173 protein-coding genes and 1 pseudogene (1 of these 174 running past the window's edge) are annotated in these 230,686 nt (G+C 72.0%); 97 read left to right on the top strand and 77 right to left on the bottom strand.

Annotation, left to right across the window (positions count from 1 at the left end; translation table 11 throughout):
- Positions 1–202 precede the first annotated feature (202 nt).
- Complete coding sequence (locus ACIO9J_RS03965) at positions 203–1,300, top strand: PLP-dependent cysteine synthase family protein (protein ID WP_401993050.1); 1,098 nt, start codon at positions 203–205, stop codon at positions 1,298–1,300.
- 59 nt (positions 1,301–1,359) lie between these two features.
- On the opposite strand, the gene ACIO9J_RS03960 is transcribed toward ACIO9J_RS03965, so the two are convergent.
- Together ACIO9J_RS03960 and ACIO9J_RS03955 are read right to left on the bottom strand one after the other, a co-directional pair.
- Positions 1,360–1,839 carry an SRPBCC family protein gene (locus tag ACIO9J_RS03960; RefSeq protein ID WP_401992052.1) on the bottom strand — a complete coding sequence of 160 codons (480 nt, stop codon included), beginning with the start codon at positions 1,837–1,839 and terminating at the stop codon, positions 1,360–1,362.
- A gap of 64 nt (positions 1,840–1,903) precedes the next feature.
- On the bottom strand, positions 1,904–2,779 hold the full coding sequence (locus ACIO9J_RS03955) for a DeoR/GlpR family DNA-binding transcription regulator (RefSeq protein WP_401992049.1): 876 nt from the start codon (positions 2,777–2,779) through the stop codon (positions 1,904–1,906).
- A 292-nt stretch (positions 2,780–3,071) separates the two neighbouring features.
- Here ACIO9J_RS03955 and ACIO9J_RS03950 point away from each other — a divergent pair, with 292 nt between their 5' ends.
- Positions 3,072–5,360 (top strand): hypothetical protein, encoded by a 2,289-nt coding sequence (locus tag ACIO9J_RS03950; protein WP_401993047.1) that lies wholly within the window; start codon positions 3,072–3,074, stop codon positions 5,358–5,360.
- Here the strand turns inward: ACIO9J_RS03950 and ACIO9J_RS03945 are convergent.
- The 4 genes from ACIO9J_RS03945 to ACIO9J_RS03930 form a co-directional block, all read right to left on the bottom strand.
- Positions 5,320–7,728 carry a right-handed parallel beta-helix repeat-containing protein gene (locus tag ACIO9J_RS03945; RefSeq protein WP_401992047.1) on the bottom strand — a complete coding sequence of 803 codons (2,409 nt, stop codon included), beginning with the start codon at positions 7,726–7,728 and terminating at the stop codon, positions 5,320–5,322. The genes ACIO9J_RS03950 and ACIO9J_RS03945 overlap by 41 nt on opposite strands.
- 175 nt (positions 7,729–7,903) lie before the next feature.
- A complete protein-coding gene (locus tag ACIO9J_RS03940; RefSeq protein ID WP_401992045.1) occupies positions 7,904–8,509 on the bottom strand; it encodes a hypothetical protein in 606 nt (201 codons plus the stop codon).
- A gap of 169 nt (positions 8,510–8,678) precedes the next feature.
- On the bottom strand, positions 8,679–9,503 hold the full coding sequence (locus tag ACIO9J_RS03935; protein WP_401992042.1) for an MOSC domain-containing protein: 825 nt from the start codon (positions 9,501–9,503) through the stop codon (positions 8,679–8,681).
- A 45-nt stretch (positions 9,504–9,548) separates the two neighbouring features.
- On the bottom strand, positions 9,549–9,974 hold the full coding sequence (locus tag ACIO9J_RS03930; RefSeq protein ID WP_401992039.1) for a DUF6643 family protein: 426 nt from the start codon (positions 9,972–9,974) through the stop codon (positions 9,549–9,551).
- Between the two features lie 303 nt (positions 9,975–10,277).
- On the opposite strand from ACIO9J_RS03930, the gene ACIO9J_RS03925 reads away from it, so the two are divergent.
- Positions 10,278–11,594 carry a TerD family protein gene (locus tag ACIO9J_RS03925; protein WP_401992036.1) on the top strand — a complete coding sequence of 439 codons (1,317 nt, stop codon included), beginning with the start codon at positions 10,278–10,280 and terminating at the stop codon, positions 11,592–11,594.
- Between the two features lie 37 nt (positions 11,595–11,631).
- On the opposite strand, the gene ACIO9J_RS03920 is transcribed toward ACIO9J_RS03925, so the two are convergent.
- Positions 11,632–12,822: a glycosyltransferase gene (locus tag ACIO9J_RS03920; RefSeq protein WP_401992034.1), complete on the bottom strand. Its 1,191-nt coding sequence runs from the start codon at positions 12,820–12,822 to the stop codon at positions 11,632–11,634.
- Between the two features lie 58 nt (positions 12,823–12,880).
- Here ACIO9J_RS03920 and ACIO9J_RS03915 point away from each other — a divergent pair, with 58 nt between their 5' ends.
- Together ACIO9J_RS03915 and ACIO9J_RS03910 are read left to right on the top strand one after the other, a co-directional pair.
- Positions 12,881–13,669, top strand: a complete 789-nt coding sequence (locus ACIO9J_RS03915; protein ID WP_401992032.1) for a glutamate racemase — start codon at positions 12,881–12,883, stop codon at positions 13,667–13,669.
- Positions 13,670–13,763: 94 nt separating this feature from the next.
- Positions 13,764–14,312, top strand: coding sequence for a hypothetical protein (locus tag ACIO9J_RS03910; RefSeq protein ID WP_401992029.1), 549 nt, complete (start codon positions 13,764–13,766; stop codon positions 14,310–14,312).
- 62 nt (positions 14,313–14,374) lie between these two features.
- Here the strand turns inward: ACIO9J_RS03910 and ACIO9J_RS03905 are convergent, their stop codons facing one another.
- A complete protein-coding gene (locus ACIO9J_RS03905; protein WP_401992026.1) occupies positions 14,375–15,445 on the bottom strand; it encodes an O-antigen ligase family protein in 1,071 nt (356 codons plus the stop codon).
- A gap of 216 nt (positions 15,446–15,661) precedes the next feature.
- On the opposite strand from ACIO9J_RS03905, the gene lnt reads away from it, so the two are divergent.
- The 6 genes from lnt (at position 15,662) to ACIO9J_RS03875 (ending at position 23,168) form a co-directional block, all read left to right on the top strand.
- Positions 15,662–17,293: an apolipoprotein N-acyltransferase gene (lnt, locus tag ACIO9J_RS03900; protein WP_401992023.1), complete on the top strand. Its 1,632-nt coding sequence runs from the start codon at positions 15,662–15,664 to the stop codon at positions 17,291–17,293.
- Positions 17,294–17,341: 48 nt separating this feature from the next.
- Entirely contained in the window at positions 17,342–17,821 is a 480-nt protein-coding gene (locus tag ACIO9J_RS03895; RefSeq protein WP_401992020.1) for an NUDIX hydrolase, read from the top strand.
- A 146-nt stretch (positions 17,822–17,967) separates the two neighbouring features.
- Positions 17,968–19,152: a methyltransferase gene (locus tag ACIO9J_RS03890; protein ID WP_401992017.1), complete on the top strand. Its 1,185-nt coding sequence runs from the start codon at positions 17,968–17,970 to the stop codon at positions 19,150–19,152.
- A 190-nt stretch (positions 19,153–19,342) separates the two neighbouring features.
- Positions 19,343–21,697 carry a phosphoketolase gene (locus tag ACIO9J_RS03885; protein WP_401992014.1) on the top strand — a complete coding sequence of 785 codons (2,355 nt, stop codon included), beginning with the start codon at positions 19,343–19,345 and terminating at the stop codon, positions 21,695–21,697.
- Positions 21,698–21,802: 105 nt separating this feature from the next.
- Complete coding sequence (locus ACIO9J_RS03880; RefSeq protein ID WP_401992011.1) at positions 21,803–22,426, top strand: DUF4232 domain-containing protein; 624 nt, start codon at positions 21,803–21,805, stop codon at positions 22,424–22,426.
- Positions 22,419–23,168, top strand: a complete 750-nt coding sequence (locus tag ACIO9J_RS03875; protein WP_401992008.1) for an alpha-ketoglutarate-dependent dioxygenase AlkB family protein — start codon at positions 22,419–22,421, stop codon at positions 23,166–23,168. The genes ACIO9J_RS03880 and ACIO9J_RS03875 overlap by 8 nt, the downstream gene beginning before the upstream one ends.
- Here the strand turns inward: ACIO9J_RS03875 and ACIO9J_RS03870 are convergent.
- Both ACIO9J_RS03870 and ACIO9J_RS03865 read right to left on the bottom strand, forming a co-directional pair.
- Positions 23,139–23,858: a 2OG-Fe(II) oxygenase gene (locus ACIO9J_RS03870; protein WP_401992006.1), complete on the bottom strand. Its 720-nt coding sequence runs from the start codon at positions 23,856–23,858 to the stop codon at positions 23,139–23,141. The two genes, ACIO9J_RS03875 and ACIO9J_RS03870, sit on opposite strands and share 30 nt — an antisense overlap.
- Positions 23,855–24,352 carry a methylated-DNA--[protein]-cysteine S-methyltransferase gene (locus ACIO9J_RS03865; RefSeq protein ID WP_401992003.1) on the bottom strand — a complete coding sequence of 166 codons (498 nt, stop codon included), beginning with the start codon at positions 24,350–24,352 and terminating at the stop codon, positions 23,855–23,857. Before ACIO9J_RS03865 ends, ACIO9J_RS03870 begins: the two co-directional genes overlap by 4 nt.
- 170 nt (positions 24,353–24,522) lie before the next feature.
- Here ACIO9J_RS03865 and ACIO9J_RS03860 point away from each other — a divergent pair, with 170 nt between their 5' ends.
- The gene (locus tag ACIO9J_RS03860; protein WP_401992000.1) at positions 24,523–26,544 is read left to right on the top strand and encodes an FAD-dependent oxidoreductase; all 2,022 of its coding nucleotides are present in this window, start codon (positions 24,523–24,525) and stop codon (positions 26,542–26,544) included.
- Between the two features lie 26 nt (positions 26,545–26,570).
- The gene (locus ACIO9J_RS03855; protein ID WP_401991997.1) at positions 26,571–27,104 is read left to right on the top strand and encodes a PadR family transcriptional regulator; all 534 of its coding nucleotides are present in this window, start codon (positions 26,571–26,573) and stop codon (positions 27,102–27,104) included.
- 48 nt (positions 27,105–27,152) lie between these two features.
- Here ACIO9J_RS03855 and ACIO9J_RS03850 read toward each other — a convergent pair whose 3' ends face one another.
- From ACIO9J_RS03850 to ACIO9J_RS03835, 4 genes are all read right to left on the bottom strand, one after another.
- A complete protein-coding gene (locus ACIO9J_RS03850) occupies positions 27,153–28,256 on the bottom strand; it encodes a Gfo/Idh/MocA family protein (RefSeq protein WP_401991995.1) in 1,104 nt (367 codons plus the stop codon).
- A complete protein-coding gene (locus ACIO9J_RS03845; protein ID WP_401991992.1) occupies positions 28,253–29,077 on the bottom strand; it encodes a sugar phosphate isomerase/epimerase family protein in 825 nt (274 codons plus the stop codon). Before ACIO9J_RS03845 ends, ACIO9J_RS03850 begins: the two co-directional genes overlap by 4 nt.
- Positions 29,078–29,256: 179 nt before the next feature.
- A complete protein-coding gene (locus ACIO9J_RS03840; RefSeq protein WP_401991989.1) occupies positions 29,257–29,751 on the bottom strand; it encodes a hypothetical protein in 495 nt (164 codons plus the stop codon).
- A gap of 187 nt (positions 29,752–29,938) precedes the next feature.
- Entirely contained in the window at positions 29,939–30,376 is a 438-nt protein-coding gene (locus ACIO9J_RS03835) for a nuclear transport factor 2 family protein (protein WP_401991986.1), read from the bottom strand.
- Between the two features lie 86 nt (positions 30,377–30,462).
- Between ACIO9J_RS03835 and ACIO9J_RS03830 the strand changes: the two genes are divergently transcribed.
- The gene (locus ACIO9J_RS03830) at positions 30,463–31,035 is read left to right on the top strand and encodes a PadR family transcriptional regulator (RefSeq protein WP_401991983.1); all 573 of its coding nucleotides are present in this window, start codon (positions 30,463–30,465) and stop codon (positions 31,033–31,035) included.
- Positions 31,036–31,080: 45 nt separating this feature from the next.
- On the opposite strand, the gene ACIO9J_RS03825 is transcribed toward ACIO9J_RS03830, so the two are convergent.
- Entirely contained in the window at positions 31,081–32,070 is a 990-nt protein-coding gene (locus ACIO9J_RS03825; protein ID WP_401991981.1) for a fibronectin type III domain-containing protein, read from the bottom strand.
- A 217-nt stretch (positions 32,071–32,287) separates the two neighbouring features.
- Here ACIO9J_RS03825 and ACIO9J_RS03820 point away from each other — a divergent pair, with 217 nt between their 5' ends.
- Entirely contained in the window at positions 32,288–33,163 is an 876-nt protein-coding gene (locus ACIO9J_RS03820) for a glycoside hydrolase family 75 protein (protein WP_401991978.1), read from the top strand.
- A gap of 120 nt (positions 33,164–33,283) precedes the next feature.
- Here the strand turns inward: ACIO9J_RS03820 and ACIO9J_RS03815 are convergent, their stop codons facing one another.
- The 8 genes from ACIO9J_RS03815 to ACIO9J_RS03780 all read right to left on the bottom strand — a co-directional run bounded on the left by ACIO9J_RS03815 (position 33,284) and on the right by ACIO9J_RS03780 (position 42,171).
- Positions 33,284–33,712, bottom strand: a complete 429-nt coding sequence (locus tag ACIO9J_RS03815; protein ID WP_401991975.1) for a PTS fructose transporter subunit IIA — start codon at positions 33,710–33,712, stop codon at positions 33,284–33,286.
- Complete coding sequence (gene dhaL / locus ACIO9J_RS03810) at positions 33,705–34,331, bottom strand: dihydroxyacetone kinase subunit DhaL (protein ID WP_401991972.1); 627 nt, start codon at positions 34,329–34,331, stop codon at positions 33,705–33,707. Before dhaL ends, ACIO9J_RS03815 begins: the two co-directional genes overlap by 8 nt.
- A gap of 84 nt (positions 34,332–34,415) precedes the next feature.
- Positions 34,416–35,408: a dihydroxyacetone kinase subunit DhaK gene (dhaK, locus tag ACIO9J_RS03805; protein WP_401991969.1), complete on the bottom strand. Its 993-nt coding sequence runs from the start codon at positions 35,406–35,408 to the stop codon at positions 34,416–34,418.
- A gap of 221 nt (positions 35,409–35,629) precedes the next feature.
- The gene (locus ACIO9J_RS03800; protein WP_401991966.1) at positions 35,630–37,027 is read right to left on the bottom strand and encodes a serine/threonine-protein kinase; all 1,398 of its coding nucleotides are present in this window, start codon (positions 37,025–37,027) and stop codon (positions 35,630–35,632) included.
- A gap of 180 nt (positions 37,028–37,207) precedes the next feature.
- Complete coding sequence (locus ACIO9J_RS03795; RefSeq protein WP_401991963.1) at positions 37,208–38,230, bottom strand: hemolysin family protein; 1,023 nt, start codon at positions 38,228–38,230, stop codon at positions 37,208–37,210.
- Positions 38,227–39,612, bottom strand: a complete 1,386-nt coding sequence (locus ACIO9J_RS03790) for a hemolysin family protein (RefSeq protein ID WP_401991960.1) — start codon at positions 39,610–39,612, stop codon at positions 38,227–38,229. Before ACIO9J_RS03790 ends, ACIO9J_RS03795 begins: the two co-directional genes overlap by 4 nt.
- 193 nt (positions 39,613–39,805) lie before the next feature.
- Positions 39,806–40,846 (bottom strand): hemolysin family protein, encoded by a 1,041-nt coding sequence (locus tag ACIO9J_RS03785; protein ID WP_401991957.1) that lies wholly within the window; start codon positions 40,844–40,846, stop codon positions 39,806–39,808.
- Positions 40,843–42,171, bottom strand: a complete 1,329-nt coding sequence (locus tag ACIO9J_RS03780; protein ID WP_401991954.1) for a hemolysin family protein — start codon at positions 42,169–42,171, stop codon at positions 40,843–40,845. The genes ACIO9J_RS03785 and ACIO9J_RS03780 overlap by 4 nt, the downstream gene beginning before the upstream one ends.
- Positions 42,172–42,536: 365 nt before the next feature.
- Here ACIO9J_RS03780 and ACIO9J_RS03775 point away from each other — a divergent pair, with 365 nt between their 5' ends.
- Positions 42,537–42,944 (top strand): hypothetical protein, encoded by a 408-nt coding sequence (locus ACIO9J_RS03775; protein WP_401991951.1) that lies wholly within the window; start codon positions 42,537–42,539, stop codon positions 42,942–42,944.
- Here the strand turns inward: ACIO9J_RS03775 and ACIO9J_RS03770 are convergent.
- Positions 42,941–43,648 (bottom strand): TetR/AcrR family transcriptional regulator, encoded by a 708-nt coding sequence (locus ACIO9J_RS03770; RefSeq protein WP_401991948.1) that lies wholly within the window; start codon positions 43,646–43,648, stop codon positions 42,941–42,943. The genes ACIO9J_RS03775 and ACIO9J_RS03770 overlap by 4 nt on opposite strands.
- Before the next feature lie 165 nt (positions 43,649–43,813).
- Between ACIO9J_RS03770 and ACIO9J_RS03765 the strand changes: the two genes are divergently transcribed.
- The gene (locus tag ACIO9J_RS03765; protein WP_401991945.1) at positions 43,814–44,854 is read left to right on the top strand and encodes a medium chain dehydrogenase/reductase family protein; all 1,041 of its coding nucleotides are present in this window, start codon (positions 43,814–43,816) and stop codon (positions 44,852–44,854) included.
- An 81-nt stretch (positions 44,855–44,935) separates the two neighbouring features.
- The gene (locus ACIO9J_RS03760) at positions 44,936–46,294 is read left to right on the top strand and encodes a carotenoid oxygenase family protein (RefSeq protein WP_401991942.1); all 1,359 of its coding nucleotides are present in this window, start codon (positions 44,936–44,938) and stop codon (positions 46,292–46,294) included.
- Between the two features lie 78 nt (positions 46,295–46,372).
- On the opposite strand, the pseudogene ACIO9J_RS03755 reads toward ACIO9J_RS03760, so the two are convergent.
- Positions 46,373–46,498: pseudogene (locus ACIO9J_RS03755) on the bottom strand (MMPL family transporter); the annotation flags it as partial.
- Positions 46,499–46,651: 153 nt separating this feature from the next.
- Here ACIO9J_RS03755 and ACIO9J_RS03750 point away from each other — a divergent pair.
- From ACIO9J_RS03750 to ACIO9J_RS03740, 3 genes are read left to right on the top strand one after another with little or no spacing between them, the layout of a single operon-like run.
- Positions 46,652–47,332, top strand: a complete 681-nt coding sequence (locus ACIO9J_RS03750; protein ID WP_401991940.1) for an ABC transporter permease — start codon at positions 46,652–46,654, stop codon at positions 47,330–47,332.
- A complete protein-coding gene (locus tag ACIO9J_RS03745) occupies positions 47,329–48,006 on the top strand; it encodes an ABC transporter permease (RefSeq protein ID WP_401991937.1) in 678 nt (225 codons plus the stop codon). The genes ACIO9J_RS03750 and ACIO9J_RS03745 overlap by 4 nt, the downstream gene beginning before the upstream one ends.
- A complete protein-coding gene (locus ACIO9J_RS03740; protein ID WP_401991934.1) occupies positions 48,006–48,944 on the top strand; it encodes an ABC transporter substrate-binding protein in 939 nt (312 codons plus the stop codon). The genes ACIO9J_RS03745 and ACIO9J_RS03740 overlap by 1 nt, the downstream gene beginning before the upstream one ends.
- Before the next feature lie 22 nt (positions 48,945–48,966).
- Here the strand turns inward: ACIO9J_RS03740 and ACIO9J_RS03735 are convergent, their stop codons facing one another.
- The 8 genes from ACIO9J_RS03735 to ACIO9J_RS03700 form a co-directional block, all read right to left on the bottom strand.
- Positions 48,967–50,130, bottom strand: a complete 1,164-nt coding sequence (locus ACIO9J_RS03735) for a betaine/proline/choline family ABC transporter ATP-binding protein (protein ID WP_401991931.1) — start codon at positions 50,128–50,130, stop codon at positions 48,967–48,969.
- 22 nt (positions 50,131–50,152) lie between these two features.
- Positions 50,153–50,812 carry a lactate utilization protein C gene (locus ACIO9J_RS03730; protein ID WP_401991928.1) on the bottom strand — a complete coding sequence of 220 codons (660 nt, stop codon included), beginning with the start codon at positions 50,810–50,812 and terminating at the stop codon, positions 50,153–50,155.
- Entirely contained in the window at positions 50,809–52,287 is a 1,479-nt protein-coding gene (locus ACIO9J_RS03725) for a LutB/LldF family L-lactate oxidation iron-sulfur protein (protein WP_401993044.1), read from the bottom strand. The genes ACIO9J_RS03730 and ACIO9J_RS03725 overlap by 4 nt, the downstream gene beginning before the upstream one ends.
- A gap of 20 nt (positions 52,288–52,307) precedes the next feature.
- On the bottom strand, positions 52,308–53,069 hold the full coding sequence (locus ACIO9J_RS03720) for a (Fe-S)-binding protein (RefSeq protein WP_401991926.1): 762 nt from the start codon (positions 53,067–53,069) through the stop codon (positions 52,308–52,310).
- A 129-nt stretch (positions 53,070–53,198) separates the two neighbouring features.
- Positions 53,199–54,650 (bottom strand): rhamnulokinase family protein, encoded by a 1,452-nt coding sequence (locus ACIO9J_RS03715; RefSeq protein ID WP_401991923.1) that lies wholly within the window; start codon positions 54,648–54,650, stop codon positions 53,199–53,201.
- A gap of 128 nt (positions 54,651–54,778) precedes the next feature.
- Positions 54,779–56,857 (bottom strand): bifunctional aldolase/short-chain dehydrogenase, encoded by a 2,079-nt coding sequence (locus ACIO9J_RS03710; protein WP_401993041.1) that lies wholly within the window; start codon positions 56,855–56,857, stop codon positions 54,779–54,781.
- A gap of 5 nt (positions 56,858–56,862) precedes the next feature.
- Positions 56,863–58,032: an L-rhamnose isomerase gene (gene rhaI / locus ACIO9J_RS03705; RefSeq protein WP_401991920.1), complete on the bottom strand. Its 1,170-nt coding sequence runs from the start codon at positions 58,030–58,032 to the stop codon at positions 56,863–56,865.
- A 34-nt stretch (positions 58,033–58,066) separates the two neighbouring features.
- Entirely contained in the window at positions 58,067–61,273 is a 3,207-nt protein-coding gene (locus tag ACIO9J_RS03700) for an alpha-L-rhamnosidase (protein ID WP_401991917.1), read from the bottom strand.
- A 266-nt stretch (positions 61,274–61,539) separates the two neighbouring features.
- Between ACIO9J_RS03700 and ACIO9J_RS03695 the strand changes: the two genes are divergently transcribed.
- The 8 genes from ACIO9J_RS03695 to ACIO9J_RS03660 all read left to right on the top strand — a co-directional run bounded on the left by ACIO9J_RS03695 (position 61,540) and on the right by ACIO9J_RS03660 (position 70,418).
- On the top strand, positions 61,540–63,036 hold the full coding sequence (locus ACIO9J_RS03695) for a sugar ABC transporter ATP-binding protein (RefSeq protein ID WP_401991915.1): 1,497 nt from the start codon (positions 61,540–61,542) through the stop codon (positions 63,034–63,036).
- The gene (locus ACIO9J_RS03690; protein WP_401991912.1) at positions 63,033–64,091 is read left to right on the top strand and encodes an ABC transporter permease; all 1,059 of its coding nucleotides are present in this window, start codon (positions 63,033–63,035) and stop codon (positions 64,089–64,091) included. The genes ACIO9J_RS03695 and ACIO9J_RS03690 overlap by 4 nt, the downstream gene beginning before the upstream one ends.
- The gene (locus ACIO9J_RS03685) at positions 64,084–65,073 is read left to right on the top strand and encodes an ABC transporter permease (RefSeq protein ID WP_401991909.1); all 990 of its coding nucleotides are present in this window, start codon (positions 64,084–64,086) and stop codon (positions 65,071–65,073) included. Before ACIO9J_RS03690 ends, ACIO9J_RS03685 begins: the two co-directional genes overlap by 8 nt.
- Positions 65,074–65,126: 53 nt before the next feature.
- The gene (rhaS, locus tag ACIO9J_RS03680) at positions 65,127–66,227 is read left to right on the top strand and encodes a rhamnose ABC transporter substrate-binding protein (RefSeq protein ID WP_401991906.1); all 1,101 of its coding nucleotides are present in this window, start codon (positions 65,127–65,129) and stop codon (positions 66,225–66,227) included.
- 65 nt (positions 66,228–66,292) lie between these two features.
- Positions 66,293–67,306, top strand: coding sequence for a LacI family DNA-binding transcriptional regulator (locus ACIO9J_RS03675; RefSeq protein ID WP_401991903.1), 1,014 nt, complete (start codon positions 66,293–66,295; stop codon positions 67,304–67,306).
- Positions 67,307–67,405: 99 nt separating this feature from the next.
- A complete protein-coding gene (locus tag ACIO9J_RS03670; protein ID WP_401991900.1) occupies positions 67,406–68,707 on the top strand; it encodes an alpha/beta fold hydrolase in 1,302 nt (433 codons plus the stop codon).
- Between the two features lie 57 nt (positions 68,708–68,764).
- Positions 68,765–69,523, top strand: a complete 759-nt coding sequence (locus tag ACIO9J_RS03665; protein ID WP_401991897.1) for a PIG-L deacetylase family protein — start codon at positions 68,765–68,767, stop codon at positions 69,521–69,523.
- Positions 69,524–69,584: 61 nt separating this feature from the next.
- Positions 69,585–70,418: an enoyl-CoA hydratase/isomerase family protein gene (locus ACIO9J_RS03660; protein ID WP_401991894.1), complete on the top strand. Its 834-nt coding sequence runs from the start codon at positions 69,585–69,587 to the stop codon at positions 70,416–70,418.
- A 19-nt stretch (positions 70,419–70,437) separates the two neighbouring features.
- Here the strand turns inward: ACIO9J_RS03660 and ACIO9J_RS03655 are convergent, their stop codons facing one another.
- Together ACIO9J_RS03655 and ACIO9J_RS03650 are read right to left on the bottom strand one after the other, a co-directional pair.
- A complete protein-coding gene (locus ACIO9J_RS03655; RefSeq protein WP_401991891.1) occupies positions 70,438–71,433 on the bottom strand; it encodes an SDR family oxidoreductase in 996 nt (331 codons plus the stop codon).
- 198 nt (positions 71,434–71,631) lie between these two features.
- Positions 71,632–72,684: an NAD(P)/FAD-dependent oxidoreductase gene (locus ACIO9J_RS03650; RefSeq protein ID WP_401991888.1), complete on the bottom strand. Its 1,053-nt coding sequence runs from the start codon at positions 72,682–72,684 to the stop codon at positions 71,632–71,634.
- Positions 72,685–72,775: 91 nt separating this feature from the next.
- Here ACIO9J_RS03650 and ACIO9J_RS03645 point away from each other — a divergent pair, with 91 nt between their 5' ends.
- From ACIO9J_RS03645 to ACIO9J_RS03630, 4 genes are all read left to right on the top strand, one after another.
- Entirely contained in the window at positions 72,776–73,441 is a 666-nt protein-coding gene (locus tag ACIO9J_RS03645; RefSeq protein ID WP_401991885.1) for a helix-turn-helix domain-containing protein, read from the top strand.
- Between the two features lie 103 nt (positions 73,442–73,544).
- Complete coding sequence (locus ACIO9J_RS03640; RefSeq protein ID WP_401991882.1) at positions 73,545–74,513, top strand: NADPH:quinone oxidoreductase family protein; 969 nt, start codon at positions 73,545–73,547, stop codon at positions 74,511–74,513.
- A complete protein-coding gene (locus ACIO9J_RS03635) occupies positions 74,510–75,691 on the top strand; it encodes an acyl-CoA dehydrogenase family protein (RefSeq protein ID WP_401991879.1) in 1,182 nt (393 codons plus the stop codon). Before ACIO9J_RS03640 ends, ACIO9J_RS03635 begins: the two co-directional genes overlap by 4 nt.
- Positions 75,688–76,839: an acyl-CoA dehydrogenase family protein gene (locus tag ACIO9J_RS03630; protein WP_401991876.1), complete on the top strand. Its 1,152-nt coding sequence runs from the start codon at positions 75,688–75,690 to the stop codon at positions 76,837–76,839. Before ACIO9J_RS03635 ends, ACIO9J_RS03630 begins: the two co-directional genes overlap by 4 nt.
- Before the next feature lie 50 nt (positions 76,840–76,889).
- On the opposite strand, the gene ACIO9J_RS03625 is transcribed toward ACIO9J_RS03630, so the two are convergent.
- Positions 76,890–78,170 carry a DUF4157 domain-containing protein gene (locus tag ACIO9J_RS03625; RefSeq protein WP_401991873.1) on the bottom strand — a complete coding sequence of 427 codons (1,281 nt, stop codon included), beginning with the start codon at positions 78,168–78,170 and terminating at the stop codon, positions 76,890–76,892.
- A gap of 265 nt (positions 78,171–78,435) precedes the next feature.
- Here ACIO9J_RS03625 and ACIO9J_RS03620 point away from each other — a divergent pair, with 265 nt between their 5' ends.
- From ACIO9J_RS03620 to ACIO9J_RS03600, 5 genes are read left to right on the top strand one after another with little or no spacing between them, the layout of a single operon-like run.
- Entirely contained in the window at positions 78,436–80,028 is a 1,593-nt protein-coding gene (locus ACIO9J_RS03620; RefSeq protein ID WP_401991870.1) for an ABC transporter substrate-binding protein, read from the top strand.
- Between the two features lie 59 nt (positions 80,029–80,087).
- Positions 80,088–81,053, top strand: coding sequence for an ABC transporter permease (locus tag ACIO9J_RS03615; RefSeq protein WP_401993038.1), 966 nt, complete (start codon positions 80,088–80,090; stop codon positions 81,051–81,053).
- The gene (locus ACIO9J_RS03610; protein ID WP_401991868.1) at positions 81,046–81,912 is read left to right on the top strand and encodes an ABC transporter permease; all 867 of its coding nucleotides are present in this window, start codon (positions 81,046–81,048) and stop codon (positions 81,910–81,912) included. Before ACIO9J_RS03615 ends, ACIO9J_RS03610 begins: the two co-directional genes overlap by 8 nt.
- Positions 81,913–81,956: 44 nt before the next feature.
- Positions 81,957–82,868, top strand: coding sequence for an ABC transporter ATP-binding protein (locus ACIO9J_RS03605; RefSeq protein ID WP_401993035.1), 912 nt, complete (start codon positions 81,957–81,959; stop codon positions 82,866–82,868).
- The gene (locus tag ACIO9J_RS03600) at positions 82,861–83,517 is read left to right on the top strand and encodes an ABC transporter ATP-binding protein (RefSeq protein WP_401991866.1); all 657 of its coding nucleotides are present in this window, start codon (positions 82,861–82,863) and stop codon (positions 83,515–83,517) included. Before ACIO9J_RS03605 ends, ACIO9J_RS03600 begins: the two co-directional genes overlap by 8 nt.
- Positions 83,518–83,604: 87 nt before the next feature.
- Here the strand turns inward: ACIO9J_RS03600 and ACIO9J_RS03595 are convergent, their stop codons facing one another.
- On the bottom strand, positions 83,605–84,393 hold the full coding sequence (locus ACIO9J_RS03595) for a DeoR/GlpR family DNA-binding transcription regulator (protein ID WP_401991863.1): 789 nt from the start codon (positions 84,391–84,393) through the stop codon (positions 83,605–83,607).
- Between the two features lie 291 nt (positions 84,394–84,684).
- On the opposite strand from ACIO9J_RS03595, the gene ACIO9J_RS03590 reads away from it, so the two are divergent.
- The 8 genes from ACIO9J_RS03590 (at position 84,685) to ACIO9J_RS03555 (ending at position 93,817) form a co-directional block, all read left to right on the top strand.
- The gene (locus ACIO9J_RS03590) at positions 84,685–86,004 is read left to right on the top strand and encodes an MFS transporter (protein WP_401991860.1); all 1,320 of its coding nucleotides are present in this window, start codon (positions 84,685–84,687) and stop codon (positions 86,002–86,004) included.
- A gap of 3 nt (positions 86,005–86,007) precedes the next feature.
- Entirely contained in the window at positions 86,008–87,543 is a 1,536-nt protein-coding gene (locus ACIO9J_RS03585) for an FGGY family carbohydrate kinase (protein ID WP_401991857.1), read from the top strand.
- Entirely contained in the window at positions 87,536–89,077 is a 1,542-nt protein-coding gene (locus ACIO9J_RS03580; RefSeq protein ID WP_401991854.1) for an FGGY-family carbohydrate kinase, read from the top strand. The genes ACIO9J_RS03585 and ACIO9J_RS03580 overlap by 8 nt, the downstream gene beginning before the upstream one ends.
- A complete protein-coding gene (locus tag ACIO9J_RS03575; RefSeq protein WP_401991851.1) occupies positions 89,074–89,697 on the top strand; it encodes a histidine phosphatase family protein in 624 nt (207 codons plus the stop codon). The genes ACIO9J_RS03580 and ACIO9J_RS03575 overlap by 4 nt, the downstream gene beginning before the upstream one ends.
- Positions 89,698–89,745: 48 nt before the next feature.
- Entirely contained in the window at positions 89,746–90,795 is a 1,050-nt protein-coding gene (locus tag ACIO9J_RS03570) for a 2-hydroxyacid dehydrogenase (protein WP_401991848.1), read from the top strand.
- A gap of 143 nt (positions 90,796–90,938) precedes the next feature.
- Positions 90,939–91,805, top strand: a complete 867-nt coding sequence (locus ACIO9J_RS03565) for a phosphatidylinositol-specific phospholipase C/glycerophosphodiester phosphodiesterase family protein (protein WP_401991845.1) — start codon at positions 90,939–90,941, stop codon at positions 91,803–91,805.
- Between the two features lie 128 nt (positions 91,806–91,933).
- Entirely contained in the window at positions 91,934–92,128 is a 195-nt protein-coding gene (locus ACIO9J_RS03560) for a hypothetical protein (protein ID WP_401991842.1), read from the top strand.
- Between the two features lie 108 nt (positions 92,129–92,236).
- The gene (locus ACIO9J_RS03555; RefSeq protein ID WP_401991839.1) at positions 92,237–93,817 is read left to right on the top strand and encodes a hypothetical protein; all 1,581 of its coding nucleotides are present in this window, start codon (positions 92,237–92,239) and stop codon (positions 93,815–93,817) included.
- A 51-nt stretch (positions 93,818–93,868) separates the two neighbouring features.
- On the opposite strand, the gene ACIO9J_RS03550 is transcribed toward ACIO9J_RS03555, so the two are convergent.
- Both ACIO9J_RS03550 and ACIO9J_RS03545 read right to left on the bottom strand, forming a co-directional pair.
- Positions 93,869–95,161, bottom strand: coding sequence for a phosphodiester glycosidase family protein (locus ACIO9J_RS03550; RefSeq protein ID WP_401991836.1), 1,293 nt, complete (start codon positions 95,159–95,161; stop codon positions 93,869–93,871).
- A gap of 120 nt (positions 95,162–95,281) precedes the next feature.
- Positions 95,282–95,668: a DUF779 domain-containing protein gene (locus tag ACIO9J_RS03545; RefSeq protein WP_401991834.1), complete on the bottom strand. Its 387-nt coding sequence runs from the start codon at positions 95,666–95,668 to the stop codon at positions 95,282–95,284.
- 152 nt (positions 95,669–95,820) lie between these two features.
- On the opposite strand from ACIO9J_RS03545, the gene ACIO9J_RS03540 reads away from it, so the two are divergent.
- Positions 95,821–96,714: a sigma-70 family RNA polymerase sigma factor gene (locus ACIO9J_RS03540; RefSeq protein WP_401991832.1), complete on the top strand. Its 894-nt coding sequence runs from the start codon at positions 95,821–95,823 to the stop codon at positions 96,712–96,714.
- Positions 96,715–96,786: 72 nt separating this feature from the next.
- On the top strand, positions 96,787–97,461 hold the full coding sequence (locus tag ACIO9J_RS03535; protein WP_401991829.1) for a L,D-transpeptidase: 675 nt from the start codon (positions 96,787–96,789) through the stop codon (positions 97,459–97,461).
- A gap of 103 nt (positions 97,462–97,564) precedes the next feature.
- On the opposite strand, the gene ACIO9J_RS03530 is transcribed toward ACIO9J_RS03535, so the two are convergent.
- Positions 97,565–99,718 carry a choice-of-anchor A family protein gene (locus ACIO9J_RS03530; RefSeq protein WP_401991826.1) on the bottom strand — a complete coding sequence of 718 codons (2,154 nt, stop codon included), beginning with the start codon at positions 99,716–99,718 and terminating at the stop codon, positions 97,565–97,567.
- Between the two features lie 541 nt (positions 99,719–100,259).
- On the opposite strand from ACIO9J_RS03530, the gene ACIO9J_RS03525 reads away from it, so the two are divergent.
- The 7 genes from ACIO9J_RS03525 to ACIO9J_RS03495 all read left to right on the top strand — a co-directional run bounded on the left by ACIO9J_RS03525 (position 100,260) and on the right by ACIO9J_RS03495 (position 109,356).
- Positions 100,260–101,216, top strand: a complete 957-nt coding sequence (locus ACIO9J_RS03525) for an ABC transporter permease (RefSeq protein ID WP_401991823.1) — start codon at positions 100,260–100,262, stop codon at positions 101,214–101,216.
- Between the two features lie 60 nt (positions 101,217–101,276).
- Positions 101,277–103,058: an ABC transporter substrate-binding protein gene (locus tag ACIO9J_RS03520; RefSeq protein WP_401991820.1), complete on the top strand. Its 1,782-nt coding sequence runs from the start codon at positions 101,277–101,279 to the stop codon at positions 103,056–103,058.
- 3 nt (positions 103,059–103,061) lie between these two features.
- On the top strand, positions 103,062–104,054 hold the full coding sequence (locus ACIO9J_RS03515; protein WP_401991817.1) for an ABC transporter permease: 993 nt from the start codon (positions 103,062–103,064) through the stop codon (positions 104,052–104,054).
- Complete coding sequence (locus tag ACIO9J_RS03510; RefSeq protein WP_401991814.1) at positions 104,051–105,715, top strand: dipeptide ABC transporter ATP-binding protein; 1,665 nt, start codon at positions 104,051–104,053, stop codon at positions 105,713–105,715. The genes ACIO9J_RS03515 and ACIO9J_RS03510 overlap by 4 nt, the downstream gene beginning before the upstream one ends.
- Positions 105,716–105,859: 144 nt before the next feature.
- Positions 105,860–106,765: a glycoside hydrolase family 16 protein gene (locus tag ACIO9J_RS03505; RefSeq protein WP_401991811.1), complete on the top strand. Its 906-nt coding sequence runs from the start codon at positions 105,860–105,862 to the stop codon at positions 106,763–106,765.
- 157 nt (positions 106,766–106,922) lie between these two features.
- The gene (locus ACIO9J_RS03500) at positions 106,923–108,401 is read left to right on the top strand and encodes an esterase (protein ID WP_401991808.1); all 1,479 of its coding nucleotides are present in this window, start codon (positions 106,923–106,925) and stop codon (positions 108,399–108,401) included.
- Between the two features lie 133 nt (positions 108,402–108,534).
- Positions 108,535–109,356 carry an SDR family NAD(P)-dependent oxidoreductase gene (locus ACIO9J_RS03495; protein WP_401991806.1) on the top strand — a complete coding sequence of 274 codons (822 nt, stop codon included), beginning with the start codon at positions 108,535–108,537 and terminating at the stop codon, positions 109,354–109,356.
- A gap of 14 nt (positions 109,357–109,370) precedes the next feature.
- Here ACIO9J_RS03495 and ACIO9J_RS03490 read toward each other — a convergent pair whose 3' ends face one another.
- Positions 109,371–110,459 (bottom strand): hypothetical protein, encoded by a 1,089-nt coding sequence (locus tag ACIO9J_RS03490; protein ID WP_401991803.1) that lies wholly within the window; start codon positions 110,457–110,459, stop codon positions 109,371–109,373.
- A 397-nt stretch (positions 110,460–110,856) separates the two neighbouring features.
- Between ACIO9J_RS03490 and ACIO9J_RS03485 the strand changes: the two genes are divergently transcribed.
- From ACIO9J_RS03485 to ACIO9J_RS03455, 7 genes are all read left to right on the top strand, one after another.
- Complete coding sequence (locus tag ACIO9J_RS03485) at positions 110,857–111,921, top strand: phytanoyl-CoA dioxygenase family protein (RefSeq protein WP_401991800.1); 1,065 nt, start codon at positions 110,857–110,859, stop codon at positions 111,919–111,921.
- A complete protein-coding gene (locus tag ACIO9J_RS03480) occupies positions 111,903–113,222 on the top strand; it encodes a DUF6271 family protein (RefSeq protein WP_401991798.1) in 1,320 nt (439 codons plus the stop codon). Before ACIO9J_RS03485 ends, ACIO9J_RS03480 begins: the two co-directional genes overlap by 19 nt.
- Positions 113,219–114,421: a type III PLP-dependent enzyme gene (locus ACIO9J_RS03475; protein WP_401991795.1), complete on the top strand. Its 1,203-nt coding sequence runs from the start codon at positions 113,219–113,221 to the stop codon at positions 114,419–114,421. The genes ACIO9J_RS03480 and ACIO9J_RS03475 overlap by 4 nt, the downstream gene beginning before the upstream one ends.
- The gene (locus ACIO9J_RS03470) at positions 114,411–114,992 is read left to right on the top strand and encodes a GNAT family N-acetyltransferase (RefSeq protein WP_401991793.1); all 582 of its coding nucleotides are present in this window, start codon (positions 114,411–114,413) and stop codon (positions 114,990–114,992) included. The genes ACIO9J_RS03475 and ACIO9J_RS03470 overlap by 11 nt, the downstream gene beginning before the upstream one ends.
- Entirely contained in the window at positions 114,992–116,212 is a 1,221-nt protein-coding gene (locus tag ACIO9J_RS03465) for an MFS transporter (RefSeq protein ID WP_401991790.1), read from the top strand. Before ACIO9J_RS03470 ends, ACIO9J_RS03465 begins: the two co-directional genes overlap by 1 nt.
- A 112-nt stretch (positions 116,213–116,324) precedes the next feature.
- The gene (locus ACIO9J_RS03460; RefSeq protein ID WP_401991787.1) at positions 116,325–117,287 is read left to right on the top strand and encodes a diiron oxygenase; all 963 of its coding nucleotides are present in this window, start codon (positions 116,325–116,327) and stop codon (positions 117,285–117,287) included.
- A 33-nt stretch (positions 117,288–117,320) separates the two neighbouring features.
- On the top strand, positions 117,321–118,970 hold the full coding sequence (locus tag ACIO9J_RS03455) for an FAD-dependent oxidoreductase (RefSeq protein ID WP_401991784.1): 1,650 nt from the start codon (positions 117,321–117,323) through the stop codon (positions 118,968–118,970).
- Between the two features lie 42 nt (positions 118,971–119,012).
- Here the strand turns inward: ACIO9J_RS03455 and ACIO9J_RS03450 are convergent, their stop codons facing one another.
- Together ACIO9J_RS03450 and ACIO9J_RS03445 are read right to left on the bottom strand one after the other, a co-directional pair.
- Positions 119,013–120,329 (bottom strand): SLC13 family permease, encoded by a 1,317-nt coding sequence (locus ACIO9J_RS03450; RefSeq protein ID WP_401991781.1) that lies wholly within the window; start codon positions 120,327–120,329, stop codon positions 119,013–119,015.
- Between the two features lie 152 nt (positions 120,330–120,481).
- Entirely contained in the window at positions 120,482–121,249 is a 768-nt protein-coding gene (locus tag ACIO9J_RS03445; RefSeq protein WP_401991779.1) for an IclR family transcriptional regulator, read from the bottom strand.
- 142 nt (positions 121,250–121,391) lie between these two features.
- On the opposite strand from ACIO9J_RS03445, the gene ACIO9J_RS03440 reads away from it, so the two are divergent.
- Complete coding sequence (locus ACIO9J_RS03440) at positions 121,392–122,558, top strand: pyridoxal-phosphate-dependent aminotransferase family protein (protein WP_401991776.1); 1,167 nt, start codon at positions 121,392–121,394, stop codon at positions 122,556–122,558.
- 35 nt (positions 122,559–122,593) lie between these two features.
- Positions 122,594–125,647 (top strand): FAD-binding and (Fe-S)-binding domain-containing protein, encoded by a 3,054-nt coding sequence (locus ACIO9J_RS03435; RefSeq protein WP_401991773.1) that lies wholly within the window; start codon positions 122,594–122,596, stop codon positions 125,645–125,647.
- On the opposite strand, the gene ACIO9J_RS03430 is transcribed toward ACIO9J_RS03435, so the two are convergent.
- Positions 125,598–126,866 (bottom strand): cytochrome P450, encoded by a 1,269-nt coding sequence (locus tag ACIO9J_RS03430; protein ID WP_401991770.1) that lies wholly within the window; start codon positions 126,864–126,866, stop codon positions 125,598–125,600. The two genes, ACIO9J_RS03435 and ACIO9J_RS03430, sit on opposite strands and share 50 nt — an antisense overlap.
- A 451-nt stretch (positions 126,867–127,317) precedes the next feature.
- Between ACIO9J_RS03430 and ACIO9J_RS03425 the strand changes: the two genes are divergently transcribed.
- A complete protein-coding gene (locus tag ACIO9J_RS03425) occupies positions 127,318–128,592 on the top strand; it encodes a cytochrome P450 (RefSeq protein ID WP_401991767.1) in 1,275 nt (424 codons plus the stop codon).
- On the opposite strand, the gene ACIO9J_RS03420 is transcribed toward ACIO9J_RS03425, so the two are convergent.
- Both ACIO9J_RS03420 and ACIO9J_RS03415 read right to left on the bottom strand, forming a co-directional pair.
- The gene (locus tag ACIO9J_RS03420; protein WP_401991764.1) at positions 128,582–135,610 is read right to left on the bottom strand and encodes an amino acid adenylation domain-containing protein; all 7,029 of its coding nucleotides are present in this window, start codon (positions 135,608–135,610) and stop codon (positions 128,582–128,584) included. The two genes, ACIO9J_RS03425 and ACIO9J_RS03420, sit on opposite strands and share 11 nt — an antisense overlap.
- Entirely contained in the window at positions 135,607–159,000 is a 23,394-nt protein-coding gene (locus tag ACIO9J_RS03415; protein ID WP_401991761.1) for a non-ribosomal peptide synthase/polyketide synthase, read from the bottom strand. The genes ACIO9J_RS03420 and ACIO9J_RS03415 overlap by 4 nt, the downstream gene beginning before the upstream one ends.
- 632 nt (positions 159,001–159,632) lie before the next feature.
- On the opposite strand from ACIO9J_RS03415, the gene ACIO9J_RS03410 reads away from it, so the two are divergent.
- The 4 genes from ACIO9J_RS03410 to ACIO9J_RS03395 are packed head-to-tail and all read left to right on the top strand — an operon-like array spanning position 159,633 to position 164,137.
- On the top strand, positions 159,633–159,995 hold the full coding sequence (locus ACIO9J_RS03410; RefSeq protein ID WP_401991758.1) for an acyl carrier protein: 363 nt from the start codon (positions 159,633–159,635) through the stop codon (positions 159,993–159,995).
- Entirely contained in the window at positions 159,992–161,266 is a 1,275-nt protein-coding gene (locus tag ACIO9J_RS03405; RefSeq protein WP_401991756.1) for a cytochrome P450, read from the top strand. Before ACIO9J_RS03410 ends, ACIO9J_RS03405 begins: the two co-directional genes overlap by 4 nt.
- A complete protein-coding gene (locus tag ACIO9J_RS03400; RefSeq protein WP_401991753.1) occupies positions 161,263–162,567 on the top strand; it encodes a condensation domain-containing protein in 1,305 nt (434 codons plus the stop codon). The genes ACIO9J_RS03405 and ACIO9J_RS03400 overlap by 4 nt, the downstream gene beginning before the upstream one ends.
- A 1-nt stretch (position 162,568) precedes the next feature.
- On the top strand, positions 162,569–164,137 hold the full coding sequence (locus tag ACIO9J_RS03395; RefSeq protein ID WP_401991750.1) for an AMP-binding protein: 1,569 nt from the start codon (positions 162,569–162,571) through the stop codon (positions 164,135–164,137).
- A gap of 99 nt (positions 164,138–164,236) precedes the next feature.
- Here the strand turns inward: ACIO9J_RS03395 and ACIO9J_RS03390 are convergent, their stop codons facing one another.
- Positions 164,237–164,959 (bottom strand): nitroreductase family protein, encoded by a 723-nt coding sequence (locus ACIO9J_RS03390; RefSeq protein ID WP_401991747.1) that lies wholly within the window; start codon positions 164,957–164,959, stop codon positions 164,237–164,239.
- Between the two features lie 176 nt (positions 164,960–165,135).
- Here ACIO9J_RS03390 and ACIO9J_RS03385 point away from each other — a divergent pair, with 176 nt between their 5' ends.
- From ACIO9J_RS03385 to ACIO9J_RS03375, 3 genes are all read left to right on the top strand, one after another.
- A complete protein-coding gene (locus ACIO9J_RS03385; protein WP_401991744.1) occupies positions 165,136–165,807 on the top strand; it encodes a hypothetical protein in 672 nt (223 codons plus the stop codon).
- A gap of 123 nt (positions 165,808–165,930) precedes the next feature.
- Positions 165,931–166,302, top strand: a complete 372-nt coding sequence (locus ACIO9J_RS03380; RefSeq protein WP_401991742.1) for a hypothetical protein — start codon at positions 165,931–165,933, stop codon at positions 166,300–166,302.
- A gap of 80 nt (positions 166,303–166,382) precedes the next feature.
- On the top strand, positions 166,383–167,264 hold the full coding sequence (locus ACIO9J_RS03375) for an alpha/beta fold hydrolase (protein ID WP_401991739.1): 882 nt from the start codon (positions 166,383–166,385) through the stop codon (positions 167,262–167,264).
- A 44-nt stretch (positions 167,265–167,308) separates the two neighbouring features.
- Here ACIO9J_RS03375 and ACIO9J_RS03370 read toward each other — a convergent pair whose 3' ends face one another.
- The 8 genes from ACIO9J_RS03370 to ACIO9J_RS03335 form a co-directional block, all read right to left on the bottom strand.
- Positions 167,309–168,622 carry an MFS transporter gene (locus ACIO9J_RS03370; RefSeq protein WP_401991736.1) on the bottom strand — a complete coding sequence of 438 codons (1,314 nt, stop codon included), beginning with the start codon at positions 168,620–168,622 and terminating at the stop codon, positions 167,309–167,311.
- The gene (locus ACIO9J_RS03365; RefSeq protein ID WP_401991733.1) at positions 168,619–169,146 is read right to left on the bottom strand and encodes a hypothetical protein; all 528 of its coding nucleotides are present in this window, start codon (positions 169,144–169,146) and stop codon (positions 168,619–168,621) included. Before ACIO9J_RS03365 ends, ACIO9J_RS03370 begins: the two co-directional genes overlap by 4 nt.
- A gap of 29 nt (positions 169,147–169,175) precedes the next feature.
- Complete coding sequence (locus tag ACIO9J_RS03360) at positions 169,176–170,402, bottom strand: hypothetical protein (protein ID WP_401991730.1); 1,227 nt, start codon at positions 170,400–170,402, stop codon at positions 169,176–169,178.
- 69 nt (positions 170,403–170,471) lie between these two features.
- Positions 170,472–170,624, bottom strand: coding sequence for a hypothetical protein (locus ACIO9J_RS03355; RefSeq protein ID WP_401991728.1), 153 nt, complete (start codon positions 170,622–170,624; stop codon positions 170,472–170,474).
- 219 nt (positions 170,625–170,843) lie between these two features.
- The gene (locus ACIO9J_RS03350; RefSeq protein WP_401991725.1) at positions 170,844–172,427 is read right to left on the bottom strand and encodes a SulP family inorganic anion transporter; all 1,584 of its coding nucleotides are present in this window, start codon (positions 172,425–172,427) and stop codon (positions 170,844–170,846) included.
- 54 nt (positions 172,428–172,481) lie between these two features.
- On the bottom strand, positions 172,482–173,123 hold the full coding sequence (locus ACIO9J_RS03345) for a carbonic anhydrase (RefSeq protein ID WP_401991722.1): 642 nt from the start codon (positions 173,121–173,123) through the stop codon (positions 172,482–172,484).
- A 508-nt stretch (positions 173,124–173,631) separates the two neighbouring features.
- Positions 173,632–174,234 (bottom strand): isochorismatase family protein, encoded by a 603-nt coding sequence (locus tag ACIO9J_RS03340; RefSeq protein WP_401991719.1) that lies wholly within the window; start codon positions 174,232–174,234, stop codon positions 173,632–173,634.
- A gap of 52 nt (positions 174,235–174,286) precedes the next feature.
- A complete protein-coding gene (locus ACIO9J_RS03335; RefSeq protein ID WP_401991716.1) occupies positions 174,287–175,240 on the bottom strand; it encodes an MBL fold metallo-hydrolase in 954 nt (317 codons plus the stop codon).
- Positions 175,241–175,426: 186 nt separating this feature from the next.
- Between ACIO9J_RS03335 and ACIO9J_RS03330 the strand changes: the two genes are divergently transcribed.
- From ACIO9J_RS03330 to ACIO9J_RS03300, 7 genes are all read left to right on the top strand, one after another.
- A complete protein-coding gene (locus ACIO9J_RS03330; RefSeq protein ID WP_401991714.1) occupies positions 175,427–176,104 on the top strand; it encodes a TetR/AcrR family transcriptional regulator in 678 nt (225 codons plus the stop codon).
- Positions 176,105–176,251: 147 nt separating this feature from the next.
- Entirely contained in the window at positions 176,252–176,659 is a 408-nt protein-coding gene (locus tag ACIO9J_RS03325) for a RidA family protein (protein ID WP_401991711.1), read from the top strand.
- A 251-nt stretch (positions 176,660–176,910) separates the two neighbouring features.
- The gene (locus tag ACIO9J_RS03320) at positions 176,911–177,909 is read left to right on the top strand and encodes a hypothetical protein (RefSeq protein WP_401991708.1); all 999 of its coding nucleotides are present in this window, start codon (positions 176,911–176,913) and stop codon (positions 177,907–177,909) included.
- Positions 177,910–178,150: 241 nt separating this feature from the next.
- Positions 178,151–178,699: a YciI family protein gene (locus ACIO9J_RS03315; protein ID WP_401991705.1), complete on the top strand. Its 549-nt coding sequence runs from the start codon at positions 178,151–178,153 to the stop codon at positions 178,697–178,699.
- 104 nt (positions 178,700–178,803) lie between these two features.
- On the top strand, positions 178,804–179,220 hold the full coding sequence (locus ACIO9J_RS03310; RefSeq protein ID WP_401991702.1) for a VOC family protein: 417 nt from the start codon (positions 178,804–178,806) through the stop codon (positions 179,218–179,220).
- A gap of 157 nt (positions 179,221–179,377) precedes the next feature.
- Positions 179,378–181,765, top strand: coding sequence for an excinuclease ABC subunit UvrA (locus ACIO9J_RS03305; protein ID WP_401991699.1), 2,388 nt, complete (start codon positions 179,378–179,380; stop codon positions 181,763–181,765).
- Between the two features lie 277 nt (positions 181,766–182,042).
- Positions 182,043–182,960, top strand: a complete 918-nt coding sequence (locus ACIO9J_RS03300) for a glutaminase (RefSeq protein ID WP_401991696.1) — start codon at positions 182,043–182,045, stop codon at positions 182,958–182,960.
- A gap of 47 nt (positions 182,961–183,007) precedes the next feature.
- Here ACIO9J_RS03300 and ACIO9J_RS03295 read toward each other — a convergent pair whose 3' ends face one another.
- From ACIO9J_RS03295 to ACIO9J_RS03200, 20 genes are all read right to left on the bottom strand, one after another.
- Complete coding sequence (locus ACIO9J_RS03295) at positions 183,008–183,862, bottom strand: hypothetical protein (RefSeq protein WP_401991693.1); 855 nt, start codon at positions 183,860–183,862, stop codon at positions 183,008–183,010.
- A complete protein-coding gene (locus tag ACIO9J_RS03290; protein WP_401991690.1) occupies positions 183,859–188,019 on the bottom strand; it encodes a hypothetical protein in 4,161 nt (1,386 codons plus the stop codon). The genes ACIO9J_RS03295 and ACIO9J_RS03290 overlap by 4 nt, the downstream gene beginning before the upstream one ends.
- Before the next feature lie 2 nt (positions 188,020–188,021).
- Entirely contained in the window at positions 188,022–191,720 is a 3,699-nt protein-coding gene (locus tag ACIO9J_RS03285) for a hypothetical protein (RefSeq protein WP_401991687.1), read from the bottom strand.
- Between the two features lie 210 nt (positions 191,721–191,930).
- Entirely contained in the window at positions 191,931–193,079 is a 1,149-nt protein-coding gene (locus ACIO9J_RS03280) for an aminotransferase class V-fold PLP-dependent enzyme (protein WP_401991684.1), read from the bottom strand.
- Between the two features lie 88 nt (positions 193,080–193,167).
- Positions 193,168–194,202 carry a Gfo/Idh/MocA family protein gene (locus ACIO9J_RS03275; protein ID WP_401991681.1) on the bottom strand — a complete coding sequence of 345 codons (1,035 nt, stop codon included), beginning with the start codon at positions 194,200–194,202 and terminating at the stop codon, positions 193,168–193,170.
- Position 194,203: 1 nt separating this feature from the next.
- Entirely contained in the window at positions 194,204–195,538 is a 1,335-nt protein-coding gene (locus ACIO9J_RS03270) for an MGH1-like glycoside hydrolase domain-containing protein (RefSeq protein WP_401991678.1), read from the bottom strand.
- Entirely contained in the window at positions 195,535–196,782 is a 1,248-nt protein-coding gene (locus ACIO9J_RS03265; protein ID WP_401991675.1) for an MFS transporter, read from the bottom strand. The genes ACIO9J_RS03270 and ACIO9J_RS03265 overlap by 4 nt, the downstream gene beginning before the upstream one ends.
- Entirely contained in the window at positions 196,779–197,954 is a 1,176-nt protein-coding gene (locus tag ACIO9J_RS03260) for a zinc-binding dehydrogenase (RefSeq protein ID WP_401991672.1), read from the bottom strand. The genes ACIO9J_RS03265 and ACIO9J_RS03260 overlap by 4 nt, the downstream gene beginning before the upstream one ends.
- A gap of 73 nt (positions 197,955–198,027) precedes the next feature.
- Positions 198,028–198,708: an HAD family hydrolase gene (locus tag ACIO9J_RS03255; RefSeq protein ID WP_401991669.1), complete on the bottom strand. Its 681-nt coding sequence runs from the start codon at positions 198,706–198,708 to the stop codon at positions 198,028–198,030.
- A complete protein-coding gene (locus ACIO9J_RS03250; protein ID WP_401991666.1) occupies positions 198,705–199,181 on the bottom strand; it encodes an NUDIX hydrolase in 477 nt (158 codons plus the stop codon). Before ACIO9J_RS03250 ends, ACIO9J_RS03255 begins: the two co-directional genes overlap by 4 nt.
- A 5-nt stretch (positions 199,182–199,186) precedes the next feature.
- Entirely contained in the window at positions 199,187–200,041 is an 855-nt protein-coding gene (locus ACIO9J_RS03245) for an SDR family NAD(P)-dependent oxidoreductase (RefSeq protein WP_401991663.1), read from the bottom strand.
- Positions 200,038–200,955, bottom strand: coding sequence for a TIGR03619 family F420-dependent LLM class oxidoreductase (locus ACIO9J_RS03240; protein WP_401991660.1), 918 nt, complete (start codon positions 200,953–200,955; stop codon positions 200,038–200,040). The genes ACIO9J_RS03245 and ACIO9J_RS03240 overlap by 4 nt, the downstream gene beginning before the upstream one ends.
- A 3-nt stretch (positions 200,956–200,958) precedes the next feature.
- The gene (locus ACIO9J_RS03235; RefSeq protein ID WP_401991657.1) at positions 200,959–201,531 is read right to left on the bottom strand and encodes a VOC family protein; all 573 of its coding nucleotides are present in this window, start codon (positions 201,529–201,531) and stop codon (positions 200,959–200,961) included.
- Positions 201,532–201,614: 83 nt separating this feature from the next.
- A complete protein-coding gene (locus tag ACIO9J_RS03230) occupies positions 201,615–201,992 on the bottom strand; it encodes a cupin domain-containing protein (RefSeq protein WP_401991654.1) in 378 nt (125 codons plus the stop codon).
- Positions 201,989–202,762 (bottom strand): cupin domain-containing protein, encoded by a 774-nt coding sequence (locus ACIO9J_RS03225; protein ID WP_401991651.1) that lies wholly within the window; start codon positions 202,760–202,762, stop codon positions 201,989–201,991. The genes ACIO9J_RS03230 and ACIO9J_RS03225 overlap by 4 nt, the downstream gene beginning before the upstream one ends.
- On the bottom strand, positions 202,752–203,963 hold the full coding sequence (locus ACIO9J_RS03220; protein ID WP_401991648.1) for a sedoheptulose 7-phosphate cyclase: 1,212 nt from the start codon (positions 203,961–203,963) through the stop codon (positions 202,752–202,754). Before ACIO9J_RS03220 ends, ACIO9J_RS03225 begins: the two co-directional genes overlap by 11 nt.
- A gap of 37 nt (positions 203,964–204,000) precedes the next feature.
- The gene (locus tag ACIO9J_RS03215) at positions 204,001–204,702 is read right to left on the bottom strand and encodes an SDR family NAD(P)-dependent oxidoreductase (RefSeq protein WP_401991645.1); all 702 of its coding nucleotides are present in this window, start codon (positions 204,700–204,702) and stop codon (positions 204,001–204,003) included.
- Between the two features lie 65 nt (positions 204,703–204,767).
- Complete coding sequence (locus ACIO9J_RS03210; RefSeq protein WP_401991642.1) at positions 204,768–206,144, bottom strand: glycosyltransferase; 1,377 nt, start codon at positions 206,142–206,144, stop codon at positions 204,768–204,770.
- A 99-nt stretch (positions 206,145–206,243) separates the two neighbouring features.
- Positions 206,244–207,911: an alpha-amylase family glycosyl hydrolase gene (locus ACIO9J_RS03205; protein WP_401991639.1), complete on the bottom strand. Its 1,668-nt coding sequence runs from the start codon at positions 207,909–207,911 to the stop codon at positions 206,244–206,246.
- The gene (locus tag ACIO9J_RS03200) at positions 207,908–208,930 is read right to left on the bottom strand and encodes an NAD-dependent epimerase/dehydratase family protein (protein ID WP_401991636.1); all 1,023 of its coding nucleotides are present in this window, start codon (positions 208,928–208,930) and stop codon (positions 207,908–207,910) included. Before ACIO9J_RS03200 ends, ACIO9J_RS03205 begins: the two co-directional genes overlap by 4 nt.
- A 686-nt stretch (positions 208,931–209,616) precedes the next feature.
- On the opposite strand from ACIO9J_RS03200, the gene galE reads away from it, so the two are divergent.
- The 17 genes from galE (at position 209,617) to ACIO9J_RS03115 (ending at position 226,705) form a co-directional block, all read left to right on the top strand.
- A complete protein-coding gene (gene galE / locus ACIO9J_RS03195; RefSeq protein WP_401991633.1) occupies positions 209,617–210,570 on the top strand; it encodes a UDP-glucose 4-epimerase GalE in 954 nt (317 codons plus the stop codon).
- A gap of 48 nt (positions 210,571–210,618) precedes the next feature.
- Positions 210,619–211,530, top strand: a complete 912-nt coding sequence (locus ACIO9J_RS03190) for a UTP--glucose-1-phosphate uridylyltransferase (RefSeq protein WP_401991631.1) — start codon at positions 210,619–210,621, stop codon at positions 211,528–211,530.
- A gap of 44 nt (positions 211,531–211,574) precedes the next feature.
- Complete coding sequence (locus tag ACIO9J_RS03185; RefSeq protein ID WP_401991628.1) at positions 211,575–212,306, top strand: GntR family transcriptional regulator; 732 nt, start codon at positions 211,575–211,577, stop codon at positions 212,304–212,306.
- 74 nt (positions 212,307–212,380) lie between these two features.
- On the top strand, positions 212,381–213,211 hold the full coding sequence (locus tag ACIO9J_RS03180; RefSeq protein WP_401991625.1) for a hypothetical protein: 831 nt from the start codon (positions 212,381–212,383) through the stop codon (positions 213,209–213,211).
- 94 nt (positions 213,212–213,305) lie between these two features.
- Positions 213,306–214,166, top strand: coding sequence for an ABC transporter ATP-binding protein (locus tag ACIO9J_RS03175; protein ID WP_401991622.1), 861 nt, complete (start codon positions 213,306–213,308; stop codon positions 214,164–214,166).
- Entirely contained in the window at positions 214,163–215,146 is a 984-nt protein-coding gene (locus tag ACIO9J_RS03170) for an ABC transporter substrate-binding protein (protein WP_401991619.1), read from the top strand. Before ACIO9J_RS03175 ends, ACIO9J_RS03170 begins: the two co-directional genes overlap by 4 nt.
- A gap of 4 nt (positions 215,147–215,150) precedes the next feature.
- Positions 215,151–217,223, top strand: coding sequence for an iron ABC transporter permease (locus tag ACIO9J_RS03165; RefSeq protein WP_401991616.1), 2,073 nt, complete (start codon positions 215,151–215,153; stop codon positions 217,221–217,223).
- A 136-nt stretch (positions 217,224–217,359) separates the two neighbouring features.
- Positions 217,360–217,647 carry a response regulator transcription factor gene (locus ACIO9J_RS03160; RefSeq protein WP_401991613.1) on the top strand — a complete coding sequence of 96 codons (288 nt, stop codon included), beginning with the start codon at positions 217,360–217,362 and terminating at the stop codon, positions 217,645–217,647.
- Positions 217,648–217,897: 250 nt separating this feature from the next.
- Positions 217,898–219,049, top strand: a complete 1,152-nt coding sequence (locus tag ACIO9J_RS03155) for an acyl-CoA dehydrogenase family protein (protein WP_401991610.1) — start codon at positions 217,898–217,900, stop codon at positions 219,047–219,049.
- A gap of 9 nt (positions 219,050–219,058) precedes the next feature.
- Positions 219,059–220,252, top strand: a complete 1,194-nt coding sequence (locus ACIO9J_RS03150) for a hypothetical protein (protein ID WP_401991607.1) — start codon at positions 219,059–219,061, stop codon at positions 220,250–220,252.
- 47 nt (positions 220,253–220,299) lie between these two features.
- The gene (locus ACIO9J_RS03145; protein WP_401991605.1) at positions 220,300–220,980 is read left to right on the top strand and encodes an LmbU family transcriptional regulator; all 681 of its coding nucleotides are present in this window, start codon (positions 220,300–220,302) and stop codon (positions 220,978–220,980) included.
- 21 nt (positions 220,981–221,001) lie between these two features.
- On the top strand, positions 221,002–222,021 hold the full coding sequence (locus ACIO9J_RS03140; protein ID WP_401991600.1) for a radical SAM protein: 1,020 nt from the start codon (positions 221,002–221,004) through the stop codon (positions 222,019–222,021).
- Positions 222,014–223,225 carry a nucleoside-diphosphate kinase gene (locus ACIO9J_RS03135; protein ID WP_401991597.1) on the top strand — a complete coding sequence of 404 codons (1,212 nt, stop codon included), beginning with the start codon at positions 222,014–222,016 and terminating at the stop codon, positions 223,223–223,225. Before ACIO9J_RS03140 ends, ACIO9J_RS03135 begins: the two co-directional genes overlap by 8 nt.
- The gene (locus ACIO9J_RS03130; protein ID WP_401991594.1) at positions 223,218–224,066 is read left to right on the top strand and encodes a hypothetical protein; all 849 of its coding nucleotides are present in this window, start codon (positions 223,218–223,220) and stop codon (positions 224,064–224,066) included. Before ACIO9J_RS03135 ends, ACIO9J_RS03130 begins: the two co-directional genes overlap by 8 nt.
- Before the next feature lie 30 nt (positions 224,067–224,096).
- A complete protein-coding gene (gene pyk, locus ACIO9J_RS03125; protein ID WP_401991591.1) occupies positions 224,097–225,200 on the top strand; it encodes a pyruvate kinase in 1,104 nt (367 codons plus the stop codon).
- A gap of 3 nt (positions 225,201–225,203) precedes the next feature.
- Complete coding sequence (locus ACIO9J_RS03120; protein WP_401991588.1) at positions 225,204–225,500, top strand: phosphopantetheine-binding protein; 297 nt, start codon at positions 225,204–225,206, stop codon at positions 225,498–225,500.
- Positions 225,497–226,705: a nucleotidyltransferase family protein gene (locus tag ACIO9J_RS03115; protein ID WP_401991586.1), complete on the top strand. Its 1,209-nt coding sequence runs from the start codon at positions 225,497–225,499 to the stop codon at positions 226,703–226,705. The genes ACIO9J_RS03120 and ACIO9J_RS03115 overlap by 4 nt, the downstream gene beginning before the upstream one ends.
- Here the strand turns inward: ACIO9J_RS03115 and ACIO9J_RS03110 are convergent.
- Positions 226,652–227,605 (bottom strand): alpha/beta fold hydrolase, encoded by a 954-nt coding sequence (locus ACIO9J_RS03110; RefSeq protein WP_401991583.1) that lies wholly within the window; start codon positions 227,603–227,605, stop codon positions 226,652–226,654. The two genes, ACIO9J_RS03115 and ACIO9J_RS03110, sit on opposite strands and share 54 nt — an antisense overlap.
- Before the next feature lie 91 nt (positions 227,606–227,696).
- Here ACIO9J_RS03110 and ACIO9J_RS03105 point away from each other — a divergent pair, with 91 nt between their 5' ends.
- A complete protein-coding gene (locus ACIO9J_RS03105; RefSeq protein ID WP_401991581.1) occupies positions 227,697–228,935 on the top strand; it encodes a macrolide family glycosyltransferase in 1,239 nt (412 codons plus the stop codon).
- An 11-nt stretch (positions 228,936–228,946) separates the two neighbouring features.
- Here the strand turns inward: ACIO9J_RS03105 and ACIO9J_RS03100 are convergent, their stop codons facing one another.
- A protein-coding gene (locus ACIO9J_RS03100; protein WP_401991578.1) for an ABC transporter ATP-binding protein crosses the window boundary here: on the bottom strand, positions 228,947–230,686 show its 3' portion. The gene runs 171 nt beyond the window's last position; the window shows 1,740 of its 1,911 coding nt (coding positions 172–1,911); its start codon lies beyond the right edge, outside the window; it ends in the stop codon at positions 228,947–228,949.

Raw genomic sequence — 230,686 nt, 5'->3', positions numbered from 1 at the left:
CCTTTGCCGAGGCTACTCCTGGCCTTTGCCCAGCCGCTGCGCCAGCAGTGCCTTTGAGGTGCTCAAAGGTGTGTTTATGCAGGTGAGAAGCGTGCGGAGGGTGTTTAAGATCGAGGTGTACGGCCGCGTCGAAATCGCGTCCGGCACGACGCGAAGGAGTCCCGCGGTGAGCACCTCACAGCATGTTCGAGCCGACGAACCGATGCCCACACTCGACGTGGACCACAGCGACGCCGAGTACCGCGCCTGGCTGAAAGAAGCCGTCCGAAAGGTCCAGGCCGACGCCAACCGCTCGGCCGACACCCACCTGCTGCGCTTCCCGCTGCCCGAACAGTGGGGCATCGACCTGTACCTCAAGGACGAGTCCACGCACCCCACGGGCAGCCTCAAGCACCGCCTCGCCCGCTCGCTCTTCCTCTACGGCCTGTGCAACGGCTGGATCCGGCCGGGGCGGCCGGTCATCGAGGCGTCCAGCGGTTCGACTGCCGTCTCCGAGGCCTACTTCGCCAAGCTGATCGGCGTCCCCTTCATCGCGGTGATGCCGCGCACGACCAGCGCTGAGAAGTGCCGGCTGATCGAATTCCACGGCGGCCGATGCCACTTCGTGGACGACTCGCGCACGATGTACGCCGAGTCGGCCGCCCTCGCCGTCGAGACCGGCGGCCACTACATGGACCAGTTCACGTACGCGGAACGGGCCACCGACTGGCGCGGCAACAACAACATCGCCGAATCCATGTACCAGCAGCTGAAGTTGGAGCGCTATCCCGAGCCCGCCTGGATCGTCGCCACCGCGGGCACCGGCGGCACGTCGGCGACCATCGCGCGCTATGTGCACTACAACCAGCACGACACTCGCATCTGCGTCCCCGACCCGGAGAACTCCTGTTTCTTCGACGGCTGGACCAAGAACGACCCGGACGCGACGAGCGACTGCGGCTCGCGCATCGAGGGCATCGGCCGGCCCCGCATGGAGCCGAGCTTCGTGCCCGGCGCGATCGACCGCATGATGAAGGTGCCGGACGCCGCGTCCGTCGCCGCCGTGCGCGCCCTGGAACAGGCGATCGGCCGCAAGGCGGGCGGCTCCACCGGCACCGGCCTGTGGAGCGCCCTGAAGATCGTCGCCGAGATGGTCGCCGCGGGCCGCACCGGCAGCGTCGTCACCCTGATCTGCGACGGCGGAGACCGCTATCTGGACAAGTACTACTCCGACGAGTGGCTGGCCGAACAGGGCCTGGACATCGCACCGTACGGGCAGGCGATCGAGACACTGCTCGCGACGGGGGCGTGGCCCGAGTAGGCGTACGAACCCGGGTGGTGGGCCCTGACGTTGCCCCCTGTCGGCGGCCCTCGGCGGTGTTACGCCTCGGCCGCCGCGAGCCGCCGGTCCAGCGCCGTGACCGCGTCGCGGAACGCCCGGCCCAGGCCCGCGCGGCCCAGCTTGAGCGTGCCGCGCAGCACGGCCGTCCCGTCCGCGGCGAACGTCCACTGCACGCGGGTGCCGGGTCCTGCCGGGGTGAGCCGCCACTCCTCGACGAGGGTGCGCAGCCCCGGCGCGTTCGACTCGTCGACGCGGTAGGCGTACCGCTCGGGGCTCTCGGCCGCGAGGATCGACTCCTTGAAGCGGGTGCCGCCCTTGAGGTGGACCTCGCGGCCCTTGCCGCCGTCGGTGGGGTTGCACAGGGTGACCGCGGTGAACCACCGTGGCCAGTCGGTCACTTCGTCGGCGAGCGCGCGGTAGACGGCCTCCGGCGGCGCGCTCACCTCGCGCGCGAAGACCAGGCGCAGCGGAGCGGACTCTATGAACTCAAGCCCTGCCGGGCTCAGTTGGCGTGCCATCGAACGCTGCCCCCCAGCGGCATGGAGCGGTTGACCGGGCAACGCCACCATAGCTGGCGTTCCGTCAGATGTCTGCGGAGGGCAGGTCGTCAGCCGCGTCCGCGGCGTCGTCGGCGCCCGCCGGGCTCTCCGGCTCGCCCGCGACCATGAGCCGGTGCAGATGCTCGGAGATCTCCGTACGCGCGTCCGCGGGCAGCCCCGCGTCGGTCACCAGCGTGTCGACCTGGGCCAGCGTGGCGAACGAACTCAGGCCCACCGTGCCCCACTTGGTGTGGTCGGCGACCACGACGACGCGCCGCGCCGACTGCACGAGGCGCCGGTTGGTCTCCGCCTCCGCGAGGTTCGGCGTCGAAAGACCGGCCTCCGGCGATATGCCGTGCACCCCGAGGAAGAGCACGTCGAAGTGGAGCGCGCCGATCGCCTGGTCGGCCACCGGACCCACCAGCGAGTCCGAAGGGGTGCGCACACCGCCGGTGAGGACCACCGTCGCCGCGCCCTGGCGCTGGCCCGAGCTGCGCTGCGCGGAGTGGAAGACGTCCGCGACGCGCACCGAGTTGGTGACCACCGTCAGATCCGGCACGTCGAGGAGGTGGTGGGCCAGCGCGTAGGTCGTCGTACCGCCGGAGAGCGCGATCGCCGTGCCCGGCGACACCAGGGACGCCGCGGTCCGCGCGATGTCCTCCTTCGCGGTCAGTTCGAGGCCCGACTTGGCCTCGAAGCCCGGCTCGTGCGTGCTCGCCTCGACCACGGGCACCGCGCCGCCGTGCACCTTCTCCAGGACGCCCTGACGGGCGAGCGCGTCGAGGTCGCGGCGGACGGTCATGTCCGAGACACCGAGTTTCCGGGTGAGTTCGTTGACACGGACCCCACCGCGCCGGCGCACCTCGTCGAGGATCAGGGCACGGCGCTGCTCGGCGAGGAGGTTCTGATTCTCACTCAATCCCGGTCCGGCCCTTCCGCCTCGTCACACCCCGCGCGCCCGTCCGGCGCGCTGCCTCATCCTCGCACGCGCCACCCACGCCCGTGCCACCGCCCGCAGTGCGTGACCGGCCGGAACGGCGCGACACGGTAAGGGGGAGATTCCGTGACGGTGGGTGCGCACGGACCCGCGAGCCGGGATCCTTGTCCCCAGACATCACGCATCTCGGGGGAGAACAGTGGAGCGTGCGACACAGGACGAGACCGCCCTGGAACTCCTGGTCCATGGAGTCGGGGGAACCACACCGGAAGAGATGCTCGGCGACCCGCGGACCGTGCGGGTCTCCGGCGACGAGACGGCGGCCGTCTTCCGCCGCACGGAGGACGTCGACGCCGAGCGGCGCCCCGACGACTACCGCGGCAAACCCGTGCCCGAGGCGTACGTCTGGTGCAACCTCACCTCGGGCAACGGCTCGCGCGCCCTGTGGCTCCTGCTGCTGCCCTTCATGGTGGTCAACCTCGCGCACTGGATGCGCCCCACCTCCCGCCACCGCAAGCGCCTCGTGCGCACCTACGGCCTCCTGGTCCGCCTCACCGGGCTCACCCTCACCGTGCTGCTCGTCGCCGCCGCCTGCGAGGTCGCGCTCGACCTGACGGCCTGGCAGTGCGCGGGCACCCCCCGGTGCACCGCCGACCGCGCCTGGCTCGGCTTCCTGTCGACCGACGCGGCAGGACACGGCGGCTGGTGGTCCCAGCCGGGCCGCCGCCTCGCCCTCGCCGCCCTCGTGCCCGCCGCGCTCACCGGCCTCCTCTGGTACCTCTCGCACCGCACCTGGAGCGCCTACGAGTCCGTGCAGCCGCTGCCCCACCAGGCCGACCCGGAGGAGGAGACCAGCCGCACCGCGCTCGGCAGGCCCGGGTTCTGGTACGGCCGCAGGCTGGTGGCCCGGCTGCGCGCGGCCCACACGGCCGCCGGATTCCTCACCGTCGCCGCCGCGGTCGGCGCCCCGGCCGCCCGTGCCGACCGGCGCCCCGGCGGCCTCGGCCTGCTCGACTCCCTCGGCTGGCTCCTGAACTCGACCCTGGTGCTCGGCGGGGCCGTCGTGGTGTGGGTGGTGTGCCGCAGGGGACGCAGCGAGAACAAGCTCGACCGCAGGCTCGACAAGACCCTGGTGCGCTGGCTGCCGGTGAGCGCGCTCGTCCTGCTCGTCCTCGTCCTGCTCTACGCGGGCTGGTCGCGCCCCGGCTGGCGCTCCACGGGACGGCTGCCCGGCGACGCGACGTTCGGCGGCATCGCGCTCGTGCAGGGCGTGCTGGTCCTCGCCCTCGCGGTGGCCGCGTACGTCCTGTTCCGCACCTCGCCCGACGCGCGCACCGCCATCCGCGGTTTCGGCGGTCCCGCCGTCGCCATGCTGGCCTGCGCGCTCGGCGGCGTGATGTCCGGCGGCGGCGCCCAGCGCGTCGCCGACTGGCTGGACGGCTCCGGCACGCCCGGCGCGGGCGGCACCATCGACGGGCCGCCGGTCCTGCTGACCTGGCAGGCGTCCGTGATCCCGCCGCTCCTCGTCGTCGTCGCGCTGCTCTGCGCCTGGTTCGGCGTGCGCACGCTGCGGCTCAAGCACCGCGAGATGGCGAAGGTGGCCCTCGACTACCCGGACGAGGAGGAGCGCGAGGACTCCGAGCGCACCCGGCGCATCGCGAGCAAGCGCGCGCGTGCCGCCCTCACCGACCACGGGCCCGTGCTCGTCGGCATCATCTCCGCGGTGACGCTGCTGCTCGGCGCGGCCGCCCTCGTCGGCGCGTGGCTGACCGGGCAGGTACCGGGCAAGGCCGCGCGGGGCGAGCCCGACGTGGTGGCCGCGGCCGCGCAGACCGCGCAGGCGCTCGGCTCCTGGCTGATCGGCCTCGGCTTCATACTCTTCGTCACCTGGGGCCGCCGCGCCTACCGCGACCCGTCGGCCCGCCGCACCATCGGCATCCTCTGGGACGTCGGCACCTTCTGGCCGCGCGCCGCCCACCCCTTCGCGCCGCCCTGCTACGCCGAGCGCGCCGTGCCCGACCTCACCTGGCGCATGGCGGCCTGGACGCGTTCCACGGGCGGCAGGCTCGTGCTCTCCGGGCACTCCCAGGGCAGCGTCCTGGCCGCGGCCGCCGCCTGGCAGCTGCGCCCCTCGGTCCGCAGGCGCGTCGCCCTGCTCACCTACGGCTCGCCCCTGGAGCGGCTCTACGGCCGCTGGTTCCCCGCCCACTTCGGCCCGGCCGCCCTCACCTCACTGCACCGCGAGGTCGACTGCTGGCGCAATCTGTACCGGACCACGGACCCGATCGGCGGCCCCGTACGACTGCCCGGCGAATGCGGCCCACAGGTCGACCGCGCACCCCTGAAGGACCCGCTCGCCTACGGCCGTACGGAGGCGCACCCGCTGCCCGCGCCGATCCTCGGCCACGGCGACTACCAGGCCGACCCGGCCTTCGCCGAGGAGCGCGCCCGGCTGCTCGCCCGCCTGAAGCACGGCGTGCCCGCGCCGCGCCCGCCGGGCACGGACGCCGCTCCGCAGCCCGTCACACCAGCTCCGGCAGATCCTCCGGATACAGCAGGGTGAGATCGTCCGTGCTCGGCTCGCCGACCTGGGCGACCCGCCCCGCGTGCCGCTCCACCATCGCCTCGAAGGTCTGCCGCGCGGTGCGGCCGTTGCCGAACGCGGGACCCTTGGGGAGCGCGGTGAAGTACTTCAGGAGCGCCTCGGTCGCGCCGGTGCCGAGCCGGTACTCGTGCTCGTCGGCCTGCTGCTCCACGATCCGCAGCAGTTCCTCGGGCTGGTAGTCGCTGAAGGTGATGGTCCGCGAGAAACGGGACGCCACACCGGGGTTGACCGAGAGGAAGCGCCGCATCTCCTCGGTGTAGCCCGCGACGATCACCACGACGGCCTCGCGGTGGTCCTCCATCAGCTTCACCAGCGTGTCGATGGCCTCACGGCCGAAGTCACGCCCGGAGTCCTCGGGCGACAGCGCGTACGCCTCGTCGATGAACAGCACTCCGCCGCGCGCCCGGTCGAAGGCCTCCTGCGTACGGATCGCCGTCGAACCGATGTGCTCGCCGACCAGGTCGACCCGGGACACCTCCACGAGATGGCCGCTCTCCAGGACACCGAGCGAGGCGAGGATCTCGCCGTAGAGCCGGGCGACGGTCGTCTTGCCCGTGCCGGGTGAGCCGGTGAAGACCAGATGGCGCCGGACCGAGGCGGCCTTGAGCCCGGCCTGCTGCCTGCGCCTGCCCACCTCGATCATGTCGGTGAGGGCGCGCACCTCGCGCTTGACGCTGTCCAGGCCGACCAGCGCGTCCAGTTCGCCGAGCACCTCGTTCGAGGCGCGGGCGGCCGGCTGCTCGGGCGCGGCCGCCTGCGGGGCCTGCTGGGCGGGCACCGAGCCGAGCAGCCCGGCGGTCTGCGTGGCCGTCTGAACGGCGGGCGTCTCCTGCGGCGCGGCGCCGGGGGCGCGCAGGCCGCCGCTCTCGTCGCTCGTGCAGTCCTCGACCAGCGGCCCCTCCTCCGAGAACTCGAAGCCGCCCCGCGCACACCGCTCCGTACGGCACTTGCGCAGCGTCGTACGGCACCCGTCGATGACGTGGAAGCCGTACCCGCCGCTGCCGGAGACCCGGCAGCCGTGGAAGGTGCCGCGGCCGCCCGCGGAGACGTAGAAGCCCGCCTCGGCGGGCGAGTCGACCGTGCAGCGTTCCAGGGTGGGGTCCGCGCCCTTGGTGACGATCACGCCGGTCTGCACGCCGTCGACCGTGCAGTTGGCCAGCGTGCCGCCGCTGCCGTGGTCGCGGAACCAGGCGCCCGTGGCGGCCTCGCGGATGCGGCAGTCGTCGAGCTGCGCCGTCGCGCCGTCGCTCACCGACACCGCGGTGTTGCGCACCTGGGAGAGGTCGCTGTCGACGACGTCGGCGCGCGAGCCGCGGTCCAGGACGAACAGGGCGTCGGGCACGTCGTGCACCCGGCAGGACTCCAGGACGGCGGTCGCGCCGTCGCTGACCCACACCGCCGGGTAGTCGCCCGTACTGTCGTGGATCTCGCACTGATTGGCGTCCACGCGCGTGCCCGGGTCCCACACCGAGAGGCCGTTGCGCCCGAACTGGCGCACCGTGGACCGGGTCAGCGTGAGCACCGAGCGCGAACGCAGGTCGATCGCGTTCTCCGGGATGTCGTGGATGCGGCAGTCGGCGAGGGTGAGCACGGCGTCCGTGTCGAGCGTGACGCCGTCGGACGTGGTGCGGTGCACGTCGCAGTCGGTCAGATGCGCCGTGGCCCGCCCGGTGATCTGCACCCCGGTGCCCTTGACCTCGTACACCTCGCAGCCGATGGCCTCCAGGCCGGTGTGCTCACCGGTCGCCGAGAGTCCCGCGCCCGATGCGTGGTGCACGCGGCAGCGCTCCAGACGGGGATGCGCGCCGCCGCGCACCGCGACGCCGGACTGGCCCGCCGCGACGATCTCGCACTCCTCGTAGACACCGCCGCCCCCGTCGAGCACGGCGATGCCGATGCCGCCGGGGTTGTCCACGGTGCAGCGGCGGACGGTCGGGCGCGCGCCGCCGCGCACTTCGAGACCGGCCGCGGAGCGCGTCACGATCCGGATGTCGGTGAGCTCGGGGGCGCCGTCCTCGACGAGCAGCGCGGGCGCGGAGGAGTCCTGGCCCTCGATGTGCAGGTCCTGGACGAGGGCGGAGGCACGGACGGTGAGCGGCACGCCCTCGGACGGCGCGATGCGCACCGAGCCGGGGGAGCCCTCCGGGCCGCGCAGGGTCACCGCGCGCTGTATGACGAGGTTCTCGCGGTAGGTGCCCGCGCTGACGGTCAGTACGTCCCCGTCGCTCGCGGCCTCCAAGGCAGCGGCGAGCGATGCGTATTCGCCGGTGCGGCGCCGCCACCGCGACGTGCCGGTGTGCGTCACCTGGACCGTGCCCTGTGCCATGGAGTTGCTCTGCCCCCACCTCGTCGTACGCGGGATCTTGCGTCGATGGCCGTGTCGTGCCGCGGCGACGCGCAAGGAGCCGAAGAGTTCGGCCGGTCCACCGTAGCGCGCGTGGGCAGGGCGAGTTGACCCGATGCCCAGGCTTCTCACCTGCGTGACCGCGTCCGTGGGTCGCTCAGGACCCGGTGCCGGTCCTGCCCCAGTCCGGGCCCGCGTTGTCCCATGCCTGGTCCCAACGGGCATAACGTCCGCGGACGATGCGCCAGAGGATCAGCTTCCTGGTCCCCTCGACAAGTCCCGCCGCCGCCGTGGCCGCGCCGAATCCGGCGAGCACCGCATGGGTCGTCGCGGTGGCGCCGTCCAGCGGCGTGCCGACGACGCGGCCGCTCCGGTCGGTCCAGATCGTGAAACGGTCGCCGGGACGCGGGGTCTTGAGGTCGGACATGACGAGCCCCGAGCGCTCGATGCCGTCCGGCGCGAGCCAGTGGGCGAGCACGCGGCTGTGCGAGTCCCGCGCCGACGAGGTCTCCGGATCGGGGTCGACCGGGGGAGAGGCGACCTTCGCGGTGACCGTGGCCACGGTCTCGTGGCGGCTCTCGCGCTGGTGCCGGATGGAGGTCAGCAGGGCGTCGCGCGTCAGCTCCGTGGTCACCGCCGCGGCCACCGGGACGGCCACGACGATCAGCACCAGGGCGGCGAACGCCACCCATGCCTCGACGAGATCGGTCCTGCGGCGCAGCGGATTGTGCCGCCAGCGCCAGAGTCCGGCGATCGCTCGCACGGTCCTGCACCCCCTTCCGCGTCCGTCTCGACCGAACGGCACGGCCCACGCTCAGGTGGGGAAAGAGAGAGCGGCATCACTCCGGACGTCGCTCTTCGTCGCCCTTCTCCATAATTCCACGTCGCTCAACGTCCGTGCTCCGCCTTCGAGTTCCCCACCCGGGCGGTGATCATTCAAGAATGGTGACCGGATCACCGACGCGCAGCACACCGGTCGATTCGGGTACCAGGTTCTGCCCGAAGACGAGTTGGTCGCCGAATCGGCGGTGGCGCGCGAGCGTACGCAGCGGTTCCTTGCCGCGCTCCGCGGTGTCCTGGTCGGTGGTGGTCACCACGCAGCGCCCGCACATCTTGGTGACGCGGAAGGTGACGTCGCCGATGGCGAGGCGCGACCAGTCGTCCTCGGCCCAGGGCGGGGTGCCGTCGACCACCACGTTCGGCCGGAACCTGTTCATCGGCAGCGGGCCCTCGTCGGCGTGATCGCCCTGGGCGATCAGCGAGTTCAGCGCGTCCAGCGAGGAGAGCGTGGTGAGCAGCAGCGGATACCCGTCGGCAAAGCTGACCGTCTCGCCTTCCTTGGCGTACGCCGGATCGATGGGGCGCCGCTTCGCGGGGTCGTCGAGGTGGACGAGACGCACCTCCGCGTCGAGGTGGGCGCTGAACCAGGCGTCCGCCACCGGGTCGGCGGGGACCGCCTCGACCTTGTCCCGCCAGATCTCCACCGTGACGGTCCCGACGGGCTCGGGCACCGCGATCGTCAGCGGTTCCAGGCCGGGTGCGGACACGCGAATGCCGCCGTCGGGCAGTTGCTCGACGGCGGTCAACGCCATCCGCGGATGCGGTCGTTGCGAGACGAACCGCCCGTCGCTGTCGACCAGCAGCCATCGACGGTCACCCGCGAGCCCCCAGGGCTCGACGACGGCCTCACGCGGTGCGTGCCCCCGGGCCGCCTTGAGCGGGTGGACGTGGATCGAGCGCAGTGCTGGATTCGGCATGCGGCCATCCTGCCAGCAGCCACTGACAGGAAAGTCCGCGGGCGATCAGTAGCCGCGGTAGGGGCGGTTGTACGGATCCTCGTACGGCGCCGGGGCCGGGCGGGGCGCCGCGGGGCGCATCGCCTCGTAGCCCGTGCCGGTGGCGGGCCGCTGGGGCTGGGCGCCCGGATAGCCACGGGGCGCGGCGGCCTGCTGCGGGATGTACGGCGCGGGAGCCTGTTGCAGCGGTGCGGGCTGCGGGGCCGACTGGTAGCCGTACGCCGGGTTCGGATGGGAGGGCGCGGCCGGAAGTGCGGGCAACGCGGCCGGAAGGGCGGGCAGGTGACTGCCGGTGTCGTACGCGGACGGAACTCGAATCGGGGCGATCTGAGGAGTGCCCCGCTCTGCGACGAGAGAGTCGTAGATCGGAGTGTCCGGGAAGGACGGCGCGGAGTAGTAACCGCCGCCATAGGTGGAGCGGGGGGAGGTCATGCTCCATAAGTTAAGCCCTTGATGTGCTGGTTGGGGAGACCGATAAGAGGGTTGTTTTACGTGTCGGCAGTGACTGCGGATCCCCAATGCGAGCGAACTTGGCAAAATCGGTCGCCGAACGGCGTAGGGATCGTGTAAAGGCCGAGTTCCCGGCGTGTTACCCGCGGTTGACCGCGGGGCGGCGAGTGGCCTCTCGAACGCGGTATCGAAAAGCCGTCGAAGGCCGCCGTGCGGCACTTCGGGGTCCGGGTAATAGGTTGGTCATGAACGAATCGGCGGCCCCGCCGGACGCGTCGACTTGTGATGGGGGCGGACATGACAATGTCTAAAGGATCGAATGTGCCGGTGCCCGCACCGGCGGTGCGGGTCGAATTGGGCTGGGGTGCCGCTCCCGGCGCGCCCGACGCGGACGCCTCCGCACTCTTGCTGGGCTCTTCGGGCAAGGTCCGCTCGGACGCGGACTTCGTCTTCTACAACCAGCCGGCGCACGCCTCGGGCGCGGTGCGGCACGAGGGCAAACAGCGCACCGCGACCGGTGTGACCGACGTGCTCGCCGTCGACCTCGCGCGCGTGGAGCCCGCCATCGAGACCGTGGTGCTCGCCGCCTCGGCCGACGGGGGCACTTTCGGACAGATTCCGGGGCTGTACGTCCGGGTGCTCGACGCGGCGAGCGGCGCCGAACTCGCGCGCTACGACAGCGCCGACGCGACCGTGGAGACGGCCTTCGTCCTCGGCGAGCTCTACCGGCGCCAGGGCGCCTGGAAGTTCCGCGCCGTGGGCCAGGGGTACGGCAGCGGCCTCGAAGGACTCGCCACGGACTACGGCATCACGGTGGACGAACCGCAGCAGGCGGCGCCCGTCGCGGCCAGTGTCCCGGCCGCGCCGCCCGCGCCCCCGGCGGCCCCCGCACCCGTCGCCCCGCCCGTCACGGCCCCGGCCCCCGCCGCTCCGCCGCCCCCGGCGGCCCCCGCGCCGGAGCCCGTGCGCCTCACCAAGGTCACGCTGACCAAGGACGCCCCTTCCGTCTCGCTCAGGAAGCAGGGCGGCACCTCGGGCGGCATGCGCGTGAACCTCAACTGGCAGGTGCGCAAGCAGTTCAAGGGGTGGGGCGCGAAGCTCGGCAGGGCCGTCGCCATGCACGCCGACCTCGACCTCGACCTGTGCGCGCTCTACGAACTCGCCGACGGCCGCAAGGGAGTCGTCCAGGCGCTCGGCAACGCCTTCGGAGCGCTGCACCAGCCGCCGTACATGCTGCTCGACGGCGACGACCGCACCGGCGCGGTCAGCAGCGGCGAGAACCTCACCATCAACCTGGACCACATCAAGGACTTCCGCCGCATCGTCATCTTCGTGACCATCTACGAAGGCGCGCGGAGCTTCGCCGACCTCAACGCCACGGTCACCCTCCAGCCGCAGCACGGCGCACCGGTCGAGTTCTCCCTCGACGAGTGCACGGTCCCCTCCACCGTGTGCGCGCTCGCCCTGCTCACGAGCGACGGCGGCGACCTCGTCGTCCAGCGCGAGGTCCGCTACCTCGTCCCCGACCGGGGCGTCAGCCCCCAGCGGACCATCGACCACGCCTACGGGTGGGGCATGAACTGGACGCCCGGCAGGAAGTGACCCCGCGGAACGTGCCGCCCGGCCGGGCGGCACCCGGTCAATGCTGTTCGGGGGAGGGCGCGGACGAGGTGGTGTCCGGGCGCGCGTACGTGCGCCCCTTCCACTGCGCCCCTCGCCCCCTGTAGTGCTGCACCGCCGAGTCCACCGTCATCAGGAGGTACAGGAACGCGGTGCCGGGCAGCAGCGGCGCGAGCCAGAAGGGCTGGCGGTAGTAGCGGAGCATCGGCAGATACGTCGCGGTCATCACCAGCCAGGCGAGCCCGCCGGCCGTCGCCGCGGCCGCGTCCCCCGCCGCCAGGCCCGCGAGCAGGGCCACCGGCGGCGCGAGGTAGACCAGGGCGAGGCCCGCGACCGTGCCGACGAGCAGGAGCGGGTTGTGCCGCAGCTGGGCGTACGCGCTGCGCGAGACCATCCGCCACAGGTCGCCGAGGCGCGGATAGGGGCGGACGCTGTCGACGCGCTCGGCGAGGCCGAGCCAGATGTGGCCGCCGGAGCGCTTGACCGCGCGGGCGAGCGCCACGTCGTCGATCACCGCGTGCCGGATGGCGTCGGGGATCCGCGCCCGCTCGGCCGCGTCCGCGCGCAGCAGCACACAGCCGCCCGCGGCGGCGGCCGTCCGCGAGCCCTGCCGGGCGATCCACCGGAAGGGATAGAGCTGCGCGAAGAAGTAGACGAACGCGGGGACCACCAGGCGCTCCCAGACACTGACCACCCGCAGCCTGGCCATCTGCGAGACGAGGTCGAAGCCGCCCGTGCCCGCCGCGGCCACCAGCCCCCGCAGGCTGTCCGGTTCATGGGCGATGTCCGCGTCCGTCAGGAGCAGGTACTCGGGCTCACGCGCGCGTGCCAGGCCGATGCCGTGGCGTACCGCCCAGAGCTTGCCCGTCCAGCCCGGGGGCGGCTCACCGGGCGAGCCCACGGTCAGCGGCAGGCCGCCGTGCCGCTCGGCGAGGGCGCGCGCCACTTCGCCGGTGCCGTCCGAACTGCCGTCGTCGACAAGGAAGATCTCGGCCCGCCCCGGATAGTCCTGGGAGAGGAGCGAGGGCAGGCTGTCGGGCAGGACGGCCGCCTCGTCGCGCGCGGGGACGACGACACAGACCGAGGGCCAGCGGGAGGGTTCCCCGCGCGGTGGCAGACGCACGTCCGTACGCCAGAAGAAGCCCTGCCCCAACAACAGCCACAGCCACGCGGCAAGCGATCCGGTGGCGGTCAACGCAACGGCGCTCATCCGCCGAAGTCTGCCCCACACCACGGGGCTCGTGGGGCCCATCGACTATGGTGACCGGGTGAAGATCGCGCTCATGGACTCCGGTATCGGACTGCTCGCCGCGGCCGCCGAGGTACGTCGCCTGCGGCCCGACGCCGAGATCGTTCTCTCCTCCGACCCGGACGGACTGCCCTGGGGACCGCGCACTCCGGAGGACATCACCGGGCGCTCTTTGACCGTCGCCGAGGCCGCCGCGGCCCACCGTCCCGACGCGCTGATCGTCGCCTGCAACACCGCATCCGTGCACGCGCTGCCCGCGCTGCGGGCCCGCCTGGAGCCCGGTCTCCCGGTCATCGGGACCGTGCCGGCGATCAAGCCCGCCGTCGCGGGCGGCGGTCCGGTGGCCATCTGGGCCACCCCCGCCACCACCGGCAGCCCCTACCAGCGCGGCCTCATCGAGCAGTTCGCGGGCGGCGTCGCCGTCACCGAGGTGCCCTGTCCCGGCCTCGCCGACGCCGTGCAGTACGCCGACGAGCGGGCCATCGACGAGACGATCGCCGCCGCGGCCGCCCTGACCCCGCCCGATGTAAGGGCCGTCGTCCTGGGCTGCACCCATTACGAGCTGGTCGCGGAGCGTATTCGCGCCGCCGTGCAGCGGCCCGGCCTGCCGCCCCTCGTCCTGCACGGTTCCGCCGGAGCGGTCGCCGCCCAGGCGCTGCGCAGGGCAGGTGACCGCCCGCACGCGACTCCCGGCGCCTCGTCGCCCGGCCTCACGGTGCTGCTCAGCGGGCGTGAGGAGCAGCTTCCGCGGGCGGCGCTCACCTACGCGGAGGGGCGCATGCTCGCGGCGGTCAGCACGGCGCTCTGACCGCGCGCGGGCACCGGCGCGATGCCGTGGCCCGGACGGGGTAACCCTCCGCGACGCGGTGCCTTCACACCGGAACGTGAGTAGTCTCGAAGGCATGAGGGACCAAGCCCCCGAGGAGCGGGCCACCGCCGAAGGACCGCCCGACGTATGGACCGGTCGCGCGACCAACCGCGCGCAGTGGCTGCTGGCCTGCGCGGGCGCCGCCTGCCTGGCACTCGGCATCGAGCTCGCGGTCGACTCCATGTGGACGTCGGGCGTGGCACCGCTCGCGATGTCCGTCGTCGGGTGCATCGCCGTCGGGCTCCTGATGCTCTTCGGGACGCTCGCCTTCGTCCATGTGGCCGTCAAGGTCGACAAGGACTCCCTCGAAGTGCGCTGCGGCCATCTGGGCCTGCCGCGCCGCAGCATTCCGCTCTCCCATGTCGTCGGCGCCGAATTCGCGCCCGCGGTCACGCCCCGGCAGTGGGGCGGCTGGGGATACCGCTGGCGGCCCGAGAAGGGCACCGCCGTCGTGGTCCGCCGCGGCGAGGGCGTGGTGCTCAGCCTCGGCGACGGCCACAAGTTCACGGTCACCGTCGACAACGCCGAAGCGGCCGTGCGTGCCATCAGGCACCGCCTGAGCCTCGCGGGCAACGCGGCGTAACACCCGGGTCTCGCCGGGCGGCAGAGGGGCATCGCGCCACCACGGCGTAACAGCGGATCGGCTCAACGTCGTTGTCGTACGCGTCCGCGTGGCACCGTGCCCTCCGGAGGCTCGTCCGTGAGGGGACGTGCCGTCGCGATCCCCGCGAGCACCCCCGCGCCCGTCGTCACCGCCGTCACGCTGAGCGCGTTGCCCACCGCGGCCACGGTCGTCAGCGCGGTGAGGGCCGCGCCCGCCGACAGGACGATCTGCGTGGAGCGCGGCGAGCGCCACAGGGCGTAGAGCAGCCAGCAGAACACCGCGGCCAGCAGCGCTGCCCCGACGATCCCCTGCTCGGAGGCCAGTTGGAGCGGTGCCGAGTGCGGTTTGCCGTCGGCCAGCACGTCGTCGGCGAGCACCGGGCTGACCTCGCCGAACCGCCCAGGACCCACCCCCATGGCGGGCTCGCGCGTCGCCAGGTCGAGGGCGTCCTGCCACAGCAGCACGCGATGCCGGCCGAGCTGTCCCTCCAGCGGAGCCGTCAGGCCCTCCGGCAGCGTCCTGTCGGCCACCGCCAGGGACACCCCTGTGACCAGGAGCGTGCCGACCGCGAGGACCGCGAGGGCGGGCGCCCTGCGCCGGATCAGGGTCGTGCCGAGCGAGCAGAGCAGCACGACCGCGCAGCCGACGAAGCCGAAGAGCGAGCCGAGCGCGGCGGCCGCGCCGGTGATGCCCACCGCGAGCAGCCGCAGGGCCAGGCGCGCCGGGGGAGTCCGCGCCGCCCACGCGGCGCAGCAGGACGCGCCCGCCGAGAGGATCAGCAGCGCGGCGGTGGCACCGGCCCGGCCGAGCGGGGACGGGGGTCCGAGCGGGACGTGCGGGGCGGCCGCGGCGAGGGCGAGGCCCGCGAGCGCGCCCGCGCAGGGAGCGGCGACCGGGAGCAGCGCCCCGCAGATCCGGCCGCCCGCGTAGCCCGCGGCCACCGCGAGCACGGCGAGGAGAACGCCCTCGGGGCTGCCGCCGTGGACACCCGCGGTGATCAGTGCCCAGGCCGCGCAGGCGCCGAGCAGCGCGATGCCCGTGGCGTCGGACGAGCCCCGTCGTTCGTACGCCTCTGCCGGACCGGCCGCAGCGGCCGTCCCCGTTGACCCCACCCCGTCGCCCCCCGGTGTATGACGGGTCCCGGACCGCGCGGTCGGCGCGGGCGGGTCCGCCGCGGCGGACCGGCCGTTCGTCCGGGACTCGGCCACACGCTAACCGCTGGCGCCCCGGTGCGGGAGTCAGTTGCGCAGGAACGATACGCCGGACACACGTCCGAGCCCTGTCGACCGCGCTGTCGGCGCCCAGGTGAGGCGCCGTACACTCCCCGGGTGACCGCCACCACCACTCCCGTGGACGAGCCGGACCGGCTCGACCCGGAGCCCGCACAGGCCTCCCGCGCCACGCGCGTTCTGCGTCGTCTCGTGCCCGCCGCCGCGTCGGCCCTCTCCGGAGTGCTGCTCTACGTAAGCTTCCCGCCCCGCACCCTGTGGTGGCTGGCCCTGCCCGCCTTCGCCGTGTTCGCGTGGTGTCTGCGCGGCCGGACGTGGAAGGCCGGGCTCGGACTCGGCTACCTCTTCGGGCTCGGCTTCCTGCTGCCGCTGCTCGTCTGGACCGGCGTCGAGGTCGGACCGGGGCCGTGGCTGGCGCTCGCCGCCGTCGAGGCGGCCTTCGTCGCCCTGGTGGGCGCGGGCATCGCGACCGTCTCCTGGCTGCCCGGCTACCCGCTGTGGGCGGCGGCCCTGTGGATCGCGGGCGAGGCGGCACGCGCGCGCGTGCCCTTCAACGGATTCCCCTGGGGCAAGGTCGCCTTCGGCCAGGCCGACGGCGTCTTCCTGCCGCTCGCCGCGCTGGGCGGCACCCCCGTCCTCGGGTTCGCGGTGGTGCTCTGCGGCTTCGGCCTCTACGAGACCGTCCGCAGGATCCTCGAAGCCCGCGACGCCGACGGCATCCTCGACGTACGCGGCATACGGCGCGGGGCAGCGGCCGCGGCGGTGCTCAGCGTGCTCGTGCCGGTCGCCGGAGCCTTCGCCGCGCGCCCGCTCGTCAGCGACGAGGCCGAGGACGGCACGGCGACCGTCGCCGCCGTCCAGGGCAACGTCCCGCGCGCGGGGCTCGCCTTCAACGCGCAGCGCCGCGCGGTCCTCGACCACCACGTGCGCGAGACCGAGCGGCTCGCCGACGAGGTGAAGGCGGGCAAGGTCAAGCGCCCCGACTTCGTGCTGTGGCCGGAGAACTCCTCCGACATCGACCCCTTCACCAACCCCGACGCCCGCGCGGAGATCGACCAGGCGGTCAAGGCCGTCGGGGTGCCGCTCTCGGTGGGCGGTGTCGTCGAGACCAAGGACGGCAAGCTCTTCAACGAGCAGATCCTGTGGGACCCGGACAAGGGCCCCACCTCCACGTACGACAAGCGGCAGATCCAGCCGTTCGGCGAGTACATCCCGCTGCGCTCCTTCATCGGCCTGTTCAGCAGCGACATCGACAAGGTGCGGCAGGACTTCAGCCGGGGCGGCGAGCCGGGCGTCTTCACCATGGCGGGCACCAAGGTGGGCATCGCCACCTGCTACGAGGCGGCCTTCGACTGGGCCGTGCGCGACACCGTCACCCACGGCGCGCAGCTGATCTCGGTGCCGAGCAACAACGCCACGTTCGACCGCAGCGAGATGACCTACCAGCAGCTCGCGATGTCCCGGATCCGCGCCGTCGAGCACAGCCGCGCCGTGACCGTCCCGGTGACCAGCGGCGTCAGCGCCGTGATCATGCCGGACGGCGAGGTGGTCGCGAAGACGAAGTGGTACACCGCCGACACGCTCGTCGAGGACGTTCCGCTGCGCTCGTCGCAGACCCCCGCGACGAAGCTCGGCGTGCTGCCCGAGGGCATCCTCGTGCTGCTCGCGGCGGGCGGACTCGGCTGGGCCGTGACGTCCGCGGTGCGCGCCAGGAAGGCCCGGCAGGGGTAACACCCGCCGCCGCCACGGCCGGTGGCGCGGCACCGTTAGGGTCGGTCCATGGCCACTCCTGACTTCATCACCACACTCCGTGCCGACGCGGGGCAGCAGCTGCTCTGGCTGCCCGGCGTCACCGCCATCGTCTTCGACGACGAGGGAAGGGTGCTGCTCGGACGCCGTTCCGACAACGGAAGGTGGTCGGTCATCGGCGGCATCCCCGATCCGGGGGAGCAGCCCGCCGAGTGCGCCGTGCGCGAGGTGTTCGAGGAGACGGCGGTGCGCTGCGTGGTGGAGCGGGTGGTCCTGGTGCAGGCCTTGAAGCCCGTCACCTACCCCAACGGCGACACCTGCCAGTACATGGACATCACCCTGCGCTGCCGTGCCGTCGGCGGCGAGGCGCGGGTCAACGACGACGAGTCGCTGGAAGTGGCGTGGTTCGACGTGGACGCGCTGCCCCGGCTCCACGAGTTCTCGCAGCACCGCATCAAGCAGGCCCTGTCCGACGCGCCCACCTGGTTCGAGCAGACCGCCGCCGAGTGACCCCGGGCGACCGGTTCGCGGGCCCGGCTCCGTTCGTCGGCGTTGGCGTTGGCGTTGGCGTTGGCGTTGGCGTTGGCATCGGAGTCGGCATCGGCTCCGCGACAGTCGACGGGCCGGGCCGGCGGCTCCGTTAGCCTTTGGGCACGATGAACGACCGTTTGAGCACGTCATGGGGCGACTACGACCTCACCCGCTTCCCCGCCGACCCCCGCGACCAGCTGCGCGCCTGGTCCGCGGCCGACGCCTATCTGCTGCGCCACCTGGCGGGCGAGGAGGGTGCGCCCGCCGTCGACCTCACCGGGACGGTGGTCGTCGTCGGTGACCGGTGGGGCGCGCTGACCACCGCGCTCGCCGGGCACGAGCCCGTGCAGATCACCGACTCCTTCCTGGCGCGCGAGGCGACCCTGGCCAATCTGGCCAGGGCAGGGCACACGCCGGACGCCGCGCGGCTCCTGACGACCAGGGACGCCCCGCCCGCGCCCGGCACCGGCATCGACGTCCTGCTGATCCGCGTACCCAAGAGCCTCGCGCTCCTGGAGGACCAGCTGCACCGGATCGCGCCCGCCCTGCGCGCGGACACGGTCGTCATCGGCACCGGCATGGTCACCGAGATCCACACCTCGACCCTGGAGCTGTTCGAGCGGATCGTCGGGCCGACGAAGACCTCACTGGCCCGGCAGAAGGCGCGGCTGATCTTCAGCACGCCGGATCTGGCCCTGGCGGCGGGCCCGAGCCCCTGGCCGCGCACGTACATGCTGCCCGCCGACTCCGGGGCGGGCGCGGGCCTGACCGTCGTCAACCACGCCGGGATCTTCTGCGCCGAGAAGCTCGACATCGGCACCCGCTTCTTCCTCAAGCACCTGCCGCGCGCCCGCGCCGGGGCCCACGTCGTGGACCTCGGCTGTGGAAACGGAGTGCTCGGCACCGCCGCGTTCGTCGCCGACCCCGACGCCACGGTCACCTTCATCGACGAGTCCTTCCAGGCCGTCGCCTCCGCCGAGGCCACCTTCCGGGCCAACGCGGCCGAGGGCGCCACCGCCGAGTTCCTGGCCGGGGACGCGCTCGCCGCCGTGCCGCCGGGCACCGTGGACCTGGTCCTGAACAATCCGCCCTTCCACAGCCACCAGGCGACGACCGGGGCGACCGCGTGGCGGATGTTCAGCGGCGCCCGCGCCGCACTGCGCCCCGGCGGCGAACTGTGGGTCGTCGGCAACCGCCATCTGGGCTACCACCTGAAACTGCGCAAGCTCTTCGGGAACGCGCGCGTCATGGCCAGCGACCCGAAGTTCGTGGTGCTGCGGGCGGTGAAGGGCGAGCGCGACGGACGGTGACGGCCGAAGGACCCGGGTGACGGGCGCGGGCCGAGGGAGCAGGGTGGGTCCCAGGGGCGTGGTCCGCGGCGGCGCGGTGCCGGACTGACCGGGCGGCCGGGGGGCACCCGCGCCCGTGCGCCCGCGGCAGCGGTGACTCCGGCGGGCGCGTCCCGCGCAGTCGCCGCTCCCGTCGTCCCGAGGAGAACCCGTGGTGAAGGACCGCCTGGCCGCCCTGGACGCCCACTGGCGAGCCGCCAACTATCTCGCCGTCGGCCAGATCTACCTGATGAGCAACCCCCTGCTGACCGAGCCACTGCGGCCCGAACACATCAAGCCGCGCCTGCTCGGACACTGGGGGACGTCGCCGGGCCTCAACCTCGTCCACACCCACCTCAACCGCGTCATCATCGAGCGCGGCCTGCGGGCGCTGTGCGTCTGGGGCCCGGGGCACGGCGGGCCCGCCGTGCTCGCCAACTCCTGGCTGGAGGGCTCCTACAGCCGGATCTATCCGGACGTCACCCGGGACGCGGAGGGCATGGCGAAGCTGTTCCGCCAGTTCTCCTTCCCCGGCGGCGTGCCCAGCCACGTGGCCCCCGAGACCCCCGGCTCGATCCACGAGGGCGGCGAACTCGGCTACTCCCTCGCGCACGCCTACGGAGCCGCCTTCGACAACCCCGGCCTCCTCGTCGCCTGCGTGATCGGCGACGGCGAGGCGGAGACCGGGCCACTCGCCACCTCCTGGCACTCCAACAAGTTCCTCGACCCCGTCCACGACGGCGCCGTGCTGCCGATCCTCCACCTCAACGGCTACAAGATCGCCAACCCGACCGTCCTCGCCCGGCTCCCCCAGGCCGAACTAGACGCGCTGCTCAAGGGATACGGCCACGAACCGCTCCACGTCTCCGGCGACGACCCGCGCCAGGTGCACCGTGATCTGGCCAAGACCATGGACCGGGCCCTCGATCGCATCGCCCGGATCCAGCGCGACGCCCGCGCCGCAGGCGGGCACGACGGCAGGGCCCGCTGGCCGGTGATCGTGCTGCGCACACCCAAGGGCTGGACCGGGCCGGGGCAGGTGGACGGCGAGCCCGTCGAGGGCACCTGGCGCTCGCACCAGGTCCCGCTCTCCGGCGTACGGGAGAACCCGGAACACCTGCGGCAGTTGGAGGCGTGGCTGCGCTCCTACCGCCCCGACGAGCTCTTCGACGCCGAGGGGCGGCCCGCCGACGACGTGCTGTCCTGCGTCCCCGAGGGCTCCCACCGGCTCGGCGCGAGCCCGCACGCCGACGGCGGTGTGCTGACCCGCGCGCTGCCGCTGCGCCCGCTGGAGGAGTTCGCCGTCACCGTCGACAAGCCGGGCACGACCCTGCACGAGCCGACCCGGGTGCTCGGCGGGCTGCTCGCCCGGATCATGACCGACACCGCCGGGCGGCGCGACTTCCGCGTCGTGGGCCCGGACGAGACCGCCTCCAACCGTCTCGGCGCGCTCTACGAAGTGACCGGCAAGGCGTGGCAGGCACAGACCCTGGACACCGACGAGCACCTGTCGCGCCAGGGCCGCGTCATGGAGGTCCTCTCCGAACACCTCTGTCAGGGCTGGCTGGAGGGCTACACCCTCACCGGCAGGCATGGCCTGTTCTCCTGCTACGAGGCGTTCGTGCACATCGTCGACTCGATGGTCAACCAGCACATCAAGTGGCTCAAGACCGCGCGCTCGCTGCCCTGGCGCGCCCCGGTGCCCTCCCTCAACTACCTGCTGACCTCGCACGTCTGGCGCCAGGACCACAACGGCTTCTCGCACCAGGACCCCGGCTTCGTCGACCACGTCCTCAACAAGAGCCCCGACGTCGTACGCGTGTATCTGCCGCCGGACGCCAACACCCTGCTCTCCGTGGCCGAACACGCCCTCGGCTCGCGGGACTACGTGAACGTGATCGTGGCGGGCAAGCAGCCCTGCTTCGACTGGCTCTCCCTGGACGAGGCCCGCGCACACTGTGCACGCGGGGCCGGGGTGTGGGAGTGGGCAGGTACGGAGGACGGCACGCGGGACCCCGACGTGGTCCTGGCCTGCGCGGGGGACGTGCCCACGCAGGAGACCCTCGCGGCCGCCGCGCTGCTGCGCGAACACCTGCCCGAGCTCGCGGTCCGGGTGGTCAACGTCGTCGACATCGCCCGTCTGATGCCGCGCGAGGAACACCCGCACGGCATGCCGGACTCCGCGTACGACGCCCTCTTCACCCGCGACAAGCCGGTGATCTTCGCCTACCACGGCTACCCGTGGCTGATCCACCGGCTCGCGTACCGGCGCGGCGGCCACGAGCAGCTGCACGTGCGCGGCTACAAGGAAGCGGGCACCACGACCACGCCGTTCGACATGGTGGTCCGCAACGACCTCGACCGCTACCGGCTCGTGATGGACGTCGTCGACCGCGTCCCCGGGCTCGCCGTGCGGGCCACCGGGGTGCGCCAGGCCATGACCGACGCGCGCACCCGCCACCACTCCTGGATCCGCGAGCACGGCACCGACCTGCCCGAGGTGGCCGACTGGGCGTGGCCCTACTGACGCCCTCCCGCGCCCGAAGGGCCGCCCGCTCCGGCCCCCTGTGGCACCGTGAGGAGGGCAATCGTCGATCATGTGCCGGGAGCGGCGCGAAGGGGGACACCAGCGATGGGGACGATGCCCGGTGCGGGACGGGGCCTGGCCGTGGGCCTGGCCCTGGCGGCGGCCGCGCTCACCGCGACGGCCTGCGGGTCGTCCGGCGGAGCGGGGAACGAGGGCGCGGGGACCGATGACGCGGCGCGCGCTCCGTCCGAGGTGCCGCCGCCGGTGACCTCGCCCTCCCCGACGCCCAGGAGCACGGACCGGGCCACAGGGGTCCGCGCCTGCACCGGAGTCGGCACGAAGGCGAGCGTCGCGGACGACCCCGGGGGCGATCTGATGCTGACCGCCACCAACACGAGCGGCGCGCCCTGCGCGGCCTTCGGGGCGCCCCGGCTGACGGCCGGGGACTCCTCGTCGGCCGTCGATCCCGCCCGTGGCACCGCGCCGCGCACGCCGGCGGTCCTCGGTCCCGGCGAGTCCGCGTACGCGGGCATCCTCATGGCCTGGGAGCCCGACGACTTCGTCACCGTCGACACCGTCTCGCTCGCTTTCGCCGCCGACGCCGCGGGGCGCCGCACGACAGGGCGCCCCGTGACCGTCGCGCTGCCCGGCAAGACGCCGTACGAAGAGCTCGACGCCGAGGTCACCTACTGGCAGCACAGCCGCGAGGAGGCCCACGCCGATGGGTGAGGAGCTGTTCCCGCGCGACGCCCGCGCGCTCGGTCCCGGTGCGGTGCACGTGCCGGACTGGCTGGGGAGCGAGGCGCAGCGCGAGCTCGTCGAGGCCTGTCGCGGGTGGGCGCGGCCGCCCGCCGGTCTCCGCGTGGTGCGCACGCCCGGCGGCGGGACGATGACGGCGCGCCAGGTCGGGCTCGGCTGGCACTGGTTCCCCTACGGGTACGCGCGCAGCGCGGTCGACGGCGACGGCGCGCCGGTGAAGCCGCTGCCGGAGTGGCTCGCCGCGCTCGGCCGTACGGCGGTGGGGGCGGCGCGGGCGGCGGCCGGGAGCACGGGTGCCGGGAGCGGTGACGCGCACGGCGACCCGTACGGCGACGAGTACACGTACGACTACGACATCGCGCTCATCAATTTATACGACGGCGACGCCCGCATGGGCATGCACCGGGACGGCGACGAGAAGTCCGGCGCCCCGGTGGTGTCCTTGAGCCTCGGCGACACCTGTGTGTTCCGCTTCGGCAATCCGCTGACGCGGACCAAGCCGTACACGGACGTCGAGCTGCGCAGCGGGGACCTGGTGGTGTTCGGCGGGGCTTCGCGGCTGGCGTACCACGGGGTGCCGCGCGTCCTGCCGGGTACCGCGCCGCCCGGTCTCGGGCTCACCGGACGGCTGAACATCACCCTGCGTGTCAGCGGGCTCGTCGACGGCGGTCCCCCGGGTGACTCAGGCGTTGTGGAAGACGATCCCCAGTGACCTGCGCAGACCCGAGCGCACGGTGCTCACGCCGTGCCGCACCGGGCCCGCCGACCAGCCGCGCGCGGAGCGGACGGGGCGGTCGCGGGTGGTGAACACCAGGCCGTGGCCCTGGCGCAGGACCGTGGAGGTGCCACGGGACTGGGCGCGCGGCCGCTGTTCGACGAGCAGGAACTCGCCGCCCGTGTAGTCCACGCCCTGTTCGTCCAGGCCGACGACGACCTGGAGCGGGAAGACCAGATCACCGAAGAGATCACGGTGCAGGGCGTTCCAGTCGCCCTCCTCGTAGCGGAGCAGGATCTGCGAGGACTTGGTCTGGCCGGCCGCGCGGCACATCTCCAGCCACTCCTCCAGGGAGTCGGGCCAGGGGGCGGGGCGGCCGAGGCGGGCGGCCCAGTCGCGCGCCACCGTCAGGAGTCGCGGATAGAGCGCGGCCCGCAACTCGGCCACCACGGGCGGCAGTTCCTCGGTGAAGTAGCGGTACTGACCGGATCCGAAGCGGTGCCTCGCCATGTCGACCGTGGAGCGGAACCGCGCCTCGTCGTCGTAGAGATCGGCGAGGGCGCGGCACTGCTCCGTGGTGAGGAGCCGGGGCGTGAGCGCGCAGCCGTGTGTGTCCAGCTCGGCGGCGAGCGCGGTCCAGTCCGCGGCGTCGACTGCGGCGGACGCCCGACTGGCTTTGGTGATCACGCCGTCTCCAGGTCGAGGAGGTGCTTCTTGCGCTCCAGACCCGCCGCGTAGCCGGTGAGGGAGCCGTCGGCGCCGATCACCCGGTGGCAGGGGCGCACCACGAGCAGCGGGTTGCGGCCGATGGCGGTGCCGAGGGCGCGGACGGCGGCGCGGGAGAGGCCGAGCTGCTCGGCGAGCCGCCCGTAGGTGGTCGTGGTGCCGTAGGGCACGGCGTCGACGGCCGACCAGACCTTGCGCTGGAAGTCGGTGCCCGCCCCCGCGACGTACTCGATGTCGAAGTGGGTCAGGCTCCCGGCGAAGTACGCGCGCAGCTGGTCGGCGATCGCCTGGAACGCCTCGTCGTCGCGGAGCCAGCCGTCCCGCACGACGGCCCCGCCCTTCTGGTCCGGCATGGACAGCGAGGCGAGAGCGGTGCCGCCCTTGGCGGTGGCCGAGGCCTCGCCCACCAGGAGCAGCTCGCCCAGCGGGCTGTCGATCGTCGTGTAGACGGTCATCGGACTCTCCTCAAACGTTCGGTTGCTGGCTCCAGTCTGGCTCTCGCGCGAGGGCTCGGCTGGCGGGATTCGGACATGGCACTCAGGCCGCCGTCTTTATGCAACTAGTTGCACAAGGGGGCTCGGGTCGTCTAGAACTGTTCCGTAGACACCGCGTACGGAGGGGCCGCATGAGCCGTTACCCGAACCTGCTGAACCCGCTCGACCTGGGCTTCACGACCCTGCCCAACCGGGTCCTGATGGGCTCCATGCACGTCGGCCTCGAAGAGGCGCCGAACGGCTTCGAGCGGATGGCGGAGTTCTACGCGACCCGCGCGCGCGGCGGCGTCGGCCTCATCGTCACCGGCGGCATCGCCCCGAACGAGCTCGGCCGTCCCTGGGACGGCGGCGCCAAGCTCACCACGGAGGCGGAGGCCGAGGAGCACCGGGCCATCACCGCCGCCGTGCACGCCGAGGGCGGCCGGATCGCCATGCAGATCCTTCACTTCGGGCGGTACGCCTACCACGACAAGCTCGTCGCGCCGAGCGCGCTCCAGGCGCCGATCAGCCCCTTCGTGCCGCGCGCCCTGGAGGACGACGAGGTCGAGCAGACCGTCGAGGACTTCGTGCGCGCCGCCGAACTCGCCAAGAGCGCGGGCTACGACGGCGTCGAAGTCATGGGCTCCGAGGGCTACTTGATCAACGAGTTCATCGCGGCGCCCACCAACCAGCGCACCGACCGCTGGGGCGGCTCCTACGAGAACCGCATCCGCTTCCCCGTCGAGATCGTCCGCCGCATCCGCGAGCGCGTCGGCGCGGACTTCATCATCATCTACCGGCTCTCCATGCTGGACCTGGTCCCCGGCGGCTCCACCCTCGACGAGGTCGTCCACCTCGCCAAGGAGATCGAGGCCGCGGGCGCCACCATCATCAACACCGGCATCGGCTGGCACGAGGCGCGCATCCCCACCATCGCCACCTCGGTGCCGCGGGCCGCCTACAGCTTCGTGACCAAGAAGCTGATGGGCGAGGTCGCCGTGCCGCTCGTCGCCGTCAACCGCATCAACACCCCGGAGATCGCCGAGGAGTTGCTCGCCGACGGTGCCGCCGACATGGTGTCGCTGGCCCGCCCGCTGCTCGCCGACCCGGACTTCGTGGCCAAGGCGCGGGCCGAGCAGGCCGATGCCATCAACACCTGCATCGGCTGCAACCAGGCCTGCCTGGACCACACCTTCAACCTCCAGATCACCTCCTGCCTGGTCAACCCGCGCGCCTGCCACGAGACCGAACTGATCCTCTCCCCGACGCGCGCCAGGAAGAGCGTCGCCGTCGTCGGCGCGGGCCCTGCCGGACTCGCCTTCGCCGTCTCCGCCGCCGAGCGCGGCCACGACGTCACCCTCTTCGACGCCGCCGCCGAGATCGGCGGCCAGCTCAACGTGGCCCGCAAGGTTCCCGGCAAGCAGGAGTTCGACGAGACCCTGCGCTACTACCGCACCCAGCTCGAACTGCGCGGCGTGGACGTCCGGTTGAACACCGTCGTCACCGCCGACGAACTCGCCGAAGCCGCGTACGACGATGTGGTCGTCGCCACCGGGGTCTCGCCGCGCGTCCCGGAGATCCCGGGCGTCGACCACCCCAGCGTCGTCGGCTACCTCGACGTACTGCGCGACGAAGCACCCGTCGGTGAGCGCGTCGCGATCCTCGGCGCGGGCGGCATCGGCTTCGACGTCGCCGAGTTCCTCACCGACGGCGGCGAGAAGGCCAGCCTCGACCCGGCGACGTACTTCCGGCAGTGGGGCGTCGACATGGACTTCCGCGAGCGCGGCGGCCTGGCGAAGCCCGAGCGGCCCGCACCGCCGCGCAGCGTGCACCTCCTCCAGCGCAAGACCTCCAAGGTCGGCCAGGGCCTCGGCAAGACGACGGGGTGGATCCACCGCACCGAACTGCGCCACCGGGGCGTCACGATGGTGGCGGGCGCGAGCTACGACCTGATCGACGACGCGGGCCTGCACGTCACCGTCGACGGGCAGTCCTCGGTCATCCCCGTCGACACCGTCGTGCTCTGCACCGGGCAGGAACCGCGCCGCGGCCTGTACGAGGAGCTGCTCGCGTCCGGCCGCAGCGTGCATCTCATCGGGGGCGCGGACGTGGCGGCCGAGCTGGACGCCAAGCGGGCCATCAAGCAGGGCACGGAGCTCGCCGCCGCCCTCTGAGGCACCCTGTCCCTAGGATTGGCGCCATGTCACTCCCGCACGCCATCCTCACCGCGCTCCTCGAGAAGCCGTCGTCCGGGCTCGAACTGACCCGCAGGTTCGACAAGTCCATCGGCTACTTCTGGTCGGCCACGCACCAGCAGATCTACCGCGAGCTGGGCCGCCTGGAGCGCGAGGGGGCCATTCGCGCCCTGCCCCGGCAGGGCGCGACGCGCGGGCAGAAGAAGGAGTACGAGGTCCTGCCGGCGGGCCGCGACGAGCTGGCCCGCTGGACCGCGGCGAGCCAGGACCCCAAGCCGCTGCGCGACACGCTCCTGCTGCGCCTGCGCGCCGCCGCGGTCGTCGGCACGGACGGCGTCCAGGCGGATCTGCACCGCCATCTCGGCCTGCACCGCCAGCAGTTGGCCGAGTACGAGGAGATCGAGCGGCGCGACTTCCCGCCCGGCAAGGACGCCGTCGAGGACCGCCTGCGGCACGTGGTCCTGCGCGCGGGAATCGACCTGGAGACGTTCTGGACGCAGTGGCTGGAGCGGACGATCGAGGAGCTGGAGGCGCCCTAGGGTCCGTCCTTCTGGCCGATCTCCGTCAGAAGGACCCTGGCGCTGCGGCTAGCTCAGGGTCGCCTCCCGGGGGTCCCACTCCACGGGCAGTGGCTCCGGCGGCACGAGCTGGGTGGCGAGCGGGGCGAACTCGGCGCGGTCCGCCGAGCGCGTGATCGCCGTCATCGTCTGGAGGACGTGCAGCGCGAGCGCGCCGGACGCCCGGTGCGGGGTGCCGCCGCGCAGCGCCCGCGCCATGTCGACCACGCCGATGCCGCGCCCGTCGAGGCGGCCGTGGACGGGCAGTTCGCGCCAGTCCCCGGAGCCGTTGGGCAGCAGCTTGAGCGGGCCGCCGAAGGTGTTCGGGTCGGGCACGGCGAGGGTGGCGTCGGTCCCGGTGATCTCGAAGCCGATGCGGGGGAGCGCCGAGTCGAAGCTGAACGTCGAGTTGGCCCGCACCCCTGACGCGAACTCGACGAGCGCGCTGACGTGGGTCGGCACGTCCACCGGGAACACCTGCCCGGCCTTCGGCCCCGAGCCGACGGAGCGTTCCTGGCGCGCGCGTGCCGCGACCGCCCCCACCCGTGACACGCTGCCGAACAGGGCGACCAGCGACGTCAGATAGTAGGGGCCGAGGTCGAACAAGGGGCCCGCGCCCGGCTGGTAGAAGAACGCCGGGTCGGGATGCCAGCCCTCGGGGCCGAGGCTCTGTGTCACGGTGGTCGCCGCCACGGGCGCGCCGATGTGCCCGGCCGCCACGGCCCGCAGCGCCGACTGGAGGCCCGCGCCGAGGAAGGTGTCCGGCGCGTTGCCCACCCGCAGCCCCCGCTCCGACGCCTCCGCGAGGAGCTTCTCCGCCTCGGCGGGGACGAGGGTGATGGGCTTCTCGCCGTAGACGTGCTTGCCCGCGCGCAGCGCCGCCGTCGCCACCTGCGCGTGCGCGGCGGGCACGGTGAGGTTGACGACGAGTTCGACCTCGGGGAGCGCGAGCACCGTCTCGGGACTGCCCCACACCGGGACGCCGTGGGCACGGGCCGCGGCCTCCGCCCGCGCCTCGTCGAGATCGGCGACGGCCACCACCTCGACGTCGGGGAAGCCGCTGAGCGTGCGCAGGTACTGGGCGCTGATGACCCCGGCGCCTATGACGGCCGTGCCGACCGGGCCCGAACTCATGCCGCCGCCAAGGAGGTCAGGTACGCACGGCTCGCGGCGAGCGCGTCGAGGAGGTCGTCCGCCGTGCCCGCGCAGGCGTCGAACTCGACGACGCGCAGGGCCCGCGGCGCGGCCGCGACGATCTCCGGCACGCCCATGGTGCCTTCGCCGACGGCGACGTTGGGGTCCTCCTTCGTGCCAGGACCGTCCTTGAGGTGCAGCGCGACCACCCGGTCGCCGAGCCTGCGCAGCAGCGCGGGTACGTCGGCGCCGCCGACCGCCGCCCAGTAGGTGTCGATCTCCAGGAACACGGCGGGGTCGAGCAGTTCGGCGAGGAGCTCGACGGCGTGGCGGGTGCCGGATCCGGCGTCGCCCCCGTCGTTCCCGCCTCCGTCGTCCCCGCCCCCGTCGTCCGGGGAGCCGTTCACACCGAAGCGGGGCTCGATCTCCCACCAGTGGTTGTGGTAGCCGACCCGGACACCGTGCCGACGGGCCGGTTCCACCAGGGAGTTGAGACGGTCGGCGGCCCGCGCCAGGCCCTCGCGCGTGGTGAAGTCCTCGGGCGGCAGACCGGCGGGGACGATCGCGAGGTCGGTCCCGAGGGTGGCCACGGCGTCGAGGGCGGGGCCCGGATCCGGCGCGAGCAGCTGCGCGGCGTGCGCGCCGGACACGCTGAGACCCAGGTCGTCGAGGATCAGGCGGTGGCCCTTGGGGTCGCAGAGCACGTCGTACGGCTCGACCGCGCCGTAGCCGAGTCCGGCCAGTCGGCGCACCGTCCCCTGCCAGTCGGCGGCGAGCTGATCGCGCACGGTGTAGAGCTGAACGCTGAGCGGTCGTGGCATGAGCGCGCCCTCCCTGTCGGCTGGGAGGACGGTAAGTCCGTTCACCGGGGCGGGCAAGAGTGCCCCTGGCCGGGCGGGCGGTGCCGGTCCCGCACCGCGGACGTGCGACCGCCGCCCACCCGGAGCGAGATCGGGTGGGCGGCAGCCGGTGGTGCGGGTGTCGTGTCCGTGGCCCTCGGTCAGGCCCGGTGGCCGGCGCTCCGGCGCCGCAGGTACCAGAATCCGCCGGTCGCCGCCGCGGCCACCAGGGCCCCGCCGGTGACGAGCGTGAGCGTGCCCCGGTCCTCCGTACCGCCCCCGAGTCCGCCGCGGACACCGCGCGCGGGCGCGGTGGTCGAGGAGGTCGTCGGCGTGCTGCCGACGGTGACGGTCTGAGGTCCGGCGTTGCTGCCGTCCGGACAGCTCACCAGCACGGTGTAGGAACCTGGACTCACGTTGTGCCAGGCACCGCCGCCGTTGCTGATCTGCACCTGTTGGCCGCCGGCGAAGCTGGCGTTGTTGCCGCCCATCAACGAGGCCGTGCCACCCGTGCAGGCCCCCGTGACCTGCACGGTGGAGCCGGTGGCCGTCACGGTGATGCCGCCGCCCGCGGACGCGGGAGCGGCCGTGGTCAGCGGAAGCGCGGCGGCGGCGACGATCAGGCCGGAGCGGACGAATATCTGAGTGGTACGCATGAGTCTGCCCTCCGGTGACACGGGAGGCGGTACAACCCATGCGCCGCCGAGGATTGGGGAACGCCCGTGCTACCTGAGGAAGAGCCAACGTGCCGTCGGCGCGGTCCGCATGCGGACGGCCTCCGGGCAGGTGACGAAATCCTTCGTACGGCGGAGAGCTGACCGGGCGTCACGGCCCGCCGGGGGGCTAGCCCGCCTCGGGCGCCGGGGCAAGCCCGTCGGCGACGAGCCCCGCGTACACGGCCTGCCCGAGCGCCTGGACCGCGGACTGCGGGCGCACCATCACGGTGAACTCCTTGATCAGGCCCTCGTCGTCGAAGTGCAGCAGGTCGATGCCGTGGATCTCCTTGCCCGCCACCGTCGTGCGGAAGAGCAGGACGGCCGATTCCGCCTCGCTGCCGTCGGAGCTCGTCCGAGACTCCCCGGCGAACGACCCCACGTACCGGAAGTCCTCGAAGGTCCGCAGGAGCACGCCGAACAGGCCGAGCACCATCGGCCGCCCCTCGAAGGGCGTGAACTTCACCGGGCTGTAGAAGCGGATGTCCGGCGTGAACAGCTCCTCCAGCGCGTCGAGGTCGCCCTTCTCGACGACGGCACGGAAGCGGGCGGCGGTGGGGTGCGTCATGGATCCTCCATAGTCATCAATCTGAGTAGTCAGATCGATGACTATGATGGGGGTGTGGGACGGCGAAAGGGAAGGGGAACCGGACGATGGCTCTGCGACACGCGGTGCTCGCCGCGCTGCTCGACGGCGAGTACAGCGGCTACCAGCTGGCCAAGGGCTTCGACATCGGCGTGGCCAACTTCTGGCACGCCCTGCCGCAGCAGCTCTACGCCGAGCTGGCCAAGCTGGAGGCGGAGGGCCTGGTCGCCGGGCGCGAGGTCGTCCAGGAGGGCCGCCCGAACAAGCGGCTGTTCCGGGTCACCGGCGAGGGCCTCGCCGAGATGGAGCGGTTCGCGGCCCGCGCCGCCAAACCGTCGTTCATCCGCGACGACCTCCTGGTGAAGGTGCAGGCCGTCGACGGCGTCGCCGCCGCGCCGGTGATCGAGCAGCTCACGGAGCGGGCCGCGATCGCCGACGCGAAGATCGAGGTGCTGGAGAAACTCCTGGTCAAGCTGCGCGGCGGCGCCGACGAGGACGACTTCCTGCGCACCGGGGAGCGCGTCGGCCCCTATCTGACCTGTCTGCGCGGCCTGGCCTTCGAGCGCGAGTCGCGCGACTGGTGCCGGCGCGCCGCAGACCTGCTCACCGCGCGGTCGGCGGCGGCGCGAGGGCGGCGCTGAAGGGGCCGCGGCTGCCTGGCCCCTTCACGCCTCGCATCGCGGGTCTCAGGAGCGCCCGGTGATGACCGTCCGCTCGGCGGAGTAGCCGCCCCACGTCCCGTCGGGGAGCTTGGGGCGGATCCGTATCCGGTGCCGCTCCCCGGCCTTCTCGCCGATGTAGAAGCTGTGCTCGGCTTTGTCGCGCGGCGCCGTGCCGCCGAAGACGAGCGCGGTGGCCGCGCGGCCGTCCAGCTGGATCTGATACTCCGTCACCGCGCCGCCCGTGTCCGGCGGTGTCCAGGACAGATCGATGTAGTACGCCCCGTCGGCGCGGTGCGTCGTCGCGCGGAAGCCGGACGGCGCGGTGGCGCGCCCGCTGTCCTTGCCCGCCGCCGTGGTGATCCTGACCTTCTCGCTCGCGGGTGAGAAGTTGTCGGCCGCGTCGCGCGCCTTGACCGTGAAGACGTACGTGGTGCCCGGCCGCAGACCGGTGACCAGCGTCGCCGTCTGCGCCCCGCCGACGCTGTGGATCTTCGAGGTGCCCTGGTAGATCTCGTACGAGGCCACCTTCTGGTCGTCCGACGACTTCCCCCAGGAGAGCTGGGCCGCCCGGCTCCCCGCCGCCTCGCCCCTGAGTCGTCCGGGCCGCGACGGTGCCTTGTGGTCGGCCACGGATGACTTGGGTGTCGTCACGGTGAGCTTTCTGCTGTCCTCGCTGACGTTCCCCTCGGCGTCGCGGGCCCGCACGGTGAAGGCGTACGTGGTGCTCGGCTCCAGGCCGACGACGTCCACCATGTGCTGTCCGCCCGGCACTTGCTTGACCTTCTTGGCGTCGCGGTACACCTCGTACCCGGTCACGGCGGTGTTGTCGGTGGCCTGGTTCCACATGACGTGGGCGGTGGTGGCGCTGCCCGCCTGCACGGTCAGTCCCCGGGGCGCGGCGGGCGGCTTGGTGTCCTTGCCCTCGCCGCCGCCCCACGCGCAGCCGCCGAGCGCGGCGACGGCCAGGGCGGTGAGCAGGGTCAGGGGGGTGGACAGGTGCGGGGTCCGTCGCACGGTGCTGCCTTCCACTCGACGGCATTGGTCCGGACCTATTCCACACAGGTGACGGGGGCACATCAAGAGGCGCGGTGGACCGGTTGCGGTCGGCGTCCGGAGCGGCGGAGGCGTCCGCCGTCCGGGCCCCGAACGCGGGACGGTGCATACGTCGGGGCACAGATTGGGATATCTGGTCTACAAGCCGTCAAATGTCCCCTATGAAGGGTTTCTTCTCGTGCGTACCAGAACGGCGGCCCTGGCCGCCGCTGCCGGGGCCGCCCTGCTGGCCCCCGCCTCGTTCCCCGCCGCGGCACAGCAGCCGCTGGCCGAACCGGTCGTCAAGTCCCCTGGCGGAGCGGCGAGTTCGGGGCGTGAGGCTGGGGCGGGCGGGGCGGACCAGGGCGGGGAGGACGGCGGTGGGGCGTCGTACGGGGACGGGGCGTACGAGGGGCGGCGGTACACGGGAACCGCGCGCACGCCCGGGACTCCGGGGGCTCCGGGCGCCCCGGCCACTCCTGGCAGGGAAGGGTCCGTGCGCGCCGCCGACCTGCTCGCGAGGACCGGCTCCTGCAAGCAGATCTCGCACGGCAAGTTCCGTACGGACGACGGCGCCCGCGCCACCGTCCCGGTCTGCGCGAAACGCGGCGCGGTCTTCTGGAAGGCCGACATGGACATCGACTGCGACGGGCAGCCGACCAAGGCGTGCAACCGACGCACCGACCCGCTCTTCTTCCACGCCACGGCGTTCCAGCAGTCCGACGGCCGCCAGCTCAACGCGGAACGCCTGCCCTACGTCGTGGTGCCGGGTGCCAGTCGCCGCTGGAAGCACGCCGCCCACGGCATCACCGGCGGCACGGTCGCCGCCGTGATCTACCGGGGCAGGGTGCAGTACGCCGTCGTCGGCGACACCGGGCCCACGGACCTCATCGGCGAGGCGTCGTACGCGACCGCCAAGGCGCTCGGCATCCGGCCCGATCCGAGGAGCGGCGGCGTGGGCTCCGGCGTGACGTACATCTTCTTCAAGGGTCCCAAGGCCGCGCCGATCGAGAGCCACCCGGCGGCGGTCGCGAGGGGCGAGGCGCTGGCGCGGCGGTTCGTGCGGCAGAACTGAGCGGTACGCCGTACGGCGGGGAGGCGCGCCGGAGTCCCACCGGCGCGCCTCCCCGACCCCGTTTCTCTTCCTGGCTCCGCCTCCCGGATCGGGTTCCGGGATCGGGCTCCGCGGGGCGGCTCACACCTTCCGGTAGGAGTACGCCTCCGCGGCCGCCGCCTCGACGGCGGCGATGTCGGCGCCCGCCGACGCGGTGACCACGGCGGCGACCGCGCCCTCCACGAAGGGGGCGTCCACCAGGCGTGTGCCGTCGGGGAGTTCGTCGCCCTCCGCGATCAGCGCCTTCACCGTGAGCACCGCGCTGCCGAGGTCGGTAAGGACCGCGACGCCCGCGCCGCGGTCCACCTCGGCGGCGGCCGCCGCGATGAGGTCGGAGCTGGTGCCGAGCCCTCCGTCCGCCGTGCCGCCCGCCGCGGCGACGGGCGCGGTGGCGCCGCCCGCGAGCCCCTTCGCGAGCGCGGCGACCGCGTCGGCGACGGGGCCGCTGTGCGAGACGAGGACGATGCCGACCAGCTTTGCGCCGTCGCCCGTGTTCGCGTCGTCAGCCACGGTCGGCCTCCGGGGTGCTGGTACCGGTTCCCGTCTCGGCGAGCGCCTCGAAGAGCAGGGCGGACGAGGTGGCGCCGGGGTCTTGGTGCCCGACGCTGCGCTCGCCCAGATAACTGGCGCGGCCCTTGCGGGCCTGCAAGGGCGTCGTGGCGAGGGCGCCTTCGCGTGCGGCGTCCCGCGCGGCGGCGAAGGACTCGCCGAGCGCGTCGACGGCGGGGACGAGCGCGTCCAGCATCGTCTTGTCGCCGGGCGCGGCGCCGCCGAGCGCGGCCACCGCGTCCACGCCGGTGCGCAGCGCCTCGGCGAACGTGGCCTCGTCGACCTCCGTGGCGTCGCCGAGCGCCTTGCCGGTGCGGCGCAGCAGCGTGCCGTAGAGCGGCCCCGACGCGCCGCCCACCGTGGAGATCAACTGCCGCCCGGCCAGGGTGAGGACGGCGCCGGGCGTGTCCGGTGCCTCCTTCGCCAGGACGGCCGCGACGGCGGTGAAGCCGCGCTGCAGATTGCTGCCGTGATCGGCGTCGCCGATGGGTGAGTCCAGCTCCGTGAGCCGGTCCGCCTCACGGTCGACGGCGGCCGCGGCGGCCGTCAGCCAGCGGCGGAAGAAGTCGGCGTCGAGCACAGAATCTCCTTGCGTAGTACGTGTCTCTAGGTATGTGTACGTGTGTGTACGTGTCTCTAGGGTGTGTCTACGTGTGTCGGGGGGTCACATACCCCAGCGCAGCCCGGCCGTGCGTACCGGTGCGTCCCACAGTCGCAGCAGTTCCTCGTCGACCTGACACAGCGTCACGGAGGCGCCCGCCATGTCCAGCGCCGTCACGTAGTTGCCGACGAGGGTGCGGGCCACCGGTACGCCACGTTCCGTGAGTACGCGCTGGACCTCGGCGTTGAATCCGTACAGTTCGAGCAGCGGTGTGGCGCCCATGCCGTTGACCAGGACGAGGACCGGATTGCGCGGGTCGAGGTCCTCCAGGACGGCGTGCACGGCGAAGTCGGCGATCTCGCGCGAGGTCATCATGGGGCGCCGCTCGCGCCCCGGTTCGCCGTGGATGCCGATGCCCAACTCCAGTTCCCCCGACGGCAGGTCGAAGGTGGGGCTGCCCTTCGCCGGGGTGGTGCACGCGCTGAGCGCGACGCCGAAACTGCGGGCGTTCTCGTTCACCTGCCGAGCGATCGCCTCGACCCGCTCGAGCGGCATGCCCGCCTCGGCGGCGGCGCCCGCGATCTTCTCCACGAAGAGGGTCGCGCCTGTGCCGCGTCGGCCCGCGGTGAACAGGCTGTCGGTCACCGCGACGTCGTCGTTCACGAGAACCTTGGCCACCTGGACGCCCTCGTCCTCGGCGAGTTCGGCGGCCATGTCGAAGTTGAGGACGTCACCCGTGTAGTTCTTGACGATGAACAACACACCGGCGCCGCTGTCCACGGCGGCCGCGGCCCGCACCATCTGGTCGGGCACCGGAGAGGTGAACACCTCACCGGGGCAGGCCGCCGACAGCATTCCGGGGCCCACGAAGCCGCCGTGCAGCGGCTCGTGCCCCGAGCCGCCGCCCGAGACGAGGGCGACCTTCCCCGCGACGGGGGCGTCCTTGCGCACGATCACCCGGTTCTCGACATCGACCGCCAGCTCGGGGTGCGCGGCCGCCATGCCGCGCAAGGCGTCGGCGACGACGGTCTCTGCCACGTTGATCAGCATCTTCATGCGTACCTCCGAGAAATCCGAGTGAAGCGAACGATCTGGGTCGGACGGGCCGGTCAGCCCCTGACCGGCCCGTGCCCAGGATCGAGCATCGTCGGACAGTTGTCGCGGGGGAAGCTCCGCGTCGCGCTCCGGGAGGCTCCGCGGCTCGGAGGAAGCCGCTCGGAGGAAGCCGCTTGGAGGAAGCCTCGGACGGCCGGGGGCAGGTCAGATCGCGGTCGGAGTCACTCGGGTCGGGTGCAGAGGTAGCCGTCGGTGAGCCGTATGGTGCCCCCGGGCGTGGCGCAGGCGACGGCCTGCTCCGAGACCACGACGTTCTTCGTGGCGGCGGACCAGCACGGGACCTCGACCCACTCCCCGCGCCAGGTGTCCTTCTCCTCCTGGGCCCAGTGCACACAGTCGCCGACCCCGGCGGACGCCACGTCCCCGTTGAGCTTGGAGCTGACCCAGTTGGCGAACTCCTCGTTCTGCCCGTACAGGAGCAGCAGGACCACGCCGGCGACCAGCAGCCAGCCCCAACCTGCCGCGCTGTTCGAGGAGTTGCTCGCCGGGCTGCTCGGCGTCGTGGGCTTGGCGGGGGCGGGGGCGGGGGCGGGGCTGACCGAGGGCGTTGAAGTCGGCTTCGGGGTCGCCTTCGGGGTCGGCTTCGGGGTCGGCTTCGGGCCCGAGGTGGACTTCGGCTTCGGCAGCTTCGCCGCCTTTCCCGGCGCACCTGCCTTCGCCGCCTTCCCCGGCAGCGGTTCGGCCTTCGTCTTCGTCTTCGTGGTCGTCTTCGGGGCTGTCCGCGTCGGCTTCGCGGCCTTGAGCAGGGCCATGGCCTCCGGGATCGAAGGGCGGTCGGCCGGGTCCTTGACCAGCAGGGCCATGACCAGGGGAGCGAGGTTCCCGGCCCGGCGCATCGGCTGCGGCTCGTCGCTGACGACCGCGAGGAGCGAGCCCGCCGGAGTGTCCCGGTGGAAGGGGCAGACGCCCTCGATGGCCTCGTACAGCGTCGTGCCCAGCGAGAAGAGGTCGCTCTCGGGGCCGCCCCGCTCGCCGTGCGCGCGCTCGGGGGAGAGGTAGGGCGCCGAGCCGATGACCACGCCGGTCGCGGTGAGGCCCGTCTCCGCCTCGTTGGCCGCGATCCCGAAGTCCGTGAGCAGGATGTGGCGGTCCTCGGTGACCATCACGTTGGCCGGTTTGATGTCGCGGTGCACGATGCCCTGCTTGTGCGCCGCGTCGAGCGCCTGGAGGAGCGCCCTGGTCAGCCGCAGTGCCGCGGGCGGCGACAACGGGCCCGATTTCAGGCGCTCTTGGAGCGTGCCGCCGGTGACGAGCTGCATCACGATCCACGGGATGCCGTCCTCTATGACGACGTCGTGGACGGTGACGATGTTCTGGTGGTCGCGCAGCTTCGCGGCGCTGAGCGCCTCACGTTCGGCGCGCTTGAGCCGCTCGGAGCGTTCGGCGGGCGTCAGATCGGCCGGCAGGCGCAGCTCCTTGAGCGCCACGTGCGTGTCCAGCCGCCCGTCGTACGCCTCCCAGACGCGTCCCATGCCGCCCACGCCCAGGCTGCGCATGAGCCGGTAGCGGCTCGCGACGAGATCCCCCTGTTGTGCCCCGTGTGCTGCCCCCTGCGTCACTGCTCCCCCGCTCCCCGTCCCGCGTGACGTTCAGCAAGGGTAAGGCTTGGGACGTGGAGCGCAGAGGGCGTTGCAAGGAGACGACCTTGCGCAGAGCGGAAGTTGACGGCCGGTCAGAAGTGCTTCCGCTCAGAAGTGTGTGCGCTCAGAGATCACTCCGCCGGCCGCCCCCTCCTCACGTCATGCCGCCCGGCCCGGCTCCATCAGGCGGGCCAGCAGGTCGTCCAGGCTGACGAGCCCGGTGAGCCTGCCGGAGTCGTCGCCGACCACGGCGAGCGTCGCGCGGCGCTGGCGGAGCGTCTCGACGGCGTGCGCCACCGAGTCGTGCGCGGACAGCTCGGGCACCGGCCTGGCCAGCTCGCGGGCGGTGCCCGCCCGGCCGCGGGCACGGGCGACGAGCACGTCGCGGGCGTGCACCGAGCCGACGACAGTGGCGCCGTCGCGGACCAGGAGGCGCGTGCGGTCGCTGCCCGACGCCACCTCCAGGATCTCGTCGAGACCGGCCGTCGCGGGTACCGAGGTGATCAGGTCCGCTGGCGTCTGCAGGTCGCCCACCGGGCTCAGCGGCGCGGTCAGCGAGCTGGTGATCAGCTCCGAGTCGGCCCCGCTGATCAGGCCGAGCCGCTCCGACTCCGCCACCAGGTAGGTGAGTTGCTCGCGGTTGTGGACCGAGGCGAGCTCGTCGCGCGGGGTGACCCGGCACATCCGCACCAGCGCGTTGCTGACCTTGTTGAGCAGCCAGATCAACGGCCGTACGACCTTGACCACGGCCCGGAACGGCGGCGTGAGCAGCATCGCGGAACGCTCGGGGTGCGCGATGGCCCAGGACTTGGGCGCCATCTCGCCGACCACCATGTGCAGGAACACCACGACGGTCATCGCGAGGGCGAAGGCGATGCCGTAGCTGAGTCCGGCGGGCAGGCCCAGCTTCTCCAGGAGCGGATCGAGTTCGTGCGAGATCGCGGGCTTGGAGATGGAGCCGAGGCCCAGGGTGCAGACGGTGATGCCGAGCTGTGCGCCCGCCAGCATGAGGGAGAGCTCCCGCATGCCCGCGAGCGCCGATTTCGCGCCGCGCTGGCCGCGGGCCGCCGCCTGCTCCACGCGGTGCCGTCTGGCGGCGACCAGGGCGAACTCGGCGGCGACGAAGAACCCGCTGCCGACGAGGAGCAGCAGCGTGACGAAGAGAGCCATGGGGAAGCTCATGAGGTGGCTCCCTTGCTGCCGGTGCCGGTGCCGGTGCCGGTGCCGGTGCCGGTCCCGGCCCCCGCGCCCCCGTCATCCGCCAGCCGCTCCACCCGCACCCGCTCCGGCACGTGCCGGTCCAGGGCGAGTACGGCGATGGCCGCCGTGCCGCCGTCCGGCAGCGCGACGGTGAGTCGGTCCCCGACGGTCGGGAAGCGTCCCAGCCGGTCGACGATCAGTCCGGCCACGGTGTCGTAGTCCTCTTCCTCGGGCAGTTCGATGCCGGTGGCGTCGGCGATCTCGTCCAGGCGGCGGCCCGCGGCCACCAGCCATCCCGCGCCGTCGGCGACGGCGGGGGCGACGACCGTGTCGGACTCGTCGGCGATGTCACCGACGAGTTCCTCGGCGATGTCCTCGTACGTGACGATCCCGGCGACGCCGCCGTGCTCGTCGAGGACCACGGCGAACTCGTCGTCGCGCTCGCGCATCTGCGTCACGGCCTCGGGCAGCGGCAGCGTGTCGGGCAGGAACAGCGGGCGCCGGGCCGCGTCACCCGCCGCGGTGCGCTCGAAGCGGGCGGCGGGCAGCCGCATCAGTTCGCGTACGCCGAGGACGCCCGCCACGTCGTCGGGGTGGTCGCCGAGCACCGGGTAGTTGGAGTGACCGTGCTTGGCGATCAGCTCCACGGCCTCCGTGGCGCTGGCGTCCTTGCGGACGAAGACGGCGTCCGCGCGCGGCACCATGACCTCGTCCAGGGTGCGCTCGGAGAACTCCAGGGCGTGGTCGAGCAGCTCGGCGGTCTCCCGGGGCAGCTCGCCCTCCTTGTGGGACTCACCGATCAGATGGCTGAGCTCCTCCAGGGTCGCGCCGTGGTGCAGCTCCTCGACCGGCTCGATGCCGATCCTGCGCAGGATGCGGTTGGCCGCGCCGTCGAAGACGCGCACCAGCGGTCCGACGACCTTCAGGTACGCGAGCGTGGAGCCTGCCAGGGACTTGGCGAGGCGCTCGGGAACGGCGAGCGCGAGGTTCTTCGGGGCCAGCTCACCGAGGACCATCTGCACCACGGTGGCGACCACGAAGCCCACCACCACGGAGATCGCGGAGACCGCCCCTTCGGACAGTCCCGTGCCGTCGAGTGCGGGCTTGAGCAGCGCGGACACGGAAGGCTCCGCGAGGAAGCCGACGACCAGACCGGTGACGGTGATGCCCAGCTGCGCGCCGGACAGCATGAAGGAGAGCTTCTCCAGGACCTGGAGGGCGCGGGCGGCCTTCTTGTCGCCCGCGGCGGCCTCACGCGCGAGGGCGAGGCGGTCGGCGGCGACGTAGGCGAACTCCTGGGCCACGAAGTAGCCCGTGCCCGCGGTCAGGACGAGGACGGCCAGCAGGCCGAGTACGGCACTCATCGAACACCACCCCGTCGCGTGCCGCGATCAATCCTTTTCAGGCGGGATGGTCGGGGACTGTGCCCCGGAGGGTCCGTCGGTCTGGCGGACACAGGGTGGCTCCGTTCTCGTATGAGGACTCAGTGAACGATTCTCGGCCCGGCGCGGTTCCCCCGCCACAGCTGACGGGGGAGACCGCGCCCGGCGGGGCGGATCAGGCGGGGGCGACGGCGGAAGCGGCCGCAGGGGCCGGTCCCACCAGCTCGGACAGGACGTCGTCCATGGTCACGAAGCCCAGCACCGCGCCGCCCTCGCCGAGAACCGCCGCCAGATGGCTGCCCTCGGCGCGCAGCGCGGTCAGGGTGTCGTCGAGCGGGGTGTCGATGCGCACGCGCGTGACGGGGTGCAGGGCGTCGGCGGGGAAGGGCGCGTCCCGGTCGGCGACACCGAGGGTGTCCTTGATGTGCAGATAGCCGAGCAGCGCGTCGTCCGGGCCGATGACCGGGAAACGCGAGTAGCCTGCCGTGGCGGCCACGCGTTCGAGGCGGGCCGGGGTGACGGCGTGGTGGACGGTGTGCATGTGCACGAGGGGGACGAGGATCTCGCCGACCGGCCGGGTGCCCAGCTCCAGGGCGTCCCGCAGCCGCTCGCTGTCGGCGGCGGAGACCAGCCCCGCCTCGCTGGAGTCGGCGACCATGCGGGCCAGCTGGTGGTCGGTGAAGGCGGCCTCGACCTCGTCCTTCGGGTCGACCTTCAGGAGCCGCAGCAGGGCGTTGGCGAAGGCGTTGACTCCGAAGATGACGGGCCTGAGCGCCCGGGTGAGCGCGACGAGCGGCGGGCCGAGGAGCAGCGCGGTACGGGCGGGCGCGGCCAGGGCGATGTTCTTGGGGACCATCTCGCCGATCAGCATGTGCAGATACGTGGCGACCGTCAGCGCGATCACGAACGCGATCGGGTGCACCAGCGCGTGCGGGACGCGGGCCGCCTCGAAGGCGGGCTCCATGAGGTGCGCGATGGCGGGTTCGGCGACCGCGCCGAGCACCAGCGAGGAGACCGTGATGCCCAGTTGGGCGGTGGCCATCATCGCGGAGATGTGCTCGATGCCCCAGAGCGTGGTCCTCGCGCGCTTGTCGCCCGCGCGGGCCCCCGGCTCGATCTGGCTGCGGCGCACGGAGATCAGCGAGAACTCGGCCCCTACGAAGAAGGCGTTGGTGAGCAGCGTCAGGGCGCCGATGGTGAGCTGGAGCGCGGTCATCGGGCGTCCTCCAGCCGCTTGTGGTGCGTGGGCTCGGTGATGTGCACGCGGTCCGCGCGGTGGTGGTCGACGTCCAGGACGTCGATGCGCCAGCCGTCGACGTCGACGCTGTCGCCCTGGACGGGGATACGGGCGAGCCGCGTGGCGACCAGGCCCGCGACCGTCTCGTAGGGACCGTCCTCGACGGCCATGCCCATCCCGGCCAGCTGGTCTATCCGTACGCTGCCGTCGGCCCGCCAGGCCCTGCGGCCGTCGTCGGCCGGGGCGGCGGGCAGCAGGTCGGGGACCTCCATCGGGTCGTGCTCGTCGCGGACCTCGCCGACGACCTCCTCGACGATGTCCTCCATGGTCGCGACGCCGGCCGTGCCGCCGTACTCGTCGATGACGACCGCCATGGTGCGCGTGGTGCGCAGCTGCTCAAGGAGCCGGTCGGCGGTCAGGCTGTCCGGCACCAGGAGCGGCCGGGTGGCGAGCGCGGTGACCGGGGTCGCGGCGCGCTTGTCCGGGTCCAGGGCGAGGACGTCGCGGATGTGGACGGTGCCGACGACCTCGTCCAGGGAGTCCCGGTACACGGGGAAGCGGGAGAGGCCCGTCGCGTACGTCAGGTTGGCGGCGTCGGCGGCGGTGGCATGCGCCTCCAGGGCCTGGACGTCGACCCGGGGCGTCATCACGTTCTCGGCGCTCAGCTCGCCCAAGTGCAGCGTGCGGACGAACAGTTCGGCGGAGTCCGCCTCCAGGGCGCCCTCGGCCGCCGAGTGCCTGGCAAGGGCGACCAGTTCCTCGGGGCCGCGCGCGGACGCCAGCTCCTCCGCGGGCTCCAGGCCGAAGCGGCGTACGAACCGGTTCGCGGTGTTGTTGAGGTGCCGGATGAACGGGCCGAACGCGGCGGTGAAGCCGCGCTGCGGGGCCGCCACCACCTTCGCGACCGCGAGCGGCCGAGAGATCGCCCAGTTCTTCGGCACCAGTTCGCCGACGACCATCAGGACGACCGTGGACAGGACGACGCCGAGCAGCGTGGCGGTGGCCGACGCGGCGCCGCCGAGGCCGGCGGCCTCCAACGGGCCGCGCAGCAGCGCCGCGAGCGACGGCTCGGCGAGCATGCCGATCACCAGGGAGGTGACGGTGATGCCCAGTTGGGCTCCGGAGAGCTGGAACGTGAGGCGGCGCACGGCCTTCAGCGCGCCTTCCGCGCCCCGCTCACCCGCGGCGGCGGCCCGTTCCAGGTCGGCCCGCTCGACGGTGGTGAGCGAGAACTCGGCGGCGACGAACAGCGCGCAGGCCAGCGTGAGGAGCAGGGCCAGGAACAGCAGCAGGACCTCGGTCACCGTGCCACCCCCGATCCCGTACGCATGCGAAGCGGTGAGGGGACGGCACGGCTGGTACTGGGAGGCTCACCCATCGTGGGCCGGGGCTCCTTCTTCTCCTCGCACGAGGGTGTCCTCGCGCGAAACGGCGGATCGTGAAGCACGAATGCTTCTACACCTACTGTAAAGGAACCGTAAAACGTCCAGGCCCGGCGGCCCGGGAAAGCCGAGAGCCGTGACGTAAGGGGGCAAGTGCGGACCTCTCCGCCGTCGGGGTGGATGGTGCCCCCTGCCGGTGAAAGAATCCGGTCGGCAAAGACGGCGACGGGCACCTTCGAGCGCGTCCCTGGCGGGTGGGGGCCGATGTGGCTGTGGAGTGGCGGCAGATGAGGACCGGGGCCAAGGCGGTCCCGCGGCCGATCGCGAACCTCGTCGTCTGGACGGGGGCGGGAGCGGGCGCGCTGCTGCTCGTCGGCGTGCTCAGCGCGCTGGGGGTGCTCGACCGCACGGGCCTCGCGCTCGCCGTGCTCTGCTCGCTGGCCGCGGTGCTCAGCACCCGCGGCAGGGTCGCGGCCGCGCCGGGCACGGCGGTGCTGTGCTGGCTGGTGCTCAACGTCTTCGCGACGCACCCCACCGGAGAGGTGAGCTGGGCGGGGCACCGCGACCCCGAGTGGCTTGTCTATCTGCTCGTCGCGGGCCTCACGGGCGCGGTGGCGAGCCGCATCGTGAGCGCCAGGGCCGCCTATCGCCGGGTGACGCCGCAGATCGGCCGCGGCGGCCCGGCGGACTTCTAGCGCCTGAGCAGCGCCGCCAGTTCCGCTTCGAAGAGGGTGGCGGGGTCGAAGCCCATGCCGCTGAAGTGGCCCGAGAGCTCCAGTGAGAGCACGCCGTGCACGCGGGTCCAGAAGGACAGGGCGCGGTGCAGTTCGACGGGGGTGGCCGGGTGGTCGCCCGCCCACTGCCGGTGCGCCTCGATGTGCTGCTCGAAGTCCACGTCGGGCGAGCCGGGGGAGTCGGGCGAGCTGGGGTCCCCGGGGCCGGGACCGGCGGCTTCCGGGGAGTCGTCCGGCAGCTTCGCGGAGGCGTCGAGCAGCGCCGACATGATCTCTTGGGAGATCGCGGTGACGTCCTCGGGGGCGTGGTATCCGGGCACCGGGGTGCCGAAGATCAGCAGATACCGATGGGGGTCCTCCAGCGCCCAGCGGCGCAGGACGTGCCCCAGCTCCGGGAGGTCCGCGCCGTCCCTGGCGTTCGCGCCGACGGTGTCGGCGAGGCCCCGGTAGGCGTCCCTGATGAGCTCGGTGATCAGCTCGTCACGGCTGCCGAAGTAGCGGTAGAGCGCGGGGCCGCTCATGCCCATCCGCTTGGCGATCGCGTTGAGGGACAGCGCGGACGCGCCCGCGTCGGCGATCTGCTCCCACGCCCGTTCCTTGATCTCCGCGCGGACCTGGCTGCGGTACCGCTCGCGGGGGGATGCCGTGCCGGCGGCCTTCGCCATGTCCGGTCTCCGCTCGTCGTGACGCTCTGGATGGCTACGTCTTGGTGCTTGCGTTAGAACCTATCACCGAACCTCTTGACTGGCTGTCGCGAAAGTTATAGCTTCTAACCAACGCAAGAAGAGCTAGCCCGAATGGACGGGCCGGCCGGGCCGACGGAGGTTGTCATGAGTGGTGCGGGATCCATCGAGCGTGTCGAGGTCGTCCTGCCGGGTCTCGCCGAGCCGGAGGAGCTCCAGCTGCGGCGCGGTCCGCTTCCCGTCGCGGAAGCCGGGCAGGTGGTCGTCGCGATGGAGGCCACCGGCGTCTCGTTCGCCGAGCAGCAGATGCGCCGCGGCCGTTACTACGACCAGCCGCCCTTCCCGTTCGTGCCGGGTTACGACCTGGTCGGCACCGTCATAGAGGCAGGACCCGGCGCGGCCCCCGACCTGGTCGGCAAGCGCGTCGCGGCGATGACCAAGACCGGCGGCTGGGCCAGCCACGTGGCGCTCGACGCGGCGGACGTCGTCGAGGTGCCCGAGGGTGTCGGCGCGGCGGAGGCGGAGACCGCGGTGGTCAACGGCATCACCGCGTGGCAGATGCTGCACCGCAAGGCGCGGGTGCGTTCGGGGCAGACGATCCTGGTGCACGGTGCCAACGGAGGCGTCGGTTCGCTCCTCGTCCAGTTGGCCCTCAGCGCCGGAGTGCGGGTGATCGGCACGGCGTCCGCCCGCCACCACGAAGCGCTGTCGAAGCTGGGCGTCACCCCCGTCGACTACCGCGCCGAGGACGTCCCGCGCCGGGTGCGCGAGCTCGTGCCCGGCGGTGTGGACGCGGTGTTCGACCACATCGGCGGCCGCAGCGTCACCGACTCGTGGCGGCTGCTCGCACCCGGCGGGACCCTCGTCTCGTACGGCAGCGCCGCCACCCGCGACGACACGGGCTCCAAGCAGTGGCCCGTCCTCAAGATCCTCGGCAGGGTCTGGGTGTGGAACGCGCTGCCGAACCGCCGCCGTGCGTACTTCTTCAACGTCTGGGCCGGACGTGCGTTCGCCAAGGACAGCTTCCGGATCCGGCTCCGTGAAGACCTGGGCCAGGTCTTCGCCGCGCTCCAGCGGGGCGAGATCACCCCGGGCATCGCCGCCGAACTGCCGCTGGCGCGCATCGCCGAGGCCATGCGGCTGGCCGAGTCCGGCACGGTCAGCGGCAAGGTCGTCCTCACGCCCTGAGCCGTCCTCCTGCCCCGAGTTGTCCTCCTACCCCGTTCGCCTCGAACCTGTGCCAGCCCGCCTCCCAAGGAGCCTCCCGTCATGAGCGACACCCTCGGCCAAGTCCCTTACGTCTCCGGCCACTTCACTCCCGTTCCCGACGAGCTCACCGCTCGCGATCTGACCGTCCGCGGCACCATCCCGCCGGAGCTGTCGGGCCGCTATTTCCGTAACGGGCACAATCCCAAGCCGGGCGACGTCCCCACCCACTGGTTCCGCGGCGCGGGCATGCTGCACGGCGTACGCATCGACGGGGGCCGCGCCGAGTGGTACCGCAACCGCTGGGTCCGCACCCCCGCCCTGGACGGCGCGCCGACCGTCCGTGACGACGGGAGCGTCGACCTCGCCGCCAGCATCGCGGGCACCCACGTCATCGAGCACGCGGGCCGCATCCTGGCCCTCCAAGAGGCCAACCTGCCCTTCGAGATGACCCCGGAGCTCGACACGATCGGGGCGTACGACTTCCGGGGCCGGCTCACCACCGCCATGACCGCACACCCCAAGGAGGACCCGGTCACGGGCGAGCTGCACTTCTTCGGCTACGCGGCGGTCCCGCCCTATCTGACGTACTACATCGCCAACGCCAAGGGCGAGTTGACGCACAGCCAGATCGTGCCAGGGGCGGGCCCCACCCTCATGCACGACTTCGGCCTCACCGCTCGGTACACCGTCTGGCTGGACCTGCCCGTGGTCTTCGACGCGGCGGAGCACTCCGGCGTCCCGTACCGGTGGAGCGACACCCACCGTCCGCGCATCGGTGTGCTGCCGCGCGAAGGAGGGGCCGATCCGATGTGGTTCGAGGTCGAGGCGGGCGCGTTGATCCATGTGACCAACGCCTACGAGGACGCCCAGGGGCGCGTCGTCGTCGAGGGGCCCCGCTACGACCGGTCCTCCTGGGAGAGCAGCTGGAAGTGGTGGACCGGCGCGCCGGGGCACCCCTCCGTACCCGTGATCGGTTCGATGCGGCACCGCTGGATCCTCGACCCGGCCTCCGGCACCGCGCGCGAGGAACCGCTCGACTCCCTGGTCACCGAATTCGCGACCATCAACGAGGCGTTGATCGGCGCGGCCCACCGCTACACGTACACGGTCGCCTTCCCGGGCGCGGGACTTGAGCGGTACGCCCTGGTCAAGTACGACGCGAGGACCGGCGAGCGGCAGATCGCCGACGCGGGACCGGGGCGGATGTACGGAGAGCCGTACTTCGTGCCCGCGGCCCAGGGAGCGGCGGAGGATGACGGCTACCTCCTCACCCTCGTCGGCGACCTGACTCGTGACTCCTCCGAACTGCTCATCTTGGACGCCAAGGACATCACCGCCGCCCCGATAGCCGCCGTCGAACTGCCCCGGCGCGTGCCGGCGGGGATCCACGGCTCGTGGATCCCCGACACGGCGGCGTAGCTACCGGAGCGGGACCGGTGACGGCTCGCGCGGGCGGTCCTCGGACGTGACCTCCTGGTGCCGGCCCAGGGAGCGGAAGAGCCGCGCCGCGGTGATGACGCCACCGGTGCTGGTCAGGCCCTCCAGTACGCCGCGGCGGTGCCCGAGTCGCACGGCCTCCTCCCTGACCCGGTGCATCAGGAAGATGTTGTAGTCGATGCCCAGGAGAAGCACCGGCGAGACCAGCGCCCGCAACAGCCAGATCAGGACGGCGAGGACCTGATACGTATCAGGGTCGGATCAGGGATACCTCAGGGTCGGCCCCGTACGGGTCACCAGAACGAGCCGTCGACCGGCACCTGAGCCTTGAATGGACGCGTGACCGCGACCCCCGACGACTGCCTCGCGCGCAATGAATGGATCTGCGGTGAGTATCTGAGCACCCGCCGCCAGATCCTGATCGACGCGGTCGTCCAGCACCTCCAGCTGACCGCCGTCTCCGTGCTCGTCGCGCTCGTCGTCGCCGTGCCGCTCGCCGTCGTCGCCCGCCGCTGGGGCTGGGCAGCGGGACCCGTGCTCGCGCTCACCACGATCCTGTACACGATCCCCTCGCTCGCGATGTTCTCGCTGCTGCTCCCCGTGTACGGCCTCTCCGCGTCCCTCGTCGTCGCCGGGCTCGTCCTGTACTCGCTCACCCTGCTGGTGCGGAACATCCTCGCCGGGCTGCGCGCCGTCCCCGAGGACACCCGGCAGGCCGCCCGCGGCATGGGCTACGGCCCGATCCGGCTGCTGCTCACCGTGGAACTCCCGCTCGCCCTGCCCGCCGCCATGGCCGGGCTGCGCATCGCCATGGTCTCCGCGGTCTCCCTCGTCACCGTCGGCGCCATCGTCGGCTTCGGCGGCCTGGGCAATCTGATCTACGCGGGCATGAACACCTACTTCAAGGCGCAAGTACTGACCGCATCGGTGCTCTGCGTGGTCATCGCCGTCGCCGCCGATCTGCTGCTGCTCGGCGTACAGCGCGTGCTGACTCCCTGGACCAGGGCGGTGCGCTCATGAAGACACTCGGCGACGCCTGGTCGTGGCTCACCGACGCCGCGCACTGGGCCGGTGACGACGGCATCTGGCACCGGCTCACCCAGCACCTCGTCCTCACCGTCGTCTGCCTGCTGCTCAGCTGTCTGATCGCGCTGCCCGTCGCCCTCGTCCTCGGCCACCTCGGCAAGGGCGGCGCACTCGCCGTGAACATCTCCAACGTCGGGCGCGCGGTGCCCACCTTCGCGGTCCTCGTGCTGCTGCTCCTCACCCCGCTCGGCAAGTGGGGCGAAGGCCCGACGGTCGTCGCCCTGGTCCTCTTCGCGGTGCCTCCGCTGCTCACCAACGCCTACGTCGGGATGCGCGGCGTCGACCGCAGCATCGTGCAGGCGGCGCGCGGCATGGGGATGACCGGGCGGCAGATGCTCTGGCGGGTCGAACTGCCGCTCGCGCTGCCCCTGGTGCTCAGCGGGGTGCGCATCGCGGCCGTGCAGCTCGTCGCCACCGCCACCATCGCCGCGCTCGCGGGCGGCGGCGGACTCGGCCGGATCATCACGGCGGGCTTCAACCTGGCGAGCACCGCCCAGGTGGTCGCGGGCGCGGTCCTCGTCGCCGTCTTCGCGCTTCTGGTCGAGGGCGTCTTCGAGGCCGCCGAACGGCTGGCGCCCGGGTGGGCGCGGACCCGGGGGAGGGCGTGATGCGGCGGCGCGCAGGGGCGGCGATGACGCTGCTCGCCCTGCTCACCGGCTGCACCGGCGGGCCCTCGCTGGAGAACCAGGGCGCGGTCACCGCGCCGCCGGGCGACAGCAAGCACCTCGTCGTCGGCTCGGCGGGATTCACCGAGAGCGATCTGCTCGCCCAGATGTATCTGCTGCTCCTGAAGAAGGCCGGTTACGGCGCCGAGATCCTCTCCGTCGCCAACCGGGAGCTCTACGAACCCGCCCTGGAGTCCGGCCAGATCGATGTCGTCCCCGAGTACGCGGCGACCTTCGCGGACTGGCTCAACGCCAAGAAGAACGGCGCCGACGCGCCGCCCGTCGGCTCGCCCGACCTCGACACCACCATGAAGGCGCTGCGCTCCCTGGCCGCCCCGCGCGGCCTGACCGTCCTCGATCCCGGCAAGGCCGTCGACCAGAACGCCTTCGCCGTCGCCGCTTCGTACGCCAAGGAGCACCATCTCAAGACCCTCAGCGACCTCGGGAAGTCGGGCCTGAAGGTGCGGCTCGCCGCGGGCGACGAATGCGTACAGCGTCCCTACTGCGCCCCGGGGCTGAAGAAGGTCTACGGCATCGACGTCACCGGCGTCGACCCGAAGGGCGTGGGCACCACCCAGGCCAAGAAGGCCGTGCAGGACGGCAAGGACCAGATGGTCCTCACCACCTCCACGGACGCGACGCTCGACAACTTCGGGCTCGTGCTCCTCAAGGACGACAAGCACCTGCAGAACGCCGACTACATCGTCCCGGTCGTCAACCGCTCCCGGGCGGGCAGTGACCGCGTCGCGGCGGCGCTCGGGCGGCTCAATCCCGTGCTGACCACGGAGGACCTGGCGTCCATGAACGAGCAGGTGGACAGCTGGCGTCGGCTGGCCGAGGACGTGGCACGGACCTATCTGGAGAAGAAGGGACTGCTCTGAGGGCGCCCCTTACAGGGCTCCCTCACGCGTCCGCGACCGAGTCGAATTCCACCTGGTCCCGCGCGACCCCTTGCGCGTCCGCGTCCACCGAGCGCCGCAGCGCCTCGTGCAGCTTCGCCGGGGTGAGTACGCCCAGGAACCGCGCACCGTCGAGCACCGCGACCCAGCCCGCGTCGTGCTGGAGCATCACGCCGAACGCCTGCTTGAGCGGGGCGCCGACCGGGACCCAGGAGTTCATGCGGTGCGCCAGATCGCCGACCGTGCCGCCCGCGCCTGCCAGCGCCACCTCGTCGACGCCCACCCAGCCGTGCAGATCCCCGTCCGCGTCCAGGACGACCGCCCAGCGGGCCTCCTCCTCGCGCATCCTGGCCGCGGCCTGCGCGGCGGGCTCGTCGAGGCGGGCGAGCGGCGGCTCCTCCAGGTCGTCCGACTGGATCTCGGTGACCGAGAGCCGTTTGAGGCCCCGGTCGGCGCCCACGAACTCGGCGACGTACGGCGTCGCGGGCGTCCCGAGCACCGCTCCCGGCGGGTCGAACTGCTCGATGCGCCCCTGCCCGTACACCGCGATCCGGTCGCCGAGCCGGACCGCCTCCTCGATGTCGTGCGTGACGAGCAGCACCGTCTTGCGGACGGCTGCCTGCATCCGCAGGAACTCGTCCTGGAGCTGCTCGCGCACCACCGGGTCGACCGCGCCGAACGGCTCGTCCATCAGGAGCACCGGCGGATCGGCCGCGAGCGCCCGTGCCACCCCGACGCGCTGGCGCTGGCCGCCGGAGAGCTGTTCGGGGTAGCGGGAGCCGTACGTCTTCGGGTCGAGGCCCACCAGGTCGAGCAGTTCGGCGGCGCGGGCCCGCGCCTTCGCCTTCTTCCAGCCGACCAGCGCGGGAACCGTCGCCGTGTTGTCGAGGATGGTCCGGTGCGGGAACAGGCCGACCTGCTGGATGACGTAGCCGATGCGGCGGCGCAGGCGCACCGGGTCGATGTCGGCGATGTTCTCGCCGTTCACGAAGATGCGGCCCGACGTCGGTTCGATGAGGCGATTGACCATCATCATCGTCGTGGTCTTGCCGCAGCCCGAGGGGCCGACGAGCGTGACCAGTTCGCCCTCGGCGACCTCGAAGGAGAGGTCGTCCACGGCCGTCGTGCCGTCCGGGTAGCGCTTGGTCACCTGCTCGAACCGGATCATGCGTTCACGCTAGCCGTGCCCGTCACTCCCCGCTCATCAGCACCACCTCCAGGGTGCGCGGTCCGTGCACCCCCTCGACCCGGTCCAGCTCGATGTCGCTGGTCGCGGAAGGGCCCGAGATCCAGGTGAGCGGACGGACCGGGTCCAGCCGTTCGAGGGCCTGCGGGACGGAGGAGACGACCTGATCGGGCACCCGTACGACGCAGATGTGGTGGTCCGGCACCAGGGTGATGCGGCGCCTGCCCTGGTCGGGGGAGCCGTCCAGGACGAGCGTGCCGGTCTCGGCGACGGCGACCGCGCAGCCGGTGACGACGCTGTCGACCTCGTCGAGCTGGTGCGGGGTGCTCGCGGCGCGGTCGTGGATGCGGACCGGGTCCGCCGCCTTGAGCCAGTACGGCGGCAGGCCCGGCGGCACGAGGACCGTCTGCGCGCCGCGCTCCGCCAGCAGCCGCATCAGGAGCTCCGACAGCTCATCGGCCGTACAGCGATGCACGATCGCGCGATAGTCCGCGAGGTTCTCCGCGAGCAGGTCCACGGTCTGCTCGGTGGTGCGGTCGCCGTGCTCGCGCGCGTACCGGCGGTCCAGCGACACCTCGTACGACTGTTCGCCCGTGAGCCCTTCGTCCGGTACGTCGGCGAGTGCCCGCCGCACCCGGCCCAGGATCCGGTCCCTGTTGCTCACTTGGTGCCGCCCTTCCCGCTGTCCTTGCCGCCGTTCGTCCGCCGCCACCAGTCGCGGAACGGCTCCGGCGGAAGCTTCGGCAGGTCACGTGTCGCGCTCCAGGCCCGGCCGGGACCGGGGAGCGTGCGCGGATGCAGTGCGCGGGTGCGCGAGGCGAGACGCTGGCCCGCGTGCAGCACTCCCGGCCGGGCGAACGCCAGGCCCGCGGCGCGCATCGCCGCCCGCTCCGCCGCATGTCCCTTGGCTGGCTTGAGGGTCACCTTCACGCCGTGCCGGGTGACCTCGCCGCCCTGGACGATCCGCTCCCGCAGGTGCACGAGGACCTCGGGGATGTCGATGGCGACCGGACACACCTCGTAGCAGGCGCCGCAGAGCGAGGAGGCGTAGGGGAGCGAGGCGTCGATCTCGCTCTGCGTGCCGCGCAGTTGCGGACTGAGGATCGCGCCGATCGGGCCCGGGTACACCGAGCCGTACGCGTGGCCGCCCGCCCGCTCGTACACCGGGCACACATTGAGACAGGCCGAGCAGCGGATGCAGCGCAGGGCCTGGCGGCCGACCTCGTCGGCGAGGGTGTCGGTGCGGCCGTTGTCGAGCAGGACGAGGTGGAAGGTGCGCGGGCCGTCGGCCGTGTCCGCGTCGGTGGTGCCCGTCCACATCGACGTGTACGGATTCATGCGTTCGGCCGTCGAGGAGCGCGGCAGCGTCTGGAGGAAGACCTCCAGATCGCGCCAGGTCGGCACGGTCTTCTCGATGCCGACCACGGAGATCAGGGTCTCGGGGAGCGTGAGGCACATCCGGCCGTTGCCCTCCGACTCGACGACGACCAGGGTGCCGGTCTCGGCGACCATGAAGTTCGCCCCTGAGATTCCGACCTTGGCGCGCAGGAACTTCTCGCGCAGATGCAGACGGGCCGCCTCGGCCAGCTCGGCGGGCGTGTCGGTGAGACCTTCCGTGGCCGGGCGGCCCCACCCGGCCATCTCCTTCGCGAAGATGTCGCGGATCTCGCCGCGGTTGCGGTGGATGGCGGGGACCAGGATGTGCGAGGGCCTGTCGTGGCCCAACTGCACGATCAGCTCGGCGAGATCGGTCTCGTAGGCGCGGATGCCCTCGGCTTCGAGTGCCTCGTTGAGGCCGATCTCCTGGGTCGCCATCGACTTGACCTTGACGACCTCGCTCTCGCCCGTCGCCTTCACCAGGGCCGTGACGATCCGGTTGGCCTCGTCCGCGTCGGCCGCCCAGTGGACGGTGCCCCCGGCGCTTACGACCGACTCCTCCAACTGCACCAGGTAGCGGTCGAGATGGCGCAGCGTGTGGTCCTTGATGCGCCGCCCCGCCTCGCGCAGCTCGGCCCAGTCGTCGAGCTCGGCGACGGCGCGGGCCCGCTTGTCGCGGATGGTGTGGGTGGCGTGCCGGAGGTTGGCGCGCAGCGTCGTGTCGGCCACGGCTTCGTGCGCGGCCTTCGGGAAGGCGGGCATGCCGACGAATGTGCCGCCGCTCATGACAGGGGCTCCTCTTCCGTGCTGGCCAGGATCTCCGCGATGTGGACGGGCCGCACCGCCGTGCGCAGCCGGGCCGCCGTGCCGCCGATGTGCATCAGACAGGAGTTGTCGGCGGCGCACAGGACGTCGGCGCCCGTGGACTCCGCGTTGCGCACCTTGTCCGCGCCCATCGCCGCCGAGACATCGGAGTTCTTCACGGCGAACGTGCCGCCGAAGCCGCAGCACTCCTCGGCGCCCGGCAGCTCGACGAGTTCGAGTCCCGCGACCGCCCGGAGGAGCCGCGCGGGCCGCTCGCCGAGACCGAGGGAACGCAGGCCGTGGCAGGTCGGGTGGTAGGTGACCTTGTGCGGGTAGTACGCGCCGACGTCCGTCACCCCCAGGACGTCCACCAGGAATTCGGTGAGTTCGTACGTCCTGGGCACCACCGGCGCCAGGGTGCGGGCCAGGCCGTCGCCGCGGCCCTCCGCGCGGGCCCGCTCACCCATGCGGGGATACAGCTCGCGCACCATCGCCCCGCAGGACCCGGACGGCGTCACGATCGCGTCGTACGTGTCCGAACCGAATACATCGGAGAAATGACGCGCCATTGGTTCCGCCTGATGGCGATAGCCCGTGTTGTAGTGGGCTTGCCCGCAGCAGGTCTGCGCCATCGGGAAGTCGACCTCAACTCCCAGCCTGGTCAGCAGTTTCACCACCGCGCGGCCCGTGTCCGGATAGAGCGTGTCGTTGACACAGGTCAGGAACAGGGCGACACGCATCGCGGGTTCCTCCTCGTCGATCATCGGATGGGTGCAGGGTACGCGGGCGCGTGGCGTTACGGGAGTCGCCCACGGCCACCGATGCGCGCCTCGCACTCGCTTCGCGCTCGCTCCGCGCTCGCCTCGTCCTCATCTCGCATCGAGCCGTTCCTGCGCGGTCCGCCAGGCGGTGGTGTCGCCCCGTGGTTCGTAGCGCGTCGGCGGGATGGCGCGGGCCACCAGCGCCCGTGCCTCGGCGCCGTCGGCCACGACACCGTGCGCCCGCGCCTGCACCAGGACGTTGCCCACCGCGGCGGCCTCGGCGGGACCGGCCAGCAGGGGCAGTCCGCAGGCGTCCGCGGTCAGTTGGCACAGCAGTGTGTTGCGTGCGCCGCCGCCGACCAGATGGACGACGCCGACCGGCTGTCCGGTCAGCCGACGGGCGTCCAGGATTGCCTTACGGTGAGCGAGCGCCAGGGAGTCCAGGACACAGCGGGTCGTCTCGGCGGGCGTGCCGGGGACGGGCTGACCGGTGGCGCGGCAGGCCGCCGCTATGCGGTCCGGCATCCGGCCCGGCGCGAGGAAGGCGGGATCGCCCGCGTCCACGACGGAGCGCAGCGGCGCCACGTCGGCCGCCGCGGCGAGCAGCGCGGCCAGATCGGGGTCGCCCCAGTCGCGCAGGCACTCCTGGAGAAGCCAGAGGCCCATGATGTTGCGCAGATGACGGACGGTGCCGTCGACGCCGAGTTCGTTGGTGAAGTTGGCCTCGCGGCTCTCCTCCGTACGCACGGGGGCGTCGAGTTCGAGCCCGGCGAGCGACCAGGTGCCGGTGCAGATGTACGCGAAGTCGCTGCCGCTGGCCGGGACGGCGGCGACGGCCGACGCGGTGTCGTGCGAGGCGACCGCCGTCACCGGCACGGGGCCCGCGAGCCCCGTCTCGGCCAGGACGTGCGGCAGTAGTTCCCCCGCGGGGGCGCCGGGGCGGCGCAGCGGCGGGAACAGGCCGAGGTCGATGCCGAGCCGCCCTGCCGTCTCGTACGACCAGTCGCGCGTGCCCGGGTCGATGAGCTGGGTGGTCGACGCGTTGGTGAGCTCGGTGCCCGCCTGCCCGGTCAGCCAGTACGCGATCAGGTCGGGGATGAGCAACGCGGTCCGCGCCGCGCTGAATTGAGCGGTCCCGCGCGCGGCCATGAGTTGGTACAGGGTGTTGAACGGGGCGTGCTGAAGTCCCGTCGCCCGGTACAGCTCGGCGGCGGGGACGCTCGCCCGCACCTTCTCGGCGACCCCTTCGGTCCGGCCGTCGCGGTAGTGCACGGGGTTGCCGAGCAGGTCACCGTCGGCGTCGAGAAGGCCGTAGTCGACCGCCCAGCTGTCGATGCCGACCGACGCGACGGGCCCGGCGGCCCGCAGCCCGGAGAGCACGCCCGCGTAGAGCGCGAGAATGTCCCAGCGCAGCGTGGAGCCCGTCCGCACGGGAGTGTTGGCGAACCGTCGAACCTCCTCCATGACGAGCCGCCCCGGCCCGACCCGCCCCACCATGACGCGCCCACTGGACGCGCCCAGGTCGACGGCGGCGAAGCGGGGGGCGGGGTTGAGGGGCATGGCTCTCCTGGGGGAGGGGTGGGACGGGTTGATGCGTGGGTGCGTGCGTATGCGGGTGGTTGGGTACGGGGTCCTCGGCGCCCTGGTGCTGCGGCCGCGTGCCGCGCGGCGGTGCGACCGCGGCCACCTCACCGCAGAAACGCCCCCGCCACCCCCGCATCCACCGGTATGTGCAACCCCGTCGTGTGGGACAGGTCGCCGCCCGTCAGGGCGAACACCGCGTTCGCCACGTGTTCGGGGAGTACCTCCCGCTTGAGGAGCGTCCTGCGGGCGTAGAACTCGCCGAGTTCCTCCTCCGGCACCCCGTACACCGCGGCCCGCTGCGCGCCCCAGCCGCCCGCGAAGATGCCAGAGCCGCGCACCACCCCGTCGGGGTTCACTCCGTTGACGCGGATGCCGTGCTCGCCCAGTTCGGCGGCGAGGAGGCGCACCTGGTGGGCCTGGTTGGCCTTGGTCGCGGAGTAGGCGATGTTGTTCGGGCCCGCGAACACCGCGTTCTTGGAGGCGATGTAGACGATGTCGCCGCCCAGGCCCTGCGCCGTCAGCATGCGGGCGGCCTCGCGGGAGACCAGGAAGGAACCGCGTGCCATGACGGAGTGCTGGACGTCCCAGTCCTGTGCCGTGGTCTCCAGGAGCGGCTTGGACAGGGAGATCCCGGCGTTGTTAACGACCAGGTCGACGCCGCCGAAGGCGAGCGCCGCCGCCTCGAACGCCGCGAAGATCTGCGCCTCGCTCGTCACGTCGACCGTGACCGCCACCGCCCGGTCGGGGCCGCCCAGTTCCTCGGCGACGGCCGCCGCGTTCGCCGTGTCGCGGTCCGCGACGACCACGCAGGCGCCCTCGGCGACGAGCCGGTGCGCGATCGCCCTGCCGATGCCGCTGCCCGCGCCGGTCACCAGGGCGACCCGGGTGGCGAGCGGCTTCGGTGCGGGCAGCCGCCGCAGCTTGGCCTCCTCCAGGTCCCAGTACTCGATGCGGAACTTCTCCAACTCCTCGATCGGCGCGTACGACGAGACGGCCTCGGCGCCCCGCATGACCTGGATCGCGTTGACGTAGAACTCGCCCGCCACGCGCGCGGTCTGCTTGTCCTTGCCGAAACTGAACATGCCCACGCCGGGGACCAGCACGATCGCCGGGTCGGCGCCGCGCATCGCGGGGGAGCCGGGCTCCGCGTGCCGGGCGTAGTACGCCGCGTACTCCGCGCGGTAGGCGGCGTGCAGCTCACGCAGCCGGGCGACGGCGTCGGCCAGCGGCGCCGTCGGCGGCAGGTCGAGGACCAGGGGCCTGACCTTCGTACGGAGGAAGTGGTCGGGGCAGGACGTGCCGAGGGCGGCGAGGCGGGGGTGCGCGGCGCGGGAGAGGAAGTCCAGGACGGGCGCCGAGTCGTCGAAGTGGCCCACCTGCGCGTGGTCCTGGGAGGCCAGGCCGCGGATCACGGGGGCCAGTGCCGCGGCGCGGGCGCGGCGCTCCGCAGTGGCGAGCGCCCCGTACCCGTCGAGCTCCGGGCCGAAGGGCTCGGGACCGCCCCGCTCGGCGATGAACCGCTCCGCCGCACGGATCATGTGCAGGGAGTTGGCCTCGCACTCCTGGCTCGTGTCGCCCCACGCGGTGATGCCGTGGCCGCCGAGGACACAGCCGATGGCCCGGGGGTGCGCGGCCTGCACCGCCGCGATGTCCAGGCCGAGCTGGAAGCCGGGGCGGCGCCAGGGCACCCAGACCACCGTGTCGCCGAAGCACTCGGCGGTCAGCTTCTCGCCGTCGGCCGCGCAGGCCAGCGCGATGCCCGAGTCGGGGTGGAGGTGGTCCACGTGCGCCGCGTCGACCAGACCGTGCATCGCGGTGTCGATGGACGGTGCCGCGCCGCCCTTGCCGTGCAGGCAGTAGTCGAAGGCCCCGACCATCTCGTCCTCGCGCGCCACGCCCCCGTACACCCCGGTCAGCGCGCGCAGCCGGTCGAGGCGCAGCACGGCGAGGCCGGGCTCCGTGAGCGTGCCGAGGTCGCCGCCGGAGCCCTTGACCCACATGAGGTCGACGTCGGCGCCGGTCACGGGGTCGACGGCGGTGCCCTTCACCGACGCGTTGCCCCCCGCGTAGTTGGTGTTGCGCGGGTCGGCGCCCAGCGCGTGGGCGCGGGCGAGGAGTTCACCCACGCACGGGTGCGGTCCCCGCCGATCCCGCTGTCGCCCCTCGTGGTCCCGCTGCTCCATCTCGCTCATGCCCCCCACCCGGCCTGCTCGCCGCCGACGCGCTCCTTGACGATCGACTCCTGCCATCCTGACCGCCGATAGGCCCCCATGGGATCCGGGTCCACCCCCATATCCGCCCTGACTTCGGCCAGTAGGGGACGGACGTCGGTGCTGTACGCGTCCATCAGCACCTCGTTCGCCGCGAGCACGTCGCCGGTGCGCTGCGCGCCGGCCAGCGCGTCCGCGTCCACGAGCAGTGCCTTCGCGGTGGCCTCCTGCACGTTCAGGACCGAGCGGATGATCGCGGGGATCTTCGCCTCGATGTTGTGGCACTGGTCGAGCATGAAGGCGACGTCCGCCGTGAAGCCGCCGCCGCGCACCACCTCGTACATGATCCGGAAGAGCTGGAAGGGGTCGGCGGCGCCGGCCATCAGGTCGTCGTCGGCGTAGAAGCGGGAGTTGAAGTCGAAGCCGCCGAGCCTGCCCTCGCGCAGCAGCGTCGCCACGATGAACTCGATGTTCGTGCCGGGCGCGTGGTGGCCTGTGTCGACGACGACCTTCGCCTTGGGGCCGAGCGCCAGACAGTGCGCGTACGCGGTGCCCCAGTCGGGGACGTCGGTGGCGTAGAAGGCCGGTTCGAAGAGCTTGTACTCCAGGAGCATCCGCTGGTGGTCGCCGAGCCGGTCGTGGACCGTGCGCAGCGCCTCGGCCAGCCGGTCCTGGCGGGCGCGCAGATCGTCCTGCCCGGGGTAGTTGGTGCCGTCGGAGAACCACAGCTTGAGGTCTCTGGAGCCGGTCTCGTCCATGATGTCGACGCACTCCAGGAGGTGCGCCACCGCCTTGCGGCGGACCGCGGGGTCCGGGTTGGTGACGGAGCCCAGCTTGTAGTCGTCGTCCTGGAAGACGTTGGAGTTCACCGCTCCCAGCCGCAGACCGCGTTCCGCCGCGTAGCCGGCGAGCGCTCCGTAGTCGTCGACGCGGTCCCAGGGGATGTGCAGGGCGACGGCGGGCGCCACGCCCGTGTGAGCGTGCACGCGTGCGGCGTCGTCCACCTTCTCGCGTGTCGTGCGGGGGACGCCTGGCTGCGCGAAGACCTTGAAGCGCGTGCCGGAGTTGCCGTACGCCCAGGACGGTGTCTCCAGGGTCTGGGTGGTGAGTGCCGCTTTCACGGCGTCCTTGCTGGTTCCGGCGGTCATCGCGCAGCCCTTCCGGGTGGTCGGTCGAGGTGGGTCAGTTGGCGAAACGGTGGGTTCCGGAGGCCACGGCGAACACGGCGCAGCCGTCGTCCATCCGCAGGAACTCCGCGCTGCCGTGGGAGACGTCGGCCGCCTCGTCGGCCGGTATCCACACCTCGGCGGTGGTGTGGGCGGGCAGCGTGAGGGTGAGACGGAATCCGTCGTCGCCCGTCCGCCAGCGGGTGCTGATCGGCCCGCGCACCGAGTCGAAGCGGGCTTCGGCCCGGGTGACGCCGCCGCCGGGGCGTGGCCGTACCCGCACCTTCCGGAAGCCGGGTGCGGCCGGTGCGATGCCCGCGATGTTCGCGTACATCCACTCGCCCACGGAGCCGTACGCGTAGTGGTTGAAGGAGTTCATGCCGGCGTCCTGGAAGCTGCCGTCCGGCCTGATGGAGTCCCAGCGCTCCCACATCGTGGTGGCGCCCCGGTCGATCTGGTAGCCCCAGCCGGGGAAGGTCCGCCGGGCGAGCAGCCGGTGGGCGACATCGGTGTGGCCGGTGTCGGTGAGCACGGGGAGCAGTCGCGGCGTGCCGAGGAAGCCGGTGGACAGGTGCCAGTCCTTGGACCTGATGAGGTCGACGAGGCGGTCCGCTGCGGGCCCCCGGTCGGCGTCGGCGAGCAGGTCCATGGAGAGGGCCAGCACGTAGGCGGTCTGGGTGTCGCCCTTCACGCGCCCGCCGGAGGTGACGTACGCGGCGCGGAAGGCGTCACGGACGCTCGTGAACAGCGTCCGGTAGGGCCCGGGATCCTTGCCGAGCGCCTCGGCGGACCTGGCGACGAGGTCGGCGCTGTGGGCGAAGTAGGCCGTGCCGATGACGTCCTTGGGTGTCTCGTCCTGGATGTTGAGCCAGTCCCCGTAGCCCTCGGCGGGCCGCAGGAAACCGCTGCTGTGCTTCTCCAGGTACGCCAGCCACTTGCGCATCGAGTCCCACGCCTGTTCCAGGACGCGCGTGTCGCCGTACGCCTGGTAGAGCGCCCACGGCACGGTGACGCCCGCGTCGCCCCAGCCCGCGACGCCCTTGCCGACGGCGTCCAGGTACGGCGCGACGTCGGTGAACGCGCCGTCGGCGGACTGCGCGTCCCGCAGGTCGTCGAGCCACTTGGTGAGGAACCGCGCCGACTCCATGGTGTAGGCGGCGGTGGGCGCGAAGACGTTGATGTCGCCGGTCCAGCCGAGCCGTTCGTCGCGCGCGGGCGTGTCGGTCGGCACGGAGACGAAGTTGCCGCGCTGTCCCCAAGTGATGTTGCTGTGCAGCTGGTTGAGCATGGGGACGTCGGTCTCGAAGTCCATGGTGAACGGCGCCGCCGTGTGGACGACCCGGCCCGCGACCGCGTCCAGCGGGGGCCTGCCCGGGTAGCCGGTGACCTCGACGTAGCGGAACCCGTGGAAGGTGAAGCGCGGTTCGTAGGTCTCCTTGCCGCCGCCCTTCAGGGTGTAGGTGTCGGTGGCGCGGGCCGTGCGCAGGTTGGCGGTGTAGAGCGTGCCGTCGGGGTTGAGCACCTCGGCGTGCCGCAGCCGCACGGTCGTGCCCGCCTTCCCCGACACGGTCAGCCGGACCGCGCCGACCATGTTCTGGCCGAGGTCGTAGACGAACACGCCGGGCTTCGGCTCGGTCATCTTCCGTGCGGCGAGGGTGCGTTCGACGCGCGTGGCGCCGTCGACGGCGGCCACCAGCGTGGCGCTCACCTTCTCCACGGCGGCCGCGGGGACCCAGCCGGAGTCGTCGAACCCGGCCTCGGTCCAGCCCGCGGTCTCCCGGCGGGCGTCGTACTCCTCGCCCGACATCAGATCCGCGCCGAGCACGGGCCCGGTGGCCGCGCGCCAGCCCGGTCCCGACAGGACGCGCTCGGTCGTCCCGTCGGTGTACGTGATCTCCAACTGGCCCAGGAACGCCGGGCGTTCACCGTACTGATGGGGCCCGAACCAGCCGATGTTGCCCGCGTACCACCCGGCGGCGAGCGTCACGCCGAGTGCGTTGGTGCCGGAGGTGACCAGGTCCGTCACGTCGTACGTCCGGTACTGGACGCGCTTGCGGTAGTCGGTCCAGCCGGGCGCGAGGCGGTCGTCGCCGACGCGCTCGCCGTTGAGGTGCGCCTCGTACAGGCCGAGGGCCGTCGCGTACAGCCTGGCCCGCGCGACCTTCCTGCCCTTGAGGCGGAACGCGTGGCGCAGTTGGGCCGCGGGGGAGTGGCTCGGCACGACCTTGCCCCAGGGGCCCGCGCCCCAGGCGGCGACGGCCTTGGCCGCGGGCCAGGACCCGTCGTCGTAGCCGGTGGACCGCCAGTCGCCCGACGGCTCCTTGTCGACGGACTTCCAGGAGGCGTCGGTGGAGACGGTGCGCACCCCGTCGGCGGTCGTCAGCTCCAGGAGGCCGAGCAGCCCCGCCGGGCTCTGCGAGGCGTTGGTGGCGGCCACGGCGATGACCGCGGCGCCGGTGCGCAGTTGTGCGGTGACGTCGACGAGGACCGGGCGGCGCCAGTTGTCGGCGGTGCCCTCCGCGTCCGTGTGGGCGACCTGTGCGCCGTTGACGTACGCGGTGAAGCCGTCGTCGGCGGTCAGCACCAGGCGCGCCCGGGTCAGGCCCCGCGGGACGTCGCAGCGGCCACGGAACCAGCGGGTGCCCGCGGGTGCGCCGCTCGCCGGGTCGCCCTCGGCGAACCAGATCCAGGAGGCCTCGTCGAGGCCCGGGGCGTCGACGAGGGCGGCGGGCGGTTCGACCCAGCGCGCCGACCAGTCGGCCGCCGCGGTGAGCCCGGTCTCCCACCAGCCGGGCTCGCTCCAGGCGGATGCCTCGTCCTCGGCGTCCCAGACGCGCACCGACCAGTGGTAGCGCGTACGGGACTTGAGGGCGGGGCCGCCGTACGGCACCAGGGACGAGTCGGCGGACGCGACCTTGCCGCTGTCCCAGACGTCGGGCTTGCCCAGGCGGCCGGGGTCGGTGGCGACACGGATCTGATACGCGCTCTGGGACCGCCCCGGCGTGTCGGATGCCAGGGGCCAACTCAGCCTGGGGCGTGGGGTGTCGAGGCCGAGGGGATGGCTCACGTACTCGACGGTGGGCGCGGTGACGCGCAGGGACTCGGGGCTGCCCGCGGCGGCCGGTGCGGCGGCCGACGCGGTGGCGGGGGACGTGGTGCCCGCGACGGCCGTTCCGAGCGCGGCCGTGGCGGTGGTGCTGAGCAGTCGTCTTCTGCTGATCACTACTTCACTCCGTAACGACTCGGCAATGAATCGTTTCACGAGAGGCGAAGCTAGGGAGAGGGCTCGCACCTGTCAAGGGATATCGGCCTTCTCCCGGTGGATTCTGCGGAACCGGCAGGTTTTCCATCCCACCCTATTGACGGGCCAGTTGGCGCACGCCTAGCTTCCGTGGCACTTGATTGAAACCTTTCATGAGTGCGGCCCCGGTGTGCGGCGCGTCGCCCGTGATCCCCCGTCCGTGCCCCCTTCACCGATCGGTGCTGCCCATGAGAGAGCCCCCTGTCCTTGCCGTGCGGGGTCTGAGCAAGTCCTTCGGCGCGGTGCGCGCACTCCGGGACGTCTCCCTGGAACTCCACGCCGGCGAGGCGCACGCCCTCGCCGGTGAGAACGGCGCGGGGAAGTCCACCCTCATCAAGACCCTCGCCGGGGTGCACAGGCCCGACACCGGAGTGCTCACGCTCGACGGCGAACCGGTCGTCTTCCACGGCCCCGCCGACGCCCGCGACGCCGGAGTCGCCGTCATCTACCAGGAGCCGACGCTCTTTCCCGACCTGTCCGTCGCCGAGAACATCTTCATGGGACGCCAGCCGCGCCGCTCGCTCGGCCGCGTCGACCACAAGGCCGTCGACTCGGCAGCGCGGGCGCTGTTCGCACGGCTCGGCGTCGACCTCGACCCCGAGCGGCCCGCACGCGGTCTGTCCATCGCCGACCAGCAGCTCGTCGAGATCGCCAAGGCGCTCTCCTTCGACGCCCGCGTCCTGATCATGGACGAGCCGACCGCGGCGCTGACCGGCAGCGAAGTGGCCCGCCTCTTCGGCGTCGTACGCACGCTGCGCGAACAGGGCTCGGCGATCCTCTTCATCTCCCACCGCCTGGAGGAGATCTTCGAACTCTGCACGCGCGTCACCACGTTGCGCGACGGCGGCCTGATCGCGAGCGAGCCCGTCGCCGGCCTCACCGAGGACGCCCTGGTGCGCCGCATGGTCGGCCGCGACCTCGACGAGCTCTACCCCAAGCAGGCCACCGAGGCCGGCGCCATCGCGCTCAGCGTGCGCAGGCTGACCCGCGAAGGGGTCTTCACCGACGTGTCGTTCGACGTCAGGCACGGCGAGATCGTCGGACTCGCGGGACTGGTCGGCGCGGGACGCAGCGAGGTCGCCCGCGCCGTCTTCGGCGTCGACCGCTGGGACGCCGGCACCGTCGAGGTCCAGGGCAGGGCCCTGACCAACGGCGCGCCGAGCGTCGCCATGGCGGCGGGCCTCGCGCTGGTCCCCGAGGACCGGCGCGCCCAGGGCCTGGTGATGGACATGTCGATCGAGCGCAACATCGGCCTCACCGGACTGCGCACCACGGTCCGCGCGGGCCTCGTGGACCGCCGCGCCGAACGCAGCCGCGCGCGGGACTGGGCGGTCCGGCTCCAGGTGAAGTACGCGCGGATCGCCGACGCCGTCGGCACCCTCTCCGGCGGCAACCAGCAGAAGGTCGTGCTCGCCAAGTGGCTGGCTACCGACCCCCGCGTGCTGATCGTGGACGAGCCGACGCGCGGGATCGACGTCGGCACCAAGGCCGAGGTCCACCGGCTGCTCTCCGGCCTCGCCGCCGACGGCGTCGCGGTCCTCATGATCTCCTCCGACCTGCCGGAGATCCTCGGCATGGCCGACCGGGTCCTCGTCATGCACGAGGGGCGGCTCACCGCGGAGATCCCGCGCTGCGACGCCACCGAGGAGAGCGTCCTCGCGGCGGCCACGGGGAGGGCGGCATGAGCACCACCACGCGCGGAGCCGCACCGGCCGTCGACCCGGCGGGGGCGGGCGCCACCCGGCTCGTCGACCGCGTCTTCAAGATGCGCGAACTCGCCATCCTGCTCGTCTTCCTGGCGATGATCGCCGTCACCCGGGCGGGCAACAGCGAGTTCCTGTCCGAACAGGGCATCAAGGACCTGCTCCTGAACGCGACCATCCTCGTCCTGGTCGCCACCGGACAGGCCCTGGTCGTCATCACCCGCAACGTCGACCTCTCGGTCGGCTCGACGCTCGGCGTCAGCGCCTTCGCCGCGGGCAACCACCTTCAGAGCGGCGGCAGTTCCCTCGTCGCGGTGCTGCTCGCCGTCGCCCTCGGCGTGGGCTGCGGGCTGCTCAACGGCGCGCTCGTCAGCCTCGGTCAGGTCCCCGCGCTCGTCGTCACCCTCGGCACGCTCTACATCATCCGCGGGCTCGACTCGATCTGGGTGGGCTCCCGGCAGATCACCGCGTCCGATCTGCCCGGCGGATACGTCGACTTCGGCTCGGGCGGCCTCTCGGCACTGCCCTGGCTCGCCATGATCGCCCTCGTCGTACTGGTCGCGGTGGCGTACTACCTGCGGCACTTCAGCGGCGGCCGCGAGCTCTACGCCATCGGCTCCCACCCCGAGGCCGCCCGGCTCGCGGGCATCCCCGTACGCCGGCGGATCCTCGCCGCCTACACCGCCTGCGGAGCCCTCGCCGGACTCGCGGGCGCCCTCTACCTCGCCCGATTCGGCAACGTCGACTCGGCGACCGGCAACGGCTACGAACTCACCGTCGTCAGCGCCGTCGTCGTCGGCGGCGTCGCCTTCACCGGCGGCTCGGGCAGCGTCTACGGAGCCGCGCTCGGCGCGCTCCTGCTGACCTCCATCAACAGCGTGCTCCCCGCGCTCGGCGTCAGCTCCGTATGGGTGCTCGCCATCAACGGCGTCCTGCTGGTCCTCGCCATCGCCGTCGACCGGATCGTCGCCCTGCGCGTCGCCGACGCCCTGAAGAAGCGGGCCGCGCCCAACCGAAGGAGTGCCGGCCATGGCTGAAGGACCGCTCACCCGCGCCGTGCGCTGGGACACCGTCGTCGGCGCCCTCCTCATCGTGCTGCTCCTGCTCTCCTTCGGCTTCGTCGACGGCTTCGGGAACGCCCTCAACCTGTCGTTTCTCATCGGCAACACCCTGCCCATCGCGCTGATCGCCCTCCCCATGACGATGCTCGTCGTCTCCGGAGAGATCGATCTGTCGGTGGCCTCCACCGCGGGCCTGTCCGGAGCGGTCATGGGCGCCCTGTGGAACGCGGGCCTGGCCATCGAGACGATCATCCCGCTCTGTCTGCTGCTCGGCGTCGTCTGCGGCCTCGTCAACGGCCTCCTGGTCACCCGTCTCGGACTGCCCTCGCTCGCCGTCACCATCGGCACCATGGCCGCCTACCGGGGCATCGCCCAGATCGTCCTCGGCTCGGACGCCGTCACCGACTTCCCCACCCAGTACCTCGACTTCGCCGCGGGCCGCGTCGGCGACACCTTCCTGCCGTACGCGTTCCTGCCCTTCCTCGTGCTGCTCGCGCTCGCCGTCGTCGCCCTGCACGCCACCCCCTTCGGGCGCTCGCTCTTCGCGACCGGCGCCAACGAGGAGGCCGCGCGCTTCGCCGGGATCCGCGTCAAGCGGCACAAGCTGTGGCTGTTCGTCGCGACCGGCCTGATGTCCTCGCTCACCGGCGTCTTCTGGGCACTGCACTACGCGAGCGCCCGCTACGACAACGCCACCGGGCTCGAACTCTCCGTCGTGGCCGCGGTGCTGCTCGGCGGCATCGACTTCGACGGCGGCAAGGGCACCCTCGGCGGCGCCGTCGCGGGCGTGTTCCTGCTCGGCGCCCTGCAGAACGCGATGAGTCTGCTCAACGTCTCCGCCCAGTCGCAGATCGTCGTCACCGGGGTGCTGCTCGTGGTGTCCGTGCTCGGGCCGCGCGTGGCCCGGCGCCTGCTCACCGCGCGCGCCTCCCGAGGCAGCCCGGCACCGAGCCCCTGACCGTGCACCGCCGACGCACCCCGCCCTCCCGAACCCCCTGAAAGGGACCGACGATGTCCACACCAGCACCCCGCCGACGCCCGGCCGCCCACCGGACCGGTGCCGTCCTCGCCGCCGTCGTAACGCTCGCCCTCGCCGCCACGGCCTGCGGCGGCACCACCAAGGACTCGGCGAAGGACGACGACAGCGCGCGGACGTCCGGCGCCAAGGCCGACCCCGGAGCGAAGACCAAGAAGGGGCTGACGGTCGCCTTCCTGCCCAAGCAGGTCAACAACCCCTACTTCACCGTGGCCGACAAGGGCGGCGAGAAGGCCCTCGACGAGCTCGGCTCCACGTACAAGGAGACGGGCCCCAACAGCGCCACCGACACCAGCGGTCAGGTCAGCTACGTCAACACGCTCACCCAGCAGCAGGTCGACGCCATGGCCGTCTCCGCGCAGGACCCGGGCGCCCTGTGCACCGCCCTGAAGCAGGCCATGAAGAACGGCGTCAAGGTCGTCACCTACGACTCCGACACCAAGCCCGCCTGCCGGCACGTCTTCGTCTCGCAGTCCGGCGCCGAGGCACTCGGCCGCACCCAGGTGCAGCTCCTCGGCGAACAGCTCGACTACAAGGGCGAGATCGCGATCCTGTCCGCCGCGCAGACCGCGACCAACCAGAACACCTGGATCGGCTTCATGAAGGACGAGCTGAAGAAGCCCAAGTACAAGAACATGAAGCTGGTCGAGACGGCCTACGGGAACGACGACGCGCAGCAGTCCTTCCAGCAGACCCAGGGCCTCCTCCAGGAGCACCCGAAGCTGGCCGGGATCATCTCGCCGACCACGGTCGGGATCAAGGCGGCCGCCCAGTACCTGTCCGGCTCCAAGTACAAGGGCAAGGTCCGGCTCACCGGCCTCGGCACCCCCAACGACATGCGCAAGTACGTCAAGAACGGCACCGTGGAGGGCTTTGAGCTCTGGGACCCGGCCAAGCTCGGCGCGCTCGCCGCGCACACCGCCGTGGCGCTCTCCTCCGGGCAGATCACCGGGCGCAAGGGCGAGACGTTCTCGGCGGGCGACCTCGGCCGCTTCACCATCGGCGACGACGGCGTCGTCGATCTCGGCGCGCCGACCGTGTTCGACAAGGCGAACATCGACAAGTACAGGTTCTGAGCCTTAAGTAGGCTGGTCCTCACGGCCGGTGACGGCCGAACAGCGGGATGGAGCGCCGGGAACGCATGGTCGGGATCAAAGACGTGGCGAAGCACGCGGGCGTGTCGGTCGGCACCGTGTCGAACGTGATCAACCGCCCGGACACGGTCTCCGAAGGGACCCGGCACAAGGTGCAGGCGGTCATAGACCGGCTCGGCTACGTCCGCAGCGAGTCGGCGCGCCAGCTGCGCGCGGGGCGCAGCCGCATCATGGCGCTGCTCGTCCTGGACATGGGCAACCCCTTCTTCGTGGACGTCGCACGGGGCGCCGAGCGCGCCGCACGCGAGGCGGGGCTCTGCGTGATGGTCTGCAACAGCGGCCAGAGCCCCGCCGAAGAGGCCGACTACCTGTCGCTCTTCGCCGAACAGCGGGTGCGCGGCGTCCTGCTGACGCCCGCCGACGCGACGGGGCGCAACATCGACGCCTTCCGCAGGCACGGCATCCCGTTCGTCCTCGTCGACCGCGTCGCCGAGGGCACCACGGAGTGCTCGGTCTCCGTCGACGACGTGATGGGCGGGGAACTCGCCGTGCGCCACCTCGTCGACACCGGGCACCGCAGCATCGCCTACGTGAGCGGGCCACCGGGACTCAACCAGGTCAAGGACCGCCGCGTGGGGGCGTCGCAGGCGCTCGCGGAGGCGGGCCTCGACGCGTCGGTGCTGCGGGAGCTGCCCACCGAGCGGCTCGACGTGGCCGCGGGACGCGACGCGGGCGCCCGCATCCTGGGCCTCGCCGAGCGGCCCACCGCCGTCTTCTGCGCCAACGACCTGCTCGCGCTCGGCGTGCTCCAGGCGATGTACGCGGCGGGGGTGAGCGTCCCCGAGGACGTGGCGATCGTCGGCTACGACGACATCGAGTTCGCGGCGGCCGCCGTCGTGCCGCTCACCTCCGTGCGCCAGCCCGCCGTCACCATGGGTGCCATGGCCGCCGAACTGCTCATGGAGGAGACCGAGTCAGGGGACCCCGCGACGCACGAGCACCGCCGCGTGGTGCTCACCCCGGAACTCGTCGTACGGCGCTCCAGCCTGCCGGGCCGCTGACCGCACGCCCCCCGGCGGACGTCCGCGACGCATGTGCTGAACTGGGGCGAAGGACCCGCGTCCGCGCCGTCGCCCCTTCCGTGTTGCCGAGGAGCCGCTTTGACCGCCACGTACCGCCAGCCCGGAGTCGTCCTCACCGACCGTCGTTTCAGCGTGCCGCTGGACCACGACGACCCGACGGGGGAGCGGATCGAGGTCTACGCGCGCGAGGTGGTGTCCGCGGCGCCGGGCGGCGCGGAGCTGCCGTGGCTGGTCTACCTCACCGGCGGCCCCGGCTTCGGCGCGACCCGCTTCAACGGCAAGGAGTCCTGGCTCGGCCGCGCACTCGCCGAGTTCCGGGTGCTGCTGCTCGACCAGCGCGGCACCGGCGCCTCCACGCCCGCCAACCGCCAGACGCTCCCGCTGCGCGGCGGCTCCCGCGAACAGGCCGACTACCTGGCCCGCTTCCGCGCCGACTCCATCGTGCGCGACTGCGAGGCGATCCGTCCCGCCGTGACCGGTGGCGCCCCCTGGACCGTCCTCGGGCAGAGCTTCGGCGGATTCTGCGTGACGCACTACCTCTCGGCCGCCCCCGAGGGCCTGGACACGGCGCTCATCGCGGGCGGTCTGCCCACGCTCGCAGGCCACGCGGACGACGTGTACCGCGCCGCCTACCCGCGCATGGAACGCAAGACCGCCGCGCACTACGCCCGTTACCCGCAGGACGTCGAGCGCGCCAGGGCCATCGCCGCGCATCTCGCCGAGCACGAGCCGGTCCTGCCCGGCGGCTACCGGCTGACCGTCCCCGCCTTCCAGTCGCTCGGCATCCTGCTCGGCATGAGCGCGGGCAGCCACCAGCTGCACTACCTCATGGAGGACGCCTTCGTCCGCACTCCCACGGGACCCGCGCTCTCCGACGCCTTCCAGCAGAACGTCCTCTCGACCCTCAGCTACGCGGCGAACCCGCTCTTCGCCGTCCTGCACGAGGCGATCTACGGCCAGGGCGAGCGGCCCACCGACTGGTCCTCGGAGCGGGTGCGCGGCGAGTTCCCGCAGTTCGACGGGGAGAAGAGCCTCGCGGGCGACGCGCCGCTGCTGTTCACCGGCGAGGCCGTACAGCGCTGGATGTTCGACAGCGACCCGGCCCTGCGCCCGCTGCGCGAGACGGCCGAGCTGCTCGCCGCGCGCACCGACTGGCCGCGCCTGTACGACCCGGAGCGGCTCGCGGCCAACGAGGTGCCCGTGGCCGCGGCGGTCTACCACGACGACATGTACGTCGACAGGGACCACTCCCTGGCCACCGCCCGCACCGTCAAGGGCCTGCGCACCTGGGTCACCGACGAGTTCGAGCACGACGGGCTCAGGGCCGAAGGGCCCAGGGTGCTCGACCGGCTGCTCGCACTGGCCCGCGGCGAGGCGTGAGGCGGAAGCCGCATCGGAACCTGCCCGTTGTCGGACCCCGGCGCTAGTCTGAGGATCATGACCGAGCAGCAGAGTTCCGCCACGCCCCCGCAACTCACGCCCATGCCCGAGGACTGGCAGCGGGCCCTTGCCGTCGTCGCCCACCCGGACGACCTGGAGTACGGCTGCTCGGCCGCGATCGCGGGATGGACCGACGGCGGCCGTGAGATCGCCTATCTCCTGGCGAGCCGCGGCGAGGCGGGCATCGACACGATCGACCCGGCCACCTGCGGCCCGCTGCGCGAGCGCGAGCAGCGGGCCAGCGCGGCCGTCGTCGGCGTGGACACCGTGGAGTTCCTCGACCACAAGGACGGCGTGATCGAGTACGGCACGGCGCTGCGCCGCGACATCGCCGCCGCGATCCGCAGGCACCGCCCCGAGCTGGTCATCACCCTGAACCACCGCGACACCTGGGGCGGCGTCGCCTGGAACACCCCCGACCACGTGGCGGTCGGCCGCGCCACGCTCGACGCGGCGTCCGACGCGGGCAACCGCTGGATCTTCCCCGAGCTGATCGAGGAGCAGGGCCTCGAACCGTGGAACGGCGTGCGGTGGGTCGCCGTGGCCGGTTCCGCGTCGCCCACCCATGCGGCGGACGCCACCGCGGGCCTCGATCGTTCCGTGCTCTCCCTGCTCGAACACCGCGCCTACATCGAGGCGTTGACGGACGAGGACCCCGAGAAGTACTGCAGGACCTTCCTGCTGGGGAACGCCCAGGCGGCGGCGCCCCGGTTCGGCGGGCGGCCCGCGGTGGCGTTCGAGGTCTTCAGCCGGTAGGCCGTCGCCCCTACTCTGACGGGTCATCAGAAACGTATGGCCGTGGAGGAGTTGGGGCCCGATGATCGACACGATCGGCACGGACATCCCGGACGGCGAGGAGCGGCTGCGCCTCGACGTCGAGGACGGCATCGGCATCCTCACGCTCTGCCGCCCGCGCAAGCTCAACGCGTGGAGCTGGGAGTCGACCCGGCAGCTGGGCCTGTTCGCGGACCGGATCCGCTTCGACGACTCGATCAGGGTGGTACTGCTGCGCGCCGAGGGCCGGGCGTTCTGCGCGGGCATCGACATCACGGCGCCGGGCGGCGCGATCACGGGCCGCTCCGGTGCCGAGCGCACCCGCAACTACTACGAGGCGATGCGCTGGGTGCACGAGCGCTTCCGCGTCTTCGCCGGACTGCCGCAGCCGGTCGTCGCGGCCGTGCAGGGGTACTGCCTCGGCTTCGGCTTCGAGCTCGCGCTGATGGCGGACGTGCGGATCGCCGCCGACGACGCGGTGTTCGCCCTGCCGGAGGCCCGGCTCGGTGTCGCCGTGGACGCGGGCGGCGATCTGCGCATCGCCCGCGAGGCGGGCGCGGGCTGGGCCAAGCTGCTCGCGCTCACCGGACGCCGCATCGACGCGCCGACCGCGGAGCGCCTACGGCTGCTCCAACAGGTCGTACCCGTCGACGAGTTGACGAAGACCGCCCGTGCGGTGGCCGCCGAGATCGCCGACAACGCGCCGCTGGCCGTGCAGGGCATCAAGCGCGGCATCGACGCGTACGCGGACGCGGGGATGGCGGGCGCCCTCGACCGGGTCGCGATGAACGCGGCGATCACGCTGACGTCGGAGGACTCCCGGGAGGGGTACGGGGCGAAGGGGGCGGGGCGGCCGGCGGCGTTCGAGGGGAAGTAGGGCGCGGGGCCCGTGCTGGTCACCCCGTGAACGGCCCCCGCCCCATCTGCTCCCTGACCGTCACCACCGGCGGGCTCACCAGGGCGCGGCGCTGCCAGTTGGCGCCGTCGACGACCAGGGTGTGGCCGGTGATGAAGCGGGCGTAGGGCGAGGCGAGGAAGGTGGCGGCCCAGCCGAGTTCGCGGGGGTGGCCGACGCGCAGGGCGGGCTGGCGGGCCGCCTTGTCGTGGGCGCGATCGAGGTTGCCGCGGATGTCCGCCGTCATGTCGTCGTGCGGCATCAGGCCCGGCACCAGTCCGTTGACCTGGATGCCGTAGGGGCCCCACTCCACCGCGAGGCTCTCGACCAGGCTCTTCACGCCCGCCTTGGCCGCGGCGCTGTGCGCGAAGCCGGGTCCGCCCGTCCAGGCGTACGACGCGCCGACGTTGATGACCGAGCCGGGGGTGCGCGCGGCCAGATGGCGGCGGCCGAACTCCCGCGTCATGTAGAACGTGCCGTTGAGCGTGGCGTCCACCACCGAGCGCCAGGCGTTGGGGGACATGTCCTCGGAGGGGACGGGGAAGTTGGCGGCCGCGTTGTTCACCAGGACGTCGGGGAGGCCGTAGGCGCGCCCTGTTACGTCGAAGACCTCGGCGACGCGCTCCGGATCGCGGATGTCGCACCCGGTGGCCGTCACCCGCCCGCCCAGGGAGGCCAGTTCGTCGCGCGCCGCCGCGAGCCGGTCCTCCTTGCGGCTGGCGATCACCAGGTCGGCGCCGAGCCGCGCGAACTCCGCGGCGACGGCCTTGCCGAGGCCGGTCCCGCCGCCGGTGACCAGGACGACCGTCCCGTCGAAGGTGCCGGGCGGCAGCGCGCTCGCGCCGGACGGGGGAGGGGCGGGCAGCCCGCGCAGGTCGGCACCCGGTCCGTCCGACGTCGCGGCCGGCCCCGTCGCGCCCGTCCCCGTCGAGCCCGGCCCCGTGGCGTCCGGCCCTGTCGCGCCCGTTTCCGCCGCGTCCTCCGCGTGGTCCGTCATCCGCGCATCCCTCCGTCGCACGCGGGCCCGCACGAGAGCCCGGCCCGCTGGTGTGCGCATCGATACCGCGTACGGGTCCAAAGCTCCAGGGGCGTACGGCTCCTGGGGCGCACGACGCCGAACGGCGGGCCCGCACGGCCCCGACTCGGCGGGGCCCCGAGTCCGCACGCGGCGCAGCCCCACACACGCGGCGCAGCCCTACACCGGCAGCCCGTGCGCCCGCTCGCCCATCACCGCACGCGACACCGCCGCCTCGGCCTCCGCCGTGAACACCCCGGCCCTGCGCCGCTCCACCGTCGCGTCGACGTCCTCCATCAGGAGCTCCGCGTTGATCGTCAGGCCGGCCCGGTAGCCCATGCTCGCCGCGTTGATGACCTGCTCCATCGCGCTCGCGGCGTTGCCGACCGCCCAGACGCCGGGGACGCTGGTGCGGCCCATCTCGTCGACCACGGGGTACGGGCCGAACGGCGTGTCCTCGGTGTCGGCGCCGAGTTCCGCGAGGAGGCCGGTCCTGGCCACCGGCTTCGCGGCGACGAACAGGGTGGAGCGCGGGAAGACGCGTCCGTCGGCGAGCCGCACCCCCGTCAGCCGGTCGTCCTCGACCTCCAGGCCCGCGACCTCGCCCTCCACCACGGAGACGCCCGCGGCCGCGAGGCGCTCCCAGTCGGCGTCCGGCAGCTCCCGCACGGTGTGCAGGAAGAGGGTGACGTCCTTGGACCACTGGGTGACGAGCAGTGCCTGATGGCTGGTGAAGGGCTCCGCAGCGAGCACGCCGAACGCTTGGTCGCGCACCTCCCAGCCGTGGCAGTACGGGCAGTGCAGCACGTCGTTGCCCCAGCGCTCCGCGAGCCCCGGCAGTTCGGGCAGCTCGTCCACGAGGCCGGTGGCGACGATCACCCTGCGGGCCTGTGCGGGGGCGCCGTCCGCGAGGGTGAGCGTGAATCCGCCCGAGCCGTCCCGCGCCACCGAAGTCACCCGGTCCCGCACGATCCGCACGCCGTAGCTCGCCAGCTCCTCACGGCCCTCGGCGAGGAACTCCGCGGGCGGCATGCCGTCCCGCGAGAGGTAGCCCTGCATGTGCGCGGCGGGCGCGTTGCGCGGCTCGCCCGCGTCGACGACGAGGACCCGGCGCCGCGACCGGCCGAGCACGAGGGCCGCGCTCAGGCCCGCCGCGCCGCCTCCTACGACGACGACCTCGTACGGGTACCGCGCGTCGGCTGCCCTGTCCTGGCTGCTGTTCTTTCCGGTCATGGTGACCACCTCCACGGACACCATCGGCCCGATACTGCGAAATCGACAAGCGGCATTGCCGATACCGCAAGAACTGCGTCATGATGACGGCATGAGAAAAGCGCGCGAGGAACCGAAGGACCACGAGGAGGCGGCGGAGCCGGAGGGGGCGGGAGCGGCCGAGGCGCCCGAGGAGATGGACCAGGTCCTCACCGAGGTCGGCCCGCGGCTGCGCCGCATCCGCAAGGAGCGCGGCGCCACTCTGGCCGCGCTCTCCACGGCCACCGGCATCTCGGTGAGCACGCTCTCCCGGCTCGAATCGGGCCACCGCAAGCCCAGCCTCGAACTGCTGCTTCCCATCGCCCGCGCCCATCAGGTCCCCCTGGACGAGCTGGTCGGCGCGCCACCGGTCGGCGACCCGCGCGTGCGGGCCAAGCCGATCGTCCGGCATGGGCGCACGATGCTGCCGCTGACCCGGCAGCCCGGCGGCCTCCAGGCGTACAAGGTGGTCGAGCCCCCGCGGACGACGCCCGCGCCGGATCCCCGGACGCACGAGGGGTACGAGTGGCTGTATGTCCTCTCCGGGAAGCTGCGGCTGATCCTCGGCGACCACGACGTGGTCCTCGGGCCCGGTGAGGCGGCGGAGTTCGACACGCGCGTGCCCCACTGGTTCGGGGCGACGGGTGAGGGAGGGGCGGAGTTCATCAGCCTGTTCGGGCCGCAGGGGGAGCGGATGCACGTACGGGCGCGGCCCACCCGCAAGGAGAAGGGGGACTGACGGTTCCCCCCTGGGGGCATTCTCCCGAGGGCATTCCCCCAGGGCAAGCGACCGCTTAGTATGCGGTGGAGCCCGGTCTACGACAGCCCCGTGGAGGCCCCGCATGCAGGCATGGCAAGTGCACGAGAACGGCGAGCCGGGCGAGGTGATGCGCCTCGGCGAGGTGGCGAGGCCAGAGCCGGGCGAGGGGCAGCTGCTCCTCAAGGTCAGGGCCGCGAACATCAACTTCCCGGACGCGCTGCTCTGCCGTGGCCAGTACCAGATCAGGCCGCCGCTGCCGTTCACGCCCGGCGTGGAGATCTGCGGCGAGACCGAGGACGGCCGCCGCGTGATCGCCAACCCCGCACTGCCGTACGGCGGCTTCGCCGAGTACGCCGTCGCGGACGCCACGGCCCTGCTGCCCGCGCCCGACGCGCTCGACGACGCCGAGGCCGCCGCGCTGCACATCGGCTACCAGACCGGCTGGTTCGGCCTGCACCGGCGCGCGCACCTCCAGGCGGGCGAGACGCTCCTGGTGCACGCGGCCGCGGGCGGCGTCGGCAGCGCCGCCGTACAGCTCGGCAAGGCGGCGGGCGCCACGGTCATCGGCGTGGTCGGGGGCGCCGAGAAGGCCGCGGTCGCCCGCGATCTCGGCTGCGACCTGGTCCTTGACCGGCGCGCGGACGACGTAGTCGGCGCGGTGAAGGAGGCCACGGGCGGCCGCGGCGCCGATGTCGTCTACGACCCGGTGGGCGGCGACGCCTACGCCAAGTCGGCCAAGTGCGTGGCCTTTGAGGGCCGCATCGTCGTGGTCGGCTTCGCCAGCGGCGCCATCCCGACGCCCGCGCTGAATCACGCGCTCGTGAAGAACTACTCGATCCTCGGCCTGCATTGGGGTCTGTACGCGAGCAAGGACCCGCGGTTGATCCTGCGCTGTCACGAGGAGCTGACCGAGCTTGCCGCCAAGGGTGCGATCAAGCCGCTGGTCAGCGAGCGCGTCCCGATGGAAGGGGCCGCCGCCGCGGTCCAGCGCGTCGCCGACGGAGTGACCACCGGACGCGTCGCCGTCCTGCCGTACGGAGGAGCAGCATGACCGACGCCGCCGAACTGGTCATCCGCACCCAGGAGTTGCTCGCCGCGCACCCGCCCGCCACGACGGACCGCACGGACTTCCTCAAGGCCCGCTTCGACGCCGGACTCGCCTGGGTGTACTACCCCGAGGGCCTGGGCGGGCTCGGCGCGGCCCGCTCGGCGCAGGCCGTCGTGGACGCCGAACTGGAGGCCGCGGGCGCCCCCGACAACGACCCGCGCCGCATCGGCATCGGCCTCGGCATGGCCGCGCCGACGATCCTCGCCTACGGCACCGAGGAGCAGAAGCGCCGCTTCCTCAGGCCGCTCTGGGTCGGCGAGGAGGTGTGGTGCCAGCTCTTCAGCGAGCCCGGCGCCGGATCCGATCTGGCCGCGCTCGGCACCCGCGCGGTCCGGGACGGCGACGACTGGGTGGTCAACGGGCAGAAGGTGTGGACCTCCAGCGCCCACGTCGCCCGCTGGGCCATCCTCATCGCCCGCACCGACCCCGACGCGCCGAAGCACCGCGGCATCACGTACTTCGTGTGCGACATGACCGACCCGGGCGTCGAGGTGCGGCCGCTGCGCCAGATCACCGGCGAGGCCGAGTTCAACGAGGTCTTCCTGACCGATGTGCGCATCCCCGACGCGCACCGCCTCGGCGAGGTCGGCGACGGCTGGAAGGTCGCCCAGACCACGCTGATGAACGAGCGCGTCTCGATCGGCGGCGCGCGGATCCCCCGCGAGGGCGGCATGATCGGCATCGTCGCCAAGACCTGGCGCGAGCGCCCCGAACTGCGCACCCACGACCTCCATCAGCGCCTCCTCAAGCTCTGGGTCGAGGCCGAGGTGGCCAGGCTCACCGGCGAGCGGCTGCGCCAGCAGCTCGTGGCGGGCCATCCGGGACCCGAGGGCTCCGGCATGAAGCTCGGCTTCGCCCGCCTCAATCAGGAGATCAGCGGCCTGGAGGTGGAACTCATGGGCGAGGAAGGCCTGTTGTACGAGGACTGGACGATGCGGCGGCCCGAACTCGTCGACTTCGTGGGCCGCGACGCGGGCTACCGCTATCTGCGCGCCAAGGGCAACAGCATCGAGGGCGGGACCAGCGAGGTCCTGCTCAACATCGTCGCCGAGCGGGTCCTCGGGCTGCCCTCCGAACCGCGTACCGACAAGGACGTCGCCTGGAAGGACCTGGCCCGATGAGCGATCTTCTCTACACGGAGGAGGAGGACGCGCTGCGCGCCGCCGTGCGCGGCCTCCTCGACGACCGCTGCGACGCCGCCGCCGTGCTCGCGCGCGTCGAGACCGACCGGCCGCACGACCTGGAGCTGTGGAAGACCCTCGCCGGGGAGATGGGCCTTGCCGGGCTCCTGGTCCCCGAGCGGCTCGGCGGCCAGGGTGCCTCGCACCGCGAAGCGGCCGTCGTGCTGGAGGAGCTGGGCCGCGCGGTGGCGCCCGTGCCCTATCTCACCAGTGCCGTGGTCGCCACCGAGGCGCTGCTGGCCTGCGTGGGCGCGAAAGCGCACACGAAGGCGGGGACGCAAGCGGACACGGAAGCGGACACAGGCGCCGGCGAGGCCGCCGAGCTGCTCGGCGCGCTCGCCTCCGGCCGAGTGATCGGCGCGCTCGCCGTCGGCCACGCCGTCGCGCCCGGCGCACCGCTGACCGGCGGCGTACGGCATGAAGGGGGTGCGCTCCAGGGCGAGTTGACCGGCATCGCGGACGCCGCGGGCGCCGATGTGCTGCTGGTGCCCGCCGACGGCGCCCTGTACGCCGTCGACATCGCGCAGGACGGCGTCACCGTCACCCCGCAGGTCTCCCTCGACCTGACGCGGCCGCTCGCCACGGTGACCTTCCACGCGGCACGCGCCCGTGAGCTGACGCCCGACGCGCGGACCGCGGTGCGCGCGGGCCTGCGGGCCGGTGCGGCGCTGCTCGCCTCCGAGCAACTCGGCCTGGCCGAATGGTGTTTGACCGAGACCGTCCGCTACACGAAGGAACGGCACCAGTTCAACCGGCCCGTCGGTTCCTTCCAGGCGCTCAAGCACCGGCTCGCCCAGCTCTGGCTGGAGGTCGTGGGCGTCCGCGCGGCGGCCAGGAACGCGGCCGACGCGCTCGCCACCGGGAGCGCGGACGCGGAGGTCGCGGCGTCGCTCGCGCAGGCGTACGCGGCGCCCGTCGCGGTGCATGTCGCCGAGGAGGCGCTCCAGTTGCACGGCGGCATCGGCATGACCTGGGAGCACCCCGTGCATCTGTGCCTCAAGCGAGCCAAGGCCGACTCGATCGCCTTCGGCACGGCGGGACGCCACCGCGAGGCGCTGGCGGAGCTGGTGGACCTGCGGGCTCCCTGAGCGTCCCGTGTCCCTGCCGGGCCGCTTTCGGGCGGCCCGGCAGGAACCTGTCACACCGGGAAGGAGCTGTCGCCCTCCCAGGTCACGGTGACCTTCTCGGGCAGCAGGCCGTGGATGACGGCGCGGCCCGCGTCCCGCGCGAACAACTGCGCGATCCCCACGGTGTCAGCGGCGGGGAAGCGGTCCTCCAGCGCGGCGACGACCTGCGCGGCGGGCACACCGACGGCCGCGGCGAGGTTGGCCGTGTTCGGCGGCCTGCTGTCCCAGCCGGTCGCGGCGTTGCCCGGACCGACGTGTATGGAGTCCTGGGCGGTGAGGGCGGAGGCCCCCGCGTCGTCGATGAGGTTCTGGCCGTCCAGCGGGCGGGCGGTCAGGTGGAAGTGCGTGCCCTTGATCTTCACGGCCGAGGAGTTGCCGTTTCCCGTCTCGTTGCCGAGGACCAGCATCACGTTGAGGTGCACGGCCAGTTTGGCCGTCTTGCCCTCGTGGCTGACGGTCACGGTCTTGGGGCGTGAGATGAGGTTGTTGCCGCCGTTGTTGCGGCACTCGGGGCCGAAGTCGAAGCCGCCGAGCACCCGGCGGGGGCTCTCCGCGTCGTTGCCCCCGCCGACGATGATGTCCAGGATCCTGGTGCCGCTCGAAGCCCGCCAGGGGGCGTCGGCGACGCGCTGGACGGCGGGCGAGCCCGCCGTGGCGGAGGCCCGCTGCACATCGGTGTCGGCCTCCGCGACCTCGGGAGCCGGGCCCGAGAGCACCCGGTGCGCGTTGCTCTCCGCCTCGCGCTCGAACCGGTCCGAGGGGTCGGAGACGCGCAGTCCGCTGCCGTTGTCGGTGCCCGCGACGGGGCCGCTGCGCTGCTGGATGACATGGGTCAGCTCGTGGGCGAGCGTGTGCCGGTCGCCGCCGCCGTCGCCGATGACGACGTGGCTGCCCGAGGTGTAGGCGCGGGCGCCGACCTCGGCGGCCGAGGACTTGGCGGCACTGTCGTCGTGGATGCGCACGTCGGAGAAGTCGGCGCCGAGCCTGGCCTCCATGTCGGTGCGGGTGCCCTCGTCGAGAGGGCGTCCGCTGCCGCGCAGCACGTCGTGGACGGCGGAGCGCTGCACGGCCGGTTCGGCCTGCTGGTGTCCGCATCCCGCGCCGTGCCGGTGCTCCTCCTGCTCCTGTGCGTGACCCGCGGCGCGCAGCATCTGGACGACGGCGGCGTTGCCCGCTTCGGCCTGGAGGGCGAGCAGTTGCTCGCGGGGGGCTCCGGGTGCGGTCCCGGCCTTGCGCGCGGGCGCGTTCCCCCGGCCGGGTCCGCGCTGCCGTGCGTTGTCGTGCTCGTGCAAGATACCTCTCCCCACGCTGCCATGAAGTCCCTCCATGCATACGCGGCGGGCCGCCCGGGGGCCAGGTTCCGGAGGGCAGAGAGGCATGACCGAACGGGCACGGCGGAAGGGTCGCGTCCGATCGGGACCCGGCGGTGTCACTCGTGGTCCGTATTTGATGTGTTATGCACGTACCGGGTCCGGGCTGCGCGTTTTACGCCCCCATTACGTAAGGCATAATTGCGAGCTGTTCGCAATAACACTTGATCTTCAGTAGGGGTGTGGAATGAGGGCCCGATCGATACGGGGCACGGGTGGACTGGCTGCGGCCGTCTCGATAGCGGTCGCGGCCACGGCCTGCTCGTCGCCCGGTGACAGCGCGGGCGGCGGCGCCAAGGACTCGGCCGTCGTGGGCATCGCGTACGAGCCGGAGACCCTCAGCCCGCTCCTCGGCTACGGCAAGGACGGCAACTCGAAGATCTTCGACGGACTGCTCACGCACGACGCCGACATGAAGCTCAAGCCCGCGCTCGCGGCCGCGCTGCCCGAGGTCGCCGACGACGGCAAGACCTACACGTTCAAGCTGCGCAAGGGCGTCAAGTTCAGCGACGGCAAGCCCTTCACGGCCAAGGACGTCGTCTTCACGTACGAGACGATCCTCGACAAGAAGACCAACAACGCCGCCAAGACGGAGCTCGACGCCCTCAAGAGCGTCGAGGCCAAGGGCGCGGACGGCGTCGTCTTCCACCTGAAGTACCCCTACGCGCCGTTCGCCGAGCGCACCGTGCTGCCGATCGCCCCCGAGCACATCGCGGGCAAGCAGGACGTGAACACCGGCGACTTCACCACCAAGCCGGTCGGCACGGGCCCCTACGAGCTCGTGAAGTGGTCCAAGGGCGAGAAGCTCACCTTCAAGGCCAACCCCGGCTACTGGGGCGGTGCGCCGAAGGTCAAGAACTTCACGATGGCGATCATCAAGGACGACGACATCCGCGCCACCCGGCTCGACGCGGGTGAGCTCGACGGCGCCATCCTGCCGCCCAACCTCGCCAAGAAGTACGCGAACGACGGCGACAAGAAGACGTACGCCGCCAAGACCTTCGACTACCGCGTGGTGACCCTGCCCACCGGCAACAAGGTCACCGGCGACACCGACGTCCGCCGCGCCCTCGACGTCGGCGTGAACCGCAAGGCCATGGTCGACTCGATCCTGGACGGCGCGGGCAAGGAGGCCTACGGGCCCGTCCCGACCGACAGCCCCTGGTTCACCAAGGGTACCGAGCGCAAGTTCGACGCGGCCAAGGCGAAGAAGATCCTCGACGACGCCGGGTGGAAGCCGGGCAAGGACGGCATCCGCGAAAAGGGCGGCGTCCAGGCGAAGTTCCCGCTCTGGTACCTCTCCGGCGACAAGCTCCGCCAGGACCACGCCCTCGCCTACGCCTCCGATGCCAAGAAGCTCGGCATCAAGGTCGAGGTGCAGTCCGGCACGTGGGAGGTCATCGAGCCCCGGATGCCCAAGGACGCGGTCCTCGGCGGCGGCGGCTCCCCGGCCGACCCGGACTTCGACCAGTACACGCTCCTGAAGTCCTCCCTCGCCGGTGACGGCTTCAACAACATGGCGCACTACGACAACGCCAAGGTCGACAAGGCCCTCGAAGAGGCCCGCAAGAGCGGCGACCGCGACGAGCGCCAGACGGCCTACGACACCGTCCAGCGCGAACTGGTGAAGAACCCCGGCTACACCTTCCTCACCCACATCGACCACCTCTACGTCGTCGACAAGCGCTTCGGCGACCTGAGCACCCAGGTCGAGCCGCACGACCACGGCCTCGCGTCCGGTCCCTGGTGGAACGTCGAGGACTGGCAGCCGGAGAAGTGACCTCCGCGATATCGAAGGCTCCGGAGGAGCCGGCCGCGCGCCGGCTCCCCTGGGGGCCGATGGCCCGGCTCACCGCACGGCGGGCGCTGTTCGCCGTGCCGGTGATGCTCGTCGTCACCTTCGGCGTCTTCGCCATCGCCGCCGCGTCGCCCTTCGACCCCGTCAAGGCGTACGCGGGCACGGCGGGACTCACCGCCTCGCAGGAGAACCTCGACCAGCTGCGCGCCAACCTCGGCGTCGACAAGCCGCTCGTCGGCCAGTGGTGGGACTGGCTCACCTCGGCCCTCACCGGCGACTTCGGCAAGTCCAGCACGCTGCGCCAGCCCGTCGCCGACGTCATCGGCGAGCGGATCGGCTGGTCCGTGCTGCTCGCCGCCACCGCGTTCCTGGTGGCGATCCTGCTCGGCACCACACTCGGCGTGCTCGCCGCGCGCCGCCCCGGCGGCTGGCTCGACCGCGCCGTCACCTCCCTCGCGTACACCCTCGAAGCCGCGCCGCCGTTCTGGCTCGGCCTGCTCGCCGTCTGGCTGTTCGCCCTCAAACTGGGCGTGCTGCCCTCCGGAGGACTGACCGACACGGCCAGCTCGACCGTGACGGCGGGCCAGGTCGCGAGCCACCTGGTGCTGCCCGCGGGGGTGCTCGCCGTCTCCCAGCTGCCCTGGTTCGTCCTCTACGTACGCCAGGGAGTCGGCGACGCGCTCGGCGACGACCCGGTACGCGGGGCACGCGCGCGTGGCCTCGCCGAGCGGACCGTCCTGCTCGGGCACGCGCTGCGCTCCGGCATGCTGCCCGTGCTCACGCTCATCGGCTCCCGCGTGCCCGAACTGATCACCGGGGCGCTCCTGGTGGAGACCGTCTTCAGCTGGCCCGGCATCGCCGCGGCCACCGTGCAGGCCGCGACCGCCGTGGACTTCCCGCTGCTCGCCGCGCTGACCGCGCTCGCCACCGCCGCGGTCCTGCTCGGCAACCTCGTGGCCGACCTCCTGTACGGCCTCGCCGATCCCAGGGTGGGTTTCGATGGCTGACCTCGTCTGGCGCGCGCACGGAAGCGCGCGCCGCTCCACGCGCGCGTGGCGGATGCGCACCTCCGCGGTGCTCGTCGCCGCGGTCGTCCTCGCCGTCCTCGTCGTACCGCCGCTCGTGCACCTCGACGAACAGGCCGTCGACCTGGCGGCCAAGCTGCGGCCGCCGTCCTGGGAGCACCCCTTCGGGACCGACGACGTCGGCCGCGACCTGCTGCTGCGCTGCGTCTACGGACTGCGCGTCTCGCTCCTGGTGGGAGTCGTCGCGGCCGTCGTCGCCACCGTCATCGGCACGGCCGTGGGCGCCCTCGCGGCCGCCTCCGGAGGCTGGGTCGACCGGGTCGTGATGCGGCTCGTGGACGTCTTCGCGTCCGTGCCGCACCTGCTGCTCGGCATCTTCATCGTCGCGATGTTCCGGCCCGGCGTCTGGCCCGTGGTCGTCTCCGTGGCGCTCACGCACTGGCTCTCCACCGCCCGCATCGTGCGCGCCGAGGTCCTCTCGCTGCGTTCGCGCCCCTACGTCGACGCGGCGATCTCCGGCGGCGCGTCGCGGCTGCGCGTCACCGTGCGGCACCTGCTGCCCGGCGTCCTGCCGCAGGCCGGACTCGCGGCCGTCCTGATGGTGCCGCACGCCATCTGGCACGAGTCGGCGCTGTCCTTCCTCGGCCTCGGGCTCCCCTCCCACCAGGCCAGCCTCGGCACCCTGGTGCAGAGCGCGCGCGGCTCGCTGCTCGCGGGCGACTGGTGGCCGACGCTCTTCCCCGGCCTGTTCATCATCGTGCCCACCCTGGCGATCGCCGGCCTCGCGGGCGCCTGGCGGGAGCGCATCAACCCCCGGCGCCGATCGGAGCTCATGCTGTGACGGTCCCCGTCCTGTCCGTACAGGGCCTCTCCGTACGGTTCCGCATGCGCGGTGGCCGCCACGTCGCCGCCGTCACCGACGCCACCTTCGACCTCGCGGCGGGGGAGTGCCTCGCCCTGGTCGGCGAGAGCGGCTGCGGCAAGTCCGTGCTCGCCTCCGCGCTGCTCGGGCTGCTCCCGCAGAACGCGGAGACGGCCGGGTCCGCGCTGCTCGGCGACACCGACCTGCTCACCGCCGACGAGCCGACCCTTGCCCGCACCGTACGCGGGCGGCGCGTCGGCCTCGTACCGCAGAGTCCCGCCGCGCATCTGACGCCCGTACGGACCGTGCGCTCCCAACTGGAGGAGACGCTGCGCGAGCTCATGGGCGTGCGCAGGCCGCAGTTGCGGGCCGCGGCCGTGGCGGCCGCCGAGCGCGCCGCGTTCCCCGCGGGGCACCTCGACCGCTATCCGCACGAGCTGTCCGGCGGGCTCGCCCAGCGCGCCGCCACCGCGCTCGCGCTCATCGGTGACGCGCCGCTGCTGCTCGCCGACGAGCCCACCACCGGACTCGACAGGGACCTCGTGGAACGCACCGTCGACGAACTGCGCAGGCACGTCGGCGAGGACCGCGCGATGCTCCTGATCACCCACGACCTCGCCGCCGCCGAGCGGATCGCCGACCGGGTCGCGGTGATGTACGCGGGCCGCGTGGTCGAACTCACCGACGCGGCAGGCTTCTTCGGGGCGCCGGGACCCCGGCACCCGTACGCCAGGGGGCTCCTGAACGCCCTGCCCGAGCGGGAGTTCACGCCCATCCCCGGCATGCCGCCCGAACTGTCCGCGCTCCCCGCCGGGTGCGCGTTCGCCGCGCGCTGCGACCGTGCGGACGAGGCGTGCGCCGCGGTCCCCGCGCTGACCGGATCCGCGGCCTGTCACCACCCCCACGCGGACGTGCTGGAGGCACCCCGTGCTTGAACTGCGCGGCATCACCGCCGGATACGACCGGCGCGCCCCCGTCGTCCGGGACGTCGACCTCACCATCGCGCCCGGCGAGTCCGTCGGGCTTCTCGGGCCCAGCGGCTGCGGCAAGTCGACCCTGGCGCGGGTCGCGGCGCTCCTGCACCGGCCCGACGCCGGGCGGGTCGTCATCGACGGGGAGCCCGCGGGCGGATGGCGGCACACGGCGCCGCGCGCGCAGCGGACCGCGTTCGGTGTCGTCTTCCAGCAGCCCAGGCTCTCCGCGGATCCCCGGCTCTCGCTGACCGATCTGATCGCCGAGCCCTTGCGGGCGGTGGGGCGCGGCTCCGAAGCGGCGTCCCGCGTCGCCGAGTTGGCGACCGTCGTCGGGCTCGGTGCGGACCTGTTGGGGCGGCGGCCGCACGAGGTCAGTGACGGACAGCTGCAACGGGCCTGTCTGGCACGCGCGTTGGTGCTGCGGCCGCGGTGGCTCATCTGCGACGAGATGACGGCGATGCTCGACGCCTCCACGACGGCCGCGCTGGTCGGCGCCGTGGAGGAGTACCGGAGCGAGTCCGGGGCGGGCCTGCTGGCCGTCGGCCATGATCGCGTGCTGCTCGAACGGTGGTGCGGGCGCACCGTGCGGTGGGAGGAACTGGCCGCCTAGGGGTGCCTCCTGAGGCTGGTTCGCGGCCGCGGGCGCGTCGTGGCTCGTCGCGCAGTTCCCCGCGCCCCTGACGGGGCCCGACCCGCGTCAGCCACGTGGCACCACCCGCACCTCCGTGCCACCCTGCCGGATCGCCCGGACCTCGTCCTGCGCGAGCCCGTCGTCCACCACCAGCAGGTCGAAGTCCGTCAGGGGCGCCAGGGCGTACAGGCCGTCGCGGGTGAACTTGGTGTGGTCGGCCAGCAGGATCCGGCGGGTGGCCGCCGCCATCATCGCGCGCTTGACCTGCACCGTCTCCGGAGACGTGTGGTAGCAGCGGCCGCGCGTCACCGCGGTCGTCGACATGAAGAGCACGTCCGCGCGGAACGCCTCGACGCTGTCCGCGGTGTGCAGGCCCATGAAGGCGTCGTACGCGGGGAAGTAGCTGCCCCCGAGGGCGATCAGTGAGACGCCCGGCTCCTTGGCGAGGGCCGTGATCGCGGGCAGCGAATTGGTGATCACCGTCAGCGGGGTGCGCTCGGTGAGCAGGCGCGTCAGGTGCAGACAGGTCGTGCTGTCGTCCAGGAGCACCGTCTGCCCCGGCACCAGCTCCCGCGCGGCCGCCCGCGCGAGGTGCTGCTTGGTCTGCGCCATCGTCGACATGCGTTCGGCGACGCTGCCGTGGAACTGCGCGGACGGCAGCCCCGTCGCGCCGCCGCGCACCTTGCGCAGCCAGCCCTGCGACTGGAGGAAGTCCAGGTCGCGGTGGATCGTCATGAGGCTCACGCCGAACTCGTCGGCGAGGTCGGCCGCGCGTACGAAACCGTTCGCGACCACCGATTCGCGGATGTGCCCGCGCCGCTCCTCGCGGACGTCCGCCCGGTCGGCCGTCGCCATGCCGCTCTCCTCGTCCGGCGCCCCGCGGCGCCCCGTGTGCCGGCCGCTGTATCGGCCCCTGTGCGTCATGCCCGTGTGAAATCGCCAAGTGATGATCTCATGGATTTCACAGTCCCTCAGGGCGGCGGCCGGGCCGCCCCGCTGCTCGGAGCCCGGGGACCTAAGCCCTCCTCACACGGCGAAAGACCCTCGTCACGGGAGATGTCCCCACGTGTTTGACGTGGGTTTTCGGCCAATTGTTAGCTCGGTCCTGCCAGCACTCGTCGCCGCCATTGTCGTAGGGGAGCTTCAATGACAAACACCCCGAGTTCCGTCTTCACACGACTCGGCATCCCGCCCGCCCTCTCCTGGGGATACCTGGGACTCCTGATCTTCATGACAGGTGTCGGCGTCGAGGCCGGCTACCTCTCGCCGTACCTGGAAGGCCTCGGCATCCCGGCAGCCGACGTCGCCATGGTCTTCACCGTGTACGGCGTCACGGGCGCGGTCGCCGCCTGGTTCGCCGGGGCGCTCTCCGACCTCTGGGGCCCGCGCCGCGTCATGTGGCTCGGCCTCGTCGCCTTCGCCGTCACCCACGTCTTCTTCCTGACGGTGGCCATCCCCAGCAAGGCGTATCCGCTGCTGCTCCTCGGCTACGGACTGCGCGGCCTGGCCTTCCCGCTCTTCGCGTACGCCTTCCTCGTGTGGATCGCCGCGGTCGCCCCGCAGCGCCAGATGGGCAGCGCCATGGGCTGGTTCTGGTCGGCGTTCTCCGCCGGTCTGCCCACCCTCGGCTCCCTCACCGCGAGCCTGCTGATCCCGCACGTCGGCGAGCTCGGCACGTTGTGGGCCGCGCTCGGCGTGGTCGTCGTCGGCGGGCTCGTACCGCTGCTCCTGATCCGCGAGCGCACCGGCTCCGCGCGCCTGGCGCCCGCGGGGGAGAGCCCCATGGCCGGGCTCGTCGGCAGCCTGACGATCCTCTACCGCGAGCCCCGGGTCGGCGCGGGCGCGGCGGTGCGGATGTTGAACACCGCCTCCCAGTTCGGCTTCCTGGTGATGCTGCCCGCCTGGTTCGTCTCGGAGATCGGGCTCAGCAACGCGCAGTGGCTGCGGCTGCTCGCCCTGATGTTCGCCACCAACATCGTCACCAACCTGCTCTTCGGGGTCGTCGGCGACAAGGTCGGCTGGCGCGCCACCGTCGCCTGGTTCGGTGGCGTCGGCTGCACCCTGTCCACGCTCGTCCTGTACTACGTGCCGTCCGCCGTCGGCTCGCAGTACGCCCTGTGCGTCCTGGTCGCCGTGTTCTACGGCGCCACGCTCTCCGGGTACGTGCCGCTCTCCGCGCTGATGACCGCCATCGCGCCCGCCCACAAGGGGCAGGCCATGGCCGCCCTGAACCTGGGCGCGGGCGCCTCGACCTTCGTGGGACCCCTCGTCGTCAGCCTCTTCCTCGGACCGCTCGGGGTCGGCGGCGTCGTATGGATCTTCGCCGGGTTCCACGCGGTCAGCGCCGTACTCACCCTGGCGCTGCGGACCACTACCCCCGCCGCCGACTCCGCGGTACGCCTGCCACAGCCGCTTCCCGCCGACGCCCAGGGACCCGTCGGCGCATCCGCCACGAAGGGACTGTGAACCATGTCCGTACTCGCCATCGACGTCGGCACCACGATGATCAAGTCGGTCGTCTTCGACGACCAGGGCAATGAACTCGCCGTCTCGCGCCTGGCCACCGAGGTGCACCGCCGCCACCCCGGCTGGGCGGAGCAGGACATGGACACCGTGTGGAACGCCGTCGTCTACACCGTCCGCAACGCGCTGTCCGACGTCACCGACCCCGTCTGGCTGGTGACGTTCACCGCGCAGGGCGACGGCGCCTGGCTCGTCGACGCCGCGGGACGGCCCACCGGGCCCGCGATCCTCTGGTCCGACGGGCGCGCGGGCGACATCCTCACCCGCTGGGAACGCGAGGGCGTCCTTGAAGAGGCGTTCCGCCGCAACGGCTCCCTGACGTGCAGCGGCATGCCCAACGCGATCTTCAGCTGGCTCGGCTCGCACGACCCGCAGCGGCTCGCGCGCTCGGCCGCCTCGCTGACCGCGGCGGGCTGGCTGTTCCTGCGCCTGACCGGCGTGGCCGCCATGGACGAGTCCGACGCCTCCGCTCCCTTCCTCGACCACGCCACCGGCGACTACGACCCCGAGACCGTCGCCCTGTTCGGCCTCAGCTCCTACGCCAGGCTGCTCCCCAAGGTCCTCGGTGAACAGGAGCGCATCGCCGAGATCACCTCCGAGGCGGCGGCCCAACTCGGCCTGCCCGCGGGGCTGCCTGTCGTCATGGCGCCCTACGACATCGCCTCCACGGCCCGTGGCGCCGGTGTCGTCAACCCGGGCCAGGCGTGCAGCATCCTCGGCACCACGCTGTGCACGGAGATCGTCCGCAAGGACGTCGACACCAGCGGCGAGCCGTCCGGCATCAACATCGCCTACCGCGGCCGCGAGCGCGTCCTGCGGGCCTTCCCCACCCTCAACGGCGCCGATGTCCTCAACTGGGCGGCGCGCACCCTGCACCTCGAAGGGCCCCCGGAACTGGCCGAGTTGGCGTTCGCCTCCGAACCCGGCGCCCGCGGCCTGATGTTCCTGCCCTACCTCTCCCCGGCGGGCGAGCGCGCACCCTTCCTCGATCCGCGCGCCCGCGGCGCCTTCTGGGGACTCTCCCTGGACCACACCCGCGCCGACATCGCCCGCGCCGTCTTCGACGGGCTCTCCCTCGTGCTGCGCGACTCCCTCGTCGCCTCCCGCACGGCCGTCACGGAACTGCGGCTGTGCGGCGGCGGCGCCAACAGTGCCGAGTGGTGCGCGCTCATCGCGGACGCGACCGGCGTGCCCACGGCCCGCTCCTCGGACACCGAACTCGGCGCCAAGGGCGCCTTCCTCACCGGTCTGGTCCTCAGCGGCGCCGAGTCGAGCATGCACAGCGCGGCCGCCAAGTACGTGCGGATGCGCAGCAGTTGGGAGCCGAACCCGGAGCGCTCCGGCTACTACGCGGACCTCTACGAGTCGTTCCTGACCTGGCGGACCCTCGCCCGCGACGCGGGCTGGGCCGCGGGCGCCGCCCCCTTCCCCGGACCCCGTACGGCAGCACAGCAAGCACAGCAAGGAGCACACCGTGCCTGACCAACCACCCCAGGGCGCCACACTGCCCCCGGACGCCGTCTGGCTCGGGCTCGACCTCGGCACCCAGAGCGCCCGCTGCGTCGCCGTCGACTCCGCCGGCGAGGTGCTCGCCGCCGCGTCCAGGCCGCTGACGAGCCGACGCGAGGGCAACCGGCACGAGCAGGACCCCGAGCAGTGGTGGAGCGCGCTCGCCGAAGCCTGCCGCGAGGCGCTCTCCGGCATCGACGCGGGACGGGTCCGCGGGCTCGCGATCGACGGCACCTCCGGCACGATCCTCCTCGCCGACGCGTCGGGCACCCCGCTCACGCCGGGCCTGATGTACGACGACGGGCGCGCCGCCGACCAGGCCGTACGCGCCAACGCGGCGGGCGGGGACATCTGGCGGGAGCTCGGCTACCGCTCCATGCAGCCGTCCTGGGCGCTGCCCAAACTGCTCTGGCTCCTGGAGCACGGGACCGCGGCGGCCGGTACGGGGGTCCGGCTGCTGCACCAGCCCGACCTGATCACCTGGAGGCTCGCCGGACACCAGGTGCCCAGCGACGCGAGCCACGCCCTGAAGACCGGCTACCACCTCATCGAGGAGCACTGGCCGAAGCAGGCGTTCGCCGAACTCGGCGTCCCCGAAGGCCTGTTGCCCGACGTCGTACGACCCGGCAGCGTCCTCGGCGCGGTCTGCGCGGCGGCCGCCGAGGCGACCGGCATCCCCGAGGGCACCGCCGTCGTCGCGGGCATGACCGACGGCTGCGCGGCCCAGATCGGCGCGGGCGCCCTCACCCCGGGCGCCTGGAACTCCGTGCTCGGCACCACCCTCGTCTTCAAGGGCATGAGCCCCCACCTGGTGCGCGACCCGGGCGGCGTCGTCTACTGCCACCGCGGCCCCGGCGACAGCTGGCTGCCCGGCGGCGCGTCCAGCAGCGGCGCGGGCGTCGTGGCCCGCGAATTCCCGGGCGCCGACCTCGACGAACTGACCGTCCTGGCCAGTGAGTCCGACACGGACGCGGTCGCCTACCCGCTGGTGTCCACCGGCGGCGAACGCTTCCCGTTCCGCGCACCGGACGCCACGCCCTTCGTCATCGGCGAACCCGCCGACGAGGCCGAGCGCTTCCACGCCCACCTCCTCGGCGTCGCCTGCGTCGAACGGCTCTGCTTCGACTACCTCGACCTGATCGGCGCCCCCGTCGACGGCCCCCTCACCCTCACTGGCGGCGGCGCCCGCAACCGCTACTGGAACCGGCTGCGCGCCGACGTCCTCGGCCGCCCCGTCTGGGTCCCCGAACAGGCCGAGGGCGCCATCGGCATGGCGGTGCTCGCGGCCACCGCCGACGGCGCGACCGTGCGGGACGCGGCGGCCGCCATGGTCCGCTCCGGCGAGGAGATCTTCCCCGACCCCGCGCGCACCGCCCGCTGGGCGCCCGTCTACCTCGGCTTCGTCGACGCGCTCGTCGGGCGCGGCTGGCTGGACCCGGCCGTCGCCGCACACGCACGGGAACGCGCGCACCGCACGCGCGCCACACAGGAAAGGGCAGGGCAGTGACCGACTTCATTCTCGTACGCCATGGGGAGACCGTCTGGCACGACGGCAACCGCTACGCGGGACGCACCGACGTGGACCTCACCTCGCGCGGCCTCCTCCAGGCGGCAGCGCTCGGCGCCTGGGCCGCGGGGGAGCGCATCGACGCCGTGGTCAGCTCGCCGCTGAGCCGCGCCCGGCTCACCGCGGCGCCCGCCGCCGACACGCTCGGCCTCCTGCCCCGGATCGACGAGCGGCTGATCGAAGTCGACTTCGGCCGGGGCGAGGGGCTGACCAGGGACGAGATGCGCGAGCGGTTCCCCGAGGAGCTCGCCGCCTTCCTGCGCGACCCGGTCGCCCACCACCTGCCCGGCGGCGAGGACCCGCGCGCCGCGGCGGAGCGGGCGGGCGAGAGCCTCGCCGACCTGGCGGCGGAGTTCCCCGAGGGCCGGATCCTCGTGGTCGCGCACTCCACCCTCGTACGGCTGCTGCTGTGCCGCCAGTTGGGCATCCCGCTCGCCGACTACCGCCGGGTCTTCCCCGCGTTGCACAACGGCACCCTCACCGAACTGCGGCTGCGCGAGGGCCAGATGTCGCTCATCCGCTTCAACGCGCCGGCCGCCGTCGCCCCCGTACTCGCGTAACGCCCCGCACGACCTCGCCCCGCACCACCTCGCAGAGAGAAGCCCCCCATGAGCACCACCGTCCTGGCCGCAGGAGACCACTTCGTCCTGCCCCGCCTGCTCACCGAAGAGGTCCGCGGGGCGACCGAGGGCACCAGCGCCGTCGACGTCCGCGAGATCACGCTGCCCTGGCCGCACACCCCCTTCGGCCCTGTCGGCGAGGTCGACGAGGCGTCCGGCACCGAGGACGAGCTCATCGCGGCCCTCCAGGGCGTCGAGGTCTGCGTCACGCAGATGGCGCCCCTCACCGAGCGCGTCCTCGCCAACTGCCCCGACCTGAAGCTCATGTGCATCAGCCGCGGCGGCCCGGTCAACGCCAACCTGGAGGCGGCGACCCGGCACGGCGTCGCCGTCTGCTACGCCCCCGGACGCAACGCCGTCGCCACCGCCGAGCACACCCTCACCCTGCTCCTCGCGGCCGCGCGCGGCGTCGGCGACACGCACAGCGACCTGCGGCGCGGCGTCTGGCGCGGCGACTACTACGACTACGACAACTGCGGCATCGAGATCGAGGGCGCCACCGTAGGCCTGATCGGCTACGGCGCCATCGGCAGCCGCGTCGCCAAGGTCCTGGTCGCGATGGGCGCGCACGTCCTGGTCCACGACCCCTACGTACGGCCCGAGGCGCTCGCGGGCATCGCCGAGCAGGTGTCCCTGGACGAGCTGCTCACCCGCTCCCGCGTCGTCTCGCTGCACGCGCGCGTGACGCCGGAGACCACCGGCATGATCGGCGCCGCGCAGCTCTCGAAGATGCCGCGCGGCTCCGTCCTCGTCAACTGCGCCCGGGGCGCGCTGCTCGACTACGAAGCGGTCTGCGACGCCCTGGACTGCGGGCAGCTCGCGGGCGCCGCCTTCGACGTCTACCCGCAGGAGCCGGTGCCCGCCGACTCGCGCCTCCTGAAGACACCCGGCATCGTCATGACCCCGCACATCGCGGGCGCCAGCCAGGAGGTCGCGCACAAGGCCGCCCGGATCGTGGCCGGCGAGGTCGGCCGCTTCCTGCGCGGCGAACCGCTCGCGCACTGCGCCAACCCCGAGGTGTTCGCGGACCGGGCGTGAACGCACGGCATCGATAGCGCCAACTCCCGTACGGGCAGGGTTGCCGGGCAGGGGCGGGGCCGCATACTCACTGAGGCTCCGCCCATCGTCGTACCCGCGCGTCGCACCCCGACGCCGTACCCACTCGCCCCCGGGAGGCAGACATGGCACTCACCACCCGTCGCAGAGCCCTCACCACCCTCGGCGCCGCCCTGGCGGGCAGCATCGCGCTGCCCGCCTACGCGCAGGCGGGCGAGCGCGGCCACCACCCCTGGCCCCGCCCGCTGGTCCGCGCCCACGCGCACAACGACTACGACCACCCCCGGCCCCTGTTCGACGCGCTCGACCACCGCTTCAACAGCGTCGAGGCCGACATCTACCTCGTGGACGGCCAACTCCTCGTCGCCCACGACCCGGTGGACCTCGACCCCACCCGCACCCTCGAATCCCTCTACCTGGACCCCCTGGCGGCCCGCGTCCGCGCCCAGCACGGGTCCGTGTACCGGGGCTTTCACCGCACGCCCTTCCAGCTCCTGATCGACATCAAGACCGAGGGCGCGTCGACGTACGCCGAACTCCACCGCCATCTGCGGCCCTACCGCCGCCTCTTCACGACGTACACGTACGGCAAGGTCCGCCGCTCCGCGATCACCGCGGTGGTCTCGGGCGACCGCGCGGCCCGCGCCCCGATGGAGGCGCAGAAGATCAGGCACGCCTTCTACGACGGCCGCCTCACCGACCTCGGCACCGCTGCGCCCGCCTCGCTCATCCCGCTGATCAGCGACAACTGGACGCTCAACTTCGGCTGGCAGGGCACGGGTCCGATGCCCGCCGCCGAGCGGGACAAGCTGCGCGGCATCGTCTCCGCGGCCCACGCGCGCGGCCAGCGCGTCCGCTTCTGGGCGACGCCCGACCTGGCGGGACCGCAGCGCGACGCCGTCTGGGGCGAGCTGCTCGCCGCCGGTGTCGACCACCTCAACACCGATGACCTCGCGGGCCTGGAGACGTTCCTCGACGCGCACGGCCGGTGACCATCACGGATCAACACCCGCACCAATAGCACCCGTTCGGAGCACAGGTCAGACGCCCGGACGGCCCCTCCGCTGCGCCACACTGACGGCCGGAAGCCGCGTGCCGCGTGGCGGAGGAGGTACGTCCGGTGGCTGTCTCGATCTCTGTGGTGCTGTTGCTCGTGATCCTGGCGGTGGTCTTCCTGCGCAGCGGCGCACTGAAGTTCTCGCACGCGCTGGTCTGTGCGCTCCTCGGCTTCTTCCTCGCGGGTTCGAGCATGGCGCCGACCATCCACGACGGTCTGACGGCCACGGCCGACATCGTCAGCGGACTGCGCCCGTGAGCCCGCGCTCCGGACACTGAGGGTCGGGGACGGGCCGTTCCTTTCGGGTTCGTGAACAACTCTCATGTTTTCATGGACACTTCAAGGGGCGGGCCCTAGCTTCGGCGCATGCCACGCACGCCTCGTACGCCACGCATGCTCGTCCTGATCGCGACGGCCGCCGCCGCGACCCTCGTCGCCCCGGGACCCGCGAGGGCCGACGACATCCCGAAGGCGCCCGGCCACCGGCTCGTCGAGCAGTACGATGGCGCGCCGGCCGCCGCCCGTCCGCTGCCCGGCACCCCGCCGCCCCAACACCCCTACCTCGCGGCCAACGGCCGCAGCGGGATGCACGCCGACGCGGCGGGCAGCGGCACGTACCCCTGGAGCGGGCCGCTGGGGGCGAAGCCCGCCGTCGACAGCGAGAAGATGGCGGCGCTCGGCGGCGAGTGCGCGACGGTCACCTTCGACAAGGACGGCCGCATCGTCACCGTCTGCGGCACCTTCACGGGCTTCCTGGTCAAACTGCTCGACCCCAGGACGCTCGACACGCTCGCCGAGTACAAGCTGCCGCAGCGCCCTTCGACCGTCGAGGCGATCACCCGGCTCGACTTCTCCAGGATCTTCAAGGACACCTCGGGCGGCGCCTATTCCTACCTCGACGACCAGGACAGGCTCGTCCTCGCCGACTCGCGCCAGCACATCGTCAGGCTCGCCCACGAACGGACGGCCGACGGCGGATGGCGCTTCGTCGTCGACAAGGAGTGGGACCTCACGGCGCACGTCCCGCACGACTGCGTGACCTGGACGAACCTCTACCCGAGCGGGGAGTGTGACCCGGTGACCTCGGTGATGCCGGACTGGGAGGGGCGCATCTGGTGGGTGACGCGGCATGGGCGGATCGGCACCGTCGATCCCAGGACCGATGCCGTGCGGGCGATCCGTCTTGACGGCGAGGAGATCCAGAACTCGTTCTCCGTCGCCGACGACGGCGTGTCGATCGTCTCCGACCACGCGCTCTACAGCTTCCGGGCGGGGCCCGACGGCACTCCGCGAGCCGTCTGGCGCGAGACGTACGACCGGGGCACCGGGACCAAGCCCGGTTCCGTCAACCAGGGTTCGGGCACCACGCCCGACCTCTTCGGCGAGGACGACGACTACGTCGCGATCACCGACAACGCCGACGACCGCATGAACGTCCTCGTCTACCGGCGCGGCGCGGACGTCCCCGCGGCCGACCGGCTGGTCTGCAAGGTGCCAGTCTTCGGCGCGGGCGCGTCCACCACCGACAACTCCCTGATCACCTGGGGCGACAGCATCGTCGTCGAGAACAACTACGGCTACGAGAACATCACCTCGCTCACCTTCGGGCGCAGCGTCGTCGGCGGGGTCAGCAGGATCGACGTGCGCGAGGACGGCAGCGGCTGCGACACGGTCTGGGAGAGCGGTGTGCGCTCCCCGTCCACCGTGCCCAAACTCTCCACCGCGAACGGCCTGTTGTACTTCTACACGAAGGAACCCAACAGCCTCGGCGTCGACGCCTGGTACCTGACCGCGGTCGACTTCCGTACCGGCGGGACCAAGTGGAAGCGGCTCGCCGGTACGGGCATCGCCTATGACAACAACTGGGCGCCCGTGACGCTGGGGCCCGACGGGACCGCCTACGTGGGCGTCTTCAACGGGCTCGTCGCGGTGCGCGACACGGAATGACACGACCCGGGACGACCGGCCCGGTATGACGCGACCCGCCGGGCGGCTCCGTCACTTACGGGAGAACACGCCGATGCCGTTCGGTACCGGGCGCTCCGCCCCGCCGCTGGGGTTGTTGCGCACGGTCACGGCGTCGGCGCCCGGTGACCGCGCCACCAGGGTCGACGTGGCGGAGACCAGCGTCGAGGAGCCGCCGCCGTCCAGGCTGAAGCCGTCCGTAGCACCCAGCCCCTTGAGCGTGTCGGCGATTTCGGCGATGGTCAGGCCGCCCCGGAACTCGGGCGAGCCGTCGAGGGAGAGCAGCAGTAGACGGCGTCCGTGGTCGGAGATCCCGGCCGCCGTGCGCACCGCCGACGTGGTCGGGTCGAGACCGGGCAGCGGTGCGCCGTCGCGCAGCACCGGGTAGCCGCCGAGCGCGAAGCGGAACGGTATGTGCGAACCGGCCGCCACCAGCCGGTGGTCGACCCGCACCCGTTCGCCGAGCGACAGCTTCCGCAGCTGCTGCGCGCCCGCCTCACGGCCGACCAGCACGGTGCTGCCGTCGGCTATCGGGCCGCTGCCCGGCGCGTCGGCCGAGGCCACGACACGCCCGCCGCGGACCGTCACCTCGTGCGTGTCCGTACTGCACGGCGCGCCGCGGCTGGTGTCGGTGCCGCAGGTGGCGCGCACCCGGGAGACGGCGCCCCAGTCGCTGGTGAACGCGCCGACGGAACCGACGGGCAGCGCGTACTGGTTGAGCCCGCCGAGCCGCAGCCGCGCGTCCCGGGTGCGGATCCGCCCGTCAAGCGTCAGGTCGTCCATGCGCGCACGCCGGTCGTAACCGACTCCCAGTACGGCCTTGGTGGTCACGCCCGGCGGCATGGCCGGTCCGAAGCGCTGGCCGTCCGGTACGGCCGCCTTGAGCGCGTGACCGTTCGCGACGGCGGGGCCGACAGGGGCGCCGGTCGCCTCCACGCCCGGATGCTGGGTCTCTGTGATGTTGAAGAAGTCGCCGTTGATCCCGCCGACCGCGCCGACGTCGTCGGCGAGCGTCGAGACGGGCGCCCGCGCGGCGACCTTGCCCGGGTAGAGCAGCCCGACGCTCGCCCGCGGATCGCGCAGGTCGACGTCGAGCACATGGGCACGGGCCGTGCCGCGCGCGGTCGGTATGTCGAAGTAGCCGTAGGACACGCCCGGCGCTATCGCGGACGTCCTGGGCGCCGCGGTACCGGCCGCGACCCCCTGTGAAGCGCCGCTGGCCGGTGCCGCTCCGGTGAGAGCGGCACCGGCCAGGGTGCCGAGTGCGGTCAGTGCGGTGACTGCCGTTCTGACCGCTCTGAACCGACTTCCACGTCGTCTCGTCACTGTCCCACCCTTGGTGTACTCCGGTGTTCCCCGGTGTCTCCGGGCCGTCAACGGCCCCAGTGTGAGGGGCCGTTGAGGAGTGCACCAGAGGGCGGTGACGGGCCGCTTCCGGCGCGGACGCTAGCTGCCGACCAGCCGGGAACGGATCAGGAAACGCACGCCTTCCGGCGCCTCGAGGGAGAAGCCGCTGCCCCGCCCGGGAACGACGTCCACGATCAGCCGGGTGTGGCTCCACACCTCGTACTGGCTCTTCGACATCCAGAACGGGACGGGCGCGGCGACCCCCTCGACCGTCAGCGAGGCGAGCCGCACGTCGGAGGCCCCGGTGCGGAACTCGCCCTCGGGGTAGCACATCGGCGCACTGCCGTCGCAGCAGCCGCCGGACTGGTGGAACATCAGCGGCCCGTGGTCCTGGGTAAGGCGCCGCACCAGGTCGGCGGCGTCGGGGGTGAACTCCACGCGCGGGCTGCCGTGCGGCTCGTCCGGGTCGTTCTCTTCGTGGGCCATGAACCCAGCACAGCGCGCGGGACGTTGCAACGAGGTTGCACGGCACGGCGTACGGCCGGGCGGCAGCAGAGTCCCTCACCGCGCCGGGGTACCTTCACCTGGGCTTTCGCGGAGCCGCCGCGAAAGCCCACGCAGCGGAGGAAAGAGAAACGGTGAACGACATAACGGGGCTCGCGGCACGCTTCGAGGAACACCGGCCGCACCTGCGGTCTGTGGCCTACCGCATGCTCGGCTCGCTCAGCGAGGCCGACGACGCGCTCCAGGAGACCTGGCTGCGGCTGAGCCGCACCGACATCAGTGACGTGGAGAACCTCGGCGGCTGGCTGACCACGGTCGCGGGCCGGATCTGCCTGAACATGCTGCGCTCGCGCACGCACCGGAGCGAGGAGCCGCTCGACTCGCTCGCCGCCGACTCCGCCACGGTGCGCGACGAGGGCCGTGACCCCGAGCAGGAGGCGCTGATGGCCGACTCCGTCGGTCAGGCGCTCCTGGTGGTCCTCGACACCCTGGCGCCCGCGGAGCGGCTCGCCTTCGTCCTGCACGACACGTTCGCCGTGCCGTTCGACGAGATCGCGCCGATGATCGAGCGCACCCCCGCCGCGACCCGGCAGCTGGCGAGCCGCGCCCGCCGCCGGGTCAAGGGCGGCACCCCGGCGCCCGACGCCGACCTGTCCCGCCGCCGCGTGGTCGTGGAAGCCTTCCTCGCGGCCACCAGGGGCGGCGACTTCGAGGCGCTCGTGACCCTGCTGCACCCCGGTGTGGTGCTGCACGCCGACGCCTCGGTCATCCCCACGCCCGAACCCGTCGTGGTCCGCGGCGACCAGGTCGTCGCCCAGGGCGCGATGGCCGCCATGGGCCGGGCCAGGAGCACCGGGATCGCGCTCGTCGACGGCACGGTCGGGCTCGTCATGGCCCCGCTCGGCCGGCTGCGCGTCGCCCTGCGCTTCACCTTCGCCGGCGACACGATCACCGAGGTCGACGTCATCGCGGACCGTGCGCGCCTGGACGGGCTCGACATCGGGGTGCTCGACGGCGCGGCGGCCTGACGCCCGCGCCGGTCGCGGGCGTGTCCGCGGCCCTCGACGTGCGCGGCCGTGGTCCGTGGTGAAGCTGGGGACATGCGCTGGGTTCTCTCGTCAATCGCCGCCCTGTCCCTGCTCGTCCCCGCCGCGCACGCGTCGGCGGCCCCGGCTCCGGCCGACGCGCCGTGCCGTGCGGGCACGGCCCCCTACCAACGCGAGCTGGAGCGCGAGCTGAAACTGCCCGTCGACGGCCGCCAGTCCACGGCGGACTGCGCGGCCATCAGGCGGCTTCAGCTCCGGCTCGGCATCCGTCCCGCGGACGGCCGCGCGACCCTGCGGACGTACCGCCTCGTCGTCGCGGACCGGGTCAAGCGCGACCCCGCGGCCCGGCGGGCCTGCCCCGTCAAGTCGTTCCGCGTCACCTGTGTGGACCTGAACCGGCAGATTTTGTGGGTGCAGAAGGGCCGCGGGCTGGTCTTCGCGCCGGTGCCGATCCGGACCGGCAGGGACGGTCTGGAGACCCGGCGGGGCTGGCAGCGGATCTACTGGAAGAACCGGGACCACTACTCGACGATCTATCACGTGGCCATGCCGTACGCCCAGTTCTTCAACGGCGGACAGGCCCTGCACGGCACCCGTGCCGATCTGTTCTCGGCCGGTTCCGGCGGGTGCGTGAACATGGCGCTCGGGGACGCCAAGCGGCTCTACGCCCTGCTGAAGAAGGGCGACCGGCTCTACATCTGGGGAACGAAACCGGGCACGGGCGGCTGACGCCGTCCGTGCCCGGTGCGGGGGAGCGGGGCCGGGTGCTGTTTCACCCGGCCACTTGGTGGATCACCGGGTTCCCCCGTGGATCACCCGGCCCCCAGGTGGATCACTTGCCCTTCTTGCCCCCGCCCCGCTGGTTGCTGAGCTTCACCGTGACGCCCTTGGCGGCGTTGCCCGCGGTCACCTTGTGCGGACCGCTGACCGTCTTCTTCGGCAGGACGTATCCGTCGGGGACCGCGGTCTCCTTCAGGTAGTACGTGCCGAGTTCGAGGTGGCGGTACTCGCAGCGGCCCCGGCTGTCCGTGGCGCAGCCGTCGTCGACGAGCGCGTCGTGGTGGGCACCGGTCGTCTGGAGCCCCGGCTTGCCGTTGTTGTCCCACCACAGCTGGAAGACGGCGCCGGACAGCGGCTTGCCCGTCTTGGCGTCCCGTTTGTCGACCGTGAGTTCACCGGTGACGCCGGGCCGGCGGTGGATGGTGTTCCGCGCCTCGACGGAGACACCCTTCGAGGCGTTCGACGCGGTCAGGACGAGCGGCCCGAAGACCGGCTGGAGCGGCAGGTCGTAGCCGACCGGGGCCTTGGTCTCGACCCAGTAGTACGTCCCGACGGCGACGTTCCTGCGGCAGGTTCCCGTGGCACTCGTCGTGCACGGCGCGCCCACCTCGGTGTCCGGGTCGGCGCCGTCCCGCTGGAGGCCGTCGACGCCGTTGGTCTCGTGCCACAGCTGGAATTCGGCGCCTGCCAGCGGGGCACCGGTGTCCCTGTCCTTCTTGACGACCGTGACGTCACCCTTGACGACGACCGGCTTCTTCTTGTTGGTCGCGGTGACCGACACGCCCTTCTCGCAGTTGCCCTCGGTCAGCTCCAGCGGTCCGAACACGTTCGGCGAGGGCAGGTCGTAGCCCTTCGGGGCCTTGGTCTCGCGCCAGTAGTACGTGCCGAGCGGCACGTTCTGCACGCACTCGCCGGGCCGGTCGGTGGTGCAGGGGCTGCCGACCTGACGGTCGGGGTCCGCGCCCTCGGTCTGGAGCCCGTCGACGCCGTTGGTCTCGCGCCACAGTTCGAACTCGGCGCCCGACAGCGGCTTGCCGGTGTCCTCGTCCTTCTTGACGACCTTGACCTCGCCCACGGTGGGCGCGAGGTTGCAGTCCGGCAGGTCGCCCTCGAAGGGGTAGTTGTGGAACTCCTGGCCGCCACCGCCCGACGCCGCGCTGGTGTGGGTGAGCGATCCGGTGGTGAAGAAGCGGCCGTTCATGCCGGGCACGCTGACGGTCGTCATCGAGCCCTGGTCGCCGACCAGGACGCTGCCCTGGAACTGCCCTGTGCCCTTGATCTCGACGGACGTGGCGTCGGGGAAGTTCCACAGCAGCCGGCTGCGCAGCTTGTTGAGCTGGCTGCTGTCGTCGATGGTGCCGCTGTAGGTGTTGATGGTGCGGTTGGTGCCGAGGATGTTGACGAGGATCGTGGCGTCGTCGGGGATCCCCTCGAAGCGGATGCCCTCCTGCCCGCCGCTGCCGCCCATCAGGTCGAAGTCGACGTTGAACACCTGGATCTTGGAGGTGTTGTCGCCGCTGAACAGCGTCTCGCCACCCGCGTGCGTGGCCGTGCCGGTCGCCTTGCGGGTGCTGCCGGGGCCCGTCGGGTGGGCGTAGCACTGACTCGCCTCGGTGAGCTGGTTCCGCAGCGGGATGTAGGGCCTGGCGGCGTCGGGGTCCTTGGTCACCGTGCCGACGATGGTCCCGGTGGCGTCCCCCGCGTGGCGCACGACCCCCTTCTCGGCGAGCAGCCGCTCCCCGGAGGCGATGGAGACGTTGCCTCCGGTGGTGAGCCAGTCCGAGCCCTCGGAGGGGGTGACCCGGGAGCCGACGCCGGCCTCGCCGACGTTGTAGATGCCGCTGACCCCGTCGGTCTTGTCCTGGTCGAAGTCGCCGAGCACCACGACGCGGCCCTCGGCCTCGGCGGCCTTCTCACGGACGAGGAAGTCCTGTCCCACGTAGACGTTGATGGCGTCGTCGCGGTACTGGATCGACCCGTTGTTGATGGGCGGGTAAGGGCCGGGCGGGCAGTTGCCCGGCACGCACGGGCCGAGTCCGCCGGGCAGCGGCTTCGCGGCGGCCACCGCGGCGGGGGCGGCGGGGGCGCGGCCGGGGTCCGCCGAGGTGTGCGCGACGGCCGGCGCGGCGGTCAGACCGGTCCCGGCCACGATGCCCAGGAGGCAGAGGTACCTCATTCCGGAATGGACGAGGGAGGGGAGGGTCACGTGTACATCAGCTCCTCACATGGACAAAGAGATGTGCAGGAGGCTCGCACGAATGCCGCTCTCCGCCGTTGAACCGATCCGCGCTTCATACGAAGAGCACTGCAAAGGATGAGTGTTGGGCCATACGGGATGCGTTCGCGCGCCCGCGCGATGCACTCAGGAAGGTTGGTGGGGTGTCACTCGCTTCTGATCTTCAAATCATTGGGTGCACGATCTGCTGAGCTGTAATGTGAAGGGATGTGGGTGAGCTCACAAAGTAACGTCCGGATGGAGCCGAGTGGGGCGTATATCAGGCTTTGTCGGAAGTAATTTCGGTGTTTGTTGCCGCGCCATGAACAATTCCCGCGCCCCGGAAAGGCTCCTGAAACGTACCGATCACATTCATCGACGGCGCCATCCATGCGTGTGGCAGGGCTCGTTCCCACGGTGTTGTAATTCTCCGCAACCCGGCGCGGACCACCCATTCCGAGCCGCCGGAACGTATTCCACGAACCGCATCCGCGACCCGGTGCGGGCCCGAGCACCAGGAGCACGGCAGCGCATGGCCGACGTACAGACGCAGGAGCCCCGCGGCCCGTTCGCCGTGGCCCTCAAGTCGTTCCGCAGGGACCGGGTCGGCCTCGCCTCGTGCGGCGTCGTGCTGCTCTTCGTGGTGCTCGCCGTCGCCGCGCCCCTCGTCGCCCGCCTCTACGGCAGGAATCCGACCGAGCACTACGGGCAGAACGAGCCAGGGCTGCTCAGCGCCGAAGGGCTGCCGGTGCTGCCCAACGGCGGGATCTCCGGCGACTTCTGGTTCGGCCTCGAACCCGGGCTCGGCCGTGACGTGTTCACCCAGCTCCTGTACGGGGTGCGCACCTCGCTCCTCGTCGCCGTCGCCTCCATCGCGCTGATCGCCGTACTCGGTGTCGTGCTCGGCGTGACCGTCGGCTATCTCAGCGGCCTCGCCGACCGCGTCTTCACCTTCGTCTGCAACGTCCTGCTCGCCTTCCCGACGCTGCTGCTGCTCCTCGCCCTCAGCCCGGTCGTCCAGACGCGGTTCGTCGGGCCCGGCGAGAACGAGCCCGCGTGGATGCAGTTCACCGTGCTCGTGCTGGTCTTCGCCGCCTTCGGCTGGGTGCCGCTCGCCATGATGCTGCGGACCACCGTGCGCTCGCTGCGGGAGCGGGAGTTCATCGACGCGGCTCGGGCCGTGGGCGCATCGCGCCGCCACATCGTGCTGCGCGAACTGCTGCCGAACGTCTGGGCGCCGGTCCTGGTGCACATCACCATCGCGCTGCCCGGCATCGTCACCGCCGAGGCCGCGCTCTCCTTCCTGGGCGTCGGCATCAGCGAACCCATCCCCGACTGGGGGCGGATGATCGCCCGCGGCGCCGAGGTCTTCTACGACGACCCGACGTACATGTTCTTCCCCGGCGTGACGATCCTCGTCTTCGTCGTCGCCTTCAACCTCCTCGGCGACTCGGTACGGGACGCGCTCGATCCCCGTACGCGCCGCTGAGCTCCGCTGTCCCCTCGCCTCACTCCTCACCAACTCATCACCCGCTCAAGGGAGTTCGCCATGCCCAGAATCAGCAGCCCGCGCAGCGCTGTCGTACCGGCCCTCGCCGCCGTCTCCGCCATGCTCGTGCTCTGCTCGTGCTCGTCGGGCGCCGGCGCGAAGGCGGACGACGCGCCGTCGGTGGCCGAGGAGGCGAACCTCACCGCGAGCGTCGGCACCGCGAAGGACAGCGCGGGCCCCGCGCCCGCCGTCGAGGGCGCCCGGCGCGGCGGCACCCTCCACGTCGCCAACCTGCGCGACTCCTCCCATCTGGACCCGCAGAAGATCTACGCGGGCGAGGCCTACAACACCTCGTTGCTCTGGGGCCGCCAGCTGACCCAGTACCAGATCGTCGACGGCAAGGCGAAGCTGGTCGGCGACCTCGCCACCGACACCGGCAGGCCCTCCGACGGCAGCCGCACCTGGACGTACCGGCTCAAGGACGGCATCGCCTGGGAGGACGGCAAGCCGATCACCTCGAAGCACATCAAGTACGGCATCGAGCGCACCTTCGCGCCCGGCTTCGAGATCGGCCCGCCCTACTGGCCGCAGTGGCTCACCGGCAAGCAGGACCTCGCCCAGGCCAGGAAGGTCTACGGCGGCCCCGAGAAGGACGGCGACTTCAAGGGCATCGAGACGCCGGACGACAGGACCATCGTCTTCCACTTCAAGCAGCCGCAGTCCGACGTGCCGTTCATGGCCGCGCAGTCCTCCTCGTCGCCCGTGCGCCCGGACAAGGACACCGGCACCAAGTACGACCTCAAGCCCTTCGCGACCGGCCCGTACCGCATCGTCGAGCACCGGCAGAACCAGCGCATGACCCTGGAGCGCAACCCGCACTGGAAGGCGGCGACCGACCCGATCCGCCACCAGTACGCCGACAAGTTCGAGTTCACCTTCGAGAAGAAGGAGCTGAACTCCGCGCAGGAGATCCTCAACGGGCGTGGTGACGGCGCGAACACCGTCACCACCAAGAACGAACTGCCGCCCGAGCTGTACGGCGAGGCCAGCCGCGACCCGGAGAAGAAGGACCTCGTCGTCGACGGGCGGCGCGGCGCCTTCAGCTCCCACCTGGTCGCCAGGAACGACCGGATCGCCGACCCCGAGGTCCGCAAGGCCATCCACTACCTCTTCCCCAGGCAGCAGGCGCGCCAGGCGCTCGGCGGCCCGCGCGTGGGCGACATCGCCACCACGTACTCCTCGCCCGCGATCGTCGGCTACAAGAAGTACGACGCCTACCCGGTGGCGCCGACCGGCGACATCAAGAAGGCCAAGGAACACCTCGCCAAGGCCGCGAAGCCCGTCAAGAGCCTGAGCTACGCCTACGAGTCCGACGCCGCCAACGACCGCGTCGCCCAGGTCCTCGTCGAGGCGTTCGCCAAGGCCGGCATCACCCTGGTCACCAAGCCGATGCCGCTGCCCGCCTACACCAACGAGGTGCTGCGCTCGGCCGACCCGAAGTACGACCTGTGGATGTCCGGCAGCTCGGTCGACTGGCCGACCCCCGCCACCGGCGTGCCCTACAACTTCGACAGCCGCCGCGACTCCTTCGACAACGCCCTGCGCTACAAGAACCCGGCCGTCGACAAGGAACTCGACCGGATCGCGGAGATCGGCGACGCGAAGAAGAAGGCCGACGCGCTGATCGAACTGGAGAAGAACAAGATCATGAAGGACGCGCCGCTCGTCCCGTTCCTGCACCAGCGCGTCCAGCAGGCCCGTGGCGCGAACGTCGGCGGCGCCTTCATCCACCCCATCTACGGCACCATCAGCCCCGCCTGGCTGTACCTGAAGAAGTCCTGACCCATGCTCACCTACCTGATCAGACGAGCGCTCCAGGCGGTGGGGGTGCTGCTCGCCATCTCCGCCACCGCCTTCGCCCTCTTCTACGCCGCGCCGTCCGACCCGGCGACCATCGCCTGCGGCCCCAAGTGCGACGCCACCCAGATCGCGGCGGTCCGCCACAGCATGGGCCTGGACCAGCCGATCCTCACCCAGTACGCCGACTATCTGCGCGGCCTGGTCGCCGGGCGCACCATCAGCGACGTGGACGGCAGCGCCATCGACTGCGCGGCGCCCTGCCTCGGCTACTCGTACACGCTGCACGAACCGGTGCTCTCCGCGATCACCAGCCGCTTCCCCGTCACCCTGTCGCTGGCCGGCGGCGCGCTCGCCGTCATCCTGGTGGCGGGCATCGGCGCGGGCTTCGTCTCCGCGCTGCGCCGCGGCTCCGCCGTCGACCGGCTGCTCTCCTGCTGCACCCTGATCGGCGCCAGCGTGCAGATCTATTTCCTCGGCTACGCGCTGCAATACCTGCTGGTGTACTCCACCGGCTGGCTGCCGCTGCCCGGCTACACCCCGCCGGGCGAGGACCCGGCGGCCTGGGCGGCCGGGCTGCTGCTGCCCTGCCTGGTGCTTGGCTTCGTCAACGCCGCCGTGTTCGCCAGGCTCTCCCGCGCCCAGCTCCTCGAAGTGATGCACGAGGGGTACGTCAGGACGGCGCGCGGCAAGGGACTCGGCGTCCTGCGCACCCATCTGAAGTACACCGCACGGGGCGCGGCGGGACCGGTCGTGCAACTGCTCGGCCTGGAGGTGGGGGCGCTGCTCGGCGGGGCGTTCATCACCGAGACGGTCTTCGGACTCAGCGGCGTCGGCAAGCTCGCCGTCGACGCCGTCACCCAGAACGACCTGCCGACCGTGGTCGGCACCGTCCTGATCGCCGCGTTCTTCGTGGTGGTCTTCGTGGCCCTCGCCGATCTGGTCGTGGCCTGGCTCGACCCGAGAGTGAGACTCGCATGACGCCGCAGCAGGACACCGTGCTGGCCGTGCGCGACCTGACCGTCTCCTTCACCGGGCCGCGGGGCCCCGTCACCGCCGTCGAAGGCATCTCCTTCGACCTGGCGCGGGGCGAAGTCCTCGGCCTGGTAGGGGAGTCGGGGTCGGGAAAGTCCACCGTCGGCCTCGCCGCGATGGGGCTGCACGACCTCTCGCGCACCACGGTCGGCGGCACCGTGCGGGTCGGCGGTACCGACGTCGTGGGCGCGGCAGAGGCCGAGCTGAAGGCGCTGCGCGGCGCGCGGATCGCGATGGTGTTCCAGGACGCGCTCGCCTCGCTCTCACCCTTCCACAGCGTGGCCGGCCAGCTCGGCGAGGCGTACCGCCTGCACCACAAGGACGCCAGCCCCGCTCAAGTGCGAGCCAGGGCCGTGGAGATGCTGGAGCGCGTCGGCATCGCGAAGGCGCGCGCCCGCGACTATCCGCACCAGTTCTCCGGCGGCATGCGTCAGCGCGTGATGATCGCGATGGCGCTGATCAACCACCCCGACGTCCTGATCGCCGACGAGCCGACCACGGCGCTCGACGCCCGCGTCCAGCGCCAAGTCCTGGACCTGCTGGCCGAGTTGCAGCGCGAGTTCGGCACCGCGGTGGTCCTGGTGACGCACGACGTGGACATGGTCGCCGCCGCCACCGACCGCATGCTGGTCATGCGCGAGGGCCGCATGCTGGAGACCGGGCACACGCCCCAGGTGCTCGTCGAGCCGGTCCACCCCTACACCCGGGCGCTCATCGGCGCGGCACCCTCCCCGGAGACCGTGCCCGGCAGCCGCCTGCCGACGGTCGAGAGGCCGGAGCCGGAGGCCCGTACGCGCACCCGGGTCCCGCCGGCGGCCGAAGGGCCGGCGCTCGCCGAAGTCAGCGATCTGCGCGTCGAGTTCGGCGGCGGACGCACCCTGCTCGGCCGTCGCCGCGAGCCCACGCGCGCCGTGCGCGGCATCAGCCTGCGCCTGACCGAGGGCGAGACCCTCGGCCTGGTCGGCGAGTCGGGCTCCGGCAAGTCGACGACGGCCCGGGTGCTCGCCGGACTTCAGCGGCCGAGCGGCGGCACCGTCCGCTTCGACGGCAGGGACATCACGCGCGCCGCCGACGACACCGCGCTGCGCAGGGAGCTCAGCCGCGAGGTCCAGCTGGTCTTCCAGGACCCGTACGCCTCGCTCAACCCCCGCCGCACCGTCGAGGAGATCGTCACCCTGCCGCTGCGCGTGCACACGGGCATGAGCCGCTGGGAACGCCGCGACCGGGCCGCCGAACTCCTGGAGCAGGTCGGCCTGAGCGCGGACCAACTCCCGCGCTACCCGCACGAGTTCTCCGGCGGTCAGCGCCAGCGCATCGGCATCGCCAGGGCCCTCGCGCCCCGGCCCCGCCTGATCATCGCCGACGAGCCGGTCTCCGCGCTCGACGTGTCGGTGCAGGCGCAGGTCCTCAACCTCCTGATGGACCTGCGCGACGAACTCGGGCTCTCGCTCCTCTTCGTCTCGCACGACCTCGCCGTCGTACGCCACCTCTGCGACCGCGTCGCGGTGCTGCACCAGGGGGAGATCGTCGAGACGGGATCCCGTGACGACATCTTCGAACAGCCCCAGGAGGCGTACACCAAGGAACTGTTGGCGGCGCGTCTGTAACGGCGGGCGCCTCGCCGCCGGGCGTGTCACGGGGATGGCGGGCGGGCGGCGGCTCGGCCAGGATGGCCCCTTTCCGCGGCGTGTCCGCCTCCCGCGCGACCGCCGCGGGCCAAGGGGCCGCCGGGCCCGGAGGAGGGCGGCGCGATGGGCGTGCACGGGGCGGCGAAGCGACGCAGGCCGATCGTGTTCGGCACGCTGGGCGTGACCCTGCTCGCCGCCCTGCTGTGCATCCCGAGCGCCGGGGGAGCCCCGGTGTCCGCGGACGCCTGCCGCACCGGGGGCACCGAGCTGCCGGTCGGCGACTGCGGGCCGTTCTGGCAGGTCCTGGCCGAGGACTTCAACGGCGACCGGGTGCCGCTCGGCGCGTTCAGCGACTGCGACCACCACGCCGACACCTCCGCCGCGTACTGCGCGGGCCTCAGCGGCACCTACCGCGACAACTGGTGGGCCTACCCCACCGGTTGGCGCGACACGGCGAACGACCGGGGCCGTGACGTCGTCGGCGTCTACCACCCCGAGGACACCGTGAGCGTGGGCGCTGCGGACAACGGCGACGGCCGCATGCGCATCCGCATGTGGCGGCCCGCCGAAGGAGGGCCCGTGCACGCGGCGGCGGTGGTACCACGTGCCGTCATGCAGATGAAGTACGGCAAGTACAGCGCCCGCATCAAGGTCACCAAACAGGCCGCCGGGTACAAGTCGGCGTGGCTGCATTACGGCGGCGGCTGCGAGATGGACCACCCAGAGGGCGAGTGGACCGGCTCCCTCAGCGCCTTCCACCACCCCTGCGGCGGCGGCGAACAAGGGTATTTCCGCGGCGCGGACGACTGGACCGAGTGGCACACCGTGTCGACCGAGTGGACCCCCGGCACGGTGCGCTTCTTCGTCGACGGACGCGAGACGGGCCGGGACACCCGGGGCGTGCCCGACGAGCCGCTGTCCTGGGTGATGCAGAACGAGAGCGCCCTGGAAGGCCCTGGCGCGGCGCCCGGCAGCAGCGCCCAGTTGGAGATCACCTGGGTCGCCGCGTACGCGTACGGCTGGAAGTGACGCCGGACAACGGTGAGTTGACGCCCACGAACGATTTCGTGAACCCCGTACAACCCTTGTGCCTCATCCCGTGTCGAACAGGGCGCCGGACAAGGAACGGGCCCTTTCCGGACACCCCCCGCGCTGCCCGGCCACCTTTCCTTCACAGGAGCCGCTCGTGCGCAAGAACCGTTCGGCCGCCCTCGCCGCGGCATCGTTCCTTCTGCTGACAGGGGCCGGTATCGCCGCCGCCCCCTCCGCCTTCGCCGGTACCCCTGGGGGGACGCACGCCGACGACCGCAACAGCGACTTCAACGGCGACGGATACGAAGACGTGCTGGTCGGCGCCCCTGGCGCCACGGTGAGCGGCCAGCAGGGCGCGGGACTCGTCACCGTCCAGTACGGATCCACCAGAGGCATCGGCACCAGCAACGTCGCCAGATTCAGCCAGTCGACCGCGGGCGTCGCGGGCGCCGCGGAGGCGGGTGACGGCTTCGGCAAGGCCGTCGCCACCGGAGACCTCGACGGCGACGGCTACGACGACGCGATCGTCGGCATCCCCGGCGAGGACATCGGGGACACCGCCGACGCCGGTGGCGTCGCGATCCTGTGGGGCTCCAAGACGGGCCTCACCGGAGCGGCGAGCGACTGGCTGCAGACCCAGGAACCCACCAAGGGCGAGCAGTTCGGCAGCGGCGTGACGGCCGCGCACCTCACCGGCGACACGCCGGGCGACGTGCTCGCCGTCCTCGACCGCGACGACCTGGAGCTCTTCGTCTACGACCCCGCGCCGCAGGCCCGCGGCGAGGCACCGCTGCGCCGCGAGGCCACCAAGAAGCTCGCCGCGGCCGCCGAGGAGCGCGACATCCTGCCCAAGTCGCTCACCACCGGCGACTACGACGACAACGGCTACGCCGACCTCGTCGTCTCCGGCGTCACCGTGGGCGACGAGCCGGGCCACGGCTGGTCCATGCACTTCGCGGGCGGCGCCGACGGGCTCACCTACAAGGGTGACCTGCGCGGCGGCCCCGCCGCGGCCTCCGGCGACATCAACAACGACGGCTTCGACGACCTGGTGACCGGCGAGCCCGCGTCCCCGGACGACGGCGGCGAGACGATGACCGGCGGCCTGGTCGGCGTGCGCTACGGCTCCGAGGACGGCCTGAAGGACGAGGCCAAGTGGTGGACCCAGGACGCCCCCGGCGTGCCCGGGGTCGCCGAGCGCGGTGACGGCTGGGGCGCCGACCTGTCCGTCGCGGACACCGACGGCGACGGCTACGCGGACGTCGCGATCGGCGCGCCCGGCGAGGACATCGGCACGGTCGCCGACGCGGGCGCCGTCTGGGTGCTCCGCGGCGGGGAGTACGGGATGACGGCCACCGGCGCCAAGTCCTACGACCAGGACTCGGCGGACATCCCCGGTGTGCCGGAGAAGGGTGACAAGTGGGGCGCGCAGGTCCGCCTCACCGACCCCAACCGTGACGGCCGCTTCGGCCTGCTTGCCGCGGCGCCCGGCGAGAACGCGGGCGACGGCACGGTGTGGGTGCTCTCGGCGGGCGCCGGCGGCGTCACCGCGGCCGGGTCCTGGACGTACGACGCGAAGGCGCTCGGCGCGCCGGGCAAGGGCGCGGCGTTCGGCGCGGCCGTCGACGAGTAGGCCGAGCAGGGCCGGTAGAGCGAGCAGTACCAGCCAGCCGCATCCCGCGGGAGCGGGACGTCCGTACGCGGTCGTGAACACCTCCGTATGATCAAGAAACGGGTTCACGATCGCGTACGGAGGCTGGAAAGGTATGACGGAGAGCCGAGTTGTCATCGTCACCGGAGGCGGCACCGGCATCGGTGCCGCCACCGCGCGGCAGTTGCGCGCCGCGGGACACCGGGTGGTGATCTCGGGCCGTCGGGCGGATCCGCTGGAGCGGATCGCCGAGGAGACAGGGGCGCTCGCCCACACCGCCGACGCGGGCGATCCCGCGGACGTCCAGGGCCTCGTCGACGCGGCCATGGCGGCGTACGGCCGCGTCGACGGGCTCGTGCTCAACGCGGGGATCGGGCGCGGCGGCGCGGTCGGTGACATTCCCGACGAGGACTGGGACCTGGTGCTGCGCATCAACCTCACCGGCCCGTTCCTGCTGCTGCGGGCCGCGCTGCCGCACCTGTTGGAGACGCGCGGCTCGGTCGTCGCGGTCGCCTCGGTGGCCGCGCTGCGCAACGGCGTGGCCAACGCCGCGTACGCGACGTCCAAGGCGGCGCTCCTCCAGCTGTGCAGGTCCGTCGCCGTCGACTACGGCAAGCAGGGGCTGCGCGCCAACACCGTCTGCCCCAGCTGGGTGCGGACCGAGATGGCCGACCGGCGCATGACCCGGTTCGCGCAGGAGTCCCACCTGGGGGACGGCAGCACCGACGCGGCGTACGAGGAGGCGACCCGCCTGATGCCGACGGGCCGCCCCGGTGAACCCGCCGAGGTCGCCGAAGCGATCACGTGGCTGCTCTCGCCCGCCGCTTCGTTCGTCAACGGCGCGGTGCTCACCGTCGACGGCGGTGTGACGGCGCTCGACGCGGGCACCGTCGCCTTCGACTTCGGCATCACGCCGCGCGTCCGGTCGGCGAGCTGAGGCCGCGCCCCGGTCTACGCCCGGACGTACCGCTCGATGTGCAGTTGCGCAGGCGGGAACGGTGCGGAGGAGGTCGTGCCCACCGACCAGTAACCGCCGCCCGCGCCGGGGATCGTGCTGATCGCCTCGGGCACCACGGTGGTCGGGCTCGTCGGGCCGCGCTCGCTGACCCAGGCCGTGCCGTCCCAGCGCAGATAGTGGGCGCGCTCGTCGTCCCAGAAGTCCCAGCCGGAGATCCGGTCGGGCCGGCCCGCCGCGTCGCCCACGATGCCGGTCAGCATGCCGACGCCGAACGGCGCGGTCAGTGAGTTCCACTGCGTGCCGTCGTAGTGCTGGAGCGTGACGCCGGGCGGTTTGCCGGGCGGTCCGCCCACGCCGTAGCCGAAGCCGGTCAGCCAGATGTCGTCGTGCGCGACCGGCAGCAGACCCGTCACCGAGGCGCGGATGCCGAGCTGGCGGGGGAGCACCGTCCAGGCGCCGTCCCAGCGGGCGATGATGTCGCCGAAGACCCACACCTCACCGCGGGGCGTCACCTGGACGCCGGTCGGCGTGGGCGCCGCGGTGTCGGGCAGCGGCTCGCTCCAGCGCCACTTCGAGCCCGCGCCGTACAGCAGGGCCACGTGGCCGCCGCGCCGTCCCGACACCCAGAACCGGCCGTCGGGCGCGAGCGCCACATCGGTGAGCTCGGTGCCCGGCTCGTTCCTGCCGGGGAAGGCCGTCTCGCGCCAGGTCGTCCCGTCCCAGGTCAGGAGCTGATGGCGGTCGCTGCCGTCGGTGCCGATGGCGTGCGCCTCGCCGCCCGGACCCGCCGCGGCTCCGCGCAGCGCGCCCCGGTACGTGAGGTGGGAGACGTCGTTCGCCGTCCAGGCGGTGCCGTTCCAGCTGAGGGAGACGGGCGTGCCGAGGGTGCCGCCGTTGCGGCCCTGTTCGCCCACGGCCCAGGCCTTGTCGGGTCCCGCGGCGGCCACCGAGACGAGATGGGTGGCGGGGCGCCCGGCCGGTGCGGCCACCTCCTGCCAGCTTCCGGCGGCAGGGACCGCGCCGCCGGATCGGGTGGCGGCCCCGGCCAGTGGCGCGGGCACGGCCAAGGCCGCGCCGGTCACGGCCAGTCCACGGACAAAGACGCGTCTTCGCATGAGAGGAGCCCTTCTTCGAAGGAGAGGGTTCGGGGGCTGCGCCGAGCATCGGAACTGCGGGCAACACCCTTGACCGGGCGCCTCGCGACGTCAATGGGCACACTCCTGTCTTTGGTTCAGACCAATGCGATGCTGGCGCGGGGCGGCGAAGGTGTCAAGACCTTGTTCGCATGCCGGAATTCATGCGTGAAGGGCACGTGAAGCGGGGGCGAATATGAGCTTTTCTGTCAACAAGGACACCCAACTCATTTATTGACAGCGAGAGTTGGTCTAGTCCATTTTGGTGCTACGTGAGTTCGACGTGGGGCGGGTGTGACACGGAACGCCCTCGCGCGCGGCACAGAACCGAACCTTGGAGCACCACATGCCAGCCACTGACAGCTACCTCCATCGAGCCCCCTCCGGTCGCCCCTACTTCAGCTCGGACGGCGAGACGTACCTGGCGCAGACCCAGCTGCGGGACCTGGACAAGACCCGCGAGCTGAGGGTGCTCTCCGAGGAGGACTTCGCCTTCTGGCAGACGTACGGCTACATCGTGGTGAAGCAGGCCATCCCCGCCGCGGCGGCCAAGGAGCTGCTCGACTTCACCTGGGAGTTCCAGGGCCTGGACCGCGAGCGCCCCGAGACCTGGTACGAGGAGCGCGAGTACCGCTCCGACCTGGACAGGGAGCTGCACATCTACGGCTTCGTCGAGGCCTACCACCACCAGCTCATATGGAACAGCCGCCAGACCCAGCGGGTCTACGACGCCTTCGTCGACGTATGGGACTGCGAAGAGCTCTGGGTCACCCTGGACCGGCTCAACCTCAACCCGCCCAACGTCAAGAACCGCGACCGCGGCCTGATCGCCCCTACCGAGCGCGGTTTCGACATCAACCTCCACTGGGACGTCGACACCACCCTCGGCGTCCTGCCCCAGCGCGTCCAGGGCATCATCGCCCTCGACGACACGAGCGCCGAGCTCGGCGGCTTCCAGTGCTGCCCCGAGCTGTTCCGCCAGTTCGACCGGTGGAAGGCCCGCCAGCCCGACGACCGCGACCCGATCCGCCCCGCGATCGACCGCTCCGAACTGCCCGTCGTACGTCCCGAACTCGAGGCCGGCGACCTGCTCATCTGGAACGGCCTGCTGGCCCACGGCGTCGCCCCCAACACCTCGGGCAGCGGCGTGCGCGCCGTCCAGTACCTCTCGATGATGCCCGCGCTCGAATCCCACGAGACGCTGCGCCGCTCCCGCGTCGAGTCCTGGCGCGACCTCAGCACCCCCGACTGGAACGCGACGCTGGTCGGCGACGCGACCAAGCACGAGTCCGAGCGGTACGGCACCGCCGCGCTGACCGACCTCGGCGCCAAGCTCCTCGGCCTGAAGTCCTGGAACGGGCAGCCCTTCGACGAGCCGATCGGGGACGACGCATGCGCCGAATCTGCCTGACGCTGCCCACCAACAGGGCCTGCTCCCGCACCATTTCGGCGATCGGCGACGAGGCGGCGTACGCGGCCGGACACTTCGACGTCGAGGTGCACCTGCTGATCCTGGACTCCTCCGACACCGCCACCTTCACCGAGCACGCCGCCGCGGTGCGCGCGCTCGGCGACACCCCCGGCGTCGTCACCCACCACCTCGACGAGGCGGCCCAGCGCGACTTCCTGCGCCGGGTCATCGCCGGCGCGGGCGTCGCCAAGCCCGAGCTGATGCTCGACCTGATGCTGCCGGACGCCGTCTCCTACGGCGCCTGCACCAACCGGGCGTTCCTCGTCGCCGCCGCGCTCGGCTGCGAGTCCGTGCACCGCAGGGACTCCGACAGCCACTACCAGACCGTGGACGGCGTGCCCGTCTACCCCGTCCACCACGAGCTGATGTCGCTCGGCAAGCGCGCCGCCGACGCCGCCCACGGCGTCACCGAGACGGCACTCGCCGACGAGCACGGGGACAAGCGCGTCGCCATGGTCGGCGCCTCCTTCGTCGGCGAACTCTCCGTGGACATCGGCGAGATCCAGCGGCTCGACCCGGACGTGTACCACGACGTGGTCAGCCTCTGGGCGCCCGTCCACTGGTCCGACGAGCAGAAGCGCGAACTCGTCGGCGAGTCGTTCCGCGGCGCGGGCACCGACACCTTCACCCACGACCGCGCGATGCTGACCCTGGTCGACCCGATGCGCGTCGACATGTGCAACATCGCCTTCCACGACGTGCACGAGCGCGTCCCGCTGCCGCCCGCCACCGACACCATCGGCAGCGACTACTTCCTCATCCACCTGGTCCACGACGCCGCCCTGCCCGGCGTCCTGCACAACCGCGACATCGTCAACTACTACACCGAGGAGCGCCGCACCGACGCGGGCTTCATGGCGTACCAGACGCGCTTCGTGAAGTTCTTCCTCTCGATGCTCTACTTCAACGTCATCTACGACCGGATGACCGAGGCCGGCGAGGCGCTCCTGGACGAGCGGGGCCGGGTCAGCGCACCCGCCATCGCCGCGTTCGCCCGCGAGAGCGCTCTCCTGGACCGGGCGGAGAACATCGAGCGGCTCGACAGGATCGACGTCGCCTACCGCAAACTGGGCGGCCGCTACGCCGAGTTCGCCGACCTCCTCACCGAGCGCCGCGAGCGCCTCCTGGACGAGGCGCGGCGCGACATCGAGGACTTCGCGCTGCTCACCGAGGCATGGGAGCCGCTGGTGCGCGCGAGCGCGGCCGCCGGTGCCGCGCCGACCCAGGGGCGGACCGCTTGAGCGCCACGACGACGTACGAAGCCGAGAGCGCTCCCCTGTTCGACGCCCTCGCGGCCGCCGCCGAGGACCAGATCGTCTACGACCTGCCGGGCATCGAGGCCCGCTACGACACGCTGCGCCGTGAACTGCCGGGCGTCGCCGTCCGGTTCGCCATGAAGGCCTGCCCGGTCGACGAGGTGCTCGGGCGGCTCGCGCTGCGCGGCTCCGGGGTCGACGCGGCCAGCCCGCACGAAGTGGAGCAGGCGCTGCGGGCGGGCGTGCCCGTCGAGCGGATGCACTTCGGCAACACCATCAAGTCCGACCGGAACATCGCCGACGTGTTCCGGCTCGGCATCAGGGACTTCGCGACCGACAGCCTGGAGGACGTGACCGCGCTCGCCGAACACGCACCGGGCGCCCGGGTGTTCTGCCGCCTGGCGACCACCGGCGAAGGGGCCCTGTGGGGTCTCAGCAACAAGTACGGGTGCTCGCCCGCCGACGCCGTGGACGTCCTGACGACCGCACGGGACGAGGGACTCGTCCCCGCGGGCCTGTCCGTGCACGTCGGATCCCAGCAGATGACCGCCGACGCCTGGCGCGGCGCCTTCGACCGCATCGCGGACGTCCTGACCGCCCTGGCGGAGCGCGGGATATCCCTCGACCACGTCAACCTCGGCGGCGGGCTGCCCGCGCTCGGCTACCGCGACAAGCACGGCCGTGCGCTCGACCCCCCGATGGACAAGATCTTCGCCGTGATCCGCGAGGGCATGGAACGGCTGCGGGAGATCCGGGGCCACCGCCTCGGCTTCGTCGTGGAGCCCGGCCGCTACCTCATCGCCGACCACGGCGCGATCCGCGCCCACGTCTCCCGCCTCTCCGCGCGCAGCCAGGCCAACGGCGAGCGCCAGTACTGGCTCTACCTGAGCTGCGGAAAGTTCAACGGCCTCTACGAGATGGACCAGTTGCAGTACCGCCTGGTCTTCCCCTCGCACCGGGACGCCGAGTCGGTGCCCGCCGTGGTGGCGGGCCCCACCTGCGACAGCGACGACGCCTACTCCCACGAGGAAGGCCTCGTCCCGGTGCCCAAGGCCCTAGCGTCGGGCGACCCGGTCTGGGTGATGTCCTGCGGGGCGTACGCGACCAGCTACATGACGCAGGGCTTCAACGGGTTCCGGCCCCTTCCGTATACGTGGATAGACGGCGGTGCGCATGAGTCATGAGGCGCTCGCAGGGCACGAGGTGCGCGTACGGCACATCGCCGACGCCGACTGGGACGGCATCACGGAACTGGAGGCCCGCGCCTACACACGGCTCGGCCTCTCGGAGGGCCGCGCCGCGCTGGAGTCGCGGATGCGGGCGTCGCCCGACACCTGCTTCGTCCTGGCCGCGGGACCCCGCATCGCGGGCTACCTCCTCGCGCTGCCCTATCCCGAACACGAGTACCCGGACCTGCACACGAAGGAGGCGGCGGGCACCGCGCCCATCTCGCGCAACCTCCATCTGCACGACGTCGTCATCGCCGAGGACCTCCGCCACCGGGGGCTCGCCCGGCACCTCGTCGGCCATCTCGTGGAGACGGCCCGCGCGCGGGGATACGAGCGGATCTCCCTGATCGCCGTCGGCGGCAGCGACACCTTCTGGTCGGCGCGGGGCTTCACCGCCCGCGCGGACCTGGCGGCGCCGGCCGGTTACGGACCCGGCGCCGTCTACATGCACCGCGCGGTGCCGGGCGACGTGGCGCTGGCCGGCGCGTCGCCGCAGACGACTCATTCGCGAAGAGAAGTGGGCTGATGCGGGTGCTCCGCGTACGTGATCCTTTCCATCGGGGCCAGCTGGCGATAGCCGCCCTGTTCTGTTCCCTCGGCTTTCAGTACGCCACCTGGGCGGCCCGGATCCCGGCCATCAAGACGGACCTCGGCCTCTCGGCGGCGGAGGTCGGCGTGCTCCTGATGGCCGCCGGGGTCGGCGCGGCCGTCTCGTTCCCGCTGGTCGCGATGTTGATGCGGCGCTTCGACTCGCGCCGCATCGCCATCCTGTCGGCCATCGGCCTGGCCCTGATGCTCCCGGCGCTCGCCGCGGCGCCGAACTTCCCCCTCGCGCTGGCCGTGATGGGCGTCGACGGTTTCCTCGTGGGCTGTCTCAACGTCTCCATGAACGCCCAGGGCGCCGCGCTGGAGAGCCGCCACGAGCGCAACGCCATGGCCAGGCTGCACGCGACGTTCAGCGGCGGCTCGCTGCTCGCCGCGCTCGTCGCCTCCGGCATGAACGCGGTGACCTCGACGGTCGCCGTGCACTTCGCCGCGGCCGCCGTGATCATCTTCCTGCTCGTCGCGTACGCGAGCACGGGGCTCCTCGCGGAGGAGAGGACGGCCGGGGAGGAGAAGAAGGAGAGCGGCGGCGAGGAGAAGAAGAAGGCCAAGTGGGTGCTGCCCACCAGCATGACCCTGTGGATGTGCTGCGCCATGGCCTTCGGCACCGTGACCGAGGGCGCCATGAACGACTGGTCGGCCCTGTATCTGAAGGACGTGGCGAAGGCGTCGGCGGAGCTCGCTCCGCTGGGCATCGCCGTGGTCTCCGGAATGATGGTGATCGCCCGCCTGTTCGCCGACGGCTGGCGCAGCCGTTGGGGCGACGGCCGGATCGTCGTGGTGGGCAGCACGGTGGCCGGTGTGGGCCTCGCGCTCGCCCTGCTCAGCGGCGGTCTGGTGCCCGCCCTCATCGGGTTCGCGTGTGTCGGACTCGGCGTCGCCGCCGTCACCCCGTGCGTCTATGTGGCCGCGGCGAACCAGGGCTCGGACACCCTGACGCTGGTCGCCGCGATGGGTACGACGGGGCTGCTCGCGGGGCCGCCGCTCATCGGGTTCATCGCGCACGCCAGCAGCCTGGTGTGGGGCCTCGGGGCGGTCGCCGCCTCCGCCCTGGTGGTGGCGCTGTGCGGTACGCGGATCCGGTGGACGTCCCCGGCTCCCGTGGCAGGACCCGCGGAAGAAGGGGTTCTTACTCAGGGGTAGGCCGCACCGACCCCCTTGTTATACGGTCTGTCTAACAAGGGGGTCGCGGCGGGCCTCGGGACGATGCGCCGCGCTCCGTTCTGCGCACACTTCTGAGCCGAGGAGCCGCAGCATGGCAAGCAGCACCGTCCGCCCCAGCACCCAGGACCACCCCCACCGCGGCTCCGCCGACGCTTCCCGGGACGGTTCCGTCGACGGTTCCCAAGAGGGCGACGTGGCGCAGCGGTTGCTCGACTCGGCCGCTGTCCTGGCGTACGACCCCGCCACCGAGGTCGACTGGGAGACACCCCTCGACCTCGACCACCACGGCGCGAGCCCGGAGTGGAGCACGCTCTACGGCACCGCGTACTGGCGGGAGTTGACTGACGCACAGCGCAAGCGGCTGACCCGCCAGGAGGCCGCGTCGGTGGCCAGTACGGGCATCTGGTTCGAGATGATCCTCCAGCAGATGGTGCTGCGCGACGTGTACGCGAAGGACCCGACGAGCTCCGAGGTCCAGTGGGCGCTCACCGAGATCGCCGAGGAGTGCCGGCACTCGATCATGTTCGCCCGCGGCGCCCAGAAGCTCGGCGCGCCGCCCTACCGGCCCAAGCGGTTCGTCACCGAACTCGGCAGGGTCTTCAAGACGGTGGCCTTCGGCGAGGCGGCGTACGCGGCGATCCTCGTTGCGGAAGAGGTGCTCGACGTGATGCAGCGCGACTGGATGCGGGACGAGCGGGTCGCGCCGTTCGTCCGCACGATCAACAACATCCACGTCGTCGAGGAGTCGCGGCACATGAAGTTCGCCCGTGACCAGACGCGCAAGCGGCTGGCGGGCGCGGGCCCGGTGCGCCGCCAGATCAACGCGTTCGTCGTCGCCGTCGCCTCGTACTACATCGTCACGAGCATGGTGAACCGCCAGGTGTACGCGAACGCCGGGCTCGACGAGAAGCGGGCGCTCGCCGAGGCGAAGGCCAACGAGCACCACAAGTCCATGATGCGCTCCAGCTGTTCGGGCCTCATGGAGTTCCTCGCCTCCTCGCGCCTGCTCACCCGGCCGGCCCTGGCGTTCTACAAGCGCGCCCACCTGATCTGACCCGTTCCGAGCGAGCAGAGCCGAGCCGACGACATGACCTACGCCATCACCCAGACCTGTTGCAGCGACGCCACCTGTGTCGCCGTGTGCCCGGTCAACTGCATCCATCCCACGCCCGAGGAGCGCGCGTTCGGCTCCACGGAGATGCTGCACATCGACCCGAAGACCTGCATCGCCTGCGGCGCCTGCGCCGACGCCTGCCCGGTCGACGCGATCTTCCCGGTGGACCGGCTGCCCGCCGCGCAGCGGGAGTACGCCGACATCAACGCGGCGTACTACGACGAGGCGGAGCCCGAACCCGCCCCCGAAGGGCCCAACTTCCACACCTGGGGCGAGCCGTCCTTCCCGCGCGTCCTGCCCGCCGACTTCGCACCGCTCAAGGTCGCCGTCGTCGGCACCGGCCCGGCCGGCATGTACGCCGCGCAGGACCTGCTCCTGCACACCAGCGCCGAGGTCACGCTCATCGACCGGCTGCCGGTGGCCGGTGGTCTGGTGCGGTACGGCGTGGCCCCCGACCATCCCGCGACGAAGAAGGTCGGTGACACCTTCGCGCGCTTCCACGCCCACCCGAGGGTGCGCATGCACCTGGGCCTCGACGTCGGCACCGACGTCACCCACGAGGAGATCGCGGCGCACCACGACGCGGTCGTCTACGCCGTGGGCGCCGCTGCCGACCGGGGCCTCGCGATCCCGGGCGAGGACCTGCCGGGCAGCGTCTCGGCGGGCGCGTTCGTCGCCTGGTACAACGCCCACCCGGACGCGGCACCCGACCCGGTCGACCTGTCGGCCGAGCGCGTCGTCGTGGTCGGCAACGGCAACGTCGCCCTCGACGTGGCCCGCATCCTGCTCGCCGATCCCGACGCCCTGGCCCGCACCGACATCGCCGACCACGCGCTGGCCGCGCTGCGCGCCAGCAAGGTCCGCGAGGTGGTGCTGCTCGGCAGGCGCGGCCCCGAGGACGCCGCGTACACCCGGTCCGAACTGCTCGCGCTGCGCCATGTGCCGGGCGTGGAATTGGTCGTGGACGACCACGATCCGCGGATCGCCCCCGCGATCGAGGCGGCCGCCGCGCGCGACAAGGCCGGTGTGCTCCAGGGCGTCGCACTCGCCGGGCCCGACTGGCGGGAGGCGCCCGCGCCGGGCCGGCGCATCGTGCTGCGCTTCCACTGCACGCCCGCCGAGGTCCTCGGCGACGGCCGGGTCGACGCGGTGCGCGTGGAGGGCGGCTCGGGCGAGTGCACGATCCGGGCCGGTGCGCTGCTGCGCGCGATCGGATATCGCGGGGTGCCGGTCGCGGGGCTGCCGTTCGACGAGGCCACCGGCACCGTGCCGCACGAGGGCGGCCGGGTGGCGGGGGAGCCGGGAACGTATGTGGTGGGCTGGATCAAGCGCGGTCCCAGCGGCGGCATCGGTGCCAATCGCACCTGCGCCGCCGAGACGGTCTCCACGCTCCTGGCCGACGCGGTCGCCGGCGCCCTGCCCGCGCCGCGCCATCCGGCCAAGAGCTTCCAGCGCCTGGTGAGGCGCCGCAACAGGAAGGTGGTCGACGCCCGCGGCCTGGCCGCGATCGAGCGGGCCGAGGTGACGCGGGGCCGGCGCGACGGCAGGCCCCGGGTCAAACTCGCCACCGTGGAGGAACTGGTGGCGACCGCGCGGAGCGGGCGGCCCGGCCTTTTCCGCTGAACGCGGACCGCGGCAGGGCCCTGGCCCGATGCGGGGCCCTCGTCACTGTCCGGGCACCACGAACAGCGCCCAGGTGGCGAGCGGCGCGATCAGCGCCATGGAGAGTCCCCACTTCATGAGCGCGGTGAACACCTGCGGGCGCATCTCCTCGGGGGCGTTGGCGGCGACCAGCGCCCCGCTGGTGGACAGCGGTGAGGAGTCCACCACGGACGAGGAGACGGCGAGGGCGATGATCAGCCCCACCGCGCTGACCTGACCATCCATCAAGAACGGTACGGCGAGCGGGATCAGGGCGCCCAGGATGCCGGTGGTGGAGGCGAACGCGGAGACCACGGCCCCGATGAGACAGATCAACAGGGCGCCGACGAGCGGCGAGTCGATCTTCGCGACGCTCTCGCCGAGCCAGTCGATCGTGCCCATGCGCTCCATGACACCGACGAACGTCACGACCCCGCACACGAGCAGCACGGTTGACCACGCGCACTTGTCCACCGCCCCTTTGGCGGCCTCCGCGTCGACGAGGGTGAGCACGACGACCACGGTCAGTGCCATGAGGCCTACGTTGTAGTCCAGGAAGAGCGCTCCCGCGACCATGCCGAGCAGCCCGATCAGGGTCAGGGTGCGGGACTTGTCGAGGCGGAGCGCGACGGTGGGCGTTGCGGGTGCGATGGTCGCGGTCGTGGAGCCGCCGCCCTCGTGGGGGAGGTCCTGCTCCGGCTCGGCGGGTGTGGCGTCGCCGTCCGTGCTGCGGCGCCCGATGAGGTGCCTGCCGCCGAAGAGGAAGTACGCCACGACGCTGAGCGCCACGTTGAACAGGAAGGACATCAGGAACAGGAGCACCGGGCTGCCCGGCAGGTCGTTGCGTTCGACGACGCCGTTGGTGATGCTGCCGAAGACGCTGGCGGGCGAGAAGCCGCCCGCGCTCGCGCCGTTGATGACCAGCAGGCCCATGAGCAGCGGGCTGATCCGGTAGCGGGCGCAGAAGCTCATGCCGATGGGCGCGATGACACCCACCGCCGCGGGCACGACCGCGCCGACCGCGGTGAGGGCCGCGGTGATCAGGAACATCACCCAGGGGATGAGGGCGATCCGGCCGCCCACGGCTCGTGTCGCGGCATGCACGAGCCATTCGATGGTGCCGTTGTTCTTCGCGATGGCGAAGAGGAAAGTGACTCCTACGAGTACGACGAAGAGGTCCCCGGGGAAGCCGCCGAACACGTCGTCCGCACTCTGTCCCGCGACGGCGGAGCCGACGGCGAAGGCGGCGACGAGAGCGAGCACTCCCATGTGGACCGAGGTGAAAGTGGCGACGGTGAACACGAGCACCAGTGCGCCGATCGCGATGAGATGGTCTGCCATGACACGTCCTCGCCTTCGGGCTGCGGCCGAGAGAGTCGGCCGGGACTGTCCGCAGCATGGACTTAAGGTTCCACTATGCGGAACTCTCCTGCGGCGTTGGCGAGTATGTGACGGCTGTCACGAACCGTCAAGGGGGTGCGACGGCACCGGAGTTACCGGACGCGGCTCGCGTGCGGCGCCTCGTATCCGAGCGCCGCACTGATCTCCAGGGCCGCCGTCCGCACATGCGATCCCAGTGCGTGCAGGCGGTCGCGGTCGCACCGGCTGCTGGGCAGATTGATGCTCATGCTCGCCACTGGAGTGCCGTCGGGGCCGAGGATCGCGGCGGCCACCGCGGACACGTCGTCACGCCATTCGCCCTGGTTGAGGGCGTAGCCGCGGGTCCTGACCGCGGCCAGTTCGGCGCGCAGCGCGTCGGCCTCGTCGATCGTGGTGTCCGTGAAGTGCGTCAGGCCGCGGGCGAGGTAGCGCTCGACCGACGCGGGGGATCCGGCGGCGAGGATCGCCTTGCCGTTGGCGGACGCGTGTCCGGACAGCGGCTGGCCGAGCGGCAGCACGATCCGCACCGGCTGGGTCGTCTCCAGGCGTTCGACGAGCACGATCCGGTCGCCCTCGGGGACCGCCAGGTGCACCGTCTCGTCGACGGCGCGGCGCAGCTTCTCCATCACGGGCACCGCCACGTCCCGCACGCCGAGTTCACCGGTGGCCTGCCGCCCGACGAGCAGCGCCTTCGTGGTGAGCGTCCAGCGGGTCGGCGTACCACCGGTCTGCTTGATCCAGCCCGCCGTGTGCAGCGTGCCGAGCGCCCGCTGGACCGTGCTCTTGGGCAGGTCCATGGCCCGCGCGAGCTCGGCGACGCCGATGGGCTGACGCGCCGCCAACTCCTCCAGCGTGCGCAGGGCGTTGAGGACGTTCTGCACCGAAATCCCCCTATGCGTACGGCCGTTGATGCGGCACGGCGGGGCCGTTGACCCCCGCCGAGGGTGTCCCTATGCTGCGTCGTGCCGCATCACGATACGCCGTGCCGTCTCACGGCACAAGCGTGGAGGGGAGATTCGCGCAATGACCGTCCCGACCGGCCGCCACTTCCTCCAGATCCCGGGGCCCACCAACGTGCCCGACCGGGTTCTGCGCGCCATGGCCGCACCCACCATCGACCACCGGGGGCCCGAATTCGCCGCCCTCACCCGCCGGTTGCTCGGCGCGCTGGGGCCCGTCTTCGGTGCGGCGGGCCCCGTCGTCGTCTATCCCGCCTCGGGCACCGGAGCGTGGGAGGCCGCCCTGGTCAACACGCTCAGCCCCGGCGACCGCGTGCTCTGCTTCGAGACCGGCCACTTCGCCACGCTGTGGCGGGCGATGGCCCGATCCCTGGGCCTGGACGTCGAGTTCGTGCCGGGCGACTGGCGCCACGGCGCGTCCCCCGAGGCCGCCGCCGAGCGGTTGCGCGCGGACACCGGGCACCGGATCAAGGCCGTCTGCGTCGTCCACAACGAGACGTCCACCGGAGTCGCCAGCCGGATACCCGAGATCCGCGCAGCCGTCGACGCGGCCGGCCACCCCGCGCTGCTCCTCGTCGACACGGTCTCCTCGCTGGGCTCCATCGAGTACCGGCACGACGCGTGGGGCGTCGACGTGACCGTGACCGGATCCCAGAAGGGGCTCATGCTGCCGCCCGGCCTGAGCTTCAACGCCGTCAGCGAGAAGGCCCTCGCCGCCGCGCGCACCTCCCGGCTGCCCAAGTCCTTCTGGGACTGGTCGCCGGTCATCGACGCGAACGAGGCGGGATTCTTCCCGTACACCCCCGCCACCAACCTGCTCTACGGCCTCGACGAGGCACTGCGCATGCTCGCCGAGGAGGGCCTCGAACAGGTCTGGGCCCGGCACGCGCGACACGCCGCAGCCACCCGAAGTGCCGTACGCGGCTGGGGACTCGACGTGCTCTGCGCCGACGAACGCGAGCACTCCGGCTCGCTGACGGCCGTGCTCCTGCCCGACGGGCAGGACGCCGACGCCGTACGGAAGATCGTCCTGGAACGCTTCGACATGTCGCTGGGCACCGGACTCGGCCGGCTCGCGGGCAAGGTCTTCCGCATCGGCCACCTCGGCCACCTGAACGACCTCACGCTCGCCGGAACCCTCGCCGGCGTCCAGATGGGCCTCGAACTCGCCGGGATCCCGGTCGGGCAACAGGGCCTCGCCGACGCACTCGACCACCTGCGGACCACCTGACCGTACGTCCCTTCGCCTCCCTCGGAGCATGCCATATGTCGTCGAGCACGGAGAGCACCCGGAACACCGACAGCACACGTCGCCCTGTCAGCACACATAGCCCCGCCAGCACGTATGGCCCTGTCAGCACCGAGAACGATGAGAACACCGACCCCACCACGACTCAGGACCTCGCACGGCGGCTCGCCGCCGACCTGGAGGGCGAGGTCCGCTTCGACGACTACAGCCGCCACCTGTTCGCACGCGACGCCAGCATGTACGCCATCACCCCGCTCGGCGTCGTCTTCCCGCGCCACGCCGACGACGTCCAGGCCGCGGTGGCGGCGGCCGCCGCGCACGGCGTGTCCGTCGTGCCGCGCGGCGCGGGCACCAGCCTCGCCGGGCAGACCACAGGGCCCGGCATCGTCCTCGACCTCTCCCGGCACATGCGGCGGATCATCGCCCTCGACCCCGACGCGGGCACCGCACTCGTCGAACCGGGCGTCGTCCAGAACGACTTGAACCGCGCCGCGGCGCCGTACGGCCTGATGTTCGGCCCCGACACCTCCACCAGCAACCGGGCCACGCTCGGCGGCATGATCGGCAACAACTCCGCGGGCAGCGGCTCGCTGCGCCACGGCATGACCATCGACCACATCCGCGCGCTCGACGTGGTGCTCTCCGACGCGACGACCGCGCACCTGGCACCGCTCACCGAGGAGGAGCGCGCGGCCCGCGCCCGCAGCGCGACCCTGGACGGCCGCATCCACCGCGAACTGCCCGCACTCGTCGCGGCGCACGCCGAGGCCATCGAGGCCGGGTTCCCGAGCCACTGGCGGCGCGCGGGCGGCTACCGCCTGGACCGGCTCGCCCGCGAGAACACCCCCTTCGACCTGGCGAAGTTCGTCGTCGGCTCCGAGGGAACCCTGGCCGTCACCACCCGGGCGCTCGTCGACCTGGTGCCCAAACCGTCCCGCACGGTCTTCGCCGTCGGCCACTTCACCTCCGTCACCGGCGCGATCGAGGCGACCCAGGACGCGCTCGCCTGCGACCCCTCGGCCGTCGAACTCATGGACCGCACGATCCTCGACCTGTCCCGCCAGAAGATCGAGTACGCGTCCCTGTCCGACGTGCTCGAAGGCGACCCCGAAGCGCTCCTCTTCGTCTCCTTCACCGGCGACGACGAACACGAACTCATGGGCAGGCTCGACACCCTGACCTCCCTCTGGCGCCGTCACGGCCACGGCTACCACACCCTGCGCGCCGTCGACCCCGCCCACCGGGCCGCGCTGCTCAAGGTCCGCAAGTCCAGCCTCGGGCTGCTCATGGCCGCCAGCGAGGGCACCAAGCGGCCCCTCGCCTTCATCGAGGACACCGCCGTCGACCCCGTCCATCTGCCCGCCTACACCGCCCGGTTGAAGAAGGTCCTGGACCGGCACGGCCTCACGGCGGGCTTCTACGGCCACTGCTCGGTGGGCTGTCTGCACATCCGCCCGTTCCTCGACGTCACCGACCCCGCGCAGCGGCAGACCATGCGCGACGTCGCCGAGGAGATCAAGGACCTCGTCACCGAGTACGGCGGGGTCAACTCCAGCGAGCACGGCGACGGCCTGGCCCGCAGCGAGTTCAACCGCGCGCTCTTCGGCGACGAGCTCTACGAGGCGATGCGCCGGGTGAAGGGCCTCTTCGACCCGCACGACCGGCTCAACCCCGGAAAGATCGTCGACGCCCCCGCCATGACCGACCACCTGCGGGACGCCGCCCTGCCACCCGCCCCTGGCCTGCGCACCCGTCTCGACTTCGACGTCACCGGCGGCATGCGCGCGACGGCCGACCGCTGCATGAACATCGGCCTGTGCCGCAAGACCGACACCGGCGTCATGTGCCCCTCCTACATGGCCACCAGGAACGAACAGGACTCCACCCGAGGCCGCGCCGGCGCCCTCGTCAAGGCGCTCTCCGACCCCGACCCGCACACCGCCCTCGGCGACGAGGCGCTGCACGAGGTCCTCGACCTCTGCCTCATGTGCAAGGCGTGCAAGAGCGAGTGCCCGCTCGGCGTCGACATGGCCGCACTCAAGACGGAGGCGCTCGCCCACCACCACGACGAACACGGCGTACCCGCCCGCTCACGGGTCTTCGGCGCCATCCGCCTCCTGAACCGGCTCGGCTCGGCCACCGCACCCCTGTCCAACCTGCCGGGACGCATCCCCCTGCTGCGCCGCCTGCTCGACCGCACCCTCGGCATCACCCCGCACCGCCCGCTGCCGCGCTACGCCCGCCGCAACCTCGTGCGCTGGTTCCACCGCCGCACCGCACCGCAACGGACGGCCACCCAGGGCACGGTCGTCCTCCTCGCCGACTCCTTCACCACCTACACGGAACCGGAGATCGGCCGGGCCGCCGTCGAACTCCTCGAACGCTCCGGCTGGGACGTCCGCCTGGAGAGCGGCGGCTGCTGCGGCCGGGCCAGCCTCTCCAAGGGCCTCCTCGGCGACGCGAGCGACAAGGCCTTCCAGCTCGTCCACCGGCTCGCCGAGACCACCCCGGTCGACGCGCCGATCACCGGCTGCGAGCCGTCCTGCCTGATGACGCTGCGCGACGAGCACCGGGCACTGCTGCCCAAGGACTCGGCGCGCATCGCGATTACCGAACGGGTGCGCCAGCTGGAGGAGCTCCTCACCGACGCCATCGACGACGGCAGGCTACGGCTGAGCGCCGACTCCTGGCTCAGCGGCCGCACCCTGCTCTTCCACGGCCACTGCCACCAGAAGGCCGAGGTCGGCACGGCCGCGACCATGGCCCTGCTGCGCCGCATACCCGGCGTCGAGGTCGTCGAACTCGACGCGGGCTGCTGCGGGATGGCCGGCTCCTTCGGCTTCGAGTCCGAGCACTACGACGTGTCGATGACCGTCGGCGCCGACCGGCTCTTCCCCGCCGTGCGCGCCGCGTCCGACGACACCGTCGTCGTCGCGACCGGCGCCTCCTGCCGCCAGCAGATCTTCCACGGCACGGAGCGCGACGCGTGGCACCCCGTGCAGCTGGTGCGGGAGGCGGCGGTCAGCGCGTCGGCTTCAGCCGGACGGGCAGCCGGGCGTGCCCGTTCGTGATCAGCGAGGGCACCCGCGCCAGCCCGTCGAGGGGCTCGGCCAGCTCGGCGTCGGGGAACCGCTCGAAGAACCGGCTCAGGGACACGCTGCCCTCCATGCGGGCCAGCGGAGCCCCCAGGCAGAAGTGCACGCCGTACCCGAAGGAGAGGTGCTCGGCGCTGACGCGCGTCACGTCGAACACGTCCGCGTTCTCGCCGTGCCAGTCGGGGTGCCGGTTCGCCGCCGCGTACGAGGCGAGGATCGGCTCACCCGCGGCGATCCGCTGCCCGTCGGACAGTTCGATGTCCCGCACGGCGAAGCGCATCGGCAGATGCTTGACGGCCGGTTCGACGCGCAGCGTCTCCTCGACCACGTCGCCCCAGCCCGCCCGCCCCTCCCGCACGTGCGCGAGCTGCTCCGGGTGGGAGAGCAGCCGGGCGACGGCGTTGCTGATCAGGTTGACCGTGGTCTCGTATCCGGCGCTGACCATCAGGAGCAGCGTGTCGCGCACCTCCGCCTCGCTGAGGCCCGAGCCGTCGCCCTCCTCGTCCTGCGCGGCGATCAGCAGCGACGTCATGTCCTCGCCGGGCTCCGCGCGCTTCGCCGCGATCAGCCGGTCGAAGGAGGCGTACAGCTCCGCCGTGTTCGCGGCGGACTCCTCGGCGGTGAGGGTGGTGGAGAAGACACCGTCGACCAGCCTGCGGAACCCTTCCCGCTGCTCCTCCGGCACTCCCATGAGCTCGCCGATGACCCGGATCGGCAGGGGGTAGGCGAAGTGCTCGCGCAGATCGACCGGTTCACCGGCCGCGATGTGCCCGTTCTCGGTCTTCCTGCCGTGCTCGAAGCCCTCCTCGATGTCGTCGAGGAGCGAGGTCACGATCTGCTCGATGCTCTCCTGGAGCGCGGCGACCCGCCGGGCGCTGAACGCGGGAGCCACCAGGCGGCGCAGCCTGCGGTGATCGGCGCCGTACGCGGTGAACATGTTCTGGACCGCGACCCACAGGGCCAGCGGCCACGTCTGTATCGCCTCGTCGAACTGGGGCCAGTGTTTGCGCGCGTCCTTGGACACGTCCGGGCTCGTGAGCATCTTCTGCAACAGCACGGGATCGGTGACCGACCACGCGGTGACGCCGAGGACGTCCACACGCGTCGCGGGACCCGCGGCGCGCAGCGCGCGGTTCTCCGTGTCCGGATCGGCGCCGGTGGGGTCGATGACGAAGGGCGGGAGCTGCTCGGGCATGACATGTCTCCGAATCGACGGTGGCGGTGGGGCGTTGCACCGGCGCCGAGGTTACCCGCGGGTCGGGCACGGCGTCTCACCTCCTGCGAAGCCGATGCGGGGCTCTCCACAACGGGGGTCGTGTGCGGGTGGGATGACGGATTCTCAAGTCACCCACGGATACGCCTGGTTGATCATTTCCGCTCCGTCCCCACGGGAAACGGGCGCGCGGGGAAAGATCCACAACAGCGCCCTGCGGACACATGGGCGGGACGGAAACGTAAGCACGGCCACACGGGCGGCGAGCCGGGCGTACGCATCCCACAAGCCCGCGCCCCGGAATCCCGCCACATAGCCGCCCAGGCACCCTCCGCCGCCACCCACCCTTTGTTGGATTCCTACAGCACTCGGCCATGGTCACTGGCTCAGGACCGCGTCGAAACGCGCGGCCCGCCCCGGCGAGGATGAGCGGGTGACCGCACCGACCGCACCCCCGTACCCCGACGCGCGGACCGTTCTCGATCCGGCGGACCCCGCCTTCGCGCGCGACCCGTACCCGTACTACGCACGGCTGCGCGAGGGCGGCCCGGTGACGTGCGTACCGCTCGCCAACGGCACGCGGGCCTGGTTCGTCACCGGCTACGACGAGGTCAGAGCCGTCCTCGCCGACCCCCGCTTCTCGAACGTGCCGCCGCGCGGCGCGGGCCGCCCCAAGAGCGACTCGCCCGCACAGCGCGCCCGCGCCTGTCTGGCCCGGCACATGCTCAACACCGACGCGCCCGACCACACGCGGCTGCGCAGGCTGACCACCGCCGCGTTCGCGCCGCGCCGAGTGGACGCGCTGCGGGTACGGATCGCGGAGCTGACGGACGGCCTGCTGCGCGACGTCGCGGGGCGCCTCGCGGACCGGGGGAGCGCGGACCTCGTCGACGCCTTCGCCTTCCCGCTGCCCGTGCTCGTCATCGGGGAGGTCCTCGGCGTGCCCGAGAGCGACCGGGCCACCCTGCGCGACTGGACGTACCGGGTCGGCTCGCCCGCCGACGCCCTGCCGCCCGGCGCCGTGGACGAGGCATGGACATCGCTGTACGCCTACTTCGCCGAACTGATCGCCCACAAGCGCCGCTCCCCGGGATCCGACCTGTTCAGCGCCCTCACGCACGACGCGACCGAAGGCGGCCTCGACGACGGCGAACTGCTCGCCATGGCGTTCCTGCTGCTCTTCGCGGGCTACGAGACCACCATGAACCTGCTGGCATCCGCGTCCCTGCTGCTGCTCACCCACCCCGAGGAGCTGGCGGCCGCCCGGCGCGACCCCGGACGCTGGCCCGCCGTCGTCGAGGAGACCCTGCGGCACGCCAGCCCCCTGGAGGGCACCACTTGGCGGCACGCCACCGAGGACGTCGACCTCGGCGACGGCACGCGCATACCGGCAGGGGCCTCGGTCCTCGCCGTCCTCGCCGCCGCCAACCGCGACCCCCGGCACTTCCCCGACCCGGACGCCTTCCGCCCCGGCCGCTACGCGCCCGACGCCACGGAGCGCGGTCGGCGTACCGCGCCCCATGCCGCGTTCGGCCACGGACCGCACTTCTGCGTCGGCTCACGCCTGGCCCGCCTGGAGGCGGCGATCGCCCTGCCCCGCCTCTTCGCCGCCTTCCCCGGCCTGCGCCTGACCGTCGATCCGGCCGAACTCCCTTACAGACCCGGGCTGTTGGTGCGCGGCCCTCGCAGCGTCCCGGTCACGGCGTAGGGCCGTCCTCCGTCTTCCGCGCCAAGGCGCCCGCCAGGACCGCGCCGATCCGCTCAAGGGCATCGGGCCGCAGCATGTGCTCGTGCCGTACGTCGACACTGTGCTCGGTCACCGCACCCGCTACGTACGGGGACCAGGCACCCGCCGAGCGGCGCGGATCGTCCGCGGGCCACTCCGCCGCCGACTGCGCCGCGGTGAACAGGAGCACGTCGCCGCCGAACCGCTCCGGCACGAACTTGTCCAGCGCGTCCGGCACCCGCATGAAGATCTCGACGACCCTGGCGAGGACCTCCTCCTCAAGGAGCAGGTCCATCCGCCCCGCGCTCTCCCGGCGCATGAACGCGATCAACTGCTCGGCGCTCGGCTCCTGTTCGCCGAGGTCCCGGTCGAAACTCCTGCGGTCGACGCCGGCGATCTCCTCGAAGAGCAGGGCGAGGACGTCGCGCAGGTCGAGCTCGGGTATCTCCTCGCCGGGCCTGCGGTCCGGCGGGAACGAGTCGAAGAGCGCGAGGAGCTCCACCCGCTCCCCGGCCTTCTCCAGACGGGTCGCGACGGCGTGCGCGACGAGCCCGCCGAAGGACCAGCCGAGCAGCGCGTACGGACCCGACGGCTGCACGGCCCGGATGTGCGCCAGATAGTCGTCGGCCATCTCGTCGATGGTGTCGGCGGGCGGCTCCGCGCCGGTGAGCCCGCGCGCCTGGAGCCCGTAGACGGGCCGGTCGGGAGCGACCTGCGCGAGCAGTCCCGCGTAGGGCCAGCTGATGCCCGCCGCCGGGTGCACACAGAACAGCGGAGGCAGGGTCCCGCTGGTCCGCAGCGGCAGCAGCACGTTCAGGGCGTCCCCTGACGTGTCACTGCCCAGGCGCCGGGCGAGGGCCGCGGGCGTCGACGCCTCGAACAGGGCCCGGACGCCGAGCTCCACGCCGAAGACCGCCTTCACGCGGGAGACCAGCTTGGTGGCCAGCAGCGAATGCCCGCCCCGGTCGAAGAAACTGTCGTCCGCGCCCACGGACACCCCGAGCACCTCGGAGAACAGCCCGCACAGGAGCTGCTCCTCCTGGCTCAGGGCCGCGCGCGATGCGGAGAGGGCCGACGAACCGGCGAACTCGGGCCCCGGCAGCGCGGCACGGTCCAGCTTTCCGTTGGGGGTCAACGGGATCGCGTCGAGAATCGCGTACGCCGCGGGGACCATGAACTCCGGCAGGCGCGTCCGCGTGAACTCACGGAGAGACACGTCGAGTTCAGCGACGGATGACGGATCTCCCGCGGCCGAGGGGACGACGTACCCGACGAGACGGTGCCCCTCGTGGGCGGTGACCACGGCCTGGGCCACGTCGGGGTGCTCGGTGAGGACGGCCTCGATCTCGCCCGGCTCGATGCGGAAGCCCCGGACCTTGACCTGCTGGTCGGCGCGGCGGACGTAGTGGAGTTGCCCGTCCGTGCCGCGCCGTACGAGGTCGCCGGTGCGGTACATCCGCTGCCCGGACTCGAAGGGGCAGGCGATGAAGCGTTCGGCGGTGAGCGAGGGGCGGTTGGCGTACCCCCGGGCGAGACCCGCGCCCGCGATGTACAACTCGCCCGTCACACCCGTGCCGACGGGCCGAAGGCGCTCGTCCAGGACATAGGCGCGGATGTTCCGCACGGGCACCCCGATCGCCGCGGACGACGGCCACGCGGAGACGTCGGCGGGCAACGTGTGCGAGGTGACCACGTGCGTCTCGCTCGGCCCGTAGTTGTTGCGCAGCCGCCGCCCCGGCACCTGCCGGAAGAACGCGCGCACCTGCGGCCCGAGCGTCAGCGCCTCACCGGCCTGGACGACCTCCCGCAGCGCGGGCAGCTCCCGCCCGCGCGTGACCGCGGAGAGCGCCAGCGCGTCGATCACGAGATTCGGCGCGAACAGCTCGTCGATCCGCTGCTCGTCCAGCCAGTCCACCAGCTCGTCCGGGCTGTACCGGACCTCGTCCGGCGGAATCACCAGCGTCTTCCCGAACAACACGGCCGACAGGATCTCCTGCACGGACACGTCGAAGCTGAGCGCGGCGAACTGGGCGGTACGGGTCGGCCGCGAGCACGGCAGCTCACTGCTGTGCCACGACAGCAGATTGACCATGGCGCCGTCGGACACGGCGACGCCCTTGGGTCGTCCGGTGGAGCCGGAGGTGTAGATGAGGTAGGCGGGGTGGAGGGCGTTCCGGTCAGGGACGACGGGATTGGTGTCGGGGTGACCGTCGGTGTTGATCGTGTGCTCGATGGTGGTGAGGGGTTGGGCGTCGTCGAGCATGAACTGGATGCGGTCGGTGGGGTATTGGGGGTCGATGGGGAGGTAGGCGGCGCCGGTTTTGAGGATGGCGAGGACTGCGATGACCATCTCGGTGGTGCGGGGGAGTTTGAGCGCGATGACGTGTTCGGGTCCGGCGCCGAGGGTGATGAGGTGGTGGGCCAGCTTGTTGGCGCGGGAGTTGAGCTGGGCGTAGGTGAGTTCGGTGCCCTGATCGGCGACGGCGACGCGGTCGGGGGTGCGGACGGCCTGATTCTCGAACAGCTCGGCCAGCGAGGCCTGGGGCACCTCGTGAGCGGTGTCGTTCCAGAGGGTCACGGCCTGGTGGTGCTCTTCCTCGCTGAGGAGGTCGATGTCGCCGACGGGTTGGTCGGGGTCGGTGACGGCTGCGGTGAGTATTCGCCCGAGGCGGTCGGTGAGTGCTTCTACGGTTCGGCGGTCGAAGATGTCGGTGCTGAACTCCACCTGCCCGTCGATCCCGTTGGGCCCGCCCTCGGCCGTCCGGTGCTCGGCGATGCTGAAGGTGAGATCCGTCCGGGACGTTCCCGTGCCCGCGGAGACCGGCGACACGGACAGCCCCGGCAGGTCGAGCACCGCGTCGGTCGTGTTCTGCCAGGCGAGCATGGTCTGGAAGAGGGGGTGGTGGGCGAGGGTGCGTTGGGGGTTGAGGAGTTCTACGAGGTGTTCGAAGGGGATGTCTTGGTGGGCGTAGGCGTTGAGGTCGGTTTCGCGGGTGCGGGTGAGGAGTTCGCGGAAGGTGGGCTCGCCGGAGACGTCGGTGCGCAGGACGAGGGTGTTGACGAAGAAGCCGATGAGGTGGTCGAGGGCTTCGTCGGTGCGTCCGGCGATGGGGGTGCCGATGGGGATGTCGGTTCCTGCGCCGGTGCGGGTGAGGAGTGTGGTGAGTGCGGCGTGGATGACCATGAAGGGGGTGACGCCGCTTGAGCGTGCCAACTCGTTTATGGCGGTGTGGAGTTGGGTGTTCCAGTGGAAGGTGTGGGTGTCGCCCTGGTAGGTGGCGTGGGCGGGGTAGGGGCGGTCGGTGGGCAGCTCGATGCGGTCGGGGAGCCCGGCGAGCGTGTCCTTCCAGTAGGCGAGCTGATCGGCGCCGTCGCCGAGGATCTTTCGTTGCCAGAGGGTGTAGTCGGCGTACTGCACCGGTAGTTCGGTCCAGTCGGGCGCAGCTCCCGCCAGCCGGGCTCGGTACGCCTCGGCGACGTCGCGCCAGAGCGGTGCGAGTGACCATCCGTCGGCGGCGATGTGGTGCAGAGTCAGGACGAGGACGTACTCGTCGGAGTCGGCATCGGCGGGTCGCGTCTGCCTCAAGAGTGTGGCGCGCAGGGGCAGTTCGTCGCTCAGGTCGAAGCCGTGGCGTACGGCTGAGGCGATGGACTCCGCAAGCTCGGATGTGGTCACCGTCGACACCGTGAGCGTCGGCCGCGCGGCATCCGGGTCAAGCACCAACTGGTAGGGCATGCCGTCGTGTTCGCGGAAGAGCGTGCGCAGGCTTTCGTGCCGGGTCACGACGTCGGCGAGCGCGTCTTCGAGTGCTTGACGGTCGAGAGTGCCGGTGAGGCGTACGGCGAGTGGCACGTTGTACGTCGCCGAAGGGCCTTCCAGGCGGTGCAGGAACCACAGCCGGTTCTGTGCGTACGACAACGGAACGTGCTCGGGACGTTCTGCGGGCGCCAAGGCGGCCTGCGCCGGGCGGGCCCCGCCGAGCACCTGGGCGAGAGCGGCCACCGTGGGCGCCTCGAACAGTGCCCGCACTCCCAGTTCGAGGCCCAACGCCGGCCGGATCCGGGACATCAGGCGGGTGGCGAGGAGTGAGTGTCCGCCGTGGTCGAAGAAGCTGTCGTCGATGCCGATGTCGGGTTGCGTGAGGACGTCGGCGAAGAGGGCGCAGAGGATTTCTTCGGTGGGTGTTCGGGGTGTGCGGGTTGTGGTGGTGTCGAAGGTGGGGTCGGGGAGGGCGTTGCGGTCGAGTTTTCCGGTGCCGGTCAGCGGAAGCCCGTCCAGGACCATGACCGTCGCCGGGATCATGTGCTCGGGCAGCCGGGACCGAGTGAACTCCGTTATGGACTGGCGTAGTTGAGCGTGGTCCATGTCCTCCGACGGCACGACATAGCCCACGAGGACTTCCTGTCGCACGGACACGGCGGCCTGCGCGATCCCCGGGAAGGAGCCGAGAACGTTTTCTATCTCGCCGGGTTCGATGCGGTAGCCGCGGATTTTGATCTGGTGGTCGGCGCGTCCGGCGAAGGTGAGGGTGCCGTCGTGGTGGCGGCGGGCGAGGTCGCCGGTGCGGTAGATGCGTTGGCCGGGGGCGTGGGGGTTGGCGGTGAAGCGTTCGGCGGTGAGGGCGGGGCGGTTGGTGTATCCGCGGGCCAGTCCTGGTCCTGCGAGGTAGAGCTCTCCTGTGATGCCGGGGGGTACGGGGCGCAGCCAGGGGTCGAGGACGTAGGTGTGGGTGTTGGGGATGGGCTCGCCGAGGGAGGGGATGGTGTTGCTGGTGAGGGTGGCGCAGACGGTGGCTTCGGTGGGCCCGTAGGCGGTGGTCAGTCGGCGTCCATCAGTCGTCCATTGTTGGGCGAGGTCGGGTGGGCAGACTTCGCCGCCGGTCAGGACGTGGCGCAGGTGGGGGAGTGTGTCAGTCGGAAGGGTGGCGAGGAGGGAGACGGGCAGGGCGACGTGGGTGGCGGCGCTGTTGTGCAGGGCGGCGGCGAGTTCGTCTCCAGCCAACTGGCCGGGGCTGTCGAGGATGAGGGTGGCGCCGGTGGCGAGGGTCATGATGAGGTCGCAGACGGCGACGTCGAAGCTGGGGGAGACGGCCTGGAACACCCGCGCGCCTGGGGCGAGTTGCAGCTCCTCGGCGTGGGCGGTGAGGAGTGCCGCGATGCCGGTGTGTGTGACGGCGACGCCCTTGGGTCGTCCGGTGGAGCCCGAGGTGTAGATGACGTAGGCGGTGCTGGACAGGGCCCGCTCAACGCTGAGGTTGGTGTCGTCGTATCCCTCGACCGGCACCGGACCGTCCACGACCAGCACGGGTCGCGCGTCGTCGAGCATGAACCGCACCCGCTCATCCGGATACGCCGGGTCAACGGGCAGGAACGCCGCCCCCGCCTTGCCCGCCGCGAGCACGGCCACGACCAGCTCGACCGAGCGCGGCAGTCGCAGTGCGACGACGTCGTCCACCCGGACGCCCTGCTCCACCATCCACCGTGCCAGTCGATTGGCCCTCGCGTTGACCTCGGCATACGTCAGCTCGACGCCCCCGCAGCTCAACGCCACACCATCCGGTGTCCGCGCCACCTGTGCCTCGAACAGCTCCGCCATGGTCAGCGCGGGCAGCTCACGCGCACTGTCGTTCCACTCCACGAGGGCTTGCTCGCGCTCACGCTCCGACAGCAGGTCGAGCCCGGCCACCGGCCGGTTTGGGTCGGTGACCACGGCCCGCAGCAGCCGTTCCAGCCGGGCCGCAAGACCCTCCACCATCTCCTCGTCGAACATGTCCGGGCGGTGGTCGAGTCGCAGGACCATCGTGCGGCCGGGTACGACGGCGAGGCTGAGCGGGTAGTGCGTGGCGTCGTGGCCGCTCGCGCCCGAGACACGTAGGCCGTTGAAGACGGGGTCTTCCTCTCCGTCGCCCGCGTCGCCGAGGGGGTAGCTCTCGAACACCATCAGGGTGTCGAACAGTTCGTTGTGGCCCGTGAGGCGGTTGATCTCGGTGAGGCCGAGGTGGTGGTGCTCGGCGAGCTCCGCCTGTTCGGTCTGGATGCGGGTGAGCAGGGCCGTGACGGTCTCGTCGGGGCGGAGGCGTACGCGTACCGGCAGAGTGTTGATGAACAGGCCGACCATGCCCTCCACTCCGGGGAGTTGAGGAGGTCTGCCGGACACGGTCATGCCGAAGGTCACGTCGTCGCGGCCGGTGAGCTGCTGGAGCAGCAGGGCCCAGCACCCTTGGACCACGGTGTTCGGCGTGAGCCCCTGGCGGCGGGCGAACGTGGTGAGGGCGGCCGTCAGGGTCTCGGGGAGCGCATGGTCGAGCCGCTCGGGCCGGGCCGCCGCCACGGGCTCGGCATCCGAGGGCGCGGCCGCGGCGCGTGCCACCAGCGTCGGCCCCTCGACACCCGCGAGCGCCGCACGCCACGCCTCCGTCGCCCGCGCCGGGTCCTGCTCGCCGAGCCAGGCCAGATAGTCGCGGTAGGGGGTCGCGGGCGGCAGCCCGGACTCGTCACCGTGGTGCTCGTACAGGTGGAAGAAGTCCCGGTACAGGACCGGCAGCGACCAGCCGTCGAGCAGGATGTGGTGCGCCGTCAGGGCGAGCCGGTGCCGTCGCTCGTCCAGGCGTACGAGCGCGAAGCGGAGCAGCGGCGGGTCCGCCGGGTCGAAACGGAGCGCCCGCTGCTCGGCGAGGACCCGGTCGAGCGCGTCCTGCCGCGCGTCCCCTTCGAGCCCGCCGAGGTCGGTCTCGTACCAGGGAACGGTGACCTCGGCGGGTATCAGCTGGACGGGCTCGTCCAGGTCCTCGTCCCAGAAGCCGGCGCGCAGGTTCGGGTGGCGGACGAGCAGGGCGTCCGCGGCGCCGCGCAGCGCCTCCGTGTCGAGCGCACCCTCCAGGTCGAAGACGACCTGGAGGACATAGACGTCCGCGCGGTCCTCGTCATAGCGGGCGTGGAAGAACAGGCCCTCCTGCAAGGGAGCGAGCGGCCATACGTCCACCAGTTCCGACTGCGTCACTTGCGTTTCCTCCACGCTGCTTCGATCTTCGACAACTGGCCCCGGCCCATCTTCACGAGAGGAGCTTGCGGCCCTGGCTTCGCCGGACTCCCGGGGATCCCGGCCTGCGGCGCATCGGACACGCGCCCGGTGCGCTCTCCCGGTTCTCCCAGTTCTCTCGAACCCCCCTGCTCCACCCGTTCCGCCAGCGCGGCGAGCGCGGCCACGGTCTTGTGCAGGAACACGTCCCGAGGAGTGATCACGTATCCGGCCGTACGGGCCCGGCCGACCACCTGGATCGACATGATGCTGTCGCCGCCCAGGTCGAAGAACTCGTCGTCCACGCCCACCTCGACCCCGAGCACCTCGGTGAACACCTGGCAGAGGGCGGCCTCCGCCGGGGTGCTCGGCGCACGGGACGCGGGGGTGGAGGTGAATTCCGGGGCCGGGAGCGCGGCACGGTCGAGCTTCCCGTTGGCGGTCAGCGGGAGCGCGTCGAGCGTCACGATCGCCGCGGGGACCATGAACTCGGGCAGTCGCGCGCGGACGAACTCGCGCAGTGCCGAGGAGAGTTCACCCGGTTGAGCAGAGGCGAGGCCAGCCGGTTCGAAGTCCGCTGTCGACGCCACGACGTACGCGACGAGCCGCTCGCCGCCCCTGACCACCGCCACCGCCTGGCGCACCGCCGGATGCCCGGCGAGCGCCGACTCGATCTCGCCGAGCTCGATGCGGAAGCCGCGCAGCTTCACCTGGTCGTCGGCGCGTCCCACGAAGTCGAGGGGCCCGTCCGCGCGGCGGCGCACCAGGTCGCCGGTCCGGTACATGCGCTCGCCGGGCCCGCCGTACGGACAGGCGACGAACCGTTCGGCGGTCAGCGAGCCGCGTCCCGCGTACCCGCGCGCGAGCCCGGCGCCCGCGATGTACAGCTCTCCGACGACGCCCGCGGGCACCGGTGCCAGCCGCCCGTCGAGCACGTACACCTGGGTGTTCGCGAGGGGCGATCCGATGCCGGGTGCCTCGTCCGTCACGGCCGCCGCCGTCGACCAGATGGTGGTCTCCGTCGGCCCGTACACGTTCAGGACCGCGCCCGCACGCTTGGCGAGGGACACCGCGAGATCCTGCGGCAGGGCCTCGCCGCCGACGAGCACCCTGACCCCGTCGAGCCGCACGTCCGTCGCCACCAGGGCGCGCCACAGGCTGGGCGTGGCCTGCATGACGGTGGTGCCCGAGCGGGTGAGGAGCGCGCCGAGCGCCTGCGGATCGCGTACGGTCCCGCGCGGCGCGACCACGACCCGGGCGCCGCTCACCAGGGGCACGAACAGTTCCAGGCCCGCGATGTCGAACCCCGTCGTGGTGACCGCGAGGAACGTGTCGCCCGCGCCGAGACCGAGCCGGTTCCGCATGTCCACCACCAGGTTCAGCAGCGCGCGGCCGGACACGGTGACGCCCTTGGGCCGGCCCGTCGAGCCCGAGGTGTAGATGACGTACGCGGGGTGCAGCGCATGGCGCCGTACGGCATCGGGGCCGGCCGCCCCTCCCTCTCCGGTCCCGACCTCACCGTCAGGAGCGGGGGAGTCCATGACGACGACCGGGCGCGCGTCGTCGAGCATGAACCGGATCCGCTCCTCCGGATACTCCGGGTCGATGGGCAGATAGGCCGCGCCGGTCTTGAGTACGGCCAGCATCGCCACGACCAGCTCGGCCGAGCGCGGCAGCCGCAGCGCGACGAGCCGCTCGGGTCCCGCGCCGCGGGCGACGAGGGCGCGGGCCAGCCGGTCGGAGCGCGCGGCGAGTTCGGCGTACGTCAGCTCGACGTCGTCGAAGACGACCGCCACCGCGTCCGGGGTGCGCCGCGCCTGCGCGTCGACGAGTTCCGGCACGGACGAGTCCGGCAGGGCGAGCGCGGTGTCGTTCCCCGCGGTGAGCGCCTGACGGCGTTCGTCGGCGGTGAGCAGGTCGACGGCGCCGACCGGCAGGTCCGGGTCGGCCGCGACGGCCGCGAGCAGCCGGCCGAGCCGCTCGACCAGCGCCTGGACGGTCCGCCGGTCGAACACGTCGGAGCTGAACTCCACGAACCCGTCGATGGTGCCGTCCGCGGTGTTCTCCGTCAGGTTGAACACCAGGTCCATCCGTGCGGTCCTGGTGTCCGTCGCCACCGGGGACGCGGTGAGCCCCGGCAGGCCGAGCGCGGAGTCCGCGGTGCTCTGCCAGGCGAGCATCACCTGGAAGAGGGGGTGGTGGGCCAGCGTGCGGGACGGGTTGAGCACGTCGACCAGGTGCTCGAAGGGGACGTCCTGGTGGGCGTAGGCGTCGAGGTCGGTCTCACGGACGCGGGCGAGGAGTTCGCGGAAGGTGGGCTCGCCCGAGACATCCGTGCGCAGGACCAGGGTGTTGACGAAGAAGCCGACGAGGTCGTCGAGTGCCTCGTCCGTACGGCCCGCGATCGGCGTGCCGACCGGGATGTCCTCGCCGCCGCCCGAGCGGGCGAGCAGCGCGGCGAGTGCCGCGTGCACGACCATGAACGCGGTCGCTCCGCCCCGTCGCGCCAATTCGGCGATCTGGTCACGTAGTTCGGTGTCCCAGCGGTAGGTCAGGCTGCCGCCCCGGTAGGAGGCGACGGCCGGGTGCGGGCGGTCCGTGGGCAGGTCGATCCGCTCGGGCAGGCCCGCGAGCCGTTCCTTCCAGTGGCCGAGCTGCCGGGCCAGCGGGCTGTCCGGATCGGCGCTGTCGCCGAGGAGTTCGTGCTGCCACAGCGTGTAGTCGGCGTACTGCACCGGCAGCGGCTGCCACATAGGAGCCGCACCGCCGCGCGAGCGCGCCTCGTACGCGGTGGCGACATCGCTCCACAACGGACCGAGCGAGGAGCCGTCGGCCGCGATGTGGTGGACCACGAGGGCGAGGACGTGCTCGTCCGGTGACAGTTCCAGGAGCTCGGCGCGCACGGGCGCCTCGGTGCCCAGGTCGAAGGCGTGCCGTACGGCGGCGGCCACGGCGTCGTCCAGCGAGGCGGCGTCCACCCGGCGCGTACGCAGGGCGGGACGGGCCGCGTCGGGGGTGAGGACGTGCTGGTACGGCGTGCCGTCGTGTTCGCGGAACACGGTCCGCAGGCTCTCGTGCCGCGCCGTCACGTCAGCGAGCGCGGACTCCAGGGCGGTGCGGTCCAGCGGGCCGTTCAGCCGTACGACCAAGGGGATGTTGTACGTCGCCGAAGGGCCTTCCAGGCGGTACAGGAACCACAGGCGTTTCTGCGCGAACGACAGCGCGAGCCGCTCGGGGCGTGACGCGGCACGCAGCGCGGGCCTGGTCCGCCCCGCGCCGCCCGCTTCGCCGACGAGCCGGGCCAGGGCCGCCACCGTGGGCGCCTCGAACAGTGCCTTCACGCCGAGCTCCGCGCCGAAGGCCGAGCGGATGCGCGACACCAGCTTCGTCGCGAGCAGGGAGTGACCGCCCAGATCGAAGAAGCTGTCCTCCACGCCGACTTGGGACGCGCCCAGGACGTCGGCGAACAGCGCGCAGAGGACCTCCTCGGCCGGGGTGCGCGGCGCGCGGAACGATGGTCCCGCGATGAACTCGGGTACGGGCAGCGCCGCCTTGTCCAGCTTTCCGTTGGAGGTCAGCGGGAGCTCGCCGAGGAGTACGACGGCGGAGGGGACCATGTACTCGGGCAGTCGCGCGCGGACGAAGTCCCGTACGGAAGCGGCTAGTTCGGTGTCCGTCGGCGTGGCTGCGGCATCCCGTACGGCGTACCCCACCAGCACGTCGCCCGCCCGTGCCACCACCGCGGCCCGCGTGACGGCCGGGTGCTCCGTCATGACGGCCTCGATCTCACCGGGCTCGACCCTGAAGCCCCGGACCTTCACCTGGTCGTCGGCGCGGCCCGCGAACTCCAGCTGGCCGTCGGCGCGTCGGCGCACCAGGTCGCCGGTGCGGTACATCCGCTGCCCGTCCTCGAAGGGGCACGCCACGAACCGCTCGGCGGTGAGCCGGGACTGTCCCGCGTATCCGCGTGCGAGACCGGCGCCGGACACGTACAACTCGCCCACCACGCCCGCCGGTACGGGCCTCAGCCCGCCGTCGAGCACATAGACGCGGGTGTTGTCGACGGGGACGCCGATCGGCACCGGTCCGGGGCGGCCCCCGGCGGACAGCGGCGCACTGACGGTGACGCAGACCGTGGACTCCGTCGGACCGTACGCGTTGAACATCGTCCGGCCCGCCGACCAGCGCGCGGCCACCTCACGCGGGCACTCCTCGCCCGCGACGACGAGGACGCCGCCGGACGGGAAGTCCTCCGGCGCCACCACGGGGAGCAGCGCGGGCGGCAGCGTCATATGGGTGACGCCCTGCCGCACGCACAGGGCCCCGAGCCGGTCGGGCGCCAGATCCTCCTTGGGCGCCATCACAAGGGCGGCACCGGAGAGCAGCGCCATGCACAGCTCCCACGCGGCCGCGTCGAAGCTCACCGAGGCGAACTGGAGGACCCTGCTGCCGCCCGCGACCCCGAACCGATCGATCTGCGTCGCGGAGAGGCTGTCGATGCCCGCGTGGGTGACGGCCACCCCCTTCGGCCGGCCGGTCGAGCCCGACGTGTGGATGAGGTAGGCGGGGTGGGAGAGGTGGAGGGGGCGGATGCGTTCGGCTTGGTCGAGGTTGAGGTCGAGGTTCAGTTCGGTGCCGGTGCCGGAGTCGCCTTCGGCGCGAGCCGTCGACCGCTCGTCGTGGACGCGGACGACCGGGATGCCCGCAGCCCCCGCAGCCACGCCGTCCGGCAGCGTCACGCCCCCGCCGGTCAGCAGGCAGACCGGCGCCCCGTCCGTCAGCATGAACGCCACCCGGTCCGCCGGATAGTCAGGATCGACGGGCAGATAGGCGCCACCGGCCTTCAGTACGGCGAGCAGCGCCACGGCGAGCTCCGGCGAGCGGCGCATCAGTACGGCGGCGGTCGTCTCGGGTCCCACGCCCAGTGCCACCAGGCGGCGGGCGAGGTGGTTGGCCCGGGAGTTCAGCTCGGCGTAGGTCAGCTCGGCGTGCGTCAGCTCGGTGTCGCCGAACACCAGCGCCACCGCGTCCGGGGTGCGTGCCACCTGCGCCTCGAACAGCTCGGGCAGGGTGGCGCCCGGCACCTCGCGCGCGGTGTCGTTGAACGTGGTGAGCAGCTCGCGGCGCTCCGGACCGCTCAGCAACTCGATCGCGCTGACCGGGAGTTCGGGGTCGGCGACGGCGGCGGCGAGCACCCGGTGGAGGCGTTCGACCAGCGCCACGACCGTCTCCTCGTCGAAGACGTCGGTGCTGAACTCGACGACCCCGTCGAGGCCCCCGGGGTCCCCGTCGCCCGCCCTGCTCTCCGCGATGCTGATCACGAGGTCCATGCGGGCCGTGCCCGTCCCCACAGGAGCGGGCTCGACGGCGAGACCCGGCAGTGCGAGCCCCACGTCGGGCGTGTTCTGCCAGGCCAGCATCACCTGGAACAGGGGGTGGTGCGACAGGGCGCGTGCCGGGTTGAGCGCCTCGACGAGGAACTCGAAGGGGACGTCCTGGTGCGCGTAGGCGTCGAGGTCGGTCTCGCGGACGCGGGCGAGCAGATCACGGAAGGTGGGATCGCCCGACACGTCCGTACGCAGGACCAGGGTGTTCACGAAGAATCCGACGAGATCGTCGAGTGCCTCGTCCGTACGGCCCGCGATGGGAGTGCCGACGGCGATGTCGTCCCCGCCGCCGGAGCGGGACAGGAGCGCGGTGAGTGCCGCGTGCACGACCATGAACACGGTCGCCCCGCTGCTCCGCGCCAACTCCGCGAGCCCCGCGTGCACATGGGTATCCCACCGGAAGGGCAGTGTGCGCCCCTGGTAGGAGGCGACGGCCGGGTGCGGGCGGTCCGTGGGCAGGTCGATCCGCTCGGGCAGGCCCGCGAGCCGGGTCCGCCAGTAGCCGAGCTGGTCGCCGAGCACGCTGTCGGGGTCGCCGCCGTCGCCCAGGAGTTCGTGCTGCCACATGGTGTAGTCGGCGTACTGCACCGGCAGCGGCTCCCACTGAGGAGCCACCCCTTCGCGCGAGCGCGTCTCGTACGCGGTGGCCAGGTCGCGCCAGAGCGGTTCGAGCGACCAGCCGTCGGCCACCACGTGGTGCAGGACGAGGACCAGCGTGTGCTCGTCGGGTGCCGATGTGAACAGCGTGGTGTGCAGGGGGAGTTCGGTGCCGAGGTCGAAAGCGTGCCGTACGGCCGACTCCACGGCGCGGTCGACGCCCTCCGCGGGGACGTCCACGAGGTCGAGTCCAGGGACCGCGGACGCGGCGTCGAGAACCAACTGGTAGGGGGTGCCGTCGTGTTCGCGGAACACGGTCCGCAGACTCTCGTGCCGTGCGACCACGTCCGCGAGGGCCGCCTCCAGGGCGGGACGGTCGAGCGTGCCGCTCAGCCGTACGACCAAGGGGATGTTGTACGTCGCCGAAGGGCCCTCCAGACGGTGCAGGAACCACAGGCGGTTCTGCGCGAACGACAGAGGGAGCCGCTCGGGCCGACGCGCGGGCTCCAGGGCGAGCCGGGCCCGCTGGGCGCCGGACAGCAGCCGGGCGAGCGCGGCCACGGTCGGCGCCTCGAACAGCGCCTTCACGCCGAGCTCCACGCCGAACACCGACCGGACCCGCGAGACCAGCCGCGTCGCGAGCAGCGAGTGCCCGCCCAGATCGAAGAAGCCGTCGTCGACGCCGACCGTGCGCACGCCGAGTATCTGCGCGAAGAGCCCGCACAGCAGCTCCTCGACCGGTGTCCTCGGCACCCGCGACGTCGGCGCGGCGAGGAACTCCGGCACCGGGAGCGCGGCCCGGTCCAGCTTCCCGTTGACCGTCAGCGGGAACTCGTCCACGACCAGCACCGCGGCCGGGACCATGAACTCGGGCAACCGCGCGCGCAGTTGCTCGCGCACCGCGTCCGCGAAGGCTCCGATGTCGCGCGACACGGCCGGATCGTTGGCCCAGACGGCCGGATCGTCCCCGGCGGCACCCGGACCAGCGGCACCCGGCCCCGGGCGGAACAGCCCCTCGACGACGGCGCCTTCGGGCACATCGGCGGAGAGGAACACCGCCTCCAGCAGATCTTCGGACTCCGCCGACCAGGTGAGCACCGCCCGGTAGCCGAGACTCTCCCCGATCCGGTGCAGCTCCTCGGGGTCGACACCGGGCCCGTCCGCGTCGGCGAGCGCGCTCAGCAGCTCGGCGGGCGAGTCACCCGCGGCGAGCCGCCGCACGGCCGCGACTTCGGAGGCAAGACGCTTGTTGGGGATGCCGTGCACGCGGACGACCGGGTGCTCGGCGGACCTCAGCAGCTCGACCGCGTCCTGACCCCACCCGAGCTCGGGAACGGCGGCGAGATCGAGAGCGGTGGAACGAGGGTGCTTGCGGAGGACGGCGTCGTAGCGGTGGCGGGTCAGCTCGTTGTGGTGATGGCCCCGCTTGAGACGTATCTCGGTGGTGTGCTCCGGAGTCCTGCGGTCGAGGGCGCTGAAGTACTCCGGGGCGATGAGGAGTTCTTTGTCGCGGACGAGGGCGCGTTCGACGGTGGCGCGGAGAGCGGCGGTGTCGGTCCCGGGGGCGGCCTGCCGGACGTGTACGGCGGTGTGGAGCGCCCGCACGGTGTGGAGGTTGCGGATGTCGCCGATGTAGAGGGCGCCACCCGGGGTCAGCAGGCGCAGCGCTGTGGTGATGACGTCCGTCAGATAGGCGGCGTTGGGGAAGTACTGGATGACCGAGTTGATGACGATGACGTCGAAGTGGTCGGTGGGCAGGCCGCTCGCGTCATGGGCGGGCTGGTTCCGCAGCTCGACACGGCCCGCGAGCGCCTCGGGAATCTGCGTCCGCAGGGCGGCCACGACCCCGGCGGAGAAGTCGGTGCCCCAGTAGCTGTCGCAGTGGGGTGCGAGCTGGGAGAGGAGGAGTCCGGTGCCGACGCCGATTTCGAGGATGTTGCGGGGGTGGAGGGCTCGGATGGCGGTGACGGTGGCGTCGCGCCACTCCCTCATCTCGTCCAGGGGGATGGGTTGTTGGTCGTAGCTGCTGTTCCAGCCGATGAAGTTCTGGCCCCAGGTGGCGGTGGCGGCGTCGGTGTAGAGGTCGTCGTAGATCTCCTGCCACTCGCCGACCTGCGCGTCCGCGACGCCCTCGTGCGGAGCGGTGTCTTCGTCGTCCACGCCGGTGGCTGACGCGCCCACGACGTACCCGATCAGACGCTGCTCGCCCGCCTGGTCCTCGTGGGTCACGACCACGGACCTGGCGACCGCGGGGAGCGCGTCGAGCGCGGCCTCGATCTCGCCGGGCTCCACGCGGAACCCGCGGACTTTGACCTGCCCGTCGGCGCGGCCCGCGAACTCCAGGCGCCCGTCGGCACGCCACCGCACGAGGTCGCCGGTGCGGTACATCCGCTGCCCGGTCTCGAAGGGACAGGCCACGAACCGCTCGGCCGTCAGCCCCGCACGGTCCAGATAGCCGCGCGCCAGACCGGCGCCCGCCACGTACAGCTCACCGACGATGCCGACGCCGACCGGCCGCAGCCGCTCGTCGAGGACGTACGTGCGCGTGTTGGCGATCGGCGCGCCGATCGGCATGACGGCGCCCGGCTCGTCGGCCGACCGCACGGGGTGGCAGGTGGCGAAGGTGGTCGTCTCGGTGGGGCCGTACCCGTCGACCACGACGAGGCCGGGGCAGGCTCGCAGCGCGCGGCGGACCGCGCCGGGCGACACGACGTCACCACCGGTCCACACCTCGCGCAGCCCGGCCAGACAGTCGGCGGCCTCCTCGACGAACGCGTGGAAGAGCCCGGCGCTCAGCCAGGCGCCGGTGATGCCGTGCCGCTCCACCAGCGCGCCGAGCCCGCCGGGGGTGAGCCCGCCGGGCGGCGCGAGCACCAGCCGGCCGCCGCTCAGGAGCGGCACCCACACCTCGTAGGTGAAGGCGTCGAAGGTGTGCGGCGAGTGCACGAGCACGCGCTCGCGGGCCGCGTGACCGAAGCACGGGTCGAGGGCGAGGGCGACGACGTTGTGGTGCGTGGTGTGGACGCCCTTCGGCGTACCGGTGGAACCGGAGGTGTAGATCACGTACGCCGGGTGCTGGGGGTGCGGGACGACACCGGTGGGGCCGCCCGGCCCCGCGCCGTCGTCGTGCGCGCCGCCGACGGGCAGCTCACCGTCCAGTACGAGGACGGGCCTGGCGTCGTCGAGCATGAACCGGATGCGTTCGGCGGGGAATTCCGGGTCGATCGGCAGATAGGCCGCGCCGGACTTGAGGACCGCGAGCATCGCCACGATCAGCTCGGGGGACCGGCGCAGCCGCAGCCCGACGGTCCGCTCCGGGCCCGCGCCGCGCTCGGTCAGCCAGTGCGCGAGGCGGTTCGCCCGCGCGTCCAGCTCGGCGTAGGTGAGCTCGGAGTCCCCCAGGACGACCGCGACGGCGTCCGGCGTGCGCGCGGCCCGCGCCTCGAACAGCTCCGGCAGCGTCGCCGCGGGCAGTTCGTGCGCGGTGGCGTTCCACTCGGTCAGGACACGGGCCCGCTCCCCGTCGGACAGCAGGTCGACGGCGCCGACCGGCTGGTCCGGGTCGGCGATCACCGAGGCGAGCAGCCGCCCGAGCCGGGACATGAGGGCGGCCACGGAGGACTCGTCGAAGAGGTCCGTGCTGTACTCGACGACCCCGCCGTCCTCGTCGAGGTAGAAGGACAGGTCGAACTTGGCGGTGCCCGTCTTCACGAACTCCGGACGCGACGTCAGACCCGGCAGGTCCACATCGTGCGGGGCGTTGTTCTGCCAGGCCAACATCACCTGGATCAACGGGTGATGGGACAGCGACCGCGCCGGGTTGAGCACCTCCACCAGGTGCTCGAAGGGCACGTCCTGGTGCGCGTACGCGCCGAGGTCCACTTCCCGCACGCGCTCGACCAGTTCGCGGAACGTCGGATCCCCCGACGCGTCGGTGCGCAGCACCAGGGTGTTCACGAAGAAGCCGACGAGCTGATGCAGCGCATCGTCCGTGCGGCCCGCGATCGGGCTGCCGACGGCGATGTCGTCCCCGGCGCCGGAGCGGGACAGGAGCGCGACGAGGGCCGCGTGCACGACCATGAACACCGTGGCACCGCTGTCACGGGCGAGCCCGGCAAGTCCCGCGTGCAGCTCCGCGTCCCACCGGTGGGAGAAGGTGCCGCCCCGGTAGGTCGCGGGGGAGGGGTAGGGACGGTCCGTCGGCAGCGCGGTCCGCTCGGGCAGCCCGTCCAGCGTCTCGCGCCAGTACGCCAACTGCCGGGCCATGGTGCTGTCCGCGTCGTCCGCGCTGCCGAGCAACTCCCGCTGCCACAGCGTGTAGTCCGCGTACTGCACGGGCAGCGGATCCCGGTCGGCGGCCCGCCCCTCCTGCGACCGTGCTTCGTACGCGGCGGCGATGTCCTGCCACAGCGGCGCGAGCGACCAGCCGTCGGCGGCGATGTGATGCACGACCAGGACGAAGACGCACTCGTCCGGCGAAAGCACCAACAGCCGTGCCTGGACCGGCAGTTCGCTGCTCAGATCGAAGGAGTACCCGACCGCCTCGTCGATCGCCGCGTCGAGCCCGACGGTCTCCTCGACCTCGGTCACGTCGAGCACGAGACGGGCGTCCTCGCCCTGGAGCACCTGCTGGAACGGCGTGCCGTTCCGCTCGGGGAAAACGGTGCGCAGGCTCTCGTGCCGGTCGACGACATCACCGAGAGCAGCGGCGAACGCCGCGCGGTCGAGCGCACCGAACAGCCGTATAGCGAACGGGATGTTGTACGTCGGCGACGCGCCTTCGAGACGGTGCAGGAACCAGAGGCGGTTCTGCGCGTACGACAGCGGCGGGTGCTGCGGCCGGGCCACCGGCAGCAGGGCGGGCCGTGCCTGCTCCGCACTTCCCAGCTCCCGCGAGAGAGCGGCGACGGTGGGCGCCTCGAAGAGGGCCCGCACGCCGAGCTCCACACCGAACAGCGAACGCACACGGGAGACGAGCCGGGTGGCGAGGAGCGAGTGTCCGCCGTGGTCGAAGAAGTTGTCGTCGATGCCGATGTCGGGTGTGTCGAGCAGTTGGGCGAAGAGGGTGCAGAGCAGCTCTTCGGCGGGGGTGCGCGGGGCACGGGAGGAGGCGGAATCGGCGGTGAAGTCGGGGGCGGGCAGTGCGGCACGGTCGAGCTTGCCGTTGCTGGTGAGGGGGAGCCGCTCCAGTACGACGACGGCTGCCGGGACCATGAAGTCGGGCAGACGGGAGCGGGTGAACTCGCGTAGCTGTGCCGGGAGTTCAGAGGTGTGTAGTCCCGCCCTCGCATCGCTGGACACCACATAGGCGACGAGGCGACGGCTCTCGTGGGCGGTGACGACGGCCTGGGCCACGTCGGGGTGCTCGGTGAGGACGGCCTCGATCTCGCCCGGCTCGATGCGGAAGCCGCGCACCTTCACCTGGTCGTCGGTGCGGCCGGTGTATTCGAGCTGTCCATCGGCGAGTCGGCGGACGAGGTCGCCGGTGCGGTACATGCGCTGACCGGGGGCGTGGGGGTTGGCGATGAAGCGCTCGGCGGTGAGGGCGGGCCGGTTGGTGTAGCCACGGGCGAGGCCGGCGCCGGAGAGGTAGAGCTCACCGGTGACGCCTTCGGGCACGGGCTGTAGCCGGTTGTCGAGGACGTAGGCGTGGGTGTTCCAGATGGGTGTGCCGATGGGGATGGTGGTGTGTGGGGTGTTGTCGGCGGTCCAGGTGGTGGCGTAGACGGTGGCTTCGGTGGGGCCGTAGGCGTTGACGATGCGGGTGTCGGGGAGGGCGGCGCGTGCGTTCGCGAGGGTGTGTGCGGGGAGGGCTTCGCCCGCGAAGACAACGGAGCCGGTGAGAGTGCCGGTGGTGTCGGTGAGGGCGTGGTCGAGGACGGAGGGGACGCCGCTGATGAGTGCGGGGGTGGGGGTGTGTCCCAGGCGGTCGCTCAGGGCGAGGCCGTCTTGGATGAGTTCGACTCGGCCGCCGTTGAGGAGTGGGGCGAGGATTTCGAGGACGGAGACGTCGAAGGCGAGGGAGGTGGAGGCGATGGCGTGGTCGAAGCCGTTTGCGCCGCCGAACTCGGCACCGGCCCAGGCGACCAGGTTCACCACGGCGCTGTTGGGGACGGCTACGCCCTTGGGTCGTCCGGTGGAGCCGGAGGTGTAGATGAGGTAGGCGGGGTGGAGGGCGTTCCGGTCAGGGACGACGGGATTGGTGTCGGGGTGACCGTCGGTGTTGATCGTGTGCTCGATGGTGGTGAGGGGTTGGGCGTCGTCGAGCATGAACTGGATGCGGTCGGTGGGGTATTGGGGGTCGATGGGGAGGTAGGCGGCGCCGGTTTTGAGGGTGGCGAGGATTGCGGTGACCATCTCGGTGGTGCGGGGGAGTTTGAGCGCGATGACGTGTTCGGGTCCGGCGCCGAGGGTGATGAGGTGGTGGGCCAGCTGATTCGCACGGGAGTTGAGGTCGGCGTACGTGAGGTGGCTGTCCTGGTGGATGACGGCGACGCGGTCGGGGGTGCGGGCGGCCTGGTCCTGGAAGAGTTCGGCCAGTGAGGCGCGGGGCACCTGGTGGGCGGTGTCGTTCCAGGTGGTGAGCGCGCGCTGACGTTCCTCCTCACTCAACAGGTCGATGTCGCCGATGGGCTGGTCGGGGTCGGTGACGGCGGCGGTGAGTATTCGCCCGAGGCGGTCGGTGAGTGCTTCTACGGTTCGGCGGTCGAAGATGTCGGTGCTGAACTCCACCTGCCCGTAGAGCCCGTCGGCCGCACCGTCGGCGGTGTGGCGCTCGGTGATGCCGAAGGTCAGGTCCATCCGCGCGGTCCCGGTCCACACGGGGACAGACTCGACGGTGAGACCTCCGAGGTCCGACGTGGACCGCCCCTCGCTCTGCCAGGCGAGCATGGTCTGGAAGAGGGGGTGGTGGGCGAGGGTGCGTTGGGGGTTGAGGAGTTCTACGAGGTGTTCGAAGGGGATGTCTTGGTGGGCGTAGGCGTTGAGGTCGGTTTGGCGGGTGCGGGTGAGGAGTTCGCGGAAGGTGGGCTCGCCGGAGACGTCGGTGCGCAGGACGAGGGTGTTGACGAAGAAGCCGATGAGGTGGTCGAGGGCTTCGTCGGTGCGTCCGGCGATGGGGGTGCCGATGGGGATGTCGGTGCCTGCGCCGGTGCGGGTGAGGAGGGTGGTGAGTGCGGCGTGGATGACCATGAAGGGGGTGACGCCGCTGGAGCGTGCCAATTCGTTTATGGCGGTGTGGAGTTGGGTGTTCCAGTGGAAGGTGTGGGTGTCGCCTTGGTAGGTGGCGTGGGCGGGGTAGGGGCGGTCGGTGGGCAGCTCGATGCGGTCGGGCAGCCCGGCGAGTGTCTGCTTCCAGTGGGCGAGCTGGTCGGCCAGGAGGCTGTCCTGATCGGCGCCGTCGCCGAGGATCTTTCGTTGCCAGAGGGTGTAGTCGCCGTACTGCACCGGCAACGGCGTCCAGGATGGGGACGCGCCGCTCACCCGCGCCTCGTAGGCAATGGTGATGTCGCGCCAGAGCGGGTCCAACGACCAGCCGTCGGCGGCGATGTGATGGGCCACCAGGACGAGCACGTTCGCGTCGTCCGACAGTGAGAGCAGTTCGGCACGGAGCAGGACGTCACGGCTCAGGTCGAACGGCTGACGGACGGCGGAGGCCGTCGCGTCCGCCACGGCCTCGTCAGTGGCGTGCCGGAGATCGGTGACGACGAAGGCTGGCCGCGCGTCCGCCGCGTCAAGCACCTGCTGGAACGGGGAGCCGTCCTCCTCGCGGAAGACCGTGCGCAGGCTCTCGTGCCGGGTCACGACGTCGGCGAGCGCGTCTTCGAGTGCCTGGCGGTCGAGAGGGCCGGTGAGGCGGAGGGCCAGCGGGATGTTGTACGTCGCCGAGGGCCCCTCCAGGTTGTGGAGGAACCACAGCCGGTTCTGCGCGTACGACAGGGGAAGCCTCTCCGGCCGTACCGCCGGGCGCAGGGCGAGTCGCGCCCGCCCGGCACTGCCGAGCACTTCGGAGAGGGCCGCGACGGTCGGCGCCTCGAAGAGGGCCCGTACGCCGATCTCCACACCGAACGCCGAGCGGACCCGCGAGACCAGTCGGGTGGCGAGGAGTGAGTGTCCGCCGTGGTCGAAGAAGCTGTCGTCGATGCCGATGTCGGGTTGTGCGAGGACGTCGGCGAAGAGGGCGCAGAGGATTTCTTCGGTGGGTGTTCGGGGTGTGCGGGTTGTGGTGGTGTCGAAGGAGAGGTCGGGGAGGGCATTGCGGTCGAGCTTTCCGGTGCCGGTCAGCGGGAGCTCGTCGAGGACCATGAGTGCGGCCGGGACCATGAAGTCGGGCAGGCGCTTGCGTATGAAGGTCTTGAGTTCGGCGGTCAGCTCGTCGTGGGTGATCGTCGCGGCCGACGTGGGCACGACGTAGCCCACCAGACGCTCACCGTCGTGCGCGACGACGACGGCCCGGTCGACGTCCGGGTGTCCGGTCAGGGCGTTCTCGATTTCTCCGGGTTCGATGCGGTAGCCGCGGATTTTGATCTGGTGGTCGGCGCGTCCGGCGAAGGTGAGGGTGCCGTCGTGGTGGCGGCGGGCGAGGTCGCCGGTGCGGTAGATGCGTTGGCCGGGGGCGTGGGGGTTGGCGGTGAAGCGTTCGGCGGTGAGGGCGGGGCGGTTGGTGTATCCGCGGGCCAGTCCTGGTCCTGCGAGGTAGAGCTCTCCTGTGATGCCGGGGGGTACGGGGCGCAGCCAGGGGTCGAGGACGTAGGTGTGGGTGTTGGGGATGGGCTCGCCGAGGGAGGGGATGGTGTTGCTGGTGAGGGTGGCGCAGACGGTGGCTTCGGTGGGCCCGTAGGCACTGGTGAGGCGGCGTCCGTCAGTCGTCCATTGTTGGGCGAGGTCGGGTGGGCAGACTTCGCCGCCGGTCAGGACGTGGCGCAGGTGGGGGAGTGTGTCAGTCGGAAGGGTGGCGAGGAGGGAGACGGGCAGGGCGACGTGGGTGGCGGCGCTGTTGTGCAGGGCGGCGGCGAGTTCGTCTCCAGCCAACTGGCCGGGGCTGTCGAGGATGAGGGTGGCGCCGGTGGCGAGGGTCATGATGAGGTCGCAGACGGCGACGTCGAAGCTGGGGGAGACGGCCTGGAACACCCGCGCGCCTGGGGCGAGTTGCAGCTCCTCGGCGTGGGCGGTGAGGAGTGCCGCGATTCCGGTGTGTGTGGCGGCGACGCCCTTGGGTCGTCCGGTGGAGCCTGAGGTGTAGATGACGTAGGCGGTGCTGGACAGGGCCCGCTCAACGCTGAGGTTGGTGTCGTCGTATCCCTCGACCGGCACGGGGCCGTCCAGGACCAGTACGGGTCGGGCGTCGTCGAGCATGAACCGCACGCGCTCATCCGGGTACTCGGGGTCGACGGGCAGGAACGCCGCCCCGGCCTTGAGCGCCGCAAGGGTCGAGACGGTGAGGTCCACGCCCCGGCCCAGTCGCAGCGCGACGACGTCGTCCACCCGGACGCCCTGCTCCACCATCCACCGTGCCAGTCGATTGGCCCTCGCGTTGACCTCGGCATACGTCAGCTCGACGGCCCCGCAGCTCAACGCCACACCATCCGGCGTGCGCGCCACCTGTGCCTCGAACAGCTCCGCCATGGTCAGCGAGGGCAGCTCACGCGCACTGTCGTTCCACTCCACGAGCGCCTGATGCCTCTCACGCTCGGACAGCAGGTCGAGCCCGGCCACCGGCCGGTCCGGGTCGGTGACCACGGCCCGCAGCAGCCGTTCCAGCCGGGCCGCAAGACCCTCCACCGTCTCCCGGTCGAAGAGCTCCGCGCTGAACTCGACAAGTCCGTCGACGGCCGTACCCGTACCGTCGTCGCCCCTGCTCTCCGTCAGGCTGAAGGCCAGGTCGAGCCGTGCCGCCTCCGTGCTCACCGCGAGGGTCTCCGAGGCGAGGCCGGGCAGGCCGAGGGCGGACTCCGCCGTGTTCTGCCATGCCAACAGCACCTGGAACAGAGGGTGATGGGACAGGGCGCGGCTCGGGTTGAGGACCTCGACGAGGTGCTCGAAGGGCACGTCCTGGTGGGCGTAGGCGTCCAGATCCGCTTCCCGTACGCGGGCGACCAGCTCGCGGAAGGTCGGCTCGCCGGACACGTCCGTGCGCAGGACCAGGGTGTTGACGAAGAAGCCGACCATGTCGTCGAGCGCCTCGTCCGTGCGGCCCGCGATCGGGCTGCCGACGGCGATGTCGTCCCCGGCACCGGAACGGGACAGGAGCGCCACCAGCGCGGCGTGCACGACCATGAACATGGTGGCACCGGTCGAACGGGCCAACTCGGCCAGTCCCGCGTGCAGTTCGGCGTCCCACCGGAAGGTGTACGACCCGCCCCGGTACGAGGCGATCGCGGGATGCGGTCGGTCGACGGGCAGCTCGATCCGTTCCGGCAGGCCCGCGAGGGTCTTCCTCCAGTGTGCGAGCTGGTCCGCCATGGCGCTGTCCCGGTCCGAGCCATCGCCCAGTACATCGCGCTGCCACAGGGTGTAATCGGCGTACTGCACCGGCAGCGGCGTCCACTCCGGGGCCCGCCCTTCGCGGACCCGCGACGCGTACGCGGTGGTGATGTCGCGGCACAGCGGAGCCAGCGACCAGCCGTCGGCGGCGATGTGATGCACGACGAGCACGAGCACGCACTCGTCCGGTGCGAGCACCAACAGCTCAGCACGGAGCGGCAGTTCGTTGCTGAGGTCGAAGACGTGCCGGACGGCACGGTCGATCGCCGCGTCGAGCCCTGCGGTGACCTCGTCCACTTCGGTCACGTCGAGCACGGGCCGGGCGGCCGCACCCTGCACCACCTGTTGGAAGGGCGTGCCGTTGCGCTCGGGGAAGACGGTGCGCAGGCTCTCGTGCCGGGTCACGACATCGGCGAGCGCGTCCTCCAGCGCTTGCCGGTCCAGTGCGCCGGTCAGACGTACGGCCAGTGGGATGTTGTACGTCGCGGAGGGGCCTTCGAGGCGGTGCAGGAACCAGAGCCGGTTCTGGGCGTACGACAGCGGCGGGTACTGCGGCCGTGCGGCGGGCAGCAGCGCGGGCCGTGCGCGCCCGTCGCCGCCCAGCTCACCGGCCACCTCCTGTGCCAGCGCCGCGACGGTCGGCGCTTCGAACAGGACGCGTACGCCGAGTTCCACGCCGAGCACCGACCGGATGCGCGACATCAGGCGGGTGGCGAGGAGTGAGTGTCCGCCGTGGTCGAAGAAGTTGTCGTCGACGCCGATGTCGGGGGCGTCGAGGAGCTGGGCGAACAGGCTGCGCAGGAGCTCTTCCGTGGGGGTGCGCGGGGTCCGGGACGAGGCCGGGCCGGTCGCGAAGTCGGGGGCGGGCAGCGCGGCACGGTCGAGCTTCCCGTTGCTGGTGAGCGGGAGCGCGTCGAGTACCGTCACCGTGGCCGGAACCATGAAGCGCGGGAGACGACGTCGTACCAAGTCCCTTATGGATGAGCTGAGTTCGCTGCCCGTCACGGCGCTCGTGGCAGATGTGGCGTCGCCGGAAGTCACCACGTAGGTGACGAGAAGTTCGTCGTTGTACGTCACCGTGACGGACTGGGAGACCGCCGGGTGGGCCGCGACCACGGCGTCGATCTCGCCGAGCTCGATGCGGAAGCCGCGGATCTTCACCTGGTCGTCGGAGCGGCCCACGAACTCCAGCTGTCCGTCGGCGCGGCGGCGGACGAGGTCGCCGGTGCGGTACATGCGTCGGCCCGCGGTGAACGGGTTGGCGACGAAGCGTTCGGCGGTGAGTGCCGGGCGGTTGGTGTAGCCGCGGGCCAGCCCCGCGCCCGCGAGATAGAGCTCACCTGTGACACCGGCCGGAACGGGACGCAGCCTCTGGTCCAGGACGTAGGCGTGGGTGTTCCAGATGGGTGTGCCGATGGGGATGGTGGTGTGTGGGGTGTTGTCGGCGGTCCAGATGGTGGCGTAGACGGTGGCTTCGGTGGGGCCGTAGGCGTTGACGATGCGCGTGTCGGGGAGGGTGGCCCGAGTGCGGGCGAGAGTGTGGGCGGGCAGGGCTTCGCCCGCGAAGACGACGGAGCCGGTGACGGTACCCGTGGTGTCGGTGAGAGCGTGGTCGAGGACGGAGGGGACGCCGCTGACGAGTGCGGGGGTGGGGGTGCGGCCCAGACGGTCCGTCAGCGCCAGTCCATCTGCGACGAGTTCGACCTTGCCGCCGTTGAGGAGTGGGGCGAGGATCTCGAAGACGGAGACGTCGAAGGCGAGGGAGGTGGAGGCGATGGCGTGGTCGAAGCCGTTTGCGCCGCCGAACTCGGCACCGGCCCAGGTCACGAGGTTCACCACGGCGCTGTTGGGGACGGCTACGCCCTTCGGCCGCCCCGTGGAGCCCGAGGTGTAGATGATGTACGCCGGGTGCTGCGGATGCCGCACCACATCCGTGAGATCCGCGACCGGACGGCCGCTGCCCTCAAGGCCCGCTCCCGTGACCGAGTCCGTTCCGTCGAGTACGAGGACAGGCCGTGCGTCCTCCAGCATGAACTGGATGCGTTCCGCCGGGTAGGCGGGGTCGATGGGGAGGTACGCGGCTCCCGACTTGAGGACGGCGAGCACCGCGACGACCATCTCCGCGGAGCGCGGCAGCTTGAGCGCGACCACCTGCTCCGGTCCCGCCCCCTGGGCGACGAGGTGACGGGCCAGCGCGTCCGCACGGGAGTCGAGCTCGGCGTAGGTGAGTTCCGAGCCCTGGAAGACGACAGCCGTACGGTTGGGATGACGGGCCGCCCGTGCCTCGAAGAGGCCGGCCGGCGCCTCGGTCGCGGGCACCTCGTGTGCCGTGTCGTTCCAGAGGGAGACGGCCTCTCCGTACTCCTCCTCGCTCAGCAGCACGACGTCGTGGATCGGCAGATCCGGGTCGGCCACCACCGTCGACATCAGCCGGCCGAGCCGTTCCGTCAGGGCGTGGACCGTGCCGGGGTCGAAGATGTCGGTGCTGTACTCGACGACGCCGCCGACCCCGGCCGGTGTGCCGTCGTCCGCGTGCAGCTCCGTGACGCTGAAGACGAGGTCCATCCTGGCCATGCCGGTGGCCGCGAGCGAGCCCTCCGCCGTGAGGTCCGGCAGTTCGAGACCGGAGTCGAAGGCCTGCTGCCAGGCGAGCATCACCTGGAACAACGGGTGGTGCGCCAGGGTCCGTTCGGGGTTGACGGCCTCCACCAGGTGCTCGAAGGGGACGTCCTGGTGGGCGTAGGCGTCGAGGTCCGTCTCGCGGACGCGGGCGAGGAGCTCGCGGAAGGTGGGATCGCCGGACACGTCCGTGCGCAGGACCAGGGTGTTGACGAAGAAGCCGACGAGGTCGTCGAGCGCCTCGTCCGTGCGGCCCGCGATCGGCGTGCCGATCGGGATGTCGTCCCCGGCACCCGAACGCGAGAGCAGCGCGGCGATCGCCGCCTGGACCAGCATGAAGACGCTGGCGCCGGAACCGCGCGCGAGCCGGACCAGACCGGCGTGCAGTGCGGCGTCCCACCGGAAGGTGAACGATCCGCCGCGGTAGGAGGCCGCCGCCGGGTACGGGCGGTCGGCGGGCAGCTCGATCCGGGCCGGAAGACCGGCAAGTGTGCTCTTCCAGAAGCCGAGTTGGCGAGCGAGTGCACTGTCCGGGTCCGCGGGATCGCCGAGGATCTCGCGCTGCCACAGCGTGTAGTCGGCGTACTGCACCGGCAGCGGCCGCCACCCCGGCGCCTCGCCGCGCAGCCGCGCCTTGTAGGCGGTGGCGACATCGCGCCACAGGGGTTCGAGCGACCAGCCGTCGGCGGCGACGTGATGGACCACGAGAACGAGGACGTGCTCGTGGGGCGACAGGGCGAGAAGTCTGCCGCGCAGCGGGATTTCCGTACCGAGGTCGAAGGGTTCGCGGACCGTCGCCGCGATCGCTTCTCCGAGGCCCTCCTCGGTGACCGCGTCAAGCGGGAGGGACGGGCGCGCGGATTCCCCGTCGAGTATCAACTGATAGGGCATGCCCTCCTGTTCGCCGTCCCCGTCGTGTTCACGGAAGACGGTCCGCAGGCTTTCGTGCCGGAACACGACGTCGGCGAGAGCGGCCGCCAGGGCTCGCTGGTCCAAGGCGCCCGTCAGCCGTACGACCAGAGGAACGTTGTACGTGGCCGAGAGGCCCTCCAGGCGGTGCAGGAACCAGAGCCGGTTCTGCGCGAACGACAGCGGAAGCCGCTCGGGCCGCTCCGTGGCCTCCAGCGCCCGGCGCGCCTTGCCCGCACCACCCAGTACGCGGGCGAGCGCCGCCGCGGTGGGCGACTCGAAGAGCACCCGCACGCCCAGCTCGACGCCGAACACCGACCGCACCCGCGACAGCAGACGCGTCGCGAGCAGCGAGTGCCCGCCCAGGTCGAAGAAGTCGTCCTCCGCTCCGGTCTCGGGAAGCCCGAGAACATCGGCGAAGAGCCCGCACAGCACTTCCTCGACGGGTGTACGGGGCGGGCGCGAAGTCGCCGTCCCGAACCGCGGATCGGGCAGCGCTGCCCGGTCCAGCTTCCCGTTGGCGGTCAGCGGGAAGGAGTCGAGGACGACGAAGGCGGACGGGACCATGAAGTCCGGGACCCTGCCGCGCATGTGCTCTCTGAGGGACGCCACGAGCGAGCCGATGTCACGGCCGGTCGCCGGGCTGCTGGTGAACGACGACAGGCTCGCGGAGCCGGGGGAGGCCGGAGGGCACAGGTCCATCGGCGCGGGGCGTGTCGCGGCGGCCTCGCCGTCACGCGCGACGAACACCGCGTCCATGCCGTCCTCGCGTCGCGCGGACCAGGTGAGCGTGACCTGATAGCCGAGCTCGTCGCCCAGCCGGTGCAGCTCCTCGGGGTCCACCGCGTCGGACTCGTCCGGCCCGTACAGCTCCTGCCTGACGTCCTCCGGCGCGGCGCCCTCAACGAGCCGCCGCACGGCCGCCACCTCGGAGGCGAGACGCTTGTTGGGGATGCCCTGGACGCGTACGACCGGGTGCTCGGCGGACTTCAGCACCTCGACTGAGGCCTGGTCCCAGTCGAGTTGGGGGGCGGTGGTGAGGTCGAGAGCGGCGGTGTGGGGGTGCTTGTGGAGGACGGCGTCGTAGCGATGGCGGGTGAGCTCGTTGTGGTGGTGCCCGCGCTTGATGTGGAGTTCGGTGGTGTGGCCGGGCACTTGATGGTGAAGCGCGGTGAAGTACTCGGGGGCGACGAGGAGTTCCTTGTCACGGACGAGGGAGCGCTCGACGGTGGCGCGGAGCGTGGCGGTGTCGACGTCCGTACCGGCTGCGGTCTGGTGGAGCTGGATGGCGGTGTGGAACGTGCGGGCGGTACGGAGGTTGCGTACGTCGCCGACGAAGAGGGCGCCGCCCGGGGTGAGGAGACGCAGCGCCTGGGTGATGACCTCGGTGAGGTAGTCGGCGCTGGGGAAGTACTGGATGACCGAGTTGATGACGATGACGTCGAAGTGGTCGGTCGGCAGCCCGCTGACGTCGTGGGCGGGCTGGTTCCGCAGCTCCACACGGCTCAACAGCTCGGGGCTGGCTGCGAGTTGTGCCTTGAGGCCCTCGATCACCGCGCTCGACAGGTCCATGCCCCAGTAGCTGTCGCAGTGGGGTGCGAGGTGGGAGAGGAGGAGTCCGGTGCCGACGCCGATTTCGAGGATGTTGCGGGGGTGGAGGGCTCGGATGGAGGTGACGGTGGCGTCGCGCCATTCCGTCATCTGGTCGAGGGGGATGGGTTGTTGGTCGTAGCTGCTGTTCCAGCCGATGAAGTTCTGGCCCCAGGTGGCGGTGGCGGCGTCGGTGTAGAGGTCGTCGTAGATCTCCTGCCATTCGCCGACCTGCGCGTCCGCGACACCCTCGTGCGGAGCCGCGTCCGCGTCGTCCGTGCCGGTGGCTGACGCGCCAACGACGTACCCGATCAGACGCTGCTCGCCCGCCTGGTCAGCCCGCGCGATCACGGCGGCACCGGCGACGCCGGGGTGCTCGGCGACGGCGGACTCGACCTCGCCCAGCTCGATGCGGAAGCCGCGGATCTTCACCTGGTCGTCGGCGCGGCCGACGAACTCCAGCTGGCCCTCGGCGTCCCGGCGCACCAGGTCGCCGGTTCGGTACATCCGCTGTCCGGTCCCGTGGGGGCAGGCCACGAACCGTCCCGCGGTCAGGCCGGGCCGGTCCAGATAGCCGCGCGCGAGACCCACGCCCGCCACGTACAGCTCACCCGTCACACCGTCGGTGACGGGCCGCAGCTCTTCGTCGAGGACGTGGGCGTCGAGGTCGGCGAGCGGGACGCCGATGGCACTGCCCGCACCCGCGACGGCCTGCGCGCGGTCGAGTTCGCGGTAGGTGACGTGCACCGTGGTCTCGGTGATGCCGTACATGTTGACGAGCAGGGGAGCGCGGTCGTCATGGCGCTCGTACCAGGGTGTGAGGCTGCCCAGGTCGAGGGCCTCGCCGCCGAAGACGACGGCGCGCAGGCGCAGCGCGTCGCCGAGTACGGGGTGCTCGCGGTCGGCGCGCAGCAGGCCCTGGAAGGCGGAAGGCGTCTGGCTGAGCATCGTCACCCGCTCGTCGACGAGCAGCCGCAGGAAGTCGACCGGTGAGCGGCTCGTCTCGTACGGGACCACGACGAGGCGGCCGCCGTGCAGCAGGGCGCCCCAGATCTCCCACACGGAGAAGTCGAACGAGGTGGAGTGGAACAGGGTCCAGGTGTCGTCCGCGGTGAGCGGCAGCCGCTGCCCGATGGACTCGAAGAGACGGACCACGTTCCGGTGCGTCACGAGGACACCCTTGGGGGTGCCGGTGGAACCGGAGGTGTAGATGACGTAGCAGGGGTTCGACGCGAGGGCGCGCGGCGCGGACGGCGGGGTGTCCGGGAGGGCTTGGAGCGCGGCGAGGGTGTCGTCGGCGTCCACGATCAGGCGCGGAGTGGTGTGGCGCGCTTCGGTGCCGGTGGGGACGTCGGGGGCGTAGGAGGGGCCGTCCGCCGGGGAATCGGCCGGGGCGTCGAAGTCCCTGCCGATGTCGGCGGTCGTCACGAGCAGGACCGGCGCCGCGTCGTCGAGCATGAAGTCGATGCGCCGACGGGGGTAGGTCGCGTCGACCGGCAGATAGGCGCCGCCGGCCTTCAGGACGGCGAGCAGCGCCACGATCATCCCGGGGGAACGGGGCAGCGCGAGCGCGACCAGGCGCTCCGGTCCGACACCGCGCTCGATCAGCAGGTGGGCGAGGCGATTGGCCCGCCGCTCCAGCTCCGCGTACGTCAGCTGTTCGTCCCCGCCGAGCACGGCCGTCGCATTCGGTGTGCGGCGTGCCTGAGCTTCGAAGATATCGACAGGAATGGGCTGCTGATATTCGCTTGATATAGGCAGGGAGTAGCCTTGAGCGTCGGACCGCATTACGCTTAATTCCCCCATTGCTTGTCCTTTTTTAAATACAGTGCAGAAAACACACTGAACCACATTCCGAAGCTCTGTTCGATGTGATTCGCGCCACATCCGGACGCCTTGGTGGAAGGGTCGTGGAATTGCCGCATGGCGCCTTCCTGGCCTGTTGAGCTGCGGTTATGTAGAGGTGGGGCGAAGTGTGTGCGGCTTCGTCAGATACAGGTGCGTGGCGTGGAATCGATGTATGAAAAGGCGTTCTGAATGGCCTCGGGCGGAAACGTGCTTTCTTGTCCGTGGCGCTCTTCCGGATGTGGGCGGGGCGGGAGGGGTGGGTGATTTGGTGGGGTGCGGGTGAGGGGTCTGGGTGTGCGGGAGTTTTATCGTGCATCAGGTGTTCCGGAAGTCGCGCTCTTCTTTTGACCTGCTTTTTGCGCACCTTTGGAATATTCTTTGAAGAGGCTTTGGCGGGAAAGCGTGGTTGCCCCTCCCGTCCAGGGGCTGACAAGGTCGACGGACACCGCCTTGTCACGCCTTGGGGGAGGCCGATACCGGTGGACGACCGTCCCGCAGTCGACGGCGCGAGGGCGCGCGAAGCGTTCGGCGCAAGCAGCGAACCGCTCGGATCGAGCCGCGAAGCACTCGGCATGAGCTCCGTCTACATCGAGCCACGGACCACCGTCGAGGACAGACTGGTCGCCCTCTGGAGCGCCGGCCTCGGCAGCATCGGTCTGGCGGTCGAGCCGATCGGCGTCGAGGACGACTTCTTCGAACTCGGCGGCGACTCCTTGCTCGCCGCCGAACTCCAGCTCGCCATCGACACGGAGTTCGGCGTCGAGGTGCCCGCGGCGGCGCTGTTCCTCTCGCCCACGATCGCGGCCCTCGCCGAGGCCGTCGAGGCGGCGGGCCGAGCCGCCATGGAGACGGCGGGAAGAGGCGGTACGGCGACGACGGCGACGGACCCCGTGATGTCCGGACCCGGCACGCCTCGCCCGGAGCCGGGACGGTGACCGTACGACCCGCCGACGTGAACCTCGCCGACCCGGCGCTGTACGCGGACGGCGACCCGTACACGACCTGGCGGGCGCTGCGCGAGCACGCGCCCGTGTCCTGGCAGCAGGTCTCCGGCACGCTCGGCTTCTGGTCCGTGACGCGGTACGCGGACGTCGAGCGCGTCCTCGCGGACCACGCGTCCTTCACCTCCGAACGCGGCACGCTGCTCAGCCTGTTGGGCAGGTCCGACCCGGCCGCGCGCCGCCAGATGGCCGTCACCGACCCGCCCCGCCACGACCGCATGCGCGCGCCGCTGCACCGCGCCCTGCGGCTGCGCTCCGCCGAGGCGCACGCCGAACAGATCCGCGCGGGCATCCGCGACCTCCTGCCCGCCGCGCCGCCGGGTGGCGAGCTGACGTTCGACTTCGCCGCGGCCTGCGCGCAGCTCCCGCTGGTGGTCCTCGGACCGCTGCTCGGCCTGCCCGTACGGGACAGGCCCCGCCTCGTACGGCTCGCGATGATGTGCGCGGCCGAGGACGACCCCGACCACCAGCTGCCCGGCGGGCGCGATGCCACTCTGGAACGCGGACACCGTGAACTCTTCGCGTACTTCGCGGACTTGGTGCGCGACCGGCGCCGCCACGCACAAGGCGACCGCCCCGCACGCCTCGGACTCCCGGACGGAGACCACGGCGACCTGGTCGACGTCCTCCTGACCATGGAGGTCGACGGCGCCCGCCTCACCCCCGGCGAGGTCCTCTCCAACTGCTACAGCCTGCTGCTCGGCGCCGGTGTGACGCTGGCCCACGTGCCGCCCGCCGCCGTGTTCGACCTGTGCGGCACCGGCCGCTACGCGGACTGGGCCACGCGCCCCGACCTGCTCGACAGCGGAGTGGAGGAGGCGCTGCGCAGGGCGTCGCCCGCGCGGCACTTCATGCGGTACGCGCGCCGTCCCGTCGTGCTCGCCGGTGTGCCCGTCGCCGAGGGCGACGCGGTCGTGGCGTGGCTCGGCTCCGCCAACCACGACGAGGCCGTGTTCCCCCGCCCCGACGTGTTCGACCCCGGCCGCCGCCGCAACCGGCACCTCGCGTTCGGCGCGGGCCCCCACTACTGCGCGGGCGCCGGCATCGCGCGGGTCACGCTCCGACTGTTCTTCGCGGAACTGTTCGCGCGGTACGCCGAGATCGAGGTCACCGGCGCGCCCCGGCGGGCGCGCTCCACGTTTCTCTCCGGCATCACGCACCTGCCCGTACGCGTACGGCCGACGCAGAAGGAGGTGGCGCGGTGACGGAAGCCACGCCCCGCGCGGCACACGAGACGTCCGACACGCACCGGGCCACGTACGCGCAGGAGCTCCTCGACCTCGTCGAGACGCTCCTGCCGGGCACCGTCCTCCAGCCCGGCTTTCTGGTGCGCGCGGCCTACCGGGTGTCGGGGGCGGTGGACGAACGCGTGCTGCGCCGCGCCCTGGACGACGTCGTCGCCCGGCACGGCGCGCTGCGCACCCTGCTGGTCCGCGGCGACGGGGAGCTGCGGCAGCGCGTGCTGCCCCCGATGCCGGCCCGGCTCACCGTGACCCGCCTCGGCCCCGGCCGGTCCTTCGACACGTGGATCGCCGAGACCACCACCAGGCCCCACTCGTGCGACGAACCGCCGTTGCTGTGGGCCTACTTGGGACGCAGAGGCGACGACGCCGTCCTCGTCCTCGTCGCCCATCACATCGCGGCCGACGCCTGGTCGCAGGACGTGCTCGCCCGCGACGTCGCCGCCGCCTACACCGCGCGGCTGCACGGCGGAGCGCCGCTCGCACCCGACGTCATGCAGTACACCGACATCGCGGCCGAGGACCACAGCGACACATGGCAGGCCCGCATCGCCCAGGCCCTGCCCTACTGGCGGGACCGGCTCACCGGGGTGGACGGGCTCGGGCTGCCCGCCGAGACGCCCGACGCCGCGCCGGGACCGACCGCCATGCACCCCTTCCGCATCGAACCTCAACTGCGCGACGCCGTACGGGAGACGGCCCGGCGCGGCCGCACCACCCCCTTCACGCTGCTCCTCACCACCTTCGTCGGCGCGCTGCTCCCACCGGGCGACGCGATGGTCCCGGTCATCACGGCGGGCCGCATCCCGTCCGAATGGGACACCGTCGGATTCCTGCTCAACGTGCTCCAGATCCGCGTCGAACACTCCGGCGCGCACGACGCGAAGTCCCTGCGGGAGCTGTGCCCGCGCGTCGACGGGCGCTGCCGGGAGGCGTACGCGCACGACATCCCGCTCATCCCCGTACTGCGGCAGTCGCCCCAGCTCCTGGAGCGGATGACCGCACGCGACCTGGTCGCCCCCGTCTTCCAGATGATCGTGCGCTCCCCGGTCCGCCCGGCCGCGCGGACGCCCGCGCTCGTCCTGGACCGGCTCGCGCTGGACTCGCAGCCGCCTCTGCCGATCCCGCTGCCCTTCCTGTGGACGATGCGCTGGGACGACCAGCCGGGCGGATACGTCACCTACGACGCCCACTTGTTCAGTGCCGAGTGGATCGAACGGGCCGTCGCCACCTACCTGGACGCCCTGACCGAACTGGTCGGCTGAGATGGGCGCGGCCCGCGACGCCGGGGAGCAGCGGCCCACCGGCTCGCGCCAGCCGCACATCCTCGATCTCGTCGAACCCCACCTCGGCGGGGGCGCGGCGGCCGTCGCCGACAGCACGGGCGCCTTCAGCTACCGCGAACTCGACGAGGCGTCGGGCGCGGTGGCCGGTGCGCTGCTCGCCCGCGGCGCACGACCCGACGAACCGGTCGTGGTGCACGGCACCGCGTCGCGCCACACGATCGCCGCGCTGCTCGGGGTCCTGCGGGCGGGCTGCTGCTACGTCCCCGTCGACGCGAGCTTCCCCGAGGACCGGCAACGGCTCATGGCGCAGGGCAGCGGCGCCCGCTTCGTACTCGTACCGGAGAGGGAAGGGGCGGGGCGGCCCGGGAAGCATCCGGGGCCGGGCGAGCCCGCCGCGTCGGCGCAGACACCGGTTCCCTTGGCAGGGCTGGAACGTATCGACTGCGGAACACGGCGGGGCGGTGCCGGTCCCACCCGTCGCGGCACCCACGCCTACACCTGCTTCACCAGCGGCTCGACCGGGCTGCCCAAGGCCGTGACGATCGCGGCCACGTCCCTCGGCTGGTCCACCGCCGCGCGCCTGAGCCACTACGCCGAGCGCGTCGGCGCGTTCCTGCTCTGCTCGTCGATCTCGTTCGACAGTTCCATGGCGGGCATCTGGTGGACGCTGGCCAGTGGCGGGCTGCTCGTCGTGCCCGGTGAGAGGCCCGGCGACCTGCTTGCCGTCGCCCGCGCCGCCGAACTCCACCGCGCCACGCACCTGTTGATGGTGCCCTCGCTCTACGGGGCGGCGCTGCGCGGCGGTCTCGCGCCCCGGCTGCGTACGCTCACCACCGTGATCGTGGCCGGTGAGAGCTGCCCGCCCGGCCTGGTCGCAGGGCACTTCGCCGAACTGCCGGGAGTCGGCCTCCACAACGAGTACGGACCGACCGAGTGCACGGTGTGGGCCACCGCCCACGTCTGCACACCCGCCGACGGCGACGCCCGCACGGTTCCCATTGGGCGGCCCGTCCCCGGGGTCACCCTGCACATCGCCGAAGGCGAGCTGTACATCGCGGGACCTGGCCTGGCCGTGCCCGAAGAGGCGGCGCGGACCGACGCTGACGGGCGGGGGAACGACGCCGACGGACGGGAGCCCGGCCGCTTCGTCACCCTGCACGGCATCCGCCACTACCGCACCGGCGACCTCGTGACGGTCCGCGAAGACGGCGAACTCCTCTTCCGGGGAAGGGCCGACGACCAGCTCAAGCTCGGCGGCCTGCGCCTGGAACGCGCCGAGATCGAACGCGCCCTCACCCTGTGCGACGGCGTCACGGAAGCCGGCGTCGGCGTGAACGGAGCGGCGCCCCGGCCCAGGCCGATCGGATTCGTCGTCACCGAGGGCACCGCGTTCGACGAGCGACGGGCCAGAGCGCAGCTGCTGCGCAGCCTCCCCACGACCGCACTGCCCGCCCGCGTCATCCCCGTCCCCGCACTGCCGCACCTGCCCAATGGGAAGGTCGATTACGGGATGTTGGACCGCAGGGCGTCCGCCGAGCGGCGGCGCTGAGGCGGGGACTCAGCGATCGAGGACACGCCCCGGTCCGGGACCGACGGCACGGCCGGGTCCGGACCTGATGACAAGGTCCGGACCGTCCGGCCGACCCCCTCACCACCCGTCGCGATGCACCACCTCACGTACGGAACGGCGCCTGACAGGGCCGAAGTTGCCGACGGGATAGCCGACCGGGATCGCGGCGAACGTGTTGATCCCCTCCGGAATGCCGAGCACCGCCTTCCACTCCTGCTCCAGCATCAGGTGCCAGATGGTGATGTTGGCGGCGAGACCGAGGCCGCGCGCCGCGAGGAGGAGGTTCTGCACTCCGGGGTAGACGCACGAGCCCTCGGCCAGGGCCTGGAAGCGCGTCTGCGTCGAGGGGTCGGCCTGCCGCGCCGCGGCGACGGGACCGAGCGCCTCGACCGAGAGCCGTATCCCTTCCTCGTCGATGCGCGGGGGCGGGAAGCTGTAGCAGGGAACGATGAGCGCGGGCGTCTCCGCGAAGTGGTCGCGCTGGTACCTGATCGCGTCCACCATGCGTCCGTACGCCGCGCCGTCCATCCCCTCCGGCGCGAGCTTCCCGGTGGTCGCCAAGTAGGCGTCCACACAGCGCTCCCACAGCGGGGCGAGCCGCGCCATCACCGCGCGGTCCGTGACGACGACGTACTCGTAGCACTGCATGTTCCCGCCGCTGGGACCCCACACGGCGGCCTGGACCAGCTGGTCGAGGAGGGCCTCGGGGACCGGGTCCGGCTTGATCCTGCGCATCGCGCGCATCGTGGACATGGTGCCGAACAGTGCGGGATCACCGGGTATCTCAGGGGCGTCAGTCATGATCACGAAGGTAGATCATGACGGCGGCGAGCGGCAGGGGCGTGACGCCACGATCCGGCCGGTGCGCGGACACGGCCGTGTCCGGGTGGGCTCCGGGGGTACCCGGGCGCGGAAGCCGCCGCCCGGGAGAGCCTCCCGAAGCTCGGGCAGAACCCCCGGAAGGGAAGGAGCCCGCCGTGCCACCGGACATGCGCAGCACCGACGCGAGCGCCCAGGAAAGTGCCCACGAGAACGCCCACGAGAGCGCCAACGAAAGCACTCACGAGAACGCCGCACCGCCACGCGCCCAAGCCGAGGGCCGCACCGAGCCGCGGGCCGGTGGCCCGCCGCGCCCCGGACGGACGCGCCGCCGGTGGTTCGACAGCTGGTGGGCGACGGGTCTGCTCGTCACGGTCGTCTTCGCCGGGTCGAAGTTCCTGCTGCGCGGCTACGACCTCTGGTCCGCGGTCGTCGCGGGCGCCGTCTCCGGCGCGGTGCTCACGGCCGTACTCATGTACGGGCGTCGCCGTGACGCGCGGGCCGTCGGCGCGCAGACGGACACGGTTCCCGCCCTGGACCGCCGCATCAGGCGGGAGGACCTGCCCGGCGATCCGGCCGAACGGGCCTCCATGCTGCGCCTGGCGCGACGCCGCAGGAAGCAGATGGGCGCCAGGACCCGGGCCCACTGGATCTTCGCGGTGTCCGGGGTCGTCCTCGCGGTCTTCGGCGTTCTCCTGCTGGTCCTCGGCCAGACGGTCCTCGGCCTGTGCTGGCTCGTCGGCACCCTGGTCTTCCTCTGCTGGGCCGCCTGGATGCGCCGGCGCAACGAGCGCCGACTGGCCCGGGTGGAGCGGGAACTCAGCCATTGAGGCGCCCGACCGGTTGCCGATCGGGCGGTCGGCCGTTTACCGGGTGAACCGTTCCGCCGGTCGCCACGTCAGACGGACACCCCCGTCGGACGGCCGACCGGTCACCCGAGAAGGAGCCCGCCGATGTCCCGCCCCCTGCCCCGCCCGCTGCCGCTGTCCCGCCCCACCGCCCGTCGCCTCGCCGCATCCGTGGCCGGCGGTGTCCTGATGGCCGCCGCGCTCACCGCCGGTTCGGCCGCCGCGGAGACCCCGGGCGCACCGGCCGGGACCCGCGTCGTACCGAGGGCCGAGACGCCGGAACCCTGTGCCGCGATCCCGGACCGCTTCGAGGCCGGTCTCTGCTACTTCGAGCTCTCCCGGACCCTGGAGGACTGCTCGCCCCGCTGGAAGCGGGTCATGACGGAGGTCGTCGCCTCCGGAGCGGTGCAGTTCTTCGTGAACCCGCTCGAACACTGCGAGGACAACGGGCGCGGAAAGGTGCGTCCGATGCGATGAGTTCCGGCGTCCGCACCGGTCTGTATCGGTGCACGTCATGACGCCCATCATGACGAATCAGAACCTCTGAGGAGACAGCCATGGCCGATCCCGTGACCCACAAGCTGGCCACGAACGGTGCCGAGATCCAGTACGACATCCGGGGCCCGCTGAGCGGCACGGCGGACGGCGCCCGCGTGCTCGTGCTGATCGGCTCGCCGATGGACGCCAGTGGCTTCGCCTCGCTGGCGTCGCACTTCACCGACCGGACCGTCGTCACCTACGACCCGCGCGGAGTGGGCCGCAGCGCGCGTACGGACGGGGTGGTGGAGTCGACGCCGGAGGAGCACGCCGACGACGTGCGGCAGGTCATCGAGGCGCTCGGGGTGGGCCCGGTGGACCTGTTCGCCAGCAGCGGCGGCGCCGTCAACGCGCTGGCCCTGGTCGCCCGGCACCCGGGGCTCGTGCACACGCTCGTCGCGCACGAGCCGCCGACGGCGCAGGTCCTGCCGGACCGCGACACGGCCCTCGCGGTCTGCCTGGACCTGTACGAGACGTACCAACGGGAAGGCATGGGGCCCGCGATGGCGAAGTTCATCGGGGTGACGAGCTGGAAGGGCCCCTTCCAGGCCAACTGGCGGGACCAGCCGGTCGCCGCACCCGCCGACTTCGGCCTGTCGGCCGAGGACGACGGGTCCCGTGACGACGCGCTGTTCGGGCAGAACCTCCGGGGCTGTGCCTGGTACCAGCCCGACTTCGACGCACTCGGCGCCGCGTCGACGCACCTCGTGATCGCGGCGGGCGAGGAGTCCGAAGGGGAGTTCCCCGCCCGTGCCGCGGCGGCGATCGCCGCCCGCCTCGGCGGTGCGCCGACGATCTTCCCGAGTCACCACGCGGGCTTCCTCGGCGGCGAGTTCGGTCAGCAAGGAGCCCCGGAGGACTTCGCCCGGATGCTCCGCGAGGTGTTCGACACCCACCGCTGACGCCTCGTCACGGGCCTTAGCCGCGGCCTTCGTCACGGGCCGCGTCACCCCCGTGCGTGCGGCCCGTCCCGATCTGCCGGGGGCCGGGACCGGGCCGCGCCCCGCAGGGCCACCAGCGGGATCACCGCGAGGGCGAGCGTGCCCGCCGCGACCGCGAGGAGCGGATAGCCGCCGCCCGCCACCACCAGGCCCGACGCCATGCCGCCGGTCGCGCCCGCCAGGGACACGCCCACATCGACCAGTCCCTGCACGGAGGCGCGGCGCTCTCCCTGTACGGCGTCCGTGATCAGCGCCGTACCGCTGACCAGCGCCAGGTTCCAGCCCACGCCGAGCAGGACGAGCGCGCAGGAGAGCAGCACCATGCCGTCCGGCGGGGCGAGCGCGGCGACCAGGCAGGCGGCGAGCAGCACGGCGCCGGACGCGGCCGCCACGGGCAGCCGCCCGATCCGGTCCACCAGCAGCCCGCTCAGCGGCGAGGGCAGGAACATCGCGCCCACGTGCAGCGCGATGACGAACCCGGCGGCCTGGGTGCCGTGGCCGTGTCCTGTCATGTGGACGGGCGTCATCGTCATCAACGCGATCATCACCAGTTGGGCGGTGATCATGACGGTGGCGCCGGTGACGAGGCCGGGAGCGGGTGGGCCGGGCGCTGTGGGGGACACCGTCGCCGACCGCTGCGCGGGTACGGGCGCGGACTCGAGGTCCGGGGCCGTCTCCTGTGCCGTGCGGGCAAGCATCAGTGGGTCGGGACGCAGCCACCCCCACAGCACCAGACCCGCCGCCGAGTAGGCGACCGCGGCGAGCAGAAAGGGACCGGCAAGCCGCGGGATGCCCCAGGCGTGCGCGACCGCGCCCGTCGGTCCGACCAGGTTCGGGCCGATCACCGCGCCCAGCGTCGTGGCGAGCAGCACCGTGCCGGTGGCGCGGCCGCGCCGCTCGGGCGGGGCGATGTCGGCGCCCGCGTACCGGGCGAGCAGGCCGGTCGCGGTGCCAGCCCCGTACACGAAGAGCGACGCCAGGAGCAGCCACGCCCACTGCCAGGCCGCGCCCGCGACGACCCCCGCGCTGCCGAGGGCCGCGGCGCCGTGGCCGAGGGCGAGCCCCGGACGGCGCCCGTGGCGCTGCGAGATGCGGCCGATGGCCGCCGCGCCGAGGGCGGCGCCGCCGGTGAACAGCGCGGTCGGCAGTCCGGCGAGGCCGGTGGAGCCGAGCAGGTCCTCTGCGAGCAGCGCGCCGACCGTGATGCCCGCCGCCATGCCCGCACCGCCGAGCGTCTGCGAGACGACGAGCACGGTCAGGACGCGGCGGAGCACGTCAGGCGGCGCCGCGCCCCCGGCGCGCGGCGCCGTGACGGTCATGCCGGTGTCCCCGCGACGGCGTCGACGTCCGAGATCTCGGCCAGGGACAGGCCCAGTTGGTCGTGGAGGAAGCGCACGACCGTCCAGTGCGGCAGGGCGTCCGCGTCGAAGGGGCCGAACGCCGCGGTGTAGAGGGGGATCCACCGCAGGGCTTCCTCGGCCGCGGTCTCCCGGCCGGGGTCGGCCTGGTAGGCGTCGTACGAGATGCTGCGGTGGTGGATGAAGTGGCCTCCGGGCAGCCGCTGTTCGCACAGCTCCCGGTATTCGCGGGTCTGCAGGATCAGGTAGTGCCAGATCTCGTCGATGTCCTGCTCGACGGGGAGGAAGAGGCCGCCGAGCCGGTCGGGGTGGCGGGAGACCAGATAGAGGTAGCGCAGGCATTCGCGTACTTGGTACGTGACGGCGGCGGTGTCCGGGGCGTCGGGCAGCTCCGCGAAGTGCCGGACCACCTCCGCGTGCAGGGCGGCGCCGAGCAGTTCCTCGGCGGTGGGGGCGTTGCCGGGCGTGAGGGTGTCCGTGTGCATGGTGGGGTCCTGTGCGTCGGGGCGCGCGGTCACGCCGGGTCCTGCGTGGTCAGCCAGGCGTACTTGCCGGAGCGTCCGATGGGAACGTGTTCGCGGTGTTCGACGGTGCAGGAGCGTCCGGTCAACGCGTGTACGGACAGGGCGAGGTCGGCCTCGTCGCCGGGCGTGAGCGGCCTGCCGTCGAAGGTCGTGTACCGCAGGCGGCACGTTCCTTCACCGGTCAGGTGCAGCTCCTGGAGGAAGACGCGGGGCGAGACGGCGGCGACGCGCGCGTCCAGATCGGCCTGCGCGACGGGCCCTTCCGGCGCGGGCAGCAGTTCCTTCTCGCGGCCGCAGAAGGAGACGATCCGCTCGGGGTCCGCGCTGCCGTCGCTGGTGCGCACGCAGTCGCCCGACCGGTAACGGACCAGCGGCATGTACGGGTTGCGGACGCTGGTGACGATGAGACTGTGGATGCCGCTGCCCGCCCGCACCGGGATCAACTCCACGCTCATGTCGTGCAGATAGGGCCGGTAGCCGCCGTCCGCGTCGCTGTAGAAGAGGTAGCCCAGTTCCGTACTGCCGAAGAGGTCGACCACGGGGCAGCCGAAGCGGGCGCGCAGATACGCGCGGACGTTCAACGGCGCGTACTCATAGGCGTGGACGATCCCGGAGGGGCGCGGGAAGTGATCCCACAGGTCCCACTCGGTGACCTTGCGGGCCAGGTGCGCCAGATGGTTCGCGGAACAGTCGAGGAGGTACGAGCCTTCGGGGTGCGCGGCGCTGACCTCGCGGATCTCGGCGAGCATCCGCGTCACCTCGGCGCGGTCCCAATCGGCTGGATCCAGGCGGCGGTTGAGGTACAGCGTGCGGTCGTCGAGCCAGCGCTCGCCCGGGGTCGTGCCGGGCTTGCGGGCGTTGACGCGGGCGACGTGCTCGGTGGCGAGCACGGTGGTGAGGGAGATCCGCCGGGCGCCCGCGTGCCAGCAGGACGCGAGGTCGGGGTGCTCGCTCCACAGGCGGTAGTAGGAGCGCAGCAGGAAGTACGGCGGCCGGATGAGCTGCATCCGGGCGTGGTTGGTCCCGGTGGACAGCACGTACTCGGCGTCGCCCGCCTCGAGCGCACGGGCCAGTTCGGGGGTCATCCAGTTGTCGGGGAAGCCCTCGGCGATCTCCGGCTTCTCGAGGATCGGGAACTCCCCGCGCTCGACGGAGTCGCGGTAGAGGGGGATGTCGCGGACCTGGTCAAGGACGTCGGCGCTCGGCAGGCGGTTCAAGGGGGCTCCGGGGTGGTGGCGGGGGCGGGGCCGCCGCCGTGCCGGCGGCGGCCCCGAGACATCAGCGGGTCAGGAGATGCAGCCGGTCTTGCCGGCGGCGCTGATGCAGCCGCTCTTCGGCGTGGCGCTGATGCAGCCGTCCTTCGCGCCCTGGGCCGAGTTGGCGGCGACCCACTTCTGCCACACGGACTCTTCGGTCATGCGCTTGATGAGCTTGTCCATAGTGAAATCTCCTAGCTGAATAGCTTTTGAGGGTGTTTGTTCCCTCGCCATCAAACGTAAAGAGATGGTCAAGGGAGTGTCAACGGGGGCGGACTGGATGGCGTAAATCGCATCCCTGCGTCCGGATACGCCCAGTGGGGGCATCCGGGCAGGCCGAACCCGCCGCGCGCGGGCACGTCGGCGCGCGGCGGGTCGGCGGGGCCCCGGGAGGGGCAGGAGTCAGTGTCGGGTCCGCGCCCGCGCGGATTCCTCGACTCTGGAATCGGCCACGGAGCCGGCCACCGGATCGGCCCCGGAGCCGTTGGCGGGCGACGTCTTCATCCGCACCGCCTCCGTACCGCTGTCGTTGTGCCGCAGCGCCCAGTTCTCCAGCGTCGTGCGGCACGCGTGGTCCAGATGGCGCACGAGGGTCAGGTCCAGCTCTGTCGGCCGGTCCTTGGGCATGGCCTCCAGCGTCTCCAGGATGCGCGGCAGTCGCAGGAAGGTGGCGTTCCCCGTGAGGGTCACGATGAGGCGCCCGCCGGTCAACTCCCGTACGTCCACGTTGACATGGGAGGTCTCCCAGGCGGACTTGACCACCGCGAGGACCAGGCCGATGACGACGCCCTCGAACATGTTGGTCACCACGATGGCGATCGCGGTGACCGCGAGGACGATCGCCTCACCGCGGTGGGCGCGGGCCAGCGGCACGATCTCCTTGACGGGGATCAGCTTGCAGCCCGCGTGCACCAGGACGCCGGCCAGCGCCGCCAGCGGGATGATGCCGAGCGCGGCGGGCAGCAGCACGGCGAAGAGCAGCAGCCACGCGCCGTGCAGGATGCGCGAGAGCGGAGTGCGGGCACCCGCCTGCACGTTGGCCGAGCTGCGGACGATGACCGCGGTCATCGGCAGCGCGCCGAGCACGCCGCACACCGTGTTGCCGACGCCCTGGGCGACGAGCTCCTTGTCGTAGTGCGTACGGGGTCCGTCGTGCATGCGGTCCACCGCGGCCGCGCTGAACAGCGATTCGGCGGACGCGATCAGGGTGAACGCCAGGACGGTGCCGAGCACGGCCATGCTGCCGAGCTCCGCGAGATCGCCGAACCCCGGTGGCTGGATCGCGTCGAACAGACCGCTCACCGTCACGTTCGCGATGTCCAGGCGGAGCCCGGCGGTGACGGCGGTGGCCAGCGCGACGGCGGCCAGCGGGGCGGGCAACAGGCGTGCGGACGGCGGCAGTTTGGGCCACAGCACGAGCACGGCGATGGTGCCGAGACCGACGGCCCCTGCGGTCAGCGCCGTGGTGTCGCCCAGTGTGTCGACGAGCAGTCCGGGCAGCCCGGTGATCTTCTCGATGCCCGAACGCGGCTGCTCCGCGCCGGCCATGGTGTACAGCTGGCCGAGGATCAGGACGAGCCCGATGCCCGCCAGCATGCCCTGGACGACGGAGACCGAGATCGCGCGGAACCACCGGCCGCAGCGCAGTAGGCCGAGGGCTATCTGGAGCGCGCCCGTGAGCAGCACGATCGCGCCGAGCATGCCGAGCCCGAACTCCTGTACCGCCTCGTAGACGAGCACGGTGAGTCCGGCGGCGGGCCCGCTGACCTGAAGGGCGCTGCCCGGCAGGAAGCCGACGATCAGACCGCCGACGATGCCGGTGACCAGGCCCAGTTCGGCGGGGACGCCGGAGGCGACGGCCACGCCGACGCAGAGCGGCAGGGCGACGAGGAAGACGACGAGCGAGGCGAGGAAGTCCCGGCGCAGGGCGCCCGGTTCACGCAGCGCGCGGTAGGGGGCGAGGAAGGAGGAGGTGAAGGAGGACATGGGGGTGGGGGGTCCTGTCGTGGGAGCGGGCCGGGCGGTGGGGCGCGGCGGCGCTCACAACGGGCCGAATCCCGGCCTGCCGTCCGAGGACGGGCTGTGGGCGGCGACGGTGCCGGTGTGCACCTCGTAGTACCAGGCGTGCAGGGTGAGCGAACCGTCGGCGGTCCGCTCACTGACGCAGGGGTACGAGCGCAGTATCGCCACCTGGTCCAGGACGTGGGCCTGCACCGCTTCCGCCACGTCCACCGAGGTGGGGGCCAGCGAGCGCAGGGCGGCGTCGGGCGCGACGGAAACCTCGAGCCAGTCGCGCACGGCGGGTACGGCGGAGAGGTCTTCGCGCCTGACCAGCGCGCCGACGGCTCCGCAGTGCGAGTGTCCGCAGACCACGATGTCGCGGACCCCGAGCACGCAGACCGCGTACTCGATGGTGGCCGCCTCGCTCATGGGGCGGCCTTCGGCGGCTATCGGGCCGCCGTGGGGGTAGGGCGGCACGACGTTGCCCGCCGTGCGGAGTTCGAAGAGTTCGCCGGGGCGTGCCCCGGTGATCAGGGTCGGGACGACGCGTGAGTCGGAACAGGTGACGAACAGCGCTTCGGGTGACTGTCCCGCTCCGAGGGCCTCGAAGGCCGCGGCGTTCCGGGGATCCGCGACATGAGTGGCGGCGAACGTACGGGCGTTCTCGATCAGTGATTGCAAGGTGGCCTGCCTCCTGCGTCGGTGCGGCGGCTGCCGTGACGCGGTGTGGTCGGGTCGATGGTGACGGTGGGACGCGGCGCCCGCCGCCATTGGCGGACGCCGTGGCGCCCCTCGGACAGCGTGAGCCGCTGCCATGACCCTCACTTTGCCATCGCATTAACCTTTGATGACAGAGCAAAATCCTGCCAAAGATTGAGTAATAAGTGCTGCTGAGCTGGGAGTTGGTCCAATGGTCAACCGTTGGTCATGAATCTCGTGGAGATCATGTGGAGCCCGGAAGGGGATTCCGTTCGCAGATCCTTGCGATCGCGACGCTGGGTCAGAACCACTGCGCCCCCTGCCCGATCCCGTAGCCGCGATAGGTCCGGGTCCCCTCAAGGCTCAGCGTCTGCGTGCCCGACTCCCGACCGCAGGACGAACAGATGTTGGTCGACTGCTGACAGGCTGACAGGCTGACAGGCCGGAGGAGGGTGGGGGCCTACCCCCGTCAGGCCCCCACCCCTCCGCTCTAGACGGCCAGTTCGTCGACCGTCGAGGCCACCGTGCCGAACAGGTCGGCGATCGTGGTGAGTGCCGCCGTCTGGAGGGCGGAGGCGGGCAGGGGCGTGCCGGCGGTGGTGGGGAGCGGGCGGGTGGCGGTGGCCTCGGCGACGACCGTCGGGCGGTAGCCGAGGTTGAACGCGCCCTGCGCGGTGAACTGCACGCACATGTGCGTCATGAAACCGGCCAGGACCAACTCCGTACCGACGCCCAGGTCGCGCAGGACCTTCTCCAGGTCGGTGCCGTGGAAGGCGTTCGGGACCTGCTTGACGATGACGTGCTCGCCGTCGACCGGGGCGACCTCGGGGCTGATGGCGCCGATCTCGGCCCGGATGTCGTACGGAGTGCCCTCGCCGCCGTCGTTGACGATGTGCACGACGGGGGCGCCCGCCGCGCGGGCCGCGGTCAGCAGCCGGGCACCGGCCGCCACCGCTTCCTCGGCGCCTTCGAGCCGCATGACGCCGGTCCGGTAGGTGTTCTGGAAATCGATCATGATGAGCGCCGACTCGCTGAGCCGGGGCAGGGTGTTGTCGAGTCCTACGACGTCACGCAGGGTGCGGGAGACGGTCATGAGGGGGTCCTTTCGGGGGAGGGTCGGTAAGGGTGATGGGTGAACGTGCGTGTCAGCGCAGGGACTTGGGCTTGCCCGCCGGGGCCGGGACGACGAGACGGTCCTCGATGCCGCGGGCCTCGAACGCCTTGACGAGGCTCTTCATGTCCTGGGAGTAGATGTTCCAGCTGTCCGTGTGGACCGGGACGACCTTGCGCGGGGAGAGCGCCTTGGCGACGGTCGCGGCGTTCTTCGACGTCAGCGTCAGCGGCGCGTTGTCGAGGATGGCCGGGGTGCGGGCGGCGCCCGCGAAGAGGATCGCGGTGTCGAGCCGCCCGAACCGCTTCTTGATCCCGGCGCCCGCCTCCTTGGCGACCTTCACCGAGGCGTTGTCCCCGGAGATGTAGGTGGTCGGCACGCCCTTGCCGCTCAGTGCGAAACCCGTGACCTCGCCGTCCGCGCCCCGGTCCACGCCGTCCGGGCCGTGCAGGGCGGGTACGGCGGTGACCTTGACGGTCCTGCCGGCGACCTTGAGGTCGCGCGATTCCCAACCGCGCAGGCCCGTGACGTGCTTGCCGAGGCGCTCGTGCGCGCCGGGCGTGGAGAGCACGACGGGGATCTTCTTGAGCAGTGCGCGCCCCGAGTCGTCGAGGTTGTCGTCGTGCTGGTCGTGGGAGAGCAGCACCGCGTCGATCTTGCCGATCCGTTCGGCCCGCAGGGCCGGGCCCGCCGTCTTCTCCAGGCCGGACTTGTACTTCTTCGGCTCGTCGAAGGTCGGGTCGAGCAGGATCCGGGCGCCGGCGATCTCCACGACCGTGGTCGGTCCGCCAATGTGCGTCACGGAGATGTCCCGGCCTCCGGCGGGGCCCGGCCGGGCGGCGGGCGACCCGGCGTCCGCCGCGGGCTTCCCCGCCCCCGCCTTGTCGTCCCCGTCGTCGGAGCCGCACGCGGCGAGCAGGGAGATCCCGGCGGTGGCGGCGACGGCCGCGGCCGTGAGGCGGAGGAGCTTCGGGCGTCTGCGTTGCATCAGGGCACCAGCACTTTCGCTACGAGCGGTGGAACGGGCACCTGGGGGAGGAGCCCCTCAGGTGTTAGTAACGCTAACACAAGTAGTTAGCGATGATTTCAAAGGTGGTGCCGACGTCCGTGCTGACCAGGGTCCAGGTGAGGCCGGGCCGGGCCCCGAGGTGTTAGCGGCGTTATCGTGGTGGGCATGTCTGCCGCACGCGACCGCATCCTCGAAGCCACCTCGGAGCTCCTCGCCACCAAGGAGGCGTCGGCCATCTCCACGCGGGCGATCTGCGACCGCGCGGGCGTGGGCATGCCGGAGATCTACCGGCAGTTCGGCGACAAGCAGGGCCTGCTCGCGGCCGTCGCCGACCTCGGGTTCGAGCGCTTCCTGGCGAACAAGCGGAAGAACCCGCTGACCGCCGACCCGGTCGCCGATCTGCGGGTGGCCTGGGACAGCCACGTCGCGTACGCGCTCGGGAACCCCCACCTGTACCGGCTGATGTTCACGCCCCTCGGCGACCCCAAGCCCCGCGCCATCGACGACGCCCAGGAGCTGTTGCGCTCGGCGGTGCGGCGCTGCGCCGACGCCGGACGGCTGCGGACGTCCGTCGAACTCGCCGCGCAGTCGATCATGTCGGCGAACGTCGGTGTGTGCCTGATGGCGCTCTCCTTCCCCGAGCTGTTCGGCGGCCTCGACGGCTCCCAGTGGGTGCGCGACGCCGTCATCGGCAGGGCAACGGGTGACGAACCCGAGGACACCCGGGTCGATTCGGCCACCGTCCTGGCCCGCGCCCTCCTGGGCACGCTCACGGGAGCGGCCCCGGTGGACGACGCGGCGCTCGCGCCCCTGCGGGGAACGGCCCCGACTCCGCCGGCGTGAGTCACTGGGTCGCCGTGCCGCCGAGCCACTGAGCTGCTGGGTCACCTTGAGGTGCCCAGGTTTCGGAAAAGTGCGTTCTTCCATGTCAGGCCTCGCTCTCCTACGGTTCCCGAGTAACCGAAAGAGACACATGAGGAGGCGTACGGCATGGCCATCACCCTGGTGAACCCGAGCGGACTGCCGGAGATCGACGCGTATCGACAGGTGTCCGTCGCGACCGGGTCGAAGCAGGTGTTCATCGCGGGCCAGGTCTCCTGGGACGCCGACGGCGTCTCCGTCGGCGCGGGCGACCTCGCCGCGCAGGTCGAGCAGTGCTACCTCAACATCGCCACCGCCCTGGCGGAGGTCGGCGGCTCCTTCGCCGACGTCGCGAAGATGACGGTGTACGTCGTCGACTGGACCCCCGACAAGATGCCCCTGTTCCTGGAGGGGGCCGCCAGGGCCGCGGCGAAACTGGGCGTCACTCCGGTCCCGCCGGGCTCGCTGCTCGGCGTGGCAACCCTGGCGTTCCCCGACCACCTGGTCGAGATCGAGGCCACGGCCGTCATCGATTAGGGAGACCAGGGATTCGGCCAGGAAATCGACGCCCGGGAAACACGGGTGAAACCGTGCGCGCCGGGCGTACGGCCGTGCCTCCAGCGCACGATTGCGCGCCGGTGCCCTCCCCTTCCCCCGTTGCTACTTTCCGGGGCGGAAGTGGAAGGGGAATCCCGATGTGCGCTTCATGGCATGAATACAACCTTGCGCCGGGACGCAGCGCCACTGACACACGTGGCATCACCGCACTGTCGCGGATCTCCACCAGCATGGAGATCTGGTGGACCGGGATCAACCAGTCGGTGGAGAACGCCTATTGGTACGAAGGCGGCCAATGGACGCGTCAGCAGATCGCCCCCGCGGGCAGCGCTTCGGTCAGCGGCGGCATGGCCGCCGTGTCCCGCATTCCGGGCAGCATGGAAATGTGGTGGATCGGCGCGAACGGCTCGGTGGAGGGCGCCTATTGGTATGAGGGCGGCTCCTGGTCGCGCTACCAGATCGCTCCGAACGGCAGCGTGAACAACGAAGGAAACATCGCCGCGGTCTCCCGCATCCCGGGCAGCATGGAGATCTGGTGGATCGGCGCCGGCGGATCCGTGGAAGGGGCCCATTGGTACGAGGGAGGCCAGTGGACCCGCTACCAGATCGCGCCGGGCGGCAGCGCCGCGGTGCGCGGCGGCGTGGCCGCGGTGTCCCGCGTTCCGGGCAGCATGGAAATGTGGTGGGTCGGTGCCAACGGCTCGGTGGAGGGCGCCTATTGGTACGAGGGCGGCCAATGGAGCCGCTACCGCATCGCGCCGGACCGCAGCGCGTCCGTCAACGGCGGCATGGCCGCCGTCTCCCGGGTGCCCGGCAGCATGGAGATCTGGTGGGTCGGTGACACCGGGAGCGCCATCACCGCCCTGGACGGCGCCTACTGGTACGAGGGCGGACAGTGGGCGCGCTACCGCATCGCACCGGACGCCGGCGCATCGCCGAGCACCGGGATCGCCGCGGTGTCACGGATCCCCGGCAGCATGGAGATCTGGTGGGTCGGCCCGCAGCGCGAGGTGAAGGGCGCGCACTGGTACGAGGGCGGCAAGTGGACCACCTACCAGCACGCGGCGTTCGGCAGCGGCTCCGCCTTCGGCGGGGTGGCCGCGGTGTCGCGGATCCCCGGCAGCATGGAGAACTGGTGGATCGGCGGCGAGGGCGCGCCCAAGGGGCCCGGCTCCGTGCAGGGTGCGTACTGGTACGAGGCGGGGGAGGCGACGGGGGAGACGGGCTGAGGCGGACGCCCCGGTCCGCGCCGCACGGACCGCGCGGACCGGGGCGTCCCGGAAACAAGGCTCCGGGAGCCAGGCGGCTTCGGCGGGCACCTGGCCTCGGGGGCACCCGGCTCCCGGCGGCACCGGGACTCGAAGCCACCGGCAGGTCTCGGAGCCGCCGGTCCGAGGGGAGCCACCGGTCCGCGGGGAGCTGCCGAAACCCCCTTGAGGACCCCTCACCGATCAGGGACAGTCTGTCGCCATGGAGTTCCTCTGTTACCACCGCGACCGTCCGGGGGCCCTGCCGCTGCGAGAAGAGTTGCTGGAAGAGCACTGGTCGTACATGGACCGGTACCAGGAGCGGATGATCGCCCGCGGCCCCACCTTCGGCGCCGACGGCGAGACGCCCACCGGCAGTCTGCACATCGTCGAACTGTCCGACCCCGAGGCCGCCCGCGCGTTCGCCTTCGACGAGCCGGGGTACCAGGCCGGGGTCTACCGGGACGTGCTGCTGCGCCGCTGGCGCGATCTGCTGGGCCGCACGATGTGGGACTTCCCCGGCGGCCGCACCGGCGGTGACCGCTATCTGGTGCTCGGATTCGGTGCCGGGGAGGCCGTCGACCTCGCCGTACCGGAGGGGAAGGACGAACTCGTCGCGTACGGGCCGCTGCTCTCCGACGACGGCGCCACCTGGCTCGGCACCGCCGCACTGGTCAGGGCGCCGGGCCCGGACGCGGCACGCGCCGTACTGACCGAGGAGCGGTACGCGGGCGTCGAGGTGCACGACTGGGAGTTCGGCGGACGACGCTGAGCGGAGCTCAGCAGGGGCCCGGGTGGCCGGCCGGAAATGGGGGCGCGGGCAACCGGTCAGGAATGGAGAAGCGTCCCCGCGCCGCCCCTCGTAGCGTGAAACCCATGGACATCAACCTCTCCCAGACCTTCATCGCCGTCGACGACCACGACAAGGCGCTCCCCTTCTACCGGGACGTACTCGGCCTGGAGGTCCGCAACGACGTCGGCTTCGAGGGCATGCGTTGGGTGACCGTGGGCTCGCCCACGCAGCCCGACGTGGACATCGTCCTGGAGCCGCCGCTCGCGGACCCGAACGCCGCCCCCGCCGACCGGCAGGCGATGACCGAGCTGCTCGCCAAGGGCCTGCTGCGCGGCGTCATCTTCCGGACCGACGACTGCGACGCCACCTTCGAGCGCATCCGCGCCGCGGGCGGCGAGGTGCTCCAGGAGCCGATCGACCAGCCCTACGGAGTCCGTGACTGCGCCTTCCGCGATCCGGCGGGCAACATGCTGCGTTTCAGTCAGCCGCGCAAGGGCTGAACCCGGACCGGGGGCACCGGGCGCCGCACCCGTACAGGCCGTGCGGCGCCCGCCCCGATCGCACCGCGCACCACGCTCGAAGCTGCTTAGATCGAGCCAGGCGATGCCGACGGAGACCGCGAAGGCGGCCCGCGTGACAGATGGAGACAAGACGAGCATGCCCAAGAGGACCCAAGACCGGTCGCCTGCGCCGCACACCGCCGACAGCCACGACCTGATCCGTGTGCACGGCGCCCGCGAGAACAATCTCAAGGACGTCAGCATCGAGATCCCCAAGCGTCGTCTGACGGTGTTCACCGGGGTCTCGGGCTCGGGCAAGAGCTCGCTGGTGTTCAACACGATCGCCGCCGAGTCCCAGCGGATGATCAACGAGACCTACAGCGCGTTCGTGCAGGGCTTCATGCCCACCCTGGCCCGCCCCGAGGTCGACGTCCTGGACGGTCTGACCACCGCGATCACCGTCGACCAGCAGCGGATGGGCGCCGACCCGCGCTCCACCGTCGGCACCGCCACCGACGCCAACGCGATGCTCCGCATCCTCTTCAGCCGCCTCGGCAAGCCGCACATCGGCCCGCCCAGCGCGTACTCCTTCAACACCGCGTCGGTGCAGGCGAGCGGCGCGATCACCGTCGAGCGCGGGAACAAGACGAAGGCGCAGAAGGCGACCTTCCAGCGCACGGGCGGCATGTGCACGCGCTGCGAGGGCCGCGGCCGCGTCTCCGACATCGACCTCACCCAGCTCTACGACGACTCCAAGTCGCTGGCCGAGGGCGCGTTCACCATCCCCGGCTGGAAGTCGGACAGCCAGTGGACCGTGCAGGTCTACGCCCAGTCGGGCTTCGTCGACCCGGACAAGCCCATCCGCGGGTACACCAAGAAGGAACTGCGGGACTTCCTCTACGGAGAGCCCGTCAAGGTCAAGGTCAACGGCGTCAACCTCACCTACGAGGGGCTGATCCCCAAGATCCAGAAGTCCTTCCTGTCCAAGGACAAGGAGGCGATGCAGCCGCACATCCGCGCCTTCGTCGAGCGCGCGGTCACCTTCACCACCTGCCCCGAGTGCGAGGGCACCCGGCTCAGCGAGGGCGCCAGGTCCTCGAAGGTCAAGCGGATCTCCATCGCCGACGCCTGCGCGATGGAGATCAGGGACCTGGCCGAATGGGTCCGCGGCCTGTCCGAGCCGTCGGTGGCACCGCTGCTCACGGCGCTCCAGCAGACCCTCGACTCGTTCGTGGAGATCGGCCTCGGCTACCTCGCGCTCGACCGCCCCGCGGGCACGCTGTCCGGCGGCGAGGCGCAGCGCGTCAAGATGATCCGCCACCTCGGCTCCTCGCTCACCGACGTCACGTACGTCTTCGACGAGCCGACCATCGGCCTGCACCCGCACGACATCCAGCGGATGAACGACCTGCTGCTGAGGCTGCGGGACAAGGGCAACACGGTGCTCGTCGTCGAGCACAAGCCGGAGACCATCGCGATCGCCGACCACGTCGTCGACCTCGGCCCCGGCGCGGGCGCGGCGGGCGGCTCCGTCTGCTTCGAGGGCACCGTCGAGGGGCTGCGGGCGAGCGGGACCAGCACGGGCCGGCACTTCGACGACCGGTCATCGCTCAAGGAGACGGTGCGCACGCCCAAGGGCGCCCTCGAGATCCGCGGCGCCGCGGCGAACAACCTGCGGGACGTCGACGTCGACATCCCGCTCGGCGTCCTCACGGTCATCACCGGTGTCGCGGGGTCCGGCAAGAGCTCCCTCGTGCACGGTTCGATGCCGGCCGACGCGGACGTGGTGTCCGTCGACCAGAGTCCCATCAAGGGCTCGCGGCGCAGCAACCCGGCCACGTACACCGGACTGCTCGACCCGATCCGCAAGGCCTTCGCCAAGGTCAACGGGGTCAAGCCGGCCCTGTTCAGCGCCAACTCCGAGGGCGCCTGCCCCACCTGCAACGGCGCGGGCGTCATCTACACCGACCTGGCGATGATGGCCGGTGTCGCCAGCCCTTGCGAGGACTGCGAGGGGAAGCGGTTCCAGGCCTCGGTGCTCGAATACCGCCTCGGCGGCCGCGACATCAGCGAGGTGCTCGCGATGTCGGTGACCGAGGCCGAGGAGTTCTTCGGCTCCGGCGACGCGCACACCCCCGCCGCGCACAAGATCCTCGGCCGGCTCGTCGACGTGGGGCTCGGCTACCTCAGCCTCGGCCAGCCGCTGACCACCCTCTCCGGCGGCGAACGCCAGCGGCTCAAGCTGGCCACGCACATGGGCGACAAGGGCGGTGTCTACGTCCTGGACGAGCCGACCACGGGCCTGCACCTGGCCGACGTGGAGCAGCTGCTCGCGCTGCTCGACCGGCTCGTCGACTCCGGCAAGTCGGTGATCGTCGTGGAGCACCACCAGGCGGTCATGGCACACGCCGACTGGATCATCGACCTCGGTCCCGGCGCGGGCCACGACGGCGGCGAAATCGTCTTCGAGGGCACCCCCGCCGAGCTGGTCGCCGCCCGCTCCACGCTCACCGGGGAACATCTGGCGGAGTACGTCGGCGGCTGACCGCGGAGAGCCGCGCTGACAGCGGAGGGCGATTTCACGCGGCGGCGTGAAATCGCCCTCCGGCGCGGTCCGTCGTGCGCGGACGCATTGCGTCGGCCGCGCATTCACCGGGTGAAATTCGGCCGTCCGCGCGAGCGTGCTTCGGCAGCGGAATCACCTCGATAACCGGCGGGCCGGGGAGGCCCTCCGGACGGTCTGTCGGCACCGCGTAAGGTGTGGCTGGCGCATTACCCCCGCATTACCGACGAATTGCCGCACGAAGCCGAAGTGAGTCCGCTTGTCCGCCGAATTCCAGTCCGTCCTCGACCGCATCGCGAGCGAGATCGAGGCCACCCCGGGCCGCGGCCGCCCGGCCGATTACATTCCCGCGCTCGCCGCGGCCGATCCGAACCGCTTCGGCATGGCCGTCGCCGAACTCGACGGCACGGTCCACGGAGTCGGCGACTGGCAGCAGCCCTTCTCCACCCAGTCCATCACCAAGGTGTTCACGCTCGCCCTCGCGCTCGCCCAAGAAGGCGACGAACTGTGGGAGCACGTCGGCCGCGAGCCGTCCGGCAATCCCTTCAACTCGCTGGTGCAGCTGGAGTACGAGAACGGCATCCCGCGCAATCCCTTCATCAACGCGGGCGCCCTCGTCGTCACCGACCGCCTCCAGTTCCTGACCGGTGACGCCAGCGGCACCCTGCGCGAATTCCTGCGCGCGGAGTCCGGCAATCCCGACCTCACCTTCGATCTGCACGTCGCCGAATCGGAGGCCGCCCACGGCGACCGCAACGCCGCCCTCGCGCACTTCATGGCGTCGTACGGCAACATCACGAGCTCGGTCCCCGAACTGCTCGACCAGTACATCCGGCAGTGCTCCGTCGAGGCGTCCTGCGCCGATCTGGCCCTGGCCGCCGGGTTCCTGGCCCGGCACGGGATAAGGGCCGACGGCTCCACCCTGCTCAGCAGGAGCAAGGCCAAGCAGGTCAACGCCGTGATGCTGACCTGCGGCACCTACGACGCGGCCGGTGACTTCGCGCACCGGGTGGGGCTGCCGGGCAAGAGCGGGGTGGGCGGCGGCATCATCGCGGTCGTACCGGGGATCTGCACCGTGTGCGTATGGAGTCCCGGCCTCGACCAGCGCGGCAACTCCGTGGCGGGCGTCGCCGCGCTCGACCGCTTCACCACGCACACGGGCCTCTCCATCTTCTGACCCGGGCTTCTTGCCCGGGCCCGAAACCGGACCCGGGCCAAGGAGCGTCAGCCCGTACCGGCGCAGTCGGTGCGCGGCGGAGGCGGTGTCGTGTCGCCCGACTCCGCCTCCGCGGTGGTGAGGATGCGGGCGCTCAGCGAGCACTCGATCTGTTTGACCGGGTGGAAGACCACCAGGTCCTCTGGCCCGTGCTCGATCCGGGGACCGCCGCCGACCAGCATGCCGACGATCATGGCGCCGTACACCTTGTGCCCGTCGATCTCCGTGTCGATGGGCACGAACACGGGCGCGCCCGAGTCGCCCGCCTTCACGATGTCCTTGCCTTCCTTGCCCGCGAGGACGAGACCGTGGGTGCAGATGTGCGGTGGCTCATCGCCGCACGAATCGCCGCTGGTCAGGTTGTAGACCTCGATGTCGCAGACCAGCTTGGTCACCTTGCCGCTGACGCACACCTTCTGGCCGACCACCGGACTGTCGGACTTGCCGAGCACCCGCCGGGCGACCGGTGTGCCCGCGGGGCCGCCGTCCGTCCACAGGGTCGGCGCGTACACCTGCGGGTTGGACGGGGCGCCGGTGATCAGGGCGGCGTCCACCACGTTGTCGTAGAACGTCCTGACGAACGTGCCGAACGGGTACTGCCCCGATGTCGCGTTCACATTGATCAGGCCGTTGGGGCAGTGCCCCGCGGTGGTCATCGCCCGCTTGCCGTCCTCCTCCCTGCGCACCGCGAAGCCCGACGAACACGCGTACGTCTCGCCGAGGACGGTCATCCGGATCTCGGCGCCGCCGCGGTGCGGCTGCGGGTCGTTGAACCTGCTCGCGGGGGCGCCGGAGGCGGGTGACGACCACAGCAGGGCCAGGGCGAAGGTCAGCAGGCAGTAGGCCAACGGTGGTCGTTTCATGCGCCGTCCTCCTGGAGGTCGAAGTCGATCCGCCCGAGCAGTCCGACGTTCAATCCGAAGTAGTCGGCGTGCACCGGACGCCGGGCCGCGGGCAGCACGGTGCCGCGCACGGGGATGGTGTCGGTCGCCGTGTCCTGGTCGGTCCGGTAGAGCTCATACTCCTGGACGAGCAGGCGGTACGCCGTGAGCAACTGACCGACGGGCGCGGCGATCCCACCGGTCCAGGCGAAGCCCTCCCCGTCGGCCGCGCACGTCAGCTCGACCGGCGCGCCCAGCTGCTGCCAGTCCATGTCGTCCGCGTTCAGCGTCGGCCGGCTCTGCAGACTCACGACGACGCGGCGGCTCGCGGCCGCCGCGGACACCCCGGACCCGGTGAGCTCACCGAGTTCGTTGTATTTCGCGGGCCCGGTGAGCCGGACGGTGAGCCGGTCGCCCTCGCGGTGACCGGTGACCGAACGGGGCGGGGCGAGCTGCGCGAACTCCGCGCGCTCCACCGTCGACAGGTGCAGCGGGTCCACCGAGAACGGCTGGTAGCGCGCGAGGGCGAGACGCACGTACGGGAAGTAGGCCGACCGCGTCGTGGCCGCCGCGCCGAAGTCCACGTCGATGTCGATGTACCAGAGCCGCCGCTCCTGGTGGTAGACCGGCGTGAAGGCGACGACGTCGGCCACCACCGGTGCCGCGTCCGTCGACTCGGCGAGACGCAGACCGGTGGCCCGCCGCGCCGCGTTGGGGAAGTGCGCGGCCGCCGGGCTCGGCAGCGCCGTGGTGTCCGCCCAGACGGGGTCCACGCCCCAGCGGGTCGCGAGGGTGTCGGGCAGGGCCGTGCCCGGGTCCAGGATGACGGCGAGCATCTCGTCGTCGCCCGAGGAGTACCAGGGCCGGTTCAGATAGACCCGAAGACCGGCGGCGCGACGGTGCCGGGTCACCGTGTCGTGCTCCTCGTCGACGGTCCGCTCCCAGCGGAAGGTCGGGACGACATAGGCCACCGAAGGCGGCTCGGGCCGGCGCGAACTGGGCACCGGCACGGGGGCGGACGGAGGTCCGAGCCGGGTGACCTTGGCGCGGTCCTCGCTGAGGCTGGGGTGGAAGTACTCGCGAAAGCGCGTGACGGCGGTCGGGGTGTAGCGGATGTCGCGGTGCCGGGTGTCGCCGAACTCATGGGTGCGGGTGACCTGTTCGTCGTCCGCGGTGTAGGCGAGGGTGATGTCCTCCAGATGCGTATGCCCGTCGACGCGCTTCGGGGCGGGCTCGGTGACGTCGTCGACCCACTCGCTCCAGTGCGCGTCCACCTCGACGTGACCGCTGCTCTCCGCGTGGCTGGTGAGCCGCACGGCCAGCTGGGCCGCGGTCTGCTCGGCGGTCCTGCTCGCGGCCAGCTCGGTGAGCTCCGGACGGAGCACGGGCTTCTCGACCGCGTGCACCAGGGTCAGCTCGGTCCACGGGGTGAGCATCCAGTTCTCGCCGTCCGCGCTCGCCGCGGTGACGAACGCCCTGTCCACGGCGGGCAGTTCGGCCCAGAACGAGGACGCGGTCAGCAGGCCCCACTGGCGCAGGAGCGGCAGCTTGCCGGGGTCGAGATAGCAGCTGAGCCGTACGGTGGCGACCTCTGCCTTGGGCAGGAAGACCTCCAGGACGCGCTCGATGACGCCGTCGTGCCAGTGCGGCTCGCCGGTGCCCTCCTTGATGCGCACCTTGAACGGCTTGGCCTGTGGCCAGGGGCCGGGAAACGGGATCTTGCGGTTCTCCGTGTCGCCGGGCAGACCGCGCAGCATGACGCCTTCGGCCAGTACGTCGGGGAGGTAGGGCAGCAGCAGCTGGTCGGCGCTGTGCACCACGAACTCGCCCTGTGCGAGACCGGCGCCGCGCCGCACCAGCGGCAGCGCGGTGAGCGGCAGCGGGTCGTGCACGTCGTGCTTGGCGATGTGGATGTCGCCCTCGCGCAGCAGGTCGTGCTCGCGGTGGGGCCACTCGGGTTCGCGGACCTTGGTGTCCAGGAAGGAACCCGACTCGCGCGAGGCGACGGCGACGTACTCCTCCCGTACCCGGGCGGGTTTGTCCGGGCCGAAGGCGGCGTCGAAGACCCCGTGCTCCTCGGCCATCTGGAGCGCCGTCTTGGGCGGCGCCACGTGCCGCTCCGCGATCGGCTTGTACTGCCGGTCCAGGCCGTCCACGTCGGAGTGGGCCTTGTGGTCGGGGACGTCGGAGCGCCGCAGCGCGTACTCGTCGGTGGACATCGGGCGGCCGTCGTCGGTGACGGTGCTGCGGATGACGAGACGCTCCGTGGACTCGCCCTCGTTGAAGGGCAGGAGCGGCAGCACCACGGGCTGGGGGACCGGCTCCCAGCGCCCGTACGTGATCGGGTCCGAGTGGACCGTGTCCGGGGTGTTCGCCGTGTGCTCGGGGCCGTTGCCCGCGAGGTCGGCGAGGCGGGCGCGCATCCGGTACGTCCTGCCGTAGCGCAACGCGGGCAGCGAGCCGGGCTCCGCGCTGAACTTGGTGTCCAGCGGCACGTCCTGCGACACCGGCGGATCGGGCGCCACCGGTTCGTCGGCCAGGCCGATGGTCCGGCCGGGGCGGGGCGCCGCGAGGCTCCAGCCGTGCCAGCCGAACACCGCCTGGTGGCCGTAGAGCTGCCGGTCGTCGGCGGCGTCGAGGGTGACCGCGCTGGCGCGCACCAGACCCTCGTCGGGGCCGACCGTGATCTCCACGGGCGGCAGGCCGGGGCGGCGGACCGTGTAGCGGCCCCGGCGCCGCAGCAGCGAACGCCACTCGGTGACCCTGCCGGTGCCCGGGTCGACCGTGCCGATGTCGACGCGGTACCCCCGCACCAGATCCTGCGCGGTCAACACCACGTTCCCGGAAGCCACTTGACGGCCGACGTCGGCGCCGATCTGCCCGGCCAGATGCCTGTCCCGGTCGGTGTGCAGCAGCGTGATCCCGCCGCCGCGGGCCGCCGGGGTGCCGGTGCCCGACACCTGCTGGGCCACCGACGCGGTGCCCGACGGCAGGTCGCTGCCGCGCAGGCTGTCGACCGTACGGGCGTAGTCGACGTGCTTGAGGGCGGCGCCGTCCACGTCGAGTTCGGTGAGGTGCCAGGTCTCGGGGGCGCCGAGGTTCAGCATCCGGCCGATGATCACCCCGCTGTCCCCCGCGGCCGCCTCGAAGACGCTGCCCCGGATGAAATGGAGCTTGGTCCAAGGGCAGTTGGCCGGTGCGTTGAGCCGGTCCGCGTCGGGGGTGCCGTCCGCGAAGCGCACCCGGACCTGTGAGCTCTCGCCCACCCCGGCGGGCACCGCGAACCGCAGGTCGAGCACGAGCCCGAACCTGCGCTGGAGCTCCGGGTAGTCGCCGAGCAGCCCGCACGCCTCGTGGAAGTCGATGCGGTGCGCGGGCTCGTCTTCCAGCTCGGCGGCCGAGGCGGGCGCCTTGCCCCTGGCGTAGAACCTGGCCGCCTCGGCGAGCGGCAGCATCCGCTTGTTCTCGCCGGTGTAGGCATCGCTCGTACGGTCCATGAAGCGCGGCTCGTGCCCGTCGTCCGCCGCGTCGGCACCGTGCCCGCCGGGCTGGCGCAGGGCGTCCTCCAGGATGACGAAACCGGCCTTCACGTCGTGGCCGAGGCTGAGCACCGGTTCCGAGATCATGTCGGTGAGGCGGAACAGGGCGGGCAGTTCCCAGCCGCGGTGGTCGGTCGGCGGTTCCTCGCACAACAGGCGCTCCTCGCGTGCCCATTCGGTGCGCAGCCTGCCGCGCGTGGTGGACACCGCGACCGCCTCGTAGAGCCCGGTGACCTCGTCGTGCACGAGCTTGCCGGGGTAGGAGCGCAGGGTGCGGGGTTCCTGTGCGGCGAGCGTGACCGGCACGACGGGTTCGCGGACGAAGGTGTCGTCGTGGAACAGGGTCCGCCACAGCGCGGGGTCGGCGGCCGGATAGCGGCCGGTGGGCCGCAGCTCGGTGGCGACCGGGCCCTGCTCGCTCTCGAACTGGAGCCGCAGCGCGGGCAGGAGCGCCGCGAGCCGGTCGGGCCAGTGCGCGAAGTACGCGGAGGCGCCGAGCGTGGTGATCCCGGTGAGGCTCGGGCTGACCAGCACGGACACCCGGACGCTGGTCGTGTCGACGACGCCGTCGGGCAGGACGGTCCATCGGATGCTGTCCATGGTCAGCCCACCTCCGCGAACGCCGTGCAGTAGTCGAGGACCGGGTCGACGCGGGCGCCGGTCACCGGGTCGTCGTAGGGGGACATCAGGTCGGTGAAGCCGGGCGGGGTGAGCTCGGGAGCCTCGGCCGCGGCGAACGCGTCCCGCTTCCCGCTGCCCGCGAACTTCTTCTCGCAGTGGATCGTCACCGACGTCTCGAAGAAGCCGATCTCGATGCTGATGGTGAGCGTGGCGCTGCCGATCGCGTAGCCGCCCTTGTACCCCAGCTCCATGTACAGCTCGATGGAGGCGGAGACGATGCCGAGGACGTCGACCTCGCCGCGGGCCCGCAGATAACCGACGAGGGTGACGCTGTTCTCCGCCAGGTCGAGGCGGAAGTAGATGCCCGCCATCACCGAGAGACTGCCGCTGGCCACGCCGAAGTTCATCGAGACGGCGGCCCCGAACTCCAGGGCCGCGTCCAGGACGGCGATCTCTTTGGGGGTGAGGACGATCCCGAAGTAGCCGCCGCCGCCCAGCATCGACAGCGTGAGGCGGAAGGGCGCCTCCCTGCGGCAGAACGAGAACCCGGCCTGGAGCGGGGTGTCCCCGATGAACGGGACCGAGAGCGCGGCGTTCAGCGAGAGGTTCTCCAGGCTGAAGACGCCGACGGCCGCGTTCGGCAGCTGCATCGAGTAGTTCGCGTGGATCCCCGAGCCGTCGACGGTGATCGCCGGCGGGTCGCTGAAGCCGTCGAGCGGAATGATGTTGCGCAGGGTCTGCACGAACTCCAGGTTCCCGATGAAGTCGACGCCGCCGAACTTCACCTCGACGTCGGGCTTCTGCCCTGCGCGCATGGTGAACTTGATCTGGTCGAAGTGCAGGACGATCGCGTCGAAGTCCGGGACCATGCGCAGATCGAACTTGCCGAGGGTGCAGGTGACGTCCGCGGCCTGCGGCACGTCCGGGCGCAGCGATCCCCTCAGGTCGGTGACGAGTGTCAGCTTGCCCACCGGCCAGAACACGGCGTCCTCCGCCCGCTCCGGCGTCGGCTTGCCCGGGGTCCAGGCCTTGATGTCGGGCTGCCACTCCAGGCGCGAGGTGACGAGATCGGGCAACTTGGTGCCGAGCGCGGCCAGTTCGATCGCCTTCTTCAGGGCGAGCGCCTGACCGACCGCGCTGTCCCAGGTGGCGACCTGGTCCGCGATCCTGCCGAGCAGCCCCAGCACACCGGTGTCCACCGCGGCGGGCAGCCCGGCGCGCAGCCCGGCGAGCGCGTCGGCGAACGCGTTGAAGGCGTTCTCCACCTCCTCGATGGTGGTGGCGTCGGGCGCGCCCTCCAACTGGCCGACGATGTAGTCGACCAGCAGCTGGGCGAAGACGGCGGCCGCGTCGGTGACGCGGATGACCAGGTCCGCGATGTCCGGGAACTGCTCCTCGACGTGGGTGAGCAGATCGCGCAGCCCGCGCAGGTCGGCGAGGAACCCGGTGACCGCGTTGACGGTCGCCGTGAAGAAGTTCGGCGCCTTCAGGTTGTCCAGGCCGATCTCGCTCATGATCTCGGTGAGCGGGAACATCCCGAAGAGCTTGGCGCCCGCCAACTCCCCGAAGTAGTCCAGGGGGTTGAAGCGGCCCAGGGCGAGCTTGGCCCACTTGTCGACGGGCGGGTCGGCCGCCTCGCCCGCGATCGGCGGCCGGTCGGGCGTGGCCGCGACCGGTCCGGTGAGCCGGGAGAGGCCCGCGACGGGGAAGTTCGGCTGGGCGAGTGCTCCCGCGCTCTGCCCGCCGTCGCGGAAGGTCAGGTCCACGGGGCTCGCCAGCTCGATGAAGACCTGCCCCTTGTTCGCCTCGGTGAAGGCGTCCCGCACGTACGGCTCGGGATAGAACACCGACTGCGGCTGGTTCCCGCCGAAGCCCGTGCCGAAGCGGCTCAGAGCGGGGACGACGGCGCGCGCCCAGCGCACGGTCGGCACGAACCGGGGGTGGAGCGTGGGATCGAGGCCCAGGATGTCCGTGGTGGTCGCGGCGCCCCAGACCAGCTGGCCGGTGGAGAGCGTCGTGTCGTCGGGCTTGCGGCTCGGCGCGTAGGACAGCGACTGCCCGCGCACATCGGCGACCGTCCGCCGTACGCCGGGGTCGCCCAGGTCCGGCGGCTCGGGCACCGGTCCTGAGACGAGCCCCTGGTAGTGCGCGACGACCGCCGCCACATCGGCCTTGTTCTCGTGCACCAGCTTGCCGACGAACGCCATCGGCGTACGGAACTCCAGGGTGCGCCCGTCGAGATCGACCATGGACACCTGGAAGGTGAACGGGTCGTCGGTTCCGGACACCGGGAAGAACGCGAGCTTCTCGTTCGGGTCGCCGTCGATCGAGGACAGTCCCGGGATCGGCTGCGGCGGCAGCAGGTCGGGGGTGACCAGGGTGAGCAGCCGGACGCTGGTGAACGGGAACAGGCGGTGCAGCCGCTGCTGGTCGGCGTTCTCCTCCCGCGTCCCGTACGCGCGCACCGGCTCGCGGACCATGATGAAGAACCGCTGGTTGAGATACGCCGCGTTGTCCGGCCTGCCGTGGTCGAACTTGCGCTCGGTGACCTTGACCAGGTCGGCCAGGTGCCCGAAGGGGAAGAGCCTGCCCCGGTACATCACGCGTACGTAGTGGTCCCTGCCGAGCGCCGCGCGGTGGCGCCACTGGGTGACGTCGAAGCCGGTGGGCGGCTCGTCCCAGCGGCCGAGCGAGTCGAGCCAGCCGCCCAGGGCCGACAGGATCACGTGGTCGGCCGCGATCGGCTCGGGCACGAAGCCGCCCGGCAGGTTGTGGTTGGAGCTCAGATGGACCACCGAGGACCGGTCCTTGCGGTCCAGGGCCATGGTGAACTCGCTGCCGCCGCGATCCAGCGGGCGCGGGACCGCCGGGTCGAAGCCCGGGTCGCGGGTCCATACGGCGCGGGCGCGGGTGGCCGGCAGCCGGGTGTGCCAGAGCTCGACCCGGTCACCGGGGTCGGGCAGCGCGGTGGTGTGTGTCCAGGCCGCGGTCTGCGGCGGTGACAGGAGCAGGCGGTAGGGCAGCTCGATTCCCGTGCGCGGGTCGTCGGGGTTCGCCAGCGGGTTCTCGGGGAGGGGTCCCGCGGCGTTCGCCGCCTTCGCGGGCGGTCCCGGGAGGTCGAGCAGCCCGGCGGCGAGGGGGCCTTCGGACCCGTGCCGCGCGGTCAGTTCGGCCACCGTACGGGCCAGGCGCAGCGCCTGGAACACGTCGAGGTGCTCGCCCTCGGCGGCCGGGGCGACGCGGGCCGCCGCGGTGGGTTCACGGGCGGCGTCCACCACCCGCAGCGGGAGCGTCCGCATGGCGGTCAGCAGGCCGGATTCGGTGTACTCGACGGCGACGTCGGGGCCCACGGCGAACACCAGGACGCTGCGGCCGCCGATGCGGGACGCGACGGGCGGCGGCTTGTGCGGATCGCTGCCGGCCGGGGCGGCGGTCAGGGGCGGGTCCGCCGATTCGGGCAGGCCCGGACTCAGTTCGAAGAAGGCCTGCTCGGCGACGTGCTGAGGGCCGAAGGTGACGACGAGGAAGGCGGGTTGCGCGGGGTCCTTCCGGATGAGACGGCGGGGGCCGAGGAGGGGGCGGTCGATGCTCAGGCCCAGGAAGCCGAACGTGAGATCGACCAGGTCGGTGGCGCGCAGAAGGCGGTGAGGAGGCGGCGGAGGGGATGAGAAAGCGGTCATGTGACTCTCCCGTCGGGCGGCCCCTCCAGACTCCCGAACTCGCCCCCGTCACTTGCCTGTTGACACCCGTTGCCACCCGAATGAGTGAATGGGGCGAACCGGGCATACACCCTGAGTCGCCGGCCGTGTGAGACCTGGGTCGGCCGACGTGCTGTCTGGCGTGTTCCTGCCCGGCTCGCCCGGTGCGTCCCCCGCTTTCGGAGCCGCTCCTCAGCGCCCGTCGAGCAGCGACCGGAGCCCGGTGACCAGGCGTTCGTACTCGGCGGGCGCGTTGTAGACCTGTCCGCAGATCCGGATGCCGCCACCGCCGGGCCAGGCCCAGATCAGCACCCGGCAGCCGAGCCGTGTCGCGATCTCCTCGCGCAGGGCGACGGCCTCGTCCTGGGTACGGCCGAGATGCGGCGGCAGCCGCAGGGCCCGCATGGCGAGGCGGTCGTCGGAGGGCAGCGGGGTCAGGCCGGGCAGTCCGGCGAGGAGTTCGGCGCCGTACGCGGCCAGGGCGCTGTTGTGGGCGCGCACCCGTTCGGGACCGAGGCCGGTGAGCAGGTCGAGGCCCTCGGGGGCGGCCAGCCAGCCGGTGTAGTCGACGGTGGCCCGATACTCCACGGAGCGGGGGTAGCCCCGGTGGTCCTCCCAGGACGGGACGGGCGCGGGCACCCGCTCGCGGTGGGCGGGGGAGGTCACCAACAGGGCGCTGCCCGGCGGGGCGTACCCCCACTTGTGCAGATTGCCGAACCAGAAGTCCGGCCCGCCCGCGAGGGGTTCGGCGAGCATCCCGGGCGCGTGGGCGCCGTCGACCACGGTGGTCACGCCCCGCTCCGCGAGGTCGGCGAGGAGCGCGGGGGTGGCGATGAAGCGGGCGGTGGGCGAGCTGATGTGGTCGAGCAGCGCGACCCGGGTGCGCGGGGTGAGCCCGGCGAGCACCGCCGCGCGGACCGCGTCCTCGTCCGGCAGCGCGGGATCGAGGGCGACGGTCCTGACGCGCGCCCTGCGGGCGGCGGCCGCGACGACCGTGCCGTAGCCGTGGTCGGTGACGAGGACCTCGTCGTCGGGTGCCAGGCGCAGCGCGTCCAGGGCCAGATTGGCGGCCTCGGTGGCGTTGCTGACGAATGCGGTCCCCTCCGGATCGGCGCCCAGGTGGGCCGCGATCCGGGTGCGGGCCTTGGCGATCCGGTCGGCGACGCCGAGGAAGAACACGTCGGGGTCGTGGTCGGCCTCCTCCGCCAGCTGCCGCTGGACGCGGGAGACGGGGAGCGGGACGGCGCCGAACGAGCCGTGGTTGAGGTGGGCGACGTGCGGGCCGAGCCGGAAGAGCTCGGCGCCGCCGGGGAACGCGGCGGGCGCCGCGGCGGCGGTCACCGGACCCCGCAGAGGACGGGGCGGCCGGGGACGACTGGGGTGGGCATGCCGGTAGGAGTCACACCGTCGATTGTCGACCCGGAACCCGTCATCCGGGCATCCCTGGATCAAGCTCGCCGCCGACGCCCGCGGACGGCGCGCGCCCGGCCCCGCCTGAGCCGTCCGACGCGGCGGCCCGCACCGCGTCGATCAGCCGCGCGATCAGCCGGCTCTGTGCCGTCGGCACCAGGTATCCGGTGCCGCCCGACAGGGCGCGGTCGACGTCGGTGACCATCAGCCGGTAGGGATCGGTCGGGGCGTACTCCCGTACGTCCGCGGTCCGCCGCACGTGCTCGGACGTCACGGCGAGCGTGCAGGAGGCCGCGCCCGCCGTGAACGCGGGGGCCGAGAGGCGCAGCGAGCCCTCGGTGCCGTGGACGGCGAACTCCTCGGCGAGCGTGCCGTCGAGGGAGCACCTGACCTCGGCGGTCCCGCCGCAGGGAAAGGTGAGGTCCGCGGCGACCGAGCGGTCGGCGGACGCGGGGTCCCAGCTCTCCCACCGTGCGTGCGTGACCTGCGGAGTGCGCCAGGAGAACGCCGCGAGGACGGCCGACAGCGCGTAGTAGCCCAGGTCGTACAGGGCGCCGCCGCCGAGCGCGGGGTCGCGGCGGTAGTTGTCGGGGGCGGGCGCCAGGCCGTGGAAGTGGGCCGTGACGTGCAGCGGGCGGCCGGTCGCCGCACCGGCGAGGGCCGCCTCCGCGTCCCTGGTGCGCGGATGCCAGCGGTTCCACGCGGCCTCCACGAGCGTCCGGTCGGCGCGGCGCGCGGCCCGCTCCATCGACGCCGTCTCGGCCTCGGTGAGGCCCAGCGGCTTCTCGCACAGCACGTGCTTGCCCGCGGCCAGGGCGGCCTCCACCCAGGCGCGGTGGGCGGAGTTGTGCAGCGCCACGTAGACGATGTCGACCTCGGGGTCCGCAAGGAGGTCGGGATAGGCGGTGTACGTGCGGTGCGGCGCGAGTGCGGCGGCGCGGGCCCCGTCGCGGGCGGCCACCGCGTGCAGGCGGGCGCCCGGCGCGGCGTGCACGGCGGGGGCCAGGCTCGACGCGGCGATCGAACCGGCGCCCAGGAATCCCCAGTTGGCCATGTCAGACCTCCGTCGACAGGAGTTGCGCCTCGGACAGGGCGTCGGAGTCGGACCCCGGCGCGAGCAGGCCCTCGGTGTGCAGCAGGTCGAGGACGAGTGAGCTCCAGCCGAAGGACCGGGCCCCGTGCCCGGCCGATTCGTAGGGGCCGTAGCACTCGCGCGGCCCCTGCACGGCCACGCACTCGGCGGTGCGCAGCGCGAGCCGCCGGGCCTCCTGGACGTACCCCCTGCGACGCAGGCCCCCGTACAGGTACCAGTTGAGGTTCACCCAGCTCGACCCGCGGAAGATCGCGCCGGTGGCGAACGACGGGTCGAAGGAGGGCTCGGTCGCGGCCACGCTCGGCACCGGGTACGGGAGCCAGAACTCCCTCTCGTTGAGGAGGTGTTCATGGATGAGGCGCTCCGCGACCGCCGCCGGGACGCCGTCGCCGATGAGCGGGAACAGGGAGCTCACCGTCAGGACCGTGGAGCGCCGCCCGGAGACCAGGTCCAGGTCGAAGAAGGCCCCGCGCTCCGGGTCCCAGCAGTGCTCCATGAGCGCCGCCCAGATGTCCCGGGACGCCGCCTCGGCGGCGCGCGAGGCCGCCGCGGGTGCGCCCACCTCGGCCTCCATGCGCGCGAGGGACATCAGGCCGTCGGCGTAGATCGAGTTGACGAGCACGTCGTTGCGGACGAACGCACCGGCTTCACGAAGCGGGCTCTCGGGACGGCGGTCCCGGGAGTAGCCGTCGATGAGGCGGCGCATCGCCGCGTGCCAGTCGTCCCGCACCGTCTCCGGCGGCGAGGTGTCGAGGCCGAGCGCCGCGTCGTACTGGGGGCTCATGTCCAGGCCCGACTCGTCCGGCTGGTAGATCTCGAGGAGCCCGGTGCGCGGGCTGCGCCGGTGCCGGTGCAGCCAGTCGAAGAAGCCCCGCACGGCGGGCAGCGTCCGCTTCAGCCAGGCCAGATCGAGCGTCGCCTCGTAGACGTGCTCGACGGCCCGTGCGACCACCGGCGGCGCGACGGTCACCGAGCGCCAGCCCTCCCACAGGTCGATCCTGAACTCGGCGGTGGCGCGCGGCCGCAGGTCGTCCTGCCAGAGCACCATGTGCGGCAGGAAGCCGGTCCCCGTCGCCGCGGAGAGCAGCGAGGACAGTTCGGTGCGGGCCCTCTCCGTGTCCACGTGCAGCAGGGCGATCGCGTGGAAGCTGCTGTCCCAGGCCCACTGGAACGGATACGTCTCGGGTGAGGGACAGGTGTAGTCGTAGGCGAGGCCCGCCCCGGCCGAGTAGCCGGTGCGCCGGTTCTCGCGCAGCACATCGGCGGCCCTGCGTGCCGCCGTCGCGTGACTGGTCAACTCTTGACCTCCGTGGGGTCGGGCCGCCCGGCGGGCGGCCCGTGGCTGGTGGATGGGGGAGTGCGCGGCGCGCGGTCCAGGAGGACGAGCAGCGCGGCCGCACAGATGAGGAACGCGGTCACCCCGAACGCCGGGCGCACACCGATCCGGTCGGAGAGCGCGCCGAGCAGCAGAGGGGCGCACATGATGGCCGCGGACGCCGTGAGATAGACGCGGGCGGTGATCCGCTCCGTCTGTTCGGGGGCGACCCCGATGGCGAGCGACAGCACCAGCGGGAAGAGGTTCGCCACGCCGAAGCCCGTGACGAAGAGCGCGACGAGCGCGACGGGCGTGCTGGTCGTGGCCCACAGTGGCAGGAAGCCCGCAGTCGTCACCGCGAGCGCCGCGACGATCAGCCCGCGGGCCCGGCCTGGACGGGCCAGTGAACTGCCGACCAGCCGCCCGGTGAGGGACCCCGCCGCGAACAGGCTCATCGCCGTCGCCGCGCTGTCGGCGCCCAGGCCCACCGCGCTGGACAGGTGAGGCGCTCCGTAGAACACCACGCAGAACTCCAGGCCGACCACGGTGCCGAGGAGGGTGCACAGCAGCCGGAAGCGCGCGGGCAGGGGGCCGGACGGGGCGGAGCGCTCACGGGCACCCGCCACGCCCCGCCCGTCCCGCCCCGGCGCCGCGCCGAACGGCACCCGTCGGCACGCGACGTACAGCACGACGGCCGCGAGCGACGGCACGAACAGCGCGACACGCCAGCCCGGCCCCGTCGCCTGGAACGCGCCCACGGCCAGCGGGGCAAGCAGCGCCGTGGCGCTCGCGCCCGCGTTCGCCTCGACCAACGCCCGCTCGCGGAAGGGCCCGTGGTGATCGGAGAGCGCCGCGGCCGTCGCCGTCTGGAGCGTGGCCCCGGTGACGCCCAGGGCGAGCGAGGCGGCCAAGGTGTACGCCACGCCCGCCCACGCGCCGACGGCGAGCAGTGCCGCGCCGAGCGCCAGGGCGCCCGCGGCCGCCCAGAAGAGGCGGCGGCCGCGGAGCCGGGCGCTGACGCGCGCGTAGAGCAGATTGGTGACGATGCCGCCCGCCGCGAAGAGCGTGGAGTGCGCGCTCATCGCGGCGTACGAGAGGTGGGTCTCCTCGCGGAGCAGTGGCAGCAACGGGCCCTGGACGTACAGGACATACGCGTACAGGGCGAGACCGCCGTACGCCATGCCGGTCACGGAGTCGCGGGTGAAGGTCCCCGGTGGGCCGGTCACACGGCGGCCCCGGTCTCCTGGACCGCGTGCCCCACCCGCAGCGGTTCCCCGACGTCCTGGGCGGCCCGGGTCCGCGCGAAGACGTCGGGGGCGAGCAGCGAGGTCTTCATCGAGGCGCCCTGCCCGTACTCGGTGAACGCCCGCCGCACGCCGTCCTCGTCGTCGAGCGAGACGTACGACGTCATGAGCGGCCGGGCGTCGACGAGGCCGGTCTCGACGAGCCGCAGCGCGACACCGGCGACCTCGGCGGAGCGGGCCATCGGGAACTGGCGCACGTCGAAGGGCGCGGCCCGCAGGCTGAGGCCCTTGGCGAGGATCATCCAGGTGTTGATGAGCTGCGGCACGGCGGTCGCGCCGTAGACGACGTAGGCGCCGCCGGGCCGCAGCAGCCCCATGGCCTGCTCGCGGACGTCCTTCGGCGCGGGCACGGAACCGCCGGCGGCGGCCTCGACGTGGGGCAGCGCGTCGAAGACGTAGTCGGCGTAGGTGTCGTGGTGCTCGCGCACGAAGTCGCCGAGGGCGTCGGCGCCGGTCTCGGTGTTGAAGGACAGGGCGGCGCCGTGCTCGCGGGCCAGGCGCAGCCGTTCGTCGTTGCGGTCCAGGACGGTGACGTGGCCGACGCCGAAGTAGCGGCGCAGGACCTGGACCGCGAGCAGGGCGCTGGGGCCGCAGCCGAGGACCACGCAGGTGTCGCCGGGGCGCGGCGGGTTCCACAGCAGCGAGCGCAGGACGGAGGTGAGCGGTTCGACGACGGTGGCGAGCGAGGAGGGCACGCTGGCGGGCAGGACCACCGAGGCCGCCTGGTCGGCGTCGTAGAAGTTGCGGTCCGTGTACCAGGTGGTCTCCGCGCCCCGCTGGCCCGGGAAAAGAGGCCGCAGGGCCCGGTATTCGGCCATGCCGCCGAAGTCGGTCTGCCCCCAGTAGCAGATGCGGTCGCCGGGTGCCACGGAACCGTTCAGCGCCCGGCCCACCTCCAGGACGCTGCCGACGTATTCGTGCCCCGGGATGATCGGCCAGGCGCCGGGGGAGAGGTGGCCGCGGAAGTACGAGACGTCCGTAGAGCAGATGGAGACCGCCTCGGTCCGCATCACGATCTCGTCGGGCCCGCACACCGGGTCCGGCACGCCGGACAGGGCGAGTTCACCGGGGGCGGTCATCATGTGGACGTACATGGGTCTCCCAAGCAGGGTGCAGCCGGGCACCGCACAGTGCCCGTCGAGGGTGGGTGTGAAGGAGAGGGGCGGGTCAGGCGGGCGCGGGGCCCGTCGGTCGGCCGAAGACCGGCAGCAGGTCCTCCGGTTTCCGCAGCGTGAGGTCCGCGGGCGCCCCGGGGTCGTACTGGTGGCCCCAGCCGGCCGCGGCGGCGCGGGCACCGGCGGCGCGCGCGGCGAGCAGATCGCGCGGCGCGTCTCCGGCGTAGACCGCGTCGCGCGCGTCGACTCCGAGGTGCCGACAGGCGCTCAACACGCCCTCGGGGTCTGGTTTCTGACGGGTCACCTCGTCGCCGCCGACCACGGCGTCGAAGCGGTCCGCGAGCCCGGTGGCGGAGAGCAGGATCCGCGCGGCGCGGCGGCTCGCGCCGGTGAACACCGCCAGCGGCACACTCCCGTGCAGCGCGTCGAGCGCGGCCCGGATGCCCGGATAGACGACGGCGCCGACGGCGGTGTCGGCCAGGACGCTGTGGTAGAGGTCCAACTCCTCTTCGGTGCACGGCCGTTGGAGGAGCCGGGTCAGCATGATGCGCGGCGGGCCCAGGGCGTAGAGCGCGACGACCTCGGCCCTGCTCGGCGTCGCACCGCCGAGCCTGCGGACGGTCTCGACGAACGCGTCGGGCACCACCTCGCCGGAGTCGAGGAGCGTGCCGTCCATGTCCCACACGAGGGCGCGCGGCCGGCCGCCGCCCGCACCGTTCCGGTCGCCGCTCATGACGGCTCCACGAACCACGCCTCGGCGCCGCCCTTGAGCGCCCGCGCGATCTTGAGGAGGTGCTTCTCCTCCATGTCGGGCAGCGCGTCGGCGGGGAACCACGCCACGTCGAGGGACTCGTCGTCGTTGACCCGCGCCTCGCCGCCGACCGGGCGGCAGCGGAAGGCGATGTCGAGGTACTGGGCCCGGTCGCCGTTGGGATACGTCAACGGCGGCTCGGTGTAGACCGTGCAGATGCGCTCGGGCACCACGTGGACACCGGTCTCCTCGTGCACCTCGCGCACGATGGCGGGGGCGGGCTGCTCGCCGGGTTCGAGCACGCCACCCACGATCGACCAGAGACCGTTGTCGGCGCGGCGCACGAGCAGGATGCGCTCGGCGTCGTCGACGACCACCGCGCTGACCCCGGAGAGCCAGAGCGGTCGGGTGCCGACGTGCGAGCGCAACTCCGCGAGGAAGGGGGGAATCGGCATGGGCGTCACGTCTCCTGTACGAGGTCGGCCGTGGCGTGGCCGCCACGGTGGTCGGGGCCGTGGTGCCCGGGGGCGCGCCGGCCGATCGTCATGCCGCCGTCGACGTGCCAGGTCTGGCCCGTGACGTCGGCGGCGTCCCGCGAGGCGAGGAACGCCACGGCCGACGCCACGCCCGCGCCCCGCTGGAACCGGCCGAGCGGAATGCCCGCGAGCGTCGTGTCGCGCACGGCGTCGGCCGCGGTGCCGAGCAGATCGCCCTGGCGGCGGAAGTCCTCGGCGATCATGTCGGTCTCGACGATGCCGGGGCAGACCGCGTTGACCCTGACGGCGGGCGCCAGTTCGACGGCCAGACACCGGGTCAGACCGAGCAGGGCCGCCTTGGTCGCCGCGTAGTGCGAGATCAGGGCCTGGCCCTGGACGGCCGCCTGGCTCGACACGTTCACCACGGACCCGTCGCCCGCAGCCGCCATCGCGGGCACGAGGAGCTGGGTCAGCAGGAAGGCGCCGCGCACGTTGACGGCCCACACCGCGTCCAGGTCGGGTTCGGGCACGTCGGTGAAGCGGTGCAGGGTCGCCGTGCCCGCGTTGTTCACGAGGACGTCCACCCGCCCGTACCGCTCCAGGGCCTCCCCGGCGAGGGCACGCACCGACCCGGAGTCCGCCAGATCGCACCGGATGCCGTGCGCGGAGCCGGGGCCCGCGCCCTTCAACTCCCGTACGGCGTCGTCGAGCGGTCCCGTGGAGCGGCCGGTGATCGTGACATCGGCGCCCTCCTGGACCAGCCGGTGCGCGATGTCGCGCCCGATGCCCCTGGTGCCGCCGGTGACCAGACAGGTGCGGCCGGTGAAACGCCCGGTCATCGCGGCCCTCCCGAGGTCGTGCGCGCGTCCGACGCGGCATCCAGGGCGGCGCGCAGCAGCGTGGACGCGCCTTCGAGGCGCTCCCACGATACGTCGAGGACCACTTCGTCGAACCCGGCGGCGGCCGCCGCGACCGTGGCCTCGGCACACCGCCGTTCGCCCGTGCCCGGCGGGCAGTTGAGCTTGAGGACGCGCTCGGCGCGACCGCTGCGCCCGTACACCGAACGCTCCGCCTCCAAGAGGCCGATCGCGGACCCCAGCTCGGCGCTGTCCACCGCGTCGGCGTCCGCGACGGCGAGCCAGCCGTCGCCCAGCAGGGCGGCGCGGCGCAGCGCGGGCCTGCTCATGCCGCCGACGAGGATCGGCACGCCCGTCTCCCGCACCGGACGCGGAAACATCAACAGGCCGTCCGGTAGGGAGACTTGCTCACCGTCGAAACGGTCCGGCCTGCCGCACCAGCAGGCGCGCAGCACCCGGATGCACTCCTCCATGCGTGCGCCGCGCCGAGTGAAGGAATGCCCGAGCGCCCGCATCTCCTCGGCCAGCCAGCCCGCACCGACTCCCAGGCGCAGACGGCCTCCTGACAGCACGTCAAGACTCGCTGTGGCCTTGGCGAGTTCCACGGGGTTGCGCTGCGGGAGCACCAGGACGGCGGTGCCGATCCTGGCCCGCTCGGTGACCGCCGCGGCCTGGGCGAGCGCGACGAGCGCCTCCAGTTGCGGGGCCTCGGGGGCCCAGGCGAGGGTGCCGTCCGCGCGGTAGGGGTAGGGCGACGCGGGATCGGCCACCATCGCCAGATGGTCGTTGACCCACAGCGAAGCGGCGCCCTCCCGCTCGGCGGCGCGCGCCACGTGGGCGAGCCCCGGGTCCCAGGCGCGCCGCGACGTCGTCGGCAGCGAGATGCCCACGTCCACGGCTCACACCCCCCGGCCCGCGAGCTCGAACCTGCGGTGCGCGGTCGACTCCTCGTAGGGCAGCCGCGGGGGCGGACAGCTCAGCTCCATCTGCATGCCCCAGGGGGTGAGGAAGTAGACCCAGCGCATGCCCGCGATGGGCCCCGACGCGACGGTCCTTGGCGCACCGAGGACGCGTACGCCGGGCTGGGCGCGCAGATGGTCCGCCGCCGCCTCGATGTCGCGGACGTGGAAGGACAGGTGGTGGCCGCCGTAGTCGCTGTTGCGCGGCATCAGGCGGCGCTGGTCGGGAGCGTGGTAGGCGAACAGCTCGACGTTGGTGACGGGGCCCAGGCGGAGCATGGCGATCTCGGCGACGGCGCGCGGATGGACGTTGAGGGTCTCGCGCATCGCGTCGTCGTCGGCGCGCACGGGCTCCTCCCGGTAGACGAGATCGGCGCCGAGCACCTCTGTGAAGAAGCGGATCGCCTCGTCGAGATCCGGGACGGTGTACGCGACGTGGTCGACGTGCGTGGCCGAAGGGATCCCTCGGGTACGGACCCCGCGGTCGGCGGGGGCGTTCGAGTGTGGGGGCAAGGTGACTCCCGTGGGGGAAGAGCAGGTGGGGCGGGTGAGAGGGGAGGGCTGGGGGAGGGCGGTCGGTGGAGCGCGGGCCGTGGCTACATGCAGGGCGCCCGACGCGGCAGGCGGCGCGAGACCCGCTCAGGGACGGTGCTGACGACCAGGAGAGTGGTCGGCTCCGCGCAGGTGAGCCGCACGGCGGCTCCGGCGGGCACGAGCGCGGCGTCGTCGGCGGTGAGCGCACGCGGCGGCCCGCTCTCCGTCTCGAACTCGCCGCCGCCCGTGAGGACGTACCAGAGGAGATCCGTGCCGTCGTCGGGCCGGGAGGCCAGCGTGCCGCCCGTGTCCAGGGCGAGATGGTCGACGGCCTCGCACTCGCTGAACAACATGCCGCGCCGGGCCACGGTCCGCCAGATGATGTCGCCCGCCGTCGCGCGCCGGGTGACGGAGGCCGCTCGGCTGTCCGTGACGATCACCGCGCTTCACCCGTTCCCGCCGGGCCGCCGCCCGCCGCGTCGTCGACGACGAACGTCGCGCAGATCAGGTCGAGACCCTCCGCACCGGCCCGCACCACCAGGTTCTCGCCGAGCGACGTGGTCACCGCCATGTCCGCCCGCACCGGTACCCGGGACCCGCCGCACACCGCGACGCCCGCGCCGGAGCGGACGAACACGCTGTGCTCCATGCCCGCGCCGGAGAACTTCTCCTCGGTCTCCGGGGCCACGGCGACGCGGCGGACCCGGCGCAGCGGGCCCACCAGGACGGGCCGCGGGTCGATGTCCCCCTGCTCGTCCAGGCTGACGACGGCCGTCGTGCCCGGCGGCGGTACCGGCATGTTCTCCTCGCCTTCCCGGCCCGCGAGGGCCGCGTGTGCCGTACTGGTCGTGTGCTGCGCCGGGACTTCGAGGGTGAGCCAACTCAGGTCCACGGAACCGGTGTTGCTCAGCGCGTGGGTGGCACCGAGGCCGGTCAGGATCAGCTCGCCCGCCCGCACCGGGTGCGGCGCGCCGTTGAGCAGCGCCTCGCCCTCGCCGGTGAGGAGGATGTACATCTCCTCGGTCCTGGTGTGCCGGTGCTCGCCGCTGATCCCGCCGGGCGGCACGCAGGCCCACTCCACCGCCTCGTACGGACCGCGCAGGGCCCGGCCCGCCGCGAGGGAGCGCCACCGGGTCAGCCCCGCCGCGCCGTGTACGCCGTGGACCTCGGAGGGCGCGCCGAGGTCCGACACCTGGAGGTCACCGTGCACGGGCCGACTCCAGACGCGTCAACTCGGCTGCCGCGTCGTGCAGTTCGCGGTCCGTCACGTCGTTGGCGAAGCAGGCGTCGCCGATGCCAACGGGCAGCGGGAGACGCTGGAGCCCGTCGCGGTGGCGCACCGTGTCCGCGAGTGCCTGCTCCAGGCGCCCCCCGGTGCACACCGGGTGGCTGAGCGGCAGCTCCAGACGCCGCATCACCCGCAGCGCGCGCTCCTGCTCGGCGTCGGTCACCAGACCGCGACGGCGGCCGATGACGGTCGTCAGGGCCATGTCGACGGCGACCGCCTCGCCGTGCAGCAGGTCGGGCAGGGCGTCCATCTCCAGCGTCGGGCTGAAGGTGTGCCCGTAGTCCACCAGGCGCTCCAGGCGGCTCTCCCACAGGTTGGGCTGGAGCTCTTCGAGCATGCCGTGGATGGCCCGTTCGAGGACCTCGGCGGCGACCGGGTCCTGGTCGAACCTGCCCTGGAACGCGGTCTCGATCAGCTCCTCCGCGTGGGACTCCAGGAGCGTGAACAGCCGGGCGTCCTTGACCAGGGCGATCTTCAGGATCTCGGCGAGGCCGTTGCTGAGGTGGCGCCGGCCGAGGGTGGTGAGGAAGGACCGGTCGAGGAGGGATACGGCGGGCGCGGCGTAGGTGCCGAGGCGGTTCTTGCCCGTGTCGAAGTTGATGCCGGTCTTCACGCCGACGCCCGCGTCGACCAGGCCGATGAGGGTGGTGGGCACCCGGACGTAGGGGGTGCTGCGGCGGTACATGCTGGCCGCGAAGCCGACGATGTCCAGGAGTACGCCGCCGCCGATGGCGATCACCGGGTCGTGGCGGCGCGAGATGCCGAACTCGTCGATGCCGCGCACCACGCGCAGCACGCTGTCCATGGTCTTGGCCTCCTCGCCCGAGGGCAGCACGCAGAGCCGTCCGGTGAGGCCGTGCCGGCTGAGGTAGGCGCGGATGCGGTCGCCGTAGAGGTCGTGGACGTGCGCGTCCACGACCACGAAACGGCGGTTGCCCGTGCGGTCGGTGGTCCCGGCGGTGGCCAGGTCGGACGAGGCGGGGTCGAGCAGACCGCCGACCATCCGCACCTCGTACTCGACGGGCTTGACCGCCTTGACGACCCAGCGGGTCTCCTGGGCGTGTTCGGTGTGCAGGCCGGTGGGGAGCGTGGCGGGATCGAGGGAGTCGAGGGTGTTCGTCACGGCACTTCCTCAGGTTGGTTCGGGAGGTGAAGAAATGTCAGGTCCAGGCAGGGGGGCGGGCGTCGAGCACCTGCCCCGACACATGGGCGGCGTCCTCGGACAGCAGGAAGCACGCGGCAGGGAGGTTGTCGCGGACGTCGGGCAGGGCGGGGTAGGGCGTGGTCAGGCCGAGGGCCTTCTCCTTGCGGTCGAGGTGGTCGCGGGCGAGCGGGGTCTCGCCCGCGATGCCGAGGGCGTTGACCCGCAGAGAGGTGTCGGCCAACTCCTCGGCCAGGCAGCGCACATGCTGTTCCAGGGCGGCCTTGCCCGCGCAGTACGCGGCGAGGGCGGGCACCGGCACGCGGGCGCCGCGCGAGCCGATGGCCAGGACGCTGCCGCGGCCCCGTTCCCGCATCGGCGGGATCACGTGCCGCAGACAGCGCACGAAGCCGACGAAGGTCACGTCGACCACGCGGGAGACCTCCTCGACGGGGACCTCCCAGCCGGGCCCGACGGCGGACGGGTCCGCGGGGCAGTAGACGAATCCGTACGGCGCACCGAAGCGGGCGTCCGCGTCGGCGAAGAACTCCGCGACCGAGGCGTCGGAGGTCACGTCGACCGTCCGGTAGGGCACTCCGGCGGGCCCTTCCGGTGAGCGGGCACCCGCTAGGACGGTGTGACCGCGCCCGGTGAGCTCCTGGGCGAGGGCGGCGCCGAAACCGCTGCTCGCGCCGATGACGACGACGGGTTCCTGTGACATCTGGTCCTCCTCGGTTCGTTCGGTGGGCCGCTCGGTCCGCGGTCGGACCTCGTACGGGAGGCCGGTCAGGTCCGCAGCTCCCGGTAGAGGCGGTAGTGGTCGGCGAGTTCACGCCCGGCGAGGAACAGGTCCTCGCACCGCCCGCGCGCCGCCGCGCCGAGCCGCTCGCGCAGCCCCTCGTTCGCGAGCAGCCGCAGTACGTGGGCGGCGAACTCCTCGCGGTCGTGCGCGTCGGCGACCAGGAGTCCCTCGCGCTCGTGGCGCAGCTGGGCGGGAATGCCGCCCACCCGGCTCGCGACGATCGCGGCGCCCTTCCACATCGCCTCCGTCACCGTCAGTCCGAACCCCTCGCGCAGGCTCTTCTGCGCGATGACGTCGGCACGCCGCTGCAGGGCGTTGACCAGCAGCGCGTTGCCCTCGGTGTCCTTGAGCGTCAGCTTCACCAGATGGACGCGGGCCCGGACGGGGGCGGGCAGCGCGGCCCAGGCGCCGTGCACGCCCGCGAAGATCTCCGCGCCCTCCGGGTCGTCGGGGATGTCCAGCGGCTCGGGCCCCGCGAGCACGAGATGTGCGGCCGGACGGCGGGGTGCGATCCGCTCGGCGAACGCGGCGAGCACCCCCGCCATGTCCTTGAGGGGATCCCAGCGCGACACCTGCACGACGACCTCGGCGCCGGGCGGCAGCGGCGCGTCGTGAAGGACGGTCGCCCCGGCGCCGCGCGCGGCACCGGCGGCCGTCCCGCCTCCTTCGAGGCCGATGGCGCGCAGCGCCGAGGTCACCTCGTCCGGTGTCAGGGCGCGGTTCTTGGCCGCGGTCGGGTCGATGGACGGCGGGATCACCACGCACTGCCCGGGGCGCAGGCCCGGGGGCGCGTACCCCTGGACGGAGAAGACGCAGCGCAGCGGCGCGTCCAGATAGGGGCGCAGGAACTCCCAGGTCTCGCGGACCTCGGGCGAGCCGTGGTCGGTGCTGCCGATGTGACAGCGCCAGACCACCTTGAGCCCGGCGGCGGCCAGCGCGGGCGCCAGGCCGATGGTCTGCGGGTCGTGCAGGACACAGAGGTCGCCGGGGGCCACGTGCGCGAGGACCTCCCCGCCCCACCGTCCGGTGGCGTCCGCGTAGATCCGCCGCTCGTCGGCGCCGAGCGCGCCGTGCGGGTCGCGGTAGCCGTGCAGCCGGTGGTGCAGGCGCTTGGTGACCGCGAAGAACGCCGCGTCGCCGCCGAGCGTGAGCCACTTGGTGGGCACACCGGCTTCGTTGTGGGAGGGCACGGACCGGCGCAGCAGTTCGGCGACACCGCCGCCGTGCGCGGTTGTGTTGATGTGCCAGACCGTGGGGCCCTGCGGCGGCGCGAGGGGCTCCGGCAGGCGTGGCGCGGTCAGCGGATCGGTGGGGTGGGGGAGGCCGACGAGTTCGGCGAGATCGACGAGGGAGACGCTCAACGGGGGCCTCTTTCCTGGACCGTACGAGGGTGGGGGGCGCGGTCGGGGCCTGTGGCGGGGGCCTGCGGTGTGGTGGGCGAAGGGGCGGGCGCCTCGGGCTCAGATGACCCGCAGCACCACGGCCTCGTCCGCGCCGAGGAGCAGCGGCAGGCCGAGGGGGTCGGTCGCTGCGCGGTCCGATGTGGCGGCGAGAAGTTCGAACGGGCCCGGCGGTCCGTCGGGCGAGAGGTCACAGCGGGAGAGGTCCCCGAGGGTGAGGTGTCGCGGTGTCGCGGTCAGGTTCAGGAGCACGAGGAGCGCCGAGCCTTCGAGGTGGCGCAGATAGCCCACGACGCCGTCGGGCAGCCCGGTGAGCAACGTCTGCTCTCCGTACCGCAGTTCGGGCTGCCGCGCGCGCAGCCGCAGGAGCTCCCGGGTGAGGGTGAGCATGGAGCCGGGCCGCCCGTCCTGCGCCTCGACGCCGCGTACGGCGGGGTCGTCGGCGAACGGCAGCCAGGGCGTGACGCCGTCGTGGGTGAACCCGGCGCCGGGCGCGTCGCGCCACAGCATCGGGGAGCGCTGCGGGTCGCGGCCGAGGCCCAGCGCCCCGCCGGTCGTGCCCCAGGGGTCCTGGACGAGATGGGGCGGCACATCGGCGTCGGGCAGGGCGAGTTCGTCCCCGGCGTACAGCGTGGGCGTACCGCGCAGGGTGAGCAGGAGCAGCATGGCGACGCGGGCCTGGGCAGGGCCGAGCCGCGATGCCACGCGCGGCTCGTCGTGGTTGCCGACGACCCAGCTCGGCCAGGCGCCCTCGGGCAGCACGGAGTCGATGCGCGCGATGAGGTCGCGCACGGCGTCGGCGCGCCAAGGGGTCTGTAGCAGGCCGAAGTTGAAGGGCATGTGCAGCTCGTCGAGCTGTTCGCCGTAGTACGTGGCCCACTCGGTCCAGTCGAAGACGTGCACCTCGCCGACCGCGATGCGGCTGCCCGGTGGCCCGTAGCTCTCCAGGAGCTCGCGCAGTTCGCGGTAGAGGCCGTGGTTGTCGGGGTGGCCCTTGTCGTGCACGTGCCGCTGTGCGTCGTAGTCGCCGTAGGGCCGGTGCATGGCGAGGGCGCCGTCGGCGGCGGGCGGGTTGTCGCGCAGCTGCGGGTCCTTCATCGGGAAGTGCGCGCAGTCGACGCGGAAGCCGTCCACGCCCCGGTCGAGCCAGAACCTGGCGACGTCGAACATGGCCTCGCGCACGGCGGGTTCGCGCCAGTTCAGGTCCGGCATCGAGGGCAGGAAGGAGTGCAGGTAGTACTCGCCGCTCGGCTCGTCGTACGTCCAGGCGGGGCCGCCGCCGAAGACGCTGAGCCAGTTGTTGGGCGGGCCGCCGTCGGGCGCCGGGGGCCGCCAGACGTACCGGTCGCGGTAGGGGTCGTCGCGTCCCGAGCGGGCGGCGGTGAACCAGGGGTGGTCCGCGGAGGTGTGGTTGGGGATGTAGTCGACGAGCAGCCGTAAGCCCCGGTCGTGGACGGCGGACAGGAGCCGGTCGAAGGTGTCCAGGTCCCCGAAGAGCGGGTCGACGTCGGTGTGGTCGCTGACGTCGTAGCCGAAGTCCCGCATCGGTGAGCGGTAGAAGGGCGAGAGCCAGACGGCGTCGACGCCGAGGTCCGCCACGTGGTCGATGCGGTCGATGACGCCCTGGAGGTCCCCGACGCCGTCGCCGTCGTGGTCGGCGAAGCTGCGCGGGTAGATCTGGTAGACGACGGCCCCCTGCCACCAGGGGACGGTGTCATCGAGGGTCATGCCGGGGCTCCCGCGGTCGGGTGGAAGATGGTGTCGAGCTGCGGCAGTTCGGGCGTGGGACCGAGCGCCTCGACCAGGCCCGCGAGTCCGGCGGGCAGATCGACGGCGGGCCGGTAACCGAGGCCGCTCAGCCGGGAGATGTCGGCGACGAGGCGGTAGGTGTCGTCGGTGACGGTGTCGTCGGTGAGCATCTGGGGCCGGCGCCCCGTGACGTCGTGGATGTGCTCGACGAGCTGCCGCAGGGAGACCTCGCGCCCGGAGCCCAGGTTGTACACCTCGCCGTCCTCGCCGCGCGCGGCGAGCAGCAGGAGCGCCGTGACGATGTCGTCGACGTGCACGAAGTCGCGGGTCTTGCGGTCGGGGTCGCCGGTGACGCGGACGGGCCGGCCGTTGAGGTGCCAGCGCAGATACTGGCCGACCTCCGCGCCGGCCCTGCGGGGGTCCTCGCCGGGGCCGTAGATGACGAAGGCGCGGCCCGTCACGGCGGACAGGCCGTAGGTGCGTGCGTAGGCGCGGACCACGTGCTCGCCGGACAGCTTCGACGCGCCGTACGGGTAGTACGGCAGCGTCGGGTGCTCCTCGTGCTGCGGTACGGCCTGCGGGGTGCCGTAGACCATGGCGGACGACAGATAGACGAGGCGGGGGAGTGAGGCGAGCCGCGCGGCCTCGCAGATGTTGAACGTGCCGAACGCGTTGGTCTCGAAGTCGAGCCGGGGATCCGTGACCGCCACCGTGCCGCTGGAGTTGCCGCCCAGGTGGAACAGCAGGTCGAGTTCGCCCAGGGCACTCGTCAGGGTCGCCGGGTCGCGGAGGTCTACGGGCACATGGCGCACGTCCTCCGGCAGATCCGCGCCGTCCGGCGCCGCGAGGTCGAAGACCGTCACGGAGGCGCCCTGGCGGTGCAGGGCGCGCACGAGGTTCCGGCCGACGAACCCGAGGCCCCCGGTGACGCCGACGCGGCGGAACGCGGGCGTCGCACCGGTGAACGCCGAGGGAACGTGCGGGGATTGGGGCAGCATGCGTTTTCCTCTTCTCCGCTGGACGACAGAGAGCACGGTGAGTGGGGGAAAGGCTTTTCCGGGTTTTTGGCAGGCACACGGGTATCCGCGCCGCTTCGCGGAACGTCAGGGAAACGTCAGGAAAACGGTGTGCGGAGGCATTGGCCTTGGCGTAAGGGGGAGTTGATCGAATGCGGGGCCACTCCGTCGTGGCGGCGCACTACGGGATCCTGGGTGGCCGACCGGCGCGCGGAAAGCTGGTTTCTTCCCTTCCCGGCCTGCGGACACACCCTAGGTGACGAAGGTCATCTGCCGGTGTGCTGCGGCACCTTGCCAGGGCGCACGGGGAAAACACCTCTCAAGAGCAAGAGAATTGGTAGCACTCGCAATGTTGTTGGGTACACGAGTCTCTGTCAACCACGGCAATGATCTTGGCTTGTTCGTGCCGAGTGAGCTGATTTCTTGCGTCTCGAAGACGCCCCGGTAAACCGTTCAGAATTCAATTGCCGATGCGCAGTTGATAGGGGCAGGGCACCCTTGACACTAAGCGGTCTATACAGCTAGACAGGATGGGCGAGGCGGGGCAGGCAGCGGCCGGTCGGCGCCGTCCCCTCGCATCCACCCACCGACCCCCCACCCCCGCGCCGCCGGTCCCCGACCGGTCGGCGCACGCGGACGCGCTGCGGACGCGGGAAAGGAAAAGGGCGATGAAGTTACTCGTCACCGGAGGCGCCGGCTACGTGGGCAGCGTCGTCACGGCGCAGCTCCTGGAGGCCGGCCACTCGGTGGTGGTCCTCGACGACTGCTCCACCGGCCACGCGGACGCCGTGCCCGACGGTGCGCGGCTGATCGTCGACACCCTGCGCGACGCGGCCGAAACCGTGCTGGCCTGCGACTCCTTCGACGCGGTCCTGCACTTCGCGGCGAAGTCCGTGACCGGCGAGTCCGTGCGGCGGCCGGGGTTCTACTGGCAGCAGAACCTGGGCCATTCGCTCGCACTGTTCGACGCCATGCGCCGCGCGGACGTACGCAGGATCGTCTTCTCCTCGACGGCGGCGACCTACGGCAACCCCGAGCGCACCCCGATCACCGAGACCGACCCCACCCGCCCCGTGAGCCCCTACGGCGCCACCAAGCTGGCGATCGACACCGCCCTCGCCTCGTACGCCGATCTGCACGGATTCGGCGCGGTCAGCCTGCGCTACTTCAACGTGGCGGGCGCCTACGCCGGGCTCGGCGAGCGCCACGAGCCCGAGACGCACCTGATCGCCAACGTCCTCGCGGTGGCCGCGGGGCACGCCCCGGACGTGCGGATCTTCGGCACCGACTACCCCACCCCCGACGGCACTTGCGTGCGCGACTACATCCACGTCGCGGACCTCGCCCGCGCCCATCTCCTGGCCCTCGACGCCTGTACGCCGGGGCGCCACGCGGTATTCAATCTCGGGCGCGGATCGGGCCACTCGGTTCTGGACGTGGTGAAAGCGTGCCGCGATGTCACCGGGCATCCCATTCCCGTTTCCCTCGCCGAACCGCGGGCCGGTGACCCTTCGGTCCTCGTGGCCTCGTCGCAGAAAATCACCGACGAACTCGGCTGGAAACCCGCACGGGATCTGCACGAGATGGTGGCCGACGCCTGGGCGCTCATCCAGCGGGCCTGAATTTCCCGGTCACCGAATCCCGAACACGACCACAGGAGAAGGGTGTCTATGAACACGCACGGGGAATTCCGCACCGCCGTCGTGCCGGCGGCAGGACTGGGAACGCGCTTTCTGCCCGTCACCAAATCGGTTCCCAAGGAACTCCTTCCCGTCATGGCGACACCGGCCATCGAAATCGTCGCCGCCGAGGCCGCGGCCGCCGGTGCCGAACGCCTCATCACCGTCACGTCCCCCGACAAGGAGGCCGTGGCCGCACACTTCTCCCGCGACCACGACCTGGAGAAGCTCCTCGAATCCCGCGGCAAGGACGCCGCGGCCGATGCCGTCCGGCGCGCCCCGCGGCTGCTCCGCGTCGAGAACGCCGTGCAGCCCGAGCCGCTCGGCCTCGGCCACGCGGTCGCCTGCGCCGCACCCCTCCTGACCGAGCAGGACACCGCGGTCGCCGTCCTGCTCCCCGACGACCTGGTGCTGCCCGCGGGCGTCCTGACGCGGATGGCCGAGGTGCGCCGCCGCCACGGCGGCACGGTCCTGTGCGCCTTCGAGGCCGCCCGCGAAGACCTGTCCTCCTACGGCGTGTTCGACATACGCGACACGACGGACCCCGGGGTGAAGCGCGTCCGGGCCATGGTGGAGAAGCCCGCTCCGTACGAGGCGCCCTCCACCCTCGCCTGCGCGGGCCGCTATCTGCTCGACCGCGAAGTCTTCGGTCCGTTGCGGGAGATCGGTCCCGGACCGCGCGGCGAGATCGACCTGACCGACGCCATCTCCGTCCTCATCGACCGCGGGCATCCGGTGCACGTGGTGCTGCACACCGGAGTACGGCACGACATCGGCACTCCGGGCGGCATGCTCCGCGCCTCGCTCGACGCGGCACTGCGCGATCCGGCGCGCGGACCCGCCCTGCGCAGCTGGTTGCGGGAGCGGGTCGACATCCCCGAGGACGCCCATGCGGTCGGCTGAGGGAGGACACGAACACCCATCGGACCGCTCACTAGGATGCGCGCATGCCCACCCGCGGAACGCAGCCCGACTTCGCCCCCCGCTACCACACCATCGAACAGGCCCTGCGGCGCCGCATCGCGGACCTCCAGCCGCACGCGCCGCTGCCCTCGGAGACCGAACTGGCGCGGGAGTTCGAGGTCAGCAGGATGACCGCACGCTCCGCCGTCCTGCGCCTGGTCGCCGACGGTCTCGTGTACCGCGAGAGCGGCCGGGGGACGTTCGTCGCGCCGCCGCCCAGCGGCCGCAGAGCGGACAGCCTGATCCGGTTCAGCGAGGAGATGCGCCGTCAGGGCAGGCTGCCGTCCTCGGAGGTCGTCGCCCGCGAACGGCGTCCGGCCACCGCCGCCGAGGCCGAACAGCTGCGCCTCGCGGCGGGCGCGGACGTGGTGGCCGTCGAACGCGTCCGGCTCGCGGACGGCACCCCGGTGGCCCGCGAGCGGTCGGCCTTCCCCGTCTCCGTCGCGGCCCTCCTGGACATCGACCTCGCCACAGGGTCCCTGCACGAGGCGCTCGTGGACCTGGGGCACACCCCGTCCTTCGGCCACGCGGTCCTCGGCGCGGACAACGCCACCGGAGAGGACGCCGAACTCCTCGGCCTGGCAAGGGGAACGGCGCTCCTGGTGGAGCGCAGGCTCATCCTCGACCAGCACGGCGACCCACTGGAGTCCACCGAGTCCCGCTACGCGGGCGACCGCTACTCGCTCACCGTGACCTTCGACGTCGAGCACGGCTGACGCCCGGACCGGCCGAGGCCCGGACCCGCTCCTGCCCCGTACGAACCACGGCACGGCATGAACCAAGGAGGGGCATGCGTACCTCATTCCTGTCCACCGCAGGATCGGTCCTCAAGCCCAACGAGGACTATCTGGCCGTCAATCCGCACGTGGCCCTGGTGGTGGACGGCCTCTCGTCACCGCCCGAACTGGGCAGCGGCTGCGTGCACGGCACCCCCTGGTACGTGGCCCGCCTCAGCACGTACCTGCTGCACGCGGCGACCTCGCGCCCGCACCACCCGCTCGCCGACTGCGCGGCCGAGGCCATCAGCCGGGTCGCGGGCCTGCACCGCGACACCTGCGACCTCGCCCACCCGGGCACGCCCTCGTCCTCGATCGCGCTGCTGCGGGAGGGGCCGGACACCGTCGACCACCTCTCCCTCTTCGACTCGGTCCTGCTCGTCGACGGGCCCGCGGGGCTGAACGTGATCTCCGACCACCGCGCCGACGACTTCGCGCAGGAGGAGCACAAGGCGACCCTGGCGCACCGCATCGGCACCGAGGAACACCGTCTCGCGGTGAGCGCCCTGGTGGCGGCCCAGCGCCCGCACCGCAATGTCGCGGGCGGCTACTGGGTGGCGGGCTCCGCACCGGAAGCCGCGGACCACGCCCTGACCGGCTCGCTCCCGCGCGCAGAGGTCACCCGCGCCGCCGTCATGAGCGACGGCGCGTCCTGTCTCGTCGAGGACTACGGGGTCACCGGCTGGGGCGAGATGCTGGACCTCCTGGGGGAGAAGGGGACGGGGGAGCTCGTCAGCCGGGTCCGCGCGGCGGAGGCGGGCGACCCCGAGGGGACGCGCTGGCCCCGGTACAAGGCGGGCGACGACTGCTCCGTCATCTACTGCGAGTTCGACGACGCCGTCTGAGGGACGGCCCGCGCGGGGTGGCCGAATTGTGGCTTGCGGTCGGTACGAGGGGGCCTGTTTCGCTCAGTTGTAAGGTTAGGCTAACCTCTGCGACGTGCATGAAGGTGAAGAGACCAGCGAGGCCGGGCGCCCCCAGGGTCATGAACTGTCGGCCACGGGTGTCACCGTGGCGTACGAAGGCGTCGACGTGGTCCACGACGCCTCGATGACCCTGAAGCCGGGCGAGGTGACCGTCCTGGTCGGCCCCAACGGCAGCGGGAAATCGACGCTGCTGCGCACCCTCGCGCGGCTGCAGCGGCCGCGGACCGCCACGCTCGTCATCGACGGCGACACCGACGGCCTCGCCCTCAGCCCCCGTGAGTTCTCCCGGCACGTCGCCCTGCTCACCCAGGGACGCCCCACGCCGAGCGGCCTGACCGTACGCGACGTCGTCGAGTTCGGCCGCTACCCGCACCGCGGCCGCTGGGGCAGGGCCGACCCGGGCGGCCGGGCCGCGGTGGACCGCGCGCTCGCCATGACCGGCGTCGACGACCTCGCCGAGCGCGGCGCCGAGCACCTGTCCGGCGGACAGCTCCAGCGCGTCTGGCTGGCCGGCTGCCTCGCCCAGGAGACCGGCGTTCTCCTCCTCGACGAGCCGACCAACCACCTCGACCTGCGCTACCAGGTCGAACTCCTCGACCTCATGCGGGACTTGGCCGACGACCACGGCATCGCCGTCGGGGCCGTCCTGCACGACCTCGACCAGGCCGCGGCCATCGCCGACCGGATCCTCCTGCTCGACGAGGGACGGGTCGTCGCCGACGGCGACCCCGAAGACGTACTGACACCGGAGCGACTGACCGACACGTACGGCATCCGCATCGAAGTCGACTCCGACCCCCTCACCGGCCGCCTGCGCACCCGCGCCATCGGCCGTCACCACTCGCGAAGCGAAAGGCTCAGCACCACCTCATGAGACGCCTCCTGATCACCGCGGCGACCGCCACCGCCGCGGCCCTCGCCCTGACGTCCTGCGGCACCACCGAGCCCGCCGCCGACGACGCCAAGAAGAGCGCCGACGCGATCACCCTCACCGACGGCACCGGCGCGAAGGTCCAGTTGAAGAACGGGCCCGCGAAGAAGGTCGTCGGCACCGAGTGGAACGCCGTCGAGAGCCTGATATCGCTGGGTGTCGACCCGACCGGCGTCGCCGACGTCAAGGGCTACAAGACGTGGGACACCGCCGCCCCGCTGAAGAACGACCCCAAGGACGTCGGCACGCGCGGCGAGCCGAGCATGGACACCATCGCGTCCCTGAAGCCCGACCTCATCATCGCGACCACCGACCTGCCCGCGGCCGCCGTGAAGCAGATGCGCGACATCGCCCCGGTCCTGAACCTGCGTCCCTCCGACGCCGCGGACCCCATCGGGCAGATGAACAAGAACCTCGACCTCCTCGCCAAGGCCACCGGCACCACCGAGCAGGCCACGAAGCTCAAGAAGGACTTCGAGGCGAAGCTCGCCGACGGCAAGAAGAAGCTCGCCGACGCCGGCCGCGGCGGCGCGAAGTTCGCCTTCGCCGACGGCTACGTCACCGGCAACCAGACCTCGATCCGCCCGTACACCGGCGGTTCGCTGCTCGGCGCCGTCAACGAGAAGCTCGGCCTGAAGAACGACTGGTCGGTCAAGGGCGACAAGGCGTACGGCCTCGGCGCCACCGACGTCGAGGGCCTCACCAAGCTCGACGACGACGTGCACTTCGCCTACATCGGCAACGACGGCGACAAGGGCAGCAACCCGTTCGCCGGAGTCCTCAAGAAGGACAAGGTCTGGACGTCCCTGCCGTTCGTCAAGAAGGGCAACGTGCACCGGCTGCCCGACGGCATCTGGATGTTCGGCGGCACCGCGTCGATGAACACCTATGTCGACTCCGTCGTAGAGGCGCTGAAGAAGTAACACCATGGCCGTCACCGCAACCACCCCCGCCACCCGTCCGTCGGCAGCCGCAGCGCGTACGGGCGCGGCCGCGGTGACGGCCGCACTGCTCCTCCTCGTCGCCGCGCTCGCGGTCGTCGACATCACCCAGGGCACGGCGGCCGTCGGCCCGTCCGAGATCTGGAAGGCGTTCACCGGCAGCGCCGACACCTCCGACGCGTCCGTCGTCGTCGCGTCGCGGCTGCCGCGGATGACCGCGGGACTCCTCGTCGGCGCCGTGCTCGGCATCGCGGGCGCCGCCCTCCAGGCGGTCAGCCGCAACGTCCTCGCCTCGCCCGACACCCTCGCCGTCAACGCGGGCTCCTACCTCGCCCTCGGCGTGACCGCCGCCACCGGCATCTCGCTGCCCTTCCTCGCCTCCTCCGGCATCGCCTTCGCCGGCGGCCTCGCCGCGGCGGCCGTGGTGCTCGCCCTGTCCGGCCTCGGCGCGGGCACGGTCCGCCTCGTCCTCGCGGGCAGTGCCCTGACCCTCGGCCTGCTCGCCGTCACCGAGGGGCTGCTCCTGCTGTTCCCGCGGGAGACGGAGGGCCTCTACAAGTGGAACCAGGGCAGCATCGCGCAGAACGGCTTCGACGGCGTCCTGCAGATGCTGCCGATCGCCGTCATCGGCCTCGTCGGCCTGATCCTGCTCGCCCGCAGGGTCGACGCGCTGGCCCTCGGCGACGACGCGGCGCACGGCCTCGGCGTGCCCGTCCGCTCCACCCGCGTCATCGCCGTGGTGCTCGCCGCGCTGCTCTCCGCCGCCGCCGTCACCCTCGCCGGGCCCGTCGGCTTCGTCGGCCTGTGCGCGCCCGCCCTCGTCCGCCCCCTGGCCCGCAGGTTCCGCGCCTTCACGCGCTCGCGCGCCCGGCTGCCGTTCGCGGGCCTGACCGGCGCGGCCCTGGTGCTCGGCTCCGACGTGCTGCTGCGCGCCGTCGTCCCCTCGGACACGGCGGTCGCGGTGCCCACCGGCGTCGTCACCAGCCTGGTCGGCGCCGTCTTCCTCATCGGCATGGCCGCGCGGGCCAAGGACACGGCGGGCGCCGCGCCCGCCGACCGGCTGCACATCCGCAGCAGGACCGTCTTCCTCGTCACGACCGTCGTCCTGGTGGCCGTCCTGATCGGCCTCGCGATCGCCGCCGTACTCATCGGCGACAGCAAGCTGCTCCTGGGCGACGTCGTCAACTGGGCCCAGGGCAGGGCGGGCCAGACGGTCTCCTTCGTCCTGGACACCCGCGTACCGCGCGTCACCGCCGCCCTGCTCGCGGGCGGTGCCCTCGCTCTCGCGGGCACCCTCATCCAGGCGGTGACCCGCAACCCGCTCGCCGAACCCGGCGTGCTCGGCGTGACCAACGCCGCCGCGGTGGGCGCCGTGCTGCTCGTGACGACCGCGCCCACGGCCGGTTCCTGGAGCATCGCGGGCGGCGCGTTCGCGGGCGCCGCGATCGGCTCGGTCATCGTCTTCGGCCTCGCGGCCCGGGGCGGCTTCCAGCAGAACCGGCTCGTCCTCGTCGGCTTCGGCGTCGCCACCGGATCGGCCGCGATCATCAGCATGCTGATCATCCTCACCGACCCGTTCAACGCGACGAAGGCGCTCACCTGGCTCGCCGGCTCGACCTACGGGCGCACCCTGCCCGACGTGGTGCCCCTCGCCATCGTCCTCGCCGTGGGCGTGGCCGTCGCGGTCGTCAGGCGCACCGAACTCGACCTGGTCTCCCTCGACGAGGACACCCCCAGACTGCTCGGCCTGAACCTCAGCCGCGGCCGCCTGGGCTTCCTCCTCCTCAGCGTCCTGCTGAGCGCCACCGCCGTGGCCGCCGCCGGCACGATCGGCTTCGTCGGCCTGGTCGCCCCCCACGCGGCCCGCGCCCTCGTCGGCCGCCAGCACACCCGCGTGGTCCCGGTGGCGGTCCTCCTCGGCGCACTCCTGGTCTGCACGGCGGACCTGGTCGGCCGCACGGTCATCGCCCCGGCGCAACTCGGCGCGGGCCTCATGACAGCGGTGATCGGGACGCCGTACTTCCTGTATCTGTTGGTGCGCACGCGTGGTGGCCGATAGCCGACATCCTTGCCCATGAGGTGATTTGAGGCATCGGTTCGAGGTATTGCAGTCGGGCGCTATCTGGTGTCGGTGGTGTAGACACCTGGTCTGAACCAAGTTACCTTTGGGGCGACTTCACCAAATCTCTCAACGCGTGAACGCTGACCCGAGGAGTTTAGTGAGCAACGGGAAAGGTCCGTCGATCGCGTCCGATCCTGTGGCAGGGCCGCCGTGTTTGGCCCGGGAGCTCACCAGTCGTGAAGTCGAAGTTCTCGCTCTGGTGACAGAGGGAATGACCAATCGGGAGATCGCCTCCGAGTTGGGGATCAAAGAACGCACCGCGCGGCAGCATGTGGCGCAGATACTCCTGAAGTTCGGGGTGGCCTCACGTGTGGAGGCGGCCGTGATCGCGACGAAGTGGCAGCTCGGCATCGTTCCGTAGCGTCCCCTCGGCATCACCCCTGAAATCTTCTCTTTCGAAGTGGGCAGTCCGGTCCCGGGCTGCCCACTTCTCTTTATGTGCTTTCACTGCTTCCTTCATTTCCCTGGCGCACCGGCCGTGGCCGATTGGCCAATAGACGGCCCGCGCGAATCGCTGCTTTCCTGATCACGATTCCCATGGGGGAGTCGACGCCTATCAGGAGTGAAAGTCGGCTGCGCGGAAGGCGGTACCGATCTTGTCCTCGCCACTGGTGAAACAAGTGGAACCCGTGCTGCGGGAGCATGCCGCCCTCTGCGACGAACGGGCCACGTTTCCCGCGGTGCCGCTCGCCGCCCTGCGGGAGAGCGGACTGATGGGCCTGCTCGTGCCCGTCGAGCACGGCGGACTCGGTGGAGGCCTCGCCGAGTTCGTCCTCACCGCCGGGGAACTCGCGGAATCCTGCCTCTCCACGGCGCAGATCTGGGCGATGCACTGCTTCCAGGTCGACGCGATCGTCCGGTACGGGACGCGGCGGCTCAAGGACGAGCTGCTTCCACGCGTGGCCTCGGGGCAGGTCTACATCGCCTCTGTCACGACGGAACGCGGCCGCGGGGCAGGTCTCTTCGGCGCGCATGCCCCGCTGCGGGCCGAGGGCTCCCGGCTGGCCGTCGAGCGCGCCGCGCCGGTGGTCACCGGCGGTGCGCACGCGGACGGCTACCTGATGACGATGCGTGCGGCAGAGGACGCCAAGGAGACGGAGGTGTCCCTCGTCTACGCGGACCGCGACGATCTGACCGTGGAGACGGTGGGCAAGTGGGACGCGATGGGCATGCGGGCCACCGAGAGCGTGGGCATGGTGCTCAAGGGCTCGGTGCCCGCCCACCACGTGGTGGGAGAGCCGGGGCGCTTCGCGGTCGTGGCCAGGGAGAGCATGATCCCGCTCTCCCATCTCGGCTGGTCCGCGTGCTGGCTGGGGGCCGCCAGGGGGGCGCTCGAGGCACTCGTACGGCAGAGCGCCGCCGTGCGCGGGAAGAGCCTGGTGTCCGGTGGCAGTGGAGCGTCGGACCTCTTCTACGACCGGCTCGGCCGGGTCAGGGTCCGCCTCGAGCTGGTGAGCGCCTACCTGACGCGTACACGAGAGGAAGCCGAACGGGCACTGGCGCAAGGGCACTCCATGGCGGACCCGCGTTCGCAGATCCAGCTGAACACGCTGAAGCTCGCCGCGTCGGAGATGACCTTCGCCGCCGTCGACGAACTCGTCCAGCTCGCCGGTCTGCGCACCGGCTATCTCAAGGACGCGGACATCCCGCTGGAGCGGCACTTCCGCGATCTGCGCTCGGCGAGCCTCAACCACGCCAACGACGGTCTGCGCGTCGGAGTCGGCGGGCTCTGCATGCTCGACCGCGGCACGCACCTGATCTGAGAGGGAGCCATGCCCACCTACCGACTCCTTCTCGACACCCCCGTCCCCCGGTCGCACGAGGAAGAACTCGCCAAGCGGATCTTCTACGTCTCGCAGGCCATCGACTCCTTCACGCTGCTGCCCGAACCATCCGAGCCCGGCCGCGTCACAGCCGTCGAGGTGACGACGGCGGACAGCTCGGACCCTGCCGATCTGGCCCGCAAACTGAACCTCGTCAGCAGCCGGGAAATCCTGCCTCTGCGGTTGTCCGGCGCCGGGCCGCTGTGGACCTCACCGCATTCCCCCGCTCCGGTCGGAGGCGTTTTCGACCGGCTCGTGGCCGGTGGCGTGGTCCAGGAGACGGGGCCCGGTCTGGTGGCCACGGGGGAGTGGTTCAACCGTGTGATGGACGGTGTGGACCGTCGCCTCAAGGAGATCGCGGAGAGCCACGGCGCCGTGGAGTACCGCTATCCCACGCTGATACCCGTCGAGGTGCTGCACACGGGCGGATATCTGACCTCCTTCCCCCAATTCGTGATGTCCGCCTGCCGGCTGCACGCGGATGTCGACACCTACACGGCCTTTCTCGAAGAGCGCCCCGGAGACATGGCCGTGCGTCTGATGCGATTCAGTGAGCACGTGGGGCACTGCCTTCCGCCGACCATGTGCTTCCACACCTACCACCAAATGCGCGGCCGCGCGCTGGAGTTCCCCGAGACGACCGTGACATCGCGCGGCAAGTCGTTTCGCTTCGAGGCGCGATACAGCCGATCGCTGGAGCGGCTGTGGGACTTCACGATCAGGGAAACGGTCTTCTTCGGCAGTCAGGAGTCCGTCGCCGCGAAACGGCAGGCCTTTCTCGAGGCCACCTGCGACCTGGTGACCGAGCTCGGCCTCGCCGGGCACGTCGAGGCTGCGAACGACCCCTTCTTCGGCGGCGGAGAGACCCCGCGCCGCGTCATCGCCCAGCGGCTGCACCGCCTCAAGTACGAACTGCGGCTGCCCGCCGAGGAAGGCCGGACCGTCGCCGTGGGCTCCTTCAACGTGCACGGCACCACCTTCGGAGAATCCTTCGGTATCACGCTGCCGGACGGCGGTTTCACGCACTCCGCCTGTACCGGCTTCGGTCTCGAACGCTTTGCCTTCGCTCTCTTCTGCCGCTACGGGGCACAGGAGCGCGACTGGCCCGCCGATGTCCTGCGGTCCCTGACCGTCCGCCGATGAATTGAGGTCCACGGGTGGCGAACCGCACGCCCGCACAGCCCCGACGCATGACCGGAAACCGTGCCGCAGGGCACAGGACGCGTGGGAGGAACGGCCCGCCACGCAACCCCGTCGTCCCCACCGCACTCGAAGGGCAGGTCTTCACCGAACGTACGTCGCTCGCCCTGCCCACGGGCCTCCCGCTGGAGTCGTGGCGCCAGGTCGGCCAACGGCTCACCCGGCTGAACGACTCCTCCCAGTGGTGGCTGGGGGACTGGCTCGTCTATGGCCAGGACCGGTATCCCGAGCGTTACCGCCGGGCGGTGTCGGACACCTGTCTCGACTATCAGACGTTGCGCAACTACGCCTGGATCGCGCGCAAGTTCCCCGCCCACCGCCGCCGGGCCGCCCTCAGCGTCCAGCACCACATCGAGGTGGCGGGACTGCCCGAGGCGGCGCAGGAGACATGGCTCGACGCGGCGGAACGCGACGGTTGGTCGCGCAACGAACTCCGTCGCACGCTGAAGGGGATCCGCGGGGCGGACGGCGAACCACCCCCGGGCGAGCAGGTGTTCATCCGGTTCCACGCGACGAGCGAGCAGCGGCTCCGCTGGGCGGAGTCGGCGCGTCTGGCCGAACGCCGCCTCGACGAGTGGATCCTCCACGTCCTGGACTCGGCGGCACCCCCGCCCCACCCGAAGTCACCCCGCCCCGACGCACCGAACCCGCAAGGCGATGCCTCGTCCTGAGGCACGAGAGGAGCCCCCACGATGCCGACACCCGGCGCCGATCCCGTCTACGTACGTGCCTCCGTCTGGCCGAAGTGTGACCTGGTGTGCCGCTACTGCCCCGTCGAGGAGGGCATGGAGAACCGCGTCCCCGCACGGTTCGCGGGACAGCGGCTCAGCACACCCGAGTACGTGCGCAACATGGCCGCGATAGCCGACGCCGGTATACGGGGCGTGTCCTTCACCGGCGGTGAGCCGACCTTGCGGCCCGATCTGCCCACGATCATCGAGGAGGTCCGTCCGATGTTCGACCGGGTGGAGCTCACCACCAACGGCGCCCGGCTCCACAAGATGACCGATGTCGTCAAGGAGAACATCGACCTCCTGAAGATCTCGCTGGACTCGGTGAGCCGGGCAGACGTCGCGGAGATCACCGGGCGCCGCTTCGCCTTCGACCACGCCGTCGATTCCATCAGCTGGGCGCTCGGTGCCCAGGTGCCGCTGGCGCTGAACGCGGTCCTGATGAGGCGTACGCGCAACGAGCTCGACAGCACCATCGACTACGTCAGGAAACTCGTCGACGGAGCCAGCTCACCGGTCCACCTCAGCCTGCTCGACTTCTACTACTCGCCGAGCCGCCGCGCGGAGTGGCTGGAGGACTATCTGCCCACCGACCAGGTGCTCGACCTGCTCGCCTCCCGGTACGGGGACCCGGAGGTCCAGGAGCGGTTCGGCTGCCGCTTCTACTGGTTCGACGTGGACGGCTTCAGCGTAAGGCTCAAGGACTCCTACGACGGGACCATGCGGGCCGCTAAATGCACCGGATGCACCAGCTACTGCCAAGAGGGGATCTACGGCATCAAACACTCGGTCGAGGGCTGGCTCACGACCTGCCCCAGCGACCGGGAGGACCTCGGGAACCTGCTGCACGCCGAGCTCACCGGCGACGAACTCTCCGCACGGGTACGGCACATCCTCACGGACGTGGACGCGGCCACCATGGTCGAGGACTCCTTCGAGACGATGTGCGCCACCCACGGCCTGGAAATCCAGCGTGCGTGACGTCCGTTCGCCCGCGGCGACCGCGCCGTTCGCCACGCACGCCGTCCCGCCGGCAAGACATCGGGGCCCGCAGCGGGCGAGGGACGTGCTGTACGCCCTGCCCGATGACGACTGGGCGGCACCGCGCGCGCTGTCACAGCGGTACGGGGACGTCCGTGACCGGTTGGCGTTCCTGCTGGTGCGGCCGGAGACCGTTCGGCAGGGCCTCACCCCCGACGTGCTGCGCCGCACCGCGCTCGCCGGGTTCACACCGCTGGACGCGGCGGTGGTCGAGCCGCATCCGCGCCTGGTGGAGGAGTTGTACCGGCTCACCCAGGTCAGGCTCGCCGACGCGGGCGCGCGCCCCATGTGGTGGTACATGCCCACGTACTACCGCCTCGGACCCGCGGTCGTCGTTCTGCTGACGACGGAACAGCGGGAGGTGACGGCGGCCGAGCGTCTCATCGCGGTCAAGGGCCCCTCCAACCCCGCGCTCACCCGCCCGGGCGAGATCCGGCACGAGTGCGGAGCGCAGAACATGATGATGTGTGCCGTCCACTCCTCGGACGACACCGGGACCATGCTGCGCGAGGCGTGCCTGTTCTTCGGGGCGGAGCGCGTCACGGCGGCGCTGGAGCGGACACGTGCCGAGGACGACCGGTGCCACGGCGCCGGCACCGGGGAGGTCCGCGGCGCCGACGGGCCCCGGTCCGGCCTCTCGGCGCCGGACATCGAGGCCCTGCTGGGCGGCCACGGGCTCCCCTCCCGACCCTGCCGTCTGCCCAACTTCCACCAGGCACTCGCCGCGCTGCAGCGGTCCGTCCTCGAGTCGGCCCGCGTCACCGCCGACCCCGAACTGGCGCCCCACGCGGCCGCCTTGGCAGCGCGATTGCGCGGCCGGACGGCCGATGCGCTGGCCCATCCCGACTACGGCACGCGCACCAGGGCGCTGCGCGCCGTCTGGCGCGACCACGGGGCGGAACTGCTGGGCCGCGTCGCCGGTTGCCCGGAGCTCGAACCGGCCTTCCTGCACTGGTCGGCCCCGCTGACCGGCACCGGCTCCGCGTACGCGGACCTCGTGCTCACCGGGCTGCGCGAGCGCGGACACGTCGTCGACCAGTGGGCCGCCACTGTCCTGGAGACCGGCTGGGCCTTTCACGATGCCATCGACGCCGCATCGGACACCGAAGGGCACAGCGGAGCGGAAGGGGATGCGCATGGCTGACGCAGTGGAAGCAGCGGATGCCGTACCGGACGCACCGGGCGTGCGGGAGGTGATGAACGCACGACGGTCCGCGTTCGACCGCATGGCCGACGTGTCCGGCACGTCGTCGCCCGGCAAGCCCTTCGCGAACCTGAGGATCGACGCCCGTGCGTACGCGGCCGACGGAACGGGGGAGGACGCGTCCCACCCCGTTCCGTCGGCTCTCGTACGGGCCGTCACCGACCGGCTGGCCAGGGACGGCGGATTCGACGGGCCCGGCGCCGCCCTCGTCACGGGGCTGCCGACCGGGGGGAACGTGCTGCGCGCACGCCAGGAGCACGAGAGGCTGTTCCGCGCCGTGTGGGCGGACTTCCTCGCGCGGACGGGGCAGCGGGATCCCGCTGCCGGGTATGCCGTCAAGACCAAGACGACGACCGACGGCGTCATCCCGCCCGAGCTCTACGGCAGCAACTGGAGCTTCAAGAGGCCGCACGCCGACCGGGACGCCTGGCTCTTCTCCCATCGGTACGGACCGGTGGCCGGCTGCGGTGGCGGCGCGCCCGTCCTCCTCGACGTACGCCGCTATCTGCGGCGGCACGGCCTGCGCTTCGCGGACGCCTTCGAGTGGTCGCGGGAACCCACTCCGGGCAGCAAGCCCGTGCTGCGCGCCGAACACCACGAGGCCGCCATGGCCGAGTGCGGCGTCGTCCTCGAAGGGGTCGGGCTCGACGCCGTCCTCTTCGTGAACAACCTGCCCGACGCGGGGGTCCTGCACGGTGCCACGCCCGTGCGGGTGACCGATCCGGACCTCTTCGTGCGCGAATACCACCGTTGCAGCGTCAAGGACGCCCGCCCCTGTTGACCGCGTACCCCGACAGACTGGAGACGAGCTGTGGAATCCCCTGCCGGCCGGCGAACGGCCATCGTCGCCACGGTCGGTGTGTCGAGCGAGCGGCGTTCCTGCGTCGAAGGGCTCGTGATGGCCGGCGCCGACGTCATCCGGCTCAGCATGGTCAACGGCACCCGGGAGCGGCACCTCAACGTGGCGCGGTACGTGCGGGAGATCGCCGCCGAGAGCGGTCGCGGGGTACGACTCCTCGCCGACCTCCAGGGTCGCAAGAACCGGATCGGCGCGCTCCCCGGAGGCCGCGCCGACTGGGCGACCGGGGAGAAGGTCGTCCTCACCGCACGACCCGATGCCGCCGCCTCCCACCGCACCTGGGTCACGCACGCGTGGGAGCCTGGCACCGTGCCGGTGGGGAGCAGCGTCCTCATCGACGACGGTGCCGTGATCCTGGCCGTCGAGGAGGCGGACGCGGACGTACTGCGGTGCTCGGTCGTCGAGGGCGGGCCGGTCACGGACGGCCGCGGCGTGACGATGCGAGGCGGTCACCTCCGCCCAGGACTCACCGAGCGAGACGCGGACGACCTGCGGTTCGCGGTCTCGCTCGGCGTCGACATGGTGGCCCTCTCCTTCGCCCGCCCCGACGACCACCACGTGCTGCGGGACCTCGCGCCCGACCGGATGCTCATCGGCAAGGTCGAGCATCCGACGGCGGTGGACCGGCTCTCCGACATGGCGGCGGTGTACGACGGGCTCATGGTGGCCCGTGGCGACCTGGCCCTGGAGCTGCCCTTCGAAGAGGTTCCTGCGGTGCAGAAGCGGACCATCGCCGCATGCGCCCGTGCCGGAACGCACTCCATGGTCGCCACCCAGTTGCTGCACTCCATGCGGGAGAGTTCCCGCCCCACCCGCGCCGAGGTCGCCGACGTGGCCAACGCCGTGCTCGACGGTGCCGACTCCTTGATGCTCGCAGGGGAGACCGGCTTCGGACGGCATCCGGTGCGGGCGGTCGACACCCTCCGCCGGGTGATCGAAAGCGCCGAGAGGTACGCCGATGAGTGCCGCGCGGACCCGCCCCTCGGCGGGAGTCCGAACCACTCGCCCGTACCGGGCCGCTCACCCGTGCCCGCCACCCACACCCCGGAAAGGTGACCCATGCCCGCCGCCCCCTGGCCACCCGACTTCGAGAACACGTTGCGGCTCCACCTGCCCCTGCTCGACGAGGACCGACCGCTCTCGCCCGAACTCGTCCTCTCCGATCACGGCCTTGACTCGCTGGCGACGGTCAGTCTCCTCCTCGACCTGGAGGAGCGATACGCCGTCACCATCCCCGACGAGCTGCTGAGCGCGCAGGCCTTCGGCAGCCCGGCCGAACTCTGGGCCGTGGTCGCGCTGGCACGCGGTGGGTCCGCGGAGCCCGCCGTGCCGGCCGGGGGAGGAAACCCCTCATGACCGGAGCCGTCGTCCCGCCGGGCCGGGACGGTACGGACATCCCCGTCCGGACGGGACTGAGCGGTCTGCGCCCGGAGGCACACCTGCTGATCGCCCTGGCCCGGCTGCGGATCGACCGGACCGGACAAGGAGCGATACGCGGATTCCTCACGCGCCACGGTGCCGCGCTCGACTGGGGCTTCTTCCTCGACCAGGCGGCACGCCACATGGTGCTGCCGCTGGTGGGCCGGAATCTGGTGCGGCTGCGCCTGACACACGGCGACGACGGCCGTTCCCTCGTGCCGTACCACTGGATCTACGCCGCGGTCTATGAAGGAAACCGCCGCCGCAACACCGCGTTCGCCGCCGAGTTCGCCAAGGTCTTCAGGGCGCTCGCCGAGGCGGGCATCGACTACGCCGTCCGCAAGGGTCCCGTTCTCGGTGAGGGCGTCTACCTCGACCGGGGCGCACGGCGCATGTCGGACCTCGACGTGCTGCTGCGCCGCGCCGACTTCGCCCTGTTCGGCGAGATCGCCGCCGAACAGGGCTACACGCTGGGGCAGCAGTCCGCGGACGGGCGGCGGATCGAGCCGTTCGACCGCAGGACGCAGGTCTACTGGAAGGTCAACATCACGAATGTGGCGCTGCCCTACATCAAGCTCGGGCATCAGGACGACCTCGACCAGTACATCCTCTCGGGCTGCTTCAGCCTGTTCCAGCCGATGAGCGGGATCCGTGACGACGGCGAGGAACTGCTCGACCGCGCCGTGCCCACCCGCCTCTACGGCGAACCCGCCCGCATGCTCGACCCCGTGGACCAGCTCATCGACGGCTGTGTGCAGATCCATGTCGAGGCCAACCTCCTGCTGCACATCGAGAACGGCAAGGACCTGGCGCTGCGCAAGTTCATCGACCTGGCCGAACTGCTGCGCCTCGCACCCGAGGGGTGCCTGCCGGAGTTCGAGAAACGAGTCGCCGGATACGGCTGCGAGGAGAGCGTCGCCTATGCGCTGCACCGTACGGACGAGCTGTATCCGGGCAGCGTCCCGGCGTCGCTCATCTCCCGCTTCCCGGTGTCGCGGCCGGAGCTCCTGGAGGAGTACGGCAGGTTCGACGGCGCGCCCCGGTGCTGGGAGATGCCCTTCGCCGAGCGGCTCTTCGACCCTCGCCGCTCACACGTCGCGCGGGGGCGCAGCCAGGTACCGGGCCCTCGTTCCTCGATATGACGCCCCAGGAGAGTCGGTGGACGCGGCGGCCGTGTGCGCCAGGATCTCCGCGGCCAGCCGGGCGGTGACCGCCGGATGCAGCAGATGCCCCATACCGGGTACGTGAACGAGCCGGGCGCCGGGCAGGGTCCCGGCGAGCCACCGGGCGTGCGCCGGAGGAACGACGAGGTCCTGCGGCGCTTCGACGACCAGAGAGGGCGTACGGACCCGGGCCAGTTCGTCGGCGCGGGCCAGCCCCGTCTGCGAGGCACGTGTGTGCGGCCCGCCGCTGCCGCCCTGACCGCGATCGCGTGCCCGGCCCCGCGCCAGGCGCTCTTCCATCCGCCGGAACTTCTCCTCCTCGAAGGGCAGCACGCCCCCGTTGTAGAGGCGCCACTGTTCGACACGGAGCGCGGTCTCCGCCTCTCCGCCGTGGGACGCCGCCATACGCTCCCACAGCCGTCGCAGCCGCTCGTCGGGGCCGGGCAGCGTCGCCCGTGCGGCGGCAAGGGGGTGCTCGGAGGCGGGCGGGGCGGGCAGCGCCTGAGCGCAGAACAGCGCGGCGCTCAGGAGCCGTTCGGGGTGGTCGAGCAGGAGCAGTTGGGTCAGCATGCCGCCCATCGACATGCCGACGACGTGAGCCCGCGGTGCCTCCACCGCGTCGAGGACGGCGACGGCGTCACGCGCCAGATCCACCAGCCCGTACGGCGCCCGGTCGAAGCTCGCCGTGGACCGCCCGGTGTCCCGGTGGTCGTAGCGGACGACCCGGTGGTGCCGGGCCAGCTCGGCGACGAACCGGCCCGGCCAGGCGAGGCCGGAGGAGTTGGCTCCCATGACGAGCAGCAGCACGGGTGCGTGTTCGGCGCCGTCCTCCTGCACCCACAGACGGATTCCGGATTCCACCTCGACATAGCGCCCCATGGCCCCCATCGTGCACGCGCGGTACGGCAGTTGCCCAGAACCGTTCCCCGGCCGTGCCCGCCGCGCGGCCGCCCGACCGCAGGACGGAACCATGCCGCAGAACGCACCCGAGCATCTCTACTTCGTCTGTCTCCCGGCGCACGGCCATGTGAACCCGACGCTGCCCCTCGTGGCGGAACTCGTGCGCCGCGGACACCGGGTCACCTACGCCACACACCCCAAGTTCGGCGGGCGCGTGGAGGCCGCGGGCGCCACGCTCCTGCCGCTGGCCTTCGAGATGCCGCCGCCGCCCACCGGCGACTACGGACCTCGCCGCTTCGTGGAGCGCATGGAACTGTTCGCCGGATTCATCAGGGCGGGTTTCCCCGTCGTCCTGGAACAGGCACGGCACGACCTGCCCGATGCCGTCTGCTACGACATGGCGTCCCCGGTGGGCCGGATGCTGGCCGAGAAGCTCGCCCTACCGGGCGTGGGCCTCCTGCCGACCTTCGCCGACAACGCTCACACCCGGCGCGCGGGACTGGTGCCCGGCGCGCAGGGTCCCGACAGGACCACCTTGCGGCCCGTGCTCGCGAGGCTCCGCCGACGTGCCACCACATACGGGGTGAGCATGGCCTCCGTACTCATGTCGGGCCCGCCCGCCGAGGTGAACGTGGTCTTCGTCCCCCGCGAGTTCCAGTACGCGGCCGAGACGTTCGACGACGGCTACCACTTCGTCGGCCCTTCACTCGAAGCGGACGGCGACGCGGCCCACCCGGACACCGACGTGCATCCCGCTGCCGACGGCGAGCCGCTGGTCTACGTCTCGCTCGGCACGGCCTCCCGACGGCCCGAGTTCCTCGCCCTGTGCAGGGACGCGTTCGCCGGCACCGGACAGCGCGTCGCCATGTCCACCGGTGAACACATCGACCCCGCCGAACTGGGCACCCTGCCGGCGGAGTTCGACGTGCGACCGTACTTCCCCCAGCGTGCGGTCCTGCGGCACGCCGCCGTCTTCGTCTCGCACGGCGGCATGAACTCCATCATGGAATCGGTGCACGCGGGGGTGCCCCTCGTCGTGGTGCCGGAGCGCCCCGAGCAGGAGGCGAACGCGCGGCGCGTCGAGGAACTCGGCCTGGGGCGGCGGCTGGCGGGTGCGGGCCTCACCGCGGGCGCGCTCCGGGCCGCCGTGGCGTCGGTGGCCTCGGACGCGGCCGTCCGGGCCGGGATCGACCGCATGCGCCGCGCCTGCGCCGCAGCGGGCGGAGCACCCGCGGCGGCCGACGTGGTGGAGACCGTACTCGCTGCCGGGAACGACCGATCCCCCGGCGGTGCCGTCGCCGCGGGGTGAGAGCGCCGCCCTCACCGCAGCTGCGCCGCGCACAGCCGCGCATACGCCCCAGCCGCGGCGAGCAGTTGCCCGTGCGTGCCCTGCTCCACGACGCTTCCCCGGTCAAGGACCACGATCACATCGGCGTCGCGCACCGTCGCGAGGCGGTGGGCGATGACGATGCTCGTGCGGCCCCGGCTCAGCCGGGACATCGCCTCCTGCACCAGGGCTTCGGTGTGCGTGTCCACGGAGCTGGTCGCCTCGTCGAGCACCAGCAGCAGCGGGTCGGCGAGGAAGGCGCGGGCGATGGTGATGAGCTGCTGCTCACCGGCGCTGATCCCCGAACCGCCGTCGCCGAGCACGGTGTCGTAGCCGTCGGGCAGCGTGCGGACGAAGTGGTCGGCGCGTGCGGCCCGTGCCGCCTCCGCCACCTCGGCGCGGGTCGCGCCCTCCCTGCCGTACGCGATGTTGTCGGCGATGGTGCCCGCGAACAGCCAGGCGTCCTGGGGCACCATGCCGATCATGCGCCGGAGTTCCTCGTGCGGCAGCTCGGCGATGTCCACGCCGTCGAGCACGATGCGGCCACCGGTGACGTCGTAGAACCGCGGCAGCAGATTGACCAGGGTGGTCTTGCCCGCCCCCGTCGGCCCGACGACAGCGACCCGCTGGCCTGGTTCGACCGTCAGCGACAGGTGCTCGATGAGCGGTTCCTCGGGCGTGTACCGGAAGGACACATCCTCGAACACCAGCCGCCCGCACGGCTGTTGCGCCCCATCGGAGGCGGGCGGCCGTCCCGGACTCCGGCGCACCTCCGGCTCGTCGAGGAGCGCGAAGACCCGCTCCGCCGAGACCGCGCAGGACTGCGCCAGGTTGGCCACGCTCGCCGCATTGGTCAGCGGGCCGCCGAACTGCCGCGAGTACTGCACGAACGCCTGGGCGTCACCGATCGACAGGGCGCCGGAGGCGACCCGGATCCCGCTGGCCACGGCCACCAGCACATAGCCGAGGTTGCCCATGAAGGTGAGGACGGGCTGGATGGCCCCACTCAGGAACTGCGCCCGGTAACCGGCTTGGAAAAGCTCCTCGTTGTGCCGGGTGAGCTCCTCTGCGGATGCCCGCTGCCGCCCGTGCAGCACCACCAGGTCGTGCGCCGTGTACTCCTCCTCGACATGCGCCGTGAGGCGGCCCGTACGCCCCCATTGGCGCACGAAGTGCGGCTTGGCGCGCCGGGCGATCACCGCGGTCAGCGCGAAGGTGAGCGGCACCGTGACCAGGGCGACCAGGGCCAGCGGTGGCGAGATCCAGAACATCATGCCGAGGACGCCGACCACCAGGAGCAGCGAGTTGGTGAGCTGGCTGATCGTCTGCTGGAGCGTCTGGGCGATGTTGTCGATGTCGTTGGTCGCGCGGCTCAGGATCTCGCCACGGGGCCGGCGGTCGAAGTGGGCGAGCGGCAGCCGGGACAGTTTCTCCGCCACGTCCTGGCGGAGCGTGCGGACCATGCGCTGAATGACCCGGGTCGTCACCCGCCCCTGCGCGATCCAGCACAGACCGGAGAGTGTGTACACGGCGACGGCGAGGCTCAGCGTCGCCGTGAGCGCGCCGCCGTCGACGCCGCGCCCCGGCACGACGTCCACCGCGCCCAGCATGTCGGCGAGCCCTGCGTCGCCCTGAGCGCGCAGCCGGCCGACGGCGTCCGCCCTGCTCGTCCCCTCCGGCAGCCGCCGCCCGACCAGACCCGCCACGATCAGGTCGGTGGCGTGCGCGAGGAC

It is taken from the genome of Streptomyces sp. NPDC087300 (assembly GCF_044744425.1).
Taxonomy (GTDB): Bacteria; Actinomycetota; Actinomycetes; order Streptomycetales; family Streptomycetaceae; genus Streptomyces.
Note: the sequence above shows the minus strand (reverse complement) of the source record. Positions and strands in the feature narration are given on the sequence as shown.

Bases quoted from the DNA above. Each gene is read 5' to 3' on its own strand.
- ACIO9J_RS03710 (WP_401993041.1), bottom strand. From the start codon at position 56,857: ATGGAGCAGCGGGACCACGAGGGGCGACAGCGGGATCGGCGGGGACCG.
- ACIO9J_RS03460 (WP_401991787.1), top strand. From the start codon at position 116,325: ATGGCAAGCAGCACCGTCCGCCCCAGCACCCAGGACCACCCCCACCGC.
- ACIO9J_RS03930 (WP_401992039.1), bottom strand. From the start codon at position 9,974: ATGACCTCCCCCCGCTCCACCTATGGCGGCGGTTACTACTCCGCGCCG.
- ACIO9J_RS03860 (WP_401992000.1), top strand. From the start codon at position 24,523: ATGAGCCGTTACCCGAACCTGCTGAACCCGCTCGACCTGGGCTTCACG.
- ACIO9J_RS03380 (WP_401991742.1), top strand. From the start codon at position 165,931: ATGTCCCGCCCCCTGCCCCGCCCGCTGCCGCTGTCCCGCCCCACCGCC.
- ACIO9J_RS03925 (WP_401992036.1), top strand. From the start codon at position 10,278: ATGGGGGCGGACATGACAATGTCTAAAGGATCGAATGTGCCGGTGCCC.
- ACIO9J_RS03950 (WP_401993047.1), top strand. From the start codon at position 3,072: ATGCTCGGCGACCCGCGGACCGTGCGGGTCTCCGGCGACGAGACGGCG.
- ACIO9J_RS03590 (WP_401991860.1), top strand. From the start codon at position 84,685: ATGACAAACACCCCGAGTTCCGTCTTCACACGACTCGGCATCCCGCCC.
- ACIO9J_RS03945 (WP_401992047.1), bottom strand. From the start codon at position 7,728: ATGGCACAGGGCACGGTCCAGGTGACGCACACCGGCACGTCGCGGTGG.
- ACIO9J_RS03495 (WP_401991806.1), top strand. From the start codon at position 108,535: ATGACGGAGAGCCGAGTTGTCATCGTCACCGGAGGCGGCACCGGCATC.
- ACIO9J_RS03895 (WP_401992020.1), top strand. From the start codon at position 17,342: ATGGCCACTCCTGACTTCATCACCACACTCCGTGCCGACGCGGGGCAG.
- ACIO9J_RS03760 (WP_401991942.1), top strand. From the start codon at position 44,936: ATGAGCGACACCCTCGGCCAAGTCCCTTACGTCTCCGGCCACTTCACT.
- ACIO9J_RS03140 (WP_401991600.1), top strand. From the start codon at position 221,002: ATGCCGACACCCGGCGCCGATCCCGTCTACGTACGTGCCTCCGTCTGG.
- ACIO9J_RS03370 (WP_401991736.1), bottom strand. From the start codon at position 168,622: ATGACCGTCACGGCGCCGCGCGCCGGGGGCGCGGCGCCGCCTGACGTG.
- ACIO9J_RS03640 (WP_401991882.1), top strand. From the start codon at position 73,545: ATGCAGGCATGGCAAGTGCACGAGAACGGCGAGCCGGGCGAGGTGATG.
- ACIO9J_RS03790 (WP_401991960.1), bottom strand. From the start codon at position 39,612: ATGAGTGCCGTACTCGGCCTGCTGGCCGTCCTCGTCCTGACCGCGGGC.
- ACIO9J_RS03715 (WP_401991923.1), bottom strand. From the start codon at position 54,650: ATGCCCCTCAACCCCGCCCCCCGCTTCGCCGCCGTCGACCTGGGCGCG.
- ACIO9J_RS03545 (WP_401991834.1), bottom strand. From the start codon at position 95,668: ATGGCCCACGAAGAGAACGACCCGGACGAGCCGCACGGCAGCCCGCGC.
- ACIO9J_RS03740 (WP_401991934.1), top strand. From the start codon at position 48,006: ATGCGGCGGCGCGCAGGGGCGGCGATGACGCTGCTCGCCCTGCTCACC.
- ACIO9J_RS03555 (WP_401991839.1), top strand. From the start codon at position 92,237: ATGCCACGCACGCCTCGTACGCCACGCATGCTCGTCCTGATCGCGACG.
- ACIO9J_RS03770 (WP_401991948.1), bottom strand. From the start codon at position 43,648: ATGGCGAAGGCCGCCGGCACGGCATCCCCCCGCGAGCGGTACCGCAGC.
- ACIO9J_RS03605 (WP_401993035.1), top strand. From the start codon at position 81,957: ATGCGCGGTGGCCGCCACGTCGCCGCCGTCACCGACGCCACCTTCGAC.
- ACIO9J_RS03390 (WP_401991747.1), bottom strand. From the start codon at position 164,959: ATGACTGACGCCCCTGAGATACCCGGTGATCCCGCACTGTTCGGCACC.
- ACIO9J_RS03675 (WP_401991903.1), top strand. From the start codon at position 66,293: ATGGTCGGGATCAAAGACGTGGCGAAGCACGCGGGCGTGTCGGTCGGC.
- ACIO9J_RS03775 (WP_401991951.1), top strand. From the start codon at position 42,537: ATGAGGACCGGGGCCAAGGCGGTCCCGCGGCCGATCGCGAACCTCGTC.
- rhaI (WP_401991920.1), bottom strand. From the start codon at position 58,032: ATGACCGCCGGAACCAGCAAGGACGCCGTGAAAGCGGCACTCACCACC.
- ACIO9J_RS03840 (WP_401991989.1), bottom strand. From the start codon at position 29,751: ATGCGTACCACTCAGATATTCGTCCGCTCCGGCCTGATCGTCGCCGCC.
- ACIO9J_RS03660 (WP_401991894.1), top strand. From the start codon at position 69,585: ATGATCGACACGATCGGCACGGACATCCCGGACGGCGAGGAGCGGCTG.
- ACIO9J_RS03250 (WP_401991666.1), bottom strand. From the start codon at position 199,181: ATGCCGATTCCCCCCTTCCTCGCGGAGTTGCGCTCGCACGTCGGCACC.
- ACIO9J_RS03570 (WP_401991848.1), top strand. From the start codon at position 89,746: ATGAGCACCACCGTCCTGGCCGCAGGAGACCACTTCGTCCTGCCCCGC.
- ACIO9J_RS03245 (WP_401991663.1), bottom strand. From the start codon at position 200,041: ATGACCGGGCGTTTCACCGGCCGCACCTGTCTGGTCACCGGCGGCACC.
- ACIO9J_RS03415 (WP_401991761.1), bottom strand. From the start codon at position 159,000: ATGCGGTCCGACGCTCAAGGCTACTCCCTGCCTATATCAAGCGAATAT.
- ACIO9J_RS03655 (WP_401991891.1), bottom strand. From the start codon at position 71,433: ATGACGGACCACGCGGAGGACGCGGCGGAAACGGGCGCGACAGGGCCG.
- ACIO9J_RS03875 (WP_401992008.1), top strand. From the start codon at position 22,419: ATGGGTGAGGAGCTGTTCCCGCGCGACGCCCGCGCGCTCGGTCCCGGT.
- ACIO9J_RS03170 (WP_401991619.1), top strand. From the start codon at position 214,163: ATGAGACGCCTCCTGATCACCGCGGCGACCGCCACCGCCGCGGCCCTC.
- ACIO9J_RS03685 (WP_401991909.1), top strand. From the start codon at position 64,084: ATGGCTGAAGGACCGCTCACCCGCGCCGTGCGCTGGGACACCGTCGTC.
- ACIO9J_RS03515 (WP_401991817.1), top strand. From the start codon at position 103,062: ATGCTCACCTACCTGATCAGACGAGCGCTCCAGGCGGTGGGGGTGCTG.
- rhaS (WP_401991906.1), top strand. From the start codon at position 65,127: ATGTCCACACCAGCACCCCGCCGACGCCCGGCCGCCCACCGGACCGGT.
- ACIO9J_RS03735 (WP_401991931.1), bottom strand. From the start codon at position 50,130: ATGATCCGGTTCGAGCAGGTGACCAAGCGCTACCCGGACGGCACGACG.
- ACIO9J_RS03145 (WP_401991605.1), top strand. From the start codon at position 220,300: ATGACCGGAAACCGTGCCGCAGGGCACAGGACGCGTGGGAGGAACGGC.
- ACIO9J_RS03595 (WP_401991863.1), bottom strand. From the start codon at position 84,393: ATGGCGACGGCCGACCGGGCGGACGTCCGCGAGGAGCGGCGCGGGCAC.
- ACIO9J_RS03215 (WP_401991645.1), bottom strand. From the start codon at position 204,702: ATGTCACAGGAACCCGTCGTCGTCATCGGCGCGAGCAGCGGTTTCGGC.
- ACIO9J_RS03935 (WP_401992042.1), bottom strand. From the start codon at position 9,503: ATGCCGAATCCAGCACTGCGCTCGATCCACGTCCACCCGCTCAAGGCG.
- ACIO9J_RS03150 (WP_401991607.1), top strand. From the start codon at position 219,059: ATGCCCACCTACCGACTCCTTCTCGACACCCCCGTCCCCCGGTCGCAC.
- ACIO9J_RS03130 (WP_401991594.1), top strand. From the start codon at position 223,218: ATGGCTGACGCAGTGGAAGCAGCGGATGCCGTACCGGACGCACCGGGC.
- ACIO9J_RS03290 (WP_401991690.1), bottom strand. From the start codon at position 188,019: ATGGACAGCATCCGATGGACCGTCCTGCCCGACGGCGTCGTCGACACG.
- ACIO9J_RS03830 (WP_401991983.1), top strand. From the start codon at position 30,463: ATGGCTCTGCGACACGCGGTGCTCGCCGCGCTGCTCGACGGCGAGTAC.
- ACIO9J_RS03205 (WP_401991639.1), bottom strand. From the start codon at position 207,911: ATGACCCTCGATGACACCGTCCCCTGGTGGCAGGGGGCCGTCGTCTAC.
- ACIO9J_RS03695 (WP_401991915.1), top strand. From the start codon at position 61,540: ATGAGAGAGCCCCCTGTCCTTGCCGTGCGGGGTCTGAGCAAGTCCTTC.
- ACIO9J_RS03340 (WP_401991719.1), bottom strand. From the start codon at position 174,234: ATGACCGTCTCCCGCACCCTGCGTGACGTCGTAGGACTCGACAACACC.
- ACIO9J_RS03455 (WP_401991784.1), top strand. From the start codon at position 117,321: ATGACCTACGCCATCACCCAGACCTGTTGCAGCGACGCCACCTGTGTC.
- ACIO9J_RS03505 (WP_401991811.1), top strand. From the start codon at position 105,860: ATGGGCGTGCACGGGGCGGCGAAGCGACGCAGGCCGATCGTGTTCGGC.
- ACIO9J_RS03435 (WP_401991773.1), top strand. From the start codon at position 122,594: ATGTCGTCGAGCACGGAGAGCACCCGGAACACCGACAGCACACGTCGC.
- ACIO9J_RS03565 (WP_401991845.1), top strand. From the start codon at position 90,939: ATGGCACTCACCACCCGTCGCAGAGCCCTCACCACCCTCGGCGCCGCC.
- ACIO9J_RS03110 (WP_401991583.1), bottom strand. From the start codon at position 227,605: ATGGGGCGCTATGTCGAGGTGGAATCCGGAATCCGTCTGTGGGTGCAG.
- ACIO9J_RS03330 (WP_401991714.1), top strand. From the start codon at position 175,427: ATGTCTGCCGCACGCGACCGCATCCTCGAAGCCACCTCGGAGCTCCTC.
- ACIO9J_RS03690 (WP_401991912.1), top strand. From the start codon at position 63,033: ATGAGCACCACCACGCGCGGAGCCGCACCGGCCGTCGACCCGGCGGGG.
- ACIO9J_RS03450 (WP_401991781.1), bottom strand. From the start codon at position 120,329: ATGGCAGACCATCTCATCGCGATCGGCGCACTGGTGCTCGTGTTCACC.
- ACIO9J_RS03430 (WP_401991770.1), bottom strand. From the start codon at position 126,866: ATGCCCGAGCAGCTCCCGCCCTTCGTCATCGACCCCACCGGCGCCGAT.
- dhaK (WP_401991969.1), bottom strand. From the start codon at position 35,408: ATGAAGATGCTGATCAACGTGGCAGAGACCGTCGTCGCCGACGCCTTG.
- ACIO9J_RS03350 (WP_401991725.1), bottom strand. From the start codon at position 172,427: ATGTCCTCCTTCACCTCCTCCTTCCTCGCCCCCTACCGCGCGCTGCGT.
- ACIO9J_RS03355 (WP_401991728.1), bottom strand. From the start codon at position 170,624: ATGGACAAGCTCATCAAGCGCATGACCGAAGAGTCCGTGTGGCAGAAG.
- ACIO9J_RS03835 (WP_401991986.1), bottom strand. From the start codon at position 30,376: ATGACGCACCCCACCGCCGCCCGCTTCCGTGCCGTCGTCGAGAAGGGC.
- ACIO9J_RS03960 (WP_401992052.1), bottom strand. From the start codon at position 1,839: ATGGCACGCCAACTGAGCCCGGCAGGGCTTGAGTTCATAGAGTCCGCT.
- ACIO9J_RS03260 (WP_401991672.1), bottom strand. From the start codon at position 197,954: ATGTACGTCCACATGATGACCGCCCCCGGTGAACTCGCCCTGTCCGGC.
- ACIO9J_RS03185 (WP_401991628.1), top strand. From the start codon at position 211,575: ATGCCCACCCGCGGAACGCAGCCCGACTTCGCCCCCCGCTACCACACC.
- ACIO9J_RS03310 (WP_401991702.1), top strand. From the start codon at position 178,804: ATGGACATCAACCTCTCCCAGACCTTCATCGCCGTCGACGACCACGAC.
- ACIO9J_RS03325 (WP_401991711.1), top strand. From the start codon at position 176,252: ATGGCCATCACCCTGGTGAACCCGAGCGGACTGCCGGAGATCGACGCG.
- ACIO9J_RS03410 (WP_401991758.1), top strand. From the start codon at position 159,633: ATGAGCTCCGTCTACATCGAGCCACGGACCACCGTCGAGGACAGACTG.
- ACIO9J_RS03880 (WP_401992011.1), top strand. From the start codon at position 21,803: ATGGGGACGATGCCCGGTGCGGGACGGGGCCTGGCCGTGGGCCTGGCC.
- ACIO9J_RS03335 (WP_401991716.1), bottom strand. From the start codon at position 175,240: ATGCAACGCAGACGCCCGAAGCTCCTCCGCCTCACGGCCGCGGCCGTC.
- ACIO9J_RS03585 (WP_401991857.1), top strand. From the start codon at position 86,008: ATGTCCGTACTCGCCATCGACGTCGGCACCACGATGATCAAGTCGGTC.
- ACIO9J_RS03725 (WP_401993044.1), bottom strand. From the start codon at position 52,287: ATGCCCGCCTTCCCGAAGGCCGCGCACGAAGCCGTGGCCGACACGACG.
- ACIO9J_RS03465 (WP_401991790.1), top strand. From the start codon at position 114,992: ATGCGGGTGCTCCGCGTACGTGATCCTTTCCATCGGGGCCAGCTGGCG.
- ACIO9J_RS03535 (WP_401991829.1), top strand. From the start codon at position 96,787: ATGCGCTGGGTTCTCTCGTCAATCGCCGCCCTGTCCCTGCTCGTCCCC.
- ACIO9J_RS03255 (WP_401991669.1), bottom strand. From the start codon at position 198,708: ATGAGCGGCGACCGGAACGGTGCGGGCGGCGGCCGGCCGCGCGCCCTC.
- ACIO9J_RS03485 (WP_401991800.1), top strand. From the start codon at position 110,857: ATGCCAGCCACTGACAGCTACCTCCATCGAGCCCCCTCCGGTCGCCCC.
- ACIO9J_RS03720 (WP_401991926.1), bottom strand. From the start codon at position 53,069: ATGCGTGTCGCCCTGTTCCTGACCTGTGTCAACGACACGCTCTATCCG.
- ACIO9J_RS03920 (WP_401992034.1), bottom strand. From the start codon at position 12,822: ATGAGCGCCGTTGCGTTGACCGCCACCGGATCGCTTGCCGCGTGGCTG.
- ACIO9J_RS03785 (WP_401991957.1), bottom strand. From the start codon at position 40,846: ATGACCGCGCTCCAGCTCACCATCGGCGCCCTGACGCTGCTCACCAAC.
- ACIO9J_RS03630 (WP_401991876.1), top strand. From the start codon at position 75,688: ATGAGCGATCTTCTCTACACGGAGGAGGAGGACGCGCTGCGCGCCGCC.
- ACIO9J_RS03890 (WP_401992017.1), top strand. From the start codon at position 17,968: ATGAACGACCGTTTGAGCACGTCATGGGGCGACTACGACCTCACCCGC.
- ACIO9J_RS03480 (WP_401991798.1), top strand. From the start codon at position 111,903: ATGCGCCGAATCTGCCTGACGCTGCCCACCAACAGGGCCTGCTCCCGC.
- ACIO9J_RS03615 (WP_401993038.1), top strand. From the start codon at position 80,088: ATGGCCCGGCTCACCGCACGGCGGGCGCTGTTCGCCGTGCCGGTGATG.
- ACIO9J_RS03320 (WP_401991708.1), top strand. From the start codon at position 176,911: ATGGAGATCTGGTGGACCGGGATCAACCAGTCGGTGGAGAACGCCTAT.
- ACIO9J_RS03180 (WP_401991625.1), top strand. From the start codon at position 212,381: ATGCGTACCTCATTCCTGTCCACCGCAGGATCGGTCCTCAAGCCCAAC.
- ACIO9J_RS03165 (WP_401991616.1), top strand. From the start codon at position 215,151: ATGGCCGTCACCGCAACCACCCCCGCCACCCGTCCGTCGGCAGCCGCA.
- galE (WP_401991633.1), top strand. From the start codon at position 209,617: ATGAAGTTACTCGTCACCGGAGGCGCCGGCTACGTGGGCAGCGTCGTC.
- ACIO9J_RS03645 (WP_401991885.1), top strand. From the start codon at position 72,776: ATGAGAAAAGCGCGCGAGGAACCGAAGGACCACGAGGAGGCGGCGGAG.
- ACIO9J_RS03850 (WP_401991995.1), bottom strand. From the start codon at position 28,256: ATGAGTTCGGGCCCGGTCGGCACGGCCGTCATAGGCGCCGGGGTCATC.
- ACIO9J_RS03200 (WP_401991636.1), bottom strand. From the start codon at position 208,930: ATGCTGCCCCAATCCCCGCACGTTCCCTCGGCGTTCACCGGTGCGACG.
- ACIO9J_RS03275 (WP_401991681.1), bottom strand. From the start codon at position 194,202: ATGGCCAACTGGGGATTCCTGGGCGCCGGTTCGATCGCCGCGTCGAGC.
- ACIO9J_RS03865 (WP_401992003.1), bottom strand. From the start codon at position 24,352: ATGACCGTCTACACGACGATCGACAGCCCGCTGGGCGAGCTGCTCCTG.
- ACIO9J_RS03845 (WP_401991992.1), bottom strand. From the start codon at position 29,077: ATGCCACGACCGCTCAGCGTTCAGCTCTACACCGTGCGCGATCAGCTC.
- ACIO9J_RS03440 (WP_401991776.1), top strand. From the start codon at position 121,392: ATGACCGTCCCGACCGGCCGCCACTTCCTCCAGATCCCGGGGCCCACC.
- ACIO9J_RS03665 (WP_401991897.1), top strand. From the start codon at position 68,765: ATGACCGAGCAGCAGAGTTCCGCCACGCCCCCGCAACTCACGCCCATG.
- ACIO9J_RS03745 (WP_401991937.1), top strand. From the start codon at position 47,329: ATGAAGACACTCGGCGACGCCTGGTCGTGGCTCACCGACGCCGCGCAC.
- ACIO9J_RS03365 (WP_401991733.1), bottom strand. From the start codon at position 169,146: ATGCACACGGACACCCTCACGCCCGGCAACGCCCCCACCGCCGAGGAA.
- ACIO9J_RS03525 (WP_401991823.1), top strand. From the start codon at position 100,260: ATGGCCGACGTACAGACGCAGGAGCCCCGCGGCCCGTTCGCCGTGGCC.
- ACIO9J_RS03305 (WP_401991699.1), top strand. From the start codon at position 179,378: ATGCCCAAGAGGACCCAAGACCGGTCGCCTGCGCCGCACACCGCCGAC.
- ACIO9J_RS03765 (WP_401991945.1), top strand. From the start codon at position 43,814: ATGAGTGGTGCGGGATCCATCGAGCGTGTCGAGGTCGTCCTGCCGGGT.
- ACIO9J_RS03965 (WP_401993050.1), top strand. From the start codon at position 203: ATGCCCACACTCGACGTGGACCACAGCGACGCCGAGTACCGCGCCTGG.
- ACIO9J_RS03115 (WP_401991586.1), top strand. From the start codon at position 225,497: ATGACCGGAGCCGTCGTCCCGCCGGGCCGGGACGGTACGGACATCCCC.
- ACIO9J_RS03855 (WP_401991997.1), top strand. From the start codon at position 26,571: ATGTCACTCCCGCACGCCATCCTCACCGCGCTCCTCGAGAAGCCGTCG.
- ACIO9J_RS03105 (WP_401991581.1), top strand. From the start codon at position 227,697: ATGCCGCAGAACGCACCCGAGCATCTCTACTTCGTCTGTCTCCCGGCG.
- ACIO9J_RS03315 (WP_401991705.1), top strand. From the start codon at position 178,151: ATGGAGTTCCTCTGTTACCACCGCGACCGTCCGGGGGCCCTGCCGCTG.
- ACIO9J_RS03650 (WP_401991888.1), bottom strand. From the start codon at position 72,684: ATGACCGGAAAGAACAGCAGCCAGGACAGGGCAGCCGACGCGCGGTAC.
- ACIO9J_RS03610 (WP_401991868.1), top strand. From the start codon at position 81,046: ATGGCTGACCTCGTCTGGCGCGCGCACGGAAGCGCGCGCCGCTCCACG.
- ACIO9J_RS03520 (WP_401991820.1), top strand. From the start codon at position 101,277: ATGCCCAGAATCAGCAGCCCGCGCAGCGCTGTCGTACCGGCCCTCGCC.
- ACIO9J_RS03635 (WP_401991879.1), top strand. From the start codon at position 74,510: ATGACCGACGCCGCCGAACTGGTCATCCGCACCCAGGAGTTGCTCGCC.
- ACIO9J_RS03795 (WP_401991963.1), bottom strand. From the start codon at position 38,230: ATGAGCTTCCCCATGGCTCTCTTCGTCACGCTGCTGCTCCTCGTCGGC.
- ACIO9J_RS03285 (WP_401991687.1), bottom strand. From the start codon at position 191,720: ATGACCGCTTTCTCATCCCCTCCGCCGCCTCCTCACCGCCTTCTGCGC.
- ACIO9J_RS03375 (WP_401991739.1), top strand. From the start codon at position 166,383: ATGGCCGATCCCGTGACCCACAAGCTGGCCACGAACGGTGCCGAGATC.
- ACIO9J_RS03510 (WP_401991814.1), top strand. From the start codon at position 104,051: ATGACGCCGCAGCAGGACACCGTGCTGGCCGTGCGCGACCTGACCGTC.
- ACIO9J_RS03910 (WP_401992029.1), top strand. From the start codon at position 13,764: ATGAGGGACCAAGCCCCCGAGGAGCGGGCCACCGCCGAAGGACCGCCC.
- ACIO9J_RS03120 (WP_401991588.1), top strand. From the start codon at position 225,204: ATGCCCGCCGCCCCCTGGCCACCCGACTTCGAGAACACGTTGCGGCTC.
- ACIO9J_RS03395 (WP_401991750.1), top strand. From the start codon at position 162,569: ATGGGCGCGGCCCGCGACGCCGGGGAGCAGCGGCCCACCGGCTCGCGC.
- ACIO9J_RS03295 (WP_401991693.1), bottom strand. From the start codon at position 183,862: ATGAAACGACCACCGTTGGCCTACTGCCTGCTGACCTTCGCCCTGGCC.
- ACIO9J_RS03620 (WP_401991870.1), top strand. From the start codon at position 78,436: ATGAGGGCCCGATCGATACGGGGCACGGGTGGACTGGCTGCGGCCGTC.
- ACIO9J_RS03190 (WP_401991631.1), top strand. From the start codon at position 210,619: ATGAACACGCACGGGGAATTCCGCACCGCCGTCGTGCCGGCGGCAGGA.
- ACIO9J_RS03470 (WP_401991793.1), top strand. From the start codon at position 114,411: ATGAGTCATGAGGCGCTCGCAGGGCACGAGGTGCGCGTACGGCACATC.